A 222970-nucleotide genomic window follows, 5' to 3' on the forward strand; every position below is an offset into this window, starting at 1 on the left:
CCATCGAGCACTATGTGCGCCAAGTCGACGCCGACCTCCTGGTGATGGGGGCCTATGGCCACGCGCGCCTACGCGACTTCGTGCTCGGCGGCGCCACCGAATACCTCCTGCACGCGCCGCCGACCGCATTGTGGATGGCGCATGCCTGAGACGCCCCGACCAGCGATCACGCACGTGGGCAGGTCAGTTCCTGGAGAGCCCGATGAAATCCGTCCTGCTGCTCATTCACGCCGACGTCGGCCAGGAAGCCAGGCTGCGCACCGCCTTGGACCTGGTGCGCGCCCTGCAAGGGCACTTGGTGTGCCTGGACGTGGTGGCGTTTCCGACTCTGGCGGGCGACGTCACCGGCATGGCGGCCGGTCTGATCCTGACCCGGGAATGCCACGCCGCCGCCGACAATCGCAGGCGCCTCGAAGACCGGCTGGCGCGGGAGGATATCGCCTGGACCTGGATCGACACCGCTGGGGGCGTCGCCGATTGTCTGCTGCGTGAAGCGGGCCTGGCCGATCTGATCGTCGTCAATTGCAAGCGGGACCATTGGCTATCGACCGATCCTCGGGCCGCGGCGGCGACGCTCGCGCTTAAGGCCCGCTGCCCGGTGGTGGCCACCCCTGATCATGCCCAGGGTTTGGATCCAACTGGTCCGGTGGTGGTGGCCTGGGACGGCTCGGCGCCGGTCATGGCCACTCTGCGCGCCGCCGTCCCGCTCCTGACACTGTCCCGCCAGGTGCGGCTGGTCACGGTGGGGGAAGATCAAGGCGTCGCGCCGGAAGCCGCCGCGCTCTACCTGGAACGTCACGGCGTCACCGCCCAGTTGGACCGTCGCGCGGCTTTGGGAGAGGAGCCTGACGCGGTGCTTCTGCGGATCTGCGCTAAGGACGAGGCCGCCTACTGCCTGATGGGGGCTTTTGGCCACGGGCGCATGTCCGAAGATCTGTTCGGCGGCGTGACGCGGCGGATGCTCGACGCCGCCGCCCTGCCTCTGGTACTCGGCCACTAGCTCAAGATGGGTCCGCGCCTGTGGCGCCTGGCGCCAGCAGGTCCGCGGCTTCCTGGAGGATGGGCGCCTGGGCCGGGAGAATCTTCCGCAGCGCGACGGGCAGGGGGAAATAGGCGGCCTGGTCGACTTCGGGGACATCCCGCAACCGGCCCGATCGTGGCGGCCACTCCAGCCGAAACGTTTGGCTCTTGAACTGGGAAAGGTCCAGATCGGCCCGGACCAGCCAGGGCAGGATAACCTTGCCGCGATAGGCCAACCGCGGCGTCAGGGCGAGCAAAGGACCGTCCAGATCCAGGCCGATCTCCTCGCGAAATTCGCGCCGCGCCGCGACCTGCGGATCTTCCCCCGCCTGCACCAAGCCCTTGGGCAGCGACCAGGCGCCCAGATCGCGCGAGCGCCAGAGAGGTCCGCCCGGATGGACCAGCAGGAACGCTGGCTGATCACCCTCGAGCCGGTAGGCGAGAATGGCGGCGCTTTGTCGAGGCATGGACCTTCCAACGCCATTCGGGGCGGAATGTTCAGGCGCGGCGCCGACCGTGCCGTGGCATCGCCCGCGATCAGCCGGCGACTAGGCGTTCACGGGTTCGAGGCGCCAATCCTGCCGCACGGCGAACTGCTGGATCCGTCCGGGGGGCGATCCATAGTCGATCAACGACACCCATTGCGGCGTGAACCGCAGCAGGGCCACGGCGTGCCCGGAGGGGTGGGGCTCGAAGCGGGCGAACTCGGGCGTTCCCCAGATTCGGCGATTGAGCGCATCGACCCAAAGCGGATCATCGATCAAGGTCGCGCGGCCGGCAAGGGACAGGCCCTGAGGCGGACCGTCGGCGTCGCCGCCGATGGCGATCGAGATCCGAGGGTCGGCGGCGATATTGGCGCGTTTCTGGCTGTCCTGCGCCACCAGGAAATACAGCGTCAACCCGTCGGCGAGGTAGTTCACCAAGGTCGCCTGCGGCCAACCATCGGGGCGCAGCGTCGCCACGCTCATCAGATGATGACGGGCCAGGATCGCGCTGACCTTGGTCTCGGGAGATGGCGGCTCAGGCGGTGGCGCGGGCGATGCGATTGGATCTTGAGCCATGAGGTCCTCCTATGGACTTCGCGCGGCTTGACCTGAGCCGCTCAGGCCGCAGCCAGATCGGCCAGGCGATCGGGCGCGCGGATGCGAAACCGCCGGCAGCCTTCCAAGGCCACCAAGCCATCGGCCTGAAGTTGGGTGATCATTCGCGACACGGTCTCGATCGTCAGGCCCAGATGGTCGGCGATGTCCTGGCGGCTCATCGCCAATTCGTTCCAGGCCGCGTTCTGGCGCTGGGCCACATCCGACAGGAATCCGGCCACTCGTTCGTAGGCGCTCTTGCGCGCCAGCAGCATCATGTGATCTTGAGCGCGGCCCAATTCCTGACCCGTGGCGCGCCAGATCAGACGCTCCAGACGCTCGCCCGCCTCCCCGTAGTGCTTGATAGCCGAGCGTTTGGCCACCAGGATCTTGCTGTCGCACAAGGCTTCGGCCGAGGCGCGGTGGGTGGGGCCCGTCTCCAGGCCAAACAGGTCGCCAGGATAGTAGAAGCCGGCGATCTGCCGGCGCCCGTCAGCGAGCAGGCGGGAGGCGCGGACCGCGCCGCGCTGGACCTGGTAGACCATATCGGTCTCCTCATCCTGGGCGTAGATTTCCTCGCTGGTGGAGAAGTTCATGCCCACGCCGATCGCGCCGAAGACCTCGATGGGCGAAATCATCGGGGCGCGTGGATCAGTAACGTCGGCGCAATCTCGCAGGAAAGCTGGCATGGACATCACGCGTCTCCTTGAGCGGTCGTCCTCAGGGATAGGTGAACGGCGCCTGACCGCCCATTGGGATGTTTACGTAGTCGCGGCTCAAGCCCGGTCATGGACCCGCCGTCCTCCGTATAAACCCGGATACCGGGGCGCGGATCGCGCGCTTAGCGTCTCGGCGTTGGATTCACGGAGGCGACCATGAAAACGGTTCTGTTGCTCGTGCATGACGACGCCGGCCAGGAGGCGCGCCTGCAGGCGGCCCTCGATCTCACCCGCGCTTTGAACGGGCACCTGCGATGCGTGGACGTGACGCCGGTTGCCGACTTCGCCGGCGACGTCGACGGCGCGGCCCAAGCGATGCTCCTTGCCGAGGAGCGCAAGACGGAGGCGGCCAACCGGATCGCCGTGGAAACCCGCTTGGCCCATGAACAGACGCCGTGGGACTGGATCGACGCCACCGGCGACGTGACGCGATGCCTGATGCGCGAGGCCGGCCTGGCGGATTTGATCGTCGTCAACTGCAAGCGTGACCGCCTGCTCCAGGTGGAGCCGCGCGGCGTGGTCAGTAATATCGCCACACAGGCCCGCTGTCCGGTCCTGGCGGTCCCCGACAATCTCCGTGGCGTCGATGTCACCGGCCCCGTGGTGATCGCCTGGGATGGCTCACCGCCCGTGATGGCGACCCTCAGGGCGGGCGTGCCTCTGTTGAAGCTTGCCGCCTCGGTCGAGCTCATCACCGTGGGCGAGCAAGATGGCGCGCCAGCCGAAGCCGCGGCCTCCTACCTGTCGCGCCATGACATTCATGCCACGGTTCGGCGCATCGCGGCTGGCGGCGACAAGCCTGACGCCCAGATCCTCGAGGCCTGCGCCGCCGCCGGGGCCGGCTACTGCCTGATGGGCGCCTATGGCCACGGACGCCTGCGAGAGGAGCTGTTTGGCGGCGTCACCCGACGCCTGTTGGACGCGGCGCAATTGCCTCTGCTCTTGGGGCGCTGATGCCCGGCGCGCTCGCAAGCCGGAGCGACCTGATCGGCCGCCCGGCCGTCGGTCGACCCTGGCCGGCGCGGATGTCCTTGACCCTCGTCTTGGGGAGCGGCCGGTACGATCTGGCGTGTTGTCGCCGTCGCGTCATGGGCGGATGATCGGCGCGAAAGGCGGTCCAGGAGGGAGCTCGATGTCCGAGCTACGCAGGTCGAGCCATGGCGATCACATCCTGGCGGTCGTTTCCGATCGCTCGGCCGCGGCCCGCTCGGCCCTGGCGGCCTCATGGGTGCGGTCGTCGGCCTGGTATGGGCTTGATCCTGAAAACACCGGCGCGCCCCGCACCCTCGGCGCGAATGAACTGGGCCAAGCCCGTGAGCGGATCGAGCCGTTGCTGCACGCCGCCCAGGCCAATCTCGATCGCTTGTTCCTGGCCGTCGGCTCGACCGGCTGTTGCGTGTTGTTCACGGACCATCACGGCGTCCCGGTAGACCGGCGCGGCGTGGCCTCCGACGACGACACCTTCCATCGTTGGGGGCTGTGGACCGGGGCGGTGTGGAGCGAGCAGGCCGAGGGCACCAACGGCATCGGCACCTGCCTAGCCGAGGAACGGCCCTTGACCATCCACCGTGAACAGCATTTTCACGCCCGCAATACCACCCTGAGCTGCACGGTGGCGCCGATCTACGATCATCAGGGCCGCCTGGCCGCTGCGCTCGACGTTTCGTCGTGCAGGGCTGATCTGACCGAGGGCTTTGTCGGTCTGATCGCCACGGCGGTGGCCGACGCCGCCCGGCGGATCGAAGCGGAGAACTTTCGCCGGGTCTTTCCCAAGGCGCGCGTGCTGTTCGCCGGCGACCCGGAGCGGGGCGGCGGGCTTCTGGCCGTGGATCGCGATGACCTAGTGGTCGGCGCCACGCGCGCGGCGCGCCTAGCCTACGGTTTGACCGACGCCCGGCTGGCCCAACCCTTGCCCGCCGACACCTTGCTGTTTCCCGACGAGGATCGTGGCGAGGATCTGAGCGAATTGGAGCGCTCGGGCCTGCAGCGGGCCCTGGCGCGCACCTCGGGCAATGTCTCGGCCGCGGCCAAGGCGCTGGGCATCAGCCGCGCCACGCTGCATCGCAAGCTGGCCGGTCTGGGCCTGCATCGGCGCGCTTGAGAGCGCTTTCTGTCGCAGACTTGCGACAGTCGCGGGCGACCTTCCTTGGCGGGGGGACTGACAATCGGCGGCGACAGGCCAATCCTTCCTCAGCGACGCCGAACACGGCGCGATCCGGAGGAAGTCATGACCAAGCCCCAGTTCACTCGCACCGCCAAACCGCCGTTCAAGACCCGCTACGGCAATTTTATCGGCGGCCAATGGGTGGAGCCCATCGCGGGTCGCTATTTCGAGAACAGCTCGCCGATTAACGGCCGTGTCCTGTGCGAGATCCCCCGGTCCGACGCCGCCGATGTGGAGATGGCCCTGGACGCCGCCCACGCCGCGAAGGCGGCATGGGGCGCGACCAGCGTGACCGAGCGCGCCAATCTGCTGAACCGCATCGCCCAGGTCATGGAAGACAGTCTGCCGCTGTTGGCGGCGGCCGAGACCTGGGACAACGGCAAGCCGATCCGCGAAACGACGGCGGCCGACCTGCCGCTGGCCATCGACCACTTCCGTTATTTCGCCGGCTGTATCCGGGCGCAGGAAGGCGGCGTTTCCGAGATCGACCACGACACCGTCGCCTATCATTTCCACGAGCCGCTGGGCGTGGTCGGCCAGATCATCCCCTGGAACTTTCCGCTGCTGATGGCTTGCTGGAAACTGGCCCCGGCTCTGGCGGCCGGTAACTGCGTGGTGCTCAAGCCCGCTGAGCAGACCCCCGCCTCGATCCTCGTCCTGGCCGAGCTGATCGGCGACATTCTGCCGCCCGGCGTGCTCAACATCGTCAACGGCTTTGGCCTGGAGGCCGGCAAGCCCCTGGCCTCCAGCCCACGCATCGCCAAGATCGCCTTCACCGGCGAGACCTCCACGGGCCGGCTGATCATGCAGTACGCCAGTCAGAACCTGATCCCGGTAACCCTGGAGTTGGGCGGCAAGTCGCCCAACATCTTCTTCAAGGATGTGATGGCGGAAGACGACGACTATCTCGACAAGGCCATCGAGGGCCTGGTGATGTTCGCCCTGAACCAGGGCGAGGTCTGCACCTGCCCCAGTCGGGCCCTGATCCATGAAGACATCTACGAGGCCTTCATGGCGCGGGCCCTCAAGCGCGTCGAGGCCATCGTCCAGGGCGATCCGCTCGACCCGGCCACGATGATCGGCGCCCAGGCGTCCGGCGAACAGCTGGAGAAGATTCTCGGCTACATCGACATCGGTCGCCAGGAGGGCGCCGAGCTTTTGACCGGCGGCGCGCGCGCCGACCTGCCGGGTGACCTGGCCGGCGGCTTCTACGTCCAGCCGACCGTGTTCAAGGGCCACAACAGGATGCGGATCTTCCAGGAGGAAATCTTCGGTCCTGTGCTGTCGGTGACCACCTTCAAGACCGACGAGGAGGCTTTGGCGATCGCCAACGACACCCTTTACGGCCTGGGCGCCGGCGTCTGGAGCCGCGACGCCAATCGCTGCTATCGCTTTGGCCGCGCCATCCAGGCCGGCCGGGTCTGGACCAACTGCTATCACGCCTATCCCGCCCACGCGGCGTTCGGCGGCTACAAGTCGTCGGGCATCGGCCGCGAGAACCACCGGATGATGCTCGACCACTACCAGCAGACCAAGAACCTGCTGGTCAGCTACAGCCCCAAGAAGCTCGGGTTCTTCTAGCCTCGCGCGTCTAAAGGCGGCGTCGGTCACGCCGACGCCGCGGCTCATTTCGCTGCTCAGTCAGGGCGTCTCGCTGGCCAGCTTGAGGAGAGCCGATCTCCCACGCGGCTTTGGCGAGTCGCCGGGCGGGGGCCCGGGTCGGTCCTAGGCCTCGATGCTGGCGTCGATCCGACGTTCGACGATCCGCAGGCTGGTGTCGTCCGGGCAGATCCGGGCGGTAAAGCCCATGTCGCGCTCGAGCTGAAGGGCGGCGACATGGTCGGCGCTTTCCAGCGAATGGACGACCTTGATGCCCCGGGCGCGCGCATAGGCCAGGACGTGGTCGAGCAGGGTCCAGCCCAGGCCGTGGCCCTTCAGGTCGCTGCGCACCGTGACGGCCACCTCGGCGCGCTCGGGATCGGCGCCGGAGGCCAGCATGGCGGTGGCGATGACCGTCCGGCCGTCGGCGTCGAAGGCCAAGAAGGTCATGGTGCGGCGGTAGTCGACCTGGGTCATCAACGCCAGCCGGTCGGCGTCCACGGTGCGCAGGGGCGATAGAAACCGCAGTCGCAGGTCTTCAGCGTCGAGCTGCGCGAAGAAGGCCGCCACGGCCGGGGTGTCGTCGGGCCGCACCGGCCGGACATGGAAAGCCAGGCCGCTTCGGGTCCGCAGATCGGCGGCCCATTCCATGGGCACGGGCTGGATGATCAGCCGGGAGGTGGGGCTGGCGTCCTGGGTGATGACGATGCGGGCGTCGAGCGCCAGGACGCCGTAGGCGTCGACGCGCAAGGGGTTGATGTCCAACTCCACGATATCGGGCAGGTCGACGGCGATCGCCGAGAGCGCCTCCAGGGCGGCGGCCACCCCGCCGATGTCGGCCTGGGGTTCGTCGCGATAGCCGGTCAACAGGCGCGATACCCGGGTCTTGGCGATCATCGCCTGCGCCAGCTCGCCGTCGAGCGGCGGCAGGCCCAGGGCGCGATCCTTGAGCACCTCGACCGCCTTGCCGCCGGCCCCGACCATCAGCACCGGACCGAAGGTGGCGTCTTGCGCCAGGCCGACGATGAGTTCGTGGGCGCGCCGCAGCGGGATCATGGTCTCCACCGCGAACCCGGTGATCACGGCGTCAGGGCAGGTTCTCGCGATGCGCGCGACCATGGCCGCGGCGGCCGCGCTGGCGGCCTCGGCGTTCGGGAGATCGAGGGCGACGCCGCCGACGTCGGACTTATGGCTGATCTGCGGCGAGACGATCTTGACGGCGTAGGGCGGGGCGAGTTCGGCGCAGATCCCGGCGACGTCCTGGGCGGTGGCGGCCAGGCGGGTCGGGACGGTGGCGACGCCATAGGCGTTCAGCAGCGCCTTGGCCTCGACCTCGTTGAGCAGGGTGCGGCCCTGCGACCTTGCGGTTTGGATCAAGTCCAAGGCCGCGCTGCGGTTACCGACGCGCGCGTCGTGGCGAGCTGGCGCGGCCATCAGGCTGGCCTTGGCGTGCCGGGCGGCCAGCAAGTGGCCGAAGGCTCGTGCCGCGGCGTCCGGGGCGCCGAACATCGGAACGCCGGCCGCGCTGAGGATCGGCCCGGCGGCGTCCTGGTTGGCGTCGCCCAGCCAGCAGGCGATCACCGGCTTGCTCAGACCCCATCCGCGAGCGGTCACGACGCTGGCGGCGACGCCCCGGGCGATGTCGCCCGGGTTGGATAAGGCGGTGGGACAGTTCATGACCAGAACCGCGTCGACTCCGGCGTCCGCCAGCACCGCGTCGAGCGCTAGGCGATAGCGCTCGTCCGACGCGTCGCCCATCAAGTCCACCGGATCGCCATGTGACCAGTCGGCGGGGAGGACGGCGTTCAGGCGGTCCAGGGTCTCCGGCCCGAGTTCGGCCAGGACGCCGCCGCTCGACGCCATGGCGTCCAGGGCCAGGATGCCGGCCCCGCCGCCATTGGTGACGATGGCCAGACGCTCGCCGGCCAGGCCCCGCCCGGCGCGCAGCACCGCGGCGGCGTCGAAGAGGTCGGTCAGGGTTTCGACCTGGACAATGCCTGCCCGCTCGAAAGCGCAGGCGTGGACGTCATAGGCGCCGGCCAAGGCGCCGGTGTGGGAGCGAACGGCCTTGCCGCTGGCGGCGTTGCGCCCGGCCTTCAAGGCGATCACCGGCTTGATGCGCGCCGCGGCGCGGGCCGCCGACATGAACTTGGCCGCGTTGGTGACGCCCTCGACATAGAGCAGGATGGCGTCGGTATGAGCATCGGCGGCGAAAAGGTCGATCAGGTCCCCCAGGTCGACCTCGGCCATGTCGCCCACCGAGACGATGCCGGAAAAGCCAAGCTGGCGAGTATTGGCCCAATCGATCACGCCGCTCACCAGGGCGCCGCTCTGCGAGATCAGGGCCAGGCCCCCAGGTTGGGGCGCGCCGCGGGCAAAGGAGGCGTTGAGGCGCGCATGGGGAGCCAGCAGGCCCAGACCATTGGGGCCGATGATCCGCAAGCCGAAGGGCCTGGCGGCCTCCAGCATGGCTTGGCGCAAGCCGTTGGCTTGGGTCAAACCCGCCGAGAGGATCGCGGCGATCTTAACCCCGGCCGCCCCAAGTTCGGCGACGACCTGAGGGACGGCGGCGGCCGGGACCGCCACCACGGCCAGGTCAGGGGGCTCGGGCAGGTCGGTGATGGTCGCCGACCAGATTGTTCCCACCACCGACTGCGGGCGCGGATTGACCAGGTGGACCGGACCGGCGAAGCCTCCGGACAGCAGGTTCTCGACGATTACCTGGCCCACGGAGCCTGGGCGATCCGAGCCGCCGATCACCGCCACCGAGGCCGGAGAGAGCAGGGGGGAGAGGTTTTGCAGGGACATGGCGGCCTCAAGCGTCAGGGCCCGTCGGGGGCCGTCAACAAGCAAGGGATACGCCGCGGCGATTGCGCGCCATCCGTAGACTCCCGCATGTGGCTTGGCGCGAGCCTCGCCGAACCGGTTTGTAAGCCGCGATGCGAGGGGGCATGCTTGGGCTAGGATTCCGCCCTGGGGCGAACCGGTTCGAGCACGGGGAAGGTGAAGATAACATGGCGTCCGGCTCGGGCCTCCCGCAGGACCAGATGAAGGGCTACGGCGTCGCTCTGGCGGCCTTCGCGCTCGCCACCGGGATACGTTGGCTATTGGCCCCTTGGCTGGGAGATCATGGCGCCTATCTGCTCTTCACCGCGCCCATTGTCGTCGCCGCGATGTTCGGCGGCGTCGGCGCCAGCCTCGGCTTTACGCTGCTAGGTCTGATCGCCGGACTGATTTTCAGTGGTCGCGACCGACTGGACGCCTTGGCGCTGGCGGAGGCTCTGACCTTCTTGCTGGCGGCGACGGGCATAGTTCTGGCGGGCGCGAAAATCGGACGACTGCGGCCGACGGGCGGCCAGCAGGGCGCTGCGGTCAGGGCTCGGCAAGCCGAAGACCTCGCCAGCGAACTCAACCTGCTGATCGACGGCGCGACCGAGTACGCCATCTCCATGCTCGATCCGCAGGGGCGGGTGCTGATCTGGAACGCCGGCGGGCAGAGACTGATGGGTTGGAGCGAGGCCGAGGTCGTCGGCCAGGACGTCGCGGCGTTCTATCCGCAGGACGCCCGGCAAGCCGGCAAGCCGCGGGCCGACCTCGCCAGGGCCCAGGCCGAAGGCAAGATCGAGGAGGAAGCCTGGCTTCTGCGCAAGGACGGTTCGGAGTTCCTGGCCCACGTCTCGATCACCGCGCTCCATGATCAAGCCGGCGCCCTGCGGGGTTTTGGCAAGGTCCTGCGCGACGTCACCGACCAGCGCGCCAGCGAACGGGCCCTGGACGCCGGCGCCGAACATCTGCGGTCGATCCTGTCCACCGTGCCCGACGCCATGGTGGTCATCGACGAGCGGGGCAAGATCCTGTCGTTCAGCGCCGCCGCCGAGCGCCTGTTCGGCTTTCAAGAGGCCGAGGTGCTGGGCGAGAACGTTCGCCGCCTGATGCCCTCGCCCGACCGCGAGCGCCACGACGCCTATATCGAGCGTTACCTGACCACGGGCGAGCGCAAGGTCATCGGCATGGGGCGCGTCGTCGTCGGCATGCGCAAGGACGGCACGACCTTTCCGATGGAGCTGTCGGTCGGCGAAGCCATTGGCCATGGCCCCCGGGTGTTCACCGGTTTTGTCCGCGACCTGACCGACCGCCAGCGCACCCAGGCCCGCCTTGAAGAACTCCAGGCCGAGCTGATCCACATCGCCCGGGTCAGCGGCATGGGGACCATGGCCTCGACCCTGGCCCATGAGCTCAACCAACCGATCACCGCCGTCGCCAACTATGTCGAGGCGGTGCGCGATCTCCTGGTCAAGCCGGACCCCGACGACTTGCCGATAATCCGCGAGGCTCTCGGCGACGCGGCCGGCGAGGCTATGCGCGCGGGCCATATCGTTCGGCGATTGCGCGATTTTGTCGCCCGCGGCGAGGTGGAGAAGAGCGTCGAGGACCTGCCGTCGGTCATTCAGGAAGCCGCCGCCCTGGGCTTGATGGGGCCCCGCGATCAGGGGCTCGATCCGATTTTCGAACTGGACGCGAACGCCACGCCCGTGCTGATCGATCGCGTGCAGATTCAGCAGGTGGTGATCAACCTGGCGCGCAACGCGGTCGAGGCCATGAGCGGCGCCGAGCAGCCCAAGCTCTGGCTTTCCACGCGTGACCAAGGCGACGGCCTAGTGCGAGTGACGATCGCCGACAACGGCCCTGGTGTCGCCGAAAGCATTGCCGGCCAATTGTTCACCGCCTTCGTCAGCACCAAGACCGAGGGCATGGGGCTGGGGCTGTCGATCTGTCGCACGATCGTCGAGGCCAATGGCGGCCGCATCTGGCATGAGCCGCGCCCTGGCGGCGGCTCACAGTTTCATTTTACCCTGGTCAAGGTCGAGAAGGAGGCGACGCCATGAACGAAAGACGGATGATCCACATCGTCGACGACGAGGAGGCGATCCGTCGCTCGGCCGGCTTCATGCTCAAGACCTCGGGCTATGCGGTGTCGACCTACGCCTCGGGGGACGCCTTCCTGCAGGCGGCCAAGGACGCCGAGCCGGGCTGCGTGCTGCTGGACGTGCGGATGCCGGGCATGGACGGTCTGGAGGTTCAGAAGGTCATGGCCGAACGCGGCATCGCCATGCCGGTCGTGGTCCTGACCGGCCATGGCGACATTACCGTGGCGGTCCGCGCCATGAAGGGCGGGGCGGTCGATTTCATCGAAAAGCCGTTCGAGAAGGCCGTGCTGCTGACCGCTATCACCGCGGCCTTCGAGCGACTGGACGACGTCGAGGCGAGGGCGGCGCGGGCGAGCGACGCGGCCATCGCCATCGCGGCCTTGACCAGCCGCGAACAGGACGTGCTCAGGGGCATGGCCCAAGGTCTACCCAACAAGACCATCGCCTTCGACCTGGGCATCTCGCCGCGCACCGTCGAGGTCCATCGCGCCAACCTGATGGCCAAGCTGCAGGTCAAGAGCCTCTCCGAGGCGCTGCGGATCGCCTTCGCCGCCGGTTTGCAGGACGAGGTCTAAGGGGCTCTACGTAACGACCGCGTCCGAGCCCTATGGCATGCCCAGGCCGTGACCCCTTCTGGTCGCGGCAAGTTGGCCGACATGACGCAAGCGCTTCCCATCAAGCATGAAGGCCGCGCGCGGCTGCTGCTGGTCGAAGACGATCCTGGCGTGCGCCGCTCGCTGCAGTTGCTCCTGCACGGGCGAGGCTTCGAGGTGCGCGCCTACGCTTCGGGCCTGGCCCTGCTGGCCGATCCCACGGCGCTTGGCGCGGTGTGCCTGGTCGCCGACTATCGCATGCCCGAGATCGACGGCCTTCTGATCCTGGGACGGTTGCGTGATCTGGGATGGCGAGGCCAGGCGTTGCTGATTACCGCCTTTCCTTCGGCCCGCTTGGTCGATCAGGCCCTGGCGGCGGGCTATAGCCGCGTGATTGAGAAGCCTCTGGTCGACGCCGCCCTTGTCGAGGCCGTCGAACGCGCCGTGGGCGCGCGCTGACGCCACTACGTATTACTCCCAACTGCGAGGGGTCTCTGGCGGCGGTATCAAGCCGTGACGACGAGGCGGCCATTCCATCCAGGCCGCGTCTCGACATCACCTGGAGGGACACCATGGACAAGACCATGAAAGCCGCCGTCGTTCGGGCCTTTGGCCAGGCGCTGGTCGTGGAGGACGTCGCGCGGCCCAAGCCCGGTCGCGGTCAGGTGCTGGTCAAGATCGCCGCCTGCGGGGTCTGCCACACCGACCTGCACGCCGCCCACGGGGACTGGCCCATCAAGCCCAGCCTTCCGCTCATTCCGGGTCACGAGGGCGTCGGCACTGTGGTCCAGGTCGGCAAGGGCGTGGAGCACGTCAAGGAAGGCGACCGGGTCGGCGTGCCGTGGCTGCACACGGCCTGTGGCCATTGTGTCCACTGCCTGGGCGGTTGGGAGACGCTCTGCGAGGCGCAGCAGAACACCGGCTACTCCGTCAACGGCGGCTTCGCCGAATATGTGCTGGCCTACGCCGACTATGTCGGCCATCTGCCCGCCAATCTGAGCTTCCTGGAGATGGCGCCGATCCTCTGCGCCGGCGTCACCGTCTATAAGGGCCTGAAGGTTACCGACGCCAAGCCCGGTGACTGGGTGGCGATTTCCGGTATTGGCGGGCTGGGCCACATGGCCGTGCAATACGCCAAGGCCATGGGCTTCAAGGTCGCCGCCATCGATATCGACGAGGACAAGCTTCGTCTCGCGCGGAGCCTGGGCGCCGACATTACGGTCAACGCCAAGCAAGCCGATCCCGGCCCCCATCTGCAGACGGAAATCGGCGGCGCCCAAGGCGTCCTGGTCACCGCCGTATCGCCGATCGCCTTCTCCCAGGCCCTGGGCATGGTGCGGCGAGGCGGCACGGTGTCGCTCAACGGCCTGCCGCCCGGCGATTTCCCGCTGTCGATCTTCGACACGGTGCTGCGCGGGATCACCGTGCGCGGCTCCATCGTTGGCACGCGGCTGGATTTGCAGGAGGCCCTGGCCTTCGCCGCCGACGGCCGGGTGCGGGCCACGGTCCACGCCGAGGGGCTGGACAACATCAACAGCGTCTTCGAGCGCATGGCGCGCGGCGAGATCGAAGGCCGGGTGGTGCTCGATTTCGAGGATCGGCTGTGAAGGGCGACAGGGCGATCGGTGCAGGGCTTCTCGCCATCCTGGCCGTGGGTTTGGCGGCGGCGGTTCAAGCCTCCCCCGAACCAGCACGGCGATCGCTGTCCCCGCAGGCGCTTGGCGGCCAACGGATCGCCCAGCGCAATTGCGGAATCTGCCATGCCGTGGACGCCAGGCCCAGTCCGCTGGCCGACGCGCCGCCCTTCGCGACCCTGTATCGGCGCTACCCGCCAGGCGGCCTCGACCAGATCCTGACCGAGGGTATGCTGGCGCCAAGCCGACCACCCGAGGAGGGCTCGCCGGACCATCATCCGCGCATGCCGATGGTCGAGCTGGATGACGACGAGGTCGCCCAGTTGAAGGCCTATCTCCGAAGCCTCGATCCTCGGCCTCGGGCCGAGCCGAGAGAGGGCGCGTTTTAAGAAGCCCGCCCGGGGGCGCCGATCGCCCTCGCGGCGGCGAAGTTTTCCCGCTGTTGAGCAAGATCAAGATCGCGGGCGCCGTGTCGAGAGATCATCAGTTCCGAACAGGAGGTTCGCGTCATGACCGTTCTCCAACTAACCTTCGTCATCCTGAACGTCGTCGCTTTCGCGACCTTCGTCCTGACCTTGAGCGCGGTGTCGGTGCAAGCCGCCACTGGCGAAGGGCCGGCCATGCGCAAGTCGCCAAGGTCCTGGGACCGGAGGACCGCGCGATGACCCGCCCGTCTTCCTTCAAGCTTCGAGCCGCTTTGGTCGCCGGCCTCGTCGTTCTGGCCGTGGCGTCGGTGGCCGGCTGCCAACTGCGGCAGTTTCGTCAGCCCTATCACGAGCCGGCCGTGCGGCCGCTGATCCTTCGCTAAAGCGGGACAGCCAAGGAGATCTTTCCGATGACCTATCCCCGCGGACATGCCTGTCAACGCCCCTTGGACTCCGTGGCGCGACGCGCGAAGAGACGAACCGCACGGCGATCGCGCCTTGATCCGCGCTGGATCTTTCCGAGCTTGGCGCTGGCCGCCCCGCTGGCGGGCGGGGCCTCGGCGTCGCTGTTGCAGGTTTGCTTGATGCTGGGGGCCGTCGCCGGCCTCATGGCGGTCAGATCGACCGGCGCCTTCTGGTCTCTGATAGCCTGGGGCGCCGTGACCGGCGGCTTTGGAGCCGTGCTGGCCTTCCTCGATGCTCCCAATGGTCAGAGCCTCACGCTGGTGGTTCTGCCGGTGGCCGCCGTGCAGGCGCTGGCGCTGCTGGGCGTTGGACGTCCCGCGACGAGCGCGGGGTGGCGGGCGCGAGGACGGGTGCTGTTGTCGCTCAGCGGTCCGCTGGCCTTGGCGGTTCTGGCTGTCAACGCCACACCTGACTGGCGCAGCCTTGGAGCGGCCCTGGCGGTGGCGCTCAATCTGGCGGCCTTGCCGCTGGTCCTGGAGGCGCGTCGGCGCGCCAAGTCATGAGCGAGGTTTGCGCCGACCTGCCGCTTCCTGCGCGCCGGGATGGACGATCGACCGGCTGGCCACGCGCACGACGTCACCTCTGGGTCGCCGCCGTCCTGCTCGGCGTCGCGGGCGCGCTCGTCTGGCCTGCTCAGAAGGTACTTCGTCTGGCGTCGTCGGTTCCCTTCGATACCGTACCGCCGGTCTCTCCCGCACAGCCCGCGCCCAGTGCGATCCTGATCGACCAGACGCTCATGGCGTGGAAGACGCTCGAGGCGACCCTGGAGCCCTGCGATCTAGCGGTGGCCCAGGTCGATTCCACGCCGCCCGCTCCGGAACAAGCGCCCGCAGCGGCGCGACGCGCGTCGACCGCCCGCGACGCTTGCCGCGGCGCTGGCCTGAACCTGCTGGCGATGCGACCGCCGCAAGCCGCTGCGGACACCGAACGCGCCGCCTTCAACGAGGCCCTGATGCGTTGCCAGTACGTCTATCTGGTGGAGGGCAACAGCCATGGGCGACTGGCCGAGGTCTTGAAGACCAGCGCGGTGGGCGCGGCGATGTTCGAAGCCTGGGCCGATGTCCAGGAAGCCAATATCGACGCCCTGGGTTGCCGAGTCGGTTTTGTCATGGCCGCCCGCCGGTCAGGCTTGCCCTCGTCTCTGTTCGAGCCGGCCGCGCCGATCAGGCCTGTCGCGGCGACCCGGTCAACGCGGCGCCTGCACGCGTGATCGATTAAGATCCGCGCACGTGGTTCCTGGCCGCCGGGCTCTCGGCGCTGACGGGTTTCGTCGACGCCCTGGGGTTTATGAGCGGCGACTCGACGCGTCTTTTGGGGGGCGGTTTGGCCCTAGCGGGTCGACGGTGTCGCCGCCTCGGAGGGTTTGGCGCTGTCGAGCGTACGAATATAGGCCGTCAGGGCGGCGATTTCGGGGGAGGTCAGCATCTTGGCCGGCATGCGGTAGTGACCGACCTGCGAAATGGTCTCCAATTCCCAGTCCAGCCGATAGTTACGGTAACGCTCGGCGACGCTCGAAAAGGATGGAGCTCCGGTGGCCGGAGCCCCGCCGCCTGGGCCCACCGCGTGGCAGGCCGAGCATTCGCCGAGGGCGAGGGCCCGTCCGGATTCGACCAGGGGCAGGTCGGGGCCGGGATACAGGGGCTCCAGAACGGCGCAGCCGGCCACGAGGCCGGAGGCCAATACTACTAGGCTCCAAAAGATTCGCCTGGAGCGGGGGGATGGCGGATCGTCGGCGCGCGGGCTCATAGCGTCGCCAAGGCTTGGGGCCAGAGCGAGCGCAAGGGCAGGGGGAGTTGCCGCAGCACCTTGACCAGCAGGTCATGGTCCATAAGGTCCGTGAGGCCCCGCAGGACGCCGCGCGCCAAATTCTCGGTCTCGATCGGGAAATCCGGCGGCAGGGCCGCCTCGATCCGCGCGAGGAACGCATCGACGTCCCGCTCCAGGGTCGGGGTCTGGCTGAGGCGCCATCCCTCTGTGAAGACGCCCCGCATCAGCATCGGCAACTGAGCGGCGAAGTTCATCGCGGGGTCGGGCGCGAGGCGGTCACGCAGGGCGTGCAGCGTTGCGCGCGCGCCCAGATAGGCCTGGTGGCGATCGCAGGGCTCAAGCTCATGGGCGATCACTTTCAGCCAGGCGTTGGTTTCTTGAACCGTGGTGTCGAAAACCGGAAGACTGCTGCTCATGGGACCCTCCAGGATCATGGCCGACAGTCTTGGCGCGGCGCATCACGACCGTGTTGACAGGGATCAAATCAGAGCCGGTCGTTCGCACTACCAAGGTGGCTGCGACACACTGGAGAGACCGCGATGAGCGCCAGAGCATGGGGCCTGACTTTGATCATCGCCCTGGCCGTGGCGGCGACCGGCGCTGATCGGCCACCGACCAGGATCGTCGATCCCTTGCCGCGCGAGCCCCTCGCCCTGGGGGAGGCCATCGCCAAGCGCGACTGCGGCGGATGCCACGCCATTGGGCGCTCGGACGAAAGCCCCTTGGCCCAGGCGCCTCGACTGCGTGACCTTCACCGTCGCTACCCCGTCGAGCAACTTGGCGAGGCCTTCGCCGAAGGCATCGTCGTAGGGCATGGACCCATGCCGCAATGGGTCTTTCAGCCTCACGAGATCGAGGCGCTTACCGCCTATCTGAAGAGCTTGGAGCCAGACGCTCCGGCGCGAACTCCCCGGCCATGAGACGCGCCGCGGGGTTTCCGTAAAGTCACGGGTTTGCCCGGATAGACCGGAACACCGGCCGCTCATGGTGATGATCCTGACTCCGATATCGCGGTCGGCGTGGCGGTCTAGCGAGACGTTCCCGCGCCTGGAGGAAGTTCTATGAGCGACGAAGGTCACGCCCCCGGCCGCCACCGCCACGATTATCCTGGCCACGACACATCGTCGAACGGCATGGCGGTCGATCCGGTTTGCGGCATGACGGTCGACGCCGAAGCAGCGCGGTACCGCGCCCAATGGAGCGGCCACAGATTCGTCTTTTGTTCGACTGGGTGCAAGACCAGGTTCGAAGCCGAGCCGGAGCGTTATGTCGGCCCCAAGAGCGCAGCGGCGGCGGGCACGGTCTTCACCTGTCCCATGCACCCGGAAATCCGCCAGGTTGGCCCGGGCGTCTGCCCGATCTGCGGCATGGACGCATTCGGTATCCTCGGGCCGATGATCGCGCTTCTCAGTGGGCGGGACGTTTCGCGCGCGGAAGCGGCGCCGCGTATTTGGGATCTTGGATCAGAAACTTTTGAGGCGCTTTGAAAGGCATGGCGTCGTTGGGCCATGCGCATCGGGTTCCTCTTCAACCACGACCAAGTCCATCAGGTGGCCCACAGCCTGCCGATCGCGCTGGCCCTAGCCCGAGGCGGGAGCGATTTCGAGGTCATGGTCGCCACCACCAACCGGCGGCTGACCGCCGAGGTGATCCGTCTGGGCGGGGGCATGGTTGGCCATGGCGTGCGCCTGGTCGAGTTGGTCTTGACCAAAAGCACGTCAAGGCTTCTGGCGGCCACGACCGAGGCCATACTTCCGACGACCAAGCTCCTGGTGTACGGCGACAATCTCGACTTCTTCCGATCGCTCGACATACTGGTGGTCGCCGAGAAGACCTCGCTGATCCTGAAGACCCGCTACGGGCTAAGCAACCTCAAGATTGTACACACCCGCCATGGGGCCGGGGATCGCGCCATCGGCTTCGACAAGGCCAGCGCCGGCTTCGACCACGTTCTGGTCTCGGGTCGCAAGGTTCGCGACCGGCTGGTTCACGAAACCGGTGTCGACCCAAGCAGGATCTCGATCGTCGGCTATCCCAAGTTCGATCTGCTGCCGGCGCGGGGGGCGACCCACCCGCTGCTCGACGACGGCCGGCCGGTGGCGCTGTACAACCCGCACGTCTCGCCGCACCTGTCGTCCTGGTACGAGGTCGGCCGTCAGGTGCTGGACTGGTTCGTCGCGCATGACGATCACCACCTGATCTTCGCGCCGCATGTGATGCTGTTCGAGCGGCCTTTCGTGGCGACGATCGACAAGCTGCGGCTCGACCGCGCCGGGCGGATCGAGGAACGCTATCTGCGCGCGCCCAACATCCACATCGACCTGGGCAGCCGGGCCTCGACGACCATGGCCTACACTCAGCGCGCCGATCTCTATCTTGGCGACGTCAGTAGCCAGGTTTACGAGTTCATGCTCAAGCCCCGGCCGTGTGTCTTCCTCAACAGTCACCGCTTCGCCTGGGCCGGCGATCCCAACTTCCGCCATTGGCGCGCAGGCCCGGTGATCGAGGACGTCGCCAATCTTGGCGCGGCCATGGAGCGGTCCCGCGAGCAGCACGAAACGGTGTGGCGCCCGGTGCAGGAGACCCTGTTCAGCCAGAGCTTCGACCTGACCGAAGAACCCTCGGCCGAGCGCGCGGCCCGCGCCGTGGCGCGGTTCGCCGGACAGGCCTGGCCCGATCCGCTGGCGGTCGATCTTGATGACGCGGCCCAAGGCCGAACGGGGACGTTCTGATGCGGATCTTCTATGTGATCAATTCCCTAGAGGGCGGCGGGGCGGCTTTGCCGGTCCCGGCCGTGGCCAAGGTGCTCGCGGCCCAGGGCGCGAAGGTCGAGATCCTGGCCCTGACCCGCCGTGACGGCCGGGCGTTGCCGCCGATGATCAGGGAAGGGTTGAACGTTCGTGTCCGACCCGGCGGCGAGAAGGATCATCTCGACGCCCTGGCCTGGCTGGACAGGATCGTCGCCGAGGAGCAGCCGGACCTGCTGTGGACCTCTCTGACCCGCGCGACGCTGCTAGGCCAGATCGTCGGCTCGCGCCGGGGGGTGCCGGTGGTCAGCTGGCAGCACAACGCCTTTTTGAAGCCGGCCAACCGCCTGCTGCTGCGCGCGACGCGGCGGTTGTCGAGCCTGTGGATCGGCGACTCCCACAGCGTCACGGCCCTGACGGCCTCGCGCCTGAAGGTGAAGGCCGACCGTCTGGCCACCTGGCCGCTGTTCGCCGCCGATCCGGCCGCGCCCCAGGCCAGGCCCTGGCGGCCCGGCGAGACGCTTCAACTGGGCGCGCTGGGGCGCTTGCATCCCGCCAAGGGCTATGACGTTCTGATCAAGGCCCTGGCGCATTTGCGCGCCACCGGCTTCAAGTCCCCCACGCCGTTCGAAGTCCGGATCGCTGGGGAGGGCGCGCAACGAGAACGGCTGCAGGCCATGATCGACCAGGCTGGTCTGGACAACGTCTTCCTCACCGGATTCTGCGACACGCCGCGCGAGTTCCTGGCCGGACTGCACCTTTATCTCCAGCCGTCGCGGCGCGAAGGCCTGTGTATCGCGGTGCACGAGGCGATGCAGGCCGGCTTGCCGACCCTGGTGACCGCCGTGGGCGAGATGCCCTACAGCGTGGTGGACGGCCTAATGGGGCGGGTCGTGCCGCCCTGCGACTCCGAAGAGCTGGCCAAGGCCTTGAAGTGGTTTCTGCGCGCCCCCTACAAGCTGGCGAGAATGGGCGAGGTCGCCCGATCGCGGGTGCTGGACAGGTTCGGCCAGGCGCACTTCGCCGCCACGGGCGCCGAGATCTTCGCCCAGCTTCCGGTGAGGCACGACGTTACGCTTGCGGCCGTCGGGAGCCCGGCGGCGTGAAGCGTCCCGTGACCTCGTCGTGGAGCCCTGTGGGTCCGATGGCCATATCGCCCGTTCACCGGCGCAGGCTCCTGCAGGGGCTGGCCGCCAGCGCCGCTTGGCCCGTGGGGGCCGTAGCGGCGACCGGCGACGAAAAAGTCAATTTTGTCGCCGTTGGCGATTGGGGGCGAGAGGGCCAACGGTCACAAGGCGTCGTCGCCGAGGCGATGGGCGCTGCTGCGGCGGAGATCGCCAGCCGTTTCGTCATCTCGGCCGGCGACAACTTCTATCCGGCGGGCGTCCGGTCAGTGACCGATCCTCATTGGCGGCGCTCGTTCGAGGACGTCTATACGGCGGCGGCCCTGCAAACGCCTTGGTACGCCGCGCTCGGAAATCACGACTACCGGGGCGTCGCCCAGGCTCAGGTCGATTATACGCGCCTTAGTCCCCGTTGGCGGATGCCGAGTCGTTACTACAAGGTCGCGGGCGAGGTTCTGGGAGCCAACTTCCTGGATCTCTTCGTGATCGACACCTCGCCCCTCGTCGATCGCGGCAACTATGACGAAATGCTGCAGCAGTTGGCGCATGGCCATCTGGAGGCCTACGACGGCGCCCGCCAGATCGCCTGGCTGCGGGACGAACTCCGCAGATCGACCGCGCTATGGAAGGTCGTGGTGGGTCACCATCCGATCTATTCGGGGGACCACGGCGATTCCGCCGAACTCGTCGCCCAGGTCGCCCCCTTGCTCGAGGCCCATGGGGTCCAGGTCTATATCAACGGCCACGACCACAACTTGCAGCACATCCGACGTGGCCGGGTCGACTACGTCTGCACCGGCGCGGGCGCGGACGCCGTCGGGAGCGTGGCGCCGGTGGAGGGCACCCGCTACTGCCTGTCGCGACCGGGCTTTGCGATGTTCGGACTCGATCGTGAGATGCTGCGATTGGAGTTCCGCGATCTCGCGGGACAAACGCTCTATCAAGTGCGGCGCCGACGCGCCGATTGATCCTGGAGCGGGGACGTCGGCGAGGTTCTTCACCTAAGGCGGAATTGTTTTACTGGCTGACCTTCACCCTCTCTCAGACGCTCGGCGCGGCTTTAGGGGGCTGGACCGACAACACCGCGTCGCTGGGTTACCTTGGCGCCGCGCTGATCTTCGCCGGCCTGCTCAGGGCGGTCAGGCCTCTCTATTTCTGGACCTCTTTCAACCGCGTCGCCCTGTTCCGGAGCGCCTTCACCTGACGCGCGCCCCGGGACGTCGGTTGGCGACTTTCTCGACAGATCGCTCGACCACGGCGGACCGGCGCTGGGCCGTCCGATCGCGACGACCGTCCTGACCGCGGGAATAGTTCGTCCGATCGCCCTGCCGCCGCTCCGTCGCCATTCAGTCAGCGCGCGGGGCTAGCGTGCCCCGATCCAGCAAATGGTGGTTTCCGCCTGAACCGTTGAGGTGGTCGCTTCAGCCCGTCGTCGTTGGAACAGGAGGACGTCACCATGACCCAAGTTCGCGACCCTGTCTCTGAAAAGGCCCTGCTCGACCTTGCGGCCCGATCCATCGGTCTGGAGGTGGATGGCCTGGGCCGGACGGATCTGCTCGACGACCTTGAGATTTCGACGAGCGACCTCCTGGCCTTGGTCGCCGCCTTGGAGGACCAATGCGACGCGATACTGCCTGACTGCGACCTTGCCCGTTGTGAGACGCTGGGCGACCTGATCGATCATCTGCGAGCACACACGGTTCTGGACGCCGTGTGGACGCTAGATCGCCGTGCCGACCAGACGGCCGATGCCGGCCGTCACGATCATGGCCAGCGCCCCCCAGAAGGTGACCCTCGCCGCCGCGCGCCAAGGCGGCGCTCCACCGGCTTTCGCCCCGGCCACGCCGAGCAGCGCCAGGCAAGCTAGCGCCACCAGCACGACGCTGGGCACGATCGCCGGGGTAGGCGCAACGGCGGCGACAATCAAGGGGGCGGCCGCCCCGGCCGTAAAGCTGGCCGCCGAGGCTAGGGCGGCCTGCACTGGCCGCGCCGTCGTGGCCAGAGAGACGCTCAACTCGTCGCGGGCGTGGGCGTCCAACGCGTCCTTGGCCATCAGCTGCTGGGCCACGATCTTGGCGGTCTCCGGCTCGAGGCCTCGCTGGACATAGATCTGAGCCAGTTCGGCGTGCTCGGCCTCGCCGTCGCTTTTGAGTTCCGCGGTTTCGCGCGCGATATCGGCCTTTTCGGTGTCGGACTGCGAGCTGACCGAGACATACTCGCCGGCCGCCATCGACATGGCGCCGGCCACCAGCGCGGCCACGCCCGCGACCAATATTTCGCTCGACTTCGCGGAGGCGGCGGCGACCCCCACGATCAGGCTGGCCGTGGAGACCAATCCGTCGTTGGCGCCCAGGACGGCGGCGCGCAGCCAGCCGATCCGTGAGACCAGGTGGGCTTCGGCGTGGCGGTAGGACCTGGGCATGGCTTTTGTCCTGGAAGGGCGACCTTGCCGCCTAGTAGGTGACGCGGATGCTGAGGGAGAGGGTGCGAGGGCGAAGCGGGGTGACCTGGTCGGTCGAACGGAGTGAAAACGGGTTGCCGTAGGCGAAGGTGTCGCCGCGCGCGTTGGTCGGATTATCCAGGGCCAAGGTCGTGCGCCAGCGCGGGGTGGCCAGACCGAGGGCTAGGCGGCCGGTCGCGTAGCCGCCCATCAACGGCGAGGTCGTGGCGTCGAAGGTGAGGCGGGAATGGCCGACATAGGCGTAGCGGCCGTCGAGCTCCAAGGTCATGTCCGAGCCTAGCGGCCAGTCGTAGTGGGCCGTCACGCCGCCGGCGCGATGGGGCACGCCAGCCAGGCTCACGTCCTTTCGGACAGGGAAGGCGGGATTGGCTTTTTCCAGTTCGGGCGCGTTGACCAACAGGTTGGCCCCCAGCTGCAGGCGTCCCAGGCGATAGCCGCCCTCGAACTCCAGACCCAGGTTGCGCCCGTCGCCGATGTTGGCGGTGAAGGGCAGGCCCGAAGGCAACAACTGGTCGCTCTGGATATCCTTCCAGCTGGCCTGGAAGGCCGCGGCCCGCAGACGTAGACGGCCGTCGAGCAGGGAGACCTTGCCGCCGGCCTCCAGGCTCCAGAGTTCGTCGCCATCATAGCGGCGACGCGGCTCGGCCTGACCGCGGGCCGAGAACATTTGACCGGACGGTCCCGTGGTGTTGAAGCCGCCAGCCCTATAGCCTTCGGTCGCCTGGATATAGATCAGCGCGCTGGGTGACAGGGCGTAGGACACGACTATCTTGGGCGCGAAACCGGACTGGTCCAGGCTGCCTGAAAACGATGCGATCGGTCCAGCCTGGTCGGAGGTCTGACTGTTCACGCGTGTCTTGGAGGTGAACAGCCGACCGCCGAGCGTGACGCTTAGGGATCGCCCGATCGGCAAGGTCGCCTCGCCATAGAGCGCCGCCTCGTCCAGCGTGTCGCGCCGCGTCTCCGCCAAGGCTTGAACCGGGGCGTCGGCCAACCGCGTCAAGGCCAGGTCGATGTCCTGATGGGTACGCGCCAGAAACGCGCCGACCAGCCATTGCACCCGGGCTTCTTCTGGCGAGGCGAGGGAGCCCTCGGTCACCAGGCTATGGGTGCGGTCGTCGTCGTCATAGGCCGCTGGGCCCGGCGCCAGCGCGATTGGCGGCGCGGCAGTGGCGTCGTAGCGGCTGGTGATGTCGTGATTGACCGCCGAAATCGTCCACCGCGCCTGGATCCCGCCGATCTCGCCTTTCAGGTTGAGGTGCGCCTCGGCGAAGTCGTTGTCGTGCGGTTCGCGCACCTGGTTGCGGCGGGTATAGGGCGCTTGCGTCGCCAGGGCGTATTGGGTGTCGTCGGAATTGATGAACTGGGCGGCGCCGCCACCCGTAAGGGTCCAGCCGCCGCCCAGATCGACTTTCACGTTCAGGCGGCCGCCCGAGCGAAGCGCGCGATTGACGTTCTTGAGGTCGAGGTTGGCGTCATCGATATAGCCGCCTTGCTGGTCGCGATAGAGCACGGCGCGGACCGCGCCGCGGCCGTCGAGGATCGGCAGGTTGACCATGCCGGACAGGCCGTTCGAGCCGTCACCGCCTTGCGTCGCGCCGACATTGCCCGCGATCCAGGCCTCGAAGCGATCCGGGGCCGGCGGTTCGGTGACCAGGTGCAAAACCCCGCCCAGCGAACCGGACCCGTAAAGCGCGCCCTGCGGTCCGCGCAGGACCTCGACCTGGGTCATGTCGATCAAGAGCAGGTCGGGGTCGGGGGCGTTGTAGGTCAGCCGGGTATCGTCGAGATAGAGGCCGACCATCGACTGGGTGCGCCCGGTCAGGGGACCGTCGGACAAGCCGCGCAGCATGATCTTGTCGCGGCCGGGACCCAGATTGGTCACGGTCATCGCGGGCACGGCGAGCGCCAGATCGTTGGCGTCGCGCAAGCTCTGTCCCGCGATCGCCGAGCCCTCGACCGCGCTGACGGCGTAGGCCAACCGATCGGCCGGGGTCGGGCGGCGCGTGGCGACCACGACGAGTTCGTCGAGCGCGGCGGAAGGGGTGGGCTCTGGTCGAGCCCCCCTTACGGCGGCAGGCTTGGCGGGCGGAAGCCTGACGATCTCGATGGCGCCGGCGTCGATCATTCGAAAGCCGCAGCCGGTGCCCGCGAGCAGTTTGGTCAGGCCGTCCTGGAGGGTGAAGCGTCCTCGCAAGGGCCGGCTGGTCGTGGCGCAGCCGGCGGCGGCCTGCGTGCTGATCGAGGCGCCGGCCTGGACGGCCAGATCGACCAGCGCCGACTTCAGGGGCTTGCTTGGAATGTCAAAGCTCAGGCGGGGCTGCGCCGCCGAGGCGGGATCGTTCCATCCGGCCACGCACGCGAAGCTGGAAGCCAGCGCCCAGCGCCGCCATGCGTCAGCTCGCGACAAAACGCCCTCCGACTTCCAGGACGGCGCTACCGTAGTTCGATTTGTCGGTCGGTGCGATGCACGGACAGCGAGAAATAGGTGGCCAGCCGTTTGACCACCAGATTCTGATCGCCCAGCTCCAGAACGCCCGAGAAGCGCTTGCCGGCCATGGCGGGCGAAACTTTGATCGGGATGGGATAGCGGCGGTTCAGATCGGCGACCATATCGCCCAAGGTCTCGTCGTCACAGACCATCCGACCTTGGGTCCAGGCGAAGGCGGGGTTGGGGTCGGTCGTGGTTTGGACAGATCTTGGCGCGCCCTCGACATGGCTCAGGCTCTGACCGGCGACGAGGCGGGCGACGGGTGTCGGTCCTTGGGCGGGCTGGCGCACTTCGACGATCCCGCGACGGACAGTCACGCGCACGGTCTTGTCGTAATGCCGGATATTGAACTCGGTGCCGACGACCCGCACCTGCTGGTCGCCCACAGAGATCAGGAAGGGTCGGCCGGGATCCTTGGCGACATCGAAGGCGGCCTGGGCGTCGGCCATCTCGACGCGCCGCGCGCGCCAACCCAGCCGGACGGTCAGGGTGGAGGCCGAATCCATGCGAATGTGGGTGCCGTCGGCCAGGGTCACCTGCCGCGTCTCGCCAGGTTCGGTCTGATAGACCGTCGGCGTCCCCTGATAGCCGCGCCAGGCCATCGGACCGACAACGATCGCCAACACGGCTGCGGCAGCCACGGCGGCCGCGGCGGACCAGACGGGCAGGGCGGCGCGACGTCGCAATGGCACGACCCGCGACGACGCGGGCCTCAGGGCCGGGGCGATCTCGACGGCGCGCTCGGTCAGTTCGGCCGCGACGCGCTCGACCTCTTCGAAGGCGGCGAGATGATCATCGGACACTTCAAGCCAGGCGGTCAGCGCCGCCCAGTCGTCGGCCGTGACCTGATCCGACTGGACGCGGACCAGCCACGCGACGGCCTCGTCGCGCAGGGCGTTGTTCGCCGTCTTGCCGTCCGCGCCGTTCATCGGTGCTCACCGTTCCTCAAGGCCCTGGCCTCGTTGCTCGCCCCAATGACGCCACAAACGCTCAGGCGCCTCCAAACTTTCTTGAGACTGTTTCGAAACCTCATCGGCCCACCTTGGCGAGGATGCGTTTGAGGCTGGTCATGATGTACTTCTCGACGCTGGACCGCGACACGCCCATGGCCGCTGCCGTCTCGGCGTGATTGAGGCCTTCCAGCTTATGCAGGCGGAACGCCTCCTGCACGGCGGGCGGCAGGTCGTTCACGACCGCCACGATCTGGGCCAGGCGCTGGCGGGCCGCCAGGGCGTCGTCGGCGCGGGGCTCGTCGGCCGTCTCCCAGTCCGTGGCGCTGGAACCGCCCGCGCCGCGCCATTGGGCGTCGCGCTGGCCGGCGCGACGCTGAGTCTTGATCCGGTCCAGCATCAGGTTCGTGCCAAGCCGGTAGAGATAGGCGGCGGGATTGTCGATTGGCGCGACGGGCGGCGGGGTGATCTTCAGATAGATGTCCTGCACCAGATCCTGCGCGGCTTCCTCGGATCGCAGCCGTACGCGGAAATAGCGCACCAACTCCTCCCGTCGTTCGAGATAGCAGGCGAGCAGGGAATGGACGGCGCTGTCGTCCAAGGACTCGATCCACGCTCTGGGCCCATGGCCGTTTGGACGCCGGGAATCCGGCGACCCGGGCAGTCTTTCCGATGTCGCCTCCGGCCGCAATCGCAATCCCTTTGAGGAGGTTTCGAGCTCACGTCGTCATGGCTCATCGAAGGGCGTCCAACGCCCGCCAGGACGTGGAGACTGGTCTTGCTGGAAGTGATGATGCTGGACGACGGCGCCCCCCGCGGCAGCCTGAAGTTCGACGAGGCGCGCATGCGGCGGTTCACCGGCCTGGCGCCCAAGGTGATCTCGATCCATCATCTGATGCGCCCCGAGCGCCTGAGGGTGGAGGCCTATCTCGAGGCCGCCTACGCCTCGGCCTTCAACGGCATGATCCGTCGGCACTATCCGACCTTGATGAGCGTGCAGGACGGCCAGGGCCGCATCCACGCTGCCGTCGGCTTCAGGTTCGCGGCGCAAGACCCTCTCTTCCTTGAGCAATATCTCGACGAGCCGGTCGAGGCCGCGATCGCCCGCAAGCTGGGCGCGCCGGTGGAGCGCGGCGGCGTGGCGGAGATCGGCAATCTGGGCTCCGGCAGCGCCGGGGCTTCCATGTTCCTGTTCCTGGCCCTGGCCCGTCATCTCGACCAGAACGGCTGCACCCACGCGGTGGCCACGGCCACGCGCCAACTGCGCCGGAGCTTCGGCCGGGTCGGCTTCGAGACCCAGGTTCTAACCCGCGCCGAACCCTCCCGCCTGGGCGAGGCGGCCGCCGAGTGGGGCGCCTATTACGAGCGCGATCCCGAAGTGCTGGCCGGCGCGATCGGCCCGGCCTTGCAGCCCCTGAGCCAGATCCTGGTGGCCGAGCCCGTCCCGGTCCAGACCATCCGCCCCCGTCTTCATCCAGCTTGCCCGGAGGTCAGCCAATGAGCCTGGTCCTGGCGGCGATCGACACCTACGCGGCCGCGACGCCCGAGGCGATCGCGCTGAGCACCCCATCGGCGACCTGGACCTACGCTCAGCTGCGCGAGGTGGTGAACCGGACGGCGTCGGCGCTGTTCGCCTTCGCGCCCTTGGTCCGTCCCGGCGCGCCGGTAGCCGTGCGCCTGCCCAATGGGCTCGCCTGGGTGATTCTGGACCTGGCCCTGATCCGTCTGGGCTGGCCAAGCTTGCCGCTGCCCGGCTTCTTCACTCCGGCTCAGCGTGACCACGCCCTGGCTGACGCGGGCGCGACCCTGTTGATTGAGGCGGCCGACGGCCAGGGCGAGGGGCGGATCGTGGTGGCGGACACGCCGCTCGTCGTGACGCCCTGCCTGACCGCTCCTGTGCCGCTGCCCGAGGGCACGGCCAAGATCACCTACACGTCGGGCTCGACGGGCCAACCCAAGGGCGTCTGCCTGTCCCAGGCCCAGATGGAGGCAGTGGCGGCCTCCCTGGTCGAGGCGATCGGCGCCGACTATGCCGGCCGGCATCTGCCGCTGCTGCCTCTGTCGATCCTGCTGGAGAATGTGGCCGGCCTCTACACCACCTTGATCTCCGGCGGGCGCTATCATGTGCTGCCGGCGGCGGCGCTGGGGTTGGACAATCCGTTCCGCCCGGATCTGGCGGCCCTGGCCGGGGCCATCGCGGCCGAGGAAGCGACCAGCCTGATCGTCGTGCCCGAGCTGCTGCGGGCCCTGCTGATGGTCATGACCTTCACCGGCGCGCGCTTTCCCAAGTTGAACCTGGTGGCGATCGGCGGGGCCAAGGTGTCGTCGCAACTGCTGAGCCAGGCCGACGCCCTGGGCCTGCCGGTCTATGAAGGCTACGGCCTGAGCGAATGCGCCTCGGTGGTGGCGCTGAACACACCCGCCGCTCGCAAGGTCGGCGCCGTGGGCCGGCCCCTGTCGCACCTGACCGTCGAGATCGCCGCGGACGGTGAGATCGTCGTCGGCCCCCATCCGTTTCTCGGCTACGCCGGCGGCGAGCTGAACGCTGGCGCGGTCCGCACTGGCGACCTGGGCGGGCTCGACCCCGACGGCTTCCTGCGCATCGAAGGCCGGCGCGGCAACACCATCATCACCGCCTTCGGCCGCAACGTCGCGCCCGAATGGGTCGAGAGCGAGCTGCTGGCCCAGCCCGAGATCCGCCAGGTGGTCGTGTTCGGCGAGGCGCAGGCCACGCTCGGCGCGCTGATCGTGCCGCTGCTGCCCGACATGGACGAGGCCGCCATCGCCCAGGCCGTGGCCCGCGCCAACCAGGCCTTGCCCGACTACGCCCAGGTCAAGCGCTGGCAGGTCCGCGCGCCGTTCGACCCGGCCGCCGGCGAACTCACCAACAACGGCCGCCCCCGTCGGGCGGTCCTGCTGTCGCGCCACAACGACTTCATCCAAGCCTCGCAACAGGAGCCGACTTGATGTTCTTCCAGAGACTGGTCGCCGAAACGGCCGAGGGTCAGCAGGCCCTGGCCGGCGTGCCGCAGATCCAGGATGGTCTGACTGGCGCGATTTCGCGCGACACCTACATCGCCTACCTCACCGAGGCCTACCATCACGTCAAGCACACCGTGCCCCTGATGCAGGCCGCGCGCGCGCGCCTCGACGACGGCCACGATCGCTTCCGCCATGCGCTCGACGAGTACATCGCCGAAGAGACGGGCCACGAGCACTGGATCCTTAGCGACATCGAGAACTGTGGCGCCGACGCCGAGGCCGTGCGCCTGGGGCAGCCGCGCGAGGCCACCAGCCGAATGGTCGCCTTCGCCTACGACTACATCGCCAAGGTCAATCCGATGGGGTTCTTCGGCATGGTCTTCGTGCTGGAGGGAACCAGCGTGCGCCTGGCCACCCAGGGCGCGGAGGCCGTCGCCAAGAACCTGGGCCTCGGCCCCGAGTGCTTCAGCTATCTGACCTCGCACGGCGCGCTGGACATGGAGCACCTGGTCTTCTTCCAGAAACTGATGGACGAAGTGACCGACCCCGACGACGAGGCCGCGATCATCGCGGTCGCCAAGGCGATCTTCGAGCGCTTTGCCGACGTCTTCCGTTCGATCCCGCACGATCGGGTGGCCTATGTTTAGGGACAAGACCATCCTGCTGACCGGCGGCGCCGGCGGCCTGGGCTCGCTGATCTCCTCGCAGTTGATGGAGGAGGGCGCCAAGGTCGTGGTGCTGGATCGCGCCGAACCCGCCAATGGCGCCGCCTTTCTCAAGCACGACATCTCAAGCCCCGACGGGATCGAGGCCGCCGCCGCGGCCGTGGCGCGCCGCGATTGGGACATCGTCATCAACCTGGCGGGCATCCAGCATTTTGGGCCGTTCGAGCGCCAGACGCCCGAACATCTGATGGCCAGCTATCTGGTCAACCTGGTCGCGCCGGTGCGGCTGGCCCAGGCCGCGCTGCCGCGCATGAAGGCGGCGGGCGGTGGGCAAATCGTCAACGTCGGCTCGATCTTCGGCTCGATCAACTTCGCCCACTTCGTCACCTATTCCAGCGCCAAGGCGGGCCTGCGCGGTTTCAGCCAGGCGCTGAGGCGCGAGCTGTCGGGCACGGGGGTCGACGTCACCTATGTGGCGCCGCGCGCCGTGAAGACGGCCTTGAACTCGCCGGCGGTGATGGAGTTCGCCAAGCTCACCCAGATGAACATGGATCCGCCCGAATTGATCGCCGCGCGGATCGTCGAGGCTGTCCGAGGTCGCAAGCGCGACGTCTATTTCGGCTTTCCCGAAAGCCTGTTCGTCCGGATCAACGCCATCTTCCCGCGCCTCGTCGACGGCGCCCTGTCAGCCAACGACCGCAAGGCCGCGCGGCTGTTCTCTCACTGACATTCTGGAGTCTTCCATCATGAAACTTTCCATGCTGGCCGTGGTGGCGGCCGTCGCTCTGGCCGCCACGCCCGCCCTGGCCGCCGATCCGGTTTTCGACGCTCGCATCGACGGCCTGGCCCGAACCTGGGCCCACGTGAACTACGAGGTTCGCGACAAGTCGGCCCAGGCGGCGGAAGCCGCCAAGCTGGCGGCCGAAGCTGACACTCTGGCCAAGCAGTATCCCAACCACGCCGAGCCGCTGGTCTGGGAGGCGATCTCCACGGCCACCGAGGCCGGCGCCAAGGGCGGCATCGGCGGTCTGGCCCTGGCCAAGAGCGCGCGCGGCATGCTGGAGCGGGCCGAGAAGATCAATCCCGCGGCTCTGGGCGACGGCTCGGTCTATACCAGCCTGGGCTCGCTCTACGCCCAGGTGCCGGGCTTCCCGATCGGGTTCGGCGATGCGGGCAAGGCGCGGGCCTATCTGACCAAGGCCCTGGCCGCCAATCCCACCGGCGTGGATTCCAACTTCTTCTACGGCGACTTCCTGATGCGCCAGAGCGACTACGCCGGGGCCGAGGTCGCCCTGCAACGGGCGATCAACGCGCCGGCGCGTCCGGGCCGCGAGGTGGCCGATCTCGGGCGCAAGGCGCAGGCCGCCGCGCTTCTAGCGACCGCCCGTCAAAAGGCGCATGGCTAGGGCATGGCTACGGCAAGCGCTTTCGACGCGACCCAGCGACGCGTGTCCCTCAAGCGTAGCGGGACGCTCGCCGCCGCGCTGCTGCTGATCGCCGCGCTGCTCGGTGTCGCGGTTCGGGCGTCGGGCGGGGTGACGCGGTTTGACGACGCCTTCGCCACGGCCGCCTGGCGCCTTCGTCAGCCCTGGCTGGACGAGGCGATGATGGCGCTCTCCGGGTTTGGCGATGGCTTGCCGCGCTGGTGTGTCACCGCTCTGGTTTCGGCCTATCTGGTGATGGCGCGACGTTGCCGCTGGGCCTTGGCGCTCGCGGGGGCGATGGGCGCATGCGCATTGCTTGCCCCTGCCTTCAAGCTGGCCTTCCATACCCCACGACCTTCGCCGCTCTACGCCGGGGTCGATGCGTTCAGCTTTCCCAGCGGCCATGCGGCCTCCGCGGCTGTGCTCTATGTCATCCTGGGCGCGCTGGCCGCGGAGGGGGTGACGAAATCTTGGAGGCTTTCGGCCTTGGGAATGGCGGCGGCGATGGTCACCTCGATCAGCGTGTCGAGGGTCTATCTCGGCGCCCACTGGTTGTCAGATGTCCTGGCGGGCGTCGCGCTGGGGTCCGCCATCGCCATCGCCGCCATCGCCCTGGCGCGACGCGCGGAGGCAGGACAGCCCATCGCCGATGGTCGCAACAGCATCGCGATCGCCGTCTGTCTTGTCGTTGTGGCGGCGGGGACGGGGCCGATCGTCGTCGCCAAGGCGCATCGGCTCTATGCGCCCTTCCTGAGCCGAAACGTGACTCGGCCTCTGCCGCCTTGGCGTTCATCGCCTTGACGACATCGCACGCGCCTCGGCCACACAATGGGCCTTGGACGGAGGACCGAGCCTAGCGCATGGACGAAAATAGGGTCGCGTGGCGCTTTGCGTTTCAACGCCACCCAAAGCTGGCCGCCATCGTCGCGGCGTCTGGCTGCCCTTCGGCGCCGAAATCGGTTGGTGGTTGCCGGAAGGTGAAATGGCCTACTGGAAGGCCCGCATCGATTTCTGGGAGAAAGACTAGGGTGAATTCGCCGATGGCGACCCATGACGCGTCACTCAACTACCGGACCGCCAGCGTCCGCCAGGCGACATAGGCCGCTGTGACGACGATCATGGCGGCAAACAGGCGTCGCGCCAGCAGCGCCTTGACGACGAGGACAGGCGCCAGGCGCGCGCCGATCGCCACGCCGGCCGCGCCGCCGGCGACCATGGCCAGGAGGATGGGGACATCCATCAGGCCAGAGGCCGCGTAGCTGGCGCTGGTCGCCGCGCCGAACAGGGTCACCGAGACCAGGGACGAGGCGGCCGCGTTGGCCAGGGTCATGCCCGTCGCGGCCATCAGGCCCGGGGCGATCAGGAAGCCGCCGCCGATGCCGAAGAAGCCCGCGGCCAAGCCCGTCAGCGCGCCGACCGGCGCCAACCGCATCGCCTTGCCGCTGTCGATCTGGACGTCAGGATCGCCGGGCGAGCCTGGCTTGCGGAACATGGCCAAGCCCACCGCCGCCATGGCCACCGCGAACCAGATCAGCAGGGTGTCGCCCGGCAGCGCCTTGGCGACATGGGCGCCGACCAGCGACCCGGCGAGGCCCGGTGCGCCGAAGGCCAGGGCGCAAGGCCATTTGACGCGACCAGCCTTGGCCTGGGCGGCAAGGCCCACAGCGGCGTTGACCGCGACGGCGGCGGCCGAGACGCCGATCGCGACATGGGCGTCCTTCATGCCCACCGCGTAGAGCAGCAGGGGCGTGGCGAGCACCGAACCGCCGCCGCCAAAGAGGGTCAGCAGCAGAGCGACCAGCCCTCCGCTCAGGGCCGCGACGCCATAGGTCCAGGCTTGGTCCATGACCTTACGCCGTCCTTGGCCGGTTCCACGGCGCCAGAACCAGCAGCCGGGCCATGCCGCAAAAGCCAGTGGTTCCAGCCAAGGTCAGACCCCCGCCGACGAAGGCCGAAATCCCGAAGAACCAGGGCGAGACGACAAGGCCCAGGACCACCCCGGCCAGCACCAACAGGCCGGCGACGATCTGCACCTGGCGCATCATTTCGAGCGGCGCCTTGGTGTCGACATCGACGGGAAGGCCGGCCGCGTCCCAGGCGTCCAGGCCGCCTTCCAGAACATAGGCGCGCGCGCCGCAGGCCGCGGCCAGGCGCGCGCCATTGGCGCCGGTGCGCTGGCCTGAGCGACAGCTGAAGATCACTTCCCGCGCGTCCGGCAGGCCCAGGCCCTTGGCCGCCAGGTCCGAGAGCGGCCGCGACAGCGCACCCCGCGCCCGTCGCCGGGCGAATTCGTCCGGCTCGCGAATATCGACCAGGACCGCGCGGCGGTCGGCCAGGCGCTGGGCGGCGTCATCAGGTTTGAGGGAGATCAGGGGAGAGGTCATCGGGGGCGCTCCTGCCAGGGGGACAGAAGATCTCCGCGAGCGTGCCGACCACCTTGAGGGCGGCGGGATCGGCGATCCGGTACCAGACGCTGGTGGCCTCACGGCGCGTGGCCACGACACCTTCGTCGCGCAGCACCGCAAGGTGTTGCGACAGCGCCGACTGCGACAGGCCGACGAGGGGCAGCAGTTGCCCCACCGACCGTTCGCCATCGGCGAGCTGGCACAGGATCATCAGCCGCCGCTCGTTGGCCAGGGCGCGCAGGAGCTTGGCGGCTTCCGCGGCGCTGGCCTCGAACTGGCGGACATCGAAACGCGAGAGATCGAACATGAACGCCATATATTCACTTGTGCTAAATTAGCAAGTGCTCATATTAAAGGCTGTGCCGACTGGAGACTCCGACCATGCGACCTGACGTTCAGGCTTTTTTCGATTCGGCCACCTTCACCGCCAGCTATCTCGTCGTCGATCCGGCGACGCGAACGGCGGCGATCGTCGATCCCGTGCTCGACTTCGAGCCCAAGGCCGGGCGCCTCTCGACCGCCTCTGCCGACGCCATTCTGGCCGCCGTGAAGGAGCAGCGCCTGACTTTGGCCTATGTGCTGGAGACCCACGCTCACGCCGACCACTTGTCAGCGGCCGACTACATTCGGGGCAAGACCGGCGCCAAGATCGTCATCGGCGCCCGCATCGTCGAGGTGCAGAAGGTCTTCATCCCGGTATTCGAGGCCGATGAAACGGCCGACGGCGCCGCCTTCGACGTCTTGATGGAGGAGGGCGAGACCCTTGCGCTGGGCGACCTTGCGATCGGGGTCCTGCACACGCCCGGCCACACCCCCGCCTGCCTGACCTATCTGATCGGCGACGCGGCCTTTGTCGGAGACACCCTGTTCATGCCCGACTACGGCACGGCGCGCGCCGATTTTCCGGGCGGCGACGCGCGTACGCTCTACCGGTCGATCCGAAAGGTGCTGGCCCTGCCGCCGTCGACGCGGATCTTCGTCGGCCACGACTACCTGCCGGCTGGTCGCTCGGATTATCGCTGGGAGACCACGGTCGCCGAGGAGCGCACTCATAACGTCCATGCCCATGACGGCGTCGGCGAGGAGGCGTTCGTGGTCCTGCGCCAGGCCCGGGACGCCACCCTGGCGGCGCCGACGCTCATCCTGCCGGCGTTGCAGGTGAATATCCGCGCGGGCGCCTTGCCTGAGCCTACTGCCGCTGGCAACGTGTTCCTCAAGCTGCCCGTGACGGGGCTGGCGGCGATGGGCAGCTGAGGGCCCCATGGGTGTTGCGGCGCTCTGGGCCTGCTGGCCAGAAACCTCGCCGATCGCTCGGTCCAACGCACGGGCGCCTTAGTCGAGTTCACTTGCTCAACCACCTGGCTTACGAATTGCTGAGCCTCGTGGCCGCCTTGGAGGATCAATGCGGCGTCGTCCTACCAGCGGGACCTAACCATCCGGTGGCGATCGTCCACCGCGGCCGCGTGCCAGGTGAGCTTGAAGACGCCGGCCATCAGCTTGCCACGGGGAGCGCCCGTGATCGTCCTATGGTCCTTGGAGGCGCGGGTCTTGATCGGGGCCTTCATGCCGTCGGTCATCGCTAGCTCGAACGTAGAGAAAGCGGGAGTGGTCAGGCCGATGGCCTTGGGCGCGGCGACCGTCGCGTTGGCGGCCTAGTCGGAAGAGACGAGCTTGGCGTGAGCATTGGCCTGGCCCGCGATCAACAGAGTCGCGGCGACGGTCGTGGCGAGAAGGGCGGCGTGGGGCGCATGGGCTTGTCCTTCGGCGGGTTCTTACTCCCCACACGCGTCGGCCGCACACCTCCCTCACTTTTTAGGCGTCTTGTCCGCGTCCGGCTTGCGCATCTGGTCCATCATTTCCACGCAGTGCTTTTGGCGCTCCTCGCTCGTCATTCCAGCGTGGCTGGTCATGGGCGCAGCGCCGGGAGCAGGTTTGCCCTCCGTTCCCGACATCTTGTCCATCATCGTCTTGCACTGCATGGCGTCGGGCATCGTGGGGGGAGCCGGGGGAGTTACCGGCGTCGTGACGGACGGCCTTTCGACTTCGGGGTGATGAGCTGAATGATCAGTCTCCTGGGCGATCGACGCGCTGGCGAGGCCAAAGCCGACGAGGCCAGCGGTGAGGAAGAAGGCGAGGCGCATGATGGTGTTCCTTGTGCCAGCACAATCCCTCACGGTCAGGAGGCCTCGGTGTTGCGGTGGATCAAATCCATCGCGCCTATTTCGTGAATGATGCGGTCCTTGGGCTTGCGGCCAAATCTAGTTGGTGGCGCGCTCCAGGAGTTGAACCAGTTCCGCCACCTTGGCGCGGCGCTCTTCCTCGCCGCCGCTGATCATCGCCGTGGTGACGCAGTGATCGATGTGCTCCTTGAGCATCTCGGTCTCGACCACCCGGATCGCGGCGCGGGCGGCCTGCAGCTGGGTCAGCACGTCGATACAGTAGCGATCGTTCTCGATCATACGCGCGATGCCACGGACCTGGCCTTCGAGGCGGTTCAATCGGTTCAGCAGGCGCGGCTTGTTTTCGCGGATCATTCGAAGCTCCTGGACGTTGGTTAAAGATATACCCCTAGGGGGTAATTGCAATTCACCGATTCTGAGCATATCTCTCGCTCGATATAATGCCCCCAGGGGGTATGGAGGATGCGTCCATGCGACATGATCCGCACGACCATGCACTTCACCACCACGCCGAGCCCTCGGCCGGCGCGAGCGAGACCGACGGGAGGGTCAAGGATCCTGTCTGTGGGATGACCGTCGATCCGAAGGTCACGGTCCATCACGCGGCGCATGACGGTCAGCCCGTCCGTTTCTGTTCGGCGGGATGTCGCACGAAGTTCGTGGGCGATCCGGACAAATACCTGAACGCCAGTTCCCACTCCGCCGCGCCGCCGACATCGCCTGACGCCCTCTACACATGCCCCATGCACCCGGAAATTCGCCATGTCGGGCCCGGCTCCTGCCCGATCTGCGGCATGGCGCTGGAACCGATCACCATCACGGCCGAACACGGACCCAATCCCGAATTGGCGGACATGACCCGGCGATTCTGGTTCGGACTGGCCTTGGCCGCGCCGGTGTTCGCGCTGGAGATGGGCGGCCATTTGACCGGCCTGATGATGCTGATGGATCGTCAGGTCTCGAACTGGATTCAGCTCGCCTTGGCGACACCCGTTGTCTTGTGGGCGGGCTGGCCATTCTTCGTTCGAGGCTGGACCTCCTTGGTCACCCGGCGCCTCAACATGTTCACCCTCATTGCGATCGGCGTTGGGGTGGCCTGGACCTACAGCATCGTCGCGGTCCTGCGGCCGAGCTTGTTTCCGCCGACCTTCCAAGATGTGACAGGCGCCGTACCGGTCTATTTCGAGGCTGCCGCCGTCATCACCGTGCTCGTTCTGCTGGGACAGGTTCTCGAACTGCGCGCCCGCGAACAGACCAGCGGCGCCATCAAGGCCCTCCTCAATCTCGCGCCCAAGACGGCGCGGCGCGTTCGTGGCGACGGCGTCGATGAGGAGGTCACGCTCGACCTGATCCATGTCGGCGACCGGCTTCGGGTGCGTCCCGGCGAGAAGGTGCCGGTCGATGGCGAGATTCTGGAAGGGCGCGTCTCGATCGACGAGTCCCTGGTGACGGGCGAGTCGATGCCGGTCACCAAGGAACCGGGCGCCAAGGTCATCGCCGGCGCCATCAACAAGACCGGCTCTTTCGTGATGCGCGCCGAGAAGGTCGGGGCCGACACCCTGCTGTCGCGCATTGTTCAGATGGTCGCCGAAGCCCAGCGTAGCCGCGCGCCGATCCAGCGGATGGCCGACCAGGTCTCGGCCTGGTTCGTACCCGCCGTGCTGGCGGTCGCCGCGCTTGCCTTCGCCGCCTGGGCCATCATGGGTCCTGATCCGCGCCTGTCCTACGCTCTGGTGGCGGCTGTTTCGGTCTTGATCATCGCCTGTCCGTGCGCCCTGGGCCTGGCGACACCCATGTCGATCATGGTCGGCGTCGGCAGGGGCGCTCAGGCCGGCGTTCTGATCAAGAACGCCGAGGCGCTGGAGCGCTTCGAGAAGATCGACACGCTCGTCGTCGACAAGACCGGCACCCTGACGGAGGGCCGTCCGGCCTTGATCGCGATCACTCCGGCCGCCGGGATCGAGGAATCCGAGCTGCTGCGTCTCGCCGCGAGCCTTGAGCGCGCCAGTGAGCACCCGTTGGCGGACGCCATTTTGCGCGCGGCCAAGGACCGAAATCTGACGCTGTCGGAGACCAGCGACTTTGACTCGCCGGTCGGCAAGGGCGTGCTTGGCGTCGTCGATGGCAAGCGCATCGTGCTCGGCGGGCCGCGTTTGATGACGGAGCTTGGCTTGAACATGTCGCCGCTCGAGGCCGAGGCCGAACGTCTTCGTCGTGATGGCGCGACGGCGATCTTCGCGTCGATCGACGGGCGTCTGGCCGGGGTCTTGGGAATTGCCGATCCAATCAAGCCGACCACCCTGGAGGCCGCGCAGGCGCTGAAGGCGGTTGGCGTCCGTCTGGTCATGATGACGGGGGACAACCGCACGACGGCGCTCGCCATCGCCAAGCGCCTGGGCATCGACGAGGTCGAGGCCGAGGTCTTGCCCGAGGACAAGGCCAAGGTCGTGCAGAGGTTTCGGAGCGAGGGGCGATCAGTGGCCATGGCCGGAGACGGCGTCAATGACGCACCGGCGCTCGCGGCGGCGGAGGTCGGCATTGCGATGGGCGCGGGCGCGGATGTCGCCATTGAAAGCGCGGGCGTCACCCTGCTCAAAGGGGACCTGCTCGGCTTGGTCCGTGCGCGCCGGCTGTCCAAGGCTGTGATGAGCAATATCCGGCAGAACCTGGTGCTCGCCTTCATCTACAACGTCGCTGGCGTGCCGATCGCCGCCGGGGTCCTGTACCCTTCGATGAAGCTCCTGCTGTCGCCTCAACTCGCGGCGGCGGCGATGGCCCTGTCCTCGTTCAGCGTCATCCTCAATGCCTTGCGGCTTCGAGGGGTGAAGCTATGACGCGGCTGTTTGGCTTGCGGCAGCGCTGACGCGAGCAGGACGGGGCTTGGCGCCGGTGAACGCCTTCGCCACGACGGCGGAGGACGGAATACCCTCCAGCTCCTCGGGGACCGGAAACAGGTTCATCGCGTCGACGACGGTCTTGCCCTTCCAACTAGAGCGGGTTGAGGTTTAGCTGAATCGCGGGATTCCCAAATCAGCTAGGGTCTGATTCAAGATGCTGGCTGGGAAGGAGGCCAGCATGGATGGGCAAGCCCTGTTCGTTGGATCTTCGTGAGCGCGTGGTGGCGGCGGTTGAGAGCGGCGGCCTGTCGCGCCAACAGGCCGCGGCGCGGTTTGGCGTGGCGCCCAGTTCGGCGATCAAGTGGGTGGCGCGGTTCCGGGCGACCGGGAGCGTCGCGCCGGCCAAGATGGGCGGCTACAAGCCAAGGACGCTGCGTGGCGAGCATGCCGACTGGCTGGTCGCCCGCTGCCGGGAGAAGGACTTCACCATCAGCCAGTTGGTGGAGGAGCTGCAGCGGGTGCGGGGCCTGAAGGTGGACCGGCGTTCGGTCTGGGAGTTCCTGCACGCCCAAGGCCTCAGCTTCAAAAAAAAGCCTGTTGGCCAAGGAGCAGGATCGGCCTGACGTGGCTCGCCGACGTGAGCAATGGCGCAAGTATCAGGGGCGCATCGACGCTGATCGCCTGGTGTTTATCGACGAGACCTGGGCCAAGACCAACATGGCGCCCCTGCGCGGTTGGAGCCCTCGTGGCGCCCGACTCAAGGCCAAGGCCCCGTTCGGCCGATGGAAGACCCTGACCTTCATCGCCGCCCTCAGGCGCGACCGGATCGATGCGCCCTGCCTGCTCGATGGCCCGATCAACGGCCAGATCTTCCTGGCCTGGGTGCGGACCTTCCTGGTCCCCACCCTTCAAGCCGGCGACGTCGTGGTTATGGACAATCTGGGCAGCCATCGCGGCAAGATGGTCCGCCAGGCCATCCGCCAAGCCGGGGCCAGGCTCCTCTTCCTGCCCAAATACTCCCCCGACCTGAACCCCATCGAGCAGGTCTTCTCCAAGCTCAAGCACCTCCTGCGAAAGGCTCAGGCCCGCTCACACAATGGCCTGCTCAAGGCCACCGGCATGCTCCTCAACGCCTTCCCTCCAGAAGAATGCGCCAACTATCTCAGAAACTCAGGCTATGCCGCCTAATCTCAACACGCTCTAGGCAGCGCCTTGGCGACGTCCGGATGCGACTCGAAGCGGACCGCCAAGAAGACGATGTCCGCCTTGATCGCTTCCGCCAGTGTCTTGGGGAGGATCGTGGGGCCGATCGCGGCCGTATCGGCGGCGAAGCTTTCCGGGTCGCGCGTGGTTGCGACGGAGACTTCGAGGCCGTTGCGGGCGGACGCCTTGGCCAGGGCCTGGCCGATCCTGCCGAAGCCGATAATTGCGTAACTCATAATACTTCTCCGATCCGTGTTGATCTTGATTTCCTGGCTTTCAGCGGCGCTGGGCTATCGCGCTGGGCTATCCGTTTTCGGTGCGTGGCGATTTTCGCGCAGGCGTCGCGCCGCCACGGAAGTTCCCGCCGATTGGCCGCTTCTCGCGGTCCGGCGCGAATTCAGATGGCCGAGAAGCCGCCGTCGACGGACAACTCCAGCCCGTTCACGAAGCTCGAATCGTCTGAAGCGAGAAACAGCGCGACCGCCGCGATTTCCTCGGGACGACCCATCTTTCCCCGCGGGATCAGGGATTCGAACATCTGCTTGGCTTCCTCGGTGAGAACCTGGTCCTGCATCGGCGTGGCGATCGGCCCCGGGTGCAGCACGTTCACGCGGATATTCCTGCCCTTCAGTTCGTTGAGCCACCCGCGTGCGAAGGCGTGCAGCGTCGCCTTGCTCGCCGCATAGACGCTGTAGCCAGGAAAGCCTTTGATCGAAGCCACCGACCCGGTCATGAAGATCGAGCCGCCATCGTTGAACAGCGGCAGCGCCTTCTGGACCGTGAACAGCGTGCCGCGCGCATTCAGGTTGAAGGTCGCATCGAAGTGTTGCTCGGTAATCTCGCCCAGCAGGGCGGCTTCGCCCGTGCCGGCGCTGGCGTACAGGACGTCGATCTTGCCCTTTTCCCGCTTGACCGTGTCGAACAGGCGGTCGAGGTCGTCGAGATTGGACACGTCGCCGCGCACGCCGGTCACGTTCCGGCCGATCAGTTTGACGGCCTCGTCCAGCGCCTCCTGTCTCCGCCCCGTGATGAAGACGTAAGCGCCTTCTTCAACGAACCGTTTGGCGCTCGCCAGCGCCATGCCGCTCGAGCCGCCCGTGACGACGGCAACCTTACCTTCAAGCTTTCCCATGACTTCCTTCAAACTCCGTCTTTGGTCGTTCGGGGAGATCCCCGAGGACCTGGAAGTAAGTCTGTCGGGTCAGGCTTTGAGTGCGGAAGCGCGCACATCGGTGGTGCGAAATCGAACCGGCTGGACGGGCGACGCCGGCCGCGACGATCGGTGTCCGCCGTTCAGAAACTGGGCCACGTTGTTCGGTATGGGCTATGATGGCGGCCCATACTGGTGTTCGATGCGTTCGCTGCGGGCCTTGGAAGCTGCACCACGCGGTGCCGGAATGCACCATGATCGACTGGGATGACGTTCGCTATTTTCTGGCCGTCGCGCGCGGAGGCTCGCTGCGAGCCGCCGCCGAGCGCCTCGGGGTGAACCACTCGACGGTGCTGCGACGCATCGCTCAGCTTGAGGAACACCTCGGGGCGCAGATGTTCGAAAAGCTGCCTTCGGGCTACCGTCTGACGGCCGCGGGCGAGGAGGTGCTCGAACTCGCCAACCAGATGGAGGCCTCGTCGCACCAACTGGAGACCCGTGTCTTCGGTCGCGACCAGAGCGTGCGCGGGCTTCTGCGGGTGACGCTGCCGCCGCCCCTGGCGACACACCTGCTCATGCCAGACTTCGCCGATTTCGTGCGCCTGCATCCGGGCATCGAGTTGGAAATCTTGTCGTCTGGCGAGTTGGCGAATCTGACCAATCGAGAGGCCGACGTGGCGATCCGCGTCGTCTACAACCGCGAAGCCTTGCCGCTCAATCTTCACGGCCTGAAGGGGCCGGAGGTGTTCGGCGGCTTCTACATCTCCGGCGACCGCCTCGCTGCGTGGCGCGCGGGCCCGCCGGATCCCAGATGGATCGCCGTAAGTGGTCATGGCGTCCCGGACTGGGCCCGCGAGAGTGAGGTTCGCACCACGGGGGTCCCATTCAGGACCACGGACGGCGAGGCCCAGATCGTCGCCGTGCGGCAAGGTATCGGCATCACGACGCTGCCGTGCTTCGTCGGCGATGCCGATCCCCTGTTAGAGAGAGTGCCGGGCAGCGACCTACACTTGTATGGACCGGTTTGGCTTCTCACGCAGGGGGAGACCCGCAAGACCAAGCGCGTGCGGCTTTTCACGGAGTTCATGTCTCGCAGGCTTGCCGCCTACGCTCTACTTCTAGCGGGGCTTTCCGTCGTGCGAGACTGACGCCCGGCAAAGCCCGGCGACGACCGGCGACGACCGGCTTGCGCAGGACTGCGTTCGGCGAAGCGTCCCGCCCAGCCGTTCAGGGAGCAATATGCGCCGCGTTTGTTTCCTCAGGCCGCGCGGCGGGCGTAGAGGAACTCGATCACCGCGGCCCGGGCGTGGACGTAGGTCGGGTTCTCGGCGACGGCCAGGCGGTCGCGCGGGCGGTCCAGGGCGACGTCGAGCACCTGGCCGATTGAGGCGCGCGGGCCGTTGGTCATCATCACGATGCGGTCCGACAGCAGGGCGGCCTCGTCGACGTCGTGGGTGATCATCAGCACCGTGTTCTTCAGGGCCGCATGGATCTCCATGACGCTGTCCTGCAGGTGGGCGCGGGTCAGGGCGTCCAGGGCTCCGAACGGCTCGTCGAGCAGCAGGACCTTGGGCTCCATGGCCAGGGCCCGGGCGATGCCGACCCGCTGCTTCATGCCGCCGGAGATCTCCGAGGGCCGCTTGTCCATGGCGTGGGTCATCTTGACCAGGTCGAGGTTGTGCAGCGTCCATTCGCGGCGCTCGGCGGCGGACTTGGTCTTGCCGAACACCTTGTCGACCGCCAGGCTGACGTTCTCGCGCACCGACAGCCACGGCAGCAGCGAGTGGTTCTGGAACACCACCGCCCGGTCCGGGCCGGGGGCGTTGACCTCCTGCTTGTCGAGGATCACCGCCCCGGTGGTCACCGGCACCAGGCCGGCGACGACGTTGAGCAGGGTCGACTTGCCGCAGCCGGAATGGCCGATGATCGAGACGAACTCGCCCTTGTCGACCCGCAGGTCGACGCCGGTCAGCACCTCGGAGCGGGCCGAGCCCTTGGCGAAGGTGACGCCGACGGCTTCGATGGAGAGATAGGCTTTTGCCATGGTGGAGTGTCCTAGCTCGCCGCGCTGCCGCGCGAGATGATGCGGCCCAGCAGGGCCACCAGACGGTCGAGGAAGAAGCCGGTCAGGCCGACCCAGGCCAGGGCCACGACGATGTCGGAGATCCGCCCGGAATTGTACTGGTCCCAGATGAAGAACCCGACCCCGACGCCGCCCAGCAGCATCTCGGAGGCGACGATGGCCAGCCAGCTCATGCCGATGCCGATGCGCAGGCCGGTGAAGATGTAGGGCGTGGTGGCCGGCAGCAGGATCTTGAAGAAATACTCGGCCGGCGACAGCCGCAGCACCTTGGCGACATTGACATAGTCGGCCGGGATGTTGCGCACCCCGACGGCGGTGTTGATGATGATCGGCCAGATCGAGGTGATAAAGATCACGAACAGGGCCGAGGGCTGGGCCTGCTGGAAGGCGGCCAGCGAGATCGGCAGCCAGGCCAGGGGCGGCACGGTGCGCAGCACCTGGAAGATCGGGTCGAGGCCGCGATGGGCCCAGCGGTTGGCGCCGATCAGCACGCCCAGCATCACGCCGCAGACCGCCGACAGCGAGAAGCCGACGCCGACCCGGCTGAGGCTGGTCAGTACGTGCCAGAACAGGCCCTTGTCGACCCCGCCCCGGTCGAAGAACGGGTCGGTGATCAGGTCCTTGGACTCGGCCCAGATGTGCAGCGGCGAGGGCACGCCGGTATAGGAGTCACCGGCCATGCCCTGCCAGATGCCCAGCAGGACCAGCAGGGTCACGGCCGGCGGGATCACCGCCGCCGCCGTGGCCCCGGCCCGGCGGCGCAGTTCCGACAGCCGCGAAGCCCGGGGCTCGGGGGCCGGGGCCGGCGGCGGGGCCGCCGCCTTGACCTCTCCCATGGCCCCCGCCACGGGTTCGGCCGGTGAGAACGAGGGCTTGGGAAAGGTCATCACCGCGCTCCTAGACCAGTTTCTTGATCGGCTGGCTGGCCAGGTAGGCGCCCGGATTGGCCGGGTCGAACACCTTGCCGTCGAAAAACCGCTCGACGCCGCGGCTGTCGCCGGCCGGGCCGGACTGCCCGATGGTCTTGGCGGCCGCGCGCCAGATGTCCGAGCGGTTGACCTTGTTGACCAGGGCCTGGGTGTTGGTCTTCTGCGGCAGCACGCCCCAGCGGATGTCCTCGGTCAGGAACCACAGGTCGTGGGACTTGAAGGGGAAGCTGGCGCTGTCGGCCCAGAACTTCATGTGGTGCGGCGAGTTCTTCAGGGTGCGGCCGTCGCCATAGTCCACCGTGCCCTGCAGGCGGGGCAGGATGTCGCCCATCGGCACGTTGACGTACTGGCGTCCCGAGACGATCGAGCACATGGCCGGCAGGTTCGCGGCCTTGTCGCACCACAGCTGCGCCTCCTGCACGGCGGCGGTGATCGCCTGGGCCGCGCGGGGATATTTGTCGACCCAGGCGGCGCGCATGCCCAGCGCCTTTTCCGGGTGGTTCATCCACAGTTCCGAGGTCAGGCAGGCGGTGTAGCCGACATGCTGGTTGACCAGCTGGCCGTTCCACGGTTCGCCGACGCAGAAGGCGTCCTGGGTGCCGGCCTTCATGTTGGCGACCATCTGCGGCGGCGGGATGACGATGGTCGAGACGTCGGTCTCGGGGTTGATGCCGCCGGCCGCCAGCCAGTAGCGGACCCACAGGTCGTGGGTGCCGCCGCGGAAGGTCATGGCCACCTTGGCGATGTTGCCGGCCGCCTTCAGCTGCTGGAACTTGGCCTTGGCGCCGGCGCTGTTGAGGCCGACCTTGACCGCCTTGAGGTCGTTGCCGACCGAGATGCCCTGGCCGTTGGTGTTGAGCCGGGCCAGGATGTACATCGGCGTCGGCGCGCCGCCGGTGATCGCCCCGGTGGTCATCAGATAGGGCATGGGCGAGAGAATGTGCGCCCCGTCGATGCCGCCGCGTTCCGAACCCAGCACCAGGTTGTCGCGGGTGGCGCCCCACGAGGCCTGCTTGAGGACCTCGACATCGGGCATGCCGTGCTTGGCGAACAGGCCGCGCTCCTTGGCGATGATCACCGGCGCGGAGTCGGTCAGGGCGATGAAGCCCAGCTTGGCCTTGGCCACTTCCGGACCCGAGCCGGCGGCGTGGGCCCCGGCCGGGAAGGCGGCCCGGGCCGCCGCCACCGTGGCGGCGGCGGCGATCAGGGCGTGGCGCCGGGTCAGGCCCGTTTCGGGGCTGGCGGCGGCGGCGACGGTCTTGTCGGTCTTGGTCATGATCTTCAATCCCGCTCGGGTCAGAGTTTGTATTCGAGGGTGAACCAGGCCTTGGTCCGCGAGGCCGGCGGCGTCGCCGTGCCCAGCGGCACGGTCTTTTCGCGCTGGAAGTCGGCGTACTTCAGCTGGATCGAGAGCTTGGGGGTGATGGCGGCCGTGAACTGCAGGTCCCATTCGCGGCCGAGGTCAGCGCCGGTCCGCTGGTCGTCGAAGTCGTGGTAGCGGACCAGGAAGTCGGTGTTGAAGAAATAGGTCCGCTTGAAGCGCGGCTTGACGTTGAACGTCAGGTTGGCGTCCTCGATGCCGTCGACGAAGCTCTTGTTGCCGCCCGGCGAGACGAAGGCGTCGGACCAGCCCTGGAAGGCGTGGACGGTGGCCAGCGGCGTGGTGAAGCCGCGGGTCCCGTCGCCTTCCAGCGACTCGTAGCTGGCCTTGACGGTGTAGATGTCGAAGGTGCCGGCGATGTCGCCGCCGAAATAGGCCAGGTCGAAATTGGGCGTGTTGCCGTGATAGTCCGACTGCTTGGCGTAGGTGGCGTTGTAGGCCAGCTGATAGAGGCCGACCCAAGTCTTGCCCGAGGCCTTGACGCCCTTGGTCAGCGACGAGTTGACCGCCGAATTGCCGAAGTCGAGGGCGTAGACGAAGCCCTGCAGGCGCAGCATCTCGGCCGGCGACCAGGTGACGTTGAGCAGGTGGCTGTCGCTGTCCCAATCCTTCAGCTCGCCGAGGATGCGGTTGACGTGGGTGACATAGGCGTAGGTGCCCTTGATCCGACCGAGGGCGAAGTCGGTGCGGATGGCGTCGAAGGTCTGCTCGTCCTGGCGCCAGCCGACATTGCCGACGAAGCGCTGGTCGTCGAGCAGGATGCGCTGGCGGCCGGCCGTGACCTGCAGGGCGGCGCTGGGCGTCCAGGTCAGCTGGGCGCGGTTCAGCTCGGTGACGTCGGGGTCGTTGACCACCGGATAGCGGGCCTTGTCGGCGCCGTTCAGCGGGGCGGTGGCCACGCCGGGAACGTTGACGGCGTAGTGCTCGGGGCCCGCCTGGCGGACGTCCTCGAACTCGATCAGGCCCTTGACGCCCTTGAACTCGCCGGTCTCCCAACCGAGGCGGGTGCGGATGGTGAAGGCCGAGGCGTCGTCCTTCAGGGTGGCGGTCTTGGTCTGGTCGACGTTCTCGTAGCGGGCCCGGACCTCGAGGATCAGCTTGCCGGCCATGATCTGGTCGCTGATGGTCGGCGGCGGAGCGGGGGGCGGGGGCGGCTCGACGACGTCCGCGACGGGTTCGGTGGTGGCCGGAACGGGCTCCGGCGCCGATTGCGCATAGGCCGTTCCGCCCAACATCAGGGCGCAGAAAGCCGTGCTGCAACGCAGCATTCCTCGCAGTCTTGTCATGCTTTAGTCCCCCAATAGACCAAAAAAAACGCCCGGCGGGATCGCTAGGAGCGATCTCTCCGGACGTCGTTGTCCAAACGGTACCGCACGGCTGCATCGCCCTACGGCGGCCCTCTCGGGCCATCGCGGAACGTCGTTGTCCCGCGTGTCGGGATCAGGAAGGGGCCGGTCGGGCGGCGCGGCAATCCGAAAACTCCACCATGTCGCATCGCAGCATGAAAACGCGGCGATTTGCATAGCAGCGGTGCACGGACGATGGGGACGTTGCCCGGATTTCGCGCGTTTGACCCGCGTCGCGGCCGGGCCGGCGGGCGGTCCGGGCGCTAGCTTTTCGGCAGGAAGGGCGCCCAGGCTTCGACCAGCACGCCGGGAAAGGCGCTGGTCAGCGAGATGTGGCCGCTGACGAACTCCAGGCGTAGGCGCATGCCCGCCAGCCCGACGCCGGTCGTCGCCGAGGCGCTTTCCGCCAAGCCCACGCCGTAGTCCCGGATCGACAGCAGGACCATCTCGCCGGCCTGGCGCAGGCCGATCGTGGCGCGAGGGCTGCCGGAGTGCCGGTGCACATTCGCCAGGGCCTCCTGGGCGACGCGATACAGCGCCACCTCGGTCGGCCGGGCCATCTTGGGAAAGTCGTCGGCGATGTCGATCTGCAGCGACAGCCCCGTGCGCCGCGCGAAGCCTTCGGCCATCTGCCGGATAGCAGGGCCGAGGCCCATCTCCTCCAGGGCCGGGGGATGCAGCACGTAGGACAGGCTACGGATCTCCTCCAGGGCGTTGACCAGCAGAGCCTCGATCTCGCCCCGGATCTTTTCGGCGCGGCCCTCCACCTTCATCGCGCCCAGCATCAGCTTGGCGCCGGTTAGATACTGGGCGGTGCCGTCGTGAAGCTCGCGGGCGATGCGCCGGCGCTCGTCATCCTCGGCGTGCAGCAGCGCGGCGGTGGCGCGTCCCAGGGCCGCCTGGGCGTGCCGTTGAACGGTGATGTCCTCCTGCGCCACGATCACCAGCGTGCGCCCGTCGCTGGAGACGCGGGTGGCGGTCATCCGGGCCCACAACGGTCCGTTGGCCAGGTCCATCTGGTATTCGTGGCGGAAGGGGCCCGGCTCGCCCGCCAGCAGTCCTCGCAGGCCCACGGCTGCTTCGCCGGCGCCCAAGCCGTCGCAGAACCCAACATAATTCAGGCCCAGTCCATGGTTTTCCACCGGTAGCGCGTTGAATTCGGCAAAGCGCGCCCAGGCGTCATTCACAGCGATGATCTCGCCCTCGGCGTTCAGGATCGCCACGTTCGCCGTGACGGTGTCGAGGACGGATTCGGGCAAACCAGACGCGGACCATGCGCTCATCTCGTGAGCCGTGTGCATTCAGTGTCGAGCCTTATGTTTGATCGTTCGTGGCGCCCCAGCGGTTATGCGAGATTCGCGGGATGAGGACGCGACAACATCGCGCATATTTTTCAGCGCCCGCTGCTTCGGGGGAAAACTACATTTTTCGAGATGCAGTGGTTGGAATAGATCCTGACGTCGGTCACGAACGACAGGGAAGATCTCCTTCCGGAACATTTCGAGCGACGCTTCGGGCGACGGGAAATCGCACCCGCTTGTCGCCCAAGGCTAGACCTTTGCGGCCATTCGCCAAGCGGGAATAAGATCCAGCGCTGTGCTCGCAGGATGTGCTCGTGGCGCCATTTTCGGAATCTCGGCAAGATGCCCTGGTGTCCGACCAGTTTTCCCTCTTCGACGCGCCGGCGATCACGGACCGGCTGTTCTTCGCGATCTTTCCCGATCCGGCGACGGCGGCGACCATCGCCCAGCGCGCTGACGCCTTGCGGGGCGCGCACCAACTGACCGGCCGACCGCTGGCGCCCGAGCGGTTTCACATCACCTTGCATCACCTGGGCGACCATGCCGGCGTGCGGCGCGACATCGTGGCGATGGCCAGCCAAGCGGCCGAAGCGATGACGACTCCGTCCTTCGAGGTCGCGTTCGATCGCGCCGCCAGCTTCCACAACGGCGGCAACAACCCGTTCGTCTTGCAAGGCGGCGACGGTCTCGAGGCGCTGAAGGCTTTCCAGCGCGATCTCGGCCTGGCGATGGCGCGGGCCGGCCTGGGCAAGCTGGTGGACAGGAGCTTCACGCCGCACGTGACCATGCTCTACGATCGCCGGCTGGTCGCCGAGCAAGCCCTTTCGCCCATTCGCTGGACCGTTGGCGGCTTCACCCTGGTCCACAGCCTGTTGGGGCGAACCGAGCACATCCCGCTGGCGCGATGGGCGTTACGCTGAAAATGGCGAGCGATCCGCGATCGGACCGAACCAAACGCCGCCTGGCGCATTGTCCAGCGGTATCCCCTTGATTTGAATTCGCCCCGGGGCCTCCAAGCTCCGGGGCGCTTGTCGCTCAGACGACCGTCGGCGGCTTCAGCAGGGCCGCGACATTGCCGAGCGCTTCGCGCAGCAGCGACGCCTTGGCCGGGCCGCCCAGCGAGATGCGCAGGCCGGCGGGGGCGTCGGGCGTGACGGCGAAGGCGTTCGCCCCGACCAGCGCCAGGCCGCGCGCCGCCGCCAAGGCGCGAAGACCGCCCGCGTCGAGGCCGGCCGGCAGGTCCAGCCAGACATGAAGCCCTTCGGCGTCGCCACGGGCTGCGGGCAGGAGCTCGGCGGCGATGGCCCGGCGCGCCCGGGCTTCCAGCCGCACGCCGGCCAGAATCCGCTCGGCGGCGCCGTCGCGGATCCAGCGCACGGCCACCGCCGTGGTCAGCGGCGATCCCATCAGGGCCGTGGCGTGCAGGGCGTCGGCGATCTGCTGTGCCATCGCGTCGGTGGGAGCCGCCAGAAAAGCGATGCGCAGGCCCGGCGACAGCGTCTTGGACAGGGTGGCGATGTGGAAGGTCCGCGCCGACGCCAGGGTGGCGAGGGCGGGCAGTGGGGTGTCGAACAGGCGACTGTAAGGGTCGTCCTCGATCAGCCAGACCGCGCTGGCGGCCACGACGGTCGCGACCTCGCGGCGGCGCGCCAGGCCCATGGTGGTGGCGACAGGGTTGCGGGTGGTCGGAACCAGATAGACGGCCGCCGGCCGGTGCTCGGCGCAAAGCCCGGCCAAGGCTTCAGGCAGGAAGCCTTCGTCGTCGACCGGGCAGGCGACCAGCCGCAGGCCCAGCCGGGCGGCCAGGGCGATGATCCCGGGATAGGTCAGGGGCTCTACCACCAGGGCCCCGCCCGGCTTGGCGACCGTGGTCAGAACCGCCGTCAGGGCCGACTGGGCGCCGGGGCAGACCACGATCCGTTCGGGCCCGACGTCGCCCAGCGTCGCCGCCAGCCAGGCCGCACCGGCCGCGCGCTGTCCCGGTGTCCCGGGACCGGCGTGATAGGCCATCAAGGTGGCGACGTCGGTGCGGTCGAGGATCGCGGCGGTCGTCTCCTTCAGCAGCGCCGCCAGCGACACGCCCTGGGGCGGCGGCGGCAGGTTCATGCTGAGATCGACCAGGCCGGTCTCGTCGTCGGCGGCGCGGCGGCGCACGAAGGTGCCGCGGCCCACCGCGCCCTCGACCAAGCCGCGGGCTCGGGCGGCGCCATAGGCTCGGGTGACCGTTGTGAAGTCGATGCCCAGCTGATCGGCCACGGCGCGCTGGGGCGGCAATTGATCGCCCGGCTGCAACTCGCCCTCGCGGACGGCCGTTTCAAGAGCCTCGACCAGCGCCAGATAGATCGGCCGGCCTTGGCCGGGCCGGATGCGCCGCAGCCAGCCAGCCGTGGGGCGATCCCGCGTCATGGTTGCTTTTCCATGATGCGATACATACATTCGATGATTAATGTATGCAACAAGGCGCTCATTGTATGGAACGGCCGCTCACCACACCCTTCGACAGCCCGACGAGCCTGCGGGCGGGCTTGCTCTGCCGCTGTCCGCGCTGCGGCGAGGGCAGGCTGTTCGGCGGCTTCCTGCGCCTGGCCAAGCAGTGCGACCGTTGCGGGCTGGACTACGGCTTCGCCGACCCAGCGGACGGCCCGGCCTTCTTTGTCATGACCGGCATGGGCATCCTGGTCATCGCGGTCTGGGCGTGGGCGGTGATCGCCTGGAGCCCGCCGCTGTGGGTGCAGTTCGCGACGGTCTTTCCGGCCCTGCTGGTCGGATGCTTGGGCACGTTGCGGCCGGTCAAGGCCTGGTTGGTCGCCGAGCAGTACATCCACAACGCCAGCGAAGGCGGGGCCTCCAGCGTCCAGGAGCGGTAGGCGAGGGTGCCCGGGCGGGCGTTCTTCACGGTCGCGATTCTGTAAACTGGCCTGACCTGTCCTCTGATTTCCCCCTCTGCGCTCAGAGCGATCTGCACCGGCATCGGTGCCAGGGCCGGGGTCATCGACGAGACCCCTGCCGTCAGCCTCGTGTTCGCCGATCCGCCGGAGATCCAGGAAGCGCGGTTCGTGCACGCCCATCCGGCCGAGATGTGGACCGAGGAATACCAGGCCGACATGGTCGACTGGCCGGCGCGGCTGTGTCTGCCGGTGTACTTCAGCCGGGCGCTGAAAGAGCCTCGCGTCGAATCCGCCTAGGACGGCCGGCCCGAGCACAGCGGCGCGGCGACGATCTCGGCCATCACGGTCCGATCGTGGGCCTGGGCGCGCTGGCGATAGTGCTCCAGGTGGTGCGGAACCAGAACCGCCAGGGCCGTGGCCGCGCCGCCGGCGAGGATCGCCACCGGCCACGCGCCCAGCAGAGCCCGCAGGCCGCGCGCCGAGGCGCCGGTCAGCAGGGCCAGCAGTCCCAGCGCGCAGCACAGCATGGCGGACGCCTAGGCCGGAACCGCTTCGCCGTGACAGGCCTTGGCCGGCGCGGCGTCCTCGTATTCGTCGTGGCGGCGCATCCAGTCCATGGAGCCTTCCTCGTTGCGGCCCAGGGGCGCGCGGTCGAGGATCATGTAGGTCCCGATCAGTTCCTCGCCGCCGCGGCCGTAGCTGGAATAGGTGTGGAACACCTGGCCGGTGTCGTCCTTGTAGAACGAACTCATGCCGGGCAGTTCGTTGGCGTCCTCGCCGGCGGGCTCGAAATTGTAGGTGGCGCCGGCCGCGATCGTCTGGGGCGTGAACGACACGCCGAAATCGTAGTTGAAGTCGCTCTCGAACGATGAGGCCCACGGGAAGGTCCAGCCCATCCGGGCCTTGTAGGCGGCGATCTTGTCCAGCGGCGCGCGCGACACGGCGATCAGGGTGACGTCGTGATGGTTCAGGTGGGGCAGGGTCCCGTCCAGGTGATCGGCCAGGAACGAGCAGCCGGGGCAGCCGGCGTCCCATTCGGGCGGCAGCATGAAATGGTAGACCACCAGCTGGCTTCGGCCGTCGAACAGCTCGGCCAGGGTCTTTTTGCCGCTCGGCGTATCGAAGGCGTAGACCTTGTCGACCTTGACCCAAGGCAGGGCCAGCCGCTCAGCGGCGTTGCGGTCGCGCAACTGGGTCTCTTCCTTCTCGTGGGCCAGCAGCGCCTTGCGCGCCTCCAGCCATTCCTCGCGCGATGCGACCTTGTGGTTGGGCATGGTTGTTCTCCCTGGTGCGTGAGCCCGCCAGCCGTTCGGCCTTGACAGAAAGAGTTGATATCAACATAAGTGCGAGGTGTCAAAGCCGCTGGAAGTGCCGTTCGCCGCCACCCTTCACGTGAGGGACACCTGCCTGTGCCTCCACGCCCAGCGCGCGGCGCGAGCCCTGGCGCGGCGGTTCGACCAGGCCCTGGCGCCGTTCGCGATCACCAACGGCCAGTTCTCGCTGCTGATGTCGCTGAACCGGCCCGAGCCGCCGACCATCGGCTCGGTGGCCGGCCTGCTGGCCATGGATCGCACCACCCTGACCGCCAACCTCAAGCCCCTGGAGCGGCGCGGCCTGTTGAGGGTCGACGTCGATCCGCTGGACCGGCGCAGCCGTCGCCTGTCCCTGACGCCGGCCGGCATGGCTCTGCTGGCCCAGGCCCTGCCGGCCTGGACGCACACCCATGCCGAGGTCGAGGCGGGCCTGCCAGATGGCGACGGCGACGCCCTGCGCGCGGGCCTGCTGGCCCTGGCCTGACCGTTCGCGGACGGACCGCGCGTTCGCCGCCGCCTTTTTCCGTTTTGCCCGGCGGCGCGCGAACTCTAGGCTGGTCGGACTCGAGAATCTGACGCGCACGGAGCAATCAGAGGTGACCACCACGATCTACGGCATCAAGGCCTGCGACACGATGAAGAAGGCGCGGGACTGGCTGGACGGTCACGGGGTCGCCTACGGCTTCCACGACTACAAGACGACGGGAATCGATCGTCCGCGCCTGGAGGCCTGGAGCCGGGTCGTGGGCTGGGAGGCCTTGCTGAACAAGGCCGGGACGACCTTCCGCAAGCTGCCGGACGCCGACAAGCAGGGGATCGACGAGGCCAAGGCCATCGCGCTGATGCTGACCAATCCGTCGATGATCAAGCGGCCGGTCGTTGAGGCGGGCGATCAACTGCTGGTCGGATTCAAGCCTGACGTGTATGGTCGCGCCTTGGGTTCAGGGGGCTGAATGGACGCCCAGATCGATCTGGTCATCTTCGACTTCGACGGGACTCTGGCCGACAGCACGGCCTGGGCCATCCGCGCCGTCAGGCCGCTGGCCGAACGCTTCAAGTTCAAGGCGGTCACCGAGGACGAGATCGCCATGCTGCGCGGCCGCACCAGCCGCGAGATCATCGACTATCTGGGCCTGCCGCTGTGGAAGGTCCCGCTGGTCGCCGCCCACGGCAAGAAGATGATGGCCGCCGAGGCCCACGCCATCCCGCTGTTCTCGGGCACCGGCGACCTGCTGCGCGGCCTGTCGGCGGCGGGCCTGCGCCTGGCGATCGTCAGCTCCAATTCCGAAGCCACCATCCGCTCGATCCTGGGGCCTGACCTGGCCGCCCTGGTCGACCACTACGGCTGCGGCGCGGCGATCTTCGGCAAGGCCGCCAAGTTCAGGGCCGTGGTCAAGGCCGCGCGCATCGCCAAGAACCGGGTGCTGTGCATCGGCGACGAGACCCGCGACATCGAGGCGGCGCGCGAGGCGGGCCTGGCCTGCGGCGCGGTCGATTGGGGCTACGCCACGCGGCGCGCCCTGGCCGACCACGGCCCGACCATGATGTTCTCGGCCATGGACGAAATTATTTCCCGGGTCGCCGCATCCAATCAACGGGTCGGCGCCGACTAGTCTTCAGAAAACGGCGCGAAGGGTCGCGTCGATCTGGAGATTGAGACCGATGGACGAGCTGTTCCGCTCCTATTGGTGGCTGGTGTTTCCCCTGAGCTGGGGCGTCTTCGGCGTGTTTCAAAGCTGGCTGGCCTATCGCGCCCGCCGCGACGCCCTGGACGTGCTGCGCTCTTACGCGGCGGCCGGCCACGAGCCGCCGCCGGCGCTGGTGGCGCGGCTCAACGCCCGCTGATCCCTCAAGGTTTCAAGCCGACATTTCGAGGCGCGCGACGCGCCCCTGGAGACCAAGACCATGGAAGATATGTTTCGACAGTTCTGGTGGCTGATCTTTCCGCTGAGCTGGTTCGTGTTCGGCGCCTATCAAAGCTGGCTGTCCTACAGGGCCAACCGCGACACCCTGGACCTGATCAAGACCTATGCCCAATCGGGACGCGAGCCGCCGCCGGAGCTGATGGCCAAGCTTAGCAAGCGCTGGAACGATGGCGACGATCTGGGCGAGGTGGACGACGACGACCGCTTCCGCCGTCGCCATCGCCGCCGCCACTGGCGCCAGCACACCTGGTCGCGGGTCGCGCTGTTCGGCTGTCTCTGCGCCGGCTTCACCTTTGCGGCGGTCACCAACCTCTATGACGCCGGGCCGGCGTTCGTGATCGTGTCCTTCGTCATGGCCGCCCTGGCCGTGGCGGCGGCGGTGTCGATCCTGGTGGATCGAGGACCGCGGGTCTGATGGACGCACCGCTCGTCCGGGCCGCGCGGGACGGGTCGCAGTCCGCTTTCGCCCGGCTGGTGGCCGCCCACGAGCGGAGCCTGCGCGGGTTCCTGCGCAAGAGCGGTTTCGGCGACGCCGACGACATCGCCCAGGAAGCCTTCCTGGCGGCCTGGTCCAGTCTTGACCGGTTGCGAGACGACGAGGGCTTTCGCGCCTGGCTGTTCGGGATCGCCTGGCGCAAGGCGCTGGACCACGGCCGGTCCGCTCGCCGCGCCGCCCGTCGCGACGAGGCCTGGCGCGAGGACCAGGCGGCCGAGGCGCCGCGCGCGGCCGATCCGGCCGACCGCCTGGCGCTGGAGACGGCTCTGGCCGGCCTGCCGCCCGACCAGCGGGCCTGCGTCACCCTCTGCCTGGGCCAGGGCTGGTCGCACGGCGAGGCGGTCGAAACCCTGAACCTGCCGCTGGGCACGGTGAAGTCGCATGTGAACCGAGGACGTGAGAGACTGTTGGCCGTATTGGGAGACGCGTCATGACCCCCGAAGATCGCCTGGCCGCCTTCCTGTCCGCGGACGCCGCTCCCGCGCGGCCGACGGTGGACGCGGCGTTCGTCGCTGAGGTGATGCAGCGGGTGGCCCGGCGGGAGTTGCAGCTGAAGCTGGCCTCGGCCGCCGTGACCGCCGCCGCCGCGGGCGCGGTGCTGTGGGCCTGCGCCCCGGTGCTGGACCTGGCTGTCCACGCCCTGGCCCCCGTCCTGCTGCCGGCCGCCGGGATCCTGACCCTGGCGGCCGCCGCCGGCCTGCTGGGCGCGCAGGTCCTGGCCCGTCGCTAGCCTTACGAAAGTTTCATCCGGCCCGGCGCCTCCAATCGCCATGGCCCAGGTCTCTTACCTACAGAAGGCGAGGGCGAAGCGCTCCCGCCAAGCATTCGAGGGGATTTAGGTCATGGGCCCTGACGTTCTGGTTCCATTCGGCTTCTTTTTTGCGCCGGTCATTCTGGTTTTGGCGCTGGTCTTGGTTCCGAAGTGGTTGCGGAGCCGCGAACGGCTTCAAGCGCAACAACTTATCCGTATGGCCATCGAGCGCGGTCAGGAGCCGTCGCCACAACTTTTTGAGGCTTTGACCAAGGATGTCGCGCCGGTGAAAGTGCCGTCTGCGCATCGCGATATGCGGATCGGCGTCATTCTCCTAGCCGTGGCGGCGGGCATTGCACTCACAGGCGTCGCGCTGGGCAGCATTGACGACCATGCCATGTTCGGCACCGTCAGCGGGGCGGCCATCCCGGGCATGATCGGCCTGGCCTTCGTGATCCTCAGCTTCTTCAACCCCAACAAGCGCCCGCCCGAAGTTTGAGCGCGGACAAGGGGGAGAGGGGACCAAGCTCATGGGCACTGAACGCCCACCCACCGGCCACGACGTCGAGCTGGCCGCCCTGGCGGCGGCCGGCGACCGGCGGGCCTTCGGCGAGTTGGTGCGCCGCCACGGCTCGGCCGTGCGGGGTCTGCTGCGCCGGCTGGGGGCCGATCCGGCCACCGCCGACGACATCGCCCAGGACGCCTTCCTGGTCGGCTACGAGCAGATCGTCGACTATCGCGGGGAAGGGGCCTTCGCGGGGTGGATCAAGAAGATCGCCGCGCGGCTCTATCTGCGCAAGGTCAAGCGGGAGGCGCGGTTCGTGCTGACTGAGGCGCCCGAGGAAACCGCGCCGGTCGGATCGGACGGACCCGGCGCGACCGCCGACCGCCTGGACCTGGACGAGGCGCTCAAGCATCTGTCCAAGGCCGAGCGCCTGTGCGTTTCGTTGTGCTATGGGGCCGACTGGTCGCACGCCGAGGCGGCCGAGACCTTGAACATCCCCCTTGGGACGGTCAAATCCCATGTCAAACGTGGTCTGGATAAACTCAGAATCCGGATGGCCCCGCCGTCCGACAGCGTACCGATCGACTCCGCGAGGAGGGAAAACCGTGGCTGACCTGGATTTCGAAACCCAACTGACGCGCCTCTACGGCCAGGCTCCGGCGTTCCGCGACGCGGAGCTGTTCGCCGAGCGGGTGACCCGGAAACTGGATCGCGGCTGGGCGCTGCGCCGGGTGCTGATCGGCGCGACCGGCGTCGTGGCCGGCGTGGCCGCCGCCGTCCAGCTGGTCGGCGCACGGTTCGCCAACGAGTTCTCCGAAATGTCGAAGGAGGGCGCCGACCAGCTGACCCTGGGCGTGGACAAGCTGACCCATCGCTACGATCAGCTGTTCCCCCTGGGCGGCTCGGAGACCCTCTGGGTGGGCGTGGCCCTGGCGGTGCTGGCCCTCGCCTTCGCCGTGACCCGGCTGGTGGACGAGGTCTAGGCCCGTTTCGGCGAAGTTTTCACCGATAATGTTGCGACGCCGAACGATCTGGCGGAAAACCGCGTGCGTCTTTCGCCGGAGTGCCGATCCTGTCCGCCCATCGTGAAGAGAAGGTCCGCCGCCTGGCGGCCCCCGACATCGCCGCCCGCAAGGGCGGCGAGCCCATCGTCTGCCTGACCGCCTACACCGCGCCGATCGCCGCGGCCCTGGACGAGTCGTGCGACGTGCTGCTGGTCGGCGACTCGCTGGGCATGGTCGTCCACGGGCTGCCCAACACCGTGGGTGTGACCCTGGACATGATGATCCTGCACGGCCAGGCGGTGATGCGCGGCTCGCGCAAGGCCATGGTGGTGGTCGACATGCCGTTCGGCTCGTACGAGGGCGCGCCGGAGGAAGCCTACGCCAACGCCGTGCGGATCATGAAGGAGACGGGGTGCCAGGCGGTCAAGGTCGAGAGCGGCCCCACCGTGCCGGCCACCATCGCTTATCTCGTGCAGCGCGGCATTCCGGTCATGGGCCATGTCGGCCTGCGGCCCCAGGCGGTGCTGGTCGACGGCGGCTTCAAAGCCAAGGGCAAGGACGAGGCCGGCCGGCTGAAGGTGCTGGAGGAAGCGCGCGCCACCGCGCAGGCCGGGGCCTTCGCCGTCGTGGTCGAGGGCGTGGCCGAGAGCCTGGCGCGCGACGTGACGGCCGCCATCTCGGTCCCGACCATCGGCATCGGCGCCTCGGCCGGCTGCGACGGCCAGATCCTGGTGGTCGACGACATGCTGGGCCTGTTCGACTGGGCGCCGAAGTTCGTGCGCCGCTACGCGGACCTGAAAGGCGAGATCGAACGCGCGGCCGCCGACTATGCGCGCGACGTCAAGGCGCGCACCTTCCCGGGCGAGGCCGAGACCTACTACGCCAGGAAGAGCTAGGCCCCGACGGGTCGGGAGCGGAAAGACCGGCGACTGTACCGGTTCCGCCCCGTTGCGGCTGGCTCGGACACGCTATAGGTTCGCCGCCTCGGTGGGTCCGCTCACCATGGTTTTCATTTCGCGTGTCGATTCCGGAGCAATTCGGGCTCGACGCCTCAGGGCGCAGTTTTCGCCCTCTATCGGAGCCTCGTTCGTGGTCGATGTGTTTGACGAGGTCGAAGAGCAGCTGCGCTCCGACCGCTACAAGTCCCTCGCGCTGAAGTCGCTGCCCTGGGTGGGCGCGCTGGCCGCGGTGGCGATTCTGGGCGCGGGCGGCTGGATGGGCTGGACCAGCCACCAGCAAAGCCAGACCAACAAGGCCACCGAAGCCTACCAGGCGGCTCTGACCACGGGCCAGAAGTCGGGCCTCGCCACGGCCTTTCCGGCGTTCGAGGCGATCTCCAAGACCGGCACGCCCGTCTACAAGGCCCTGGCCCTGCTGCAGATGGGCGGTGTCCGCCTGGAGCAGAACAAGACCGCCGAGGCGGTGGCCTATTTCGACCAAGCGGCCAAGCTTTCGCCCAATCCGGTGCTGGCCGACCTCGCCGGCCTCAATTCCGCCTTGGCGCTCATCGACACGGCTCCTTACAAGGACGTCGAGGCGAGGCTGACCCCGTTGATGGGCGAGAAGAGTCCCTATCGCGTACAGGCCAAGGAAGCCCTGGCCTTCGCCAAGCTGCGAGCCGGCGACCTGGCCGGCGCGCGCGGCGACTTCCTGGTGCTGTCCAGTTCGCTCGACAACTCCTCGGATGAGATCCGCGAGCGCGCCCGGGGCGCGATGGCCATGATCGATTCCGGCTCCGCCAAGGACCTGCCGGCCGTGGTCAAGACCGCCATGGCCCTGCCGCCGTCCGCCGCGCTCTCGCTTCCGACCGGCCCGCAGGCCGACGTCGCCCCCAATACCGCCCAATGAGCCGACGCCCCATGACGACCAAGCGCTATCTGCTTCTCACCGCGATGATGACCGCCGCGGTGTCGGTGGCGGGCTGTTCGACGATCTCCAAGCTCAATCCCTTCGACAAGAAGGAAGCCAACAAGACCTTGGCCACCCAGGGCCAGCGGATCTCGGTCATCGCCTTCGACCAGAAGGTCGAGCCGGCCGAGGCGCTGAAGGGGGCCGACTTCTTCCTGCCCGAGCCGGCCGTCCAGGCCGACTGGCCGCTGCCGGGCGGCAACGCCGAGCAGTCGGTCGAGCACGTGGCGGCCGCCGCCAATTTCGACATCGCCTGGCGCAAGGGCTTCGGCCAGAAGGCCAACCGCAAATATCACGTAACCGCGCCGCCGGTGGCCGCCGATGGCAAGATCTTCGTGATGGACGGCGAGGCCACCGTCAGCGCCCTCGACGCCAAGAGCGGGGCGACGATCTGGCGCAAGGACCTGCGTCCCGCCAAGGCGCCCGGCAAGAAGCGCGGATTCTTCGGCATCGGCGGCAGCAAGGCCGACCGCACGGGCTTCGGTGGCGGCGTCGCCTACGCCAACGGCAAGCTGTACGTCGCTTCGGGCTTTCGCTTCGTGGCCCAGCTGGACGCCGCCACCGGCGCGGAAGCCTGGCGCCAGCAGACCAGCACGCCGGTCCACGCCGCGCCCACCGTCGCCGACGGCCGGGTGTTCGTGATCTCGACCGACAACGAACTGCTGAGCTTCAACACCGCCGACGGCGCGCCGGGCTGGACCTACCAGGCCTTGATCGAGCCCGCCCGGATCCTGGCGGCCACCAGTCCCGCGGTCAGCGGCGACACGGTCGTGGCCGGATTCGCCTCGGGCGAACTGGTCGCCCTGCGCGCCAGCAACGGCAACGACCTGTGGAGCGAAGCCCTCAGCCGCGCCAGCCGCACCAACGCCCTGTCCGAGATCCGCGACATCGCCGGTCGCCCGGTGATCTTCAAGGGCGACGTCTTCGCCGTCAGCCACTCGGGCGTCTTCTCGGCCACCGACCTGCGCACGGGCCAGGCCCGCTGGAGCCTGCCGGTCACCGCCATCACCAGCCCCTGGGCGGCCGGCGACGTGGTCTTCGTCGTCGACAAGGCCGGCCAGGTGATCTGCGTCTCGCGCGAGGCCGGTCAGGTCTATTGGATCCGCGACCTCAACAACACCGACAAGCTGAGCAAGAAGCAGAAGAAGAAGCGGGCCAAGCACCCGGTGGTCTGGTCGACGCCGATCCTGGCTTCCAACCGTCTGATCACCGTGTCGAGCGAGGGCCAGGCCGTGGCGCTGAACCCCAAGACCGGCGAGACGCTGAAGACCTTGAAGGTCGGCCAGTCGGTGCTGCTGGGCCCGATTGCCATGGGCGACACGGTCTATTTGGCCACCGACGAGGCGGATCTGATCGCCATTCGCTAGCGTCATTCCGGGCCCGCCCGGACCCACAATCCAAGCAACGCGAACCCGGGCTGGTCCTCACCAGTCCGGGTTTGTCGCTTTTGTCCTCGAAATCGACTAATCACAGCCCATGCCTTTGAAACTCGCGATCGTCGGCCGCCCCAATGTGGGCAAGTCGACCCTGTTCAACCGTCTGGCCGGCCGCAAGCTGGCCCTGGTCGACGACCAGCCCGGCGTCACGCGCGACCGCCGGTTCGCGCACGGCCGCCTGGGCGACCTGGACCTGGAGCTGATCGACACCGCCGGCTTCGAGGATGTCACCGACGAGAGCCTGGAGGCGCGGATGCGCGCCCAGACCGAGCTGGCGATCGACGAGGCCGACGTCAGCCTGCTGGTGTTCGACGCCCGCGAGGGCCTGACGCCGCTGGACCGGATCTTCGCCGAGATCCTGCGCAAGCGGAACAAGCCGGTGCTGGTCGCCGCCAACAAGTCCGAGGGCAAGGCTGGCGACCACGGCGCGGCCGAGGCCAACGTCCTGGGCCTGGGCGAGCCGATCCAAATCTCCGGCGAACACGGCGAGGGCATGGCTGAGCTCTATGCGGCCCTGCTGTCCGTCGCGCCCGAAGAGCTGCAGACTGACCACGACGAGCTGGACGACGACAAGCCGATCAAGATCGCCATCGTCGGCCGCCCCAACGCCGGCAAGTCGACCCTGATCAACCGGCTGATCGGCGAGCAGCGGCTGCTGACCGGTCCCGAGGCCGGCATCACCCGCGATTCCATCTCGGTCGACTGGGACTGGGGCGGCCGCAAGGTGCGGCTGGTCGACACCGCTGGCCTGCGCAAGAAGGCCAAGGTCAACGAGAAGCTGGAAAAGCTCTCGACCGGCGACACGATCCGCTCGATCACCTTCGCCGAGGTCGTCCTGCTGGTCATGGACGCCACCCATCCGTTCGAGACCCAGGACCTGCAGATCGCCGACCTGGCCGAGCGCGAAGGCCGCTGCGTCGTCTTCGTGCTGGCCAAGTGGGACCTGGTCGAGGATCCGGGCGCGACCCTCAAGGGCTTCATCGAGCACGCCGAGCGCATGCTGCCCCAGCTGCGGGGCACGCCCGTGATCGCGCTGTCGGGAGAGACCGGCAAGGGCGTCGAACGGCTGATGCCCGCTGTGCTCAAGAGCCACAAGGACTGGTCGACCAAGGTCAAGACCCGCGACCTGAACGACTGGCTGCAGATGGCCATGCAGCGCCACCCGCCGCCCAGCGTCGGCGGCAAGCGCATCAAGCCCAAGTACATGGCCCAGACCAAGGCCCGTCCGCCGACCTTCGTGCTGTTCTCCAGCCGCGCCGACCAGATGCCCGAGCAGTATCGGCGCTACCTGATCAACAGCCTGCGCGAGAGCTTCGACCTGCCGGGCGTGCCGCTGCGCATCACCCTGAAGTCGGGCGCCAACCCCTATGCCGAGGGCGAGGCCAAGGGCCACTCTGGCAAGGGCAAGCGGGAGTTCGAGCGCAAGGAGCGCGAGAAGGAGCGGATCCGCGCCTCGCGCAACACCGTCAAGAAGTCGGTGCGCGTGGCCGAAGCCGCGGCGGCCACCGCCGCCCAGGCCGCGGGCCTGCCCGTCCCAGCCCCCAGCGCCGGCAAGCCGGCCTCGAAAGCTTCCAAGGCGCCCAAGCCGAACGAGATCGCCGCGGCGCCCGCCGCCGAGCCCGGCAAGGCGGCGGTCAAGTCGGTCAAGAAGCAGGGTCCCCGCGCCCAGAAGAAGCCCACCACGCCCAGCTACAAGGTCGGCTTCAAGGCGGCGGGCGGCAAGGCGGCGGGCTCCAAGACCGCGCCGCGTCGTCCCGTGGCCGGCGCCCGCACCGTCCGCGGCAACAAGGCGCCGCCCAAGGGGCGCTGACCCGCCCTGGAACGGCGGCGTGGGCGGGGCCATTTGCGATGGCATGGACCCGCGACAAGCCAGCCTGTTCGACGACCCGGCGCCGGGACCGCCGGGCTTCGTCTATCGGTCGGAGATGATCGATCCGGACGAGGAGGCCGCGCTGGCCGAATCCCTGGCGGGGCTCGACCTGCGGCCCTTCGAGATGCGGGGCTATGCCGCGCGCCGGCGGGTGGCGTATTTCGGCCGGCGCTATGAGGAATCCACGAAGGGACTGGAGGACGGTCCGCCGATCCCGGACTTCCTGCAGCCCTTGCGTCAGCGGGCTGCAGCGCTTGCTGGCCTGAGGCCGCAGGCCCTGGTCCACGCCCTGGTCAACGAATATCAGACCGGCGCGCCGATCGGCTGGCATCGCGACCGGCCGGCGTTCGGCCAGGTGATAGGCTTCTCGCTGTTGTCGCCATGCCTCATGCGCTTTCGGCGGCGACGCGAGGCCGGCTGGGAGCGACGATCCCTGACCCTGGAGCCCCGCTCGGCCTATTGGCTGGCGGGCGACGCCCGCTCCGTCTGGGAACACAGCATCCCGCCGGTCGACGCCCTGCGCTATTCGATCACCTTTCGCACCCTGGCATAGGGGCTGCCGAGGTCAGCCGATGCTGGCGGCCTCCTGGCCGCGTTCCTTGAACCGCACGACGCCCTTGGGCGGCACGCGGTCGGGGCGGGCCAGGTCGACGATCAGCGGAACGAGGGTGTCGGGCGCGGGGACGGTCTGGGGATCCTCGCCCGGGAAGGCCCCGGCCCGCATCCGTGTGCGCATGGCGCCGGGGTCGACGCAGACGGCGCGCACCGTGGTGTTCTCCATCTCGTCGTCATAGCAGCCGACGACGGCCTCGAGCCCGGCCTTGGAGGCCGCGTAGCCGCCCCAGAAGGCCCGGTGAGTCTTGGCCAGGCTGCTGGTCAGGAAGATGGCCCGGCCGGCCTCGGCGCGACGCAGCAGCGGGTCCATGGACCGGATCAGACGCCAGTTGGCCGTCAGGTTGGTGGCCATGATCATGTCCCAGCCCTTAGGGTCCAGGTGGCCGACCGGGGTCAGCGCGCCCAGCACGCCCGCGGCGCCCACCAGCACGTCCAGCTTGCCATAGCGCTCGTAGAGGGCCGCGCCCAGCTGGTCCAGGCCGTCGGGTTCGCGCAGGTCCAGTGGGACCAGGGTGGCGTGCTCGCCCGTCGCGGTCAGGATCGCGTCGTCCAGGGCCTCCAGGGCCCCTTGGGTGCGGCCCACGGCCACGACATGGGCGCCCGCCTGGGCCAGGCCGAGAGCAATAGCCTCGCCGATGCCACGGGTGGCGCCGGTGACGAGGGCGATGCGGCCGGCCAGGGGCTTTTCGGAGTCGGAAGTCATGGGCGGGTTCTAAACAGAACCGTTTCGTGATGAAACGAAATCGTTGGTAACACCAACAAAACGCGTGGTGGCGCCAACGGATTCCCTTGGTGTCAGACCTCGTCCGCCGGCCGCGCGCCGTAGCGCTGGGCGATCACCGAACAGGCCATCAGCTGGATCTGGTGGAACAGCATCAGCGGCAGGACCAGAATGCCCGCCGTCGGGCCGGGGAACAGGATGCCGGCCATCGGTACGCCGCTGGCCAGGCTCTTCTTCGAGCCGCAGAATACGATGGCCACCTCGTCGGACTTGGAGAAACCCAGCGCCCGCGAGCCGAACATGGTCGCGGCCATGATGACCGCCAGCAGCGCCATGCAGACGACGAGCAGCAACAGCAGCTCGGGAATCGACACCTTGTTCCAGATGCCGTCGATCACCGCGGCGCTGAAGGCCGCATAGACCACCAGCAGGATCGAGCCGCGATCGACCCGGCCGACCAGGGCCTTGTGCCGGTTTATCCACGGTCCGACCCAGGGGCGGACAAGCTGGCCGACCACGAACGGCAACAACAGCTGGATGATGATCGGCCTGATCGACGCCCAGGCTCCGCCGGTCTCGCCGTGAGCGTGCATCAGCAACCCCACCAGCACCGGCGTCAGGAAGATGCCCAGCAGGTTCGAGGCCGAGGCGGCGCAGACGGCGGCGGCCACGTTGCCTCGGCCGATCGAGGTGAAGGCGATCGACGACTGCACGGTCGAGGGCAGACAGCACAGGAACAGCATGCCGGCCGACAGGGTGGGCGACAGCAGGCCGGACCGGCTGATCAGCAGGCCCAGGGCCGGGAACAGCACGAAAGTGAAGGCCAGGATCGTCAGGTGCAGGCGCCAATGGGTCAGGCCCGCGACCACGGCCTCGCGCGACAACTTGGCGCCGTGCAGGAAAAACAGCAGGGCGATGGCGATCTTGACCACCCAGCCGACGATCGTCGCGGCCTCGCCGCGCACCGGCAGCACCGAGGCCAGCACCACCATGCCGAACAGGGCCAGGATGTAGCCGTCGATCTTCAGCTTGGCGAGGAGGTCTTTGAGCAAGCGCGGCATCCTGTTGGGGGCTGCCCTGCGTCCCTTGAGGCCGCTTCGCGGCGCCTCGGGATGAGGAACAGTAGATCTGGCTCAGCGCTCCTCATCCCGAGGAGCGAGCCATCGGCGAGCCTCGAAGGACGCGGGAACTAGGCGCTGACCAGCAGCGACAGCTGCTTCTCGGCCTGGTCGTTGCGGCCCTCGGCGATCTCGCGGTCCGTCAGCCGAGTGGGGTAGTCGCCGGTGAAGTAGTGGTCGGTGAACTGCGGGTGGGCCGGATCGCGGGGGCCCGCTTCCAGGGCCTGATACAAGCCGTCGACCGACAGAAATCCCAGGCTGTCGACTTCCAGGAACCGCGCCATCTCTTCCAGCGACTTGGTGGCGGCCAGCAGCTGTTCGCGCTCGGGCATGTCGATGCCGTAGAAGTCGGGCCACTTGATCGGCGGGCTGGCCGAGCGGAGGTGGACCTCCTTGGCGCCGGCCTCGCGGACCATGCGGACGATCTTCAGCGAGGTGGTGCCGCGCACGATCGAATCGTCGATCAGGATGACGCGCTTGCCCTCGAGCACGGCGCGGTTGGGGCTATGCTTCATGCGCACGCCCAGTTCGCGCACGCCCTGGGTCGGCTGGATGAAGGTACGGCCCACATAGTGGTTGCGGATGATGCCGAGATCGAAGGGCAAGCCGCTTTGCCGGGCGAAGCCGATGGCGGCGGGCACGCCGCTGTCGGGAACCGGCACCACGACATCGGCCTCGACGCCGGTCTCGATGGCCAGGCGCTGGCCCATGCGCTTGCGCACGTCATAGACCGAGCGGCCGTTCACGACGCTGTCGGGGCGGGCGAAATAGACATATTCGAACACGCAGGGCCGGGCGGCGACGGTCTGGAACGGGCGCAGCGACTTCACGCCGGTCTCGGAGATCACCACCATCTCGCCGTGCTCGACGTCGCGCACGAAGCGGGCGCCGATCATGTCCAGAGCGCAGGTCTCGGACGCCAGGATCGGCTGACCGTCCAAGTCGCCCAGCACAAGCGGGCGGATGCCCAGCGGATCGCGCAGGCCGATCATCTTCTTGTTGGTGATGGCCACGATCGCGTAGCCGCCTTCGATCTGGCCGACGGCGTCGATGAAGCGGTCGACGATCCGAGCCTTCCGCGAGCGGGCGATCAGGTGGAGGATCACCTCGCTGTCGCTGGTCGACTGGAAGATCGCGCCTTCCTGAACCAGCCGCTCGCGCAGGGTCAGGAAGTTGGTCAGGTTGCCGTTGTGGGCGATGGCCACGCCGCCGGTCTCGAGATCGGCGAACATCGGCTGGACGTTGCGGATGCCGCTTCCGCCGGCCGTGGAATAGCGGGTATGGCCGATGGCCATGCCGCCGGGCAGGCGCTCGACCAGGTCGTTGCCGGTGAAGGCGTCGCCGACATGGCCCATGTGGCGTTCGGTGTGGAAGCGCTGACCGTCGAAGGCGGCGATGCCGCAGGCTTCCTGGCCGCGATGCTGCAGGGCGTGCAGACCCAGGGCGGTGACCGCGGCGGCGTCACGCACGCCATAGACGCCGAAGACCCCGCACTCGAGGCGTAGGGTGTCGTCTTCCGGATCCCGCCAGGGCCTGGACGAGAAGCGGTCGGTCGACTGGCCGAAAGACGTCATCGAGATTTCTCCACCAGATCGTCGACGGAACGACGCTGGTCCTTATCATAACCTGCTTCGCCCGGCTTGCGGTCGGACGGTTTGTCGCTGGCGCCGTCATGCACGGCGTCCTCGATGGCGGGAGCCAGCTTGCCGGCCAAGCCCGCGCCCTTCGGGGCGAACACCTTCAGCACGCGGCCGGCGGCGTTGGACAGCGGATACAGCGCCGACTTCGACATCCAGCTGGGCACGCGGTCGGGCGGGGTGGCCATGTGGAACACCAGGCTGAACACCCCCAGCACCACCAGGCCGCGCAGCAGGCCGAACGCCAGGCCCATTAGGCGATCCAGCGTGCCCAAGGCGCCGTCGGCGTGCAGGGTCTTGGTGATCTGGGCGCCGATCAGGCGCAGTAGGACGAAGGTGATCACGAAGGTGACCAGGATGGCGGCCGCCGTGGCCGCCCAGTCAGGGTCCATCAGGCCGCGAAACAGCGGTCCGGTGACCCGCAGGGCCAGCAGGGAGAGCAGGGCGGCGACGATGAACGACAGGGCCGAGGTCAGTTCCCGCGACGCGCCGCGCGCGAAGCCGACCAGGGCCGAGACCAGCAGGATCAGGCCGAAGATGATGTCGAACGGCGTCACGTCAGCTGGCCCCAGATTTCGTCGCCGATGCGGCGCACCGCGTCGGCCAGGCGCGCAACGCCCGCCACGGGCAAGGCTCCGCCGCCCTCGGGCAGCCCCGACAGCGGTCCAAGGGCCCGGCCAAAGCCGAGTTTCGCGGCCTCTTTCAAACGTGTCTCCATACGGCTCACGGGCCGCACTTCACCGGAAAGGCTGACTTCGCCGAAGACGACGCAGTCCTGCGGCAGGGCGATGTCGAGGGCCGAGGAGGCCAAGGCCGCCGCCGCCGCCAAGTCCGCCGCCGGCTCGGTGATCCGCAGGCCGCCAGCGACGTTCAGATAGACGTCCTTGTTGCCAAAACCAAGGCCGCAACGCGATTCAAGCACAGCCAAGACCATGGCCAGGCGCCCGGAATCCCATCCGACCACGGCGCGCCGGGGTGTTCCGTACGCGGATGGCGCGACCAGGGCCTGAAATTCGACCAGGACGGGTCGAGAACCCTCTATGCCGGCGAACACCGCCGCGCCGGCCGCCCGCTCGCCGCCCTCGTTGAGGAACAGGGCCGAGGGGTTCTTCACCTCGCGCAGCCCCGAGTCGCCCATCTCGAACACGCCGATCTCGTCGGTGGCCCCGAACCGGTTCTTGGCGCCGCGCAGCACCCGGAACGGATAGCCGCGTTCGCCCTCGAAGCTGAGCACCGCGTCGACCAGGTGCTCGACTACCCTGGGACCGGCGATCTGGCCGTCCTTGGTGACGTGGCCGACCATCAGGATGGCCACGCCCTGCTTTTTGGCCAGGCGCACCAGTTCGCCGGCGCACGCCCGGACCTGGGTGACCGTTCCGGGCCCGGCCTCGTGGGCGTCGCTCCACAGGGTCTGGATCGAGTCGATGACCACCAGGTCGAACTTCTCGCGCTTCAGGCCGTCGAGGATGTCGCGCAGGCTGCTCTCGGCGGCCAGCTTCACGGGAGCCTGGGCGAAGCCCATGCGGTCGGCGCGGCCGCGGATCTGGGCCACGGCCTCCTCGCCAGAGATATAGGCGCAGTGGGCGCCGCTCAGCGAGGCCTTGGCCATCACCTCCAGCAGCAGGGTGGACTTGCCTACGCCCGGGTCGCCGCCGATCAGGATGGCCGAGCCGGGCACTACGCCGCCGCCGCAGACCCGGTCGAACTCGTCGACGCCGGTGATGATCCGGGGCGGGGCGGGGGTGTCGCTCTCCAGGCCGGTGAACTGCAGGCCCCGTGTACGGCTGGCCTTGGTGACCGACAGAGCGCCGGGCGCGCGAACGCCGGTTTCTTCGACCAGACTGTTCCAGCTCTGGCAGGCCGAGCACTGTCCCGACCACTTGGTTGAGACCGCGCCGCAGGACTGGCAGGCGTAGACGGCGCCGTCGCGGGCCATGGATGCTCCTGATTCGAAGGATGACGGGAGACTACAGCCTGGTGGTCCCCTGCGCCAAAGACGGACGCATCCCGCCGGCCCTAAACCACCTTTCCACAGAACGATGTTCTCAACCTCCCATGGTGATGGTTATACAGGGACCGCGTCGGGGGACGTTCAGGATTCGCGGAGGAGCGATCGTATGACTGTCATCGAACCCGGGGCTTCGTCGTCCGACCTCGTCGGCCGCGTCAAGCGCCTGCTGCTGTCGCCTTCGGCCGAGTGGGAGCGCATCGACGCCGAACCGGCGACGATCAAGGGCCTGTATGTCGGCTATGTCTGCATCCTGGCGGCCATCCCGCCGGTCGCCGGCCTGATCGGCGGACAGGTGTTCGGCATCGGCGGCTTCGGCTTTCACATGAAGCCGGCGCTGGTGTCGTCGATCATCAGCGCCGTGATCGCCTATGGTCTGAGCCTGCTGTCGGTGTTCCTGGTGGCCCTGATCATCGACGCCCTGGCTCCTAGCTTCGACGGCCAGAAGGACCGGATCCAGGCCTTCAAGGTCGCGGCCTACAGCTATACCGCCGCCTGGGTGTTCGGAATTCTGGGGATCTTCCCGCCGCTCGTCATGATCGGCGCCCTGGCCAGTCTCTATGGCTTCTACCTGCTGTATCTGGGCCTGCCCAGGCTGATGAAGGCGCCGAAGGAGAAGGCGCTGGGCTACACGGCCGTCACCATCCTCTGCGCGATCGTGCTGTCGATCGTCATCGGCGCGATCACCGGGGCCGTGGCGGGCGCGGCGATGTTCGGCTCCGGCCTGGCCAGCCACGCCGCCAATACCGGGACCATGTCCGGCACGATGGAGGTCAACGGCGCCAAGGTCGACCTGGGCAAGCTGGACGCGGCCAGCAAGAAGATGGAAGCCGCCGCCGCCCGGATGGAAGCTGGCAAGGACGCTCCGTCTATCCCGGCCGAGACCCTGAAGGGCCTGCTCCCCGGCGCCGTCGCCGGGTTCCAGCGCACGGGCCTGGAGACCAATTCGGGCGGGGCTGGCGGCATGTCGATGGCCGTCGCCACCGGCGACTACCAGAAGGACGGCGCCAGCTTCCGCCTGGCGGTCACAGACCTGGGCGCGATGGCGGGCATGGCCGCCTTGGCCAGCGCGGTCAACGCCCAGTCCACCAAGGAAACCCAGACCGGCTACGAGAAGTCGGGCACGGTCGACGGCCGGCTGACCACCGAGGAGTGGGACCGCGAGGCCAAGTCCGGGCGCTACAGCATCCTGGTCGGCGAGCGCTTCTCGATCGAGGCCAACGGCAACGCCGACAGCGTCGACGTGCTGAAGCAGGCCGTGGCGTCCGTTGATGCGGGGCGGCTGGAAGGGCTGGCGCGCTAGGTCAGCCGCCCTTGACCACGCGTCGCGCCCGGGGCGCGATGCGGGTCAGCAGTTCGTAGGCGGTCGTCCCGGCGGCGGCGGCGGCGTCATCCACCGGCAGGTCAGGGCCGATGATCTGCATCATCGCGCCCGGGCGTGCGGCGTCGCAGTCGGTGATGTCGACGGCGATCAGGTCCATCGACACCCGGCCCAGCATCGGCCGTCGGGCGCCGTCGAACCAAACCGATCCGCGCGGATGGGCGGCGCGCGGCACGCCGTCGGCGTAGCCGGCAGCCAGGATGGCGACGCGGGTAGTGTCCTGGGCGGTGAAGGCCGCGCCGTAGCCGATGCTCTCGCCGCGCGGCACGACCCGGGCCTGGAGGATCGGCGCCTCCAGCGTCGTCACCGCCTTGATGCGCGTGTCGGGTACGTCGCGCGGGCCGCCGCCATAGAGGCTGATCCCCGGGCGGCACTGGTCGAAGCGAAAGGCCTCGCCCAGGAAGATGCCGCCTGAATTGGCCAGGCTGCGACGGGCGTTCGGGAACAGGGCCGCGGCCTCGACGAAGCGAGCCAGCTGGCGGGCGTTCAGCGGATGGTCGGGCTCGCCGGCGCAGGCCAGGTGGCTGATCACCAGGGTGATGTTCAGGAACTTCAGCCGGTCCGTGGCCCCGGTCAGGACCGCGGCCTCCTCGGGGCGCAGGCCCAGGCGGTTCATGCCGGTGTCGATGTGCAGGGCGGCGTCCAGCACGTGGCCGCGGGCATGGCTGTTCCAGGCCTCGATCTGCGGCAGGCTGTTGAGCACCGGCGTCAGGCCGGCCGCTTCGATGGCCGGGGCCGCGCCGGGCGTGACGCCGTCCAGCAGGTAGATCGTCGCCGCGCGATCGCCCAGCGACCGGCGCAGGGCCAGGCCCTCCGACAGGCGGGCGACATAGAAGCTCCGCGCGCCCTCGTCCCACAGCCGCCCGGCCACCAGGGCCGCGCCCAGGCCGTAGCCGTCGGCCTTGACGGCCGGCGCGATCTCGGCCCCGCCGGCGGCGGCCTTGAGCACGGCGTGGTTGGACGCCAGGGCGTCCAGATCGAGGGTGAGGCGGCTGGCTTCGGTCACGGGGCAGGGCGTAGCCGAGCGCGCCGCCCAAGGCCAGTCCAGATCCTGAGGATCTTCAGTGGCGGGCCGGGAAGTCGGTCGCCAGGCTCTCGACGCCGCTGGCCAGGATCTGGACGCCGATACACAGCAGCAGGAAGGCGACCAGCCGCGACATGACGCGGGCGCCGGAGACGCCGAGCAGGGCCATGACCCGGTCCGAAGCCCGGTAGAGGCCCCAGATCGACAGGGCCACCGCCAGCGCCGCCAGGCTGGCGCCGAGGAAGAACGGGATCACCGTGTGCCCGCCCGCCGGCCGCTGGGACGACAGGGCGATGGCCACCGCGATCGAGCCCGGCCCGGTGGTGAACGGCATGGTCAGCGGGAAGAAGGCGATGTCGTCGGTCTTGCGCTCGGCGGGCGAGGCCGCGTCGCTCTTGCGGTCCTCGTGCGCCTCGGGCTCCATCAGCAGGCCCCAGGCGCGGATCGCCACCACCAGTCCGCCGGCCACGCGCAGCGCGCCCAGGCTGACGCCGAAGAAGTTGAGGATGTAGCCGCCCAGCAGCAGCGACCCCAGCAGGATCAGCAGGGCGTTGACCGCGATCCGCAGGGCCAACCGCCGCCGCTCGTGTGGCGTGCGGTCGGCCAGCACCTGGTGGAAGATCAGCGAGGCGCCGACCGGGTTGACGATCGAGAACAGGGCCGGGAAGGCCAGCAGGAACGCGCCGACGACCGTGGAGGTCGGCAGGGGATTGAAGTCCATTGGCGGCCTCGTTCAACGGCACCCGCCAACGTGGCCGAGTCCCGCCGCCCACGTCAAACCCACTGTCGCTATTCGTCCGAGCCGCTGCGCATCTGGTGGAAGTAGTGGTCGCGGGCCAGGTTGCCGAAGCGGGTGGTGTCGCTGTTGAACGACAGGCGCACGGTGCCGATGGGACCGTGACGCTGCTTGGCGATGATCACCTCGGCCAGGCCCTGCAGGCGGTCCATGTCCTCCTGCCACTGCAGGTGCTCGGGCGTGCCTTCGCGCGGCTCGGAGCGGCCGACATAGTAGCTCTCGCGATAGACGAACCAGACCATGTCGGCGTCCTGCTCGATCGAGCCGGATTCGCGAAGGTCGGACAGCTGCGGACGCTTGTCCTCGCGCTGCTCGACCTGACGCGACAGCTGCGACAGGGCAATGACCGGGCAGGCCAGCTCCTTGGCCAGGGCCTTCAGGCCCATGGTGATCTGCGAGACTTCCTGCACGCGGTTGGCGTTCGAACCGAGGTCCGAACCGGTGACCAGCTGCAGATAGTCGACGACGACTAGGTCCAGGCCGACCTGGCGCTTCAGGCGACGGGCCCGGGCGGTCAGCTTGGCGATCGAGATGCCGCCGGTGGCGTCGATATAGAGCGGCGCTTCCTGCAGCTCGATGGCCGCGTCGCGCACCCGGCCGAACTCCGACGCGTCGATCTCGCCCTTGCGGAGCTTGTCGCCCGATACGCCCGAGGCGTCGGCCAGCATACGCAGGGCCAGCTGCTCGGCGCTCATTTCCAGCGAGTAGAAGGCCACGACGCCGCCGCTGACGGTCTTCTTGGTGCCGTCCGGCTGGGGCTCCCAGGCGTATTTCTTGGCGACGTTGAAGGCGATGTTGGTGGCCAGGGCGGTATTGTGCGTCACCACATAGTCGTCGGTAATGTAAAGGCGACTTGGATGAGAAACCGTGATGCACTGGGCCTCCGCCGTCCTGCTCGGCGATACGGACCTGATCACCGGCATCCTGCGGCGACGGGGCGATGCGGAAAGGCGGGCGACCTTCTCGGGAACCGTGAACAAGGTTTCAGGTGAAGGGTGATAGATGTTGACTGTCCAGGCTGAAAGCCCGGCCTTTAGCTCGCCATTTTGCCGATAAGACGTCGAGCGGCTGCGAATTGTCGCCCAACCGCCAAGCGAACGGGCCAGTTCGACGACGCCGCGAGCGAGGAGTTCGCTTGTGCTCGCAAAGCGGATCGAACCCCATGTCTCCACCCAACCATCAGTGTCCAAAAGGCCGCGCAGAAGGTCCAGACGCGCCTGTCGATGAGCGGTCAGATACAGGTCCGGAATGAACTTGTCGGGGCTCCCGACCTCCCATAGCCCCAAGCCGGCGAGTGCTTGCTTCAGGGGATTTGGGTTGACGCCTTGGACGCCGGTGCGATGTGCGCCGCCGACTTGCACCACACGCCAATCATAACCGCCGGCCGCGCGCAGCTCGAACGTCTCGCCGAGTCGATCTGAGAGTTCCTCCAACATCGTCTCGCTTGCCGTCGAGAAGCGTGGCGACCCGCCCTTCAGATTGCCGTCGCCCAGGAGAGCGCCAAGCACCCATGGATCGACCGGCAAGGTTTGGCTGTGGCCGAAATGACCGGAACAGGGATCGACCCACAGCCGGCCCTGATAGCGCTTCCGTTCCAGCATGACCATAATGGCGGCTGTTGTCAGGACGCGCGGCCGCTCCCAGCCGCGATAGTGAACTTGCCAGAGATGTTCGGCGCACGCTTCGGCCGAGCGGCCGTCTGAAAACGTGAGACGGTAGATCTCCTTCTCGCCCTGGGGATAGAGTCCGGTGACTCGCGACGGCTGACCGTCGATCGACGCCAAATCATCGCCCAGCCGAAGATCGCCCATACGGGTCCAGCCGGTCGTTGTCTTGATGCGCGCCTCAAGAGGTTGGGCTTTCCCCATCGACGGGCGGCCGGCCAGGACGATCAGGTCGGAGGGGTGCAGGCCGCCGATCTTGGTGTCCAGGTCGATCAGGTCGGTGGCCAGGCCCGACATGCCGCCGTCGCGGCTGTAGGCCTCGGCGGTCATCTCGACCGCGCCGCGCAGGGCGTCGCCGAAGCTGACGAAGCCGGAGCTGGCCGCGCCGCTTTCGGCCAGGGTGTAGAGCTGCTGTTCGGCCGCCTCGATCTGGTCGCGGGCCGGCAGCTTGACGTCGTCCTTGCCGACCCCGCCATGGGCGGTGGAGGCGATCTCGCCGCCGATGCGGATCAGGTCGCGGCGCAGGGCCAGGTCAAACACCGCGCGGGCGTAGTCGCCGACATTGGCGGCGGGCGGGGCCCGGTCCACCAGGTCGGCCAGGTAGCGAAGGCCGCCCAGCTCCTCGAACGCCGGGTCGTGCTTGAACTCGTCGGCCAGCAGGATCGGCTCGGCCAGCTGGCCCTTGCGGATGTGGGTTTCGATCGAGCCGAACAGCCGGGCGTGGAAGGGCTCGTAGAAATGGCGGCCCTGCAGGCTGTCGGTCAGGCGCTCATAGGCGGCGTTGTCGTACAGCAGCACGCCCAGCAGCGCCTGCTCGGCTTCCAGGTTGTGCGGTGCGACGGCGACGACGATGTCGCCCATCGGCGAGGGTGGGCGGAGGTCTAGAGCGGGGACGAGAGACATTGGCGCAAGTTAACGCGGAGCCCTCCCGCGCGCTTGGCTCGCGTCGTTGGGCGCCTCAGATGAATGGGGATGTTCTGTGTATATCCCGGTGACGCCAGAAACGGACGCACGAAGACGGCGCGGGGATCGCTACCCGCGCCGTCTCGATCTCGCCTCGGGTTCTACCAGTTGTAGCTGACCCGGGCGTACAGGAACCGGCCGTTGAAACCGAACGGCGAGTAGCTGGGGAAGCCGATCGAACCGCTGGGGCTGTTGATCAGGGCCGGGGTTTCGCGCGGATACTGGTCGAACAGGTTGTTGACGCCCAGGGCCAGGCCCGCCGGGCCGAGCTTGTAACGGCCCTCCAGGTCGACGATCGTGCGATGGCCGGTCTCGTAGTCCAGGGTCGGGTTGTTGTTGGGAACCAGGACGCTGTCGTAATAGGTCGCCTTGGCCGTGACGCCGAAGTCGCCCAGGCTCCAGTCGGTGTTGAACACGAACTTCTGGTTCGGGGTGCCTTCCTCATAGGTCAGGACGTTGCCGCGATCGAACAGGAACGGCGGCTGGCTGACATTGGTGATGGTCGGCAGGCTCGGAGTCTTTTGCACGTCGGTGCCGTTGAAGTTGGCGGCGACCGTGAAGTCGTAGCGACCGGCCGTCTCGGTCTCCAGCTTGTAGCGCCCGACGATGTCGACGCCCCGGGTCCGGGTCTCTACCCCGTTGAGGAAGAACCGCGCGGCGCTGACGCCGTAGTTCTGCAGCAAGCCGGTGATCACCGCCGCCGTCGCCGCCGGGGTCGACGGATTGGGCAGGTTCTCCGACAGCACGATGCGATCGTCGATGTCGATCTGGTAGGCGTCGATGGTCAGCTCGAATGGACCGGTATGGAAGACGATGCCGGCCGAATAGTTCATCGACTCCTCGGCCTTCAGCGGCTTGGCGCCCAGCGCCACCGCGATCGGGCTGTCGACCGTGAAGGTGCCCGACTCGACCAGGATCGAGCCCGTCGGGGTCGCGACGTTGTTGGTCGCGGTGTAGCTGAAGTACTGCTGCTGCAGGGCGGGGGCCTTGACGCCGCTGGAGATCGCCGCTCGGAGGGCCAGGGCGTCGTCGACGTCGAAGCGGGCCGCCAGCTTGCCGGTGACCTTCGAGCCGAAGTCCGAATAGTCCTCGTAGCGCGCGGCGGCGTCGAACGAGAGGCGCTGCGTCAGCTTGCCTTCCAGATCGACATAGGCGCTGACGTTGTGCCGGGTCTTGTCGACCACGTTGGAGGGGCGGAAGCCGCCGAAGCCCTGGGACACGGGTGCGCCGGCCAGCGGTCCCTTGGTGTAGGAGGCCGGCTCGCCCTGGTGGACCGAGAAGCCTTCCTCTCGATATTCCAGGCCGAAACCCAGGTTGGTCGGCTCGATCAGGCCCAGGTCGAAACCCTTGCTCATATTCAGGTTGACCAGGAACTGGTCGTAGTCGAGCCCGCCGGCCTTGAAGGTGCGAGGCGAGGCCGCGCCGTAGGTCGAGTTGATGGTGTTCTTGATCGTGTATTCGAGCTTGTTCTTGCCGTAGCTGACGCCGAGGTCGGTGGCGAAGCCGCCCAGCTCGCCCTTGATTCCGCCGGCGATGTTGTAGTCGTCGATCTCAGTGGCGATGATCGGTAGAAAACCGCCCGGATAGACCGCCGGAACGTTGTTGGAGTTGTTGTAGGTTCGTGCGGTGGCGGCGGACTCACTATCGCGATGCTGGTAGCCGCCATAGCCGTACAGCGACCAGGTCTCGCTTACCGGCAGCCCGGCGTTCAGATAGATGGCGCTGCTCTCCAGCTTGGGATCGCCGTAGCGGCCCAGCACGACCGGGTGGCCGTAATCCGGAGCCGAGGCCAGGTTGACATAGTCCGACCGGTTGGTCGGGTGGCGGTTCACATACTCGCCCATCACGGTCAGGAAACCGTCCTTGCCCAGGGGCAGGCCCTGCCAGGCCGAGACCGACTGGGTTAGGCCGTCGTGGGCCTTTCGATCGCCGCGGGCGGTGTCGACGTCAGTGTTGTAGATGCCGTAGTTGTACGTCGCGCCGCCGCCGCCGCGGGCCTCGCGCAGGCGCAGGTTGATGACGCCGGCGATGGCGTCCGCGCCGTACTGGGCCGAGGCGCCGTCGCGCAGCACTTCCACCCGTTCGACGGCGACCGTCGGGATCGAGTTGAGGTCGAAGGCGGTCGAGCCGCGGCCGATCGAGCCGTTGATGTTGACCAGGGCGCCGATGTGGCCGCGCATGCCGTTGATCAGCACCAGGGTCTGATCCGGGGCCAGGCCCCGCAGCGTGGCCGGACGCACGTGGTCGGTGCCGTCGGTGATGGCCGGGCGCGGGAAGTCGATGGCCGGGGTCAGGTTCGACAGCGCCTGGGCCAGTTCGGCGCCGCTGCCCTGGCGAGCCAGGGCCTGGCCGCCGATCACGTCGACCGGCGCGATGGTGTCCAGGCGCGTGCGCCCCGGCGTGCGGGTGCCGGTGACGACCAGTTCCTCGACCTCGTTGGCGCCGGCGCCGGGGTCCTGGGCCTGGGCGGCCGCGAAGGCTGGAAATTGCAGGAGCGCGCCGGTCGAGACGGCGGCCAGCAGAAGGTGACGACTGCGCATGTGGTCCATTCCCCTACGTTTTGCATGCTGCGTTTTCGCTTTGCACGCGAGTGACTCGTGCAGGAAAGCGCCCATTCGCACCTGTCGTAAACGAGTAAATTTCTGGGAACGGCCAAAGAAAAACGGCGCGGATCGCTCCGCGCCGTTTCCGATAGTTCAAGCTACTGAAGCGTTTAGGCTTCGTAGTGGTCGCCTTCGAACGAACCAGCGCCGCCTTCGGCCATGTCTTGGGCGGCTTCGGCGTCAGCGGCGCGGTCTTCCTCGAACTGAGCGGCGATGACGTTTTCGCCGCGCGCTTGGCGATCGGCTTCGTCCTGGCTGCGCGCGATGTTGAGGGTGACCGTGACGGTCACCTCGGCATGCAGTCGCACCTTCACTTCGTGGACGCCCAGCGTCTTGATCGGCTTGTCGAGGACGATCATCGAGCGATCGACCTTGCCGCCTTCGGCCTTGATGGCGTCGGCGACGTCGCGGCCCGCGACCGAACCGTACAGCTGGCCGCTTTCGCCGGCTTGACGGATCATCACGTACTGCTTGCCGTCGAGTCCTTCACCGGCCTTGCCGGCGTTCTCGCGGTTCTTGACGTTGCGAGCTTCGATCTCAGCGCGCTGAGCTTCGAAGGTCTTCAGGTTGGCCGAGTTGGCGCGCAGGGCCTTGGAGCGCGGCAGCAGGAAGTTACGGGCGAAGCCGTCCTTCACCGTGACCACGTCGCCGAGGACGCCGGTGCCTTCGACGCGTTCGAGCAGAATGACTTTCATCGTGGTGTCTCCCTTACTTCACGACGTAGGGGAGCAGAGCCAGGAAGCGGGCGCGCTTGATGGCCTTGGCCAGTTCGCGTTGCTTCTTGGCCGACACCGCGGTGATGCGCGACGGCACGATCTTGCCGCGTTCGGAAACGTAACGCTGCAGCAGCTTCACGTCCTTGTAGTCGATCTTCGGGGCGTTGGCGCCCGAGAACGGGCAAACCTTGCGGCGACGGAAGAACGGGCGGCGAGCGCCGCCACCGGCGGCGGGAGCGCCGGCTTCGGGAGCAGTGGTATCGGTCATGATCTCTCTTCTCCCTTACGCGGCCGGCGCGAAGTCGTCGCGCGGGCGCTCGGTGCGCTCGCCACGTTCGCGGTCGCGACGGGCCAGAACCGGCGACAGCTCCAGGTCCAGCTCTTCGACGCGGATGGTCATGAAGCGCAACACGTCTTCATTGATCAGCAGCTGACGTTCCATCTCCTTCACGGCCGCGGCCGGAGCGTCGATGGCGAGCAGGGAATAGTGGCCCTTGCGGTTCTTCTTGATGCGATAGGTGAGGTTACGCAGGCCCCAGTATTCGATCTTGGCGATGTGACCGCCATTTTCTTCCAGGAGAGCCTTGAGTTGCTCGTTCAGAGCTTCGGCCTGTTGCGGCGAGATGTCCTGCCGCGCGATGACCACGTGTTCGTAGAACGCCATGTTTTCCTTCTTCCGGCTTGGAAGGCGGCGCGGGCGACGGCGGAAGTCCGTCGACCACGATGGATCCTGCATGCCGAGCGGGAAATCCCGACCCATAGGGCTGCGTGCAAGACCGCCATCCGTGAGAGGGCGCGCTAATACAGGAAAGGGCGCGCCGGCACAAGCCGCTGAGCGGACTTGCATCCTCAGGTGGCTATGAGACAAGGAGAATGACGTCACCGTTGGGGGATCATCATGAAGCGTCTCGCCATTCTTGTCGCCGCCGCGGCTCTGTGCCTGGGCGGCGGCGCGGCCCAGGCGCGGCAGGCGCCGCCGCCGGCCGCCGCCACCGCTTCCAAGGCCACGCCCGAGACCCGCGCCCTGGCGGCGCGCTATTTCGAGGCGATCCACTACGATAAGATGCTGGGCCAGATGATGGAGCAGATGGTCCCCGTCATGGTCCAGACCCTGCGCAAGCAGACGCCGTCACTGACCGACGAGCAGAGCCAGCTGGTCAGCGAGACCGTGGTCGAATCCACGCGCGAGATGACCGAAAAGATGAAGGCGCCGATGATCGACGCGGTGGCCGAGGTCTTCACCGAACAGGAGCTGCGCGACCTAGTGGCCTTCTATGAGGCGCCGTCCGGCCAAGCCCTGATCGCCAAGACGCCTGAGCTCACCCAGAGGATGATGGCGCAGATGCCGGCGATCATGGCCGAGACGCAGGGCAAGATGCTGCAGAAGCTCTGCGCCAAGCTGAACTGCACCGGTTCCGCGCCTGCCCCGAAGGCGTCGAAGTCCTGATCCCGCCCGAAAAGGGGGCTGTCGAACAACTGTCATATAAATTAGGCGGCGCAAGGCTTCAGCCTCTCGCCGCCTTGTGCTATCGGGCGTTCATGGGGTTCAGGTCGACTTCCCTGATGGTGGTCTTGTTGTCCGTCGCCGCCGCACCGGCGATGGCGGGCGATATCGTGCGCAAGCCAGACCTGGCGGTCTGGGGCGCCGACGGCCACTTCCAGGGCTATTCCGCCGCCCAGACGCTGGACCTGTCGACCGACGCCGAGAAGGCGACCCTCACGGCCAAGGTGGCCGGCGCCCTCGACAACCCGACCTACAACTTCGACCTCAACCTGAACCAGAAGCCCGACGAGCACGCCGCGGCGAATCGGGCGGTCGGGGTGGGCGCGTCCTGGAACGCCCGCGAGGCGGCGATCCGCTCGTCCCTGGCCCGCTCGTTCGGCTTCGGCCTGCTGCCCAAGGCCAACTATGTGCGGCTGTCGATGGACATGAACGCCTCCCAGCCGATCTATCTGCGCGGCCGGGCCCCGGTGACCCGGGCCAATGTGCGGTCCGAGCTGACCCTGGACGGCCGTCCCGTGGCTTCGATCGCCGTCGGCGGCGGGACGATGGGCGACGAGGGCGTCGACTTCAGCCTGACCCGGCCGTTCGACATCCCCGCCGAGTTCACCGTCAGCCTGCGGGCCGCCGACGAGCGGGTCCAGGACGGTCGGCTGATGGTCAAGCTGGTCCGCACCACCTGGTAGGCCTCTAGGCGGTCTCGGCCGCCTTCACGGGCGCTGCGCGACTCGAATGTCGGACCGCCTGGGCGAACCGCTCCAGATAGAGCGGGTTCTCGGTGCCCATCAGCTTGTCCCACCAGGTGAAATACAGCCCGTAGTTCCAGCCGGCCTGGGCGTGGTGCAGGTCGTGGTGGGTCACTGTGGTCAACCAGGGCAGCAGCGGTCGACCGTCGCGCGTGGCCGGAAACAGCTCGTAGCCGCTGTGGCCCACGGTGTTGCGGACGATCTGGTGCAGCATGAACAGGCCCGCGACCGGCCACTGGGTGGGTACCACCAGCATCCACAGCGGCACGAACAGCGCGTTGATCGCCGCCTCGCCCAGGTCGAAGCTGTAGGCGGTGAACGGCGAGGGGCTGTTGGACCGGTGATGGCGGCGGTGGAAGGTCCGAAACAGCCGCCGGTCGTGGATCAGCCGGTGGGTCCAATAGAACCAGGCGTCGTGGGCGACCACCATCAGGAGCAGGCTGGCCCAGAACCACACCGGCCCCAGCTCGCGGGCGATGTAGGGGCCCGGCATCAGGCCGGCGTGGAACAGGCCGAAGCTGAGCAGGCCGACCGTCGAGAACACCAGGATCGAGCGGATCGAGCAGACGAACTCGACCAGTAGCTGGCGCGCGGGCGGGCGACCCTCGCGGATCTTGCGGCCGGCCAGCGGAACCGCCAGCACGACCCACAGCGTCAGCCAGACGCCGACCGCGAAGATCACGTAGCGGCTGACGTCGGTGAACGTGGCGTGCAGCCAGTTTTCGGCGAGGGGTAGAAGGAACGACATCGGGATTCCTCGGATGAGCGATGTCCCGAGGAGGATCCAGGCGGGCGCCGTCTGTCGCGCCGATGATGAAATCAGGCGGTCTTGTCGGCTTTCGGCGACGGATCGCCGGTTTCGACCAGCCTCAGCCGGGTGGGAGCAGGAGTGTTGGCGATCCGCCACTCGGTCGGGGTGACGCCGGTGGCGGCGCGGAAGGCCCGATTGAAAGGACCCAGCGAGGCGAAGCCCAGGTCGTAGGCGATGGTCGAGATCGACTTCAGGGCCAGGTCCGGGGCCGCCAGGGCGAGCTTGGCCGCCTCAATGCGGCGGCCGTTGACGTAGTCGGCGAAGTTGCGGTGGCCCAGCACGCCGTTGATCAGCCGGCGCAGCCGGTGCTCGGGTGCGCCGACCAGGGCCGCCAGGGCGCTGATCGACAGGTCCTCGCCGCGCCACACCTCGTCGTCGTCCATGGCGCTGGCAAGGCGGGCCAGCACCAGGCGGTCGGCGGGGGTAAGATCGAGGGCGGCGACGGGCGGCGACGGAGCCGCTTCGTCCGTCTGGGGGATCACCACCAGCAGCGGTTCGGCGCGCAGCAGGGCGATCGAGGCGGCGGCCGCCAGGGCGGCCAAGGCCAGGGCCTGCAGCAGGCTGGCGGCGGGCAGCCCCGGCAGTCCGCCGATCCAGGCCATGTCGCGGACGCTGAGCAGCAGGATGTAGCCGGCGGCGGCGATCATCACCGGTCCGCGAAGCTGGCGGCGCTGGTCCACCAGATCGCCGCGCCAGCCGCGCCAGATCACCAGCAGGGCGTGCGTCACCAGGCCGACCGAGGCCAGGTTGAAGGCCAGCCAGAACGGCCTGCAGATCGTCAGGGGCATGGAACGGGCCAGGAGCCACAGCGCCACCAGCCCGAGGGCCGGCCACAGCCGATGGAGCGAGAAGCGCCGCTCGTCGGTGAACAACGCATAGGCCAGGGCCCAGAACAGGCCGGTAGTGGCCACCGACAGGGCGCAGACGATCGGGAAGGCGGCCGCCGCGCCGCCCGGCCTATAGCCCTCGACCACATGGGCGATGGCGCAGGCGAAGAACAGGCCGCCCACCCAGCGGGCCGGCGTCACGCGGCGGTCCAGGACCAGGGCCAGCCCCGTGACCGCGAAGCCGCCGATGGCGGCGCCGCGCGCCAGGGTCTCCAGAAGGATCATATCGACCATGGCCATGAACCTAGACGTCGCGCGCGCGGGCCGCTGCGGTCCGCGCGCGCCGATTTCGCAGGAGACTGGCCGAAACCGGAATTATTTCTTCTTTCCGGCCTTGTAGGCCTTCACCGCGTCCATCGTCTGGGTGACGTGGCCCTGGAAGTTCAGGTCGCTGTAGGCCAGCAGGATCTTGCCGCCCGGCGCGATCACATAGGAGGTGCGGTTGGACAGGTTGTCCTTCATCGGCAGCACCACGTCGTACGTCTTGATCAGGTCGGCGTTCGCCGCGGCCACGGCGAACTTGTCGCGGCAGTGTTCCTTGGAGAAGTCCTTGATGCGGTCGACATTGCCGCCGGTGACGCCGATCACGGTCGCGCCCAGCTTCTCGAACTCGGGCGTGGCCTCGGCGAACTCGTGGGCCTCGGCCGTGCAGCCCGAGGTGTAGGCGGCCGGGAAGAAGTACAGCACCACGGGACCCTTCTTCAGCGCCTTGGACAGGGTGAAGGAAAAGTCGTTGCCGGCCAGGGCGGCGGGGGCGGTGAAGTCGGGGGCCTTCTCGCCGACCTTCAGGGCGGCCAGGGCGGGGGAGGCGGCCATCAGGACGGCGCAGAGCGCCAGGGGACGAGCGAGACCGGTGAGCAGGCGTTGCATGCATAGGCTCCAGGGGAAGGCGAGGGCGCAGCCAGCTGCGTCACGATTTCAATAACGCCATTCTTCCGGCTTCCAAACGGCAACCTGCGCCCTTAAGTCCGAAGGCTGGAACGGGGAGGCGACCATGGCGCTCGGCGAGACGGACATCCCAACCCTGGCGGCCTGGGCGGGCGGGCCCGACGCCTTCCGGACGCTGTTCGAGGCCTTCTACGCCGCCGTGCCCAACGACCCGGTGCTGGCGCCGGTGTTCGCCGGCATGAACCCGCGCCACGCCGAGCACGTGGCCGCCTTCGTCACCGAGGTGTTCGGCGGTCCCAAGGCCTATAGCGAAGCCGGCGGCGGCCACGCCGCGATGATCGGCCATCACCTGGGGCGTCACCTGACCGAAGAGCAGCGCCGCGCCTGGGTGTCGCTGATGCTGGACACCGCCGACGCGGTCGGCCTGCCGGCGGATCCTGAGTTCCGCGCCGCCTTCGTCGGCTATCTGGAGTGGGGCACGCGGCTGGCGGTGATCAATTCCGCGCCGGGCGTAGCGGCCCCGACCGACGACCCGCCGATGCCGGTCTGGGGTTGGGGGCCGCCCGGCGGGCCCTGGCTGGCCTGAAGGGCGGTCGACCATCGCGCGCGGCCTCCCGTCATGGTAGAACGTGGGGGCAGGCGGAGGCGGCTCGAATGTACGGCGCGATCCTTTCCAAGACGGTCCTGGCCAAGACGGTCCTGGCCATGGCGCTGCTGACGGCGACCATGGCGCATGCGGAGACGCCGACGGCCCGCAGCTTTCGGCCGCCGCCCTCACGGGTCGCGGTCCCGTTCACGCCGCGTCCGGCGCCGCCGCGGCCGATCTTCGTCGCTACCCGGACGCCACACTGTCCGAAACCGCCGCCCAAGCCTCCGGTTTCCGCCAGCCTTCCCAAGCCGGACTACAACAGGCGGACCATGAGGCTGGTCCAGCAGAACATCGCCATTATGGCCGCCATGCGCGCCGCCGAGACGCTGCGTCGCTGCGATCCGTCGTGGAGCGCCAGGAAGCTGGCGCGCAAGGGCTGTTCGCCGGCCGCGCGCCCGTCCGAACCCGTGCTGGACATGGCGCCGCCGCCGCCGCTCGCCTCGGGAACGGTCGTGGCGACAGCTTCGGAGGCCGCCGCCGGCCAAAACTGATCCTTGCCCGTGGCGCGGCGATCCCATAACCCTCCCGCCCTTGGATTTGTAACGAAGGAGCGGGCCCATGAGCATCGCCTTCATCTTCCCGGGTCAGGGCAGCCAGACGGTCGGCATGGGCGCCGACCTGGCCCAGGCCTTCGCCGCCGCCCGCGAAGTCTTCCAGGAGGTCGACGACGCCCTGGGCCAGAAGCTGTTCAAGCTGATGAGCGAGGGGCCGGAAGGCGACCTGACCCTGACCGAGAACGCCCAGCCAGCCTTGATGGCCGTCAGCCTGGCCGTGACCCGCGTGCTGGAGCGCGAGTTCGGCGTCGGCGTCGACCGGGCCGCGTTCGTGGCCGGCCACAGCCTGGGCGAATACAGCGCGCTAGCCGCCGCCGGTTCGATCACCCTGGCCGACACCGCTCGCCTGCTGAAGCTGCGCGGCCAGGCCATGCAGCGCGCCGTGCCGGTAGGCGAGGGGGCCATGGCTTCGCTGATCGGCCCCAAGACCGACCTGGCCCTGGCCGAAGCCGCCGCCGCCACCGGCTCGGAAGTCGGCGTCTGCGTCGTGGCCAACGACAACAACAACGGCAACGTGGTGATCTCGGGCGCCAAGGCCGCCGTCGACAAGGCCATCGAGAAGGCCAAGGAACTGGGCGCGCGGGCCATTCCGCTGAACGTCTCCGCGCCCTTCCACTGCCCGCTGATGCAGCCGGCCGCCGACGAGATGGAAGAGGCCCTGGCCCGCACGACCATCATCGCCCCGCGCGCGCCGTTGGTGGCCAATGTCACCGCCTCGCCGGTGCATGATCCCGACGTCATCCGTCGGCTGCTGGTCGAGCAGGTCACCGGCCGTGTGCGCTGGCGCGAGAGCATGACCTGGCTGGTCGGCGAGGGCGGCGTCACCCGCTTCGCCGAGGCCGGCGCGGGCAAGGTGCTGTCGGGCATGGCCAAGCGGATCGCTCCGGACGCCGAAGCCGTTCCCCTGAACAGCCCGGCCGACCTCGAAGCCTTCGCCAAGTCGCTTTAAACGCCAACGTCGTGGTGGCGTCCTCGTCCGAAGTTTATCCTTAGGCCAGCCAGAGGCTGGACCCGAGGGACAAGCTCAGGATGAGGACGACTGACGCGGCGGTTCATTTGAAACCCTCATCCTGAGCCAATCGAAGGACGAGGGTTTCACCCACTATCCTCCGGACGGAGAAACCAAATGTTCGATCTCACCGGCAAGACCGCCCTCGTCACCGGCGCCACGGGCGGCATCGGCGGGGCCATCGCCAAGGCTCTGCATCAGCAGGGCGCCCATGTCGTGCTGTCGGGCACTCGCGAACCGGCCCTGGCCGACCTAGCCGCCCAGTTCGGCGAGCGCGTGTCGTTTGTCGCGGCCAACCTCTCTGACGCCGCGGCCGTCGACGGCCTAGTCGCCAAGGCCGAGGAAGCCGCCGGCGCGCCGCTGGACATCGTGATCGCCAACGCCGGCGTCACCCGCGACGGCCTGATCGTCCGAATGAAGGACGAGGACTGGGACACCGTGATCAAGGTGAACCTGGAAGGCTATTTCCGCCTGTCGCGCGCCGCCGCCAAGGGGATGATGAAGCGCCGGGCGGGCCGGATCATCGGCATCACCTCGATCGTCGGCGTCACCGGCAATCCGGGCCAGACCAACTATGCCGCCTCCAAAGCCGGCATGATCGGCTTCTCCAAGGCCCTGGCCCAGGAGCTGGCCAGCCGCAACGTCACCGTCAACTGCGTGGCCCCAGGCTTCATCGCCAGCCCAATGACCGACGCCCTCAACGACCAGCAGAAGGCCGCCATCCTGTCGACCATTCCGGCCGGTCGGCTGGGCGAGGGGAGCGATATCGCCGCGGCGTGCGTTTACCTGGCGAGCGACCAGGGCGGTTACGTCACGGGTCAGACCTTGCACGTCAACGGCGGGATGGCCATGATCTGAGGCGTCGGCTTTTCCTGGGCTGGACGCCTTTCTGCTTGGAAAGACGAAAGCCCACATTTCTAACCGGACGTGCCGCTAGTCACTCGAAAAAGAACGTGATAGGCGGTGGCCCGACAATTCCCGTGGGTGGTGAAGGTTCGCCCCCGCCGCCCGCGGAACTGCAAGATTCAAAACGAGGGACTAAAAGAATGTCCGACATTCTCGAGCGCGTGCGTAAGATCGTCATCGAGCACCTGGACGCCGATCCGGAAAAGGTCACCGAAAAGGCCAGCTTCATCGACGACCTGGGCGCCGACAGCCTCGACAACGTCGAGCTGGTCATGGCGTTCGAAGAAGAATTCGACATCGAAATTCCGGATGACGCCGCCGAGCACATCCAGACCGTCGGTGACGCCGTGAAGTTCATCACGGAAAAGACCGGCGCCTAAGGCGTCGGGTTCGCGCAAATTCCGCGGACAGCACTATCAACCGCCGCGTCGCACGGGCTCTTGCCATCGTGCGCGCGGCGGTTTTCGTATGTGGCCGAGATTCGCGGCCTTCGGGGGAATGCCGGATTCGTCCAGAACCCCCATATGTCCGCGATACGAAGGTTGGGAGTGATCCATGCGTAGAGTCGTCGTCACCGGTATCGGCCTGCTGACCCCCCTGGGGCACGGCGTCGACGTGACCTGGAAGAACATCCTGGCCGGCAAGTCCGGCGCCAACCGGATCTCGGCCTTCGATCCGACCGAATACGCCTGCCAGGTGGCCTGCGAAGTGCCGCGCGTCGACGGACGCGGCGGTGGCGGTCCGGACGTCAAGGGCGCCTTCAATCCCGACCTGACCATGAGCCCGCGCGACCAGAAGCGGGTCGACGACTTCATCCTCTACGGCATCGCCGCCGCGGACGAAGCGGTGAAGGATTCCGGCTGGGTGCCGGAAACCGAGGAAGACAAGTATCGGACCGGGGTGATTCTCGGCTCGGGCATCGGCGGCCTCTCCACGATCGCCGATACGGCGCTTGAGCTGGAAGCCAAGGGCCCGCGCCGCATCAGCCCGTTCTTCATCTCCTCGGCCCTGATCAACCTGATCTCGGGCCAGGTCTCGATCCGCTACGGCTTCAAGGGGCCCAACCACGCCGTGGTCACCGCCTGCGCCACTGGGGCCCACGCCATTGGCGACGCCACCCGGCTGATCAAGTACGGCGACGCCGACGTGATGGTCGCCGGCGGCGCGGAAGCCGCCGTCTGCAAGGTCGGCATGGCCGGCTTCATCGCCTGCCGCGCCGTCTCGACCGACTTCAACGACACCCCGGAAAAGGCCTCGCGCCCCTACGACAAGGATCGCGACGGCTTCGTGATGGGCGAGGGCGCTGGCGCCCTGGTGCTGGAAGAGTACGAGCACGCCAAGGCGCGCGGCGCCAAGATCTATGCCGAGGTCATCGGTTACGGCCTGTCGGGCGACGCCTACCACATCACCGCCCCGTCGGAAGACGGCGACGGCGGCTTCCGGGCCCTGTCGGCGGCGGTCAAGGACGCGGGTCTCCAGCCCTCGGACATCGACTATGTCAACGCCCACGGCACCTCGACCATGGCCGACGGCATCGAGGCCAGGGCCGTCGAGCGCTTCCTGGGCGACCACGCCAAGAACGTGGTGATGTCGTCGACCAAGTCGATGACCGGCCACCTGCTGGGCGCGGCCGGCGCGATCGAGGGCATCTTCTCGATCCTGGCCATCCGTGACCAGGTCGCCCCGCCGACCATCAACCTGGACAATCCGGACGTGCACGTCGCCATGAACCTGGCGCCGAACAAGGCCGTGCCGCACAAGATCGACGTGGCGGTGTCCAACAGCTTCGGCTTCGGCGGCACCAACGCGGCCGTCGTGTTCCGCAAAGTCTCGTGAGCCGCAAGCCCTCGCCAACACGCCGCTCTCCACGGCCGGCGCCGAAGAAGACGGGGGCTCCCCGCAAGGCCAACCCACGCCGGCGCGAGACCGCGCCGGTCGGACGTCGCATCGCCGCCATGGGCGCGGGCCTGCTGACCATGCTGGGTCTGGCCGCCGTTCTGGTCGTTCTGGGCGCGGTGTGGATCTACCAGGGGCCCGGCCCGGCCGCGCGGTCGGGGGACGTCACCACCGTCGTCCTGCGGCGCGGCGCCAGCCTGCCCGAGATCGCCTCCAGCCTGGAGCAGGCGGGGGTGATCCGCTCGTCCTCGCTGTTCCTGACCGCCGCCCAGACCACCGGCGCGGCGCGCAGGCTGAAGGCCGGCGAATACGAGTTCGCCTCGCGCGCCTCCCTGCGCCAGGTGTTGGCCAAGATCCGCGACGGCAAGATCGTCCGCCACCAGGTGACCATCGCCGAGGGCCTGACCTCGGACATGGTCGTCGACATCCTGATGCGCGCGCCCGAGCTGACCGGCACCGTGCCCACCCCGCCGGAGGGCTCGATCCTGCCGGAGACCTACCAGGTCCAGCGCGGCGAGGACCGGGCGGCGGTGCTGCAACGGATGATGGACGCCCGCGACGAGGCGCTCGACCGCCTGTGGGCCGCCCGCCAGCCGGGCCTGCCATACGAGACCAAGGACCAGGCCGTGACCATGGCCTCGATCGTCGAGAAGGAAACGGGCCTGGCCCGCGAGCGCCCGCACGTGGCGGCGGTGTTCATCAACCGCCTGCGCCAGGGCGTCCGCCTGGGCAGCGACCCGACCATCATCTACGGCCTGACCCGCGGGCGGCCGCTGGGCCGGGGTATCCTGCAGTCGGAACTGCAGCGCCAGACGCCCTACAACACCTACCTGATCGAGGGCCTGCCGCCGACGCCGATCGCCAATCCGGGCAAGGCCGCCCTGGCGGCGGTGCTCAATCCGATGAAAAGCGACGACCTCTATTTCGTTGCCGACGGCACCGGCGGCCATGTCTTCGCCTCGACCTACGAGGAGCACGAGCGCAATGTCGCCAAGTGGCGGCAGGTCGAGCGGTCGAAGGCGGCGGCCCAGGCCGGCGTTGCAGGGGCCGCGAAAGGCCCGCCGCAAGCGCGATCGGGCGCCGGAGGCTAGGATGGCGCTGTCAGGCATGACCGGCTTCGCCCGCGTCGAGGGCTCGCACGGGGCCTGGTCGTGGGCGGTGGAGGCGCGCAGCGTCAACGGCCGCAACCTCGAGACCCGCTTTCGCGGCCCGCCGGGCTTCGAGAGCCTGGACCGGGCCGCCCGCGACGGCGCCCAGGCCCGCTTCCAGCGCGGTCAGCTGACCGTCAACCTGCAGGCCAAGCGCGTCGAGGCGCAAGGCGCCGTGCAGATCAACGTCGAGTTGCTGGAACGCTACCTGAAGGCCGGCGCGCCCTATGTGGCCACCGGCATGGTCGCCAAGCCCACGCTCGACGGCCTGCTGGCCCTGCGCGGCGTAGTCGACGCTCGCGACGAAGAGGACGCCGCCGAGGATCGCGCCGCGGTCGAGGCCGCCATGGCCGCCACGATCGGCCAGGCCCTGGACGGCCTGAAGGCCGCGCGACTGGAGGAAGGGGCGGCTCTGGGCCCGATCCTGACCGGCGCCGTCGACCGCATCGAGGCCCTGACCCAACTGGCCTCGCGGGAAGCCGCCGGCCAGCCGGCCGTGCTCAAGGACCGCTATGCCCGCAAGCTGACCGAGCTGATCGGCGAGGCGGCTTCGGAAGAGCGCATCATCCAGGAGGCCGCCGCCATGGCCGTCAAGGCCGACGTCCGCGAGGAACTGGACCGGCTGACCAGCCACGTGGCCGCCGCCCGCGCCCTGCTGGCCGTCGACGCCGCCGCCGGCCGACGCCTGGACTTCCTGTCCCAGGAGTTCATGCGCGAGGCCAACACCCTTTGCAGCAAGTCGGCGCTGACCGCCTTGACCACGCACGGCCTGGATCTGAAGGCCACGATCGAGCAATTCCGGGAACAGGTTCAGAATGTCGAATAATCCGCATGGACGCACGCGCGGCCTGCTGCTGATGGTCGTGGCCCCGTCGGGCGTGGGCAAGACCTCGCTGACCCGCCGTCTGGTGGCCGACCACAACGACCTGCACCTATCGATCAGCGCCACCACCCGCGACCCCCGTCCGGGCGAGCACGACGGCCGCGACTACCACTTCGTCGGCCGCGACACGTTCCAGGCCATGATCCGGGACGACGCCTTCCTGGAATGGGCAGAGGTCTACGGCAACCACTATGGCAGCCCGCGAGCCCCAATCATGGAGGCGCTGGACCGCGGCGAAAGCGTGCTGTTCGACATCGACTTCCAGGGCGCGATGAAGGTCCACGCCCAACTGCCCGAGGACTCGGTGCTGATCTATGTGCTGCCGCCGTCGCTGGCCGAGATGAGCCGCCGGCTGCACGCGCGCAGCCAGGACAGCGAAGAGGTCATCGCCAAGCGTCTCGCCCGCGCCAAGGACGAGGTCGCCGCCTGGGAGCGGTTCGACTACGTCATCCTCAATGACGACTTCGACAAGGCCTATTCGGACCTGGCTCACATCTATCACGCCGAGCGCCAGAAGCGTGTTCGCAACCCGTGGATCGGCAACTTGGTGGGGGATTTGCTGAGGGAAGAGATCTAGATCGTCGTGACGATCTAGGACTCGCCATGGGCGGAGGTTCTGATCCAACGCCGCCTTTTGGAGGCGGCGTTGGTGATATTCATTGAACGCCACGCGGGGATTCAGGATGGTCGATCACCCTCGAAACAAGCTTGGCCAAAATTTCGCCTTGAGAGCGCGATGACTTCTAGGACATCCAGAAGTTTAATGCGGGGCGCGCGATGATCGGATGGTGGCTGGCGACGATGTTGTTGGTTCAGGCCGCGCCGTCGTCGTCGTCTGGCCCTCCGCCGCTGGCGCCGGCGGTCGCCGCTCGGATCGCGCCAGTCGCCCAGGCCATCGAAGCCGAACGCGCCGCCCAGGCCGTCTTGCCGCCTCCCGTCGGTGACGCCGAACGACTGGTGCGCATGGCGCGGCTGGAGCAAGCTGGCCGCAAGGCGCTGATCGCCATCGACCTGCACGACCTGGCGCAACCCGAGCGAGACATGGCCCAGGCCGCCATGTGGGCGCCTATCAACGCGGTGGACCAGGCCAACCGAATCGAATTGTTGCAGATGGCGCCCCCTGAAGGCTGGTTCTACCTCAGCCGCTATGGCGAGCCAGCCGCGAACGCCGCCTTTCTGATCGTGCAGCACGGCGATCTCGATCTGTGGCGACGTTTCGTGCCGGTGCTTGAACCCCTGGTCGCCAAGGGCGAGGTCGATGGCCAGGCCTACGGCCTGATGTATGACCGTCTCGCAATCCACGAGGGACGACCACAGCGCTACGGCAGTCAGATGACCTGCGAGGCCGGCAGGTTCGTCGTCGACACGCTGGAGGATCCCGCTCACGTCGACCAGCGCCGCAAGGCGATGGGATTCGTCCAGACCTTGGCCGAGTACGAACAGAACTTCGCCAACTATCCGCCCTGCTGAGGGCGTCCGCTATCCTCAATGCAGCTTCAGCCGTCCCGCCACCCGCTGCTGCAGCAGCCGCGCCAGGGCCAGGACGATGGTCTTGGGCGTGCCCATGATCGCCCGGTGGTGGTCCAGGTGCAGCGAGATATAGGCCCACTTGGCGATCAGGCCCTCGACGAAGAAGTTCGGCCCGCCCAGGCCGCCCATCAGGGCGCCGACGCCCTTGTTCTCGCCCAGCGACAGCAGCGAGCCGAAGTCGCGATAGACGAACGGCGCCTCCACGCGGCGCTGGCCCATCCGGGCGATCAGGGCCTTGGCCAGGTAGCTGGCCTGCTGGTGGGCGGCCTGGGCGCGGGCGGGGATGATCCGCCCCTCCTTGCCCGCCGTGCCGACCCAGGGCGCGGCGGCGCAGTCGCCCAGGGCCCAGACGTCCGTCGCCGAGGTCTCAAGCCGCTCGTTGACGACGAACTGGTTGGTCCTGTTGATCTCCAGTCCGTAGTCGGCGTTGGTCGGCGCGGCCTTGACCCCGGCGGCCCAGACGATCAGGTCGGCCGGGATGTCGCCCTGGCTGGTCTCCAGGCGGTCGGGGTGGACGGCCACCACCTTGGCCCCGGTGTGGACCCGCACGCCCTTGCGCTCCAGGGCCACGGTGGCCTGGTCGGAGATCTTCTCGGGCAGACCGCCCAGGATGCGCGGGGCGGCCTCGACGATGGCGATGTCCAGGCGAAAGCGCTGCTCCGTGCCCAGGCTGCCCAGCAGTTCGCGATGGGCCTCGATCAGTTCGGCCGATAGCTCCACGCCGGTGGCCCCGCCGCCGACGATGGCCACGCTCATGCTCTTCTCGGCCGCGAACGAGGCCTTCATGAAGGCCGCCAGCAGGCGGGTGTGGAAGGCCTCGGCGTCCTCGGTGCGTTCCAGCAGGTGGGCCTGGTCAGCGCCGGGCGTGCCGAACAGGTTGCTGCCGCTGCCGATCGCCAGCACGCCCCAGCTGAAGGTCACCCCCCGCTCGGGCACCAGCACCTTGCCGCCCTCCGCCAGGATGGGCTTGAGGCTCAGGCGCTTGGCGACGGGATCGAAGCTGTCCAGTTCGCCCAGCAGGAAGCTGAAATGGTTGGCGCGGCCCAGGATCGAATAGGACAGGCCCTCCTGGTGGGTGTCCAGCGTGCCGGCCGCCACCTCGTGCAGGGTGGGCTTCCAGATGTGAAAGCTGGAGCGGTCGATCAGCAGCACGCGTTCCTTGCCGGCCTTGGGGCCCAGCTTGCGCCCCAGCCGCGCCGCCAGCTCCAGGCCGCCGGCTCCGCCGCCGACGATCACGATGTCGTAGTGCATGCCCGCCATCCAGAAATTCCTCAGACGGTGAATATATAGGGGTGAAGACGGGCCGTGTCAGGCCAGGTTGAGCTGCCAGGACACGCCGAACCGGTCGTTGACCCAGGCGAAACGCCGGCTGAAGCCATAGTCGCCCAGCGGCATCAGCTCGGCCCCGCCGTCGGCGAGGGCGGCGGCCAGGCGCGCGATCTCGTCCTCGGACTCGCAATCGACGAACAGGGACGAGGCGGGCGTGAAGTCGAAGGCGTGCCTGACGAAGCTGTCGGAGCAGAAGACCTCCTGGCCGCCGATCCGAAAGCGGGCGCGGATCACCGTGCCTTCGGGGCCGGGGCCGGCGGGGCCGTAGCGCTCGACATCGAGGATTTCGCCGTCGGGGAACAGCGAGACGTAGAAGGTCATCGCCGCTTCGGCGTCCCGCGCCTGAAACATCAGGAACGGCCGTATGGTCTGGCTCACCGTCGCTCTCCCGGAACGCTGTTCCGCGCAGAATGACGGTGAGTTGTCTCGAACCGCAAGCCCAGTGGTACCGGTAACCCGCGGTTCGCGACGGTTAGGGCCTACGGAATGGGGCTCATCTCGAGGCGCTTGTCGAGATAGTCGCCGACGCTGCGTTCGACGCTGGGCAGGTGCTCGACCCAGAAGTGGGTGGCCTTGTCGACCACCTCGTAGTCGATGACGATGCCCTTCTGGGTGCGCAACTTGCTGACCACGCGCTCCACCTCGACTGGCGGGGTGATGGTGTCGGCCGAACCGGCCAGGAACAGGCCCGAGGCCGGGCAGGGGGCCAGGAAGCTGAAATCGTACATGTTGGTCGGCGGCGACACCGAGATGAAGCCGTCGGTCTCGGGCCGGCGCATCAGCAGCTGCATGCCGATATAGGCGCCGAAGTCGAAGCCCGCGACCCAGGTCTGGGCGGCGGCGGGGTTGTTGGACTGCAGCCAGTCCAAGGCCGTGGCCGCGTCGGCCAGCTCGCCGATGCCGGCGTCGAACTCGCCCTGGCTGCGGCCGACGCCGCGGAAGTTGAAGCGCAGGGTCGCGAAGCCGCGCTTCATGAACAGGTGGTACAGCTGCACCGAGACCGGGTGGTTCATGTGCCCGCCCGCCTTGGGGTGCGGATGCAGGATCAGCGCGATCGGCGCATTGTCGGTCTTGCCCGGCGAATAGCGGCCCTCGATGCGGCCCGAAGCTCCGGTCAAAATCACGTCAGGCATTCAAGATCCCTATCCAAAAAGGGGCGACGGGCCCGTTTCCTCGCGCCGGAATAGGCGAAGGAATACTTGACCACTGCGCTTGGTCTTCCTAAATCCACACCGCGCGCCTTGGTCTTTCGCAAGCGCCTCGGCGCGAAGTCGCGGCTTGTAGCACACGCCTAAGCCGATGCGCGGGGAATCCGCAAGGAGATAAGGCGCATGCGCCTGAGCACCAAGGGACGCTACGCGGTGATGGCCATGACCGATCTGGCCCGCCGCCAGGACGAGGCGGAGGGCCGCGCCGTGGCCCTGGCTGAGATCGCCGCCCGCCAGCAGATCTCGCTTTCCTATCTCGAGCAGTTGTTCGCCCGCCTGCGCCGCAAGGGGCTGGTGGTCAGCGCCCGGGGCCCCGGCGGCGGCTATCGCCTGGCCCGCGAGGCCCGCGACACCGCCATCGCCGACATCGTCCTGGCCGTGGACGAGCCCTTGCGGGCGACTCGCTGCGGTCTTTCCAAAGCCGGCGTCGGCAAGGGCGCGCCTAAGGGCTGCATGGCCGGCGGCGCCCAGTGCCTGACCCACGACCTGTGGGAGGAGATGGGCCGCCAGATCCACGGCTACTTGGCCAGCGTGTCGGTGGCCGACGTGCTGGACGGCAAGCTGAAGGACAGGGCTCGGGCGAACAAGGCAGGGGAGATGGCCGCGGCGTGACCAAGCCCTCGATCTATCTCGACTACAACGCCACCGCCCCGATCCGCCCCGAGGCGCGGGACGCGGTGCTGCGCGCCTTCGAGGCCGCCGGCAATCCCTCGTCGGTGCACGCCAGCGGCCGGGCCGCCCGCGACGTGGTCGAGACCGCCCGCGCCCAGGTGGCGGCCCTGGTCGGGGTCGTACCGGGCTCGGCCACCTTCGTCAGCGGCGGCACCGAGGCCAATGCGCTCGCCATCGGCAGCGCCGCCTTCGCCGGCTTCAACCGCATCATCGTCAGCGAGGGCGAGCACGACGCCGTGCTCGAGACCGCCGCCGCCTCGGGCCTGCAGGTCCTGAAGATGCCGCTGGACGCCGAAGGCGTCGCTCGGCTGGACTGGCTGGAAGAAGCGCTCGGCGACGAGGGCCGGGCCCTGGTCTGCCTGATGCTGGCCAACAACGAGACCGGCGTGATCCAGCCCGTCGCCGAAGCCGCCGCCCTGGTCCGCGCCGCCGACGGCTGGCTGCATGTCGACGCCGTCCAGGCGGCCGGCAAGATCGTCATCGACTTTTCTGCGCTTGGCGCCGACACGATGGCGCTGTCGGCCCACAAGCTGGGCGGGCCGCAGGGCGTCGGCGCGCTGGTGGCCGGCACGCGGGCCACGATCGTCCGCCAGCAGCACGGCGGCGGCCAGGAGCGCGGCCGCCGGGCCGGCACCGAGAACGTCGCCGGGATCGCGGGCTTCGGCGCGGCGGCGGAAGCGGCCTCGCACGACTTGCCCTTGATGGCCAATCAAGGCACATGGCGCGACGCCTTGGCCGAACGGGTCAAGGCCGCTGGCGCCGTGGTGCTCGGGGAGGGCGCTCAACGCCTGCCCCAAACCCTTTGTCTGGCGGCCGAGGGCTTCGCCTCGCAGATTCAGGTGATGGGCCTGGACCTGGCCGGGGTGATGGTCAGCGCCGGCAGCGCCTGCTCGTCGGGCAAGGTCAAGGCCAGCCGCGTGGTGGACGCCATGGGCCGGGCCGACCTGGCCCCGTTCGCCCTGCGCGTCAGCGGCGGCTGGGCCTCGACCGAGCAAGACTGGATTTCCTGCGGCGACGCCTGGCTCGCCGCCTATTCGCGTATCGGCGCTCGTCGCCGGGAGGTGGCGTAATGGCCGCGGTCAAACAGACCATTGATACCGTCGCGGCGCTCGAGAAGTACGAGCACGGCTTCACCAGCGACATCGACCAGGAGTTCGCCCCCAAGGGCCTCTCCGAGGACATCGTGCGCTTCATCTCGGCCAAGAAGGACGAGCCCCAGTGGATGCTCGACTGGCGGCTGGAGGCCTATCGCCGTTGGCTGGAGCTGGAAGAACCTGTCTGGGCCAATGTCACCCATCCGCCCATCGACTATCAGGACAGCTACTATTACGCCGCGCCGACCCAGAAGGTCGGGATCGCCAGCCTCGACGAGGTGGATCCCGATATACTGGCCGTCTACGCCAAGCTGGGCATCCCGCTGAAGGAACAGGAAGTGTTGGCCGGCGTGGTTGGCGCGCCGCGCTACGCCGTGGACGCGGTGTTCGACAGCGTCAGCGTGGTCACCACCTTCAAGAAGGAGTTGGCTGCGGTCGGGGTGATCTTCTGCTCGATGAGCGAGGCGATCCGCGAGCACCCGGAGCTGGTCAAGCAGTACCTCGGCTCGGTCGTGCCGACCTCGGACAACTATTTCGCCTGCCTCAACAGCGCGGTCTTCAGCGACGGTTCGTTCGTCTACATCCCGCCGGGCGTGCGCTGCCCGATGGAGCTGTCGACCTATTTCCGGATCAACGCCAAGGATTCCGGCCAGTTCGAGCGCACCCTGATCATCGCCGACAAGGGCGCCTATTGCTCGTACCTGGAGGGCTGCACGGCCCCGATGCGCGACGAGAACCAGCTGCACGCCGCCGTGGTCGAGCTGGTGCTGCTGGACGACGCCGAGATCAAGTATTCCACCGTCCAGAACTGGTATCCGGGCGATCCGGAAACCGGCAAGGGCGGCATCTACAACTTCGTCACCAAGCGCGCCGACTGCCGCGGCGACCGCTCCAAGGTGTCGTGGACCCAGGTCGAGACGGGCTCGGCCATCACCTGGAAATATCCGTCGTGCGTGCTGCGCGGCGAGGGCAGCTCGGGCGAGTTCTACTCGATCGCCGTGACTAACGGCCACCAGCAGGCCGACACCGGCACTAAGATGATCCACCTGGGGGCCAACACCCGCTCGCGGATCGTCGCCAAGGGCATCAGCGCCGGCAAGTCGACCAGCACCTATCGCGGCCTCGTCTCGGCCCACCCGAAAGCCAAGGGCGCGCGCAACTTCACCCAGTGCGACAGCCTGCTGATCGGCAAGACCTGCGCGGCCCATACCGTGCCCTATATCGAGGCCCGCAACGGCCACTCGGTGTTCGAGCACGAAGCCACGACGACCCGCCTGTCGGACGACCAGCTGTTCTACTGCCAGCAGCGCGGCCTTTCCCAGGAAGAGGCCGTGGCCCTGCTGGTCAACGGCTTCGTCAAGGACGTGCTGCAGCAACTGCCCATGGAATTCGCCGTCGAGGCCCAGAAGCTGGTGGCGATCTCGCTGGAAGGCTCGGTGGGATGACGAGCGTTAAGCCGATATCGCCTGTCTTCGGACTGCTTGGAGCTTTGTTTTGTAGCTTGGCGATCGCCGTCGAGTTCGCGTTGGGCTTCCATGTTCGCGGCCTGTCCCTGAACCTGATCCTTGCCCTGAGTTGGCTGCTTGTCGTCGGGTTCGCGGTGTTCAGCTATAGAGCGCGGGGGCTCTTGGTCCTGCTGAGCCTCCCTTTGGCCGCCTACATCCTCACGAGCTCATCGGTGCAAATCGCCGTGGCTTGCTCCCTAAATTCTCAGAACTGTCCATAGATGCCTTCCGCCCAGAACCTCCTTGTCACGATAGGCCTGGAAAGGAGCGCCGGATGACGCCCGTCCGCTTCGGCCTGAACGACAAGGAATACAAATACGCCCGTCAGTTGGCCTTCCAGGCGGCGCACGGGACTTGGATCAATCCCTATGGCGACGAGGCACCGCTGATCGACCGCAGCGCCAAGCTGCTGTCGGGCGGCAATGCCGACGCCGCCGCCGAGCGTGAGTTGCTGACGACGCTGCTCAAGCTCGCCTGCTACAGCCCCGAACACGAATGGGAAGCGCCGACCCTGACCGGCAAGCCAACCACGTTCGCTATCCAGACGCTCGAAAAGATCACGGCTTTCAATGCTTAAGCTGCTGAAACCGTTGGACAGTAGGGAGGGCAAGGAATGATCGGGCTATTGCTGTCCCTGTTGGCGATGACAGTGATTGCCGTCTCCGACGGCGACGAAGCTGCGCCCGAGCGGTGGGCCTTGCGCGAAAAGGGCGCGAAGTCGGGCAAGATGGTCGTCGCCTGCCTAACGAAAAATGACACCCGTCTCGGCTGGATCAGCGAAATGCACGGCTATGCGGCGGACTACCGGGTCGAAGGCGAGCACCTTAGGGTGACGATCGTCGAGGATGACTACGACGGGCGATGGGAACCGGCGCTCTGGCCCTTCGAGGCCGACAGACGTGCCGCCCAGAACCGTCTCGATGACGTGTTGCGTAGCGATCCCCGCATCTCCGCGACAAGTAAAACGATGGTGCTCCAATCCGACGACGGGTTGGTGCTCAAACTGAAGAAGGGGAGTTGCGATTGATCGATCGTACCAGCCTCCATTTCGCATCCTTCCGTGTCACCGACCGGAAGATCAAAAGCCGCTACCGAGTTTGATGACCATGCTCTCCATCCAGAACCTCCACGCCAATGTCGGCGACAAACCCATCCTCAAGGGCGTCACGCTCGACGTGCCGGCGGGCGAGGTCCATGCCATCATGGGGCCGAACGGGGCGGGCAAGTCGACGCTGTCCTACGTGCTGACCGGCCGCGGCGGCTATGAGGTCACCGAAGGCTCGGCCAGCCTGAACGGCGAGGACCTGCTGGCCCTGGAGCCCAACGAACGGGCCGCCAAGGGGGTGTTCCTGTCGTTCCAGTATCCGCTGGAGATCCCCGGTGTGCCGGCCCTGACCTTCATCCGCACCGCGCTCAACGCCCAGCGCCGGGCCCGCGGCGAGGACGAGATCGCCGCCCCGGCCTTCCTGAAGCTGGCCAAGGAGAAGGCCGCGGCGCTGAAGATCGACTTCGACATGCTCAAGCGCGGCCTGAACGTCGGCTTCTCGGGCGGCGAGAAGAAGCGGATGGAAATCTTTCAAATGGCGATGCTTTCGCCTCGCTTCCTGATCCTCGACGAGACGGATTCGGGCCTGGATATCGACGCCCTGAAGATCGTCTCCGAGGGCGTCAACGCCCTGCGCGCGCCTGATCGCGGCATGTTGGTCATCACCCACTACCAGCGCCTGCTCGACTACATCAAACCCGACCGCGTCCACGTGCTGGCCGCCGGCCGCATCGTCGCCTCGGGCGGCCCGGAACTGGCCCACCAGCTCGAGGCCGAGGGCTACGACAAGTACACGGTGGCGGCGTGATGCGTCGGTTCGCGATCGATAAATCCTCCCCCTCTGGGGGAGGTGGCCCGGAGGGCCGGAGGGGGACCGCCGCGCCGACCCCCTCAGTCGCTCCGCGACAGCTCCCCCAGAGGGGGAGCATCTGCTCATGACCCCCGCAACCGCCCTGAAAACCGGCGACCTGACCCAGCTGCCGTCGCGGCGCGACGAGGACTGGCGCTGGACCGACCTGCGCGGCCTGATGCGCACTGTACCGCCGGTCTCGCCGGTATTCTTCGACACGATCCAGACTGGCGGCCCGTTCAAGGGCCAGACCGAAGTGGAACTGGTGATCGCCAACGGTCGCGCCAACTGGTGGCCGAGCGAAGACACCGAGACTGTCGAATTCACCGAGCATGATACGCCCGACAATCCCTACGATCCTGCCGATCTGCCCATGGCGGCGCTAGCGGCCGACAAAGCAATCGAACCGCGTGCCTCGATCATCACGTTTACCGGCAATGACATCGCCAGTGTCCGCTTCGTATCGGCCACGGACGCCACGTCCCACCATGCGCGCTTCGGCGTCGTGGTCGAGGCCGGCGTCTCGGCGGTCCTGCTCGAGAGCCACGAGGGCAGGGGCGATCGCTACCTCGCCAACACCCTGATCGAGATCTTCCTCGAAGACGGCGCCAAGCTCGAACGCATCGTGGTGGCCGACGACGCGGCCGAGGCCTTTGCGGTAACGACGGCGATTGTGAATCTCGCCCCCGGCGCGACCTTCAACCAGACCGTCCTGACCGCCGGCGCCCGCCGCCAGCGGATCGAGACCCGCGTCAACCACCCCGGCGCCCATGCCGGCGTGCGGCTGGATGGCGTCTATGTCCTCGACCATCAGCGCCACGCCGACCAGACCACGGTCGTCACCCACGGCGGCGTCGACGGGATCACCAGCCAGCTGACCAAGGGCGTCGTCGACGACCAGGCGCGCGGCGTGTTCCAGGGGCGGATCGTGGTCCAGCCCGGCGCCGACCAGACCGACGCCCGCATGGGCCACCACGCCCTGATCCTGTCGGACAAGGCCGAGGTCGACGCCAAGCCCGAGCTGCTGATCTTCGCCGACGACGTCGCCTGCGCCCACGGCAACACCATTGGGGCCCTGGACGAGGAGGCGATCTTCTACGCCCGCCAGCGCGGCATCCCCGAGGCCGAGGCCCGCGCCATGCTGACCCAGGCCTTCCTGGGCGAGGTGGTGGAGCGCATCGAGCACGACGGCGCCCGCGCCGTGGCCGCCGCCTGGGTGGCCCAGCGGCTGGGGAGGGTGGAATAGTGGCGTTCGACGTCGAACTGATCCGCGCCCAGTTCCCGATCCTGGCCCGCCAGGTGAACGGCAAGCCGCTGGTCTATCTGGACAGCGCCGCCAGCGCCCAGAAGCCGGACGCGGTGCTGGACGCCATGACCAGCTTGGCGCGCACCAGCTACGCCAACGTCCATCGCGGCCTGCACACGCTGGCCAACGAAACGACGCAGGCCTATGAAAACGCACGGGAAACCGTGGCGCGCTTCATCAACGCCGAGCCGTCGGAAATCATCTGGACCAAGAGCGCCACCGAGGGCGTCAACCTGGTCGCCGACACCTTCGGGCGGAGCCTGAAGGCCGGCGACGAGATCGTGCTGTCGGTGATGGAGCATCACGCCAACATCGTGCCCTGGCACTTCCTGCGCGAACGCTACGGCGTGGTGCTGAAGTTCGTCCCGGTCACCGACGACGGCCGGCTGGACATGGAGGCCTACGAAGGCCTGCTCAGCGAACGCACCAGGATGGTGGCCATCAGCCACATGTCCAACGTGCTGGGCACCATCAATGACGCCGCCGAGATCGTCCGCCTGGCCCATGCGGCCGGGGCCCCGGTGCTGCTCGACGGCTGCCAGGCCATCGTCCACAGCAAGGTCGACGTGAAGGCTCTGGACGTCGATTTCTACGTGTTCTCCGGCCACAAGCTCTACGGCCCCACCGGCATCGGCGTGCTCTATGGCAAGGCCGAGCGCCTGGCCGCCCTGCCGCCTTACCAGGGCGGCGGCGAGATGATCGGCCATGTCACCCTGGAAGGGATCACCTACGCCGACCCGCCGCACCGGTTCGAGGCCGGCACCCCGGCGATCCTCGAGGCCGTCGGCCTGGGCGCGGCCATCGAATGGCTGAACGGCATCGACCGCGACGCCGCCCTGGCCCACGAGCACGCCCTCTACCAGCGGGTGGTCGACCAGCTGGCCGGCGTCAACGGCGTGCGGATCCTCGGCACGGCCCCCGGCAAGGGCGCGGTGCTGACCTTCGTGGTCGAGGGCGCCCACCCGCACGACGTGGCTCAGTTGCTCGACCGCTATGGCGTGGCCGTGCGGGCCGGCACCCACTGCGCCGAGCCGCTGATGGCCCGTTTCGGCCTGACCGCGAGCGCTCGCGCTTCTTTCGCCCTATATAACACCCTGGACGAGGCCGACGCGTTCGTGAACGCGCTGGCCAAGGCCCGCAGTTTCTTCAGTTGAGCCTCATGACCGACGACACCGCCGCCTCCACCGAACTGCAAGCCGCCTCGGCCCTGCCGCAGGCCGAGCTCGACCGCCTGACCGACCAGCTGATCGAGAAGCTGAAGACGGTGTTCGATCCCGAAATCCCGGTCGACATCTACGAGCTGGGCCTGATCTACAAGGTCGACGTCTCCGACGACAAGGACGTGGCCATCGACATGACCCTGACCGCGCCGGGCTGCCCGGTGGCCGGCGAGATGCCCGGCTGGGTGCGCGACGCGGTCATGGAGATCAAGGACATCAAGTCCTGCCACGTCGACCTGGTGTTCGAGCCGCCGTGGGACCCCTCGCGGATGAGCGACGAGGCCAAGCTGCAACTGAACATGTTCTAGGATTATATATTCCGCTCATCCCGGCGAATGCCGGGACCCAGGTCAAGCCCGCCGAGACTCCGGATGAATCTGGGTCCCGGCATTCGCCGGGATGAGCGGATTTAGAGTAGGATCACGATATGGAAGCCGCGATCTCACAGCGCCCGCGTCGCCCCCGTCCCAAGGTCGTCACCCTGACCCCGGCCGCCGCCGCGCGGGTCAAGGAGATCATGGACCGGGCCGACAAACCCTATGCCGGGTTGCGGGTGGGCGTGAAGAACGGCGGCTGCGCGGGCTCGGAATACATCTTCGAATACGCCGCCGAGAAGGGGCCGATCGACGAGGTGGTCGAGGACCAGGGCGTGACCATCCTGATCGACCCCAAGGCGGTGCTGTTCCTGATCGGCACCACCATCGACTACGAGACCACCAAGCTGTCGTCGAAGTTCGTGTTCAACAACCCGAACGAAACCGACGCCTGCGGCTGCGGCGAGAGCGTGACGATCCAGCCGGCGCCGGAAGTTGCTGACTGAGGACCGCTCAGCGACGCAGGTCTGAGACGCCCAACTGCTCCCACATCCAGCCGAAGTCGTAGAGACCGGCGGGGCCAGATTCGACGTTTTCCAATAGCATTAGCCAGGTCGCCACCTTGCGCCGACCGGCTTTCGTCTTGGCTGTCTCGACCGGCGTCTTGCCTCCCAGGACCGGGATCGGCTGGGTCAGCAAGCTGCGATAAAGTTCGTCGTTCTCCGCCTGGACCATCGCATTCCGCGCTTCGGAAGACGGCGCGGCCTCCCAATCCAGTTCACCGGCGTCCAGGAGGTCCAACACGCTCTCGGTGAGGATTTCCGGCTCGCCGACCAGGCCTTGCAACAGCTGACCGATCATCGCCTGCAAGCTCTCGTCGAGGGTCACCGAGTCGGGGTCGAACACCACGGCGCGGCCGTCGATCGCCACGGTTCCCAAAAGCTCGAAATCTTCAGCGTCATCCGAGTCGATCCAGCTCCACACGTCGGTGCTGTCGCGCAGAAGGTCGGGACAGGCGTCCAGGGCCGCGCGGACGGCCTTGACCGTGACGCGGGGAAGAAACGGGTAGCGGGCACTGACGAACGGAAGGTCGTCGTCGGTTTCGGACAGCCTTTCGATGCTCGGCCCGAGGATGGCGTCCAGCCGGTGGTCCAGCCAAGCGCCGGTGAACATCGGAGCCAGCAGGGCCAGCATGGCGGTGTCGTCCTGGGTCGCGGCGTCGATCGTCTTGACCAGGTCGGCATCGCCGTCCGCGACCGACTTGATCATCTCGGACCGCAGGGTCTCGCGCATCCGACCGAAGGTCTGCAGCACCTCTTCGCTGGTCTGAAGATCGAAGGGGAGCACGCCGCCCCCGATCACCGTTCGGGTCGGCAGGGGCACGACCCGGACGGCGAGTCGGGTTCCGGCCCCGATCTGCTGAGAGGCCGAGCGCTCGCTGACCCGCACCGACTCGCCGCCTCGAATCAGGTCGCTCAACAGGAACGATTCGCCAGGCTGTACGTCGCTGACCTCGTACAGGCTCATCACGGACTGGCGGAGACCGTTCATATAGGCCCGGGTGGAGGCCGTTTCACGAAGCCCTCGGCGTTTCAGGTAGTCGGCGACGATGTTGCGACCGTCGTCCATGTCATGAGTCAGCAGGTCCTCGAAGATGCAACCCCAGAGCGTGTTGTACGGCTCGACGCCGATCAGAGTCGCCAGTTCGTCCTCGTCCATGTCCAGGGAATCCAAATACGGACCCAGGTGAGCGTCGAGCATCGCCTCATATAGCCCGACCCATTCGTCACGGCTGACCCATTTCATCAGACCCTCGATGGGATGCTTGCTCATCGCGCTGTCCAGGATATTGAGGATCGGATCATTGCATCGCGATTTGTCTCGGCCATCAAGCCGCGACACTCACGCGAGGGTGATAGAGTGTGATCAGGCCATCGTCACCGGCCGCGTCGCGCGCATCAATGGAGTTCGAAGACTGATGCTGGCCAAGACCCCTGTCTGCCTGGAATGCGGCCTGGCCTGGGGCGCGCCGGCCTTCCGCCACGAGGACCAGGCTCCGCTGTACTGGTCGGACGCCGGGATCCTGTGCTCGACAGGCTGCGCGACGAAGCATTTCGACCAGCGTCGTGAGGACGGGACGTTCGTGCCCGTGCCGGCGGAGTGTCCGGTAGAGCTTTGAACCGCCGCCGGCCGCGTCAGTCGCGGAAGGCGGGCAGGGCCCGACGCACGTAGATCGCCACGCTGGCCGTCGACAGCGCGGCGCTGGCCGCGATCGCCCACAGGCCGGCGTTGGTGGCGCCGATCGGGGCCAGAAGCAGCGCCACTCCCAGGAAGTTCAGGGCGATCTTCGGATATTCGACCGCGGCCAAGTCGAAGTCGCCGTCCGGAAGCGCCTGCTGCAGGCCCGCGACCGCGAAGTTGCGGGCGATCAGGACCAGGGGCGCGACGACCCAGGCCCCGGCGAACGCGCCGGTGGCGATCAGAGCTCCCAGGCTGGTCAAGGTCAGCAGCCGGTCGGCCAGCAGGTCCAGCATGGCGCCGAGGGTTGAGGTCTGGCCGAGCCGGCGCGCGAGCTGACCATCGAGGATATCGGTGGCCCCCGCCGCGAGAAACAGCGCCAGGGCCGTCCAGCCGTGCCCCGCCAGGATCGCCGCCGCCAGCACCGGCAGCAGCAGGATACGCACGAGGGTGACGAGGTTGGCGACCATGCCCCGGCGAGTTCAGGCGGTTTGCGGCGCGCCGGCCGCCACGTTCTTGCGCCCGTTCCACTCCACCAGCACCGACGGTTTGACCGGCTCGCCGCGCGCCTGGGCGATCAACTGGTTGGTGCGGGTCTCGATGACCTCTTCGATCCGGGCCATGAACTGCGCCTTCGACAGGCCCTGGGGCAGGGGCGGCAGGAACTCGACCGTGGCCGTGCCGGCCGTCTTCTTCTTGTCGGTCTGCCGCCAGAAGCAGCCCAGGTTCGTCGCCACCGGCACGACCGGCAGGTTGAAGTCCTGGCTCATGTGATAGACGCCGGTGCGGTAGCGAAACCGCTCGCCCGGCGCGGCCAGGTGACCCTCGGGGTAGATCAGGATGCGGCGGCCCTCGGCGGCGACCTGGGCGGCGCTGGTGGACAGGGCCTTACGGGCTTCGGGCCCACCGCAGCTGTCGACGACGATCGCCCCGAACTTCTTGAGGATCGCCCCGACTAGCGGGAAGCGCTCCAGGTGGTCGCCGGTCACGAACGACAGGTTGTTGACATTGGCGAACATCACGAAGCCGTCGCCCCAGCTGTGGTGCTTGGCGGCGATGATGAAGGCGCCCTGCGGCAGGTTCTCCTGGCCCTTCAGCTCGATCCTTACGCCGGCGAAGACGCGCAGCGCCCAGATCATCCGCTGGCTGTAGAGTCGCAGGGCGAAGGCGATCGGCTGGCGGCCCGGAAGCAGGGCCGAGAGGGCGGCCGACAGGCCGTAGAAGATCGACAGAACCCAGTAATAGGCGTTGAACAGCGCGCTGCGCATGTCGGTCTGGTCCTTGTTAGCGGGCGGAAAGCACGGCCTGGACGGCCGCGGTCATCAGGGGAGCGTGGGCCGAGAGGGCGTCGTCCCCCAGCCGGCCATAGGCCTTGTTCTGGGCGGTCTGGGTGATCACGCCGATGGCCATGGCGGCGATGACGCGCGGATCGCCGGGCGGCAGCTGCGCCTCCATCATCGCCCGCTTGACCAGCCCCTCGACCATGGTCACCGGATCGCGGCCGTCCTCCTGGTAGTAGGGCAGGAAGTGGTGCAGCTGCAGCAGGTGGAACGAGAACAGCAGCCAGTCCTCGTCGGCCACGGTGCAATAGGCGCGGACCACGGCGGCGGCCTTGGCCTGGACGCCCTTGGCCATGTCGGCGTTGACCGTGATCAGGTCCGACAGCCGGCGGTGGGTGGCCATGAACAGGCCCAGGGCCAGCTCGTCCTTGCTCTTCCAGTGGCGATAGATCGCGCCCTCCGACACCCCGGCCTTGGCGGCGATCAGCTTGGTGGTGGCCGCGTCGACGCCGCGGTCGACGAAGACCTGCAGGGCGGCGCGCTCGATCCGGGGCTTGGCGTTCATGGTGGAACTCTAGCATTGGTTTCGTTGGATGCAAGTGATTACTCACATCGACCACTCCACCGTTGACCCTTGCGCGGACCGCGGCCTAAGCCGGGCCATGGTCCAGTCGATCCTGATCTATTCCATGGGCGAGGTGATCGGCGACGGCCTGATCAAGCTGCCCTTCATCGCGGGCCTGCGCGCCGCCTTTCCGAAGGCGCGGATCACCTGGTGCGCCGCCAAGGGCCAGACGGTCTACGCCGGGCCGCTGAAGGCCGTGGTGGCCGGCTATATCGACGAGATCCTGACCGACGGCCCGACGGGCGACGCAGCCCTGGACGTCCTGCCGTGGGTCAAGCCGTTCGGCGGGCGGACCTTCGACCTGGTGATCGACACCCAGGAGAACCTGCGCCGCAGCCTGGTGGCCCGCCGGGCCGCCAAGGGCGCCTTCGTCTCGGCCGCGGCCCAGGCCCGCAAGCCCGACTGGCCCGTCGCCGTGGCCGAGCGCCTGGCTCGGCTGCTGGCCCTGGCCACGGACGGCGCCGGCGCGCCGCGTCCGCTGGCCCTGACCGACCCCGACGCCGCCAACGCCGCCCGCGCCCTGCTGCCGACCGCCCACTATGGCGGTCCGGTCTATGTCGGCCTGGCGCCCGGGGCCGGCGGCCAGGACAAGCGTTGGCCACTGGAGCGCTACCTGGACCTGGCCCGCCGCATCGAGGCCTCCGGCCGCAAGGCGGTGTTCTTCTTCGGTCCCGACGAGGCGGCCGACGCCCAGGCGGCGCGCGAGGCCGTCCCCGAGGCTCTGTTCCCGGAGGCGGACCGCACCGACGGCTTTCCCGGCGTGAAGGGACCGCTGCTGGCCATCGCCCTGGCCGGCCGCCTGACCGCCGCGGTCGCCAACGACGCCGGCCCCGGCCACATGCTGGCGGCCGGTGGCGCGCCCCTGCTGTCATTGCAGAAGGACCGTCGCAAGGCCGTCAAGTTCCGCCCGGCCGCGCGACGTCTTGAGCTGCTGGTCGCGGAAGACTACGGACAGGACATGGCCGCCCTGCCGCTGGATGTGGTGGACGCCGCCCTGCAGCGCCTGATCGCCGGAGTTTCCTAGATGCCCATCCTCGCGCCCATCTCGGCCGGCGAACTGATCGACAAGATCACCATCCTGCGGGTCAAGGCCCTGCGGATCGCCGACCCGGCCAAGGAGGTCAACGTCAAGGCCGAGCTGGCCCTGCTGGAGGAGACGGCCGCCCGCGAACTGCAGCATTCGCCCGAGCTGGAGGCCCTGATCAGCGAACTGACCGAAATCAACGCCGCCCTCTGGGACATCGAGGACGGCAAGCGCGATTGCGAGCGCCGCCAGGATTTCGGGCAGAAGTTCGTGGAGCTGGCCCGCCGCGTCTACATCGACAACGACCGCCGCGCCGCCGTGAAGCGCCAGATCAACCTGCTGGCGGGCTCGGACATCGTCGAGGAAAAGAGCTACAAGCCCTACCTGGCGGGGTAGGCTGAGCTTCCTTGCGTCCTTCGAGGCCCGCTGCGCGGGCGCCTCAGGATGAGGAGCGTTTTGGCTGTGAATTCCTCATCCTGAGGTGCGAGCCGCAGGCGAGCCTCGAAGGACGCACGGCGCACTCGCCGCTCATCCCCGCTTGCCGACCGTCTCCTCGACCCGTTCCTCGAAGTCGCCGAGGTTGCCGAACAGGTTCTCGATCGCGAACACCAGGCCGAACACCCGGGCCGCGTCATCAAAGGCCAGGGCCCGCGTGCCGCCCCCGGCCCGCAGGGTCTCCACCGCCGCCTGGAAGGCTTGGTGCGCCTCGGCGAAGGCCAGGCGATCAGGACGCGGACCGCCCGACAGCAGGGCCGCGCAGGCCCGCAGGAACGCGGCGCTGGCGTTCAGCATCGCCGCCGAGGGCAGGGCCAGGCCGGGCGAGGGGAAGGCCTCGCGCAGCGCCCGGCCGATCATCACGCTGTCGTTGCGCAGCCGCCACAGGGTGCGGGGCAGGGCGTCGGTGACCGAATGGTCGCTCAGCCGGCTCGCGCTCTCGCGCTCGGCCTCGGTCATGGCGGTCTGCAGCTTGGACAGGGCCTTCAGGGTCTCGTCATAGTGGCCGCGGGCCTCCAGGTCGGTCGCGCCGCCCTTCAGCTTCAGGGCGTAGTGCTCCAGGAGGTCGGCCAGCAGGCCCGCCACGGTGTCGGTGCTGTCGACCACCGAGGCGTGGGCCCGGGCCGGGAAGATCAACAGGGTGGCGGCGATGCCGACCACGCTGCCGACGGTGATCTCGGCCACCCGCAGGAAGGCGGCGACCAGCGGGTCCATGTGCGTGGTTGTGCCGATCAGCATGATCACGGCGGTGACCGGGGCGACCTTGAACGCCGGGCGTACAGCGGCCAGGAAGGCCAGCAAGGCGGCGGTCAGCGCCAGGATCGGGCCGCCGGCCTCGGGCCAGCGGGCGTGCAGCATGGCCGCCCCGGCTCCGACGACGGCGCCGACGGCCGTGCCCATCAGCCGCTCGATCGAGGCGGTGATGGTCGCGCCCAGGCTGGACTGGACGATGATCACGGCGGTGAACACCGCCCAGTAGCCCTGGGGCAGGCGCAGCAGGGTGGCCAGGGCGTAGGCCGCCACGACGGCCGCCGACACCCGGACCGCGTGACGCAGCTCGGTCTGGCGCGCCGCCGCCTTGGCCAGGGCGGCGCGGGAAAGCTCCAGCCCGACGAAGCGTCGCCAATCGCCGGGCGCGGCCTCCGGCATCTAGGCCACCGCCTCGCGCAGCATCTCCAGCGCGGTGCGCACCGCGGCCAGTTGCACCCCCTCGCGCGTCTCGCCGTTGAACAGTTCGTGGCGATGGACGACCGAGCGGTTGGCGCGGGCGACGGCGAAATGCACCGTGCCGACCGGCTTCAGCGGCGAGCCGCCGCCGGGTCCCGCGACGCCGGTGATCGCCACGGCGACGTGGGCGTTGCTGGCCTCCAGCGCGCCCTCGGCCATCCAGCGCGCCACCACTTCGGAGACCGCCCCGTGGTCGGCGATCAGGTCGCCCGGCACGCCCAGCATCTCGGACTTGGCGCGGTTGGTGTAGGTGACGAAGCCGCGCTCGAAAACGTCGGAAGCGCCGGAGATGTTGCAGATCGCCCCCGCCACTAGGCCGCCGGTGCAGCTTTCGGCCGTGACCAGCCGCAGGGACCGCTCCCGCGCCTCGTCGATCAGCAGGCGGGCCAGGGTCTGGATTTCGAGCGGGAACATGGAAGCCTCCTGCGTCGGTCTATCTTGGCGGAAACCTAGGCCGGCGTCTCGACCACGGCGATGGCCTGGGCGGCCAGGCCTTCGCCGCGGCCGGTGAAGCCCATGCCCTCGGTGGTGGTGGCCTTGACGCTGACCCGGTCCAGCGGCAGGTTCAGGATCTGGGCCAGGCGCTCGCGCATGGCCGTGCGGTGCGGCTTGATCTTCGGCCGCTCGCAGATCAGCGTCACGTCGACATTGACCAGGGTCCCGCCGCGCTGGCGCACCAGATCGACCGCGTGGGCCAGGAACCGATCGGAGGACGCGCCCTTCCACTGTGGGTCGGTGGGCGGGAAGTGGTCGCCGATGTCGCCCTCGCCGATCGCGCCGAGGATTGCGTCGGTCAGGGCGTGCAGGCCGGCGTCGGCGTCGGAATGGCCGATCAGGGTCTCGGTGTGAGCGATCTCGACGCCGCACAGCCAGACCGATTCGCCCCTACCTTCAGGATGGGGCCCCCAGCGGTGAGCGTCGAAGCCCTGGCCCATGCGGGTGACCCGTGCGCGGCCGGCTAAGGTTTCAGCCATGGCGAAGTCCTCCGGATAGGTCAGTTTCATCAGCATCGGATCGCCTGGAACCACCACCACGCGGCCGCCGTCCTGTTCGACCACCTGGCCGTCGTCGGTCGGCTCGCCCGGTCCGGTCCAGGCGGCGTAGGCGGCCAGCAGGCGGTCGCGGCGGAAACCCTGGGGGGTCTGGGCGCGCCAGAGATTGTCGCGCGGGGTGGTGACGACCGCCCCGTCGGCCGCTCCGCTTTTCAGCGTATCGGCCACCGGCAGGGCCGGAATCGCGCCGTCGGCCTTCTCCAGACCCTTCAGCACCGCTTGGATTGTTGCGGCGCCGAGAAAGGGGCGGGCCGCGTCGTGGACCAGCACGGGTTCATCGGCCGGGCGAGCGGCTAGGGCGGCCAGGCCGGCCCGCACCGAGAGCGCGCGAGTCGCGCCGCCGGCCACGGTGGTCCAGCCCTTCAAACCCGCCAGCGCGACATCCAACGTTGTACGCGCGCCCAGATCCGCCACGATCACAACATCTTGCGCGCCTAGGTTAATGAAGGTCTCGACCGACCAGCGCAGCACTGGCTTGCCCGCCAACATGCGCCACTGCTTGGCCTGGCCGGGCCCGGCGCGGGTCCCGGAACCGGCGGCGACGATGACGGCGGAGAAGCTCATCGTGGCTGTTTAGCCGCTAGGCGACGGTTGTCCAATAATGAAGGGTTTACGGCGCTGCACAAATTGCCTAAAAACAGTGCGATGGGGATGCATAGAAAATGAGCAACGGCCTCACAGTCGGCAAGGTCGAAGTGCCTGGGCGTGTATGGATCGCGCCGATGACGGGCGTTTCGGACCTGCCCTTCAGGGAAACCGCCGCCCGCCTGGGCGCGGCCTATGTGGCGACCGAGATGGTGGCGTGCGCCGAGTTCGCGCGCGGTCGTCCCGACGTGGTGCGCCGCGCCGCGGTGGGCGAGGGCCTGCCGCTGATGGTCGTCCAGCTGGTCGGCCGCGATCCGACCTTCATGGGGCAGGGCGCGCGAATGGCCGCCGACGCCGGCGCTCAGATCATCGACCTGAACTTCGGTTGCCCTTCCAAGATGGTCACCGGCGGCGTCGCCTCGGGCTCGGCCCTGATGCGCGAACCGGACCTGGCCGAGGCCCTGGTCGCCGCCGCCGTCAGGGCGGTCGACGTGCCGGTCACCGTCAAGATGCGCCTGGGCTGGGACGACGACAGCCGCAACGCCGCCGACATCGCCCGCCGGGCCGTCGACGCCGGGGCCCAGGCCATCACCGTCCACGGCCGCACCCGTTGCCAGTTCTACAAGGGCGTGGCCGACTGGAGCGCCGTGGCGGCCGTCAAGGCGGCGGTGTCGGTCCCGGTGCTGGTCAATGGCGACATCGTCGACGGCGACACCGCCCGGACGGCCCTGAACCAGTCCGGCGCCGACGGGGTGATGATCGGGCGCGGCGTCTATGGCCGCCCCTGGATCGCCCAGGCCATCGAGGCGGCGCTGAACGGCGAGGGCTTCCGCGAGCCGGACGCCGAGGAACGCCTGGCCATCGCCATCACCCATTTCCGCCGCAGCCTGAACTTCTACGGCCAGAACCTGGGCCTGAAGATGTTCCGCAAGCACTTGGCCTCCTACATCGAAGCCGCGCCTTGGCCGGACGGCGAGGAGGCCCGCCGCGCCGCCCGCGCCGCCCTGTGCCGGCTGGAGGATCCCTCCGCCATCGAGGACGGTCTGGCCGCCCTGTGGCTGGACAACCGGAGGCTGGCCGCATGAGCGATCACGCCCGCGCCGTTTCCGCCAAGGTCGCCGACGGCCTGAAGGTCGCCGCCTTCGACCTCAGCCCCGAACCCGCCCTGGTCGTCGACCACGAGGGCGCGCTGGTCGCCGTCAACGAGGCGGCCGAGGCGCTATTCGGCCAAGGCCTGGCCCTGTTGGCGAAAGGCCGGTTCCGCGCCGCCCTGCCGCCGGGCTCGGTGCTGGTGTCGATGATGGACCGCGCCCTGTTCGAAGGGGCCCTGGTCCGCGAGCACGGGGTCGAGGTCAATCTGTTCGGCCAGCCGCCGTTCGAGGCCGACGGCGCCGCCGCGCCCTTGGGCGACGGCTCGGTGCTGATGACCCTGCACGTCAAGGGCGTGCTGGGCGTCGAGCGGGCTTCGGACGCCGCAGGCCTGCGTTCGGTGGTGGGCCTGGGCCGCATGCTGGCCCACGAGATCAAGAACCCGCTGGCCGGCATCCGCGGCGCGGCCCAGTTGCTGAAGACCGGGGCCAGCGCCGCCGACCAGCCCCTGGCCCAGCTGATCGTCGACGAGACCGACCGCATCCGCCGCCTGGTCGACCGCATGGAGGCGTTCTCCGACGAGGTCCCGGGCCCGCGCGAGGCGGTCAACATCCACCAGGTTCTGGATCGCGTCCGGGCCCTGGTGGTCAACGGCGTCGCCGACGGCCTGGCGCTGCAGGAGCACTACGACCCGTCGCTGCCGGACGTCTGGGGCGACGAGGACCACCTGATCCAGGTGTTCCTGAACCTGGTCAAGAACGCCGCCGAGGCCGCTCACATGCGGGGCGACGGCCAGGGCATCCTGTCGATCCACACCGCCTGGCGGCCCGGCGTGCGGGTGCGCGGGGCCGACGGCAAGGCCACCGCCGGCGCGCCGATCGAGATCCGCGTGCAGGACAACGGCCCGGGCGTGCCCGCCAGCCTGCGCGACCACCTGTTCCAGCCGTTCGTCACCACCAAGGCCAACGGCACGGGCCTGGGCCTGGCCCTGGTCACCAAGCTGGTGACCAGCCACGGCGGCCTGATCGACTTCGAATCCGAGCCCGGCCGCACGGTGTTCCGCGTGCTGCTGCCCATGGCCACCGGAAAGCTTGCCCCCTCCACTGGAGACGCCCACGCATGAACGCCGCCAGCAAGAAGATCCTGATCGCCGACGACGACAGTTCGGTGCGGCTGGTGCTCAGCCAGGCCTTCACCCGACTGGGCTATCAGGTGCGCGCGACCGGCAACGCCACCACCCTGCTGAAATGGGTGACGGACGGCGAGGGCGACCTGATCGTCACCGACGTGATGATGCCCGACGAGAATGTCTTCGACGTGCTGCCGCGCATCCGCAAGGAACGGCCCAAGCTGCCGATCATCGTGATGAGCGCCCAGAACACGCTGCTGACCGCGGTCAACGCCGCCGACGCGGGCGCCTTCGAATACATCTCCAAGCCCTTCGACCTCGACGACGTCACCGCCGCCGCTCGGCGGGCCCTGTCGCGGCCGGCCGACGCCGAGGCATCCAAGGCCCAGGCCCGGGCGATGCGCGACGAGCGCCTGCCGCTGATCGGCCGCTCAGCCCCGATGCAGGAGGTCTATCGCACGATCGCCCGCCTGGTCGGCGCCGACCTGACTGTGCTGATCCTCGGCGAAAGCGGCACCGGCAAGGAGCTGGTGGCCCGCGCCCTGCACGAGCTGGGCCGTCGCCGCGACGGCAAGTTCGTGGTCATCAACCTGGCGGCCGTGCCGCGCGAGCGGGTCGAGACCGAGCTGTTCGGACGCGGGGAGGGCGACCAGGGCCGGCTGATCGAGGCCGACGGCGGCACCCTGTTCCTCGACGAGATCGGCGACATGCCGCTGGACGCCCAGACGCGCCTGCTGCGAGTGATCGACGGCACCGAGCCGGTGCTCAACCCCAAGACCGGCCGCCGCCCCAACGTGCGGATCATCGCCGCAACCAACCGCGATCTGCGCGGGCTGATCCAGCAGGGCCTGTTCCGCGAAGACCTGTTCTTCCGCCTCAACGTCGCGCCCGTGCGCCTGCCGCCGCTGCGCGACCGCACCGAGGACATCCCGGACCTGGCCCGCACCTTCCTGCTGCGCGCCAACCGCGAGGGCCTGCCGGCCAAGACCATCGACCAGAGCGCCCTGGACCGCATGAAGAGCCACGCCTGGCCCGGCAATGTGCGCGAGCTGGAGAACCTGGTCCGGCGGATGTGCGCCCTCTACGCCGAGGAGCTGATCACCGCCCGGATCGTCGACCGCGAACTGCAGGACCATACCCCGGCGGCCCACGCCGACGAAGGGCCGGTCACCCTGGCCAGCCTGGTCGAGCGCCACCTGTCGTCGCACTTCGCCGACCAGCCCGACGGCGTGCCGGCCGCCGGCCTCTATGACCGGGTGCTGCAGGAAGTCGAGCGTCCGCTGATCCAGCTGACCCTTTCGGCCACCCGCGGCAACCAGGTGCGCGCCGCCGAGATCCTGGGCCTCAACCGCAACACCCTGCGCAAGAAGATCCAGGACCTGGGCGTTGAGATGACGCGCGGCCGGCGCTGATCGTTCTTCCGAACCCAAACGGGTTGTCATCCCGAGCCCTCGGGTCGCGCGAAGCGCGCGCGTCCGGCGGTCCCGGATCGGCGCGCTGCGCGCTTGTCCGGGATGACACCCGCTGCTGGCGTCATCGGCGGCCGTTGGCCACCGCTGACGCTTAATTGGCACATGCCTGTTGAGTTTGGGGCACAGTCCCCCTTAAACTTGGTCAATGGCGTCCGTTCCATCCGTGCTGGAGCTTGAAGGACCGCCGACCCGCTTCAGCCGGGCCTGGTGGCGCGAACTGCTGCGGTCGCGCTTCACGCTCGGCGGCGCCTACGGCCTGGCCATCGCCCTGACGGCCACGGCGGTGTTCCTGGCCTCGTCGCCGCCCGCCACCGGACCGATCGGTCCGGCCACCACGGTCATTCTCGTGGTTCTCGGCTTCAACCTGGCCCTGATTCTCTGCATCGCCGGCATCGTCGGCTGGCGGCTGCTGGATCTGGTGGACGCCCGGGCCAGCGACGCCGGCGCGCGCCTGCACCTGCGGTTCGTCGGCCTGTTCTCGGTGGCCGCCGTGGCCCCCGCCGTGATCGTGGCCCTGTTCTTTGGCGTGCTGGTCAACCGCGGCGTCGACGCCTGGTTCAGCGAGCGCGTGCGCACCGTGGTCGAGAACTCGGCGACCGTGGCCCGCTCCTATGTCAGCGAGCAGACGGATTACATCAGCCAGCACGTCGGGCCGATGGCCGGCGTGCTGAACCTGGCCGCCCCGACCCTCGCCGATTCCCCCGTCGCTTTCGGGCACTACATGAAGGAGCACATGGAGGAGAACGGCTTCTCGGCCGCCTATGTGCTGGACCGCGACGGCCGCATTCTGGCCCGCGCTGAGTCCGACAGGGCTCCGCCGTTCCTGGCTCCGCCGCCATCCAGCTTTAAATGGACCGACACCGGCGAGATCCCTACCCAGCGCTTCGTCGAGGAAGACCTGTTCCGGGCGCTCTACCGCCTCAAGGCCTTCCCCGACGCCTATCTCTATGTCGCTCGGCCGATCGACAAGGGCATCCTGGCCCACCTGATCGAGTCCGAGGAATCGCTGATCTCTTACCGCGAGGCGGCCAAGAACCAGGATCGAATCCAGGTGATCTTCGGCCTCAGCTACATCGAGACCGCGTTGCTGGTGCTGGTCGCGGCCGTCTGGGTGGGCATCGCCGCCGCCAACTCGATCGCCGCCCCCGTCTCCGGCCTGGTGCAGGCGGCGGGTCGGGTGTCGGCCGGCGACCTGAACGCCCGGGTCGATGTCGAGGCCGGCCCCGAGGAGATCCGCGCCCTGTCGGTGGCGTTCAACATGATGACCACCGATCTGCAGGCCCAGCAGGCGGCGCTGCGCGTGGCCAGCCTCGACGCCGAGTCGCGCCGCCAGTTCATCGAGACCGTGCTGTCGGGCGTCAGCGCCGGCGTGGTGGGCCTGGACGCCGGGGGGCGGATCACCGCCCTCAACCGCCGGGCCGGCGACCTGCTGGCCCTGGACGAGAGCGCCGTGGGCCAGCCCCTGGTCGAGGTCGCGCCGGAACTGGAGACCGTGATCCAGGAGATCAGCGGCGGCCGCCCCAACGCCGAGGTCGAGATCGACGTGATGCGCGGCGGCGAGACGCGGCGGCTGCGCTTCCGCGGCGCGGGCCAGGCGGCCGAGACCCTGGTGCTGACCTTCGACGACATCACCCGCCTGATGGCCGCCCAACGCAACGCCGCCTGGAAGGACGTCGCCCGGCGCATCGCCCACGAGATCAAGAACCCGCTGACCCCCATCCAGCTGTCGGCCGAACGGATCCGCCGCAAGTACCGCAAGGACATCACCAGCGACCTGGACACCTTCGACCGCTGCACCGAGACCATCATCCGCCAGGTCGGCGACATCGGTCGGATGGTCGACGAGTTCTCGGCCTTCGCCCGGATGCCCGCCCCGCGCTTCGCCCCGGCCGACCTGACCGAGATGCTGCGCCAGGCGGTGTTCGCCCAGCGCTTCGTCGACGCCGAGACCGAGGTGGCGCTGGAGGAGCCCGGCGACGAGGTGTGGATCAGCTGCGACGCGCGAATGGTCGGCCAGGCCCTGACCAACATCCTCAAGAACGCCGGCGAGGCGGTCGGCGCCCGTCGCCAGACCTCGCCGGAACCGCCGGGCCGCATCGTCGCCAGCCTGGTGTCGGACGACGAGCACCTGTGCATCGTCATCGAGGACAACGGCGTGGGCCTGCCGACCCGCGACCGCGACCGGCTGACCGAACCCTATGTCACGACCCGCGAGAAGGGCACCGGCCTCGGGCTGGCGATCGTCAAGCGGATCATGGAGGACCACGAAGGCGAACTGGTCCTGACCGACGCGCTGAACGGAACCGGCGCCCGGGTCATCCTGAAGTTCCCCACGACCGCGCGGCTCGCCGCCGCCAACGCCCAGAACGGCGTAGAGGAGATGATATGAGCGCTGACGTGCTTGTGGTCGACGACGAGGTCGACATCCGCGAACTGGTGGCCGGCATCCTGGAGGATGAGGGCTACGCGGTGCGGGTGGCGGCCGACTCCGACCAGGCCCTGGCCGCCTTGCGGGCCCGCAAGCCCGCCTTGCTGGTGCTGGACATCTGGATGCAGGGCGGCGGCATGGACGGGCTGGAGCTGCTCGACATGGTCAAGGCCCTGGACCCCGACCTGCCGGTGATCATGATCTCGGGCCACGGCAACATCGAAACCGCCGTCAGCGCCATCAAGCGAGGGGCCTACGAGTTCCTGGAAAAGCCGTTCAAGTCCGATCGCCTGCTGTTGGTGGTCGAGCGGGCCCTGGAAGCGGCCAACCTCAAGCGCGAGAACCGCCGCCTGCGGGTGCAGAGCTTCAGCTCCGACGGCCTGATGGGCAAGTCGGCGGCGGCCCAGGCCCTGCGCCAGCTGATCGCCAAGGTCGCCCCGGCCAACAGCCGGGTGCTGGTCTCGGGCCCGCCCGGCTCGGGCAAGGAACTGGTGGCCCGCTTGATCCATGGCTCAAGCGCCCGGGCCCGGGCCGAGTTCGTCGCGGTCAGCGCCGCCGGCATGGCCCCCGAACGCCTGGACGTCGAGCTGTTCGGCGAGGAGGGCGAGAACGGCCGGACGCGCAAGATCGGGGTGTTCGAACGCGCCCACGGCGGCACGCTCTATCTCGACGAAGTGGCCGACATGCCGCGCGAGACCCAGAGCCGCATCCTGCGGGTGCTGGTCGAACAGCGCTTCCGCCGGGTGGGCGGCGACAGTGACGTCCAGGTCGACGTGCGGGTGATCTCCTCGACCTCGCGCGAACTGCGCGACGAGATCGCGGCCGGGCGGTTCCGTGAGGACCTGTTCCATCGTCTCAACGTGGTGCCGGTGCGGGTGCCGGGGCTTTCCGAGCGCCGCGAGGACATCCCCGAGCTGATCAGCTATTTCGTCGACCGCATCGCCGAGGCCACGGGCATGCAGCGGCGGCGGTTGGGCGAAGACGCCCTGGCCACGCTGCAGGTGCAAGCCTGGCCGGGCAATGTTCGCCAGTTGCGCAACAACGTCGAGCGGATGCTGATCCTGGCCTCGGGCGAACCGGGCGACCTGATCACCGCCGAGATGCTGAACGCCAACGAACAGCCGACCGGCGGCAACGCCGGGGCGATCGGGGCCGAGCGGATCATCGCCCTGCCGCTGCGCGAGGCCCGCGAGCTGTTCGAGCGGGAATATCTCAACGCCCAGATCCTGCGGTTCGGCGGCAACATCTCGCGCACCGCCAACTTCATCGGCATGGAGCGCTCGGCCCTGCACCGAAAATTGAAATCCCTCGGCGTCGCCGGCGCCCGGGTGGAAGAGGAAGAGTAGCAAAACTCCGCTCATCCCGGCGAACGCCGGAACGAGCGGTTTGAGTGTGTTGGCGCTTGGATGGGCGTCCGGAAGGGAATTCAAGCCATGTCGCGTTTCGCCTACGTCAACGGCCGCTTTGTCCGCCACGGCGAGGCCGCCGTGCATATCGAGGACCGCGGCTACCAGCTGGCCGACGGCGTCTATGAGGTGTGGGCGGTGTTCGGGGGCAAGCTGGCCGACGCGGCCGGGCACTTCACGCGGCTGTGGCGCAGCCTGGACGAACTGCGCATCGTCCATCCGATGAGCGAGAAAGCCCTGACCGTGGTGCTGCGCGAGGCCATCCGCCGCAACAAGGTGCGCGAGGGCCTGGTCTATCTGCAGGTCACCCGCGGAGTCGCCCCGCGCGACCACGCCTTCCCCAATCCCGCCGTGCCGCCGGCCGTGGTGATCACCGCCAAGAGCGTCGACCGCGCCGCCGCCGAGGCCAAGGCCGCCAAGGGCCAGTCGGTCGTCACCGTGCCGGAGACCCGCTGGGGCCGCTGCGACATCAAGTCGATCGGCCTGCTGCCCAACGCCCTGGCCAAGCAGGTCGCTCGCGAGCACGGGGCGGTCGAGGCCTGGTTCGTCGACGAGTTGGGCCTGGTCACCGAAGGCGCCTCGTCCAACGCCTGGATCGTCGACGCCGAAGGCCGCCTGCGCACCCGCGACACCCAGGCCAACATCCTGCGCGGCATCACCCGCTCCAGCCTGCTGGAAGTGATCGCCGAGGCCGGCCTGCCGGTGGCCGAGCAGCCGTTCACGGTGGAGGAGGCCAAGGCCGCGCGCGAGGCCTTCATCACGGGCGCCGGCACGCTGGTGCTGCCGATCGTCAGCGTCGACGGGGCGCAAATCGGCGACGGAAAGCCCGGGCCGGTGGCGACGCGGCTTCGACGTCTCTATATCGAGCGCGCCAAGGCCGCCGCGATCTAGGCCGCAAGAACCAGGTTTCGAACCTTGGCGCGGTTTCTTTGCTGATTGGTCATACCAACCGGCGAAAAATGCTTTAGTCTGACCTTGTTTGTGTGGGGGGCGTGTGGCCCTCCGAAACAATAAGAGGGGAATCCCCATGTCGACCGAGAAAAAACAAAACCTTCAGGACACCTTCCTGAACAGCGTGCGCAAGTCGAAGACGCCGCTGACCATCTTCCTGGTGAACGGCGTGAAGCTGCAGGGCGTTGTCAGCTGGTTCGACAATTTCTGCGTCCTGCTCCGCCGCGACGGCCAGTCCCAGCTGGTCTACAAGCACGCCATTTCGACGATCATGCCGGCCCAGCCCGTGCAGCTGTACGAGCCAAGCGCTGATCAAGACGACTGATTCCTAACGTTTGACCAAATCCACTTCCAAATCCATCGACCACGCGGCGCCGATCTTCCGGGCGTTCGTGATCCATCCCGTGCGCCCGACGCGCGGCCAGTCGGCCCTCGAGGCGCGTGATCCCAAGGCGCGCCTCGAGGAGGCCGTCGGCCTGGCCGTCGCCCTCGACCTCGACGTCGTCGAGACCACGATCGCGCCCCTGCGCCTCGTCACGCCCGCCACCCTGTTCGGCAAGGGCAAGATCGAGGAGTTCGCCGCCCTCTGCGAGGTCGAGAAGATCGACGTCGCGGTGTTCGACGACCAGCTGACCCCGGTCCAGCAGCGCAACCTGGAACGGGCCCTGAACGTCAAGGTCATCGACCGCACCGGCCTGATCCTCGAGATCTTCGCCCGCCGGGCCCGCACCCGCGAGGGCAAGCTGCAGGTCGAGCTGGCGCGGCTGGACTACGAGCGCTCACGCCTGGTCCGCACCTGGACCCACCTGGAGCGCCAGCGCGGCGGCACCGGCAATACCGGCGGCCCCGGCGAGACCCAGATCGAGCTCGATCGTCGCTTGATCGCCGGCACGATCGGCAAGCTCAAGCGCGAGCTGGAGGAGGTGCGGCGCACCCGCACCCTGCACCGCAGCGCCCGCAAGAAGGTCCCGTACCCGACCGTGGCCCTGGTGGGCTACACCAACGCCGGCAAGTCGACCCTGTTCAACCGCCTGACCAACGCCACGGTCGTGGCCCAGGACATGCTGTTCGCCACGCTGGATCCCACCCTGCGCACCGTGAAACTGCCCGACGGGCGGCCGGCGATCCTGTCCGACACCGTCGGCTTCATCTCCGACCTGCCGCACGAGCTGGTCGAAGCCTTCCGCGCCACCCTGGAGGAGGTGCAGGAGGCCGACGTGGTGCTGCACGTGCGCGACGTGGCCAATCCCGACACGGATTCCCAGGCCCGCGACGTCCAGAAGGTGCTGGCCGAGCTGAAGGTGCTGGGCGACGACGGCCAGGCCGAGGGCGGCAAGACCCTGATCGAGGTCTGGAACAAGATCGACCTGGTCGATGGCGAGGCCCGCGAGATCCTCGAGGGCCAAGCGCGCCGCCTGGGCGCCTCGGCCGTCTCGGCGGTCACCGGCGAGGGCTGCCCCGAGTTGCTCAAGCGGGTCGGCGGCCTGATCGACGACACCCCGCCGGTCGCCGTGCGGCTGGCGGCCAAGGACGGCGAGGCCCTGGCCTGGATCTATCGCAACGGCCGGGTCGAGAGCCGCGAGGACGAGACCGAAGGCGGCGTGCGCCTGATCGCCCGCCTCGACGCCCAGGCCCTGGGCCGGTTCGAGCGGCAGTTTCCCGACGTCTGGGTGATGGCGACGGGGGATTAGGCTTCCCGGACGGGCCGTGTCTGTCGCTGCCCGGCTCGCCTCAAGCCGCCACGCTGGCCGGTTTGAGCGCGCCGAGCACCTTGTTGGCTTCCGCCTCGCCCTCCTGGGCCCGTCGCGCGATGGTCTCGGGGGAGAAGTCGCTGCCGCCGAAGTCCTCGACCTGATCGGCGCGGGTGATGCTGACGATGTGCGGTACACGGACATAACCGCGGGCCTTGACCGCCGCATAGGCTGTCTTGAAGTGCGCGTCCTGGCGCACGGGATGGTCGGCCGCCAGGGCCTCCAGGGCCTCCATCAGATCGGCGACCTCGTCGAAGCGCCGGAGCAGTTTCAGATCCTGGGCGGTCTTGTTGCAGAACTGCAGATTCTGGGTCCGCTCGGCGACCTGGGCGAAGCTGGTCGGGACGGGCGCCTTGTTGGGGAACAGATTGATCACGTAGACCGTGCGCTGGTCGGCCCCGTCCAGGCGGTCGAGGATCGCGCCCAGGGGCGTGTTGTCGAACAGCCCGCCATCCCAGTACGACTTGCCCCCGATGACCGTCATGGGGAACGATGGCGGCAGGCTGCCGCTGGCCAGGATGTGATCGAGGGTCAGGGGCGTTTCGCCGCTGTAGAACTCCTCGATCTCGCCGGCCTCGATGTCGGTGGCCGTGACCAGCAGGCCAGGCTTGGCCGAGGTGTCGGCCAAGGCGTCGAGATCAAGCAATTGCGCCAGGGTCGTGCGCAGCGGGGCGGTGTCGTAGAGGTTGGTCCAGCGCGCCAGGTCGTAGAAATCGTAGCGCGGCAGGTAAAAGGCGGGATTGCCGAGCAGCGAGGCGTAGGAACGCAGGGGTGGCGGCAGGAACCAGCCCGAGACCGCCACCGCCCGCCAGAACCGCTCAAGGGCCTGCAACGGCGTCAGGCCCTTGGCCGGACGCGCCAGAAGGGCGGCGGTGATAGCGCCGATCGACACACCGGCGATCAGGTCCGGCGCGAAATCAGGGTCACCGTAGAGCCGGCGGGCCACCCCCAACTCAAAGGCGCCGAGCGCGCCACCACCTTGCAGGACAAGGGCCGAACGCGCCTTCACCATCGTCGCCTCCAAGGCCGGGTCTAAGGTAGGGGCAATGTTGCACCGCATATGTTGCGGTGCAACCTGGTCTCTTGTGGAGGCGAAATCACGACTTAGTGTTGAGCGCCTTCTCCGCCGCCTTCGCCGCATCCCACAACCCGTCCATCTCCGCCAAGTCCGACTGGTCCGGGGTCCGCCCGTCCTTGGCCAGTTCGGCCTCGATGAAGGCGAACCGCCGCGCGAACTTGGCGTTGGTGGCCCGCAGGGCGTCCTCGGGCTCGATGTCCAGCTTGCGGGCCAGGTTGGCGACCACGAACAATAGGTCGCCCAGTTCCTCGCGGGCCTTGGCCTTGTCGCCGGCCGCGATCTCGACCTTCAGCTCGGCGACCTCCTCGGCCAGCTTGTCCAGCACCTCATCGGTCGAGGGCCAGTCGAAGCCGACCCGGGCGGCGCGCTTGGTCAGCTTGACGGCGCGGGTCATGGCCGGAAGGCCGGCGGGCACGTCGTCGAGGACGCCGCCCTTCTTCTTGGCCTGGCGCTCCTGGGCCTTCAGCGCCTCCCAGCCGGCGGTCTGGGCGTCCTGGTTCTCATAGGCGTGGTCGCCGAACACGTGCGGATGGCGGCGGACCATCTTGTCGTTGATCGCCGAGGCCACGCCCGCCAGATCGAAGGCGCCTTGCTCCTCGGCCATGCGCGCGTGGAACACCACCTGCAGCAGCAGGTCGCCCAGCTCTTCCTTCAGGTCCGAAAGGTCGCCGCGCTCGATGGCGTCGGCGACCTCGTAGGCCTCCTCGACCGTGTAGGGCGCGACCGTGGCGAAGGTCTGCTCCAGGTCCCACGGGCAGCCGCCGTCGGGATCGCGCAGCCTGGCCATGATGTCAATCAGGGTGAAGAGGGGGTGCTGATCCTTCTCTCGAGGATCATTCAACGGCGGGTTTGGGAGCGGCGAGGGGGGCGACATGCGGTTCCGGGGTCGGGCTGGGGAGGGGCTCGGCCGCGTCCCGTTCGTCGAGGCGACGGCGGATCTCGGCATGGGCAGTCGCGTCCAGCGGATAGCGCAGGATGACCGCGCACACCAGCAGGCCCAGCACCGCCGGGGCCACCGCGTACATGGCGATCAGGGCGGTGTCGCCCTGGACGCTGGGGACCTTGGGGTCGAATCCCAGCCAGGACAGCAGCAGGAACACGCCGATAGCCAGGGCGTAGCCCAGCTTCACCGTGCCGTTGACGATGGCGTACAGCAGGCCGGTGCGGTCGACGCCGCTGGCCAGCCGCTCTTCGTCGCCGATGTCGGCCATCATCGAGCGCACCAGCAGCGGCGCGGCCGAATAGGGCAGGCCGGCCAGCACCAGCACGGCCATGCCGATCACGGTCGGGGCGTTGAAGCCGAAGCCGCCCTGGTTGCCGGGGGTGAAGACCGAGGCGATCTGCACGAGCGCATAGATGACCGAGGCGATGGCCAGGGCCCGGTGCTTGCCGACCTTCCGGGCCAAGGCCGGCCAGACCGGCGAGCCCAGCAGGGCGGCGACGAAATAGACCAGCAGCAGGACGCCCGCCCCGGTCTTGTCGAACCCCTTGATGCGCTCGAAGAAGAAGAAGAACAGCGCCCCGGCGATGCCCGGCGCCAGGCCCATCAGCAGGTCGGCGATCAGCAGCTTCCGGACCGACGGCCGCTTGATCAGGCCCAGGTACTGCCGCAGGCCCGCCTGATGCTTGATCGGCGGCACGTTGGTCTCGCCCACCACGCCGATGGCCAGCAGGAAGGTCAGGGGCAGCAGGACGATGATGAACCAGCCCATGGCCTGGATGCCGGCGGCATGGTCGCCCTTGAAGACGATCGACAGGACCGGCGGCAACAGCAGCACCAGGATCATGCCGACGACGTTGCCGGCCTGCCACCAGCCATAGATCCGCGAGCGCTGCTGATAGTCCGGCGACAGCACCGAGCCCCAGGCGGTGTGCGACAGCACCGCCATTGAATAGCCGGCGTAGCAGACCACCAGCGCCGCCCACAGATAGACCGGGCCAACCCCGGGCTTGGCCATGAACAGGGCGTAGGCGGCGATCATCAGGATCGGGGCGGCGGCCGCCAGCCAGGGCCTGAACCGGCCGAGCCGGGTGCGGGTGCGGTCCATGACCCCGCCCAGGATCGGGTCCAGGACGATGTCGGCCAGCCGCACCAGCAGGAAGGCCGCACCCACCACCGACAGGGAAAGGCCCAGGTCGCTGACATAGTATTCCGGCAGATAGACCACCAGCGGCAGGCCCAGCGCCGCCAGGGGCAGGCAGGGCGCGGCGAAGGCCGCCAGGGTCCAGGATGAGCGCCGTCCGGTCATGCGTTCCTCGCCGAGAGCGGGTAGGCCCCGCCTTCATGAACGGTGATCAGACGCCGTGTCGGGGCGGCTGGCAAGAACTCTCCGAAACGCTGGTTTCAGCGGCGCGGCTTGGAGCCGTCGTCGAACTGATCCTTGGCCAGACGGTCAGCCAGACGGTCGAAGGCGTTCTCGGCGTCGTGCCAGGTCGAGCCGTACCGGGCCCAGCGGATGTCGGTTTCCCACCAGCTGTAGGCGATCGGCGTGCTCTTTCCGGCCGGATCGACATAGCGGCCGCTGACCCGCGCCCCGCCAACCCCGAAGCTTTGGTAGGATAGGCCCGGCGTGTTGCCCATCTGCTGCGGCGTCGGGTGGTTGGGCTTGGCGTCCTCGATCACCAGCTCGAGCGTGCCGCCGCCCGGCCGCGGCGGCAGCCGGCGCTCGACCGCGCGCTGCAGCTGGCTGGCCAGGATGTCGAAGTCCCGCTGGCCGATGTCCTTGACCTTCTCGGCCAGTTTCGGACCGATCGAGACCTGGACCTCGGAAACCGCGGGGGCGGCGAGGGCGGGCTGGGCCGCGCCCAGCAGGAGGAGGGCGGAGACGAGGGCGACGCGCATGATGGACTCTCCCGGATCAAACTTGGCCTGGAATGTGGGGATCGCGCGGCCGCGGCGCCAGGCTGAAAGCCAGCCAGCCCAGCAGGGCCGACAGCAGCGAGCCGGCCAGCACGCCGATCTTGGTCTCGTCCTGCAGGATGGGGGCGGAGAAGGCCAGGTTGTTGATGAACAGGCTCATGGTGAAGCCGATGCCGCACAGCGCCGAAACCGCGAACAGCTGGGTCCACGAGGCCCCGCTGGGGCGCTGGGCCCAGCCCAGCTTGATCGCCGCCAAGCAGAACAGCCCCACCCCGATCGGCTTGCCCAGGAACAGGCCCAGGGACGCGCCCAGGGTGGCGGGCGCGGTCAGCTCGGCCAGGCCGACCTGGCCCAGGGCGACGCCGGCGTTGGCGAAGCCGAACACCGGCACGACCAGATAGGCCACCCACGGATTGAGCCCGTGCTCCAGGCGGTGCAGCGGCGAATGGGCGTCGTCCAGATGGGAGGGCGACTTGGTGATCGGGATGGTCATGGCCAGGATCACCCCCGCCAGGGTGGCGTGCACGCCGGACTTGAGGAAGAAGAACCAAAGTCCAGCCCCGACAAGCAGATAGGGCCACAGCTTCATCACCTTGAGCCGGTTCATGGCCACCAGGACGGCCAGGGTCGCGGCCGCGCCGCCCAGCGCCCAGAGGGTCAGGTGGTCGGTGTAGAAGATCGCGATGATCAGGATGGCGCCCAGGTCGTCGATGATCGCCAGGGCCGCCAGGAAGATCTTCAGCGAGCCCGGCACCCGCGACCCCAGCAGCGACAGCACCCCCAGGGCGAAGGCGATGTCGGTGGCGGCCGGGATCGCCCAGCCGCGCAGGTTGGCGGGCGTGTGAAGATTGACCGCCACATAGATCAGGGCCGGCGCGATCATGCCGCCCAGGGCCGCCACGCCCGGCAGCACGCGCCGCGACCAGCTGGACAGCTCGCCGTCGACCGTCTCGCGCTTGATCTCCAGCCCGACCAGCAGGAAGAACACCGCCATCAGCCCGTCATTGACCCAGTGGGCCACGCTGAGGCCGCCGACATAAACGTGCAGGGCGTGGAAATAACCGTCGGCCAGCGGCGAGTTGGCGACCACCAGCGCCAAGGCGGCCGAGCCCATCAGCAGCAGCCCGCCGGCGGATTCGCTGCGCAGGAAGGCGCGTAGGGCGGAGAGCGGGCGGGGGCGGGCGGTCGTCATGCGGCGGTCCTCGCGGATTCGTAGGCGCCACCCTAACTTGTCATGACGGGCGAAGCGACGACTTGGGACCGACCTCGACGGATGCAGGAGCGCCTACAGCCCCGCGATCCGCGCGATCGCCTCAATGTCCAGCGTCTGCTCCAGCATCGCGGCGATCTCGTCCAGCGCCGCGTCGACCGTGGCGGCGTGATCACGCGGCGTGGTCGCCAAGCCCAGCGGGGCCAGCAGGGCCGCCCGCGCCTCGCCGCGCTCGAACAGGCCGTGGACATAGGCCCCGGCCACCCGGCCACTAGCCGAGACCGCGCCATCGGCGGCGCCGCCGTCGAAGACCAGCATCGGTCTCGCCGCGCCGGGGCCGGTCGTGCGGCCGACATGCATCTCGTAGCCCGAGAAGACCGCGTCGCCGGCTAGCAGACGGCCTGAGGCCGCGCGCAACACCTTGTCGCCCCGCAGCACGGTCTCGACATCCAACAGGCCCAGGCCCGCCGCCGACCCCGGCGCGCCCTCGATCCCGTCGGGATCGCTCACCGTGCGCCCCAGCATCTGGTAGCCGCCGCAGACGCCCAGCACCCGACCGCCGCGCCGCGCGTGGGCCAGGATGTCGATGTCCCAGCCCTGGGCGCGCAGGAAGGCCAGGTCCGCGAGGGTGGCCTTGGTCCCCGGCAGGATCACCAGGTCGGCGTCGCCGGGCACGGGGGTCCCGGGCGGCAGGAAGGCGAAGTCGATGCCGGGATCGGCCCGCAGCGGGTCGAACTCGTCGAAATTGGCGATCCGCGACAGCATAGGAACCACGATCCGCACGCGCCGATCGCCGTCGGTCCGGACCGGACGCTCCAGCACCACGGCGTCCTCGGCGGGCAGGGCGCGGGCCGGGGCCAGCCAGGGCGCCATGCCCAGGTCGGGCCAGCCGGTCCGGGCGACGATCTCGCGACGGCCGTCGTCGAACAGCGAAGGATCGCCGCGGAACTTGTTGATGATGAAGCCCTTGATGCGGTCGCGGTCGGCGACGTCCAGCACCAGGTGCGCCCCGGCCAGGGCGGCGATCACGTGGCCCCGGTCGATGTCGCCGACCAGGGCGACCGGCACGTCGGCGGCGTGGGCGAAGCCCATGTTGGCGATGTCGCCCTTGCGCAGGTTGGTCTCGGCGGGGCTGCCAGCGCCCTCGACCAGCACCAGGTCGGCCTCGGCGGCCAGCCGGCGATAGCTGTCGACCGTGGTGGCCAGCAGGTCGGGCTTGAGCCCCTGGAACGCCCGGGCCTTGTAGGCGCCGACCACCTTGCCCCGCACCACCACCTGGGCCCCGACGTCGCTCTGCGGCTTCAGCAGCACCGGGTTCATGTGGACGGTCGGCGGCGTGCGGCAGGCGATGGCCTGCAGGGCCTGGGCCCGGCCGATCTCGCCGCCGTCTTCGGTGACGGCGGCGTTGTTGGACATGTTCTGCGGCTTGAACGGCCGCACGACCAGGCCGCGATTGGCGAACAGCCGGCACAGGCCGGCCACCAGGGTCGACTTGCCCACGTCCGAACCGCAGCCCTGGATCATCAGCGAGGCCATGGCCCGCGCCTACAGGCGGCGCGGATCGCGGTCAATGCGCGGCTGGCGTCGGGACGTGGAGCGCTCTATATCCCCGGTCACATGAGCATCGATCACGACTCCCGCCTCCGGCGGCTGAAGTTCCGGGCCTGGCATCGCGGATTTCGGGAAGCGGACCTCATTCTGGGGCCGTTCGCGGACACCCATGGCCCCAACCTGACCCCCGAGCAGCTGGATGCCTTCGAAACGCTGATGGAGGAGTCGGACCGTGAGATCTACGCCTGGATCGTCGGCCAGGAGCCGACACCGGCCAGGTTCGACACCGACGTCCTGACCCTGATCAAGACCTTCCGCTACGAAGCTCATGCTTCGCGGCCGATCGGCGACGGGATGTAGCGGTCCGGTTCCGGACCGTTTCCAGGCAACAGCATCAGTACCGGCGGCGTTGTCGCTGGCTCAACCTTCGAAGAGCAGCATGGCCTACGACGCCAAACAGATCGCCAAGGCCTCGGGAGGCCTAACCCTGGCCGGCGCGCCGGAAGGCTTCGACGCCCTGGTCATGGCCGACATCGCCCGGGCGCGCGGCGGCCTCACAGCCTTCGTCGCCCGCGACACCGCCCGGGCCAGCGCCTTCATCGACGCCCTGAAGTTCTTCGCGCCCGAGATCGAGGCGGTGCTGTTCCCGTCCTGGGACTGCCTGCCCTATGACCGCATCGGTCCATCGGCTGGCGTGGCGGCCGTGCGCATGGCCACCCTGCACCGCCTGGCCGAGGGGCTGGGCAAGGACAAGCCGGCCATGCTGGTCACCGCCGCGCCGGCCCTGCTACAGCGCGTGCCGGAGAAGTCCGTCCTGCTGCGCGCCAGCTATTCGGCCAGGGTCGGCAACAGCGTCGACGTGGCTGACCTGGAACGCTATTTCGCGATCAACGGCTACAGCCGGGCCTCGACTGTGTCGGAACGCGGCGAGTTCGCGATCCGCGGCGGGGTCATCGACGTCTATCCGCCGGCCGCCGAGGAGCCCGTGCGGCTGGACCTGTTCGGCGACACGCTGGAGAGCATCCGCGCCTTTGACCCGGAAACCCAGCGCTCGACCAAGCAGCTTCGCGAGATCCAGCTGCTGCCGGTCAGCGAGGCCCTGCTCGACAAGGACGGCGTCTCGCGCTTCCGGGCCGGCTATGTCCGCCTGTTCGGCGCGCCGGGCGACGATCCGCTGTACGCCACGGTCAGCGAGGGCGGCCGTCGCGCCGGTCTGGAGCACTGGCTGCCGCTGTTCTACGAGCGGATGGCCACCCTGTTCGACTACCTGCCGGCCGGGGCCCTGGTCGGCGTCGATCACCAGGTCACCGAAAGCCGCGATGAGCGCCTGGCGATGATCGCCGACGCCTACGACGCCCGCGCCTCGGCCGACCGCAAGTCGGCCTACCGGCCGCTGGCGCCCGACGCCCTGTACCTGACCGCCAATGAATGGGACCAGGCCGTCGAGGACCGTCCCAACCGCAAGTTCACCCCGTTCCAGCCGCAGGGCCTGGACGTCGTCGACATGGGCGCCAAGCTTGGCCGCACCTTCGCCGCCGAGCGGGCCCAGGACAGCGTCAACCTGTTCCAGGCGACCGCCGATCACGCCACCACGCTGGCGGGCCAGGGGAAACGCGTGCTGTTCGCCTCGTGGTCCGAGGGCTCGTCCGAGCGCCTGGGCATGATGCTGGCCGACCACGGCCTGAAGAAGATCCCCTACGCCGCCTACTGGCAGGCGGCCAAGGCCAATGACCCCAAGACCCCGCAGCGCGTGGTCCTGCCGTTGGACAACGGTTTCGAGACCGAAAACCTGGCGGTGATCTCCGAGACCGACATCCTCGGCGACCGCCTGGCCCGGCCGCGCAAGAAGCGCCGCGCCGCCAACTTCCTGGCCGAGGCCAGCGCCCTGACCCCCGGCGACCTCGTCGTCCACATCGACCACGGCATCGGCCGCTACGAGGGCCTCAAGACCCTGGACGTCCAAGGCGCGCCGCACGACTGCCTGGACCTGCTGTATGGCGGCGAGGCCAAGCTCTACCTGCCGGTCGAGAACATCGACCTTCTGACCCGCTACGGGACCGACGCCGAGAACGTCCAGCTCGACAAGCTGGGCGGCGCGGCCTGGCAGGGGCGCAAGGCCAAGGCCAAGGAGCGGCTGCGGGTGATGGCCGAGGGCCTGATCCAGATCGCCGCCGCCCGCCAGCTGAAATCGGTAGAGGAGACCGACCCGCCGCACGGCGTGTTCGACGAGTTCTGCGCCCGCTTCCCCTATGAGGAAACCGACGACCAGCTGTCGGCCATCGCCGACGTGCTGGAGGACCTGTCGTCGGGCAAGCCGATGGACCGGCTGATCTGCGGCGACGTCGGCTTCGGCAAGACCGAGGTCGCCTTGCGCGCCGCCTTCGTGGTGGCGATGAGCGGCAAGCAGGTGGCCATCGTCTGCCCGACCACCCTGCTGGCCCGCCAGCACTACAAGACCTTCAAGGACCGCTTCCAGGGCTGGCCGGTCAAGGTCACCCGCCTGTCGCGTCTGGTCACCGGCAAGGAGGCCGCCGAGACGCGCGAGGGCCTGGCCAACGGCCAGTTCGAGATCGTGGTCGGCACCCACGCCATCCTGTCCAAGCAGGTGTCGTTCAAGGACCTGGGCCTGGTCATCGTCGACGAGGAGCAGCACTTCGGGGTCAAGCACAAGGAGAAGCTCAAGGAGCTTCGCGCCGACGTGCACATGCTGACCCTGACCGCCACGCCGATCCCGCGCACCCTGCAGATGGCGCTCAGCGGCATCCGGGAAATGTCGATCATCGCCACCCCGCCGGTCGACCGCCTGGCGGTGCGCACCTACATCAGCCCGTTCGACCCGGTCACCCTGCGCGAGGCCCTGCTGCGCGAGAAGTACCGAGGCGGCCAGGCCTATTACGTGGTGCCGCGCATCAAGGATCTGGAGGACATCGAGAAGTTCCTCCGCACCCAGGTTCCGGAGATCAAGTACGTGGTCGGGCATGGGCAAATGGCCCCGACTCAGCTGGAAGACGTGATGACCGCCTTCTACGAGGGCCAGTACGACGTGCTCCTTGCGACCACCATCGTGGAAAGCGGGCTGGACATCCCCAGCGCCAACACCCTGATCGTCCATCGCGCCGACATGTTCGGCCTGGCCCAGCTCTATCAGATCCGCGGCCGGGTCGGCCGCTCCAAGGCCCGGGCCTACGCCTATCTGACCACGCCCAACGAAAAGACCATCACCCTGTCGGCCGAGAAGCGCCTGAAGGTGCTGCAGTCGCTGGATAGTCTTGGAGCGGGTTTCCAGCTTGCAAGCCACGACTTGGATCAGCGCGGCGGCGGCAACCTGCTGGGCGACGAGCAGAGCGGCCACATCAAGGAGATCGGCGTCGAACTCTACCAGCAGATGCTGGAGGACGCCGTCGCCGAGCTGCGCGAGCGCCAGGGGGCCGAGGCCCTGATCGAGGACCGCGGCTGGTCGCCGCAGATCAACACCGGCGCGGCGGTGATGATCCCCGACGACTACGTGCCCGACCTCAATGTCCGCCTGTCGCTGTATCGCCGCCTGTCGGAAGCCGAGAAGGCCGCCGACCGCGAGGCCCTGGCCGCCGAACTGATCGACCGCTTCGGCCCGCTGCCGCCCGAGACCGACAGTCTGCTCAAGGTGGTGGCCATCAAGGGCCTGTGCCGCGAGGCCAATGTCGCCAAGATCGACGTCGGCCCCAAGGGCGCGGTGGCCAGCTTCCGGGGCGACACCTTCGCCAACCCGCTGGCCCTGGTGCAGTTCGTGGCCAAGAACAACATCGTCTGGAAGGTTCGCCCCGACCAGAAGGTGGTGATCAAGGGCGAGTGGGACACGCCGGCCCAGCGGCTGGACGCGGCCGAGAAGATCCTGTCGCAGCTGGTCAGGCTGGCCAAGGCGGCCTGATCCTGGCGTTGGCGGGGCGGTAGCTGACAGCGGATGTCAGTAGGCTGGCCTTAGATCCCGCTCGCCCCAGCCAGGAGGATTCCCATGACCGCCCAGACCGTGATCGAACTGCGCCAGTACCGGATGAAGCCGGGCCGCCGCGACGACCTGATCGCCCTGTTCGAACGCGAGTTCGTCGAGAGCCAGGAAGCCTGCGGCATGAGTCTGCTGGGCCAGTTCCGCGACCTCGACGCGCCCGGCCACTTCGTCTGGATGCGCGGCTTCGAGAGCATGGCGGCCCGCAAGGCGGCGCTGGAGGGCTTCTACGGCGGTCCGGTCTGGCAGGCTCATCGCGAGGCGGCCAACGCCACGTTGGACGACAATGACGACGTCCTGCTGCTCAAGCCGCCGGTCGCCGCCGCCCGCCTCGACCTGCCGCCGCGCCAGCCCGACGGCGCGGACCTGGGCCCGGCCTCCCTGATCGGTATTACGATCCAGGCCCTGGACGGCCCGCCGCCCGCCGACTTCGCCGCCCGGTTCGAAGACGAGGTCCGGCCGGCCCTGGAGGCGGCCGGCGCCGAGGTGCTGGGCTGGATGGTCACCGAAGCCGCCGAGAACAGCTTTCCCCGCCTGCCGGTGCGCGAGGGCGAGCAGGTTCTGGCCTGGATCGGCCGCTTCGCCGACGCGTCGGCCCAGGCCGAGCACCTGGTCCGCGCCGAGCGGGCGGGCCTGGGCGACGGCTTTGGCCTCACATCGAAACGCGGGGTGATCCAGCGCCTGCGCCTGGAGCCCACGGTCCGTTCGCGGCTGAGATGACCGGGTCCGGATCCCGCCAGCCAGCGTGGCGCGGGTCTGCGAAGATCAGCCAAAGCCCGAGAGGAGATTTGCCATGGCCACGATCACCCGGTCCGTCGATGTCGCGCCGAGCCCCGACCAGGTCTGGGACGCCGTGCGCGACTGGGGCCATGTCCACCAGCGCCTGTGCCCCGGCGCCCTGACCGACTGCCAGGTGGAGGAAGGGGCGCGGATCGTCACCTTCGCCAACGGCCTGGTGGCCCGCGAGCTGATCGTCGCGGTCGACGACGAGGCCCGCCGCCTGGTGTGGTCGGTGGTCGGCAGCGCGCTGCTGACCCACCACAATGGCGCGATGCAGGTGCTGCCTGAAGGACAGGGCAGCCGCATCGTCTGGATCGCCGACATCCTGCCGCACGACGCCGCCGAGCGGGTGGCCGGCTTCATGGACCTGGGCTGCGCGGCGATGAAGACGACCTTGGAAGGGTGAAACGCCGGGGACGCGCTCTCACGGCAAGGCGCCAGCCGGTTTGCAGGGCGCTGGTCGTGAGTGCGTGTCCCCGGCGAGTTATGCTCGGCGCATAGCAAACAAAGTCCCGCGATTTCAACGCCCTAAACTTTCTCGACCCGATTTGATCCTCACCCTTCAGACCGCCCGTATCCTGACCTCACCTGAAGGCACGGGGAGGGCGCACGTACGGCGACCGATGCGGCTTTCGGGGGTGGTCGAGCGGGAAGCGTTTGTCGGTGGTCTTCGGTGACAACCTTTCGCGACGGTCCTGGGCAGGTTCCCCTTAGTCGGGACGAAACCCAGGCGGCGGAGGATCGGCAAGCGCAACAGGCACGGGCTGAAATCGCCCATGCGGTCCAGGATGCGCCAACGTCCTGCCCGTCGGGGGCCTCCATCGGAGCGGGTTAAAAATCCGCGACCCGAAGGCTTCCGGATAACGGCCGCGCGAAGCGCCTGCACTTCGTCGAAACGGTATTCAAAACTGCAAATCATCCGGGCGAGGCCCGGGCGCTTCGCACCCTTCCCATCAAGCTCAGCGGGTTTCCGCGTGAGGCCGCGAAGCCGCGCCAAGCAGATCCTCCCCCTGTGGGGGAGGTGTCGGCGAAGCCGACGGAGGGGGGAGTGATCGGCCAATGGCCAGATCCCGGTTCGACGATCCCAAACCTCCCCCCACCGATCGCTGCGCGATCGCCTCCCCCACGGGGGGAGGTTCTTGGTCTCAGGCCGCCGCTTGCGCCCTGGCCGCGCGGGCGTCGCGCAGCAGGATCCAGGCGCGCAGGGCCATCTCCAGGCGCGACACGGCCAGCAGGCCCACACCCAGCACGAGGAAGCCGTCGGTGACCAGGGCGGCGTTGATATGCCAGGCCGAGGCCTCGCTCTCGACCAGGGCGCGCAGGGCGAAGCGGACGACGAACAGGCCCAGCAGGAACAGGATCGCGGCCGGCGACGGCTTGGTGTTCAGCAGGTGGGTCTGCGGGTCGATGGCGATCGGGATCAGCTTGCCGCGCCACCAGCCGATGGTGGCGCCGACCGCGAAGATCGCCGCCAGCCAGGCCCAGTCCACCCCATGCGGCGGGAACTGCACGAGGACGGCGACCATGGCGGCCACCAGCAGGGCCGGCATGATCCACATCAGCTCCAGCCTGAGCCGCCGCTCCCGCGTCATGCCCCGGAACCGCAGGGCGAACACCACGGCGACGATGGCGACCGCGACCGCCATCTGGATGCTGGAGTGAGGCATGGAAGAGGTCCCGACAACGCACCGCCGGACTGGCGGCTTCCCCGACCGGAGAATTGGCCTCGTCAGGCCGCCTGTTCAAGCGCCTTGTCGATGGCCTGGGCGATGTTTTCCGGGCTTTCGGCGCCAACGACCGCCAGCTTGCCGCCGAAGATCGCGAACGGCACGCCGGTGACGCCGGCCTGGACGGCCATGGCGTGCTCGCGGGCGACAGTGTCCTTGTCCGCGCCTTCGGACAGCAGGCGCAGGATCACGACGGGGTCCATGCCCGCCGCCTCGCCGATCTGCGCCAGCACCACCGGATCGCCGATGTCGCGAGCGTGGGTGAAATAGGCGGCGAACAGGGCCTCGACCACGGCGTCCTGCTTGCCCGCGCCGTGCGCCCAGCGGATCAGCCGGTGGGCGGCGCTGGTGTTGGGCGAGCGTTCGATGGCCTCGAAATCGAAGACGACGCCTTCCTCCGCGCCGGCCTCGACCAGGGCGGTGTGCACCGCCTTCAGCTTCAGCGGATCCTTGAACTTGCCGGCCATATAGGCTTTGCGGTCAACGCCTTGCTCGGGAAGGGTCGGGTCCAGCTGGTAGGGCCGCCAGACGATCAGCGGCTCGACGTCCGGCCGCAGGGCCACGGCCGACTTCACCCGCCGCCAGCCCAGATAACACCAGGGACAGACGACGTCGGCGACGAGGTCGATAAGCAGCGGCTGGCCCATGGCGCGGTCCTTCGATGGCGAACGCTGCAGCACCTAGGGGCGTCCTCGTCCTTCGACAAGCTCAGGATGAGGACGATTGCTGGCGCGGCGCTTCAAAAATCCTCATCCTGAGCTTGTCGAAGGACGAGGATTTCATCCACCTGCATTTAAGCCGAATGCCGCTGCAGGGCCTGGGCGGCCGCCCGCTCCAGGGCGTGGACGGCGCTTTCGCCGGCCTCGATCTGGGCCACCCCGATGTCGAACTCGCAGACGAACGGCGGGCGGTCGTCGCCGGCGTCGAAGGCCGTGCAGCCGATCACCGCGGCGATCCGCTCGGCGGCGGCGCGGCCGGCCGCCTGGTTGGTGGCGGGCAAGGCCAGGGCGAAGACCTCGGGCGCCAGCCGGGCGGCGGTGTCCTCGACCCGCACCAGTCGGCCGACCATCGAGCCGATTTGCGGGATGGCGCGGTCCAGCCAGCCGTTCTTGCGCGCCCAGACGGTGTCGGGCTTGTCGGCGACCCGCAGCACGCAGATCGACAGCGGCCGAGCCCGCTCGCGGGCGGCTCCGGCCAGGCGGACCAGGTGGGCGGCGAACAGGTCGCGGGTGAACAGGCCGGTGGCGGCGTCCATCAGGCCCGAGCTGCGGGCCTTTTCCAGGGCCCCGCGAATGGACTCGCCGCGACGGTAGTTGCGGGCCAGCTCGATGACCCGCTTGGCGGTCTCGATCTCGGCCGTCTCGGGCGAGGCGACGTCGGACACCCCGCGATGGAAGGCCTCCGACATGGTCACATAGCTCTCGGCCTTCAGGTACAGCAGGGCCGGGATGTGGAAGAGCCGAGTGTTGCGGCGCATGCCCGCCGCGATCGACAGGGCTTCCTGCTGGTTGTCGCCGGCCCACAGCACCACGGCGTCGAACGCCCGCTCGTGCAGGTAATCGAAAGCCGTATAGGCGGTGAAGGCGCCGACCACGTCGGCCCCGCTGCGGGTCAGGGCGTTGGACAGGGCCAGGAACTGCGGGGCCGGCTCGCCGATCGCCAGGACGCGGAACGGCTCGACCTGCGGCTCGGGCAGGTCCAGCCGCCGGCCGCGGTCGCCGAAGGTGGCCAGCCGAAGCTCGAACTCCTCCTCGGCGATGGCGGTGCGGACCAGGGATTCCAGGCGCAGCACGGCCTGGCTGGGATGCAGGGGCGGCGACAGGGTCAGGTCGAAGGCCTGGGTGTTGGCCTCCGCGCCCGGCTCGCCGATGGCGATGACCGGCAGGCGGCGCGGCGCCACGGCCGCTTTCAGGCGGCGCGACAGGGAGTGGGCGTCGGGGCCGGCGCTCTCCAGGTCGACGATCACCGCCTCGATGTTCAGGTCGCCCAGGGCGGCCAGGGCGGCGTAGGGACCGCGCGCGGTGATGGTCCGCCAGCCGAGCTTGTCGAGCCCTTCGGACAGCGGCCCGGCGCGAGCATCGTCGCGCGCCACGATCAGGATTCGGGCGTTCACCGCCAACTCAAGCCTCCGCCCCGGATACCGGCCTCGCCCGACGGCGCGGCGCCGTCGAGATTCGACGTCGCAACATAGCAGAGGCGGACGGCCCTCATAGGTACGCATCGCCGCAGGCCCGAGAACGGACAAACGCCCTTGCCTGACCGAAGGGCAGGGACCCTTTAGTGGCCGGGAAACGAGCGCCGCGAGAGTCGGCCGGGAGGAACATATGGCCCAGGGACCGCAAGGACCTTTGTCTGGCCTGAAGGTGCTGGAATTCGCCGGGCTCGGTCCCGGACCGTTCTGCGGCATGCTGCTGTCGGACCTGGGAGCCGACGTCGTCCGCATCGACCGCAAGGGCGCGGGGCGCGGTTCGCCCGCCGACGTCACCGCCCGGGGCCGCCGCTCGGTGGCGCTGGACCTGAAGTCGCCCGCCGCGGTCGAGACCTGCCTGACGCTGATGGAGCGCGCCGACGGCCTGATCGAGGGGTTCCGCCCGGGGGTCATGGAGCGGCTGGGCCTGGGCCCCGACGCCGCCCTGGCCCGCAATCCCAGGCTGGTCTACGGCCGCATGACCGGCTGGGGCCAGACCGGTCCGTACGCCAAGGCCGCTGGCCACGACATCAACTACATCGCCATCACCGGCGCCCTGGCGGCGATCGGGACACAGGACCGGCCGACGCCGCCGCTGAACCTGGTCGGCGATTTCGGGGGCGGGGCGCTGTATCTGGCCTTCGGCCTGCTGGCCGGGGTGATCCACGCCCGGGCGACGGGGCAGGGCCAGGTGATCGACTGCGCCATGAGCGACGGCGCGGCCTCGCTGATGGCGATGTTCTACGGCTTCAAGGCCGGCGGCGTGTGGGGCGAGGGGCGGCGGTCCAACCTGCTGGACGGCGGGGCCCACTTCTACGACACCTACCGGTGCAGCGACGGCAAATGGATCTCGATCGGCTCGATCGAGCCGCAGTTCTACCTGCTTCTGCTGGAAAAGACCGGGATCACCGACCCGCAGTTCCAGCATCAGATGAGCCGCGAAGAGTGGCCGCAGCTGCGGGAGAAGCTGGCGGCGGTGATCGCGACCAGGACCCGCGACGCGTGGTGCGCCCTGATGGACGGGACCGACGTCTGCTTCGCCCCGGTCCTGACGATGGACGAGGCTCCCGCCCACGCCCACAACGCCGCCCGCCAGACCTTCGTCGAGGTGGCCGGCGTGACCCAGCCGGCCCCAGCGCCGCGCTTCTCGGCCACGCCCGGCGCGATCCAGGGCCCGCCGCCGAAGATCGGAGCCGACAACGACATGGCGCTGGCGGACTGGGGTTTCTCGACCGAGGCGATCGCGGCGCTGAAGGCGCAGGGCGCGCTTTAACGTCCGTCTCCTGACGAGATCATTCAGGTCCGGTTCAGCCGCCAGGGTCTAAACCTGATCCTGCAACCGGCCGTCGCGCCACCCGTCCCTCGATGCGGCGATCGGTTCAGGTTCGTCCTGCGGAGACCCGCCGCTTTCCCTGAAGCGGCGGGTCTTTGTGCTCGAAACCGATGTTTTTTTGGCGGCGCGCTTGCGTCGAAGCGGCGCCGAGGCCAGTTTCCGCCGCATGAATTCCCCCCAGGACCGTATTCGCTTTCGAGATCTCGATCTCGATCCGATCCATTGGGCGCGAGAGATCCTGCGGGTCCTGGGCCTGGCCCTGCAGCGCCTGTGGGGCCGCGACGTGATGCTGTACGTTGGCGGCGTCTCGTTCTTCATCCTGCTGGCGGTGTTTCCCGGCCTGGCGATCCTGATCGGCCTGTTCAGCATGCTGCTGACTCCCGAACAGGCCGCCTCCCAGGCCGACAAGCTGTCGTTCCTGATGCCCTCGGGCGCCCGGCCGATCTTCCAGAGCGAGCTGGCCCGGCTGGCCCACGCCCCGGAGAGGGCCATCTCCGCCCAGAGCGCCGTGGTGCTGGTCATCGGTCTCTACGCCGCCCATCGCGGCTTCAAGGCCTTGCTGGCCGGCCTGTCCTTCATCCATGACGAGGAGGACCAGCGCGGCTTCTTCGGCTTCAACTTCATGGCCCTGGTGGTGCTGGTCGCCGCCTTCGCCCTGCTGTTCGTGATGTCGGGCGTGTTCCTGACCTTCCGCCTGCTGGCCAGCACCCTGAACCTTCGCCCCCTGGCCGGCGCGTCGTGGATCCAGAGCGAATGGACCTGGGCCAGCCTGGGCCTGCTGGTCGGCATGACCCTGATCTATCGCTACGCCATGTCTCGCGCCCCGGTCGGCTGGCGCGCCTCGATCGCCGGCGGCTTCGCCGCGGCGGTGATGTGCGTGTTCATGTCGTGGGCCAGCGCCTTCTATGTCGAGCAGGTGGCCCATCTGGGCGCGACCTACGGCTCGATCTCGGCGGTGATCATCTTCCTGATCTGGCTGTCCTGGAGCGTCAACGCCGTGTTCTACGGCGGGGCCCTGGCCACCGAGATGGAGATCGCGCTGGACGAGCGACCCCGGGCCCTGCTCGAAGGCCCCAAGGCCATTCCGCTCAAGGCGCCTTCGCCACCAGAAAGCTGATCGCGCCGTTCGGAGCGTCGACGATCTCCAGCACGGTCGCGCCGGCGCTGGCGGCGAAATGCGGCACGTCGATGCGGGCCAGCGGGTCGTCGGCCAGCAGGCGGACCAGGCCGCCGGCTGGTGCCTCTTCCAGGGCCCGGCGCAGGCGCAAGGTCGGCACGGGGCAGCGATGACCGCGCGCGTCCATCAGGCGTTCTTCGGGCTTGGCGTCAGACATCGAACACCGTCTCCGCCTGGGCGGCCGTCAGGATCCGGTGCTGGCCGGGCTCAAGGTCGTCAGGGAGGGTTATGCCGCCGATGCGCTCGCGGTGCAGCCCGACCACATGGTTGCCCACGGCGGCGAACATCCGGCGCACCTGGTGGTAGCGGCCTTCGGTGATGGTCAGCCGCGCCTCGCGTTCGCCCAGCACCTCCAGGGCCGCCGGCAGCAGCGGCTTTTCCTCGCCCTCCAGCAGCAGGGTCCCGCTGGCGAAGGCCGCGCCTTCGGTCCCGGCCAGCGGCCGGTCAAGCGTCGCGCGATAGACCTTGGGCACGTGGCGCTTGGGCGAGATCACCCGGTGCAGGAAGTCGCCGTCGTCGGTGATCAGGATCAGGCCCGAGGTGTCCTTGTCCAGCCGCCCGACGCTCGAAAGGGCCGGGTCGCGGATCTGCCAGCGCTTGGGCAGAAGGTCGTAGATCCGCTCGCCGTCCTCGCGGTGCGAACAGACCACGCCCAGCGGCTTGTGCATGATCAGCACCAGGGGCGCTGGCGGATCGACCGGGACGCCGCGGATCTTCAGGCGCAGCGGCAGGTCGGCGGCCACGGCGACCTTCAGCCCGGCGTCCTTGATGGCCACGCCATCCAGCGTGACCTTGCCGGCCGAGACCAGGGCCTGGACGTCGCGCCGGCTGCCGTAGCCCAGATTGGCCAACAGCCGGTCCAGCCGCGCCATCAGCGCCTTGGTCATTTCCGGGCCTCGTAGACCTTGAAGCCGCCAGTGTCCGCGACCGGCCGCACGGTCTTGAAGTGCTCGTTCAGCACCGCCTCATAAGGCAGGTGGCGGTTGGCGACGATCCACAGCACGCCGCCCTTGCGCAGCATGCCCGCCGCCGAGGTGATGAACGCCTGGCCCAGCCCCTTGTCCTCGGCGCCGGCGTCGTGGAACGGCGGGTTGGTGACCACAAAGTCCAGGCCGCTGGCCAGGTCGGCGCCGCGCCGGGCGTCGGCCTGGACGACCTCGACGCGGGGATCGTCGACATTGCGCCTGGCCGCCTCGACCGCCCGGCGGTCCAGGTCGACCAGGGTCAGCTTGGTCACCTTGGGCGAGGTCAGCACCGCGTGCGCCAGCACGCCGATGCCGCAGCCCAGGTCGACGCCGGCCCCGCCCAGCGGCGGCAGCGACTTCAGCAGCAGGGCCGAACCGGGGTCCAGACGGTCCCAGCTGAACACGCCCGGCTGGGTCCACAGGCCGTCGCCGTCCAGCCGGCGCGGCGCGCCCTCGGCGATGGCGGCGTCCAGGCCGACAGGATTGGCCGGCTTGAGGGCCACGCAGATCCGATGGTGGCGCTTGGCGCTCTCGCCGATCGTGCAGCCGAACGCCGTCAGCTCCTTGTTCATCCGCAGGCCGCCGCGGTCCTTGGGGGCCAGGGCGGTCAGCCGTCCCTCGACCTTCAGGGCCTTAAGGGCCTGGGCCAGGACGTAGCGCCGTTCGGCGACGCCAGGCGGGGCCAGGACCACGATCTCGTCCAGCGAGCCCTCGGCGATGTCCGTCCAGTCGGTGGAGCCCACCACCAGCGGCGAGACCTGCACGGCGTCCCCGGGAACGTCGACCACGTCGAAGGGCGGAAAGCCGTAGACGGCGGCGCGGGGAGCATCGGGCATCGGGTTGAATCTCGGCGGCAAGGAACAGGCGGCTTCAGTAGACCTTCGCGCGGTCTTATCAAGTTTCACGACGCGCGGGCGACAGGTGGATCGAGCCTCTCCGTGGAGGCGGGCAAGGATTGATCTGGCTATCCCGCTGGGCGAAGCTGCTAGTCATGGCTCGGAACCGTCCCGACATCCATGCGCCGCGGCCCAGCGTCGCCGATCCTCGCCCAGTGCTACTGGCGGCCGCGCTGGATTTCGTTCGCGAAGCACGATCCTGCCCCGAGGTGCTGCGCATCGCGCTCGTCGGCTCGCTTTCGACCGGCAAGCCGATCCCGAAGGACGTCGACGTCCTCGTCACCCTGGCCCACCACAGCGACCTGACGTCGCTCGCCCAGGCCGCGCGGCGGCTGAAGGGCCGCGCCGGCGCGATCAATCTCGGCGCCGACATCTTCCTGTGCAACGGCGACGGCCGCTATCTCGGTCGCGTCTGCGGCTTTCGAGAATGCCACCCCCGCGCGGCGTGCGAGGGTCTGCAATGCGGATCCGGGCGCCGGCTCAAGGACGATCTCCACGCGGTCACCCTGGACCTGTCCTTGACCCTCGCGCCGCCGATCGAGCTCTGGCCCGTCGTCAAGCGCCGGGTGGTCGCTCCCGACGACGTCGAACGACTGCTGCTGGCGGCGCTCGAACGCGAGGCGACGCGGGGCAGCGGAGCGCGTCCAGGCGCTGGATGAAGGTGCGCTTGGCCTTGTGGCGCAGGGCCAGGTCGGCGACGTAGGCGGCCTGGGACGCGGGATCGTCGCACAGCTGTCCTCGAAGGCGAATGAATTTGATCGCCGTATCGTAGGCGCCGGCGTTGCCGACCCGCACGCTGGATTCCGCCAGGCGCTCGTAGGCGGCCCGGGCCTGCGAGCGATGGGTCTGGTGGCTGGCGTCGGCCAGCGCCTTCAGTCGCCAATCGCCGAGCGTCCGCCGATTGGCGATCTCCCAGGCGGCGTCCAGCCGCCCCTCCGCCAACTGCAGTTCGAACAGCATCGCCCAGAGACCCTTGGCGGTCAGGATCTCGGCGCTGCGATCGACGACGTCGATCGGCGACAAGCGTTTCAGGTCGTTCACCAGGGCTAGATCGGGCGCCCGCTCGAAGGCGCGCCAGAGAAGCGACAGGGCCTCGTCGCTTCGGCCCGCCTGGGCTTCGAGTTGGGCCGCCAGGCCGACCAAATTCACATTGGGCGCGTCCTCGAAGATCCAGACGGCGTCCCGCGCCCATTTCAGCGCCAGGTCCTGGCGCTCGGCCTCCATGCAGATCTTGATGATCTCCAGATAGGCGTATTGGCCGGTAAGATCCGCGCTGCGCAGCGCGATCCGTGCGTCGAGATCGCCGTCGTCACGCGCGAACTGGTCGAGAATCTCGCGCAGGGCGTAGCGTCCGACGCGGTCCTTGGCCGCGGTCGCCGCCCAGGCCTCTTCCGCCAACCGCCGGTACTCGGCCATTCCGGTCTTGCCGAGCACTTCGGCATAGTCGATGCGCAGGTCCTCGAACGCCGGCCATTCGCCGCCCACCTCATGCTGGAACAGCCATTGGGCCAGATCCACCGGATCGGGCCCGGTCTTCTCGCAGGCGGCCAGATGAATCTCCAGGGCCCGCTGGACGGCGGAGCTCACCTCGCCCTCGGAGTCGTCGATGGCCTCGAAGACGTCCTGCATGGCCTCGAGGAAGTGCGCCATCAGCGCCACAACGGCGGTCGCCCGGCCGTTGGCGTTCAACCGCTCCACCCGATCGAGCAGGGCGGACAGGCCGTCGGCGTAGGTTCCGACCGCGTAGTAGCCGACGTCTCCAGCGACGTGACAGGCCGCGTCGATCTCGGCCCGGTATCGGCGAACAAGCGCCTGGTCGTTTTCGAGGGCGTCCTGGGCGTCCGCCTCGATCTCGGCCCACAGGTTCGCGTCGCGCTCGGCCAGGGACAGGAGGCGAGCGACCGCCGCGTCCAGGCCCTGTCGGCGCAGATGCTCGGCCAGCCGCGCGCGCCGGTCGACCGTCGCTCCCTCGTCGGCCCGCTCGCGAGCGGTCATGGCCACGGCGACCATGTGCTTGCAGAAATCGGTGGAGTCGAACGCCGGGCAATCGCAGGTTCCCGCCGCGACGTCGCCGCGCCAGCGCAGCTTCACCCGATAGATCTCGGTTCCCCGGGCTCGCGCGACCGCCTGGTCGCCGTCCAGCGACAGCAGGTCCACGCGGCCCTGCGCGTGATAGGCCGCGCCCCGCGCGAAGGCGCCGGAACCCGCGGCCCGCTCCAGCCGCTTGTCCGAAAGAATCTCGTGGATCGGTCTCATCGCGCCCCATCAAAGCGCGATCGGCACGATAACGGCAAGACGCTCGAAAACGTCGAGGCGGATCGTTGCGGGCATGCCCGATAAGGACGAGCCGTTATAGCGACTTTGGCTGCGAAACGATGGGAAGCGGCAGATGCTGATTGCGTCGCCCATCTCGCATCCGGTTGCCGAACGCGACGTGATTCACCGGCTGCGTCGGCTTGACGAGAACAGTAAACTAGGAAGAGTTCTTCAGCCGTGAAGAAGCCGCCACGCTCCTAGGTCATGTTGCAAACAAAGACGATCATCATCGCTGTCATCACTTTGGTCATCGGCTTCGCGGGCGGTTTCGCCTTGCGCCCGGTCATCGCACCGACGCAGCAATTAGCTGCCGTTGTCCGTCCATCGCCTATCGCTCCGGCGGCAAGCGAGGCGCGGGGCACGCAGTATTTCGTGGCCCATATCGACGAGGCCCGGCGGGTCGTGGACGGATGCCGCGACGGCTCCGTGCGCGGAGGCGAATGCGCTACGGCCGAGGAAGCGATCATCAAGGTCGATGCCGCTGAACGCACCAAGCGCTTCCTCGGCAACTGACTCCAGCGGAGCGCTCGGTCTATCGCGCTACGCCAGTCGCGACCGGCATCGCCCGCGTGCCGTATAGGACCGCTGGCGGGCGGCGCGCCCACTGTTGTCCTGATCTGGCGGGCAGGGTGGGATTCGAACCCACGGTGGACTTTCACCCACGGCGGTTTTCAAGACCGCTGCCTTAAACCACTCGGCCACCTGCCCGGAGCAGGGGCCTATATCAGCGGTCGGGCGGCCGCTCCAGTCGATTCCGGCGCGTTTGGCCGCACCTTTGGTTAACCAGACGTCAAGCCTCCTGAACGACCCTGACCGGCGAGATGCAGTGTTCGGGAGCCGGCGTGGTCATGGAAAGCGAGACGCAAGGCGCGTTCCGTCTGCTGCGCGGCGTCGCCGTCGCGGCCCTGGGCTGCGCGGGCCTGGCCGCCTGCGCCACGCCGTTGCCGACTCGGCAATCCCCGACGGCCTCCACCGCCAGGCCCTATTCGGGACCGCCGGCTCAGGGCTCGACCTCCGGCCTGCGGGGGACCGAAAAGCCCTATCAGATCAGAGGCGTCTGGTACTATCCCAAGGCTGATCCGGACTATGACGAGCGCGGCGTCGGCTCGTGGTATGGCGAGCAGTTCCACAATCGCCGCACGGCCAATGGCGAGATCTTCGACATGGACGTGCCGTCGGCGGCCCACAAGACCTTGCCGCTGCCCAGCATCGTCGAGGTCACCAACCTGGACAACGGCCGCAAGCTGCAGGTTCGGGTCAACGACCGGGGACCGTTCGTCGACGGCCGCATCATCGACCTGTCCAAGGCCGCCGCCGAGCAGCTGGGCTATGGCCGGGCCGGCGTGGCCCGGGTCCGGGTCCGCTATGTCGGTCCCGCCGGCAAGACGCCTTTCGACCAGCCGCGGATGATCGCCTCGGCCCCGCCGCCCGCCGAGCCGCGCGCAGCGCCGCCGCCCAAGGGCCGCGTCTACGCGACCGGCCTGCCGCCGGCCCAACCGGCCTACGCCGCCCCGCCGCCGCCCAAGGCCGCCGACCCGGACTATGCGCCGTACGTGTCGCCGTCGCCCGCGCCCCTGGTCCCGGCCGAGCCCGCGCCGATCCTCGCCAGCGCCAGCACGAGCGCCTACCGCGTCCAGGCCGGGTCGTTCGCCAACCGCGACAACGCCGAGCGGGCCGTGGCCCAGCTGGGCGAGGCCGGAGAGACTTCGATCGAGTCGATCCAGCGCGCCCAGGGCGTGCTCTACCGCGTGGTGGTCCAGGCCGGGCCCGACGAGGCCGAGGCCTTCGGCGTGCGCGACCGCGTCGCCGCCCTGGGCTTTTCCGACGCCACGGTGCTGCGCCCCTAGAGGCATCCGCTCGAAAAGTGGGACCCGGTTTTCGGAAAAAGCCGGCGCCCTGCATTGAGCGGCGATCGCCTCTGGACAAGACGGGCGTTACGGCCGATTTGAAGCCCGTGACGCGTGGAACCTTCATCAGTTTCGAGGGCGGCGAGGGGGCTGGAAAGTCCACCCAGATCCGCCGCCTGGCCGAACGCCTGAAGGCGGACGGCGCCGACGTGGTGCTGACCCGCGAGCCGGGCGGCAGCCCGGGCGCCGAGCAGATCCGCGACCTGATCCTCAACGGCGACGTCGACCGCTGGTCGCCGGTCACCGAGACCCTGCTGATGTACGCCGCGCGGCGCGACCATATCGAGCGGGTGATCCGCCCGGCCCTGGACCGCGGGGCCATCGTGCTGTGCGACCGCTTCGCCGACAGCACCCGGGCCTATCAGGGCGCCGGCGGCGAAGCGCCGATCGGCCTGATCAAGGCGCTGGAGGAGCACGTCCTGGGCGGCACGACGCCGGACCTGACGCTGATCTTCGACATCCCGGCCGAGGTGGGTCTCAAGCGCGCTCTGGCCCGGGGCGGCGAGGCGCGCTTCGAGTCCAAGGGGCTGGCCTTCCACCAGCGCCTGGGCGAGGCCTTCCTCGAGATCGCGCGCCGCGAGCCCCAACGCTGCGTGGTGATCGAAGCCGACGACGCGATCGACGCGGTCTGGGCCGACGTCTGGGACGCGGTGTCCACCCGCCTGGGCCTCTAGAGCGTGGACGCGCCGCCCCATCCCCGCGACGTGTTCGCCATCGACGGCGTCGAGGCCGCCGAGTTGGCCTTCCTGGACGCCCTGGACCGCGGCCGGCTGCACCACGCCTGGCTACTGACCGGCCCCGAGGGCGTGGGCAAGGCGACTCTGGCCTATCGCATGGCCCGCCGCCTGCTGGGGGCGCGACCCGACCCGGCGTTCGGCGCCCTAGGCTCGGCGCCGACCGATTTCGTCAGCCGCCAGGTCGCCGCGCGGTCGCACCCCGACCTGATGGTGCTGGAGCGGGCAACCGACGACGGCAAGGCCCGCAAGTCGATCCCGGTCGACGAGGCCCGCCTGCTGCCGGCCTTCTTCGCCAATTCTCCGGCCGTCTCGCCCTACCGGGTGGCGATCATCGACGCCGCCGACGACCTGAACGTCAACGCCGCCAACGCCGTGCTGAAGACCCTGGAGGAACCGCCGCCGCGCGGGGTGATCCTGCTGGTCAGCCATTCGCCGGGCCGCCTGCTGCCGACCATCCGCTCGCGCTGCCGCCGGCTGGTGGTGCCCGCGCCGGAGCTGTCCAAGGCCGCGGCCATGGTCGAGCAGCGAGCCGGGGTCTCGGCCCACGAGGCCGACCGTCTGGCGCGGATGGCCAAGGGCGCGCCGGGCCGAGCCCTGCAGCTTGCCGCCGCCAGGGCCCTGGAGGCCGACGACGCGGCCGGCGAGATCCTGCGCAAGCTGCCCGACCTGGACGAAGGCGCACTGCTGGCCATGGCCGACACCTTCAAGGGGGCCGAGGGCGCCGCGCGGTTCGAATTGCTGTTCGATCGCCTGGGCGACCAGATCCACGCCATGGCCACCGGCATGGCCGGCGAACGCACGCCAGCCGGTCTGGACCGCTGGGTGGCGGCCTGGGAGAAGATCATGCGCGCGCCCGGCGAAGCCGAGGCGGTGAACCTGGACCGGGCCGATGTGTTCTGGACCGCGATCATGGACTTGCGCGCCGCCGCCCGAGCGGCGATGTGACCGCATGCTCATCGACAGCCACGTAAACCTGCACGCCCATCAGTACGACGAGGATCGCCAGGCGGTGATCGACCGCGCCCGCCAGGCCGGGATCGCGCTGATGGTCACCATCTGCGACAAGATCCCGTCATTCGACGCCGTCCACGCCATCGCCATGGCCCATGACGACATCTGGTGCACGGTCGGGGCCCATCCGCACGAGGCCAAGGACCATGTTGAGCTGACGACCGAGCGGCTGGTCGAGCTGGCCGGCCGGCCCAAGGTGATTGGCATCGGCGAGACGGGCCTGGACTTCCACTACGACCTCAGCCCGCGCGACCTGCAGGCCGACGTGTTCCGCGCCCATGCGGCCGCGGCGCGGCAGACCGGTCTGCCGCTGGTGGTTCACACCCGCGAGGCCGACGCGGCGATGGGCGACATCCTGGAAGAAGAGCACGCCCGGGGCCCGTTCAAGATCCTGATGCACTGCTACACCAGCGGTCCTGAACTGGCCAAGCGCATGGCGGCGCTGGGGGCGTGGTTCTCGGTTTCGGGGATCGCCACCTTCAAGCAGGCCCAGGCGGTGCGCGACATCATCGCCGACATGCCGGCCGACAAGATCATCCTGGAGACCGACTGCCCGTACCTGGCGCCCGTGCCGATGCGCGGCCGCCGCAACGAGCCGGCCTACCTGCCGCATGTGCTGGACAAGCTGGCCGAGATCCGCGGCTGGACCCGGGCTGACGCCGAGGCGCGCACCGAGAACGCCTTCTTCACCCTGTTCGACCGGATCCCGCGGAAATGACCGCCAAGCTGGAGTTCACGATCCTGGGCTCCGGCTCGTCGGGCGGCGTGCCGCGCGCCGACGGCGCCTGGGGCGATTGCGACCCGGCCGAACCGAAGAACTTGCGCACCCGCTGCTCGATGCTGGTGCGGCGGCCGAGCGGCGATCCCGCGACCGACACGACGGTCGTGGTCGATACCGCCCCGGACTTCCGGCTGCAGGCGGTGAGGGCGGGGGTCAAGCGGGTCGACGCCTGCCTGTTCACCCACGACCACGCCGACCAGGCGCACGGGATCGACGACCTGCGCGCGTTCTTCCTGAACCATCGCCGGCGCGTGCCGACCTATATGGACGCCTATACGACGGAGAGCCTGGGGCGGCGGTTCGGCTATATCTTCGAGAGCCACGGCGGCTATCCGGCCATCTGCGACGCCCATCCCATTCCGCCGCACGGCCAGCCCTGGACCGTGGACGGGCCCAGCGGCGCGATCCCGGTGACCACCTTCGACGTCGACCATGGCGAGATCCGCGCCGTCGGCTACCGGTTCGGCAAGGTCGCCTATACGCCCGACGCCATCGGCTTTCCCGAGGCGAGCTGGGCGGCCCTGAGCGACCTGGACGTCTGGGTGGTGGACGCCCTGCGCTGGACACCTCATCCGACCCACGCCCATGTCGGCCTGGCCCTGGACTGGATCGCCCGCGCCAAGCCGCGCCGCGCCATCCTGACCAACCTGCATATCGACCTGGATTTCAACGCCTTGGCGGCGAAACTTCCGCCGGGGGTCGAGCCGGCCTATGATGGGATGACCTTCGAGGTTTGAGGCCCGGCGCGGTGCGTCCCCGCCTTTACGCTCCCCTTACGCCGATCCGCGCCATGGCGAATGGAGCCCTTACGCGCCCCCGTGGTCCTCTCCAGCCAAGTTAGCTGGAGGCCAAGGATGGCTGATCTGATCTTCCTGGCGGCTGGCGGCGGGCTGTTCCTGGCCTTCGCCGCCTTCGCCGCCGCCCTGAGGCGCGTGTGACCATGCTGGTGAACGTGCTGTGGGCCGCCGGGGCGCTCGTCGTCGCGGCGTACATGGTCGTGGCCCTGCTCCGACCCGACAAGTTCTGACGGAACTCATCTCATGAATTGGCAAGGCTGGGCGGAAATCGCCCTGACGCTGGGCCTGGCGGTCGCCATCGGCTGGCCGCTGGGCGTTTACATGTCGCGGGTCTGGAACGGCGAGCGCACCTGGCTGGACCCGGTGTTGCGTCCGGTCGAGGCCGTCTTCTACAAGGCCTGCGGCGTCGATCCGGCCAAGAGCCAGAGCTGGTACGGCTATGCCGGCGCGCTGTTGGCCTTCAACCTGGTCGGCTTCCTGCTGGTCTATGCGGTGCTGCGCCTGCAGGGCGTGCTGCCGCTGAATCCGCAAGGCTTCCCAGGTCTCTCCGGGCACCTGTCGTTCAACACCGCGATCAGCTTCGTCACCAACACCAACTGGCAGAGCTATGCTGGCGAGTCGACGATGTCGACGTTGAGCCAGATGCTGGTGCTGACCACCCAGAACTTCGTCTCGGCCGCCACCGGCGCGACCATCGCCGCGGCCCTGGCCCGGGCGTTCGTCGCCAATCGCGGCGAGGGGGTCGGCAACTTCTGGGCCGACCTGGTGCGCACCACGCTCTATGTGCTGCTGCCGCTGTCGTTCCTGCTGGCCGTGGTCCTGGTCGCCCTGGGCCTGCCCCAGACCCTGGCCGCCAGCGTCACCGCCCACACCCTGGAAGGCGCCGACCAGAAGATCTCGCTCTACGCCGTGGCCTCGCAGGAGGCCATCAAGATGCTGGGCATCAACGGCGGCGGGATCTTCAACGCCAACTCCGCACACCCGTTCGAGAACCCCACGCCGCTGACCAACCTGATCACGGCGGTCTCGATCAACACGCTGGGCTGGGCCGCCTTCTTCGCTTTCGGCCGTAGCGTCTTGGCCAAGAAGGACATTCGGGCCCTAGTGGTAGCGGGCATGGTCCTGCTGTCGGCAGGCGCGGCGACGATCTACGTCACCGAGACGCAGAGCCCGCCGGCCCTGGTCGCCGCCCATGTCGACGCCTCGGTCAACATGGAGGGCAAGGAGACCCGCTTCGGCGCCCCGGCCACCGCCGCCTGGGTCGCCATGACCACGGGAGCCTCGAACGGCTCGGTCAACGGCATGCACTCCAGCCTGATGCCGCTGGGCGGCGGCATGGCGATGTTCCTGATGCACCTGGGCGAGATCCTGCCCGGCGGCATCGGCTCGGGCATCGCCATCATGGTGGTCATGGCCGTGCTGTCGGTGTTCGTGGCCGGCCTGATGGTGGGCCGAACCCCCGAATATCTCGGCAAGAAGATCGAGGCCCGCGAGGTGCAGCTGTCGATCCTGGCCGTGGTGGCCATCCCGGTCTCGACCCTGGGCTTCTCGGCCATCGCCGCGATCCTGCCCGAGGCGCTGAAGGGCCTGATGCACTCCGGTCCGCACGGCCTGTCGGAGATCCTCTACGCCTACACCTCGGCCACGGCCAACAACGGCTCGGCCTTCGCCGGCCTGACCGCCAACGCCCCCTGGTGGGACGCGACCCTGGGCGTGGCCATGGCCATGGGCCGGTTCATGCCGATCATCGCCGTCCTGGCCATGGCCGGCTCGCTGGCCGCCAAGCCCAAGCTGGCCCCGTCCGCCGGGACCCTGCCCACCGACGGCGGCCTGTTCATCGGCCTGCTTGTAGGGGTGATCCTGATCCTGGGCGGCCTGCAGTTCTTCCCCGCATTGGCGCTGGGTCCGATCGTCGAGCACTTCCAGGTGCTCGCCGCGGTCGCCCGCGCGTCCTGATCGCAAAGGCGATTGAAGATGACGACCCTTCAAGCTCCCTTGGACGAGCCCCAGACCGGGGAGGGCCGGCGCAAGGCCAGCGCCCTGACCGGCGGCCTGTCCGCGGCCATCCTGACCCGCGCGGCCAAGGACGCCTTCGTCAAGCTGGACCCGCGCGAGCTGACCGGCAATCCGGTGATCTTCGCCACCTGGATCGTGGCCCTGCTGTCGACGGTCTCGGCCGTCGCGGCGGTGGCGGGCGGTCAGCCGGCCGGCTTCGCGATCCAGATCGCCGGCTGGCTATGGGCCACGGTGCTGTTCGCCAACCTGGCCGAAAGCGTCGCCGAAGGGCGGGGCAAGGCCGCCGCCGACAGCCTGCGCGCCACCCGCGTGACCACCAACGCCAAGCTGATCATCGACGACAAGACCGGCACGATCATCCCGACCGCCGCCCACAAGCTGGTCCCCGGCGAGGTGATCCTGGTCGAGGCCGGCGACGTGGTCCCGACCGACGGCGAGATCATCGAGGGCATGGCCAGCGTCAACGAGGCGGCCATCACCGGCGAGAGCGCCCCGGTCATCCGCGAGAGCGGCGGCGACCGCTCGGCCGTCACTGGCGGCACCACCGTGGTGTCGGACTGGATCAAGGTGCGGGTCACTGCCTCGCCAGGCGGCACGTTCCTGGACCGCATGATCGCCATGGTCGAGGGCGCGGACCGTCGCAAGACGCCCAACGAGATCGCCCTGGCCGTGCTGCTGGCCGGCCTGACCCTGATCTTCCTGATCGCCGTGGTCACCCTGCTGGGCCTGGGCCAGTTCTCGGGCGTGGCCCTGGACCCGCTGGTGCTGGGGGCGCTGTTCATCACGCTCATTCCGACGACGATCGGCGGGCTGCTGTCGGCGGTCGGCATCGCCGGCATGGACCGGCTGATTAAGCACAACGTCCTGGCCACCTCGGGCCGGGCCGTGGAGGCGGCGGGCGACGTCGACACCCTGCTGCTGGACAAGACCGGCACCATCACCTTCGGCAACCGCATGGCCACCGAGGTGATCGCCGCGCCCGGCGTGCGTCCGGACGCCGCCCTGCGAGCCGCCGTCAGCGCCTCCCTGGCCGACGAGACGCCGGAAGGCCGCTCGATCGTCGAACTGGGCCGCAACCAGGGGATCGTCATCGAAGCGCCGGCCGGCGCGACCTCGATCGCCTTCAGCGCCACGACCCGCCAGTCGGGCCTCGACGCGGACGGGATGTCCTGGCGCAAGGGGGCGGTGGACGCCGTCTACCGGTCGCTGGCCCTGGATCCCAGGCAGGTCCCCGGCGAGGTGACGGCCGCCGTCGACCGCATCGCCCGCTCGGGCGGCACGCCGCTGGCGGTCAGCGAGAACGGGGTTCTGGTCGGGGTCATTCACCTGAAGGACGTGGTCAAGCCCAACGTCAAGGAACGCTTCGCTGACCTGCGCCGCATGGGCCTGCGTACGGTGATGATCACCGGCGACAACCCGGTGACCGCCGCCGCCATCGCCTCGGAGGCCGGAGTCGACGACTTCCTGGCCGAGGCCACGCCAGAGGACAAGCTGCGGCTGATCCGCGAGGAGCAGGGCAAGGGCCGGCTGGTGGCCATGTGCGGCGACGGGGCCAACGACGCGCCCGCCCTGGCCCAGGCCGACGTCGGCGTGGCGATGCAGACCGGCGCCCAGGCCGCCCGCGAGGCCGGCAACATGGTCGACCTCGACAGCGACCCAACCAAGGTCATCGAGATCGTCGAGGTGGGCAAGCAGATGCTGATCACCCGCGGCGCGCTGACGACCTTCTCGATCGCCAACGACGTGGCCAAGTACTTCGCCATCATCCCGGCGATGTTCGTGGTCGCCCTGCCGGCGCTCGGCGCGCTGAACGTCATGCATCTGCACAGCCCGCAGAGCGCCATTCTGTCGGCGGTGATCTTCAACGCCCTGGTCATCGTCGCCCTGATCCCCCTGGCCCTGAAAGGCGTGAAATATCGGGCGGTTGGGGCGGGAAAGCTCTTGTCGCGCAACCTGCTGGTCTACGGCCTGGGCGGCCTGGTCGCCCCGTTCGTCGGCATCAAGCTGATCGACCTGATCGTATCTGGCCTCGGCTTGGCCTAAGCTGCAATTCTCGGAGACTCAAAAGTCATGCTCTCCCAACTTCGACCCGCCATCGTCTCCATGGGCCTGTTCACGGTCCTGCTGGGCCTGGCCTATCCGCTGGCCGTCACCGGGGTGGCCCAAGCCGCGTTCCCAGCCCAGGCCAATGGCGGCCTGGTGCGCGACGCCCGTGGCGCGGTCGTCGGCTCGGCCCTGATCGGCCAGGCCTTCGCCAAGCCCGGCTACCTGCACCCGCGCCCGTCGGCGGCCGGCGCTGACGGCTATGACGCCTCGGCCTCCAGCGGCTCGAACATGGGTCCGCTGAACGAAGCCCTGGCCAAGCGGATCAAGGCCGACGCCGACGCCCTGCGCGCCGAGAACCCCGGCGCGGCCATCCCCGCCGACGCCGTGACCACCTCCGGCTCGGGCCTGGATCCGGACATCTCGCCCGAGTACGCCCGCTTCCAGGCCCCACGCGTCGCCAGGGCGCGGGGGGTATCGGTCGCCGCCGTCCGGGCGGTGGTCGACGGCCAGGTCCAAGGCCGGCTGTTCGGCTTCGTCGGCCAGCCGCGGGTCAATGTGCTGGCGGTCAACCGGGCGCTGGACGCCCGCTTCGCGGCCCAGCGCAAGAAGGACGGCTAGTGCCGGCTGACGATCCGAAAAGACCTGATCCCGAGGCGCTCCTGGCCGCCGCCGTCAAGGCGGGCCGGGGGCGCCTGAAGGTGTTCCTGGGCATGGCCCCGGGCGTGGGCAAGACCTACGAGATGCTGCGCGCCGCCCGCCGCCGCAAGGCCGACGGCCAGGACGTGCTGATCGGCCTGGTCGAAACCCACGGCCGGCGCGAAACCGAAAGCCTGCTGCGCGGCATGGACGTGCTGCCACGCAAGCCGATCGACCATCGCGGCCACGTGATGATGGAATTCGACCTCGACACGGCCCTGGCCCGCCGGCCGGCCCTGCTGCTGGTCGACGAATACGCCCATTCCAACGCCCCCGGCTCGCGCCATCCTAAGCGCTGGCAGGACGTTGAGGAACTGCTGGCGGCCGGCATCGACGTCTGGACCACCCTGAACGTCCAGCACCTGGAGAGCCTGGTCGACGTCGTCCAGCGCATCACCGGCGTGCGCCAGCGCGAGACCGTGCCCGACAGCGCCTTGTCGCGGGCCGACGCCATCGAACTGATCGACATCACCCCCGAGGAACTGCGCGACCGCCTGGGCGAGGGCAAGGTCTATGTGCCCGAGACCGCGCGCCTGGCTTCCGAGAACTTCTTCAAGGTCGAGAACCTGACGGCCCTGCGCGAACTGGCCCTGCGCCGCGCGGCCCAGACCGTCGACGACCAGCTGGTCGCCGCCATGCGAGAGAAGGGGGTCGAGGGCCCCTGGGCGGCCGGCGAGCGGATCCTGGTGCTGGTCGGCGGCGACGCCATGGCCTCGGGCCTGGTGCGGGCCGGCCGGCGGCTGTCGGACATGATGATGGACGCGCCCTGGACGGTGACCCACGTCGACCGCCTGGACCAGCCGGCCGGGGGGCCGGCGGCGGCGGCCCGGCTGCGGGACGCCCTGAAGCTGGCCGAGCAACTGGGCGGCTCGACCGTGGTGCTCAGCGGGGCCGACATCGTCGCCACGGTGATGGCCTATGCCCGCCGCAACAACGTCACCCAGATCGTCATCGGCAAGTCGGCCGACAGCCGCTGGCGCGAGCTGCTGGGGCGGTCGCTGGCGGCGGCCCTGCTGCGCGAGGCGCGCGGGGCGGCGATCCACGTGGTCACCGAGGCCACCCACGAGGCGGTCGTCGAGGTTCCGCCCCGCCGGCCGAAGGTGGACTGGACGGCCTACCTGCTCGCCGCCGGCTGCGTCGCCGCCGCGACGGTCGTGGCCTGGGGCCTGGACGTGGCCTTCGACCGCGTGGACCTGGGGATGATCTTCCTGGCCGCGGTGCTGGCGGCCGGCGTGCTGCGCGGGCTGCGGCCGGCCCTGGCGGCGGCGACCGTGGCGTTCCTGGTCTACAACTACATGTTCCTGGAGCCGCGCCATTCGTTCGCGATCGGCACGCCGACCGACTTTTTGACCCTGGTGGTCTTCTGGGCCGTGGCCCTGGCGGCCGGCGGGCTGGCGGGCCGGGTGCGCGATCAGGGCCGCGACGCCCAGCGGCGAGCCTCGGCGGTCTCGGCCCTGCTGGCCGCCAGCCGCACCTTCTCGGCGGCCGCCGGGCGCGAGGCGGCGGCCAAGGCGCTAGCCGAACAGACGGCGGCGGCGGTCGGGGCCAAGGCCGTGGTGCTGCTGCCGGCCAATGGCGAACTCCAGCCGGCCGCCGGCGCGCCGACCCTGGAGGAATTGGACGCCGCGCCGATGGCCGCCGCGCGCTGGGCCTGGGAGAAGGGCGAGGCGGCGGGGTTCGGCACCGGCACCCTGCCGCAGACCCGTTGGACCTTCTGGCCGTTGGAGGGCGTGCGCTCACGGGCCGGGGTGGCCGGCGTCGAGGCCGGGGCCATGGTCGCCGGGTCCGAGGACGAACGGCTGCTGCTGGCCTTGCTGGAGCAGGGGGCCGTGGCCCTGGAGCGCGCAGAATTGGCGACCGAAGCCGTCGAGACCGAGACCCTGCGCCGCGCCGACCGCTTCCGCTCGGCCCTGCTGAACTCGATCAGCCACGACCTGCGCACGCCGCTGTCCACGGTCCTGGGGGCTTCCAGCACCCTGATCGACTACGGCAAGGGCATGACGGCGGCGGTGCGCGACGACCTGCTGCTCAGCATCCGCGAGGAGGCCGAGCGGCTGAACCGCTATGTCGGCAACCTGCTGGACATGACCCGGCTGGAGGGCGGGGCGCTGCGGCTGCGCACCGACTGGACCGACGTGCGCGACGTGCTGGGCGCGGCGGCCGAGCGGGTCTCGCGCCGGCTGGAGACCCGGGTCCTGGCCCGCGACTTTCCCGTCGAGCTCAGCCTAGTGCGCGCCGATCCCAGCCTGCTGGAACAGGCCGTGGTCAACATCCTGGAGAACGCCATCGCCTACAGCCAGGACGGCGCCCGGATCGAGATGGCCGCCTACGAGGACCGCTCCAACGTGGTGATCAGCATCGAGGACGAGGGCAGGGGCATTCCGACCGCCGAGCTGGAGCAGGTGTTCGAGAAGTTCCGCCGCATGGAGGAGCCCACCGACCGCCACCAGGGGGCGGGCCTTGGCCTGTCGATCTCCAAGGGCTTCGTCGACGCCATGGGCGGGCGGATCGCCGCCGCCAGCCCGATCCACGACGGCAAGGGGACGCGGATCCTGATCAGCCTGCCCAAGGCCATCGCAACTCCGCATCATCTGCTATGACCAAGCCATGAGCGCTGTCCGCCAACGCATCCTGATCATCGACGACGAGCCGCAGATCCATCGGTTCCTCGGCCCGGCCCTGGACGCCGCCGGCTATGAGCCGCTGCGGGCCGACAGCGGCCAGGAGGGGCTGCGCGGCATCGCCCTGTGGTCGCCGGACGCCGTGGTGCTGGACCTGGGCCTGCCCGACATGGACGGCAAGGCGGTGCTGGAGAAGGCTCGCGCCTTCTACGAGGGCCCGATCGTCATCCTGTCGGCGCGCGATCGCGAGGCCGAGAAGATCCAGGCCCTGGACCTGGGCGCCAACGACTATGTGGAAAAACCGTTCGGAGTCGGGGAGTTGCTGGCGCGTCTTCGCGTGGCGCTCCGTCAGCGCGGCCAGGCTCAAGGTCCTCTGGCGCCGATCCGGGCGGGAGCGGTCGAGATCGATCTCGAAAAGCACCTGGTGACCCGCGACGGGGTCGTGGTGAAGGTCTCGCCGCGTGAATACGAAGTCCTGGCCCGCCTGGCCCAGGCCCGAGGCAAGGTGCTGACCCACAAGGACCTGCTCACCGCCGTCTGGGGTCCGGCCCACGCCCAGGACACCCAGTACCTGCGGGTGTTCGTCGGACAGCTGCGCCAGAAGCTGGAGGCCGACCCATCGACCCCGACGATGATCCTGACGGAACCGGGGATCGGCTACCGCTTCATCGGTGACTGAATATCGCACGAAATCTGGCGGCGATAGTCGCATGACTTCGAGTGGTTATGACGTTATTCGGAAGCGTTCTGGTTCGCCAGGGCGGCGAGGCCGTCCGTCGTGATCACCCAGCCGCCGCCGTTGCGCTCGGCCAGGCCCAGATCGGTCAACCCACGCGCATCGGCGATGTTGATCCAGTCGACGGCCTCCCCGGCCTTTTTGCGGGCGAGGTTCTTCAGGGCCACGAGCTGTCCCGGGGAAAGCGTCATTCTATTGGCCGCCCGACAGGGGATCGGGCGAGGCTGCGGCGCGGCGACCGCTCATCCGCTCCAGCTCCTGCTGCAGGCGCAGGAGCTGGCCGCTCAGGCTGGTGACGTCGTCCTGCAGCTGGGCGTTGCGGCGCTTGAGGTAATCGTTTTCGCGCCGCAGGACCTGGGCTTCCTCGTCGGTCATCGGTCGGTCTCCACGGCGGCGGTCGGCGGCGCCGCGCGGATCACGGCCCGCAGCAGGGCGCCGCGATGGGCGGAGAGTTCGGGCGCCTTCAGTTCCAGCTGGGCTCCCTCGACGATCCGTCCCTGGTGGCGGCTCCCCAGGAACAGCGTCTCGGCGCGGATTTCCTGCGCCGTGATCTGGTGGATGCCGATCAGGTCGAGCAGGGCGGTCCAGCGCGGGGCCTGGCGCGCGTCCGGTCGGTCGGACATGAGGTCCTTTCAGGCCGGCGATCCCGCATGGCGCGGGGCGATCACAGGCGTGGTCCACCATAACGCGCCCGCGCCCCAATAGCTTCGATGCTTTTCTATCGTCCGGAAAAAGGCCTCGACCTCGGGCGTGCTCACCAGGCATCGACGCTGGCCGGCTAACGGGCCGCCAGAGCCTTGTCACCATATCTGGGCTCACCTCAAGGTTTGTGCGCTGAAAGGCGCTTAGAGGTGCAAACTAAGAACATCGACCATTCTAGAGAGGTGGGGCTCATCTCAAGGCTTGTGGGCTCACCTCAAGGTTTGTACGCGTAATATACGCTAATATACGCTAAGCATAACGGTTGGCGTCCTGCCGGGCGATCGTAGAGCGTCGATCGCGCGACGCCCAATGTATTCGCGACCTCCGCTCCTGTCGTTTCAGGAGCCGCCAGCAGCCGCTTCCGGGCGACCACCCAACCGCCCCCGCGCCTTGGCAGCGGCCAGGCCTGAGACGGTCCTCTCATGAACCAGGTCCTTCGGGTCCACCAGCGGTTGTGCCGATTGGGTATGGCCGCACACACGCTATGCGCCCAATGCCGGTCGTTCAGCGCAACAGGAATACTGCCCGAAAGTGGACTTCCAATCCCAGATTCAAATCATCTGCTGCTATTATTCGCCTAAGGGCGCCTATGCGGGTGTACTTGGATAGAACTCCAGCACTGATCCCAAGGCATCCTTCAAAGGAGTGAGCCACGGTTCGTAGTTGCGCCAAAATTCAAGCCCCTCGCCGTTGACTGGCCTGCGGACCTGCTGAGCGCTCGGCGTGTAGACGGCTCGCGCATTCTCATGGAAGCGCAGGCATGCCGGGTCGAATGGCAGGCCGAGATAGTCGAGCAGACGGCGCAGTTCTCTTTCAAGGTCAGTCACCAGGCGCTCGTATCCAACCTGATGGATTCTCCCAGGCAGCACCGAATCCAGGTGCGCGATCATGCGGACATAGTCCCGATAATATCGGCCGAGATCCTCCAGGCTGGTCGGGAAACTCGTCTCGCGATTGAAGTAGGTGGTGAAGGCCGAAAAGCAGCACGCGAGCGGATGCCGCCGGACATCGATGATCTTCGCGCCCGGCAGAATGAGGTGGATCAACCCGACATATCGCCAATTGGCGGGCATCTTGTCGGTGAAGAACGGGCGATCCGTCTTCCTGTATCGCCGCGCCGAAGCGAGATAGCGCTGCCCGAGCACCTGCAACTCGCCAGCGTCCATCTCGGCGACGGCCTGGAGCCAGCCGGTTTGCGAGACGCCGCCTTCTCCGAGCTGTGCGGCCAGGTTTTGCAGCTCGAACAGCTCGCCGCAGCCTTCGATCATCGGATGGCTTGCGAGGATTTGCTCGACCAGCGTGGAGCCAGAACGTGGCATCCCGACGATGAAGATCGGGTCGGGCGCGTCGCACCCGCGTCCCGCCCGCTCGCCGAAAAATTCGGTGCTGAATCTCGCCTCGACCCGGCCGGCCAGATCGCCTGTCGCACCAGGATCATAAGGGACCAGCCTTTGTCGAATCTGGTTGCCCTTTTCATAGTGCCGGAACGACCGCGCGAAATCGCCCTGGGGCCCCAGCGCCCTCCCCAAGGCAAAATGAAGCTGCGCGAGCTGCAGCCCATCGCCGGCTTGGGGGAGGGCGCGTTCCATCAGTTCGATGTCGCCCGGTGCGAGCCCGACCGTCCGAAGATCGGTCAGCGCACGCCAGGCAAAACCATTCCCGGGATCGATCCGCAGCGAGGTCCGGTAGGCGGTAACCGCCTCGGCGACCCGCCCGACCGCCTGGAGTGCATGGCCGTAGTTCAGCCAGGGAATCGCCGCGTGCGGCGCGCGACCGACCAGTGCTTCGTGAAGCGCCAATGCTTCCTCCGTCCGGCGCTCGGCGTCGAGGACGGCTGCTTTCAGCGAGAGCGGCCAGATGGCGCCGGGCTGCTTTGTCATGGCAAGATCGAGCAGCGCGACGGCCTCCGCGGGGCGCTCGAGACGACAGAGAAGCGACGCGAGATCGGCGTGGGCCTCGACGAACGCGGGCGCAATGGCGATCGCCTTGCGCAGGAGTTGCTCCGCATCCGCGACGAAGCCGGTCGAGGCGGCGATATGGGCGAGCAACCTCAGGGCCTCGGCATTCTCTGGCTGCCTCGCCAAGCGGGCCTGCACCAGCGTTTCGGCCTTAGCCAGGTCGTTGACCTTCAAGGCTTGCATCGCTGCCGCCAGATCCGGGTGCATTCTATCCTTTCAGGCTTGTTCGTCGCCGAACATCCGGCGGATCGGCGCCGGCTCTCTCTGGGTTCGGTCAGTCCGTGAGTGACCGGAGTCGCTGCAGCGTCTGTGAAGGCAGTTCGCCGAAATAGCTTCGATAATGCTGGGAAAACCGTCCGAGATGTCCGAAATCCTGCATCATGGCGGCCCGTGTAATACTCGCCTCGGACCGGCGCATATCCCAAAATTCTTTGCGCACGTGATTGAGCCGGAAAGCGAGGATCAGATCGAGCGGACTCAGGCCGAGCGTCGAACGCGCGGCATAATGCAGCGCGCGCGGCGTGACGTTTAGTTCAGAGGCCACCTCGCTCACGGTCATGCGTCGCCCGAACCGGCTTTCGACATACCGGATCATTCTCAGCGTCAGCTCGTAGCCATCGACCATGCGGAAGGGATGAGGGGGGCCTCGTCCGCGCGCGCCGATCCTGAGCGCCTTGTCGAGCGCCCGCAACAGCGCGCCACGTAGCCAAGCGTCATCGCCAGGTCTGCTCGGATTTCCATCGAACGCCACCTCGGCCAGGCGACGAAAGATGCCGGTAAGTTCCACCGGCAAGGGGATTGAAGCGTCTTCCGGACCCATAAGAAGCTTAGGGTCCGGCCAAATACCTTCTTCAGATAGAGCGGTCTCCTCGATCAGGATTCCGATCGCATGCCAGTTGCTAGAAATAACGTTTCTATATTCTCGACCAGAATTAAGGACAGTCATGTGACCGCCCGTCACCTCTAGTCCGCAGAATATAGCTGGCGCAAGATTTACTATGAAATATATCCATCCTCGCTCTATGCGAGAATGATCGATCAATCTCCGGTTCACGCGATTATCGCTGAAGATCATGCCGTCGAGATTTATGCGCCGGAATCGGATGCTTATCAGTCCGGGTTCGATTTGTATGCCTGGTGCGTCTCGGCCGCGCAATTGCTCGCGAAAGTGATCAATATCGAGAAATTCACGCGAAATCACAGCTCCCAACAGCCTGCCGCTCCCATGGTTATCGCTGCAACTTCCGATAGCGGATAGCGCCGCCCCAGCACGTGTCTAGGATGGGCTGTGACATTGTTTGCTTACAAAATTCTTGAGGGGCGTCAGGTGGATTTGGTGATCGCGCGCGACGCTCGCGCAGAGGGTTTCAGCTTAGCCCGGTCAACAGGCCGGTGCCGTTCCCGTGTCGGGCTCGCCCCTGGTCGCCTGCTTTGCGGCGTTTCACTTTCGGCGCTCGTGCTTTGCGGGCTTCCGTTTGTCGCGCACTCGCAGAGTCTGGATCGCTATTGGGACGCCAACGGCACGGTGACCGGCAGCGGCGGAAACGGCAACTGGAACACGACCGACCAGGTCTGGAGCGAATCCAACAGCGACGTGCTGGGTCCCTACCGGATCTGGAACAATGCCGCGCTCGACAATGCCATCTTCGGCATCCCCTCGGGCACCGTGGTCGGCACGGTTACGTTGGCTGAACCGATCACCGTCCACAACATGATCTTCCAGTCGGTCAATAACTGGGTGCTCAGCGGCAATACGCTCACGCTCGCCGGCGCCACCCCGACCGTTAACACGATCGGCCATACCACGATCAATTCGATCGTCGCGGGCACGGCGGGCCTGAACAAGATCGGCGGCGCCCAGCTTTACCTGACCGGCACGAACACGTTCAGCGGCGGAATCACGTTGGGCGGCGGGACTTTGCGCGTCGATGACAACGCCGCGCTCGGGGATGCAGGCAACGTCGTCACGGTCGCGGTCGGCTCCAACCTCATCATCGAAACCGGCAACGCCAGCAGCCGCACCGTCAGCATCAACAGCGGCGTGACCCTGAACGTGTACAACAGCACCGGAACCGCGCTCCTGACCGGCGCGGGCAACGTCAATGTCGCGGCCGGCTCCAACCTGACGAACGACACCAACAGCTATACCGGAACGACCCGGTTCAACGGCTGCAACGGCGTATGCGTCAGCAGGTTCAGTTCGATCGCGGATCTAGGCGTGGCGAGCGCGCTCGGCGCGCCGACGACGGTCGCCAATGGCACGATTGTCTGGGGGCAATCGAGTCAATACGAAGACTACCTCCTCTACACGGGCGACGGCGACAGCTCCAATCGCAACTGGAATCTGGTTGCCGGCAGCGGCGGGTTCATCAGGAACGACGGTACCGGCACGTTGACGCTGACGGGCGACGTCACTGCCAGCGGCACTGTCTTCTACCAGGCCAATACGGCCGACTTCGATGTGCTGGGCGTGCTGAGTGGCAGCGCCGGTTATGTATTCTCGGGCGGCGCGACGGCCGATGTCACCGTCGGCAGCGCCAACACCTATACCGGCGCGACGGCGATTTCGGGCGGCCTGGTCAACGTTCCGGTGCTCGCCGATAGGGGCGTTGTCAGCTCGTTCGGAACGGCATCCGGCGTGTCCGGAACGTCGGCGGCTATTGGGCTTTTGAACGGCGGCATCTTGTCCTACACCGGCGTCGGCGCGTTGAGCGATCGCAACTGGTCGAGCGATGGCATCACCCAGCTGCGTAACGACGGCAGCGGCGGTCTTGGCCTCAGCGGCAACCTGGCCTTCACCGCCGGCGGCGTCGATCTGCTGACATTCGGCGGCAACTACGCGGGGACCAATACTTTCGCCGGTGTGATCTCCGGCGCCGGCAACCTGGGCATGAACGGCGCCGGTACCTGGGTGCTGAGTGGCGCCAACACGCGTAGTGGCACGCTGACGGTCACCGCCGGCGCCTTGCAGGCCGGAAGCGCATCGGCGTTCGGGACCGTCACGGGTACGACCGTCAACGGCGGCACGCTCAACCTCGACGGTTTCGACCTGACCACGCCGACGCTGAACGGCTCCGGCGGCACGGTCGCGCTCGGTACGGCGGACCTGACCGTCAGCAGCACCGCCAACAGCAGCTATGCCGGCGGCATCAGCGGCGCCGGCGGTCTCAACAAGGCCGGCGCCGGAATCCTGACGCTGACCGGGGCCAGCACCTATAGCGGCGCCACCAACGTTGGCGGCGGTACGCTGCGGCTCGATTTCTCGGGCGCCGGCGGACCGACCGACAACATCCTTTCCGGCGCCTCGACGCTCAACATGGCGGGCGGCATCGTCAACGTGGTCGGGGCGGCGGGCGAAACCAACACGCAGACCTTCAGCGGCCTGAACATCGCCGCGGGCGCCAATACGATCGACGCCGATGCTGGGACCGGCGGCTCGATCACCGTCAATCTGGGCGCGATCAACCGCACCGGCGGCCTCGTTAACTTCAACCTGCCGACCAGCGGCAACATCACGACCACCAATCTCGCGCTCGGCGGCTGGGCGACCGTGAATGCGACCGATTACGCCAAGGTGGTCGGCGGCAATATCCTGGCCTTCACCGACGCCGACTATACCGATCAGGACGACGCATCGCTGTGGGCCAGCGGCCAGTATATCTCCGACAGCGACGGCGACGCCGACAGCTATTTCGGGACGGTCGGCAGCAGCGTCCAGCTCGCCGGCCTGCAGTTCACCACTCCCGACGCCACCACCACGGTGACGGTCGCGTCGGGTCAGACCCTCGGCGTCGATGGAACCATCATCGTCGCGCCGTCGGTGCTGAACAACAACCAGGCGATCACCGGCGGTAACCTGACCGGCGCATCCGGCGGCGGCGGCCTGGTGGGCATTCAGCAGAATGGCGGCGGCGCCCTCACCATCAATTCGACCATTGTCGACAATGCCGGGGCCGTAGGCTTCACCAAGGGCGGCGCCGGCGCCGTCAGCCTGACCGGCGCCAACAGCTATACCGGCGCGACCACGCTCAGCGCGGGTAGGCTCACCATCAACAGCGTCGCAAACGGCGGCGGCGCCAGCGCCATCGGCGCCGCGACGGCGGCATCGTCCAATCTCGTGCTGGAAGGCGGCACGCTCTCCTATACCGGCGGCACGTCGACGACTGACCGCGGCTTCACGCTCGTCAACGGCGGCGCCGGCGCCCCGGTGATCGAGGTGACCAACGCGGCCGCCAACCTCACCTTTGGCGGACAGGTCGTCAGCTCGGACGATGCCGGCCTGATCAAGACCGGCGCGGGCACCCTGACCTTGGCCGACGGAAGCAACAATTATGTCGGCGTGACGACCATCTCGGGCGGTACGCTGGCGGTCGACGATCTCGCCAACGGCGGCGTCGCCAGCGGCATCGGCGCGGCCACCGCCGCCTCGTCCAACCTCGTGCTACAGACTAATGGCGAGCTCGAATATACCGGCGGCACGACCAGCACCAATCGCGGCTTCACCCTGGCCAGCGGGCAGGGGCGGATCGATGTCGCGCAGGCCGCGACGACCTTGACGATGAGCGGCGTCGCGACCGGCGCCGGAACGCTCGTCAAGAACGGCGCCGGAACGCTGATCCTGTCCGGCAGCAGCAACTATACCGGCGGCACGGTCGTCAACGCCGGCACGCTCAGGGCCGGATCGCTCAACGCCTTCGGCGCCAATACCAACCTGCTCACCGTCAACGCCGGCGGCGCCGCCGATCTGACCGCGCTCAACATGACGGTCGGCGCGATCGCCGGCGCCGGCGCCGTCGACCTCGGCACGCGAACCCTGACCCTGAACGGAAACAACGGTACCTTTACCGGAACCATCACCGGCGCCGGAGGCCTCATCAAAGGCGCGTCGGGCCAGCAGACCATCAACGGCTGCACTAACAGCTACACCGGCGTCACCGATATTCGGGGCGCGCTTTTTGTCGATTGTCTGGCTAATGGCGGGCTCGCCAGCGGCATCGGCGCGTCGAGCGCCGCGTCGTCCAATCTCGTCATCCGCGACAGCGGCACCCTGGTCTATACCGGCGGCACGATCGCCACGGATCGTGGATTCAGCCTTCTGTCCGGCGCCGGCTATGTCCAGGTCAACAATGCCGCCACCGAGCTGACGTTCAGCGGAGTCGTGACCGGTCCGGGGACACTGGTCAAACGCGGGGCGGGCATCCTGACGCTGACCGGAGCCAACAATTATACCGGCCCCACCCAGGTCGAGGGCGGCATCCTGCGCGCCGGTTCGGCTACCGCGTTTGGCACGGGCGCCAACAGGGCGCTGAGCATGTTCAATGTCGCCGGCGCGGCGGCGGACTTCAACAACTTCAATATGTCCATGGGCTACCTGACGGGCGGCGGTCCCGCCGGCGGCAATATCCTGCTGGGCAGCGGCACCCTGACGCTGACCAATCCGGGAGGATCCGCCACTTTTCGCGGCGCGATCAGCGGTACCGGCAGCATCGTGCTGAACAGCACGCTCACCCAGCAGCTCGACACTTGCAACAACAGCTATAGCGGCAGCACGACGATCACCGGAGGCGGCGTGCTCGTCGTGAGCTGCCTGGTCAACGGCGGCGTCAACAGCGCGATCGGTTCGTCCAGCGCGGCCGCGAGCAATCTGACGCTCAACAACGGCACGCTGGCCTACGTCGGCAGCGGCGGGAGCACCAACCGCGAATTCACCATGGGCGGCAACGCCCAACTGGATTCGTCCGGCACGGGCACGATCGCCTTCACCAGCACGGCCGCAATCACCCAGGCGGGCACCGGTAACCGCACCTTCACGTTGGGCGGCGCCAACACCGGCGACAATCTCTTTTCCGGCCAGATCGACAATCCGGCCGGGGGCGGCGCAACCTCGCTCGCCAAGGTCGACGGTGGCGCCTGGCGGCTATCGAACCCGAACAGCACCTATACCGGCGCCACGACCATCAGCGGCGGCGTGCTCAGCGTCGATCATTTGAACAACGGCGGTCTCGCCAGCAGCATCGGCGCTTCGGGGGCGGGCGCCGCCAACCTCATTATCGGGACGGGCGGTACCCTTCGTTATACCGGCGTCGGCGACACAACCGATCGCCAGTTCCAGCTCGGCGCCAGCACGACCTTCATCGAATCCTCGGGCACGGGCGCGGTCAATTTCACCAACAACGCGGCGATCACCTACACCGGGAGCGGCGTCCGCGTGTTCGCGCTCGGCGGCACCAACACTGGCGACAACGTCATGGGCGCCAGCATCGGCAACCAGAGCGCGGTCAACATCACGTCGCTGGCCAAGAACGATGCCGGCAAATGGATCCTGACCGGAACCAACACCTATACCGGCGTCACCAACGTCAACGCCGGCACGCTGATCGTCGGCAATGGCGGAGCCGTCGGCTCGATCGCCAGCGGCACCGTGAACAACGCGGGCGTGTTCGGTTTCAACCGTTCCAACAGCTATACCTACGCCGGGGTGATCCAGGGCATCGGCTCGCTGCGGCAGTTGGGCGCCGGCGCCACGGTGCTGACCGGCGCCAGCACCTATACCGGGGGGACGACGATCAGCGCCGGCACGCTGCAACTGGGCAATGGCGGCTCGGACGGCTCGATCGTCGGCAATGTCGTCAACAACGGAACCTTGGCCTTCAATCGGAGCGACGCCTACATCTTCGGCGGCACGATCTCCGGCGCTGGCCGGGTGACGCAAATCGGCGCCGGCACGACGGTCCTGACCGGCACGAACAGCTTTACCGGCGGAGCCAGCATCACCGCGGGCACGCTCCAGGTGTCGAGCGACGCCAATCTCGGTGCGGCGAGCGGCGGCCTTACTTTCAACGGCGGGACGCTCAACACCACGGCGAGCTTCACCTCCGGCCGCGCGACCAATCTGACGGGCGCGGGCATCTTCTCAACCGATCCTGGCACGACCCTGACCCTGACCGGCGCCGTATCGGGCGCGGGCGCACTGACTAAGAACGGCGCCGGCACGCTCACGCTGGCCGCCAACAACAGCTACACCGGCCTGACGAGGATCAACGCCGGAACGCTACAGATCGGTAATGGCGGCGCGACCGGCAGCATCGTCGGGAACGTCCTCAATAACGGCGCCCTGGTGTTCGACCGCGCCGGTACCCTCACCATGGGCGGAACGATCATCGGCGGGGGATCGGTCACCCAGGCGGGGCCCGGCACCACTATCCTCACCGGTGCGAATACCTATGCGGGCCCGACGAATGTCGATGCGGGCACGCTGCTCGTCAACGGCGACCAGTCGGGCGCGGTGAATCTCACCGCCGTGGCTTCCGGCGCTACTCTGGGCGGTACGGGCACGATCGGCGGCGACGTGACCGTGACGGACGGCGGCACGCTGGCGGCCGGCTCGGGCGGCGTCGGCGTGCTCACGATCAACGGCAATCTCGCGCTCGGCAGCACGTCGCAGCTCGCTTTCGAGCTGGGCCAGGCCAACGTGGCCGGAGGTCCTTTGAATGACCTGGTGAACGTGGGCGGCAACCTGACGCTCGACGGGACGATCAATGTGACGGTGCCCGCCGGCGGCAGCTTCGGACCGGGGATCTACCGGGTCGCCAGCTATAGCGGCACGCTTGCCGACAACGGCCTAGCCATCGGGACGATGCCGCCGGGCAGCGATGTGTTCGTCCAGACCTCGGTCGCCAATCAGGTCAATCTCGCGAACACCGCCGGCCTGACGCTCAATTTCTGGGACGGCACGGGCCAGCCGAAGAATGACGGCACGATCCAGGGCGGCGACGGCGTGTGGCGCATTGGGGGCGGGACCAACGACTGGACTGACGTCGGCGCCATCGTGAACGCCGATTACGCACAGGACAGTTTCGCGATCTTCCAGGGCACGGGCGGAACCGTCACCGTCGACAATGGCGCCGGCAACGTGCTGGCCGCAGGCATGCAATTCGCGGCCGACGGCTACACGATCGCGGGCGGACCGCTGACGCTGACCGGCGCACAGGCGCTGGTGCGCGTCGGTGATGGTACGCCGGGCGATGCCGGCTTGACGACCACGATCGACGCCGTGCTCACCGGCTCGGCCCAGATCGTCAAGGACCTGGGCGGCACGCTCGTGCTGACCGGCGCCAACAGCTATACCGGCGGCACCTCGATCAACGGCGGGACGCTGCGCATTTCGAGCGACGCCAATCTGGGCGATGCGGCCGGGGCACTCAGCCTCAATAGCGGCACGCTCAATACGACCGCGAGCATCACCTCGGCCCGGGCCATCGACCTTGCCGGCGCGGGCGCCTTTCTCACCGATACCGGCACGGCGCTGACACTGAGCGGCGTCGTGTCGGGCGCGGGCGCGCTGACCAAGGATGGCGCGGGCTCGCTCCTTCTCACCAACGCCAACACCTATGCTGGTGGCGCCACGATCAGCGCCGGCACGCTGGCGATCGGCGATGGCGGCACGAGTGGCAGCATCACCGGCGATGTCGCCAACAACGGCACGCTGGCGTTCAACCGCTCGGACAACAGCACCTTCGCCGGCATCGTTTCCGGAACGGGTGCGCTCAACCAAGCGGGCACGGGCACGACGATCCTGACTGCCGAAAACAGCTACACGGGCGGCACGACGGTCAGCGCGGGCGTGCTCCAGCTCGGCGCCGGCGGCACGACCGGCGGCATCACCGGCAATGTGGTCAACAACGCGGCGCTGGTCTTCAACCGGTCTGACGCGGTTACCTTCGCCGATCTCATCTCGAGCAGCGGCCGCGTCGAACAGGCGGGCAGCGGCACAACGATCCTGACCGGCAGCAACAGCTATGCGGGCGCCACGACCGTGACTAGCGGCACGCTGCTGGTCAACGGCGACCAGAGCGCCGCGACCGGCGCGACCAACGTCGCTTCGGGCGCGACATTGGGCGGCATCGGCATCATCGGCGGCGGTGTCACGCTGGCCGGCGGCGCGACACTCGCGCCCAGCGACGCGGCTGGTCCAGGAACGCTCACCATCAACGGCAATCTCGCACTGGCCGGCGGCGCGACCCTCAATTACGACTTCGGCCAGGCCAATGTCGCCGGCGGCGCGTTCAACGACCTCGTCAATGTCGGCGGCGATCTCGTCCTTGCCGGCACGCTCAACGTGGCCACGAGCGCCGGCGGCAGCTTCGATCCGGGCATCTACCGGGTGATCAACTATGCGGGCGCCCTGACCGACAACGGTCTCACGATCGGGTCCATCCCCACAGGCACCGACTTCTTCGTGCAGACTTCGGTCGCTAGCCAGGTCAACCTCATCAACACCAACGGCCTAGCCCTGCGCTTCTGGGACGGCGCGGCCGGCGGCCGCAACGACGGCATCATCACCGGCGGCGACGGTGTCTGGCAGAACACCTCCGGCAACGACAACTGGACGCTGGACGACGCGTCGATCAACGCCCCGTTCCTCGACAGCGCCTTTGCGATCTTCGGCGGCACGGCCGGAACCATCACGGTCGATCGCGGCCTGGGCGCGATCAACGTCGCGGGCATACAGTTCGCGACCGACGGCTATGCGATCGAGGGTGACGCGCTCGACCTCGTCGGCCCGCAGGCGGTCATTCGGGTCGGCGACGGCTCAGCCGACGGCCTTGGCTATACGACGACCATCGATTCGGTGCTCGCCGGCACGGCCCAATTGGTCAAGACCGACCTCGGCACGCTCGTGCTCACGGGCGCCAACAGCTACACTGGCGGCACCGCGATCAACGGCGGCGCGCTGCGCATCTCGAGCGACGCCAATCTCGGCGATGCGGTTGGCGCGTTGAGCCTGAACGGCGGCACGCTCAACACTACCGCCGATATCGGCTCGAACCGGGCGGTCAGCCTGCTTGGTACAGGAACTCTGCTGACCGATGCGAGCACGACGCTGACGCTGAACGGCACGGTCGCGGGCGCCGGCGGGTTCACCAAAACCGGCGCCGGCAGTCTCATCCTGACCGGTGCCAACAGCTTCGCCGGCAACGTCGACGTGACCGCGGGCAGCCTGTTCGTCAATGGCGACCAGTCGGCGGCGACCGGCGCAATGAGCATCGCCTCGGGCGCGACGTTCGGCGGCTCGGGCACGATCGGCGGCAATGTAACGCTTGCCGACGGCGCGACGCTGGCGGCCGGCAATAACAATGTCGGCACGCTTACGGTGGGTGGGAACCTCGCGCTCGGCGCGGGCACGGTGCTTGCCTATGAGTTTGGTCAGGCGAACTTCGCCGGCGGTGCGCTCAACGATCTCGTCAATGTCGGCGGCGATCTCACCCTCGACGGCACGATCAACGTCACGGCGTCTGCGGGCGGCAGCTTCGGCCCCGGCATCTACCGCGTGTTCAACTATGGCGGCGCGCTCAGCGACAACGGTCTGGCGCTCGGCACACTGCCGGGCGGCAGCGCTGTCTCGGTGCAGACGGCGATCGCGGGGCAGGTGAACCTCGTCAACACCGCCGGCCTGACCTTGAGCTTCTGGGACGGCAATGCCGGCCCCAAGAATGACGGCGCGGTCAATGGCGGCGACGGCGTGTGGCGCGCGGGCGGTGGTTCCAACAACTGGACCGAGCTCACTGGCGCGGTGAACGCCGATTATGCCCAGGACAGTTTCGCGATCTTCTCAGGGGCTCCGGGGACGGTGAGCGTCGACAATGTCGGCGGCAACGTCCTGGCCTCGGGCATGCAGTTCGCCAGCGACGGCTATCGGATCACCGGCGGTCCGCTGACGCTGACCGGCGCTCAGGCGATCGTGCAGGTCGGCGACGGCAGCGTGGCCGGCGCGGGCTACACCGCGACGATCGACGCCGAACTCACCGGCGCCGCGGGCCTGGTCAAGACCGACGCGGGCACGCTCGTCCTCGCCGGCGTCAACAGCTATGCCGGCGGCACGGCGATCAACGGCGGCACGCTGCGCATCTCCGCCGACGCCAATCTCGGCGAGACAGCGGGCGGGCTCAGCCTCGACGGCGGAACGCTCAACACGACCGCCGACATCAACTCGACCCGGGCCGTCAACCTGACCGGCGCGGGCAGGTTCCTCACCGACGCGGGCGCCACGCTCACGCTCGGCGGCACGATCTCCGGCCCCGGCGCGCTCACCAAGGACGGCGTCGGCTCGCTCGTCCTAACCGCGGCGAACAGCTATGGCGGCGGCGCCACGATCTCCGCCGGCACGCTGCAACTGGGCAGCGGCGGCGTCACCGGTTCGATCCTGGGCGATGTCGCCAACAACGGGACGCTGGCGTTCAACCGATCCGACAGCCTGACCTTCGCCGGAGCCATCACCGGCGCCGGCGCGGTCAACCAGATCGGCGTCGGCGCCACGATCCTCACCGCCGACAACAGTTATACCGGCGGCACCACGATCAGCGCGGGCGTCCTCCAGCTTGGCGCGGGTGGAGCGACCGGCGGCATTGCGGGTGACGTCGTCAACAATGCGGCGTTGCTCTTCAACCGTTCCGGTACGGTCACGTTCGCCGGCCTCATCTCGGGCGCCGGCCGTATCGAGCAGGCTAGCGGCGGTGTCACCATTCTCACCGCCGCCAACAGCTATGCGGGCGCCACCACCGTGGGCGGCGGCACGCTGCTGGTCAACGGCGACCAGAGCGCCGCAACCGGCCTTACCAGCGTCGCCTCGGGCGCGACATTGGGCGGCATCGGTACGATCGGCGGCGACGTGACCGTATCGAACGGCGCCACCCTAACACCGGGCTTCGGCGGCCCGGGCACGCTGACGATCAACGGCAATCTCGCGCTGTCCAGCGGTTCGTCGCTCGCCGTCGACTTCGGCGCGGCCAATGCGGTCGGCAGTCCGCTCAACGATTTCGTCAATGTCGGCGGTGACCTGACCCTCGACGGCACGATCAACGTCACGGTCACGCCTGGCGGGGCGTTCGATATCGGCCTCTACAGGATCGCCAACTATGCCGGCGCGCTGACCGACAACGGCCTGGCGATCGGGACGATGCCCGCGGGCGGCGAGGTTTTCGTCCAGACCTCGGTCGCCAACCAGATCAACCTGATCAATACCGGATCGGCGAGCCTGAACTTCTGGGACGGCTTCGCCGGGCCCAAGTTCAACGGTGCGGTCGATGGCGGTGACGGCGTCTGGCAGAACGGTGTCGGCAACGACAATTGGGCTGATGTCACCGGCGCCGTCAACGCGCCGTTCGACAACGGCGCTTTCGCGATCTTCACCGGCGCGGCTGGGACGGTCACGATAGACGACGGCCTGGGCGCGGTCACGGCGTCCGGGCTCCAGTTCGCGACCAACGGCTACACGATCGCCGGCCAGCCCTTGACGCTTACCGGCTCGCAATCGGTGATCCGGGTCGGCGACGGCACGGTGGGAGGACTGGACTACACCGCCGTGATCAGCGCCGAACTCACCGGCGCCACCCAGCTCGTCAAGACCGACCTTGGGACGCTCGTGCTTGGCGGCAGCAACAGCTACACTGGCGGCACGCTGATCAACGGCGGCACGCTGCGCATTTCGAGCGACGCCAATCTCGGCGGCCCGGCCAGTGGCCTGAGCATCAATGGCGGCGCGCTCAACACGACCGCTGACTTGAGCTCGACCCGCGCGGTCGATCTCGCCGGCGCCGGCGCGTTCCTCACCGACGCGGGCACGACGCTGACGCTCAGCGGCGCAATTTCGGGAGCGGGCGTGCTCACCAAGGGCGGCACCGGCACGCTGGCGCTCTCGGGCGTCGGCGGATATCGCGGCGGCACGACGGTCGGCGCGGGCACGCTTCTGGTCAATGGCGATCATAGCGGCGCGACCGGAACGACCTCGGTGGCGTCGGACGCGAGCCTCGGCGGCATCGGTACGATCGGTGGCGATGTCGTCCTTGCCGATGGCGCGGTTCTTACCCCCGGCGCTGGTGGCGCGGGTACGCTCACGGTCAATGGCAATATGAGTTTGTCGTCCGGAGCGCGGCTCAACTATGAGTTCGGAGCAGCGAACGCCGTCGGCGGGGCACTGAACGATCTCGTGACTATAGGCGGCAACCTGACGCTCGACGGTACGATCACCGTGTCGGTTCCGACCGGCGGCGCATTCGATGTCGGCATCTATCGGGTGTTCAACTATGGCGGCGCGCTCACCGACAACGGTCTGACCCTCGGCACATTGCCGGGCGGCAGCGACGTCGCCGTCCAGACCTCGATCGCCGGTCAGGTCAATCTCGTCAACAGCGCCGGGCTGACGCTCAACTTCTGGGACGGCGCGGCGGGTCCCAAGAACAATGGCGTGATCAACGGCGGCAACGGCGTCTGGCAGAATAGTAGCGGCAACGACAACTGGACGAACCTGAACGGCGTCGTGAACGCGGCCTATACCGACGCCGCCCTCGCGGTGTTCGGCGGCTCGGCTGGCGCCGTCACGGTCGATGGCGGCCTTGGCGAGGTCACCGCCGCGGGTATGCAATTCGCCACGAGCGGCTACACGATCGTGGGCGACGGCGTCACGCTCGTCGGGCCGCAATCGACCATCCGCGTCGGCGACGGCAGCGCCGCGGGAGCGGGGTTCACCGCGACGATCAGTACGGTGCTCTCGGGCGACACCCAGTTGGTCAAGACCGATACCGGCACGCTCGTCCTGACCGGCGTCAACCGCTACACCGGCGGTACGCGGATCGGCGGCGGTACGGTGCAGATCGGGGCTGACGCCAATCTCGGCGCGGCCGCTGGGGGTGTGACGTTCGACGGCGGCACGCTGCGCACGACAGCCGACGTCACAAGCCATCGGGCCGTCGCGCTCACGGGCCAAGGGACGCTGCTCGCGGATGCGGGCGCCACCCTGACCTTGGGCGGCATTGTCTCGGGCGCGGGCGCTCTGAACAAGGCGGGGGAGGGCACGGTCGTGCTGACGGCGGACAGCGGCGGTTACACCGGCGCCGCCGATATCAAGGCCGGCACGATGGCCGTGAACGGGGTGTTGGGCGGCACGCTGTCGATCGGGCAAGCCGGGCGTCTTGAGGGCACAGGCCGGGTCGGCGCCACGGCCAACGGCGGCACGATCGCGCCCGGCTTTGCCGGCAATATCGGCGTCCTCACCATCCAGGGCGACTATGCTGGCAACAATGGTCGTCTCGAGATCGCCGCCGCGCTGGGGGGCGACAGCTCCATCGCCAGTCGACTGGTCGTCAACGGCGCGACATCGGGCACGACGCAGGTCAATGTTACCAACCGTGGCGGCCTGGGCGGCCAGACGGTGGAGGGCATCAAGATCGTCGACGTGACGGGGGCGTCCGAAGGTCGCTTCGTGCTCGACGGCGACTATGTCTTCAATGGGGATCAGGCCGTGATCGCCGGCGCCTATGGCTACCGCCTGCAACAGGGCGGCGCCAGCAGTCCCGCGGACGGCGACTGGTACCTGCGCTCGGCGCTGCTCAATCCGACCGCGCCCAACGAGCCACCCCTGCCGCTCTATCAGCCCGGCGTGCCGATCTACGAAGCCTATGGCGCCAATCTGCAGGCGCTCAACGGCCTGCCGACGCTCCAGCAACGTGTCGGCAACCGGAGTTGGGCGGTCGGCGCCAGTCCGGAAGGCGGCGGCGCCTGGGGGCGTCTGGAGGCGACGCGCAATCGCGCCAACGCCGCGATCTCCACCAGCTTGGCGGATCAGGACATCGACAGCTGGAAAATACAGTTCGGCGCGGATCAGACGCTGGCCGAGACCGACAAGGGCGAGCGGCTGGTGGGCGGCCTCACCGCCTATTACGGCCAGGCCGACAGCGATGTTCGTTCGACCTTCGGCAATGGATCGATCAAGACCAACGGCTACGGCGTGGGCGCGACGCTGATCTGGTACGGCCTGAAGGGGTTCTATGTCGACGGCCAGGTACAGTTCAGCTGGCACGACAGCGACCTCAACTCCGCCGTTCTCGGCGAGCTTGCGCGAAACAACGAAGGCCGCGGCGAGGCGCTAAGCCTCGAGGTTGGCAAGCGGATACCGCTCGGCGCCAAGCTCAGCGTCACGCCCCAGATCCAGACGGCCTATTCCGACGTTCGATTCGATCCCTTCATCGATCCAGCGGGAGCCACCGTTACGCCCGACAGGGGCGACAGCCTCAAAACACGCTGGGGCGTCTCGCTCGATCGTCAGAACGCGTGGGGCGGCGGTCGCAGCCATGTCTATGGCCTGATCAACCTGAACTATGAGTGGTTGGACGGCACGCGCGTCCGAGTTTCCGGTACGCCGCTTGACTATGCGACCGAGCGGCTTTCGGGAGAGCTTGGCGTGGGCGGCAGCGTCGGCTGGCGAAACGGCGTGGCGCTCTACGGCGAAGTTTCGGGCAATAGCCCACTCAAGAATCTCGGCGACGGCTATATGCTGAAGGCCAGCGTCGGGGTTCGGGTCGCGTTTTGATCCCGAGCGCGGTGCTCGAATGCGACATCGCCGCTGCTGGGTCTGCATGTGGAGCTTCGAAGTAAAGCCAAGCTTTCCTGGTAGCTTCCTTTTCGCCGCGAGGCAGAATTAGAGCATTAAGATGGATGCGGTTGACATCGCAAAGGTCCTGTTTCTGGATAAATCCAAGAATCTGCAATAGACAGTTGAAGAGGGCGAAATGTCGGTAACGGGCATTGGAGGCGTTTTCTTTCGGGCCGACCAGCCTGATATGTTGACTGAATGGTATCGCACGCACCTCGGCGTCGCGCCGGACGGCTTCAGGCCATGGCGGCAGGCAACGGGACCAACGATGGTCATGCCCTTCGCCCGTGACACCGACTATTGGCCCGCTCGCATAGGCCTCACCTCAAGGTTTGTGCGCTAAAAGGGCTCACCTCAAGGTTTGTTCGCTAAACCTCGGTTAAAAGTACGGACGACGAACATCCGATAGATCGGCGCAATCGAGGCGTCTAACCACAGCAACCCTTGCCGACCTCCTGGACCGGCGGACAGGCGACATCGCCATAGGAGCAAAACACACAGCAGTCCCCGGCTTTGGGCTTAAGGACCGCGCCACAACCACGGCAATCGTAGAAATACTAGCAAGCGTCAGTCGGCATGGTTTCGGTGGCCTGATCTCCGCAATGCGGACAGGTCAGCGTCGAAATGAGCGAGATCGTCACAGCGTTCATCCTCTTAACACCCGCAACAGAGACAGCAGCCAAGGCTCGATCAGCGGCTGCCAGATGCGCGCGGCCAGGGTGAGCACCGAGGCTCCGGCAAGCCCACCCACCGTGAGCCGCGAGGGCGGCGGACAGGTCCCATCGACGCGGCATGTACGCGCCCGTCGCCAGGTCAGCCCCCAGCCGACGCCAACGGCGGCCAGCGCGGCCAGGGTCAGTCCGTTTCGCTGCCCGACGATCCAGCCGGTCATCCCAAAACCGAGGCCGCCCAGGGAAAGCACCAGCGGCAAGACGCAGCAGGCCGCCCAGGCGAGAACCGCCGATGCGGCCGCGGCGATGGCGGCCCAGCCGACCAAGCGCTCGGCCGGCCCGCGATCGATGACGTGTCGTCCAGATTGAAGCTTGCCGTTTGGCGCCATCGTCTCGTCTCCGGTCATGATCGCCACCATGCTGCAACCCGTAGGAACTACGGGATCAAGAGGCTAAATCATGGTCGTTGCGCGCGGACTGACGATCGGACGGCTGGCGCGGGACGCCGGCGTCAATCTCGAAACCGTGCGCTACTACGAACGCATCGGCTTGATGCCCAAGCCTGACCGAACCTTGGGCGGACATCGCAGCTACAACGCCGAACAGGGCCGGCGCCTGGCTTTCATCCGCAGGGCCCGCGACCTGGGATTCGGCCTCGATGATATTCGGGCGCTGATCGCGCTCGCCCAACCTGCCCGAGCCTCCTGCGCCGAGGTGCTAGTGATCGCGACCGCCCACCTGGAGACCGTGCGCGCCAAGATGGCCGATCTGGCCCGACTGGAAGCCGCGCTGGCCGACACCGTCGACCGCTGCCAGGGCGACACCTCGCCGTCCTGTCCGGTCATCGAGGTGCTGTGCGGCTGATCCAGGCCAGTTCGCGGCCGCAGCCGGCCGAACGCACAGGGGAATCAACGTGACAGGACAGCCTGGCGGGCGGACAATCACGCCATGGCGCGGTTCATATTCGCCCTTTTTGCGATCTCGGCCCTCACGGTCAGCCCCTTGACTGCCTCCGCGAGGATAGCGCCCTGCGGCATGGACACCGTCCAGGTGATGGCCGCCAGCGCTCCGACGAACGGCGCATCGGTCGCTCACCATCAAGGCGGTGGACCCAAGGCGGCTCCCTGCTGCGACAAAGCGCGGCTGGGCTGCTCAAAGGCCTGTCCGACCGCTTGTTTTACCAGCATCGCCGGCCTGGCCGCCCTATCGAGCGTCGTGATCCGCGAGGGCCGCTCGACGTTTGACCAACCGGCCTTCAAAACCCTGGGGTCTCGCGAACCGGCCGGACCCGATCATCCTCCAAAATCCACGACCTGAGGCCATCGGCCGCGCTCTGAGCGGCATGACGCCTGAGCCATCGGGCGTCGCCGAAGCGCGGCTGCGCCAGGACGGATCGGTCGCCTGGCGACACCAAGGATTTTGGAGAGACCCCAATGACCACTCGCACAATCATCGCCGCCCTGGCGCTCAGCCTGCCGCTGGCGACCGGAGCCTGCGCTGTCTCGGGCAAGGACGGAGCCTATGCCTATCGCACTGCGCCGCCTCCCTCGAACCCGAAGGACGTCTTCCGCACAGCGACCCGAACGCCGACGGCGGATGAAGGTCACGCGATTGACGCCGCCGCCCACGAGCCTCCTCGCTGACTGGGATCGGCCTGCGTGGCATCGCCCGCTTCCGCCTAGAGGGAGCGGGCGATGGCCTGATCGGCGCCGATGGGAAGGCTCTCTTAACCTGCCGCGCGCCACCTTAAGGAAACGAAACTTGCTGAAGCTTGGCGCCTGACCTAAGTTTACCCACCATGTGGAACCTGATCCGCTGTCTTGTCGTGATGCTCGCCCTGGCTGGCTTTGTCGGCCAGACGACGGCGCGCGCCACGCCGATGATGATGGACCAGGTCGCCTCGACTTCGACGCAGGCGGCTCCGGCCATGATGAACTGCGCCGACATGCCCGGCATGTCGGACATGGCCAAGGCCGCGACCCCGGCCTCGCCGATCAAGGCCCCCTGCAAGGGCATGACCCATGACTGCGTCGGCAAGATGGGCTGCTCGACCTTCGCTTCGCCCCTTCCCGCGTCGATCTACGTCGCGGGATCGGTGATCTACGGGGCCGTGACCTTCGCCAACGCCGATCAGACGCGCGAAGGCCTCGCCTCGCCGCTTCTCTACCATCCTCCGAAACAGCTGGCCTGACCGCAGGCGTCAGCGCCCGTCGACCGCTCGCATCGAGCATGCGCCGGACGCGGCAGACGCCGTCAGCCCAAGCAAGGCCCACCGGGACTTCCCGCGGTGGGCGTTCAAATCGGAATGGAGGATGGTCTGATGACCTCCCGTAGTCTCATCGCGATCGGCGCGTCCGCGCTGGCGCTCAGCCTGTCCGTCGCCACCCTGGCCACGGCGGCTCAAACTGAACCCCAAGGCGGCTATACCCTTCGCACCGCCCCGTCGCCTTCGAACCCGCACGACGTGTTCCGCACCAACATCAAGGTCCCGCGCTCACCCCAGGTCGCCCAGCAGGCCAAGGCGGATGACTGCGACTGCCCGATGATGAAGGCCGAAGCGGCCATGCGCGCCATGTGCATGGACATGGGCGCTCGCGCTACGCCGCCGAAGGGCTAGCCGCTTCCAAAGCCCGCGCCTGACCTATCCCCGGCGCGGGGGCGGAAGGGACGCCGGCGGCGGCCTTGGCCGTCCGCCGGTGTTTCCGGCTCGAATCCCAGCAGGCCCCTATTCGACGGGACCCCACGATGCGTTTTCTACTGATCCTAACCTCGGCGACACTGCTGGCCGGCGCCGCCCAGAGCGCGCCGCTGACCTTCGATGCGGCCCTCAAGCTCGCCCAGTCCGCGCCCAGCCTGCAGGCCAAGGGCGCAGAGGTCACGGCGGCCCGGTCCTCGGCGATCGCCGCCGGCCGCCTGCCTGACCCCAGGCTCGCCGTGGGCCTTGGCAACTTCCCGATCTCTGGCCCGCCGGTCGGGACGTTCGGCGGCGACAGCATGACCATGGCGACGATCGGCGTGACCCAGGATGTGCCCAGCGGCGCCAAGCGGTCAGCGGCGCGGTCACGCGCGGCGGCCGATATCGAAGCTGCGCAGACCGGCCAAGAGGCCGAAGTGCGCAACGTGCGCCTGAGCACCGCCCTGGCCTGGATCGATCTCTACTACGCCAAGCGGCGCCTGGCCGCGCTCGACGACATCGACAAGGCGATCGCGCCGTTGCGGGCCAGCGCCCCGTCGCAACTGGCGGCCGGCGCTGCCCGGCCGAGCCAAACCCTGGAACCAGAACAACTGGCTGCGGCACTCGGCGACCGGCGCGCCGATCTGGTCGCCGCGGTCGGCAAGGCCAGGGCCGAGCTGGTCCGCTGGACAGGCGAAGTCGATGCCGATGTCGATGGTAGTCCGCCGGACTACGCCATCGAGGTGAGCGCCCTGCGCGCCGGTCTCGACGACCTGCCCGCCATCCGCGCCTACGAGGCCATGGGCCGCCAGGCCGACGCCGATGTGGCGCTGGCCAAGTCCGACAAACGTCCCGACTGGAGCTGGGACCTGACCTATCAGCGCCGTGACCCGATGTACGGCGACATGGTCTCGATCGGCGCGACCGTCGGCCTACCGCTGTTTGGCCGCACCCGGCAGGATCCGGTGATCGCCGCGCGCGCCTCGACCGCCGCCCGCGTGGGCTACGAACGTCAAGCGGCCCGCCGCGCGCTGGCGGCCTCCCTGGACGCTGACCTGGCTGACCACGTCATGCACCACAACCGGCTGACGCGGGCCCAGACCACGCTCGAACCGCTCGCCGCGCGGCGCGCCAAGCTGGAGACGGCGAGCTACGGGGCCGGAACCGCCAGCCTGTCCGACGTACTGGGGGCCTTGCTGGCCCTGGCCGAAGCCAGAATCGACATCCTCGACCGCGAGGCCGACGTCCAGCGCGACGGCGTCCGCATCGTCCTGACCTATGGAAGCGACGCCCGATGACCCGTCCCTTGTCTCGCGGCCAGCTGGGCCTATCGGCCGTCGCCATCGCTGTCGTGGCCGCCCTCGGCGGCTACGGCCTGGCCCAGCTCCAGAGACCGCATGCCGACACCAGCGCCATGTCGGCCGCGCCCGCGCCGGACCGTAAGGTGCTCTACTGGTACGATCCGATGGTTCCGGCCCAGCACTTCGACAAGCCGGGCAAGTCGCCGTTCATGGACATGCAGATGGTCCCTCGCTACGCCGACGAAGGCGGCGGCGAGGCCGGTGTGCGGATCGACCCGGGGGCGGTTCAGAACCTGGGCGTGCGGCTGGCCACGGTCGAGCGCGGCGAGTTCGCCCAGGGCGTGGACGCCACGGGCGTCCTCGACTTCAACCAGCGTGACGTCGCCATCGTCCAGGCGCGCGCGGCCGGCTTCGTGCAGCGGGTCTACGGCCGCGCGCCCGGCGACGTGGTCGCCGCTGGCGCGCCGATCGCCGACCTGCTGGTTCCGTCCTGGGCTGGGGCCCAGGGCGAGTATCTGGCGGTGCGCGGGAACGGCGATCCGGCGCTGGAGGCAGCGGCCCGGCAGCGGCTGCGGTTGCTGGGCATGTCCGATGGCCTGATCGACCAGGTCGCCAGAACCGGACGGACCAGCAATCTCGTCACGGTCACCACGCCCGTGGCGGGCGCGATCCAGACCCTGGACGTGCGCCAGGGCATGACGGTCGGCATGGGCCAGACCTTGGCTCAGGTCTCCGGCCTGTCGACGGTCTGGCTCAACGCCGCCGTGCCCGAGGCGCTAGCCGGCCAGGTCCGCGCCGGCCAATCGGCGCGCGCCGAGTTTGCCGCCTTCACCGGCCAGACCTTCACCGGCCGGGTGACGGCGATCTTGCCCACGGCCCAGGCCGACAGCCGCACCCTGACCGTGCGCGTCGAACTGGCTAATCCGGGCGGCCGGCTCAAGCCCGGGATGTTCGCCACCGTCCATCTTGGCGGCGAAGTTCGACCCGCGCTGTTCGTCCCTTCCGAGGCGGTGATCCGCACTGGCAAGCGCGCCGTGGTGATGGTGGCCGGCGACAGCGGCCGCTTCCAGCCGGTCGAGGTCCAGATCGGCCGCGAAGACGGCGATCGCACGGAGATCCTGGCTGGCCTCGCCGAAGGCCAGAAGGTCGTCGCCTCCGGCCAGTTCCTGATCGACTCCGAAGCCAGCCTGGCCGGGCTTCGGGCCAAGCCGCTCGCGGCGAGCGCGCCCGCCGCGCCAGCCAAGGCAGGCCCGGCTCTCAACCAGACGCGCGGCCGGGTCGAGGCCCTGGCGGCCGGATCGATCACCCTCAGCCACGAGCCGGTTGCGGCGATCGGCTGGCCGGCCATGACCATGACCTTCAAGCTCGATCCGCCAAGCCTAGCCCAGGGGCTGAAAGTCGGCGACCAGGTGGCGTTCGCCTTCGAGCAGCGCCCCGACGGCCCCGTGGTCCGCCGCCTGGCCAAGGAGACGGCGCGATGATCGCCGCCCTGATCCGCTGGTCGGTCAAGAACCGTTTCTTCGTGCTGATCGGCGCCCTGGCCTTGCTGGCCGCCGGCGGCTGGGCGCTGCGCTCGACGCCGGTCGACGCCCTGCCGGACCTATCCGACGTGCAGGTGATCATCCGCACGCCCTATCCGGGCCAGGCGCCGCAGATCGTCGAGAACCAGGTCACCTATCCCTTGGCCACCACCATGCTGTCGGTGCCCGGCGCCAAGACGGTGCGCGGCTATTCGTTCTTCGGCGACAGCTTCGTCTATGTCTTGTTCGAGGACGGGACCGACCTCTATTGGGCCCGATCCCGGGTCCTGGAATATCTCAATCAGGTCCAGAGCCGGCTGCCCGACACCGCCAAACCGGCGCTCGGGCCCGACGCCACCGGCGTCGGCTGGGTCTACGAATACGCCCTGGTCGACAAGACCGACGGCCACGACCTGGCCCAGCTGCGATCGCTGCAGGACTGGTTCCTGCGCTATGAGCTCAAGACCCTGCCGGGGGTGGCCGAGGTCGCCAGCGTCGGCGGCATGGTCAAGCAGTACCAGGTGGTGCTCGACCCTATGAAGCTCGCCGCCTATGGCGTCACCCACCAACAGGTCGTCGAGGCGATCCGGCGCGCCAATAGCGAGACCGGCGGCTCGGTGCTGGAACTGGCTGAGGCCGAGTACATGGTTCGGGCCTCGGGCTATCTGAAGACGCTCGACGACTTCCGCGCCATCCCACTGAAGACCGGCGTCGGCGGAGTTCCGGTGCGGCTGGGCGATGTGGCGACCCTCCAGCTTGGTCCGGAAATGCGCCGCGGCGTTGCCGAACTGGATGGCCAGGGCGAGGTCGCTGGCGGGGTGGTGATCCTGCGTTCGGGCAAGAACGCCCGCGAGACCATCGCGGCGGTGAAGGACAAGCTCGCCGAGCTGAAGAACAGCCTGCCGCCCGGCGTCGAGGTGGTGACGACCTATGACCGCTCGCAGCTCATCGACCGGGCGATCGGCAACCTGCGCGAAAAGCTCCTCGAGGAGTTCATCGTCGTCGCCCTGGTCTGCGCGCTGTTCCTCTGGCACGTGCGCTCGGCCTTTGTCGCCATCCTAACCCTGCCCCTGGGCGTGCTCTTCGCCCTGCTGGTCATGCGCGCCCAGGGGGTCAACGCCAACATCATGTCGCTGGGGGGCATCGCCATCGCCATCGGGGCCATGGTCGACGCGGCCGTGGTGATGATCGAGAACGCCCATAAGAAGATCGAGCGCTGGGAGCACGAACATCCCGGCCAGCGGTTGGAAGGCGAGCGGCGCTGGACGGTGATCACTGACGCCGCCGCCGAGGTCGGCCCAGCGCTGTTCTTCAGCCTGATCATCATCACCCTCAGCTTCGTGCCGGTCTTCACCCTGCAGGGTCAGGAAGGACGACTGTTCTCGCCGCTGGCCTTCACCAAGACCTACGCCATGGCCGGGGCGGCGATCCTGTCGGTGACCCTGGTGCCGGTGCTGATGGGCTGGCTGATCCGCGGGCGCATCCCGGCCGAGAGCAGCAACATCCTCAACCGCTGGCTGACGGCGGCCTATAGGCCCGCCCTTGACTGGGTGATGCGCCGCCCGCGAGCCACGCTGCTGATCGCCGCCCTGGCCTTCGCCACCACGGCCTGGCCGCTCAGCCAGCTCGGCGGCGAGTTCATGCCGCAGATCGACGAGGGCGACCTGCTCTACATGCCCTCGGCCTTGCCTGGCCTCTCCGCCGCCAAGGCCTCGGAGCTGCTTCAGCAGACCGATCGGATGATCAAGACCGTGCCGGAGGTCAAAAGCGTGTTCGGCAAGGCCGGCCGCGCCGAGACCGCCACCGATCCGGCGCCGCTGGAGATGTTCGAGACCACCATCCAGTTCAAGCCGCGCGACCAGTGGCGGCCGGGCATGACCCCCGAGAAGCTGGTCGAGGAGTTGGACCGCACGGTCAAGGTCCCGGGCCTGGCCAATGTCTGGGTGCCGCCGATCCGCAACCGCATCGACATGCTGGCCACCGGCATCAAGAGCCCGATCGGGGTCAAGGTCTCGGGCGCCGACCTCGCCCAGCTCGACCGCATCGCCCACGACGTCGAAACCGTGGCCAAGCGAGTCCCGGGCGTCAGTTCGGCCCTGGCCGAGCGCCTGACCGGCGGGCGTTATGTCGATGTCGACGTAGATCGCGCCGCCGCCGCCCGGTTCGGACTCAACATCGCCGACGTGCAGGAGATTGTCGCCGGCGCCATCGGCGGCGAAACCATCGGCCAGACCGTCGAGGGCCTGGCGCGCTACCCGATCAATGTCCGCTATCCCCGTGAGCTGCGCGATAGCCTGGAGGGGTTGCGGAACCTGCCGGTGCTCACCCCGGCCGGTCAGCAGATCACGCTGGGCACGATCGCCAAGGTCGAGATCGCCGAGGGTCCGCCGATGCTGAAGACCGAGAACGGCCGGCTCTCGACCTGGGTCTATGTCGATGTCCGCGACCGCGACCTGGCTTCGGTCGTTGGCGACCTTCAGAAGGCCGTCGCCAAGGACGTCAAGTTCGCGCCCGGCGTCTCCGTTGCCTATTCGGGGCAGTTCGAATACCTGCAACGCGCCGTCGAGCGCCTGAAGCTGGTCGTGCCGGCGACGCTCTTGATCATCTTCGTCATGCTCTACGTGATCTTCCGCCGCTTCGACGAGGCGGCGCTGATCATGGCCACTCTGCCGTTCGCCCTGACCGGCGCGATCTGGGCGCTCTACCTCCTGGGCTACCACCAATCGGTCGCCACCGGCGTCGGGCTGATCGCCCTGGCCGGTGTCTCGGCCGAGTTCGGCGTGGTGATGCTGATCTATCTGAGGGACGCCCTGAAGGATCGCGGCGACAATCCCTCCGCCGCCGAGGTCGATGAAGCGGTACGCGAAGGCGCTCTGCTGCGGGTGCGGCCCAAGGCCATGACCGTGGCGGTGATCCTGGCCGGCCTGGCTCCGATCCTATTTGGCCACGGCGCGGGCTCCGAGGTGATGAGCCGCATCGCCGCGCCGATGATCGGCGGCATGCTGACCGCGCCGCTGCTGTCGATGCTGGTCGTTCCCGCCGCCTTCTTCCTCATCCGCCGCCCAAGGCGGCAGGGCGGTCCCGACTTCACCCCAACCTCTCAGACCCAAAGGAGATCATCATGAGAGCACTTCCCTACGCCACGGCCGGCGCACTCGCCCTGACCCTGGTTCTCGCCGCCTGCGGGCCGAAGAAGGAGGCCAGCGCCCCCGCCGAACCCATGCCGCCACCCGCCGCCGCCCCGGCGGCCTCCGCTCCGGCTGCGAGTGGCGACATGGCCGGCATGGACATGGCGCCCTCCGACAAGATGGCCAAGGGCGTCGGCGTCGTCACCGCGATCGACAAGACCGCGGGCGTCATCACCCTCGACCACGAAGCCATCCCCGAAGCTGGCTGGCCGTCGATGGTCATGGGTTTCAAGGCCGCCTCGGCCCTGCTCGACGGCGTCGCGGTCGGCGACAAGGTCGCTTTTGACCTGAAAGTTCATGATGGATCAGGCGAGGTGACGGCGATCAAGAAGCGGTAGGAAACGCATGGAACGGGCGTCGGTCAGGTTGGCCGACGCCTGGTCATGCCTCGGCTGGTGGGATGCGCCCGATCGTCGCCTTGCTGACCCCCAAGACCCGCGCCAAGTGGCGGGCACTTTCACCGCTGGCCCGTTGCTGGGCCACGAACGACCTTTGAGCGACGGTCAGAATTGGACGGCGGCCGAGCTTCACGCCGCGGGCTTTGGCCCGAGTGCGGCCGTCGCTGGTGCGGGACCGGATGAGTTCGCGTTCGAACTCGGCCAGGCCGCCTAGCACCGTCAGCATCAACCTGCCATGCAGCGCGCCGTCGAGCATCTGCGGGAGAGGGGAGCGGCCGCGCCGGACGAGCTTCTGACACACCTATCGCCGATGAGCTGGGCCCACGTCGGCCTGACGGGCGACTATCTCTGGGCCGACGCCGCGAGCGGCAGTGGATTTAGACCTCTCAACGATCAGACCGACAGGCTTTACCGCGCCGCTGGCCGATGTTCCTGGTTTGTACTTTTAGGCGCCTTTTAGCGCACAAACCTTGAGGTGAGCCCTATCTGGGCTAGGCGGCGATCATGGCGCGCAGATCGACCCCGCGTCCAGAAGAGCGCTTGCGGATCATGGCCGCCCCGCGGTTCCCTCAAAGCCGAACCACGCCTGGCCGCGTGGGTCTCTTTCCCAGGCCAGAGAAGGGATTTGCCGGATTTCCGAAGGGACCACACGCTCGGATAAGAATGGACGGCCTTGAACCCGATGGTATCGTGCCGGCTGCGCGTCCCACGCGTAGCGGGATAATTTTTGAGTACACGAACGCTTTTTGGTCGAGGTCCGGCAAAATTTCGCGAATGGTCGGCTGGTCCTTATCTTTCCAGCCGCTGATTTGCATTAGTTAACAATTGACGCGAGCCAAACAGCGTTTCGTCCGTTCTAGTCTCGTGTCGCCGTGGGATTCGCCTGCGGGGAGTCCGTCATGGCGACGCTTGCACTCGATGGCTATGGTTGGCCTGTCGCCGATATTCGACACCCCTTACCGTTCCTATCCGCTCGCGCCTTGTTTTCGTAGCGACATGCCGATGACAAATCTTGAGATCCGAGTAGCCGCCCTTCAGTTCCTCAGCCTCCGCCTCTGCGCGGCGCTGTCGCTCGAACAACTCGAGGAAATCCGGCAATCGACCTTGGATGGGGTCAGGGCGACGGACGTCGAGTCGATACAGATGCAGACAGAGTTCCTGAAATTGTTGGACGACGCCATCGAGCGCGCTCGTCAAAAGCAGGCCGCCTCCGACCTCGTCAAGAGTTCGGTCCACCTGGCCTAAGGGGGCGGTCGTAAGGGTTTTCTCGCGCCGACCTAGGGTTTGACCTGATAGCGCTCGGGTCACCGCGGCCTCAGTCTGGCCCAGCTCGCTCGTCAAGGCGTCACCCCCGATTTCCCTTGGCAAGCCGCGGTTCGCTCAACCCCCAAGAGCGCGCCCGTGGTCGCGGGCCGAGAGCCGGCCCTCATGTCCCGACGCATGTGTCGGGTCGGCTCTCCCTGCCGCCTTCAGCGGGCCCTAGGCTTCGATCAGCTTGTTGCGGATGGCGTACCGCACGATGTCGGCCAGTGAATGGGCGCCGAGCTTTCGCATGATGTTGCCGCGATGGCTCTCGACGGTCTTGACGCTGATGTCGAGCATCGAGGCGATGACCTTGTTGCTGCGGGATTCGGCCAGAAGTTGGACGATCAGAAGCTCGCGCGTGGTCAGGGTCTCGGCCCCTTCGATCATCTCGCCCAGCCCGTGAGGGCCCGGCGAAAGATAGCCGCGCAGCACCGCGTCGGTGATGCCCGGGCAGAAATAGGGCTTGTGGTTCAATAGCGAGGCGACGGCGGCGATGATGTGATCGGTCGAGGCCGATTTCAAAACGAAGCCCCTGGCTCCGGCGCTGAACACTTCTCGTACCAGCTGCTCGCTGTCGTGCATCGTGAAGATCAACAGTTCGGTATGAGTCTTCAGTTTGCGGACGTCGCGGGCGACGATGACGCCACTGACGTCGGGCATGCTGATGTCCAGGATCATCACGTCCGGAACCAGCTCTTTGGCCAGACGGATCGCGTCCCGGCCGTTGGAGGCTTCGCCGCAAATGGTCCAGCCCGGCTGTGATTCAAGCGCCTCGCGAAGTCCTGCGCGTACGATCGAATGATCGTCGGCGAGCAGAATGGTCGGGGCGCTAGGCAAGGGCATCTTCGATTCTCGCTCCGAGGATGGTGTGCGCCATGATTGTCCGTTTTTGAACGGAACGCTTGCTGAATTTTCCGCGCGGAGCTGAGAGATACCTCATGTTCGAACTTCCAGTTGTCCGGCTCAACACCTGCGCGCGATGAGGCGAAATCACGACGCGGCGGCCGACGGCGGCCCCCCGACGCCCCCGAACTTCCCCGGAGCCGACGCTTAGGTGACGCTAAACTGAACCACTATCCGTACGGCGAGGGTTTCACCCGATTGAGGCGGCCGCGTGCCGAGCGGAAGGTCCGGACGGCGCCTTACGCCTGACTTTCGGAGTTCCCATGAACATCGGCCCGAACGAGCAACTTCTCGAGACTTCCGCTCGGTGGGACGGCGCGGGCGTCCTGCTGGCGGACGAGGCGCGCAGCTTCGCGGCCTCGTCGGCCCCTTCGGCGATGCACGACGAGGACGAGTTCAGGCGGCAGGTCGTGGCCAGCATCCCGGTGCTTCGGTCCTTCGCGCGCGGCCTGTGCGGAGACGCGACGATGGGCGACGACCTGGCGCAGGACACCTTGCTCAAGGCCTGGCGCTATCGGGCGCAGTTCGCGCTGGGCACCAACCTCAAGGGCTGGTTGCTGAAAATCGCGCGCAACCACTTCTATTCGCAGCGCCGCCGCCTGTGGCGGGAGGCGCCGCTGGATCTCGCCAACGAGGCCCAGACCCCCACCGTCGGCGGCGGCCAGGTCCAGTCTCTACTCCTCAACGACCTGCGCAACGCGCTCAACACCCTGAGCGACGAGCAACGCGAGGCGATGATCCTGATCGGGGCGGGCGGCTTCTCCCATCGGGAGGCGGCCAGGATGTGCGACGTGCCCGAAGGCACGATGAAGAGCCGCGTCTGTCGCGCGCGGGCCAAGCTGGCGTCGCTGCTGGAGCATGGCGAGGTGGACAGCGACGCCGAACCCGCCTCGCTGGCGGCCCATCTGATCATGACCGAGCTGTCGACCCTGGCCGAGGCGCGAGCCGGCTAGCGCCCGAAACCGCTCGCGCGCTCGTTGCGGCCCACGGCTGTGAACATCAGGCCGCTGGCGGAGGGCGCCGCGTCGCCCTAAGACGGGGCCGACTAGGCGAGGGCCCGATGAACGCGATCCATTCCTACGAGCCCAGGGCCGGCCATGGGCTGAGGCACGATCCGCTGAACGCCATCGTCGCGCCCCGGCCGATCGGCTGGATCTCGACGATAAGCGCGGCCGGCGTGCCCAATCTCGCACCCTACAGCTTCTTCAACGCCTTCAACTACAAGCCGCCGATCATCGGCTTTTCCAGCACGGGCTGGAAGGATTCGGTGCGCAACATCCAGGAGACCGGGCAGTTCGTCTGGAACCTGGCGACGCGGCCCCTGGCCCAGGCGGTGAACGCCACCTCGGCGATGGTTCCCGACCATGTCGACGAGTTCGCCCTGGCCGGCCTCACGGCGGCGCCCTCGCAGCGGGTCGCCGCGCCGCGTGTCGCCGAAAGTCCCGTGGCCTTCGAATGCCGCCTGACCCAGATCGTGCGGCTCAGCGACGCCGAGGGCGCGCCGGTGGACGCCTGGCTGACCCTGGGCGAGGTGGTGATGGTCCATATCGATCGAGCGCTGCTGGTCGACGGGGTCTACGACACCGTGGCCGCCGAACCCATCCTGCGGGGCGGCGGGGCGGGCGACTATTTCGGGATCGACGAGGCGGGGAAGTTCCAGATGTTCCGGCCCGAGATCGCCTAGCGCGAGCGCCCCCGCGCCGACACCGGCCACAGCGCCACCAGGGTGTCGCCGTCCACCACGTGGTAAGTGTCGTAGAGGTTCACCGTAGGGTCGCAGTGCGGCGCGCCCAGGATCACCCGCTCGCCGAGGCCCGGCGGCGTGGTTCCGGGCGGCGGCAGGATCGCGCCGTGCTCGTCGCCCATGAAGAAGTAGCGCGACCCGTCCGGCGCCCCGCCCAGCACCGTGGGCGGATCGGCGTCGGTTGACAGCGCCTTGAAGCCGGCGTCGACCGTGACCATGCCCGGCGTGTTGGCGCTGACCACCCGGGCGTCGATCAGCAGGGCGGCCTCGTAGGGGCTGTGTTCCGCCCCGTCGCCGGCGATGTCGCAGACCAGGTACTGGCCATCCATGAACACGTAGGAGCCGACCTGGAACTCGGTGAAGATCCCCAGCTCGGCGTCGATCCGGTGCGAGCCGGTGCCCGAGCCCGAGACGATCGGCGGCGGGCCGCCGGCCGCGGTCAGGGCGTCGATCACCGAGCGGATATAGGCGCCGCGGTCCTCCAGGTTGGCCTTGCGGTCGGCGAAGCCCTCGATGTGTTGCTGCATGCCGCAGTAGCACTGCAGGCCGGCATAGATCAGCCCCGGCTGAGCCTTTATCGCCTGCATCAGGGCGACCGCCGCCTCGGGCGAGGCGACGCCGGTGCGGTGGATGCCCGGATCCAGGTCGATGACCACCTGCAGCGCCTTGCCCGCCGCGTCGGCGGCGGCGCTCAGGGCGACGACATTGGCCGGATGGTCGACGACGGCCATCAGGTCGGTGGTCCTGCCGTTCAGGGCGACCAGTCGGGCGACGGCCGGGGCCGAGACGACCGGCGAGGTGATCAGCAGGCCCATCGTCACCCCGCCGTCGGCCAGGACCTCGGCCTCGCCGATCTTGGCGCAGCACAGGCCCACGGCCCCGGCGGCGATCTGCAGCTTGGCGATGTCGACGCTCTTGTGGGTCTTGGCGTGGGGCCGCAACTTGACGCCCTTGCTGGTTGCGAACGCCGCCATCCGGGCGATGTTGCGCTCCAGGGCCGGGCGGTCGATCACCAGCACCGGCGTGTTGAGGTCGCGGCGCGAGCCTTGGGCGCCGATCAGGCCGGCATGCAGGTCTTGGTCGGTCATGGCGGTTCCCGTCAGAGGCCGAAGAGCTGGGTCAGGTGGGTGTTGGCGAACTTGCCGGCCGAATCCCAGGTCTTGCAGGCGGCGACGAAATCGCCGGCGCGCGGATAGAGCCGGTGGACGTCGGCCGTGGTCAGGGTGTGGCGCTTGGCCCAGTGCGGACGGCCCGCGCCGTCGCGCAACACCGCCTCCATCTCGGCGAAGGCCGGTCGCCAGGGCATCCTGGCGTACTGGTGGAACGAGATCGAGGTGCCGGGACCGGCGTTGAACGGGCTCATCCAGATGTCGTCGCCGGCCGCCAGCCGGAACTCGAACGGAAAGGTGATCGGTAGGCGACGCTTGCGGATATGGGCCATGGCCGCCTTCAGGGTGGGCAGGCCGGCGGCTCGCGGCAGCTCGTATTCCATCTCCTCGAAGCGGATATTCCGCTCCGACGGGAAGATCGCGTAGGCCGGGCCGGCGCGACGGCTGGCCTTGCCCATCATCCGCATCATCAGGCGCTGCAGCGACGGGGTCAGTATCGGAACGGCGGCGCAGATGTCGCAGATGGTCTTGAAGGTCGCCTCGCTGTCCTCGCCGATCTCCCGGGCCGGCGGGGCGGTCGCCTCGACCTCGACGGGATGCAGGGTCTTGAAGATCACCTCGTCCGAATAGGGAAAGACGAAGAACTCCATATGGCGGGTGGCGGCGGCCAGCTCGTCCAGCCGTTCGGCGACCTCGGCCAGGGGGCGGCGCTCGACCCGTTCCTCCAGGTGATAGGCGGGAACGACGCGGATCCGGATCTCGACGGCGACGCCCAGCAGGCCCAGGGACAGGCGCTGGGCCTGGTAGAGTTCGGGGTTCTGGTCGGGACCGCATTCGACGATCGCGCCGTCGGCGGTCATCAGTCGAAAGCCGCAGGCTTGCGTCGACAGGCTGCCCAGCTCCGCGCCCGTTCCGTGGGTGCCGGTCGAGATGGCCCCCGCCAGGGACTGCGGGTTGATGTCACCCTGATTGATCAGCGACAGGCCCTGGTCCCACAGGGCCGCCGTCAGCGCCTTGAGGCTCCAGCCGGCCGGAGCCCAGACGGTCTTGCGGTCGGGCGCGACCTCGATCCCGCCTTCGTAGTCGGACAGGCTCAGCAGCAGGTCGTCGGTCTGGCACAGCGGCATGAACGAGTGGCCGGCCCCGACCACGCGGACCTTGCCGGCCTGGCCGATCAGCGACGTCAGCTCGCCGGCGTCGCGCGGCCGGGCGACCAGGCGAGGGGAGGCCGCGACGCTGCCCGACCAGTTGCTCCACCCCGTCATCCGCATCTCTCCGTCTGCGATGCAGGTATGATAGTAAAAACTACTGTTCTTGCAAGGCGTCGTTCCACGGAACCAGCGACGGATCGCCGAAGGTGTCGAAATAGCGCTCGAACAGCAGGCAAACCTCGCGACTGAGGGCCAGGGCGTCCTGGTCTGGCTCCTCGACGGCCATCTCGGTCGCCGAATAGGTCAGCTCGACCATCATCCGCATGGCCAGACGGACCCGGCCGTCGGGCGCGGCCGGGTAACGCGTCTTGAGGATCTCGGCGAACTGGCCGGCCACCATGTCGCGCGAGGCGAAGCGCAGCTGCTGCAGCATGGGCACCGCGCGCAAGGCTCGGCCGATCGCCGCCCCGCCCGGGAAGCGCCGGGTCATCTCGATCATCTCGGTCAGCATGGCGACGTTCTTGTCGATGCGCTGGGCGGCGGTGTCACCTTCCAGCCCGCCACTCTCGATCCAGGCGAAGACCATGTCGTCCTGGGCCTTCATCAGCCGGTCGCCCAGTTCCTTGAGGATCGCGTACTTGTTGGGAAAGTAGCGGTAGAGGGCCGGCGGGGTCAGGCCGGCGCGCTTGCAGATGGCGTTGGTGGTCAGCTGTTCGAAGCCGATCTCGCCCAGCATCTCGCCAGCCGTGGCCAGCACGATCTCGTAGGTATCCTGTCCGCGGGCCTGGGTCGGCTGCAGCTTGGCGTCCAGCGCGATGTCGGGGCTGGCGGTCTTCCGGGCCGTCGCCTTCGGCATGCGGTCTCTCCTTCAAGTCCGTTCCGAACTAGAGCGTTTTGAGGAAAAAACCAATCGCTTCGCTGCCTTAGCGCGACCTTGTCAGGTGCAGGAAGGCGATGATCACCAGGGTGACCAGGGCCAGGCCGACGGCCAGCCACGCCGCCGGCCGCACATCGGCGCCGGTGACCACGAAAGAGGCCAGCAGCGGTCCCGCGCCGCAGCCCAGCAGGCTGGCGCCCGGCCCCAGCAGGGCAGCCCGACGGCTGGGATCGGCCTCGATGGCCAGCGGCGTCAGATAGGGCGACGCGAACAGCCAGACGAAGCCGAACACCCCGGCGGCGACCAGGAACACCGGGGCCGCGGGCAGGGCGGCCATCACGAACAGGGCGCCGATGGCCAAGGCCACGGCGACCGCCAGCGACCAGAACCACGACAGCCGCCCGGCCAGGGCCGTGGCCGCCGCGCCGCCGGCCACCTGGGCGGCCAGCGATACCGCGAAGGCGGCGCTGGCCACGCTGGCCGGATGTCCCGCCTGGCGCGACAGGGGCTCGGCATAGATCCACAACGCCAGGATGAAGGCCTGGAAACAGAAGACGGCGGCCAGGGCGATCCAGCCCCGCGCGCTCGGCAGGCCCTTGGGGTTGTCCTCGGTCTCGACCAGGGGCGCGTAGGCGGCGGGTATGGCCAGGCTGGCGACGACGGCGGAGACCGTCAGGGCGGCCAGCACCACGAAACCCCCGTCCGGCCCGAACGATCCGACGACGAAGGCGCCGATGGCGCTGACCACGCCCAGCTGCAGCAGGGTCTGGATGGTCAGGTAGAGGCCCGCCCAGCGTTCGGGACGCGGCGCGCGGACGATCATGCCGGTGATCAGCCAGATCATCACGCCGGCCGGAAGACCCGCCAGGGCGCGGACCCCGATCAGGAGGTCGCCCGAGGCGCGGGTGGTGGCCAGGTCCAGCGCCGCCAGGGCCAGGCCGCAGCTGACGGCCGCCAGCCGCAGCCGGCGATCGCCGAACAGCGGACCGAGGACCGCCGCTCCGACGCCCATGGCCACCAGCTCTCCCATTCCGGCCAGGCCCAGCTGGTTGGCGGTCAGGCGGCCGGCGCCCTCCAGCCCGCCCAGCAGCAGCGGCCCAACCCCGGGAAACAGCACCCCGACCAGGCCGATCCAGAACACCGCCAGGCGCTGGACCTGGCTGGGCGGCGCGCCGATCCAGACGCCCGCGACGGGCGGCGGCGCGACGGCCGGGCTCTCGGCCGCGCTCAATACTTGGCCCGGAAATAGAGTCCGTAGGTCCGCGGCGGCCCCATGCTGAATACGTCGAAGCCGAAGGCGGCGATCGGGGTGATGTCGGAGATGTTGGTGGTGTCGGCCAGGTTCTTGCCCCACACGCCCAGTTCGTAGCGCCCGTCGGCGAAGGCCCAGCCGACCTGGCCGTTGACATAGGCCCGGGCCTTGTCGCTGAGCCGCTCGGTATTGGCCGTGTCGTAATAGACCTTGCCGCGATAGGTGAAGTCCAACTGGCTGATCAGCTTGCCAGCGCCCACCGGGTGCTCGTAACGCGCCGCGCCGTTCAGGCTGGTCTTCGGCGCCGAGGGCAGGGTGTTGCCCGAATAGTCCTCGCCCAGCGACTGGAAGTCCTTGTACTCGGCGCTGAGCAGCGAGGCGCCCAGGGTCAGGGACAGGCCGGTCATCGGCCGCGCCTCGATCTCGGCCTCGCCGCCATAGACCCGAGCCTTGGAGGCGTTGGTGAACAGCTGCACCGGCAGGCCGTTGCGCTGGATCACCGTATAGACCTGCAGGTCCTTGTAATCATAGTAGAAGGCCGAGACGTTGACCCGCAGGCGGCGGTCCAGGAACTCGCTCTTGGCGCCCACCTCGTAGGCGTTGACGGTCTCGTCCCGGTAAGGGCCCAGGTCGTCCGGATCGGTCGTCTGGCCGCTGAAGAATCCGCCGCTCTTGGTGCCGCGATTGTAGGTGGCGTAGACGTTGGCGTCGTCGCTGACCGCATAGCGCAGGCCGACGCGGCCCGAGATCGAGCTGAAGGTCTTCTGGTTGTCGTAGTCGAACAGGGTCAGCAGGCCGTAATCGACGTCGCTGACGTAATGGAAGGTCTTCTTGTCCTGCGACCAGCGCAGGCCGCCCGTCAGGGTCAGCTTCGGGGTCAGGTCATAGTCCACCTGGCCGAAGGCGGCGTAGCTGGTGGTTTTCTGGTGCAGGGGCCAGCCGAACACGCCGACGCTGTTGGCCGGATCCATGCCCGTGGGGTTGTTGACCGGATCGGGGACGCGCAGCGCCTCCAGCACGTTGTAATGGCTGTCGTTGTCCAGGTTGTCGCGGGCGGCGTAGAGGCCGGCGACCCAGCGCAGGGCCGTGGCGCCGTTCGACTGCAGGCGGAACTCCTGGCTGGTGGTGTCCTGCTGGGCGATGTAGCGGGCGTCGAAGATCGAGATCGGGTTGGCGTCGGTCTCTTCGTAGTCGTCGCGTTTGGCCCGCTGGTAGCCGGTGATCGAGTACAGCGTCACCCTGCCGAAGTCGTAGCTGATGGCGCTGGTCGCCCCGAACAGCTTGACGATGTCCTTGCCCTCGAAGCGGTAGTCGCCCTGGTACTTGTTGGTGCTGGTGTTGGCGTAGCCGAGGATGTTCGTGCACTGGCCGGAGGTGTAGTAGGCCGGCTTGCAGAAGACGTACTTGTAGGTGGGATCGGGATCGGCCGTGCTGGCCGCCTCGGCCGTCTGGGCCACCAGCGAGCGGTTGTAGGTCAGGATCGAGCCGCCGCTGGACTTGCTGTAGCTGGCCGAGACGTCGACGGTCAGCTTGTTGTCGGGTGTCCAGCGCAGGGCCCCGCGCACGGCCTTGCGGTTGGCGTCGTTGCCCTTGTTCCCGGTCAGGCGGTTGAGTGTATAGCCGTCGCTCTTGTCGTAGAGGCCGGCGATGCGGAAGGCCAGGGTGTCGGCGATCGGGCCGCCGAAGCCGCCCTGGACGTTGAGCGAATTGAACCGGCCGTAGTCGACAGCTAGGTCGCCTTCGGGCGTGGCGCTGGGCTTTTTGGTGGTGACGTTGATCGCCCCGCCGGTGGTGTTGCGGCCATAGAGCGTGCCCTGCGGCCCGCGCAGCACCTCGACCTGCTGCAGGTCGTAGAAGCCGGACATCTGGGCCAGGGGGGACGCGACATAGACCCCGTCGACATAGACTCCGACCGCGCTGGCCGTGCTGGGGTTGAAGTCGTTGACCCCGATGCCCCGGATGAAGATGCGCGGGTTGGCGGCGTTGTCGTCGGTCTTGATCTGCAGGCCCGGCGACAGGCCCGACAAGGCCAGCACGTCGCCCACCCGCTGGTCCTTGAGCTGGTCGGCGGTCAGGGCTGTGACCGAGACCGGCACGTCCTGGAGGTTTTCCGCGCGCTTCTGGGCTGTGACGACGATCTCGTCGAGCGCGGTGGCCTCCTGCGCGGCGGCCTGTCCCGCCGCCGCCATCATCGCCGCGCCGGCGACGCCCGCGAGCACCTGGAGCTTTCGCATTCCATACCCCCGTTCCTGTTTATGGGGATATAGTAGTTGGAACTACCGTTATGGCAAGCAGCGTTCATGGAGCGCCGTTCGGTCGTGAAGCCGGGGCGGAGCGGGCGCCGCGACGGTTCGAACTCGACCCGCGGCCACCTCGAGCGGGCGTCCCGGCTACCGCCGAGGAATCTGATCTCGCGGCGTCAGCGAAACCTCCGCCGCCGCACCGTCCCGGCGATAGCCGATGCGGATCGGGTGGTCCGTCGGCGCGATGCGCATGGCCGCACGGGCGTCGGTGAGCCGCATGCCGCTGGCCGGCGCGCCGTCGATCGCCGTCACCACGTCACCGACCTTCAGGCCTGCCGCCTCGGCCGGGCCGCCAGGGGCAATGTCCTTGATCTCGAAGCCGTCGTCGCCAAGGTTCAACCAGCATCCGCAGCGATCGAAGCTTCCCGCATCGGCCGGCGGCGTCGCGATGCGGCGCAGGTACATGACCTGATGATCGTAGTCGAAGGTGACCACGAAGCGCTTCAGAAGGCCGCTGCCGATGTTGCCGTCGAAGTTCTCGTCGCTGAACACGCCCTTGCCCTGGGTCGCCAGACCGGCCACCGGCGCATCGATCGTGACCGCGCCCAGGCTCAGCGACTTGGCGCGGATCACATAGGATCGCGCGGGCCCGCCCACGCCCCAGCCGTCCACGGCCGTCACGCCTTCGGGATGGGCCTGGCGCAGCTTCGTGCGCTCGACGAACGGCCGGGCCAGGGTCACCTCGCTGCGTGAGCCGGTGTCGATGTTGTGGCGCGCGGCCAGGCCGTCCAGCCGCCCGGTCACCTGCGGCATGTGGTCGTAGAACACGAACGGCACGGCCACGCCGGCCTTGGCGCGGTCGGCCGCGGTGAACCGCGCCGGGTCGATCAGGGTCAGTTCATTGCGCTCGTAATCGACGACGGTGACGAAGCGGCGGAACATTTCGAAACCGAGCATGCCGCCGACCTGGAAACCCTCGACGGGCTTGGGGCTGAAGTCGAGCTTCAGCATGGTCTGGTCACGCATGGTCATGCCGGCGAGATCCAGGCGGCTCACCTGCACATAACCGCTGGTCGCCCGCGTCTCGCCCGCTCCGCCGGAGGTCATGGCCCCCTGCGACTCCAGATCGAGGGCGGCCACGGTCGGCGAGGTGAGGATGCCATGCCCCCCGGTGTCCACCAGGAAAGGGAAGGGACCTTTGCCGTCCACCGTGACGTCGACGAAGATGTGGTTGTTGGCCAGCCGGAACGGCGCGGTGATCCTGCCCGCGGCCGGCAGGGTCCAGTCCCGTGGCGCCCCCTTGGGCAGGGTATAGGCGCTTGCCGGGCGGGCGGGCGCTCGCACCGCCGAGATCAGGGCCAGGGTCTGGAGGCTGGCCTCGCCGCCGCCGTCGTCTATCGTGACGATCTTCGGCAGGGCGCGGCCGGCCTGCGGGACATAGTCGGCGTAGCGGAAGTCGAAGGTCATGAAGCCCTGGGTCTCGCGCACGCGGGTGAGATGGGCGGTGGCGCAGTCGAACCAGGCCTCGAAGGGCTTGCCCCCGCGCGGCGTCACCTTCAGCCGTCGGCCATCCGGGTCGACGCCCAGGGCGTCGATGCGGGCCCCGCCGGCGTCGGCGCGCCACCACAGGTCGGCGTTGCGAAAGGCCTGGTTCACGGCCACGGCGGGGCGGTCGCCGCCGGCCTGGGGGGTGACCGCGCCGGACGGGTCCTGCATCCAGGCCGTCTTGCCGTCGAAAGCGTTGGCGTCGCCGGTCGGGCTCAGTTGATGGCGCTCCAGGAACAGGCCCTTGGCCAAATCGCTCGTCGTCTCGAACTCACCGGTCAGGCCCTGTCCCGCATAGGCGCGTCGCACCACCAGGGTCCCGGCGGTCTCGCCCGTCGCGCTGTCCAGCACGGCGCGCCGGTTGGCGGCGAATACGGCGGCCGGGGGCGTCTCGGCGGCGCAGATCGCCGGAATCGCGGTGGAGGATAGGAGCAGGGGCAGGAACATGGACGGCCTTTGCGCGATGAAGGTCCTCCGCCTATCATCGCGGTCGAAAGCCGGTCTTGAACCGAATTCACATACTGTTCCGAGTTCTCCCGCTGCCCGTCCCATCTTCTTCCATCCGCGCCGTAGGGCCTGGGCGACTGGTGCATTCGCCCGGCGAGCGGCTTGCCCGCCATCGCCACGACAACGGCTTCGCGGCCGTTGTGCTGTCGGGCGGCTATGTCGAGGCTGGCGACACCGGCCGGCATCGGGTGGCGGCTGGCGACGTCATTCTCCACCAGGCTTTCGAAAGCCACCTGGACGAGATCGGCCGACGCGGCGCCCAGGTTCTGGTGTTGCCCCTACCGTCCGGCCTAGGCGCGACGGCGCGGGGACGGGTCGCCGATCCTGACTTGGTGGCGCGACTGACGGCGGTCGACGCCTTTGCGGCAGCGCAGGCCCTGGCCGAAGGGTTCGAGCCGACCATGGCGGCGTCTGGCTCCGAAGATTGGCCGGAGGTCCTGGCGCGGCGGCTGCTGGCCGATCCGGACCTGTCGATCAGCCTGTGGGCCGAGGCGAAGGGGCTCCACCCCGGCAGCGTCTCGCGCGGCTTCCAGCAGCAGTTCGGCGTGACGGCCGCCGCCTTTCGCGCCACGGCCCGGACGCATCGGGCCTTGGCCGGGCTGGACGATCTGACGCTCAGCCTGGCCCAGGTCGCCGACGATTGCGGCTTCGCCGACCAAGCCCACATGACGCGCGCGATCCTGCGGATGACCGGATCGACTCCCCGCCAACTGCGGCGGATGGCGATGGACCCTTGTCCTCGTGGAGTGATGGACCCTTGTCCTCGTGGAGTAAGGTCGGTCGGCGGCCACGGCGAGCAGGTGACCGTCTGAAACTCCCCAAGCGCCGGAGCTCAGCTCGCCCCTGCCGGCCGCCCATGTCCCCTGATGCGGAGCCCTCCACGATGGCGCGCCGGAGGCGCCGGACCGAGGTTCTGCTCCATGCGACGGCGCCGAGCCCGACGCCGAGGCGAAGGCCTCGATGACCTATTGCCGCGCTCGCCAGGTGGTCCGACCTTGAGTTCAATCTGGATCGTCATCGTCGAGGGGGCCGTTGAAACAGAGTCGCGCCGAGATCGTCGCCTTCGTCGGCGGCCGGATCCTTCCGCACGAGGCCGACGTCAGGGCTTGGCTGCGCCGTTCGGGGAGCGCGCCCGCCGACATCGACGATGTGGTCCAGGAGACCTATTGCCGCCTGGCCGCCCTGGACAGCGTCGCCCACATCGCCAGCGGCCGCGCCTACTTCTTCCGGACCGCGCGCAACATCGCCATCGAGAAAATTCGCCGCGCCCGCATCATTCGCATCGACTGCGTCACGGAAATCGACGCCCTGAACGTCGTAGATGATGAGCCTTCTCCGGAACGCGTGGTCGCGAGCCGTCGCGAACTGGGGCGGGTGCGGACGTTGATCGAAGGATTGCCTGAGCGGTGTCGACACATCTTCACCCTTCGCCGGATCCACGGCCTGTCGCAGAGGGAAACCGCCGCGCGCCTGGGCGTGACCGAAAACGTCGTGGAGATGCAGTCGGCGCGGGGCTTGCGTTTAATCCTGCGCGCCTTATCCGAAGCGGAAGCACGAGATCATCCGGCAGTCGGCGAGGCTCATGAGCTCCATCCGGTCCGCAAGCGAGATTGACGACGAGGCGGCCGACTGGGCGGCTCGCGTCGACGCGCGCGGCCTGGATGTGGAGCGCGACCCCGACCTGCGGGCCTGGCTGGACGGCGACACGCGCCGGGCCGGGGCGCTGCTGCGCGCCCAGGCGGCGATCAGCTTCCTGGACCGCGGCCGGGCCCTGGCCGGGGCCCCGCCGCCGGTCGAGGTCACGGTCGCCCAACGACCCAGCCGTCGCGCCCTGATCGCCGGAACGGGCGGGGCGGTGGCCGCCGCGCTGGTCGGCGGACTGGGCCTGTGGGCCGCGCGGCCCCAGCGACTGGACACCCGCCTGGGCGAGATCCGCCGGGTGCCGCTCGCCGACGGCTCGCTGGTGGCGATCAACACCAAGACCGCGCTGGACGTGGCGATGAAGCCCAGGTCGCGCCGGATCGTCCTGCAGGAAGGTGAAGCCTGGTTCCAGGTCGCTAAGGATCCCGACCGCCCGTTCGTCGTGGCGGCCGGGCCCGTCCGGGTTCGCGCCGTAGGCACGGCCTTTTCGGTGCGCCGCGCCGACCAAGGCGGCGCCGGCGTCGACGTGATGGTCACCGAAGGCGTGGTCGAGACCTGGGTCGAGGGCGATCCGGGGTCTCGGCGGCGGCTGACGGCAGGCAGCCGCATCCTCCTGGCCAGCGCCGCCTCGCCTCGAGTGGCGGAGTCGCCTTCCGAGATCGAGCGCAGCCTGGCCTGGCGCAACGGCGAGATCGCGTTGGACGGCGAAAACCTCGAACAAGCCGCGCGGCTGTTCAACCGCTACAATAGCCGCCAGATCGTCATCGAGGATCCTGTCCTGGCGCGCGAGCGCTTCGTCGGCCTTTTCCAGACCAACGAACCCGAAAGCTTCGCGGCCGCGGTCGCCGCGACGCTGGGAGCGGCCGTTAGCGATGACGAACGCACGATCAGAATTGGTCGCGCTCACGTTTCCTGAGGTTTTTCTTCAAAGCGCTCATGAAATTCATAAATAGTTCTCATTCGTTTTTACGATATGAGTAAATCTGACTTCCAGATCACGCATACTGACTCAGTATAGCTTGCTCTGATCGCTCTATTACTCTCCGTGTTTAAGCGGAGATGTTGATGATCGTTCCAGGGAAACAGGTGTCGAAGGGGAGGGATTCGTTTGCTCCAAATGGGCCCGCCGATCCGCATGAGAAACGGGCGCCCGACGTCGAAGCTGGCGCGAAAGCGGGCGTGTTGGGCCGTGATCGGACCAATCGCGCAAGCGCCCACCGGAAATCGGCGCTCCGTCCCTCGTCCTGTCAGGAGGCCGCGTGTGGCGCGCCTCGGGACGATGGGGGATTGTCGATGCGTGACTGGACGAACCGTTCCGCCCGGCGGCGGCTGCTGTGCGCGGCCTCAGCCGTATGGGCGCTGAGCGCGGGCTCCGCCCTGGCCCAGGCGGCTCCGTTCAAGATCGACGCCCAGCCGGCGGCGGCGGGCATTCGGCAGTTCGCGCGCCAGGCTGGCGTGCAGATCCTGGTCCAGTCCGACGCCGCCGACGGCAAGCGCACGGCGCCGGTGAAAGGCGCCTTGCCCGTCGATCGCGCCCTCGAGCAGTTGCTGTCGGGCACGGGACTGGTGGTGATCTCCAACGACGGGAAGACGATCATCCTGGCCTCGCCGCGCGCGGGCCTGATCCGGACCGGATGGTCGAACCCCGGCGCCGCCGCAACGGCCGCCCCGCCCGAGCCGGTCGCTCCGCCCGAACCCGAGGCGCCCAGCACCATCGACGAACTGATCGTCACCGGCACGCGCTCGACCTCGCGCACGGTCACCGAGAGCATGGCGCCGATCGACGTCATTTCCGCCGCCGAGTTGACCAAAAGCGGCAAGCAATCGACGCGCGACCTGATCTCCAGCTTGGTGCCGTCGGCCAACACCTCCAACAGCGGCGCCGGCGCCAGCTTCGCCGTCAAGACCGTGTCGCTGCGCGGCCTCGGCGCCGACCAGACCCTGGTCCTGGTCAACGGCAAGCGCCGGCACAACACCGCCATCCTGTTCGTCAACGGCACGACCCAGAACGGCCAGTCGCCGCCGGACCTGGACTTGATCCCCTCGGCCTCGATCGAGCGCATCGAGGTGCTGCGCGACGGCGCCTCGGCGCAGTACGGTTCCGACGCCCTGGCCGGGGTGATCAACATCCTGCTCAAGAAAAGCCCGCAGGGCGGTTCGTTGTCGACGCTCTACGGCAAGACCGCCGAGGGCGACGGCGAGACGGGGCAGGTCGCCGGCAACATCGGCTTTTGGCTGGGCGAAGCGGGCTATCTGAACCTGACCGGCGACGTGCGGATCAACGACCTGACCGACCGCGGCGACAAGACCATCAACACCACCCAGCTGTACTTCCCGCTCAATGCGTCGGGTCAGCCGGTCAAGGTGGCGACGCCCGGCGCGACGCCCGATCCGCGCGAGGCGACGGCCAACCGCCACACTAGCCACCCCGGCTCGCCGGCCGTGCAGCTGTTCTCGCTGGGCTACAGCGCCGGGACGCCGATCGGCGACGACATCGACCTCTATTCGTTCGGCACCTTCGCCAGCCGCAACAGCGCCGCCTGGCTGACCTTCCGCAACCCGAACTCGGTCAACAACATCGTCGCCATCAACCCTGACGGCTACACCCCGCGCCTGTTCCTCAAGGACCGCGACTTCCAGGTGGTGGCCGGCGCCGAGGGCAAGGACCTGTTCGGCTTCGCCTGGGACCTGAGTTCGAGCTTCAGCCGCGACGATGTCGGCTATTACGAGAACTCCCTCAACGCCTCGCTGGGCCCGGCCAGCCCGACCCACTTCTACATCGGGAGCCTGAAGTTCCAGGAGTGGACCACCAACCTCGACGTCACCCGCGAGGTCCCCACCGCGTGGTTCGCCAAGCCGTTGTTCCTCGCCGGCGGCCTGGAATATCGCGCTGACCAGTTCCAGATCGAGGCGGGCGAGCCGACCTCCTACGCCGTCGGCAACTATGTCGCTCCGGCAGGAAGTCCGCAGACCGGGGTATTGTTCGCCGGTGGTTCACAGGGGGTGACGGGCTTCCCGCTGTCCGCGGCCGGGACCTTCAAGCGCAACAACACCAGCGCCTATCTCAACATCGAGCAGAGCCTGACCCAGAAGTGGGAAGTGGCCCTAGCGGGGCGCTTCGAGCACTATTCGGACTTCGGCAACGCCAAGACCTTCAAGCTCTCCAGCCGCTATGCGATCGCGCCGTGGCTGGCGGTGCGCGGCACGGCCAGCACCGGCTTCCGGGCGCCGTCGCTGCAACAGCAGCACTACGCCTCGTCCAGCACCATCGGCGCGATCCCACCGGGAAAAACCGTCGCCGAGCTCTATCCGGTGCAACTGCTGCCGCCGGATAACCCCGCCGCCGTCGCCCTGGGCGCCAAGCCGCTGAAGGCCGAAAAATCGACCAACTACTCGGTCGGTCTGGTCGCCCGGCCCCTGCCGCGCCTGAACGTCACCCTCGACCTCTACCAGATCAAGATCGACAATCGCATCCTGCAGAGCGCCACGCTCGGACCGAACCCCGCCGTCAGCGCCGCCCTGGCCAGCCAAGGGCTCGCCGCCCAGCAAGCGGCCTTCTACTACGGCAACTTCGCCGACACCTCGACGCGCGGGATCGACCTGGTCGCCGACTACCGGACCGATTTCGGCGATTTCGGCTCGGTTCGTTGGACGTTCTCGGCCAATCACAACAAGAGCAAGTTCGATCGCATCGTCTCGCCGTCCGCTACCCTGGCGGCGGCCGGGATCGTCTATATCGACCGCGTCAAGATCGGCGACCTGACGGTCGGCACGCCCAAGGACAAGTACATCCTCGGCGCCGACTGGACCCTGGGCAAGTTCGACACCAACTTGCGCTTGACCCGCTATGGCGAGGTCATCCAGCGCGTCACCCAGCCGGCCAACCCCGCCTTGGCGCCGGCGGACGAGACCGTCAGTCCCAAGCTGATCGTCGACCTCGACCTCAGCTACGCGGCCACCGACAAGATCACGGTCAGCGTCGGCGCCAACAACCTGCTGGACGCGTATCCGGACAGCGTTCGGGCCGCCAACCGGGGCACGCCCGCCTTCGCCTACTACAACCAGTACTCTCCGTACGGGATCAGCGGCGGCTTCTACTACGCCCGCGTCGCCGCCCGGTTCTAGGCCTGCCGTCGGTCCGGGCGCGAGTCCGGACCGGTCCTCTCGGAGTTCACGATGACCAAGAGTTCCAAGCGCGGCGTCAGCCGTCGCCGGCTTTTCTCGATCGGCGGCGGGGCGATCGCCGCCTCGGGCGTGGCCGCCCTGACGCCGCCCGGTGCGAAGGCGGCCGACCAGCCCCTGGCCGCCGACACGCGGATGGTGACGGCGACCGAAGGGACCAATATCTGCGCGGTGGTCTCGCCGGACGGCAAGACCGTGGCCTTTGACGTCTACGCCATGCTGTGGCTGGTCCCGATCGAGGGCGGCCCGGCCAGGCGGCTGACCGACGAAATCTACGAGATCGCCCAGCCGGACTGGTCGCCCGACGGCAAGACGCTGGCCTTCCAGTCCTACCGCGACGGCAATTTCCACGTCTGGACGATCGGCGCCGACGGGACGGAACTGAGACAGTTGACCGAGGGCGTGTTCGACTGTCGCGAGCCGCGCTGGTCGCCCGACGGACGCCATATCGCCTTTTCGTCCGATCGGGGCGGGCGCTACGGCGTCCACCTGCTGGACGTCGCCAGCGGCGCGATCACCGCCTTCAGTTCCGGCCCCGGCGACGAGTTCGAGCCCTCCTGGGCGCCGGACGGCAAGAGCCTCGCCTTCACGGTCGACAAGGTTCGCATCGACGTCCAGGGCCTGGACGGGACGCGGCGGACGGTGGCCAAGGTCAAGGCGTCGGCTGACCGCTTCAACGCCGCTTCGCTCGCCAGTCCAGCCTTCACGCCCGATGGCCAGGATGTGGTCTTCACCGCCATCGAGAACGGCAAGGCCGAGCTGCGCAACGCCGCCGGTGTCGTGGTCCAGGGCGAGGACGTTTTTCCGTTCCGCGCCTCGTGGCTGCCCTCCCGCGAGTTCCTCTACACGGCCGACGGCCAGATCAAGCGTCGCGCGGCCGGCGGCGCGGTTAAGGCCATCGCGTTCACGGCTACGGTTCCTGTCCTGACCCCACGCTACATCAAGAAGAGCCGCGACTTCCTGTCGGCCAAGACCCGGCCGGTGGTCGGCATCGGCAGCCCGGCCCTGTCGCCGGACGGCCGTCAGGTGGCGTTCCGAGCGCTTAACGACCTCTACCTGCTCAAGATCGGCGGCGGGCCCGCCAAGGCCCTGACCAGGGACGGCTTCAGCAAGGTCGACCCGGCCTGGTCGCCGGACGGCAAGACCCTGGCCTATTCGACCGACAAGGGTGGCTCGTTGGATATCTGGCTGCGCGACATGGCCACCGGCGCGAGCAAGCAGCTGACCCATTTCGACGGGGCGGCGGTATCCAGCGCCTGGTCGCGCGACGGCAAGTCGATCGCCTTCCTCAGCCAGAACGGCGGTCTGTTCGCCGCCGATGTCGCGACCGGCGAGACCCGCCGCGTCTATGGCGACCTCTGGGAGCCGGGGAAGCCGACCTGGGGACCGGGCGACAGGACCATCGCCTACGCCGCGTTCAAGCCGTACTCGGCCCGCTTCCGCGAAGGCCTCAGCGAAATCCTCACGGTGGACGTTGCGAGCGGGAAGGGGACCTACGCCCCGATCCTGCCGGACCGCTCGCTAGGTACGCGCGGCGACGACGGCCCGGCTTGGTCCCCCGACGGCAAGTCCCTGGCCTACGTGTTCGCCAGCCGCCTGCACCTTTCACCAGTGGACGAGACCGGCAAGCTGCTGGGTCCGCCCAAGGCGCTCAACAACGAGGTCACGGACGCGGTCAGCTGGAGCGGCGACGGCAAGTGCCTGGTCTATCTCTCGGCCGGCCAGCTGAAGCTGATTTCGGCGGCCGGCGGCGCCCCCAAGCTCGTGCCGCACGGCCTGACCTGGGCCAATGTCCGGCCCAAGGCGCGGATGGTGCTTCGCGCCGCCCGCCTATGGGACGGCAAGTCGCCGACCTTGCGCGAGAACGTCGACGTCCTGATCTCCGACGGCCGCATCGCCGGCGTCGCCCCGCGCGGCGAGGTAGCGGCCGACGTGACGGTGATCGACGCGCCGACGGGAACGGTGATGCCGGGCCTGATCGACATGCACACCCATCGCCAGATGCAGGGCTACGGCTATGGCGATCGGGAAGGGCGGCTGTGGCTGTCGCTGGGGGTGACCACGACCCGCTCGCCCGGCGGCCCGGCCTATCACACGGTCGAGGACCAGGAGGCGATCGAGTCCGGCAGGCGGGTCGGTCCCCGCTACTACGCCACCGGCGAGGCGATCGACGGCTCGCGGATCTTCTACAATTTCATGCGGCCGGTCACCGAACCCGGCCAGATGGCGCTGGAGCTGAAGCGGGCCGAAGCGCTGTCCTACGACCTGATCAAGACCTATGTCCGCCTGTCGGGCGAGCGCCAGAAGGAGGTCATCGCCTGGGCCCACGCCAAGGGCCTGCCGCTGACCTCGCACTACCACTATCCGGCCCTGGGCCTGGGCATGGACGGCATGGAGCACCTGGGCGCGACCAGCCGCACCGGCTATTCGCGCACGGTCAGCGCGCTGGGCAACATCTACCAAGACGTCAACACGGCCTTCGTGGCCAGCAAGGCCGCCCGCACGCCGACCCTGTTCACCTCGACGGCCCTGCTGGCCGACGACCGCTCGCTGGTCGACGATCCGCGCATCAAGGCGCTGTATCCGCCGTGGGAATACGCCCGCCTGCTGGAGCGGGCCAAGCAGATGGCGGCCATGGACCGTACGCCGATCCTGGCCTCGCTGGAGCGCAACGTCGCCGAGGTGGCGCGGACCGTTCGCGCCGGCGGGCGGATCACCACCGGCACGGACTCGCCGATCGACTTCAACGCCGTCAGCCTGCACATGAACCTGCGGGCCATGGTCCGCTACGGCATGACGCCGTTCGAGGCCCTGGTCACCGCGACCAGCGCCTCGGGCGAGTATCTGGACGAGCCGCTGGGTTCGATCGCCACCGGGAATTACGCCGACCTCGTCCTCGTCGAGGGCGACCCGCTGGCCCGGATCGAGGACGCGGCCAAGGTCATCAAGGTGATCAAGCACGGCGAAGTCCACACGGTCGCCGACCTGATCGGCCCGTTCGCCAATCCTGCGCAGCACGCCGCGCTCGATCGCGGCCGGCGCTTCGTCTGCGAGGCCTCCGCCGAATACTGGTGGCATGAGCCCGAGTTTCTGGCCCAAGCTCGCGCCTCGTGTTGCGACGGGGCCTGCGGCTTCACGCCGATCTTCAGCCTTCAAGTCTAGTATCGGGGACAGACGATGGGAATTTCGCGACGCAGCTTTCTGACGTCGGTGGGCAGGGCCGGCGGCTACGGAGCGCTCTACACCACGATGGTGGGCATGGGCCTGCTGGCCGCGCCGCGAGCCTATGCCGGCGCGCCCAAGCTGGACCTGGCGGGCGGCAAGGGCGCGTCGGTGGCGATCCTGGGGGCGGGCGTCGCCGGGCTGGTCGCGGCCTACGAGCTGCGCAAGGCGGGCTACGCCGTCACCGTGCTGGAAGCGCGCGACCGTCCAGGCGGCAGGGCCTGGTCGGTGCGGTCGGGCACGAAGATCGTCCAGACGGGTCGCCCGGACCAAGTGGTCGACTGGGCCGGGGGCAGGAACGATTACTTCAACGCCGGTCCGGCCCGCATCCCGCAATGGCACCACGCCATCCTTGGCTATTGCCAGGAACTGGGCGTGCCGCTGGAGGTGATGGTCAACGCCAACCGCTCGGCAAAGCTGGACTTCGCCGGTCAGGTGGTGACCGAGCGCCAAGCGGTCAACGACACGCGCGGCGCCTTCACCGAACTGCTGGCCAAGGCCGTCGACAGGGGCGCGCTGGACCAGGAATTGACCGGGATCGATAAACAGAAGCTGCTCGGCTACCTGTCGGCCTACGGTGACCTGTCGAAGAACAGCTATGAGGGCTCGACCCGCGCCGGTTTCCTGGCCTCGCCCGGCGGCTACGATCACCCGCCCAGGGGCGGACCGCCGCTGCGCATGGCCGACATGATGAAGTCGCGGTTCTGGGGCGCCAGCCTGATCTTCGAGGAGATCATCGACATGCAGGCCACCATGCTGCAGCCGGTGGGCGGCATGGACCGGATCTCCTACGCCCTCTACGAGCAGGTGAAGTCGGCCGTGAGGTTCGAGGCCGTGGTCAAGCAACTGCGCAAGACACCGAAGGGCGTGAAGATCGTCTATGCCGACAAGACGGGGGAGCAGGCGCTGGAGGCCGACTACTGCATCTGCACGATCCCGCTGCCGGTGCTGGCCAAGATTCCGTCGGACTTCACGCCGCGCGTGAAGTCGGCGATCGCCGCGGCCGAATACCACCACGGCACCAAGGTGGCGTGGGAGAGTCGGCGGTTCTGGGAACAGGACGACTTCCAGTACGGCGGCCTGGGCTGGACCGACGAGGCCAACGAATTGGTCTGGTATCCCAGCGGCGGCATCGGCGAGAAGACCGGGATCTTGGTCGGCGCCTATTCCATCGGCTTCTCGGGCCCCGACAGCCCGCCGAAATACGCGGCCATGTCGTTCGAGGACCGCTTTGCGCTGTCGCGCAAGGTGATCGAGAAGTTCCACCCCGGACACGGCCAGGAACTGACCAAGCCGTTCACCGTCTCGTGGATGCAGACGCCCTACAACGAAGGCGTGGCGGTAGGTTGGAAGGACGAGCAGCGGGCCACCGACTACGCCGAACTGTGCAAGCCCGACGGCGCTTTCTATTTCGCCGGCGAGCACATGAGCTACATCAACGCCTGGCAGGAGGGCGCGGCGCTATCGGCGCACGAGGCGCTGAAGCTGATCCAGGCGCGCGTGTCGACGACTTAGAGCATCGCGCGGAAAAGTGGATGCCGGTTTTCCGCAAAAGCGATGCGAAAACAAAAATCTAGAGCAGGCCGAGCGATTCTTAGATCGCGCGGCTTGCTCTAGGCCTTCCTGAATGGCGGCTCGGCAGGCTGTTCAGAAATTGCGTAAGCGTTGCCGATTTCAACATCTGTGATCGTGTGTGGGAATATATTCCTACCTCATGGCGATCGGCCCGCCGAGCGATCTCTCGCCCGACCTGCGACCGACTGGTCAAACGAGCAGACGACCCCGTTCGACTTCGCTGAGATCTGCGACCACATACCGCAGGCTGAAAGCGTCACCGCAGAACAACCTATTAGGGACAATCATGGAGGTTTGGCCGATCCGCGCAGGATGAAGGTCGTCCGCCATGAACACCGACAACGTCGTCACGCTGAACAACCAAGAACATCAACGGGTTGAAACCGCACCCGCGACGGCGTTTCCGGTCAGATGGCTGGCCGTCGGATTGGTGCTCACCACCGTCGTATTGCTCACCATGCTTTGGTCGGCGTTCGATTCGTTTCAGAATGTCACCACGGTGCAAGTGCGCAACTTGCGCCTGCAGGAGCTGAGCGGACGCATCGTCCATCTGGACGAGGTGCTGACCATGTCCGCCCGCATGGCGGCGACCACGGGCGACTTGCAGTGGGAGCGGCGCTACCGCCATTTCGAACCCCAACTCGACGCCGTCATCAAGGAAACGCTGCGGCTCACCGTCCTGTCCGAAAGCGCTGAGGCGACCAGACAGACGGACGCCGCCAATCTGAAACTCGTCGATATGGAGAACCAGGCCTTCGCGCTGGTTCGCGCCGGACAGCCCAGCCAGGCCAAGTCGATCTTGTTTGGCCAAGCCTATGAGGCGCAGAAGAAGGTCTATGCCGACGGGATCGTCCGGCTCGTGCGACATATCCAGGAAGACCTCGCCGCGAGCCAGCGCGCCAAGCGCAACCAGGCGCTTTTCTTCGTCACCTCGGCAATATTCTCGATCGTCTCCTTGTGCGTCACATGGCTGCTGGTCTGGAGCAAGCTGCACCGGTGGCGCACGGATCAGGCGACCAACTTCGCCGCGCTGGCAAAGGCGGAAGAAGCGCTCCAGATCGCCAATGACGATCTGGAGAAACGTGTAAAGGAACGCACCGAGCAGCTTGAGCAAGTGCACGTGAAGCTCATCGAGGCTTCGCGCAAGGCAGGCATGGCGGAGGTGGCCACAGGCGTGCTGCATAACGTCGGCAACGTGCTCAACAGCGTCAACGTCTCCGCCACGCTGGTGGCGGACAGCGTCAGCAAGTCCAAACTTTCGGGCTTGAGCAGATCCGCCGCCCTGCTGAAAGAACACGAACTGGATTTGGGAGCTTATCTCAGCAGCGACCCTCGCGGCAAACTTCTGCCGGCCTATCTGCTTCAGCTCTCCGAACATTTGCAGACCGATCAGGAAGCGAGCATCAAGGAATTGAATTTCCTGCGCCAGAATATCGACCACATCAAGGTGATCGTGGCTATGCAGCAATCCTTCGCCACGGCGTCCGGCGTCGAGGAAAACGTCAATGTCAGAGAACTTCTGGAAGACAGCCTGCGCATGGACATGAGTTCTTTGATCCGTCACGGCGTGGAGGTCATTCAAGAGATCGACGACGTGCCCCCGATCATGCTCGACAAGCACAAGGCCCTGCAGATCCTGGTGAACTTGGTAAGCAACGCCAGGCACGCCTGCAACGACTCGGGGCGCGCGGACAAACGCTTGACGTTGCGCCTGACCAGCGGTGATGGCCGGGTCAGGCTTTCGGTCGCCGACAACGGAGCCGGGATTCCAGCGGAGAACCTGACACGGATCTTCAATCACGGTTTCACCACCCGCAAGGATGGACACGGCTTCGGTCTGCACAGCGGCGCGCTGGCGGCCAGGGAACTGGGTGGATCTCTGGTGGCGCAGAGTGACGGCGTCGGTCTTGGCGCGACCTTCACCCTCGAACTCCCGCTTTCCCCTGCGGAGGTTTTCGCATGAGCCGCCTACCCAACACCGGCAACCGACGCATCCTGGTGATCGACGACACCCCATCGATTCACCAGGATTTCCAGAAGATTCTCGGCTCGGGCCTCGACAGCGAAGCCGCGCTGGCCTCATCCGAGGCGGCCCTGTTCGGCGACGCCCCGACCGTGCGCCAAGCCTTCGAGCTCGATTCCGCCTATCAGGGGCAGGAGGCCCTGGCCATGGTCATAGGCGCGCTGGCGGAGAACAGGCCCTACGCCATGGCGTTCATCGACATGCGTATGCCGCCCGGATGGGACGGTGTCGAGACCATCGAGCGCCTCTGGCAGGTCGATCCGCAGCTGCAGATCGCCCTCTGCACCGCCTATTCCGATTACTCCTGGGAGGCGATGTCGGAGCGCCTTGAGCTGGGCGATCGGCTGCTCATTCTGAAGAAGCCGTTCGACAACGTCGAAATCCGCCAAATGGCCAGCGCCCTGACCGCAAAGTGGCAGATGACCCAAGACGCGGCTTCGAAAATGAGCCGCCTGGAGCAGGCGGTCGAGGAAAGAACCAAGGCGCTGGCTGAACAAAACGCCCGGTTCGACGCGGCCTTTAGCAATATGCCGCATGGACTCTGCATGTTCGACGCCGACCGGCGGCTGATCCTTTGCAACGCCGCCTATGCTCGTCTCTACAAGCTCGTCGACTCGCTCAGCCGCCCGGGGACTCCGCTGAGCAGCATTCTCGACTATCGAGCCTCGGTCGGGAACGGTCCCGAGAGTTTCGCGGCCTACTACGCCGCCACGGTGGAAGCGGAGTTGACCGAGGCGGCGGCCAGCAGCGAAGCCAAGCTCGCCGATGGACGGACGATCCGCATCACCCACAACCCGATCCCGACCGGCGGTTACGTGGCCACGCACGAGGATGTGTCGGAAGCCATCCGGGCGACCGCCCGGATCGAATTCCTGGCCTTTCGCGACCCCCTGACCGCGCTGCCCAACCGCGCCGCCTTCCAGCGGGCCTATGACGACGCCGTCGCTGAGGCCGTGGAGACCGGCGAGATGTTTGGCCTGATCATGGTCGACGTCGATCATTTCAAGGAGGTCAATGACACCTTGGGCCACGACGCCGGCGACGCCCTGCTGCAGGCCCTGGCCGTCCAACTCAAGAAGGCCTTTCGACGGGAGGACACCGTCGCGCGGCTCGGCGGCGACGAGTTCGCCGTGCTGCTGCGCGGCCTTTCGAGGCAAGGGGACATGGACCGCCCGATCGCGGTCCTGCAGCGCTTGTTGCGCAAGCCGGTCGAGCATTTCGGCCAAAGCTTCACGATCCGCGCCAGTCTCGGCGCGGCGTTGCACGTTGATTCCGATGCCGATCCGGCCGAGCTGATGAAAAACGCCGACGTGGCGCTCTATCAGGCCAAGTCCGGCGGCCGCAATCGCGCCGTGATCTTCGAGCCCTCAATGCGCGCCGAAGTCGAGAAGCGCGTAGAACTGCTGCGCGAGGTGCGCCAGGCTATCGCCCGGGACGAATTCAAGATGTTCTACCAGCCGGTCATCGACTTGGCCTCCAACAGCGTGGCGGGTTTCGAGGCCCTGATGCGCTGGAACCATCCCGAGCGCGGCATCCTGCCGCCCGCCGCCTTCATGGCCGCATTGGACGACGATGACCTGTCATTGCAGTTGGGCGAGATGGCTTTCGAGCAGTGTTTGGGCCAAATGCGCGCCTGGCTCGACGGCGGCGTGAAATTCGGCCGGGTGGCGATCAACGTCTCGTCGAGCCAGTTCCACACCGGACGGTTGGCGCTCGACATCGAGGCCAAGCTGCGGCGCTGGAATCTATCGCCCGAACACCTGACCATCGAGGTCACCGAGAACGTCTATATGGGCTGGGGAGGCGACGTGGTCAGCCAGGCCGTTCGCCGCTTGCACGACGCCGGCGTGCTGATCGCCCTCGACGACTTCGGCACCGGCTACGCCTCCCTGGCCAATCTGCGCCAGTTCCCGATCGATCGGCTGAAGATCGACAAGTCCTTCGTCCAGAACAGCGAGGACGACGCCATCGTTCGGGCGGTCATCGGCCTGGGCGCCAGCATGGGCATGAAGGTGGTGGCCGAGGGCGTGGAGTGCGCCGATCAATTGGCGACGCTGACCAGCTATGGCTGCGATCAGGTGCAAGGCTACCATTTCGCCAAGCCGATGCCGGCGACTGAGGTGGCGGGGTTCATACGCAACTTCGCGCGGGAGGCTGACGTGCTTGACATGACGGAGCGTCGAGCCGCGTCGGCCATTTGAGGACGGCGCGCTTTCGAGGTTTGTCGTCAGAAACGCGCTTTGAGCGCCCGCCCTATACCTCGGAAGGCGGGATACGGCCGATGGTCGCCTTGCTGACGCCCAGAACCCGGGCCAGATGGCGCACGCTTTCGCCATTCGCGCGTTGCTGCGCGACGAAAGCGCGCTGAGCCAGGGCCAGAATGTGGCGGCGCCCGAGTTTGACGCCGCGAGCCTTGGCGCGCTCGCGTCCTTCACTGGTCCGAGAGCGAATTAGCTCTCGCTCGAATTCGGCAAGCCCGCCCAGGACGGTGAGCATCAGCCGACCGAGAGGCGTGGTCGTATCGGCCCAGGTGTCGCGGATCGATCGGAACTTAGCGTCCTTCTCTGCGAGGGCGGCCAGGACATTCAGCAGATCCCGCGTCGAGCGCGCCAAGCGATCTAGAGCATCGCGCGGAAAAGTGGATGCCGGTTTCCGCAAAAGCGATGCGAAAAACCTAGAGCGTCGCCGTTATCGGGTCCTGGCGATTGTCCTAGGCCGGGCCAAGGCCGCGTAGGGCCATTCGGGTTGCGGCGGCGAGCGTTTCGAAGCTTGCGCCGCCGCGCGCGGCCATCTTCAATCCCCCGCGCACCGTCAACAAGTAGCGGGCGGCCTCGTCCGCATCGATGGCCGCCAGTTCACCGGCCACTACGCCATGGCGTATGCGCGCGGCGAGCGCCTGCAACAGGGTCTCGGAGCCCAGGTCGTCGAGGTCGGCCGGCGCCTCGGGGCCAACGCCCGTTATGGTCGCGATATCGGTGGGAACACCGGCCTTGCCGGCCTCGCTGAGCAGCTTCTGGATCGTCCGCTCGGACTGGTCGTAGTTTCCTTCGCCGATCGCCTGGTGGCGGACGCGGCCCTCGGCGTCGATGAAATAGAAGGCCGGCCAGGCGTTGTTGTCGAAAGCTCGCCAGGTCCGCCAATCGCTGTCGAGGGCCACTGGGAAGTCGACTCCCAGCGCCTTGACCGCCTGGCGGACGTCGGCGGAATCCTTCTCGAAGGCAAACTCGGGCGTATGCACGCCGATCACCACCAGGCCCTGGTCCCTGTACTTGGCGGACCAAGCGCGCAGGTAGGGCAGGGCCCGCAGGCTGTTGATGCAGGAATAGGTCCAGAAGTTCACCACCACGACCTTGCCGCGCAGGTCCTCGGCACGGAGCGGCGGGGTGTTGAGCCAGTCGGGCGAGGCCGACAGGGCGCGCAGGGGCGCGGCCTGGGCCAGCGCGACCGGGAACGCGCCGACCACGGCGGTTCCGCCCAGCGCCAGCGGCCCGGCGACCAACAGCGCCGCCTTCAGCCAGCGCCGCCGCGAGGTGTGCAGACGGGCCATGTTCATCGACCTCGCTTTGGGTTCAGACCAGGTTGATGGCGATGTCGATGTTGCCCGACAGCGCCTTGGAATAGGGGCAAGTGCGGTGGGCGGCCTCTACGATCGCTTGGGCCATGTCCCGGGGAAGGCCGGGCAGGGCGACGTTCAGCCGGGCGGCCAGGCCGAAGCCGTCGTCGTCGAGATTGAGATCGATCTCGGCGTCGATCGCGGGGGCCTCGGGGAGGGCGAGATTCATCTGCTTGGCTGCGATGGCGATCGCCCCTTCGAAACACGCCGACCAACCGGCGGCCAGCAGCTGCTCGGGGTTCGTGCCCGTTCCGGGGCCGCCCGGCGTCGAGAGCTTGAGGTCCAGGCGCCCGTCGGCGCTACGGGCGAAGCCTTCGCGGCCGCCGGCGACATGGACCTTGCCGGTATAGAGGGTGCGGATAGCGGTGCTCATGGTGTGAAATTCCTTCAGGTGGGGAGGGCGGATCAACGCAGCGACCGGAAGGCGGCGCGCACTTCCTCGGCGAACAGCGCGGGTTGTTCCCAGGCGGCGAAATGGCCGCCGTTCGAGGCTTCGTTGAAGTAGATCAGGTCGGTGTAGCAGCGCTGAGCCCAGCTCTTGGGCGCGCGGAAGATCTCGCCGGGAAAGACGCTGACGGCGACCGGCAGGTCGATGACGCCGCGGGCGTTGAAGTTGTTGGTGTGGTCCTCCCAGTAGATCCGGGCGGCCGAGGCGCCGGTCTCGGTCAGCCAGTAAAGCGACAGGTCATCGAGAATCTCGTCGCGGGTCAGGACCTTCAGGGGATCGCCGCCGCTGTAGGTCCATTGGGAAATCTTCTCGTACATCCAGGCCGCCATGCCGACGGGCGAGTCGACCAGCGCATAGCCAATGGTCTGGGGCCGGGTGTTCATCATCGCGGCATAGGCTGAGTTGTCGCGATAGAAGACCTCCAGCTGGTCGAAGGCGCTGCGCTCCTTGGCCGACAGGCTGGCGGGCGCCGGATCGCCGGCGGCAAGGACGTGAGCGATCTCGGCCGGGACCACGGCGGGCATGTTCAGGTGGATGCCCAGCAGCCCGGGCGCCTTCTGTAGCGCCATCCGCTGTGAGATCACCGAGCCGCAGTCGCCGCCCTGCGAGACGTAGCGATCATAGCCCAGGCGCAGCATCAGCGCCGACCAGGCCCGGCCGATATGATCCGAACCCCAGCCCAGGGCCTTGGGCTTGGCCGAAAAGCCAAAGCCGGGGATCGACGGGATGACCAGGTGGAAGGCGTCCTCGGCCTTGCCCCCATGAGCGGTCGGGTTGGTCAAGGGATCGATGGCCTTCAGGAATTCCAGGATCGAGCCTGGCCAGCCATGAGTCATGATCATCGGCAAGGCGCCGCCGTGGCGGGAGCGGACGTGGATGAACTGGATGTCCAGGCCGTCGATCTGCGTCACGAACATCGGCAGGGCGTTCAGCCGCGCCTCGACCTTGCGCCAGTCGTAGCCAGTCGCCCAGTAGCGCATCAGCGGCTCCAGGGTCTGACGGCGCACACCCTGGGTATCGTCGCCGGCCGGTTCGGCGTCGGCCCAGCGGGTGGCGGCGATGCGGCGCTTCATCTCTGTGATGTCGGCCTGCGGGATCGCGACCTTGAAGGGGCGGACGGCGGGGGAGGCGGCCTTGGCCAAGCTCGGGGCGAGGGCGGTCGCGCCCGCCGCGGCGAGGCCGCCAACCACCGTGCGACGGGTGGCCGGAAGGAAGGGGTTGTTCACTGGGAACTCCGTGGAGCTTGGGAGAAAAAGGGGAGGCGTCAGGGCGCGTAGCGGGTGAAGATGTAGTCGCGGTCCGCCACCCGACCGGCGTGGCAGGCGAAGCAGGTCTCGTGCTGGGCCTTATCGACGGGCTTGCCGTCGACGAACCGGCCAAAGCCCCAGCCGCCAGTCGAGGCGTAGCGCCTGGAGTCCTTGACCATGACCTGGACGGTGGTTGCCGCGCCCGGGATCGAGGCGGGCGGGAAGTCGGGCGAGGGCGTGTGCTTCCAGGCCAGCTTCACCAGCACGGTCCCGTCCGGAAAGGGCCGGGTTCCGGCGCGGTAGGCGTCCAGCGCCTTGCGGTTGCCCACGACCGCCCGCAGTTCATCCAGCGGCGGGGCTTCTTGAGCGGGCGCGACCAGGGTCCAGTCGCGATAGCCCTTGGGAAGGGTCACGCCATAGATCGGCGAGGCCGCCGACGGAGCCTGGGGCGGCGCGCAGGCCCAGCACAGGCCGGCGACGATGGCGACGGCGCCGGCGATCGCCAGCATCGAGGAGGGGGACATGGCGACCTCCCGGCTCAGAAGCGGTCGACGTCGATCACCGCCTGAACGAAGGCGGCCGGGGCCTCCTGCGGCAGGTTGTGACCGATCCCGCCGGTGATCAGGCGATGGGCGTACTTGCCGGTGAACTTCTGGGCGTAGGTCGCCGGATCGGGATGCGGCGCGCCGTTGGCGTCGCCTTCCAACGTGATGGTCGGCACACCGATCGTCGGCCCGGTGGCCAGCCGGCGCTCGAGGTCGTCGTACTGGCGCTCGCCATCGGCCAGACCCAGTCGCCAGCGGTAGTTGTGGATGGTGATCGCGACATGGTCGGAATTGTCGAGCGAGGCGGCGCTGCGATCGAACGCCGCATCGTCGAACTTCCATTGGGGCGAGGCCAACTGCCAGATCAGCTTGGCGAAGGCGTGGGTGTTGGCGGCGTAGCCGGCCTGGCCGCGCTCGGTGGCGAAATAGAACTGGTACCACCAGGCCAGCTCGGCCTTGGGCGGCAGCGGCGCCTTGTTGGCCTGCTGGCTGCCGATCAGGTAGCCGCTGACGCTGACCAGGGCCTTGCAGCGCTCAGGCCAGAGGGCGGCCATGATATCGGCGGTCCGCGCGCCCCAGTCGAAGCCGGCGACGATCGCCTGCTTCAGACCCAGGGCGTCCATCAGGGCCAGGCCGTCGGCCGCCAGCGCCATCTGCTGGCCGTTGCGCGGCGTGTCGGCGGACCGGAACCGCGTCGTGCCGTAGCCGCGCAGGTGCGGGATGATCACGCGATAGCCGGCGGCCGCCAGGCGTGGGCCGACCTCGGCGAAGGCGTGGATGTCGTACGGCCAGCCGTGTAGCAGCAGCACCGGGGTTCCGCCGGCCGGCCCCAGCTCGGCGTAGCCGACGCTGAGCACGCCGGCGTCGACCTGCTTGAGCGCGCCGAACGGCAGGGCCTTGGCGGGCGTCGCGGCCTGGGCGCGGCCGGTCCCGGCAAATGCGGCCGTTGCGGCGCTCAGGGTCATCGCGCCGACCAGGCGCCGGCGGCGCGCGTCGACTTTGGGGGCGGGGAGGTTGTCGGTCATGGTGGGTCGCCTTCATGTTGAAGCCGTATGGAGACTAGGCGCGGGGCGGTCCGTCTTGTCGTTAGGCGTTGTGAGAGCGTGTGAGGTCTCGCGCGTCCAAGGGGCGAAGGACCGCCGCCGGCGCCGCTTACGGCTGGGCCGCTGCGGCGGCCTCGATCACCTCGGCGACCGCCTTGGGGTGCGAGACCATGACGACGTGCGAGGCGCCGTCGACCACGACCGTCTTGCGGGAGTCCGCGCGCTTGGCCATGAAGCCGAGCGCGGCGGGCGGGATGTTCTTGTCGCCGGTCCCGTAGACGAACCACGAGGGCAGACGCCGCCAGGCGGGCGGGCCCGAGGCCTCGGTCAGGGCCGCGTCGCGAACGGGACGCTGGGTGGCGGCCATCAGCGCCGATTCCGCCGGCGCGACGTCCGCGGCGAACTGGGCGCCGAACTTGTCCTGGTCGATGTAGAGGTCCTTGCTGCCGTCGGGCAGCATGACCGGCGGGGCCAGGGCCTGGCCAAGCGTGCCGCCCGGGAAGCGGCCGGTCAGTTCCAGGGCGTTCTCGCCGGCGTCGGGGGCGAAGGCGGCCACGAAGACCAGCGCCTTGACGTTCGGCGGGGTCGCGCCGGCGTCGCTGATCACCGCGCCGCCGTAGGAATGGCCGACCAGCACGACCGGACCTTGGACGGAGGCCGCCACCCGGCCAATCGAGGCGGCGTCGTCCTTGACGCCGCGCAACGGGTTGGCGGCGGCGATCACGCGATAGCCGTCGGCCTTGAGCTGGGCGGCGACGCGGTTCCAACTGGCGGATTCGGCGAAAGCGCCGTGGACCAGCACGATCGTGACGGGCTTGCGGAGCGGCGCGGCGAACGCGGTGGACCCGGTGAGCACCAGGACCGCGGCGAACGCGGTGAGCAATTTGGGCATGGATGGCTTCCCGGAACTGAAGAGGAGGACGTGCGCACGAGCGCGCGGCGGCCATCGACCGCGCCCCAATCTTGTCCGAACCGGACGATCTGGCGTGTTAGGTGTCGTGAGACTCTGTGAGTTCTCGTGGAGCCTTGAGCGCTTCGCGACCTGATTGCATCAGGCTGCACCCGAAATCCGGCCCTTCGTCGGCCAGGGAGCGGCCGCGGGTCTCGTGCAGGAGGAGGGCGGCCAGGGCGACAAGGCCGTAGGCTCCCGCCACGAAGGCGGCGAGCGCGGGGACCAGACCCACCTTGTCGACGCCCGCGCCGATGAAGCCAGTCGCCAATCCGGCCACCCCGCGTCCCAGGTTATAGCAGAAGCCCTGGCCCGCCCCCCGCAACGCGGTCGGATAGAGCTCGGTCAGCACCGGTCCGCTGGCGCTGAACATGCCCGTGGCCAGGAAGCCGAGCGGAAAGCCCAGGATGGTGGCCAGACCCGTCGAGTGAGGCAGGACGAAATAGATCGGGACGAACAGCGCGGCGGTCACCGCGAAAGCCAGCAGCGCCAAGCGCCGACCCAGGTTGTCGCTGAGCCACGAGCCGCCGAAGTAGCCGAAGAACGACCCGCCGATCAGCACGGCGAGCCGTCGACCCGCCTCGCCGGGATCGGCTTCCGTGCCGAAGCGCAGCAGCGTGGGCAGCCAGATGGCCAGGGCCCAGTAGCCGCTGTGCAGCCCAATGGCCAGAAGCGTCCCGCGAAACGTGGCGTAGGCATGCCGACGGGAAAAGAGGTCGCGCCACTTCGCCGCCTTGGCTCGCCCCGCGGCGGGCGGCGCCGGGAAGCGACGGCGAAGGAACAGAACGCCCAGGGCGAAAAGGGCGGCGAGGCCGAACGCCGCGCGCCATCCCAGGACCGGGTCGCGAAACGAGACCGCCGCGAAGGCGCCGCCCGCCGCCAAGGCCCAGCCGACAGCCCAGGCGCTTTGCGCGGCTCCGACCATGCGGCCACGCGTCGCCGGGGCGGCGGCCTCGGCGACGAGCACGATGCCGACGGCCCATTCTCCGCCAAACGCCGCGCCCTGAAGCGCCCGGGCGATCGTCAGTTGGACGGCGTCGCGCGAGACCGCGCACAGCAGCGTCGCTGCCGCGAAGAGGACGATTGTCGCTTGCAGGATCCGAACACGTCCCCAGCGGTCCGACAGCGCGCCGGCGATCCAGCCCCCCACCGTGGAGGCGACCAGGGTGACGCTGGCGATCGAACCGGCCTGGAAAGCGTTGAGTCCCCAAGCCGCGGCGATGGTCGGTTGCAGGAGCGGGTAGAGCTGGATCGCCAGGGCGTTCAGCACGAAACCGGCGAACGCCGTCCAGAACGTCCGGCGGCCTTGGATATCGAGCATCCGATACCAGTGCGGAATCATCGGTCCCCAACCCCACCGCGACCAAGATTCGCGAAATCTGCGCGCTTGGTAGCCGAGCTCGGGTGGGCGGGATAGGCGCCCGCACATGCCGGATTGATCGGTCCGGACGAATTCCCCTAGTTTAAGGGCGAACGCGGATTGATGGGCGGACATGGCCCGAACGCGACGAAAGGGTCGGCTCTTGGAGCGCGTATTTTCCGACATGGAGGTCGGTTGGCTCGCGTTCGGCCCGTTCGAGCTGGCGCCCAGGAAGCGGCTGCTGGTCCGCAACGGAGCGCCGGTCGAGATCGGCGGACGGGCGCTGGACCTGCTGGTCGCCTTGGTCGAACAGCCCGGATGCGTGGTGTCCAAGCGAGAACTCTTTGACCGCGTCTGGCCGGGGCGGACGGTCGAGGACGCAAGCCTGCGCTTCCACATGACCAGCCTGCGCAAGCTGTTGGGCGACGGCAAGGGCGACGAGCGCTACATCGCCACCCAGGTCGGCGTGGGCTACGCGTTCGTCGAGACGGTTCGGGCCACGGCGCCGGCCGATTCGATGCCGCCAGCCAGGACCGGTGTCGCGGAGCTGTCGTTGAGCGCGGCTGGCGTATTGCCGACCCGGACGCGCTTGATCGGCCGGGAGACGGATGTCCAGCGCGTACTGGAGGGTTTTGCTCAGCCCCGCCTGTTCACCGTGGTGAGCCCAGGCGGCATGGGCAAGACCACCCTGGCGGTCGAGGTGGGTTACAGGTTGGCCGGCGAACATGGCCGCCACGTGCGGTTCGTCGATCTGGCGACCCTGGCCGATGGCGCGCTGATCCCGTCGGCCCTCGCCAGCGCGCTGGGCATACCCGTGCAAACCGAGGACCCCATGACCGTCCTGCTGGGCCATATCCGGGCCCAGGACATCGTACTGATACTCGACAATTGCGAGCACCTGGTCGACGCCGTCTGCGCCATCGTCGAGCGCATACGGGAGGCAGCGCCGAAGGTCAGCGTGCTGGCCACCAGCCGCGAGCCGTTGCGCGCGCGCGACGAGCACGTGCATTGGCTGAGCGCCTTGCCGTTTCCGAGCGACACGGTGGAGCTGTCATTGCAGGAAATGCTGGCCTTTCCGGCGGTCGAGCTCTTCGTTGAGCGTGCGTCGGCGGCCAATAGCGCCCTGGTGGTGGGCGTCGAGGACGCGCGAGCGATCGCCCAGATGTGCCAGCGGCTCGACGGCATGGCCCTGGCCATCGAACTGACCGCCGTGCGGGTGGCGGCCCATGGGATCGAGACGACCATGGCCATGCTCGGCAAGCGGTTCGCCCTTGGGTGGACTGGCAGGCGCACCGTCCAGCCTCGGCAGCAAACCTTGCAGGCCACGCTGGATTGGAGCTACGAGCTCCTGAGCCAGGCTGAACAGCGCACCCTGGAACGGCTGTCGGTGTTTCGCGGGCCGTTCTCGCTGCAAGCGGCCTTGCCAGTCGTTTCCGACGACGAACTGAACGAGGCGCGGGTCGCGGCTGCGTTCGAAGAGCTTACGGCCAAGTGCCTGGTCACGCCGGACCGGACCCATTGCCCCGAGGCCTATCGGCTGCTCGAAACAACGCGGGCCTATGGCAAGGTCAAGCTGGACGAACGCGGGGAGGCCGAACTGGACGCCGTTCGCCGACGTCATGCGGGCTTCTTTCGCGACACGCTCGCCGGATTGGGCGAGACGCCCGAGGAGGTCTTCGCCGGCGCGGCCATGATGTCCGGACAGATGGGCAATATCCGCGACGCCCTGGAATGGAGCTTCGGCCCGAAAGGCGATCTGACGGTGGCCACGTCCCTTGTGGCGGTCAGCGTTCCACTGTTCGCCTACCTCTCGCTGTTCGTGGAGTGCCGCACCTGGTGCGAGCGAGCGGTCGAGCGACTGGATGGCCAATTTCGCGACACGGCCGAGGAAATGGAACTGCAGGCCGCGCTCGGCCTGACCATCATGTTTACGCGCGGCAACGCCCCGGAGGCCGGCCTCGCCTTGCGTAGGGCGTTCGACATCGCGACCGCCCTGGGGGATCGCTGGAACCAACTGCGCCTAATGGGCCGATTGCACATCTTTCATGAGCGAATAGGCGAGTTCGAGCAGGCCCTGGCCTGGGCCGGGCAGGCCGTCGAAATCGCCGAGGGCGTCGGCCATCCGGAGGCGATCGGCTTGGCCGCCTCGCTGGCCGGGGTGTCGCATCACCTGTTCGGAGACCAGGGCAGGGCGGGGCGGGAACTGGAGATCTCGCTCCAGAAAAGCGCGCCATCCGAACGGAGCCGCACGCTCTATTACGGCTTTGATCATCGCAACCGATCCGGCATTGCCCTCGCGCGCGTTCTGTGGCTGCAGGGCCTGCCCGACCAGGCGCGGCGGCTGGCGGTGCGGACCGAGGTCGAGGCCATCGCCCTGGACCACCCGGTGACGCGCTGCATCGCCCTGATCTGGAGCCATTCGATCTATGTGTGGACGGGCGACGAGGCCCAGGCGAAGTCCAGCCTGGACGCCTTCGCCGAGATCGCCGAGATCAACGGGTTCGTTCCCTATATCGCCGCCGCCTTGGGCCAAAGAGGCGCGCGGGCGATCGAAACGGGGCGGGCCGGCGAAGGGGTGGCCTGGATCGAGGAAAGCCTGGCGCGGCTGCACGCCGCCCGCTACGAGCTGCTGACCACGACCTTTGAACTCTCCCTGGCGCAAGGCCTTTTGCTCAGCGGCCGGCCCGACGCCGCCCTTCGCACGGTGGACGCCACGCTGGCGCGGTGTCGCGCGAACGGCGAGGCCTTCGCCCTGCCGGAACTGCTCCGTCTTCGCGCCCGCATCGTCGAGTCATACGGCGTCGACCAACTGGGCGAAGCCGAACGGCTGCTGGCCGAGGCGGTGAACATCAGCCAGAAGCAGGGCGCACGCGCCTGGGAACTGCGGGCCACGCACGACCTAGCGCGGCTCTGGCTGGCGCGGGGAAGGACGGCTGAAGCGCTGGCTCTGTTGGAGCCGTTCCGGGACGCCTTCGTCGAGGGGCTGGATACGGCGGATCTTCGAGGGCTCGAAATTCTTTGGAGCTCGATCCAGAAGACCGAGATTTCATCCCAGGGACTGTGAGCGGACCAATGTCCGCTCCTGGCGCACAACCGCCGGCGCGCACGCGAGTTTGGCGATGTCAGGCCGAGAGCTGCCGAAGCGAAACGACGTCAAAGCGCTCGGCGACACCTAGCCATCCGCATTCGCCGCGTCAGTTACAGTTATTCGGAGACTACGCACGGTACCGCGGCAGACCACGGCATCGACGACCACCGGTCCCGTCAGGATCACCGGCAGCTGTTGCGCAACCGCGCGTGAATTTGAAACCAAGTGCAATAGATTGAATCTCGCTGTCAGTCGCGAGATCGGCTAATTCGAGCTTTGCGGTCAACGCCATCCGGCGCCTCCGTCCAATTCGCCTGCCGGCAATTCAATTTCCGGCTCACCTTAGGACGTTTGAAGATCTGGTGCTGGGGTTGCGAGCTGGCGAGGCGGTGGATCGTTCGATTTGGTCACTGGCCGACGACTGGGGCAGGGGGCGCCAAGTCCTACTCGATCTCTCGGACTTCCTGCTTCACGGCGCCCCTGCTGGGGCCGGAGGCACTCTTGCCTCGTGGTTCGACCATCCCGACGATCAACCGTTGCCAGGTTTTCAGGGAGCTAGGCCAGGAAGGGGCGTGCTTGGCCGATTGACCGCCCCGTGGCGGATCCGGGTGCTGTCGGCAGTGGCTCAGATCGTTATTCGGCCGGATAAATATAAGAGCCTGGCGCTTCATGGATTTGGCAAAGGTCACTTCCTTGGTCTTGCAGATCTGAAAGCTCAATCGACCAAGAGGCTGAATTACCTCGCTTTATGCGCGTCAGATGATCCGCTCATGATGTTGATGTGTGTCACGAGCGCCCACGAAGGAAACATGCTCGCGAAAGACTCGCATCTGTGGCCGAGGGCTATGCGCGAGCGAATGGCGGCAGCGGCCTGGGCCGCGCTGGCTAAGCAGGCCTAACAGCCGATCCTGGACGCGGCCTCGATCTGTGGCATGGTTTGTCGATAAACAGCGCCACGGTCGCCAATGTCGTCCAAAAAACATTCGGCATATATCACGCGGATGCGCTTTCGATTGGTCGCGGCCGCGCTGCGCAACGTCGGTGCCGTCACGGTCGGCTTGGCTGGTGGTTGGATGATCCTGACGCTTTCTTTTCGCTGGGATCTCGCGCTCGCAACGATGGCGGGCCTCGGGCTGGTAATGTTGAGCTTCTTGCTCGTGCCATACTACGCCGAGCCGCCGGAATAACGGCGCCGAGTGGTCCGCTTTGCCCGCCGGCCTGTGCAAACATCTTCGCCCGTTGCAACGATCTCAGACAGCGGCCGTGGCGCGGCCGGCGGTTTGCAAGGATCTCGGAAACCTCAGACATGCAACAGTGTCCAACATGCTCGCGCTTCTGATAATATTACTTAGACGATAACGCGATGGTTCCGGAATCCTAAGTGTCACTGTCACTGACTCCAAACTCTGCGACTCGCACGCCGCACGTCACCTGTTGCCTCAACGTTCCGCGTTTTCGCGATTTCTGACTCCAAACCGTGCGACCCGCTGACTCTATAATTTGCGACCATGACCTGGCGTGCGTACAGCAGGTGATAGATCATCTGCACGAGCCAGGAATAGAGTCCGTGATAATGCTGGGCCAGCGCGCGCTGACGGTGCCATTGCGCCTCCAGATAGGATCGCTGCGCAACGCAAAGTCCAGCTTTTCTGGCGTCGAGACGATGATGTCTCGCTCACGCAGCAGATTGTCGTCCGATCCACCGCCGCCGATCGCGCCATAGAGGCTCGATACGCTCTTACCCAAGGGCTGGAAGGTCTTTTGCAGGCTGATCTCGGTTTGGGCCGACAGCGCCCGCAGCGGCGTGACAAAGACCACCCGCTTGCCGGCCGCCAGGCAGGCCAGGATGCAAAGCTCGGCGATACGGGTCTTGCCCGCGCTGGTCGGCAGCGACACCACCAGATTGTCTTTGACCTCCAGGGCCCGCTTAGCCGCCTCAATCTGAGAGGGCCAAAGGTCGATCTCGGCGCGGGCCCGGCGAAATAGCGAGGCGATGAACAGCTCACGCATCTGAGGCCAGTCGCGCGCCTGCGGATCGGGCGACTTGGGCG

Annotated in this window: 214 protein-coding genes, 1 tRNA gene and 4 pseudogenes (2 of these 219 only partly in view); 127 read left to right on the forward strand and 92 right to left on the reverse strand. The window is 68.2% G+C overall.

All coding sequences use genetic code 11. The features are described 5' to 3' along the window. Nucleotides 1–149, forward strand: the 3' portion of a protein-coding gene (locus tag ACSQ2G_RS12505; RefSeq protein WP_436031264.1) for a universal stress protein. Its footprint begins 703 nt before the window's first position; 149 of the gene's 852 nt are visible here — the last part of the coding sequence; its start codon lies beyond the left edge, outside the window; it ends in the stop codon at nucleotides 147–149. Nucleotides 150–202: 53 nt separating this feature from the next. Next, on the forward strand, nucleotides 203–1000 hold the full coding sequence (locus tag ACSQ2G_RS12510) for a universal stress protein (RefSeq protein WP_436031266.1): 798 nt from the start codon (nucleotides 203–205) through the stop codon (nucleotides 998–1000). A 1-nt stretch (nucleotide 1001) separates the two neighbouring features. Here the strand turns inward: ACSQ2G_RS12510 and ACSQ2G_RS12515 are convergent, their stop codons facing one another. The 3 genes from ACSQ2G_RS12515 to ACSQ2G_RS12525 all read right to left on the reverse strand — a co-directional run bounded on the left by ACSQ2G_RS12515 (nucleotide 1002) and on the right by ACSQ2G_RS12525 (nucleotide 2737). Further along, nucleotides 1002–1487 carry an NUDIX domain-containing protein gene (locus ACSQ2G_RS12515; RefSeq protein ID WP_436031268.1) on the reverse strand — a complete coding sequence of 162 codons (486 nt, stop codon included), beginning with the start codon at nucleotides 1485–1487 and terminating at the stop codon, nucleotides 1002–1004. Between the two features lie 81 nt (nucleotides 1488–1568). Next, nucleotides 1569–2081: a pyridoxamine 5'-phosphate oxidase family protein gene (locus ACSQ2G_RS12520; protein ID WP_436031270.1), complete on the reverse strand. Its 513-nt coding sequence runs from the start codon at nucleotides 2079–2081 to the stop codon at nucleotides 1569–1571. Between the two features lie 41 nt (nucleotides 2082–2122). Continuing rightward, a complete protein-coding gene (locus ACSQ2G_RS12525) occupies nucleotides 2123–2737 on the reverse strand; it encodes a helix-turn-helix domain-containing protein (RefSeq protein ID WP_436031272.1) in 615 nt (204 codons plus the stop codon). 237 nt (nucleotides 2738–2974) lie between these two features. On the opposite strand from ACSQ2G_RS12525, the gene ACSQ2G_RS12530 reads away from it, so the two are divergent. The 3 genes from ACSQ2G_RS12530 (at nucleotide 2975) to adh (ending at nucleotide 6563) form a co-directional block, all read left to right on the forward strand. Beyond that, complete coding sequence (locus tag ACSQ2G_RS12530) at nucleotides 2975–3772, forward strand: universal stress protein (RefSeq protein WP_436031274.1); 798 nt, start codon at nucleotides 2975–2977, stop codon at nucleotides 3770–3772. A gap of 178 nt (nucleotides 3773–3950) precedes the next feature. Then, nucleotides 3951–4919 (forward strand): GAF domain-containing protein, encoded by a 969-nt coding sequence (locus ACSQ2G_RS12535; RefSeq protein WP_436031276.1) that lies wholly within the window; start codon nucleotides 3951–3953, stop codon nucleotides 4917–4919. A gap of 126 nt (nucleotides 4920–5045) precedes the next feature. Then, complete coding sequence (gene adh, locus ACSQ2G_RS12540; protein WP_436031278.1) at nucleotides 5046–6563, forward strand: aldehyde dehydrogenase; 1518 nt, start codon at nucleotides 5046–5048, stop codon at nucleotides 6561–6563. A 144-nt stretch (nucleotides 6564–6707) separates the two neighbouring features. Here adh and ACSQ2G_RS12545 read toward each other — a convergent pair whose 3' ends face one another. Next, the gene (locus tag ACSQ2G_RS12545; protein WP_436031280.1) at nucleotides 6708–9389 is read right to left on the reverse strand and encodes a bifunctional acetate--CoA ligase family protein/GNAT family N-acetyltransferase; all 2682 of its coding nucleotides are present in this window, start codon (nucleotides 9387–9389) and stop codon (nucleotides 6708–6710) included. Nucleotides 9390–9595: 206 nt separating this feature from the next. Here ACSQ2G_RS12545 and ACSQ2G_RS12550 point away from each other — a divergent pair, with 206 nt between their 5' ends. The 8 genes from ACSQ2G_RS12550 to ACSQ2G_RS12585 all read left to right on the forward strand — a co-directional run bounded on the left by ACSQ2G_RS12550 (nucleotide 9596) and on the right by ACSQ2G_RS12585 (nucleotide 15836). Further along, entirely contained in the window at nucleotides 9596–11467 is a 1872-nt protein-coding gene (locus ACSQ2G_RS12550; RefSeq protein ID WP_436031282.1) for a PAS domain S-box protein, read from the forward strand. Beyond that, nucleotides 11464–12084 carry a response regulator transcription factor gene (locus ACSQ2G_RS12555; protein ID WP_436031283.1) on the forward strand — a complete coding sequence of 207 codons (621 nt, stop codon included), beginning with the start codon at nucleotides 11464–11466 and terminating at the stop codon, nucleotides 12082–12084. Before ACSQ2G_RS12550 ends, ACSQ2G_RS12555 begins: the two co-directional genes overlap by 4 nt. Nucleotides 12085–12165: 81 nt before the next feature. Further along, on the forward strand, nucleotides 12166–12561 hold the full coding sequence (locus tag ACSQ2G_RS12560) for a response regulator transcription factor (protein ID WP_436031284.1): 396 nt from the start codon (nucleotides 12166–12168) through the stop codon (nucleotides 12559–12561). A 113-nt stretch (nucleotides 12562–12674) separates the two neighbouring features. Next, nucleotides 12675–13709, forward strand: a complete 1035-nt coding sequence (gene adhP / locus ACSQ2G_RS12565; RefSeq protein WP_436031286.1) for an alcohol dehydrogenase AdhP — start codon at nucleotides 12675–12677, stop codon at nucleotides 13707–13709. Next, the gene (locus ACSQ2G_RS12570) at nucleotides 13706–14125 is read left to right on the forward strand and encodes a c-type cytochrome (RefSeq protein ID WP_436031288.1); all 420 of its coding nucleotides are present in this window, start codon (nucleotides 13706–13708) and stop codon (nucleotides 14123–14125) included. The genes adhP and ACSQ2G_RS12570 overlap by 4 nt, the downstream gene beginning before the upstream one ends. A 53-nt stretch (nucleotides 14126–14178) precedes the next feature. Then, nucleotides 14179–14544 (forward strand): hypothetical protein, encoded by a 366-nt coding sequence (locus ACSQ2G_RS12575; protein WP_436031290.1) that lies wholly within the window; start codon nucleotides 14179–14181, stop codon nucleotides 14542–14544. Nucleotides 14545–14685: 141 nt separating this feature from the next. Beyond that, the gene (locus ACSQ2G_RS12580; RefSeq protein WP_436031292.1) at nucleotides 14686–15129 is read left to right on the forward strand and encodes a hypothetical protein; all 444 of its coding nucleotides are present in this window, start codon (nucleotides 14686–14688) and stop codon (nucleotides 15127–15129) included. Then, nucleotides 15126–15836 carry a hypothetical protein gene (locus ACSQ2G_RS12585; protein ID WP_436031293.1) on the forward strand — a complete coding sequence of 237 codons (711 nt, stop codon included), beginning with the start codon at nucleotides 15126–15128 and terminating at the stop codon, nucleotides 15834–15836. The genes ACSQ2G_RS12580 and ACSQ2G_RS12585 overlap by 4 nt, the downstream gene beginning before the upstream one ends. 119 nt (nucleotides 15837–15955) lie before the next feature. Here ACSQ2G_RS12585 and ACSQ2G_RS12590 read toward each other — a convergent pair whose 3' ends face one another. Next, the gene (locus ACSQ2G_RS12590) at nucleotides 15956–16306 is read right to left on the reverse strand and encodes a c-type cytochrome (protein ID WP_436031295.1); all 351 of its coding nucleotides are present in this window, start codon (nucleotides 16304–16306) and stop codon (nucleotides 15956–15958) included. Nucleotides 16307–16368: 62 nt separating this feature from the next. Further along, the gene (locus tag ACSQ2G_RS12595) at nucleotides 16369–16827 is read right to left on the reverse strand and encodes a DUF2267 domain-containing protein (RefSeq protein WP_436031297.1); all 459 of its coding nucleotides are present in this window, start codon (nucleotides 16825–16827) and stop codon (nucleotides 16369–16371) included. Between the two features lie 105 nt (nucleotides 16828–16932). On the opposite strand from ACSQ2G_RS12595, the gene ACSQ2G_RS12600 reads away from it, so the two are divergent. From ACSQ2G_RS12600 to ACSQ2G_RS12630, 7 genes and pseudogenes are all read left to right on the forward strand, one after another. Then, nucleotides 16933–17313: a c-type cytochrome gene (locus ACSQ2G_RS12600; RefSeq protein ID WP_436031299.1), complete on the forward strand. Its 381-nt coding sequence runs from the start codon at nucleotides 16933–16935 to the stop codon at nucleotides 17311–17313. 141 nt (nucleotides 17314–17454) lie between these two features. Further along, complete coding sequence (locus tag ACSQ2G_RS12605) at nucleotides 17455–17880, forward strand: YHS domain-containing protein (RefSeq protein ID WP_436031301.1); 426 nt, start codon at nucleotides 17455–17457, stop codon at nucleotides 17878–17880. A 21-nt stretch (nucleotides 17881–17901) separates the two neighbouring features. Then, nucleotides 17902–19125, forward strand: a complete 1224-nt coding sequence (locus ACSQ2G_RS12610) for a hypothetical protein (RefSeq protein ID WP_436031303.1) — start codon at nucleotides 17902–17904, stop codon at nucleotides 19123–19125. Further along, the gene (locus tag ACSQ2G_RS12615; protein ID WP_436031305.1) at nucleotides 19125–20246 is read left to right on the forward strand and encodes a glycosyltransferase family 4 protein; all 1122 of its coding nucleotides are present in this window, start codon (nucleotides 19125–19127) and stop codon (nucleotides 20244–20246) included. Before ACSQ2G_RS12610 ends, ACSQ2G_RS12615 begins: the two co-directional genes overlap by 1 nt. Before the next feature lie 38 nt (nucleotides 20247–20284). Further along, nucleotides 20285–21232 (forward strand): metallophosphoesterase, encoded by a 948-nt coding sequence (locus ACSQ2G_RS12620; protein ID WP_436031307.1) that lies wholly within the window; start codon nucleotides 20285–20287, stop codon nucleotides 21230–21232. Then, nucleotides 21229–21468 carry a hypothetical protein gene (locus ACSQ2G_RS12625; protein WP_436031309.1) on the forward strand — a complete coding sequence of 80 codons (240 nt, stop codon included), beginning with the start codon at nucleotides 21229–21231 and terminating at the stop codon, nucleotides 21466–21468. The genes ACSQ2G_RS12620 and ACSQ2G_RS12625 overlap by 4 nt, the downstream gene beginning before the upstream one ends. A 252-nt stretch (nucleotides 21469–21720) precedes the next feature. Further along, nucleotides 21721–21891: pseudogene (locus ACSQ2G_RS12630) on the forward strand (hypothetical protein); the annotation flags it as partial. Nucleotides 21892–21984: 93 nt separating this feature from the next. Here the strand turns inward: ACSQ2G_RS12630 and ACSQ2G_RS12635 are convergent. From ACSQ2G_RS12635 to ACSQ2G_RS12650, 4 genes are all read right to left on the reverse strand, one after another. Further along, nucleotides 21985–22686 (reverse strand): VIT1/CCC1 transporter family protein, encoded by a 702-nt coding sequence (locus ACSQ2G_RS12635; protein ID WP_436031311.1) that lies wholly within the window; start codon nucleotides 22684–22686, stop codon nucleotides 21985–21987. A 31-nt stretch (nucleotides 22687–22717) separates the two neighbouring features. Next, nucleotides 22718–25135, reverse strand: a complete 2418-nt coding sequence (locus ACSQ2G_RS12640; protein ID WP_436031313.1) for a TonB-dependent receptor — start codon at nucleotides 25133–25135, stop codon at nucleotides 22718–22720. 26 nt (nucleotides 25136–25161) lie between these two features. After that, nucleotides 25162–26145 carry a FecR family protein gene (locus tag ACSQ2G_RS12645; RefSeq protein WP_436031315.1) on the reverse strand — a complete coding sequence of 328 codons (984 nt, stop codon included), beginning with the start codon at nucleotides 26143–26145 and terminating at the stop codon, nucleotides 25162–25164. A gap of 100 nt (nucleotides 26146–26245) precedes the next feature. Next, the gene (locus ACSQ2G_RS12650; protein WP_436031317.1) at nucleotides 26246–26767 is read right to left on the reverse strand and encodes an RNA polymerase sigma factor; all 522 of its coding nucleotides are present in this window, start codon (nucleotides 26765–26767) and stop codon (nucleotides 26246–26248) included. 186 nt (nucleotides 26768–26953) lie between these two features. Here ACSQ2G_RS12650 and ACSQ2G_RS12655 point away from each other — a divergent pair, with 186 nt between their 5' ends. From ACSQ2G_RS12655 to ACSQ2G_RS12680, 6 genes are read left to right on the forward strand one after another with little or no spacing between them, the layout of a single operon-like run. Continuing rightward, the gene (locus tag ACSQ2G_RS12655; RefSeq protein ID WP_436031964.1) at nucleotides 26954–27667 is read left to right on the forward strand and encodes a thermostable hemolysin; all 714 of its coding nucleotides are present in this window, start codon (nucleotides 26954–26956) and stop codon (nucleotides 27665–27667) included. Continuing rightward, nucleotides 27664–29133, forward strand: a complete 1470-nt coding sequence (locus tag ACSQ2G_RS12660) for an AMP-binding protein (protein WP_436031319.1) — start codon at nucleotides 27664–27666, stop codon at nucleotides 29131–29133. Before ACSQ2G_RS12655 ends, ACSQ2G_RS12660 begins: the two co-directional genes overlap by 4 nt. Next, complete coding sequence (locus tag ACSQ2G_RS12665) at nucleotides 29133–29795, forward strand: TenA family transcriptional regulator (protein WP_436031321.1); 663 nt, start codon at nucleotides 29133–29135, stop codon at nucleotides 29793–29795. Before ACSQ2G_RS12660 ends, ACSQ2G_RS12665 begins: the two co-directional genes overlap by 1 nt. Further along, nucleotides 29788–30540, forward strand: a complete 753-nt coding sequence (locus tag ACSQ2G_RS12670; protein ID WP_436031323.1) for an SDR family NAD(P)-dependent oxidoreductase — start codon at nucleotides 29788–29790, stop codon at nucleotides 30538–30540. The genes ACSQ2G_RS12665 and ACSQ2G_RS12670 overlap by 8 nt, the downstream gene beginning before the upstream one ends. 19 nt (nucleotides 30541–30559) lie before the next feature. Then, nucleotides 30560–31219, forward strand: a complete 660-nt coding sequence (locus tag ACSQ2G_RS12675; RefSeq protein WP_436031325.1) for a tetratricopeptide repeat protein — start codon at nucleotides 30560–30562, stop codon at nucleotides 31217–31219. 3 nt (nucleotides 31220–31222) lie between these two features. Beyond that, nucleotides 31223–32038 (forward strand): phosphatase PAP2 family protein, encoded by an 816-nt coding sequence (locus ACSQ2G_RS12680; RefSeq protein ID WP_436031326.1) that lies wholly within the window; start codon nucleotides 31223–31225, stop codon nucleotides 32036–32038. Nucleotides 32039–32303: 265 nt separating this feature from the next. On the opposite strand, the gene ACSQ2G_RS12685 is transcribed toward ACSQ2G_RS12680, so the two are convergent. From ACSQ2G_RS12685 to ACSQ2G_RS12695, 3 genes are read right to left on the reverse strand one after another with little or no spacing between them, the layout of a single operon-like run. Continuing rightward, on the reverse strand, nucleotides 32304–33083 hold the full coding sequence (locus ACSQ2G_RS12685) for a sulfite exporter TauE/SafE family protein (protein WP_436031328.1): 780 nt from the start codon (nucleotides 33081–33083) through the stop codon (nucleotides 32304–32306). A gap of 4 nt (nucleotides 33084–33087) precedes the next feature. Then, nucleotides 33088–33621, reverse strand: coding sequence for a rhodanese family protein (locus tag ACSQ2G_RS12690; protein ID WP_436031330.1), 534 nt, complete (start codon nucleotides 33619–33621; stop codon nucleotides 33088–33090). Next, complete coding sequence (locus ACSQ2G_RS12695) at nucleotides 33590–33949, reverse strand: ArsR/SmtB family transcription factor (RefSeq protein ID WP_436031966.1); 360 nt, start codon at nucleotides 33947–33949, stop codon at nucleotides 33590–33592. The genes ACSQ2G_RS12690 and ACSQ2G_RS12695 overlap by 32 nt, the downstream gene beginning before the upstream one ends. 74 nt (nucleotides 33950–34023) lie before the next feature. On the opposite strand from ACSQ2G_RS12695, the gene ACSQ2G_RS12700 reads away from it, so the two are divergent. After that, a complete protein-coding gene (locus tag ACSQ2G_RS12700; RefSeq protein WP_436031332.1) occupies nucleotides 34024–34896 on the forward strand; it encodes an MBL fold metallo-hydrolase in 873 nt (290 codons plus the stop codon). 161 nt (nucleotides 34897–35057) lie between these two features. Here the strand turns inward: ACSQ2G_RS12700 and ACSQ2G_RS12705 are convergent, their stop codons facing one another. The 3 genes from ACSQ2G_RS12705 to ACSQ2G_RS12715 form a co-directional block, all read right to left on the reverse strand. Next, nucleotides 35058–35219: a hypothetical protein gene (locus ACSQ2G_RS12705; protein ID WP_436031334.1), complete on the reverse strand. Its 162-nt coding sequence runs from the start codon at nucleotides 35217–35219 to the stop codon at nucleotides 35058–35060. A 228-nt stretch (nucleotides 35220–35447) separates the two neighbouring features. Beyond that, complete coding sequence (locus ACSQ2G_RS12710) at nucleotides 35448–35783, reverse strand: hypothetical protein (protein WP_436031335.1); 336 nt, start codon at nucleotides 35781–35783, stop codon at nucleotides 35448–35450. Nucleotides 35784–35900: 117 nt separating this feature from the next. After that, on the reverse strand, nucleotides 35901–36176 hold the full coding sequence (locus ACSQ2G_RS12715; protein ID WP_436031337.1) for a metal-sensitive transcriptional regulator: 276 nt from the start codon (nucleotides 36174–36176) through the stop codon (nucleotides 35901–35903). 86 nt (nucleotides 36177–36262) lie between these two features. Here ACSQ2G_RS12715 and ACSQ2G_RS12720 point away from each other — a divergent pair, with 86 nt between their 5' ends. Together ACSQ2G_RS12720 and ACSQ2G_RS12725 are read left to right on the forward strand one after the other, a co-directional pair. Further along, nucleotides 36263–38656, forward strand: a complete 2394-nt coding sequence (locus tag ACSQ2G_RS12720; protein WP_436031339.1) for a heavy metal translocating P-type ATPase — start codon at nucleotides 36263–36265, stop codon at nucleotides 38654–38656. Nucleotides 38657–38901: 245 nt separating this feature from the next. Next, nucleotides 38902–39847 (forward strand): IS630 family transposase gene (locus tag ACSQ2G_RS12725; RefSeq protein WP_436027530.1). Its coding sequence is split into 2 segments (ribosomal slippage): nucleotides 38902–39243 and nucleotides 39245–39847, totalling 945 coding nucleotides; the frame shifts between segments, so codons are not numbered across the junction. Nucleotides 39848–39849: 2 nt separating this feature from the next. On the opposite strand, the gene ACSQ2G_RS12730 is transcribed toward ACSQ2G_RS12725, so the two are convergent. Both ACSQ2G_RS12730 and ACSQ2G_RS12735 read right to left on the reverse strand, forming a co-directional pair. After that, nucleotides 39850–40098 (reverse strand): NAD(P)-binding domain-containing protein, encoded by a 249-nt coding sequence (locus tag ACSQ2G_RS12730; RefSeq protein ID WP_436031341.1) that lies wholly within the window; start codon nucleotides 40096–40098, stop codon nucleotides 39850–39852. Nucleotides 40099–40259: 161 nt separating this feature from the next. Next, on the reverse strand, nucleotides 40260–40994 hold the full coding sequence (locus ACSQ2G_RS12735; protein WP_436031343.1) for an SDR family NAD(P)-dependent oxidoreductase: 735 nt from the start codon (nucleotides 40992–40994) through the stop codon (nucleotides 40260–40262). A 272-nt stretch (nucleotides 40995–41266) separates the two neighbouring features. Between ACSQ2G_RS12735 and ACSQ2G_RS12740 the strand changes: the two genes are divergently transcribed. Then, complete coding sequence (locus tag ACSQ2G_RS12740) at nucleotides 41267–42160, forward strand: LysR family transcriptional regulator (RefSeq protein WP_436031345.1); 894 nt, start codon at nucleotides 41267–41269, stop codon at nucleotides 42158–42160. A gap of 110 nt (nucleotides 42161–42270) precedes the next feature. Here ACSQ2G_RS12740 and ACSQ2G_RS12745 read toward each other — a convergent pair whose 3' ends face one another. From ACSQ2G_RS12745 to ACSQ2G_RS12765, 5 genes are all read right to left on the reverse strand, one after another. Then, nucleotides 42271–43056, reverse strand: a complete 786-nt coding sequence (locus ACSQ2G_RS12745; protein WP_436031347.1) for an ABC transporter ATP-binding protein — start codon at nucleotides 43054–43056, stop codon at nucleotides 42271–42273. An 11-nt stretch (nucleotides 43057–43067) separates the two neighbouring features. Beyond that, nucleotides 43068–43982, reverse strand: coding sequence for a nitrate ABC transporter permease (gene ntrB / locus ACSQ2G_RS12750; RefSeq protein WP_436031349.1), 915 nt, complete (start codon nucleotides 43980–43982; stop codon nucleotides 43068–43070). Nucleotides 43983–43992: 10 nt separating this feature from the next. Next, entirely contained in the window at nucleotides 43993–45300 is a 1308-nt protein-coding gene (locus tag ACSQ2G_RS12755) for a CmpA/NrtA family ABC transporter substrate-binding protein (RefSeq protein ID WP_436031351.1), read from the reverse strand. Between the two features lie 20 nt (nucleotides 45301–45320). After that, a complete protein-coding gene (locus ACSQ2G_RS12760; RefSeq protein WP_436031353.1) occupies nucleotides 45321–46691 on the reverse strand; it encodes an alginate export family protein in 1371 nt (456 codons plus the stop codon). Between the two features lie 323 nt (nucleotides 46692–47014). After that, on the reverse strand, nucleotides 47015–48010 hold the full coding sequence (locus ACSQ2G_RS12765; protein WP_310078937.1) for a PAS domain-containing sensor histidine kinase: 996 nt from the start codon (nucleotides 48008–48010) through the stop codon (nucleotides 47015–47017). 392 nt (nucleotides 48011–48402) lie between these two features. Between ACSQ2G_RS12765 and ACSQ2G_RS12770 the strand changes: the two genes are divergently transcribed. Beyond that, nucleotides 48403–48972, forward strand: coding sequence for a 2'-5' RNA ligase family protein (locus tag ACSQ2G_RS12770; protein ID WP_436031355.1), 570 nt, complete (start codon nucleotides 48403–48405; stop codon nucleotides 48970–48972). A 115-nt stretch (nucleotides 48973–49087) separates the two neighbouring features. Here ACSQ2G_RS12770 and ACSQ2G_RS12775 read toward each other — a convergent pair whose 3' ends face one another. Continuing rightward, nucleotides 49088–50458: a PLP-dependent aminotransferase family protein gene (locus ACSQ2G_RS12775; RefSeq protein ID WP_436031357.1), complete on the reverse strand. Its 1371-nt coding sequence runs from the start codon at nucleotides 50456–50458 to the stop codon at nucleotides 49088–49090. A gap of 65 nt (nucleotides 50459–50523) precedes the next feature. On the opposite strand from ACSQ2G_RS12775, the gene ACSQ2G_RS12780 reads away from it, so the two are divergent. Further along, entirely contained in the window at nucleotides 50524–50919 is a 396-nt protein-coding gene (locus tag ACSQ2G_RS12780) for a DUF983 domain-containing protein (protein WP_436031359.1), read from the forward strand. Nucleotides 50920–51069: 150 nt separating this feature from the next. Beyond that, nucleotides 51070–51237: a hypothetical protein gene (locus tag ACSQ2G_RS12785; protein WP_436031361.1), complete on the forward strand. Its 168-nt coding sequence runs from the start codon at nucleotides 51070–51072 to the stop codon at nucleotides 51235–51237. Here ACSQ2G_RS12785 and ACSQ2G_RS12790 read toward each other — a convergent pair. Next, nucleotides 51234–51467, reverse strand: coding sequence for a hypothetical protein (locus ACSQ2G_RS12790; protein WP_436031363.1), 234 nt, complete (start codon nucleotides 51465–51467; stop codon nucleotides 51234–51236). The genes ACSQ2G_RS12785 and ACSQ2G_RS12790 overlap by 4 nt on opposite strands. 9 nt (nucleotides 51468–51476) lie before the next feature. Then, nucleotides 51477–52214, reverse strand: a complete 738-nt coding sequence (locus ACSQ2G_RS12795) for a DUF899 domain-containing protein (protein ID WP_436031365.1) — start codon at nucleotides 52212–52214, stop codon at nucleotides 51477–51479. A gap of 76 nt (nucleotides 52215–52290) precedes the next feature. Between ACSQ2G_RS12795 and ACSQ2G_RS12800 the strand changes: the two genes are divergently transcribed. The 15 genes from ACSQ2G_RS12800 (at nucleotide 52291) to ACSQ2G_RS12870 (ending at nucleotide 62701) form a co-directional block, all read left to right on the forward strand. Next, complete coding sequence (locus tag ACSQ2G_RS12800; RefSeq protein ID WP_436031367.1) at nucleotides 52291–52737, forward strand: MarR family winged helix-turn-helix transcriptional regulator; 447 nt, start codon at nucleotides 52291–52293, stop codon at nucleotides 52735–52737. A 112-nt stretch (nucleotides 52738–52849) separates the two neighbouring features. Beyond that, nucleotides 52850–53206: an ArsC family reductase gene (locus tag ACSQ2G_RS12805; RefSeq protein WP_436031369.1), complete on the forward strand. Its 357-nt coding sequence runs from the start codon at nucleotides 52850–52852 to the stop codon at nucleotides 53204–53206. Then, the gene (locus tag ACSQ2G_RS12810) at nucleotides 53207–53866 is read left to right on the forward strand and encodes an HAD hydrolase-like protein (RefSeq protein ID WP_436031371.1); all 660 of its coding nucleotides are present in this window, start codon (nucleotides 53207–53209) and stop codon (nucleotides 53864–53866) included. 49 nt (nucleotides 53867–53915) lie between these two features. Continuing rightward, nucleotides 53916–54098: a hypothetical protein gene (locus tag ACSQ2G_RS12815; RefSeq protein ID WP_310078921.1), complete on the forward strand. Its 183-nt coding sequence runs from the start codon at nucleotides 53916–53918 to the stop codon at nucleotides 54096–54098. Nucleotides 54099–54158: 60 nt separating this feature from the next. Continuing rightward, nucleotides 54159–54593 (forward strand): hypothetical protein, encoded by a 435-nt coding sequence (locus ACSQ2G_RS12820; RefSeq protein ID WP_436031373.1) that lies wholly within the window; start codon nucleotides 54159–54161, stop codon nucleotides 54591–54593. Continuing rightward, on the forward strand, nucleotides 54593–55108 hold the full coding sequence (locus ACSQ2G_RS12825) for an RNA polymerase sigma factor (RefSeq protein ID WP_436031375.1): 516 nt from the start codon (nucleotides 54593–54595) through the stop codon (nucleotides 55106–55108). The genes ACSQ2G_RS12820 and ACSQ2G_RS12825 overlap by 1 nt, the downstream gene beginning before the upstream one ends. Then, the gene (locus ACSQ2G_RS12830; protein ID WP_436031377.1) at nucleotides 55105–55404 is read left to right on the forward strand and encodes a hypothetical protein; all 300 of its coding nucleotides are present in this window, start codon (nucleotides 55105–55107) and stop codon (nucleotides 55402–55404) included. Before ACSQ2G_RS12825 ends, ACSQ2G_RS12830 begins: the two co-directional genes overlap by 4 nt. A 112-nt stretch (nucleotides 55405–55516) precedes the next feature. Beyond that, complete coding sequence (locus tag ACSQ2G_RS12835) at nucleotides 55517–55924, forward strand: DUF6249 domain-containing protein (protein WP_436031379.1); 408 nt, start codon at nucleotides 55517–55519, stop codon at nucleotides 55922–55924. A gap of 31 nt (nucleotides 55925–55955) precedes the next feature. Beyond that, nucleotides 55956–56543: an RNA polymerase sigma factor gene (locus ACSQ2G_RS12840; protein ID WP_436031381.1), complete on the forward strand. Its 588-nt coding sequence runs from the start codon at nucleotides 55956–55958 to the stop codon at nucleotides 56541–56543. Beyond that, complete coding sequence (locus ACSQ2G_RS12845; protein WP_436031383.1) at nucleotides 56536–56913, forward strand: hypothetical protein; 378 nt, start codon at nucleotides 56536–56538, stop codon at nucleotides 56911–56913. The genes ACSQ2G_RS12840 and ACSQ2G_RS12845 overlap by 8 nt, the downstream gene beginning before the upstream one ends. 89 nt (nucleotides 56914–57002) lie before the next feature. Further along, on the forward strand, nucleotides 57003–57830 hold the full coding sequence (gene panB, locus ACSQ2G_RS12850) for a 3-methyl-2-oxobutanoate hydroxymethyltransferase (protein WP_436031968.1): 828 nt from the start codon (nucleotides 57003–57005) through the stop codon (nucleotides 57828–57830). 193 nt (nucleotides 57831–58023) lie between these two features. Continuing rightward, nucleotides 58024–58782 (forward strand): tetratricopeptide repeat protein, encoded by a 759-nt coding sequence (locus tag ACSQ2G_RS12855; protein WP_436031385.1) that lies wholly within the window; start codon nucleotides 58024–58026, stop codon nucleotides 58780–58782. Between the two features lie 11 nt (nucleotides 58783–58793). Further along, the gene (locus ACSQ2G_RS12860; protein WP_436031387.1) at nucleotides 58794–60209 is read left to right on the forward strand and encodes an outer membrane protein assembly factor BamB family protein; all 1416 of its coding nucleotides are present in this window, start codon (nucleotides 58794–58796) and stop codon (nucleotides 60207–60209) included. Nucleotides 60210–60318: 109 nt separating this feature from the next. Further along, complete coding sequence (gene der, locus ACSQ2G_RS12865) at nucleotides 60319–62088, forward strand: ribosome biogenesis GTPase Der (RefSeq protein WP_436031389.1); 1770 nt, start codon at nucleotides 60319–60321, stop codon at nucleotides 62086–62088. Nucleotides 62089–62131: 43 nt separating this feature from the next. Further along, a complete protein-coding gene (locus tag ACSQ2G_RS12870; RefSeq protein WP_436031391.1) occupies nucleotides 62132–62701 on the forward strand; it encodes an alpha-ketoglutarate-dependent dioxygenase AlkB in 570 nt (189 codons plus the stop codon). Between the two features lie 12 nt (nucleotides 62702–62713). Here the strand turns inward: ACSQ2G_RS12870 and ACSQ2G_RS12875 are convergent, their stop codons facing one another. From ACSQ2G_RS12875 to radA, 5 genes are all read right to left on the reverse strand, one after another. Then, nucleotides 62714–63466, reverse strand: a complete 753-nt coding sequence (locus tag ACSQ2G_RS12875; RefSeq protein WP_436031393.1) for an SDR family NAD(P)-dependent oxidoreductase — start codon at nucleotides 63464–63466, stop codon at nucleotides 62714–62716. A 92-nt stretch (nucleotides 63467–63558) separates the two neighbouring features. Next, complete coding sequence (locus tag ACSQ2G_RS12880; protein ID WP_436031395.1) at nucleotides 63559–64545, reverse strand: bile acid:sodium symporter family protein; 987 nt, start codon at nucleotides 64543–64545, stop codon at nucleotides 63559–63561. 128 nt (nucleotides 64546–64673) lie between these two features. After that, nucleotides 64674–66176, reverse strand: coding sequence for an amidophosphoribosyltransferase (gene purF, locus ACSQ2G_RS12885; RefSeq protein ID WP_436031397.1), 1503 nt, complete (start codon nucleotides 66174–66176; stop codon nucleotides 64674–64676). Beyond that, the gene (locus tag ACSQ2G_RS12890) at nucleotides 66173–66796 is read right to left on the reverse strand and encodes a CvpA family protein (RefSeq protein WP_436031399.1); all 624 of its coding nucleotides are present in this window, start codon (nucleotides 66794–66796) and stop codon (nucleotides 66173–66175) included. The genes purF and ACSQ2G_RS12890 overlap by 4 nt, the downstream gene beginning before the upstream one ends. Continuing rightward, on the reverse strand, nucleotides 66793–68175 hold the full coding sequence (gene radA / locus ACSQ2G_RS12895; protein WP_436031401.1) for a DNA repair protein RadA: 1383 nt from the start codon (nucleotides 68173–68175) through the stop codon (nucleotides 66793–66795). Before radA ends, ACSQ2G_RS12890 begins: the two co-directional genes overlap by 4 nt. Before the next feature lie 181 nt (nucleotides 68176–68356). Between radA and ACSQ2G_RS12900 the strand changes: the two genes are divergently transcribed. Further along, nucleotides 68357–69550 (forward strand): Yip1 family protein, encoded by a 1194-nt coding sequence (locus ACSQ2G_RS12900; protein WP_436031403.1) that lies wholly within the window; start codon nucleotides 68357–68359, stop codon nucleotides 69548–69550. A gap of 1 nt (nucleotide 69551) precedes the next feature. Here ACSQ2G_RS12900 and alr read toward each other — a convergent pair whose 3' ends face one another. From alr to rpsF, 7 genes are all read right to left on the reverse strand, one after another. Beyond that, complete coding sequence (alr, locus tag ACSQ2G_RS12905; protein WP_436031405.1) at nucleotides 69552–70634, reverse strand: alanine racemase; 1083 nt, start codon at nucleotides 70632–70634, stop codon at nucleotides 69552–69554. A 55-nt stretch (nucleotides 70635–70689) separates the two neighbouring features. Further along, a complete protein-coding gene (locus tag ACSQ2G_RS12910) occupies nucleotides 70690–71373 on the reverse strand; it encodes a MarC family protein (protein WP_436031407.1) in 684 nt (227 codons plus the stop codon). Nucleotides 71374–71441: 68 nt separating this feature from the next. Then, nucleotides 71442–73973: a replicative DNA helicase gene (gene dnaB, locus ACSQ2G_RS12915; protein ID WP_436031409.1), complete on the reverse strand. Its 2532-nt coding sequence runs from the start codon at nucleotides 73971–73973 to the stop codon at nucleotides 71442–71444. Nucleotides 73974–74176: 203 nt separating this feature from the next. Further along, complete coding sequence (locus tag ACSQ2G_RS12920) at nucleotides 74177–76615, reverse strand: TonB-dependent receptor plug domain-containing protein (protein ID WP_436031411.1); 2439 nt, start codon at nucleotides 76613–76615, stop codon at nucleotides 74177–74179. Nucleotides 76616–76788: 173 nt separating this feature from the next. Then, nucleotides 76789–77373: a 50S ribosomal protein L9 gene (gene rplI / locus ACSQ2G_RS12925; RefSeq protein ID WP_310078885.1), complete on the reverse strand. Its 585-nt coding sequence runs from the start codon at nucleotides 77371–77373 to the stop codon at nucleotides 76789–76791. A gap of 13 nt (nucleotides 77374–77386) precedes the next feature. Then, entirely contained in the window at nucleotides 77387–77662 is a 276-nt protein-coding gene (gene rpsR, locus ACSQ2G_RS12930) for a 30S ribosomal protein S18 (protein ID WP_029914647.1), read from the reverse strand. Between the two features lie 15 nt (nucleotides 77663–77677). Next, on the reverse strand, nucleotides 77678–78058 hold the full coding sequence (gene rpsF, locus ACSQ2G_RS12935; RefSeq protein WP_028038546.1) for a 30S ribosomal protein S6: 381 nt from the start codon (nucleotides 78056–78058) through the stop codon (nucleotides 77678–77680). Between the two features lie 234 nt (nucleotides 78059–78292). On the opposite strand from rpsF, the gene ACSQ2G_RS12940 reads away from it, so the two are divergent. Together ACSQ2G_RS12940 and ACSQ2G_RS12945 are read left to right on the forward strand one after the other, a co-directional pair. Next, entirely contained in the window at nucleotides 78293–78841 is a 549-nt protein-coding gene (locus tag ACSQ2G_RS12940) for a DUF2059 domain-containing protein (RefSeq protein WP_436031414.1), read from the forward strand. A 92-nt stretch (nucleotides 78842–78933) separates the two neighbouring features. Then, a complete protein-coding gene (locus ACSQ2G_RS12945) occupies nucleotides 78934–79581 on the forward strand; it encodes a hypothetical protein (protein ID WP_310078881.1) in 648 nt (215 codons plus the stop codon). Between the two features lie 4 nt (nucleotides 79582–79585). Here ACSQ2G_RS12945 and ACSQ2G_RS12950 read toward each other — a convergent pair whose 3' ends face one another. From ACSQ2G_RS12950 to ACSQ2G_RS12960, 3 genes are all read right to left on the reverse strand, one after another. Further along, nucleotides 79586–80389, reverse strand: a complete 804-nt coding sequence (locus ACSQ2G_RS12950; RefSeq protein WP_436031417.1) for a sterol desaturase family protein — start codon at nucleotides 80387–80389, stop codon at nucleotides 79586–79588. 71 nt (nucleotides 80390–80460) lie between these two features. Then, the gene (locus tag ACSQ2G_RS12955) at nucleotides 80461–81573 is read right to left on the reverse strand and encodes a helix-turn-helix domain-containing protein (RefSeq protein ID WP_436031419.1); all 1113 of its coding nucleotides are present in this window, start codon (nucleotides 81571–81573) and stop codon (nucleotides 80461–80463) included. Nucleotides 81574–81654: 81 nt separating this feature from the next. Then, entirely contained in the window at nucleotides 81655–82209 is a 555-nt protein-coding gene (locus ACSQ2G_RS12960) for a peroxiredoxin (RefSeq protein ID WP_436031421.1), read from the reverse strand. Between the two features lie 124 nt (nucleotides 82210–82333). Between ACSQ2G_RS12960 and ACSQ2G_RS12965 the strand changes: the two genes are divergently transcribed. The 10 genes from ACSQ2G_RS12965 (at nucleotide 82334) to ACSQ2G_RS13010 (ending at nucleotide 90742) form a co-directional block, all read left to right on the forward strand. After that, nucleotides 82334–82813, forward strand: coding sequence for a group II truncated hemoglobin (locus tag ACSQ2G_RS12965; protein WP_436031422.1), 480 nt, complete (start codon nucleotides 82334–82336; stop codon nucleotides 82811–82813). 68 nt (nucleotides 82814–82881) lie between these two features. Then, nucleotides 82882–83367, forward strand: a complete 486-nt coding sequence (locus ACSQ2G_RS12970) for a hypothetical protein (RefSeq protein WP_436031424.1) — start codon at nucleotides 82882–82884, stop codon at nucleotides 83365–83367. 67 nt (nucleotides 83368–83434) lie between these two features. Then, nucleotides 83435–84379: an ACP S-malonyltransferase gene (gene fabD / locus ACSQ2G_RS12975; protein WP_436031425.1), complete on the forward strand. Its 945-nt coding sequence runs from the start codon at nucleotides 83435–83437 to the stop codon at nucleotides 84377–84379. A 177-nt stretch (nucleotides 84380–84556) separates the two neighbouring features. Beyond that, entirely contained in the window at nucleotides 84557–85297 is a 741-nt protein-coding gene (fabG, locus tag ACSQ2G_RS12980) for a 3-oxoacyl-[acyl-carrier-protein] reductase (protein ID WP_436031427.1), read from the forward strand. 188 nt (nucleotides 85298–85485) lie between these two features. Beyond that, nucleotides 85486–85725, forward strand: a complete 240-nt coding sequence (locus ACSQ2G_RS12985; protein ID WP_007672577.1) for an acyl carrier protein — start codon at nucleotides 85486–85488, stop codon at nucleotides 85723–85725. A 175-nt stretch (nucleotides 85726–85900) separates the two neighbouring features. Then, nucleotides 85901–87181, forward strand: coding sequence for a beta-ketoacyl-ACP synthase II (gene fabF, locus ACSQ2G_RS12990; protein ID WP_436031430.1), 1281 nt, complete (start codon nucleotides 85901–85903; stop codon nucleotides 87179–87181). Continuing rightward, complete coding sequence (gene mltG / locus ACSQ2G_RS12995; protein WP_436031432.1) at nucleotides 87178–88332, forward strand: endolytic transglycosylase MltG; 1155 nt, start codon at nucleotides 87178–87180, stop codon at nucleotides 88330–88332. Before fabF ends, mltG begins: the two co-directional genes overlap by 4 nt. A 1-nt stretch (nucleotide 88333) precedes the next feature. Beyond that, entirely contained in the window at nucleotides 88334–89215 is an 882-nt protein-coding gene (locus ACSQ2G_RS13000; RefSeq protein WP_436031434.1) for a YicC/YloC family endoribonuclease, read from the forward strand. Then, nucleotides 89205–89849, forward strand: coding sequence for a guanylate kinase (gene gmk, locus ACSQ2G_RS13005; RefSeq protein WP_436031436.1), 645 nt, complete (start codon nucleotides 89205–89207; stop codon nucleotides 89847–89849). The genes ACSQ2G_RS13000 and gmk overlap by 11 nt, the downstream gene beginning before the upstream one ends. Nucleotides 89850–90049: 200 nt before the next feature. Next, nucleotides 90050–90742 carry a DUF6624 domain-containing protein gene (locus tag ACSQ2G_RS13010; RefSeq protein WP_436031438.1) on the forward strand — a complete coding sequence of 231 codons (693 nt, stop codon included), beginning with the start codon at nucleotides 90050–90052 and terminating at the stop codon, nucleotides 90740–90742. Nucleotides 90743–90757: 15 nt separating this feature from the next. Here ACSQ2G_RS13010 and ACSQ2G_RS13015 read toward each other — a convergent pair whose 3' ends face one another. From ACSQ2G_RS13015 to ACSQ2G_RS13025, 3 genes are all read right to left on the reverse strand, one after another. Further along, nucleotides 90758–92053, reverse strand: coding sequence for an NAD(P)/FAD-dependent oxidoreductase (locus ACSQ2G_RS13015; protein ID WP_436031440.1), 1296 nt, complete (start codon nucleotides 92051–92053; stop codon nucleotides 90758–90760). 57 nt (nucleotides 92054–92110) lie between these two features. Further along, nucleotides 92111–92509: a VOC family protein gene (locus tag ACSQ2G_RS13020; protein ID WP_436031442.1), complete on the reverse strand. Its 399-nt coding sequence runs from the start codon at nucleotides 92507–92509 to the stop codon at nucleotides 92111–92113. Nucleotides 92510–92610: 101 nt separating this feature from the next. Next, complete coding sequence (locus ACSQ2G_RS13025) at nucleotides 92611–93264, reverse strand: alpha/beta hydrolase (RefSeq protein WP_436031444.1); 654 nt, start codon at nucleotides 93262–93264, stop codon at nucleotides 92611–92613. Nucleotides 93265–93462: 198 nt separating this feature from the next. Between ACSQ2G_RS13025 and ACSQ2G_RS13030 the strand changes: the two genes are divergently transcribed. The 10 genes from ACSQ2G_RS13030 (at nucleotide 93463) to ACSQ2G_RS13075 (ending at nucleotide 101851) form a co-directional block, all read left to right on the forward strand. After that, a complete protein-coding gene (locus ACSQ2G_RS13030; RefSeq protein ID WP_436031446.1) occupies nucleotides 93463–93951 on the forward strand; it encodes an Rrf2 family transcriptional regulator in 489 nt (162 codons plus the stop codon). Then, nucleotides 93948–95081, forward strand: a complete 1134-nt coding sequence (locus ACSQ2G_RS13035) for a cysteine desulfurase family protein (protein ID WP_436031448.1) — start codon at nucleotides 93948–93950, stop codon at nucleotides 95079–95081. Before ACSQ2G_RS13030 ends, ACSQ2G_RS13035 begins: the two co-directional genes overlap by 4 nt. Then, on the forward strand, nucleotides 95081–96550 hold the full coding sequence (gene sufB, locus ACSQ2G_RS13040) for a Fe-S cluster assembly protein SufB (protein ID WP_436031450.1): 1470 nt from the start codon (nucleotides 95081–95083) through the stop codon (nucleotides 96548–96550). Before ACSQ2G_RS13035 ends, sufB begins: the two co-directional genes overlap by 1 nt. Before the next feature lie 334 nt (nucleotides 96551–96884). Next, on the forward strand, nucleotides 96885–97187 hold the full coding sequence (locus ACSQ2G_RS13045; RefSeq protein ID WP_436031452.1) for a hypothetical protein: 303 nt from the start codon (nucleotides 96885–96887) through the stop codon (nucleotides 97185–97187). A 36-nt stretch (nucleotides 97188–97223) separates the two neighbouring features. Further along, nucleotides 97224–97637, forward strand: coding sequence for a hypothetical protein (locus ACSQ2G_RS13050; protein WP_436031454.1), 414 nt, complete (start codon nucleotides 97224–97226; stop codon nucleotides 97635–97637). 79 nt (nucleotides 97638–97716) lie between these two features. Further along, complete coding sequence (gene sufC / locus ACSQ2G_RS13055) at nucleotides 97717–98463, forward strand: Fe-S cluster assembly ATPase SufC (protein WP_436031970.1); 747 nt, start codon at nucleotides 97717–97719, stop codon at nucleotides 98461–98463. A gap of 127 nt (nucleotides 98464–98590) precedes the next feature. Continuing rightward, on the forward strand, nucleotides 98591–99751 hold the full coding sequence (sufD, locus tag ACSQ2G_RS13060) for a Fe-S cluster assembly protein SufD (RefSeq protein WP_436031456.1): 1161 nt from the start codon (nucleotides 98591–98593) through the stop codon (nucleotides 99749–99751). Continuing rightward, nucleotides 99748–100965, forward strand: coding sequence for an aminotransferase class V-fold PLP-dependent enzyme (locus ACSQ2G_RS13065; RefSeq protein WP_436031972.1), 1218 nt, complete (start codon nucleotides 99748–99750; stop codon nucleotides 100963–100965). Before sufD ends, ACSQ2G_RS13065 begins: the two co-directional genes overlap by 4 nt. 5 nt (nucleotides 100966–100970) lie before the next feature. Further along, a complete protein-coding gene (locus ACSQ2G_RS13070; RefSeq protein ID WP_436031457.1) occupies nucleotides 100971–101339 on the forward strand; it encodes an SUF system Fe-S cluster assembly protein in 369 nt (122 codons plus the stop codon). A 119-nt stretch (nucleotides 101340–101458) separates the two neighbouring features. Then, nucleotides 101459–101851: a HesB/IscA family protein gene (locus tag ACSQ2G_RS13075; RefSeq protein WP_436031459.1), complete on the forward strand. Its 393-nt coding sequence runs from the start codon at nucleotides 101459–101461 to the stop codon at nucleotides 101849–101851. Nucleotides 101852–101858: 7 nt separating this feature from the next. On the opposite strand, the gene ACSQ2G_RS13080 is transcribed toward ACSQ2G_RS13075, so the two are convergent. After that, nucleotides 101859–103178, reverse strand: coding sequence for a hypothetical protein (locus ACSQ2G_RS13080; protein WP_436031461.1), 1320 nt, complete (start codon nucleotides 103176–103178; stop codon nucleotides 101859–101861). A gap of 145 nt (nucleotides 103179–103323) precedes the next feature. Between ACSQ2G_RS13080 and ACSQ2G_RS13085 the strand changes: the two genes are divergently transcribed. Further along, nucleotides 103324–103524 (forward strand): hypothetical protein, encoded by a 201-nt coding sequence (locus ACSQ2G_RS13085; RefSeq protein WP_436031463.1) that lies wholly within the window; start codon nucleotides 103324–103326, stop codon nucleotides 103522–103524. A 16-nt stretch (nucleotides 103525–103540) separates the two neighbouring features. Here ACSQ2G_RS13085 and ACSQ2G_RS13090 read toward each other — a convergent pair whose 3' ends face one another. From ACSQ2G_RS13090 to ACSQ2G_RS13100, 3 genes are read right to left on the reverse strand one after another with little or no spacing between them, the layout of a single operon-like run. Beyond that, nucleotides 103541–104053 carry a CDP-alcohol phosphatidyltransferase family protein gene (locus ACSQ2G_RS13090; protein ID WP_436031464.1) on the reverse strand — a complete coding sequence of 171 codons (513 nt, stop codon included), beginning with the start codon at nucleotides 104051–104053 and terminating at the stop codon, nucleotides 103541–103543. Nucleotides 104054–104065: 12 nt separating this feature from the next. Further along, on the reverse strand, nucleotides 104066–104851 hold the full coding sequence (locus ACSQ2G_RS13095; protein ID WP_436031466.1) for a lysophospholipid acyltransferase family protein: 786 nt from the start codon (nucleotides 104849–104851) through the stop codon (nucleotides 104066–104068). A 16-nt stretch (nucleotides 104852–104867) separates the two neighbouring features. Further along, nucleotides 104868–105428: a TetR/AcrR family transcriptional regulator gene (locus tag ACSQ2G_RS13100; RefSeq protein WP_310078780.1), complete on the reverse strand. Its 561-nt coding sequence runs from the start codon at nucleotides 105426–105428 to the stop codon at nucleotides 104868–104870. A 97-nt stretch (nucleotides 105429–105525) separates the two neighbouring features. Between ACSQ2G_RS13100 and ACSQ2G_RS13105 the strand changes: the two genes are divergently transcribed. After that, nucleotides 105526–106512 carry a glycosyltransferase family 9 protein gene (locus ACSQ2G_RS13105; protein WP_436031468.1) on the forward strand — a complete coding sequence of 329 codons (987 nt, stop codon included), beginning with the start codon at nucleotides 105526–105528 and terminating at the stop codon, nucleotides 106510–106512. Then, nucleotides 106513–106908, forward strand: a complete 396-nt coding sequence (locus tag ACSQ2G_RS13110; RefSeq protein WP_436031470.1) for a DUF6165 family protein — start codon at nucleotides 106513–106515, stop codon at nucleotides 106906–106908. It abuts the gene before it with no gap. A 3-nt stretch (nucleotides 106909–106911) separates the two neighbouring features. Here the strand turns inward: ACSQ2G_RS13110 and ACSQ2G_RS13115 are convergent. From ACSQ2G_RS13115 to ACSQ2G_RS13130, 4 genes and pseudogenes are all read right to left on the reverse strand, one after another. Further along, nucleotides 106912–107033: pseudogene (locus ACSQ2G_RS13115) on the reverse strand (hypothetical protein); the annotation flags it as partial. A 7-nt stretch (nucleotides 107034–107040) separates the two neighbouring features. After that, a complete protein-coding gene (locus ACSQ2G_RS13120; protein ID WP_436031472.1) occupies nucleotides 107041–108156 on the reverse strand; it encodes an FUSC family protein in 1116 nt (371 codons plus the stop codon). Beyond that, nucleotides 108157–108648 (reverse strand): CinA family protein, encoded by a 492-nt coding sequence (locus ACSQ2G_RS13125; protein ID WP_436031474.1) that lies wholly within the window; start codon nucleotides 108646–108648, stop codon nucleotides 108157–108159. A 35-nt stretch (nucleotides 108649–108683) separates the two neighbouring features. Beyond that, nucleotides 108684–109850 carry a bifunctional 2-C-methyl-D-erythritol 4-phosphate cytidylyltransferase/2-C-methyl-D-erythritol 2,4-cyclodiphosphate synthase gene (locus tag ACSQ2G_RS13130; protein WP_436031476.1) on the reverse strand — a complete coding sequence of 389 codons (1167 nt, stop codon included), beginning with the start codon at nucleotides 109848–109850 and terminating at the stop codon, nucleotides 108684–108686. Nucleotides 109851–109948: 98 nt separating this feature from the next. On the opposite strand from ACSQ2G_RS13130, the gene dusB reads away from it, so the two are divergent. From dusB to hflX, 8 genes are all read left to right on the forward strand, one after another. Next, nucleotides 109949–110956, forward strand: coding sequence for a tRNA dihydrouridine synthase DusB (dusB, locus tag ACSQ2G_RS13135; protein ID WP_436031478.1), 1008 nt, complete (start codon nucleotides 109949–109951; stop codon nucleotides 110954–110956). Further along, complete coding sequence (locus ACSQ2G_RS13140; RefSeq protein ID WP_310078771.1) at nucleotides 110953–112083, forward strand: two-component system sensor histidine kinase NtrB; 1131 nt, start codon at nucleotides 110953–110955, stop codon at nucleotides 112081–112083. Before dusB ends, ACSQ2G_RS13140 begins: the two co-directional genes overlap by 4 nt. Continuing rightward, entirely contained in the window at nucleotides 112080–113501 is a 1422-nt protein-coding gene (ntrC, locus tag ACSQ2G_RS13145; RefSeq protein WP_436031481.1) for a nitrogen regulation protein NR(I), read from the forward strand. Before ACSQ2G_RS13140 ends, ntrC begins: the two co-directional genes overlap by 4 nt. A 205-nt stretch (nucleotides 113502–113706) precedes the next feature. After that, entirely contained in the window at nucleotides 113707–115950 is a 2244-nt protein-coding gene (locus ACSQ2G_RS13150; protein WP_436031483.1) for an ATP-binding protein, read from the forward strand. Continuing rightward, the gene (gene ntrX / locus ACSQ2G_RS13155; protein ID WP_436031485.1) at nucleotides 115947–117335 is read left to right on the forward strand and encodes a nitrogen assimilation response regulator NtrX; all 1389 of its coding nucleotides are present in this window, start codon (nucleotides 115947–115949) and stop codon (nucleotides 117333–117335) included. The genes ACSQ2G_RS13150 and ntrX overlap by 4 nt, the downstream gene beginning before the upstream one ends. 87 nt (nucleotides 117336–117422) lie before the next feature. Further along, the gene (locus ACSQ2G_RS13160) at nucleotides 117423–118286 is read left to right on the forward strand and encodes a D-amino-acid transaminase (protein ID WP_436031487.1); all 864 of its coding nucleotides are present in this window, start codon (nucleotides 117423–117425) and stop codon (nucleotides 118284–118286) included. A 136-nt stretch (nucleotides 118287–118422) separates the two neighbouring features. After that, nucleotides 118423–118671: an RNA chaperone Hfq gene (hfq, locus tag ACSQ2G_RS13165; protein ID WP_012286640.1), complete on the forward strand. Its 249-nt coding sequence runs from the start codon at nucleotides 118423–118425 to the stop codon at nucleotides 118669–118671. A 10-nt stretch (nucleotides 118672–118681) separates the two neighbouring features. After that, entirely contained in the window at nucleotides 118682–120037 is a 1356-nt protein-coding gene (gene hflX / locus ACSQ2G_RS13170) for a GTPase HflX (protein WP_436031488.1), read from the forward strand. Nucleotides 120038–120077: 40 nt separating this feature from the next. Here hflX and ACSQ2G_RS13175 read toward each other — a convergent pair whose 3' ends face one another. The 6 genes from ACSQ2G_RS13175 to ACSQ2G_RS13200 all read right to left on the reverse strand — a co-directional run bounded on the left by ACSQ2G_RS13175 (nucleotide 120078) and on the right by ACSQ2G_RS13200 (nucleotide 126781). After that, nucleotides 120078–121109, reverse strand: a complete 1032-nt coding sequence (locus tag ACSQ2G_RS13175; protein ID WP_436031489.1) for a patatin-like phospholipase family protein — start codon at nucleotides 121107–121109, stop codon at nucleotides 120078–120080. Nucleotides 121110–121194: 85 nt separating this feature from the next. Then, nucleotides 121195–122049 carry a nucleoside triphosphate pyrophosphohydrolase gene (mazG, locus tag ACSQ2G_RS13180; protein ID WP_436031491.1) on the reverse strand — a complete coding sequence of 285 codons (855 nt, stop codon included), beginning with the start codon at nucleotides 122047–122049 and terminating at the stop codon, nucleotides 121195–121197. Continuing rightward, the gene (locus tag ACSQ2G_RS13185) at nucleotides 122009–123424 is read right to left on the reverse strand and encodes an MFS transporter (protein WP_436031493.1); all 1416 of its coding nucleotides are present in this window, start codon (nucleotides 123422–123424) and stop codon (nucleotides 122009–122011) included. The genes mazG and ACSQ2G_RS13185 overlap by 41 nt, the downstream gene beginning before the upstream one ends. A gap of 95 nt (nucleotides 123425–123519) precedes the next feature. Next, a complete protein-coding gene (locus ACSQ2G_RS13190; RefSeq protein WP_436031495.1) occupies nucleotides 123520–124017 on the reverse strand; it encodes a hypothetical protein in 498 nt (165 codons plus the stop codon). A 16-nt stretch (nucleotides 124018–124033) separates the two neighbouring features. After that, entirely contained in the window at nucleotides 124034–125227 is a 1194-nt protein-coding gene (nhaA, locus tag ACSQ2G_RS13195; RefSeq protein ID WP_436031497.1) for a Na+/H+ antiporter NhaA, read from the reverse strand. A gap of 93 nt (nucleotides 125228–125320) precedes the next feature. After that, the gene (locus ACSQ2G_RS13200) at nucleotides 125321–126781 is read right to left on the reverse strand and encodes a cobyric acid synthase (protein ID WP_436031499.1); all 1461 of its coding nucleotides are present in this window, start codon (nucleotides 126779–126781) and stop codon (nucleotides 125321–125323) included. A gap of 81 nt (nucleotides 126782–126862) precedes the next feature. Here ACSQ2G_RS13200 and ACSQ2G_RS13205 point away from each other — a divergent pair, with 81 nt between their 5' ends. The 4 genes from ACSQ2G_RS13205 to ACSQ2G_RS13220 all read left to right on the forward strand — a co-directional run bounded on the left by ACSQ2G_RS13205 (nucleotide 126863) and on the right by ACSQ2G_RS13220 (nucleotide 131964). Then, on the forward strand, nucleotides 126863–127156 hold the full coding sequence (locus ACSQ2G_RS13205) for a succinate dehydrogenase assembly factor 2 (RefSeq protein ID WP_436031501.1): 294 nt from the start codon (nucleotides 126863–126865) through the stop codon (nucleotides 127154–127156). Between the two features lie 79 nt (nucleotides 127157–127235). Further along, nucleotides 127236–130703, forward strand: coding sequence for a transcription-repair coupling factor (gene mfd, locus ACSQ2G_RS13210; RefSeq protein ID WP_436031503.1), 3468 nt, complete (start codon nucleotides 127236–127238; stop codon nucleotides 130701–130703). 84 nt (nucleotides 130704–130787) lie between these two features. Then, nucleotides 130788–131498 carry an NIPSNAP family protein gene (locus ACSQ2G_RS13215; protein ID WP_436031505.1) on the forward strand — a complete coding sequence of 237 codons (711 nt, stop codon included), beginning with the start codon at nucleotides 130788–130790 and terminating at the stop codon, nucleotides 131496–131498. Nucleotides 131499–131571: 73 nt separating this feature from the next. After that, nucleotides 131572–131964 (forward strand): SRPBCC family protein, encoded by a 393-nt coding sequence (locus tag ACSQ2G_RS13220; protein ID WP_436031507.1) that lies wholly within the window; start codon nucleotides 131572–131574, stop codon nucleotides 131962–131964. A gap of 739 nt (nucleotides 131965–132703) precedes the next feature. Here ACSQ2G_RS13220 and ACSQ2G_RS13225 read toward each other — a convergent pair. From ACSQ2G_RS13225 to ACSQ2G_RS13240, 4 genes and pseudogenes are all read right to left on the reverse strand, one after another. Next, nucleotides 132704–133225 (reverse strand): hypothetical protein, encoded by a 522-nt coding sequence (locus ACSQ2G_RS13225; RefSeq protein ID WP_436031509.1) that lies wholly within the window; start codon nucleotides 133223–133225, stop codon nucleotides 132704–132706. Nucleotides 133226–133287: 62 nt separating this feature from the next. Beyond that, nucleotides 133288–133932 (reverse strand): DsbA family oxidoreductase, encoded by a 645-nt coding sequence (locus ACSQ2G_RS13230; RefSeq protein WP_436031511.1) that lies wholly within the window; start codon nucleotides 133930–133932, stop codon nucleotides 133288–133290. 39 nt (nucleotides 133933–133971) lie between these two features. After that, nucleotides 133972–134078 (reverse strand): annotated as a pseudogene (locus ACSQ2G_RS13235) (hypothetical protein); the annotation flags it as partial. After that, entirely contained in the window at nucleotides 134079–135404 is a 1326-nt protein-coding gene (locus tag ACSQ2G_RS13240; RefSeq protein ID WP_436031512.1) for a diguanylate cyclase domain-containing protein, read from the reverse strand. Between the two features lie 205 nt (nucleotides 135405–135609). Here ACSQ2G_RS13240 and ACSQ2G_RS13245 point away from each other — a divergent pair, with 205 nt between their 5' ends. Together ACSQ2G_RS13245 and ACSQ2G_RS13250 are read left to right on the forward strand one after the other, a co-directional pair. Continuing rightward, nucleotides 135610–136746 (forward strand): CaiB/BaiF CoA transferase family protein, encoded by a 1137-nt coding sequence (locus ACSQ2G_RS13245; RefSeq protein ID WP_436031513.1) that lies wholly within the window; start codon nucleotides 135610–135612, stop codon nucleotides 136744–136746. A 226-nt stretch (nucleotides 136747–136972) separates the two neighbouring features. Next, nucleotides 136973–137923, forward strand: coding sequence for a YihY/virulence factor BrkB family protein (locus tag ACSQ2G_RS13250; protein ID WP_436031514.1), 951 nt, complete (start codon nucleotides 136973–136975; stop codon nucleotides 137921–137923). Here ACSQ2G_RS13250 and ACSQ2G_RS13255 read toward each other — a convergent pair. Genes ACSQ2G_RS13255 through ACSQ2G_RS13265 form a run of 3 tightly spaced genes read right to left on the reverse strand, consistent with a single transcriptional unit; the run spans nucleotide 137895 to nucleotide 139784 of the window. Then, nucleotides 137895–138140, reverse strand: a complete 246-nt coding sequence (locus ACSQ2G_RS13255) for a sulfurtransferase TusA family protein (protein ID WP_436031516.1) — start codon at nucleotides 138138–138140, stop codon at nucleotides 137895–137897. The two genes, ACSQ2G_RS13250 and ACSQ2G_RS13255, sit on opposite strands and share 29 nt — an antisense overlap. Then, nucleotides 138133–138870, reverse strand: coding sequence for a pseudouridine synthase (locus ACSQ2G_RS13260; RefSeq protein ID WP_436031518.1), 738 nt, complete (start codon nucleotides 138868–138870; stop codon nucleotides 138133–138135). Before ACSQ2G_RS13260 ends, ACSQ2G_RS13255 begins: the two co-directional genes overlap by 8 nt. After that, complete coding sequence (locus ACSQ2G_RS13265; RefSeq protein WP_436031520.1) at nucleotides 138867–139784, reverse strand: class I SAM-dependent methyltransferase; 918 nt, start codon at nucleotides 139782–139784, stop codon at nucleotides 138867–138869. Before ACSQ2G_RS13265 ends, ACSQ2G_RS13260 begins: the two co-directional genes overlap by 4 nt. Nucleotides 139785–139999: 215 nt before the next feature. On the opposite strand from ACSQ2G_RS13265, the gene ACSQ2G_RS13270 reads away from it, so the two are divergent. Beyond that, a complete protein-coding gene (locus tag ACSQ2G_RS13270; RefSeq protein ID WP_436031521.1) occupies nucleotides 140000–140503 on the forward strand; it encodes a hypothetical protein in 504 nt (167 codons plus the stop codon). Here ACSQ2G_RS13270 and ACSQ2G_RS13275 read toward each other — a convergent pair. After that, the gene (locus ACSQ2G_RS13275; RefSeq protein WP_436031523.1) at nucleotides 140400–142100 is read right to left on the reverse strand and encodes an SWIM zinc finger family protein; all 1701 of its coding nucleotides are present in this window, start codon (nucleotides 142098–142100) and stop codon (nucleotides 140400–140402) included. The genes ACSQ2G_RS13270 and ACSQ2G_RS13275 overlap by 104 nt on opposite strands. 9 nt (nucleotides 142101–142109) lie before the next feature. Next, complete coding sequence (locus ACSQ2G_RS13280; RefSeq protein ID WP_436031525.1) at nucleotides 142110–142253, reverse strand: hypothetical protein; 144 nt, start codon at nucleotides 142251–142253, stop codon at nucleotides 142110–142112. A 111-nt stretch (nucleotides 142254–142364) separates the two neighbouring features. Between ACSQ2G_RS13280 and ACSQ2G_RS13285 the strand changes: the two genes are divergently transcribed. After that, nucleotides 142365–142673, forward strand: coding sequence for a hypothetical protein (locus ACSQ2G_RS13285; RefSeq protein ID WP_436031527.1), 309 nt, complete (start codon nucleotides 142365–142367; stop codon nucleotides 142671–142673). A gap of 105 nt (nucleotides 142674–142778) precedes the next feature. Here the strand turns inward: ACSQ2G_RS13285 and ACSQ2G_RS13290 are convergent. Further along, nucleotides 142779–142868 (reverse strand) — tRNA-Ser (locus ACSQ2G_RS13290). A 140-nt stretch (nucleotides 142869–143008) separates the two neighbouring features. Between ACSQ2G_RS13290 and ACSQ2G_RS13295 the strand changes: the two genes are divergently transcribed. The 11 genes from ACSQ2G_RS13295 to ACSQ2G_RS13345 all read left to right on the forward strand — a co-directional run bounded on the left by ACSQ2G_RS13295 (nucleotide 143009) and on the right by ACSQ2G_RS13345 (nucleotide 155451). Then, nucleotides 143009–144007: a septal ring lytic transglycosylase RlpA family protein gene (locus ACSQ2G_RS13295; RefSeq protein WP_436031974.1), complete on the forward strand. Its 999-nt coding sequence runs from the start codon at nucleotides 143009–143011 to the stop codon at nucleotides 144005–144007. A 107-nt stretch (nucleotides 144008–144114) separates the two neighbouring features. After that, entirely contained in the window at nucleotides 144115–144741 is a 627-nt protein-coding gene (tmk, locus tag ACSQ2G_RS13300) for a dTMP kinase (protein WP_436031529.1), read from the forward strand. 3 nt (nucleotides 144742–144744) lie between these two features. Then, entirely contained in the window at nucleotides 144745–145749 is a 1005-nt protein-coding gene (locus tag ACSQ2G_RS13305) for a DNA polymerase III subunit delta' (protein ID WP_436031531.1), read from the forward strand. Nucleotides 145750–145753: 4 nt separating this feature from the next. Continuing rightward, nucleotides 145754–146533: a TatD family hydrolase gene (locus ACSQ2G_RS13310; RefSeq protein ID WP_436031533.1), complete on the forward strand. Its 780-nt coding sequence runs from the start codon at nucleotides 145754–145756 to the stop codon at nucleotides 146531–146533. Further along, nucleotides 146530–147333: an MBL fold metallo-hydrolase gene (locus ACSQ2G_RS13315; RefSeq protein ID WP_436031535.1), complete on the forward strand. Its 804-nt coding sequence runs from the start codon at nucleotides 146530–146532 to the stop codon at nucleotides 147331–147333. Before ACSQ2G_RS13310 ends, ACSQ2G_RS13315 begins: the two co-directional genes overlap by 4 nt. Nucleotides 147334–147530: 197 nt before the next feature. Further along, nucleotides 147531–147623, forward strand: coding sequence for a potassium-transporting ATPase subunit F (locus tag ACSQ2G_RS13320; protein ID WP_132095333.1), 93 nt, complete (start codon nucleotides 147531–147533; stop codon nucleotides 147621–147623). A 13-nt stretch (nucleotides 147624–147636) separates the two neighbouring features. Then, nucleotides 147637–149349 (forward strand): potassium-transporting ATPase subunit KdpA, encoded by a 1713-nt coding sequence (kdpA, locus tag ACSQ2G_RS13325; RefSeq protein WP_436031537.1) that lies wholly within the window; start codon nucleotides 147637–147639, stop codon nucleotides 149347–149349. 18 nt (nucleotides 149350–149367) lie between these two features. Continuing rightward, nucleotides 149368–151452: a potassium-transporting ATPase subunit KdpB gene (gene kdpB, locus ACSQ2G_RS13330; protein ID WP_436031539.1), complete on the forward strand. Its 2085-nt coding sequence runs from the start codon at nucleotides 149368–149370 to the stop codon at nucleotides 151450–151452. Between the two features lie 27 nt (nucleotides 151453–151479). After that, on the forward strand, nucleotides 151480–152073 hold the full coding sequence (gene kdpC / locus ACSQ2G_RS13335; protein WP_436031541.1) for a potassium-transporting ATPase subunit KdpC: 594 nt from the start codon (nucleotides 151480–151482) through the stop codon (nucleotides 152071–152073). Then, nucleotides 152073–154751 (forward strand): DUF4118 domain-containing protein, encoded by a 2679-nt coding sequence (locus ACSQ2G_RS13340; protein WP_436031543.1) that lies wholly within the window; start codon nucleotides 152073–152075, stop codon nucleotides 154749–154751. The genes kdpC and ACSQ2G_RS13340 overlap by 1 nt, the downstream gene beginning before the upstream one ends. Before the next feature lie 7 nt (nucleotides 154752–154758). Then, nucleotides 154759–155451 carry a response regulator gene (locus tag ACSQ2G_RS13345; RefSeq protein WP_436031545.1) on the forward strand — a complete coding sequence of 231 codons (693 nt, stop codon included), beginning with the start codon at nucleotides 154759–154761 and terminating at the stop codon, nucleotides 155449–155451. A gap of 53 nt (nucleotides 155452–155504) precedes the next feature. On the opposite strand, the gene ACSQ2G_RS13350 is transcribed toward ACSQ2G_RS13345, so the two are convergent. From ACSQ2G_RS13350 to ACSQ2G_RS13370, 5 genes are all read right to left on the reverse strand, one after another. Beyond that, nucleotides 155505–155675 carry a hypothetical protein gene (locus tag ACSQ2G_RS13350; protein ID WP_436031547.1) on the reverse strand — a complete coding sequence of 57 codons (171 nt, stop codon included), beginning with the start codon at nucleotides 155673–155675 and terminating at the stop codon, nucleotides 155505–155507. Nucleotides 155676–155700: 25 nt separating this feature from the next. After that, nucleotides 155701–155883, reverse strand: a complete 183-nt coding sequence (locus tag ACSQ2G_RS13355) for a hypothetical protein (RefSeq protein ID WP_436031549.1) — start codon at nucleotides 155881–155883, stop codon at nucleotides 155701–155703. Continuing rightward, a complete protein-coding gene (locus tag ACSQ2G_RS13360; RefSeq protein ID WP_436031551.1) occupies nucleotides 155880–156131 on the reverse strand; it encodes a hypothetical protein in 252 nt (83 codons plus the stop codon). Before ACSQ2G_RS13360 ends, ACSQ2G_RS13355 begins: the two co-directional genes overlap by 4 nt. Before the next feature lie 666 nt (nucleotides 156132–156797). Then, nucleotides 156798–158375, reverse strand: a complete 1578-nt coding sequence (locus ACSQ2G_RS13365) for a sulfotransferase (RefSeq protein ID WP_436031553.1) — start codon at nucleotides 158373–158375, stop codon at nucleotides 156798–156800. A 67-nt stretch (nucleotides 158376–158442) separates the two neighbouring features. After that, the gene (locus ACSQ2G_RS13370; RefSeq protein ID WP_436031555.1) at nucleotides 158443–159114 is read right to left on the reverse strand and encodes a helix-turn-helix domain-containing protein; all 672 of its coding nucleotides are present in this window, start codon (nucleotides 159112–159114) and stop codon (nucleotides 158443–158445) included. A gap of 84 nt (nucleotides 159115–159198) precedes the next feature. Between ACSQ2G_RS13370 and ACSQ2G_RS13375 the strand changes: the two genes are divergently transcribed. Together ACSQ2G_RS13375 and ACSQ2G_RS13380 are read left to right on the forward strand one after the other, a co-directional pair. Further along, nucleotides 159199–159426: a hypothetical protein gene (locus tag ACSQ2G_RS13375; RefSeq protein ID WP_436031557.1), complete on the forward strand. Its 228-nt coding sequence runs from the start codon at nucleotides 159199–159201 to the stop codon at nucleotides 159424–159426. Between the two features lie 30 nt (nucleotides 159427–159456). Next, on the forward strand, nucleotides 159457–173532 hold the full coding sequence (locus ACSQ2G_RS13380; protein ID WP_436031559.1) for an autotransporter-associated beta strand repeat-containing protein: 14076 nt from the start codon (nucleotides 159457–159459) through the stop codon (nucleotides 173530–173532). 491 nt (nucleotides 173533–174023) lie between these two features. Here the strand turns inward: ACSQ2G_RS13380 and ACSQ2G_RS13385 are convergent. After that, nucleotides 174024–174245 (reverse strand): annotated as a pseudogene (locus ACSQ2G_RS13385) (GDCCVxC domain-containing (seleno)protein). After that, nucleotides 174242–174685, reverse strand: a complete 444-nt coding sequence (locus tag ACSQ2G_RS13390) for an MFS transporter permease (protein WP_436031561.1) — start codon at nucleotides 174683–174685, stop codon at nucleotides 174242–174244. Before ACSQ2G_RS13390 ends, ACSQ2G_RS13385 begins: the two are co-directional and overlap by 4 nt. 40 nt (nucleotides 174686–174725) lie before the next feature. On the opposite strand from ACSQ2G_RS13390, the gene ACSQ2G_RS13395 reads away from it, so the two are divergent. The 9 genes from ACSQ2G_RS13395 to ACSQ2G_RS13435 all read left to right on the forward strand — a co-directional run bounded on the left by ACSQ2G_RS13395 (nucleotide 174726) and on the right by ACSQ2G_RS13435 (nucleotide 183287). Continuing rightward, nucleotides 174726–175130, forward strand: coding sequence for a MerR family transcriptional regulator (locus tag ACSQ2G_RS13395; RefSeq protein WP_436031563.1), 405 nt, complete (start codon nucleotides 174726–174728; stop codon nucleotides 175128–175130). Nucleotides 175131–175301: 171 nt separating this feature from the next. Continuing rightward, nucleotides 175302–175583 (forward strand): hypothetical protein, encoded by a 282-nt coding sequence (locus ACSQ2G_RS13400; protein ID WP_436031565.1) that lies wholly within the window; start codon nucleotides 175302–175304, stop codon nucleotides 175581–175583. Nucleotides 175584–175699: 116 nt separating this feature from the next. Next, the gene (locus ACSQ2G_RS13405) at nucleotides 175700–175909 is read left to right on the forward strand and encodes a hypothetical protein (RefSeq protein ID WP_436031567.1); all 210 of its coding nucleotides are present in this window, start codon (nucleotides 175700–175702) and stop codon (nucleotides 175907–175909) included. 155 nt (nucleotides 175910–176064) lie between these two features. Continuing rightward, the gene (locus ACSQ2G_RS13410; protein ID WP_436031569.1) at nucleotides 176065–176457 is read left to right on the forward strand and encodes a hypothetical protein; all 393 of its coding nucleotides are present in this window, start codon (nucleotides 176065–176067) and stop codon (nucleotides 176455–176457) included. A gap of 129 nt (nucleotides 176458–176586) precedes the next feature. After that, nucleotides 176587–176883, forward strand: a complete 297-nt coding sequence (locus ACSQ2G_RS13415; protein WP_436031573.1) for a hypothetical protein — start codon at nucleotides 176587–176589, stop codon at nucleotides 176881–176883. A gap of 128 nt (nucleotides 176884–177011) precedes the next feature. Continuing rightward, on the forward strand, nucleotides 177012–178238 hold the full coding sequence (locus tag ACSQ2G_RS13420) for a TolC family protein (protein ID WP_436031575.1): 1227 nt from the start codon (nucleotides 177012–177014) through the stop codon (nucleotides 178236–178238). Beyond that, entirely contained in the window at nucleotides 178235–179722 is a 1488-nt protein-coding gene (locus ACSQ2G_RS13425; protein ID WP_436031577.1) for an efflux RND transporter periplasmic adaptor subunit, read from the forward strand. The genes ACSQ2G_RS13420 and ACSQ2G_RS13425 overlap by 4 nt, the downstream gene beginning before the upstream one ends. Next, on the forward strand, nucleotides 179719–182886 hold the full coding sequence (locus ACSQ2G_RS13430) for an efflux RND transporter permease subunit (protein ID WP_436031579.1): 3168 nt from the start codon (nucleotides 179719–179721) through the stop codon (nucleotides 182884–182886). The genes ACSQ2G_RS13425 and ACSQ2G_RS13430 overlap by 4 nt, the downstream gene beginning before the upstream one ends. Continuing rightward, nucleotides 182883–183287, forward strand: a complete 405-nt coding sequence (locus ACSQ2G_RS13435) for a copper-binding protein (RefSeq protein WP_436031581.1) — start codon at nucleotides 182883–182885, stop codon at nucleotides 183285–183287. The genes ACSQ2G_RS13430 and ACSQ2G_RS13435 overlap by 4 nt, the downstream gene beginning before the upstream one ends. Nucleotides 183288–183330: 43 nt before the next feature. Here the strand turns inward: ACSQ2G_RS13435 and ACSQ2G_RS13440 are convergent, their stop codons facing one another. After that, nucleotides 183331–183603: a recombinase family protein gene (locus ACSQ2G_RS13440; RefSeq protein WP_436031583.1), complete on the reverse strand. Its 273-nt coding sequence runs from the start codon at nucleotides 183601–183603 to the stop codon at nucleotides 183331–183333. On the opposite strand from ACSQ2G_RS13440, the gene ACSQ2G_RS13445 reads away from it, so the two are divergent. Both ACSQ2G_RS13445 and ACSQ2G_RS13450 read left to right on the forward strand, forming a co-directional pair. Then, entirely contained in the window at nucleotides 183583–183807 is a 225-nt protein-coding gene (locus ACSQ2G_RS13445; RefSeq protein ID WP_436031585.1) for a Tn3 family transposase, read from the forward strand. The genes ACSQ2G_RS13440 and ACSQ2G_RS13445 overlap by 21 nt on opposite strands. Nucleotides 183808–184265: 458 nt before the next feature. Continuing rightward, nucleotides 184266–184592, forward strand: a complete 327-nt coding sequence (locus tag ACSQ2G_RS13450; protein ID WP_436031587.1) for a hypothetical protein — start codon at nucleotides 184266–184268, stop codon at nucleotides 184590–184592. A gap of 234 nt (nucleotides 184593–184826) precedes the next feature. Here ACSQ2G_RS13450 and ACSQ2G_RS13455 read toward each other — a convergent pair whose 3' ends face one another. Beyond that, nucleotides 184827–185495, reverse strand: coding sequence for a response regulator (locus ACSQ2G_RS13455; RefSeq protein WP_436031588.1), 669 nt, complete (start codon nucleotides 185493–185495; stop codon nucleotides 184827–184829). 323 nt (nucleotides 185496–185818) lie between these two features. On the opposite strand from ACSQ2G_RS13455, the gene ACSQ2G_RS13460 reads away from it, so the two are divergent. Both ACSQ2G_RS13460 and ACSQ2G_RS13465 read left to right on the forward strand, forming a co-directional pair. Continuing rightward, entirely contained in the window at nucleotides 185819–186508 is a 690-nt protein-coding gene (locus ACSQ2G_RS13460; RefSeq protein ID WP_436031590.1) for a sigma-70 family RNA polymerase sigma factor, read from the forward strand. A gap of 107 nt (nucleotides 186509–186615) precedes the next feature. After that, nucleotides 186616–187239, forward strand: a complete 624-nt coding sequence (locus ACSQ2G_RS13465) for a flavin reductase family protein (RefSeq protein ID WP_436031591.1) — start codon at nucleotides 186616–186618, stop codon at nucleotides 187237–187239. Here the strand turns inward: ACSQ2G_RS13465 and ACSQ2G_RS13470 are convergent. From ACSQ2G_RS13470 to ACSQ2G_RS13495, 6 genes are all read right to left on the reverse strand, one after another. After that, nucleotides 187236–188387: a DSD1 family PLP-dependent enzyme gene (locus ACSQ2G_RS13470; protein ID WP_436031592.1), complete on the reverse strand. Its 1152-nt coding sequence runs from the start codon at nucleotides 188385–188387 to the stop codon at nucleotides 187236–187238. The two genes, ACSQ2G_RS13465 and ACSQ2G_RS13470, sit on opposite strands and share 4 nt — an antisense overlap. An 11-nt stretch (nucleotides 188388–188398) precedes the next feature. Beyond that, on the reverse strand, nucleotides 188399–189673 hold the full coding sequence (locus ACSQ2G_RS13475) for a D-arabinono-1,4-lactone oxidase (protein WP_436031594.1): 1275 nt from the start codon (nucleotides 189671–189673) through the stop codon (nucleotides 188399–188401). 40 nt (nucleotides 189674–189713) lie between these two features. Continuing rightward, nucleotides 189714–190415, reverse strand: a complete 702-nt coding sequence (locus ACSQ2G_RS13480) for a TetR/AcrR family transcriptional regulator (protein WP_436031596.1) — start codon at nucleotides 190413–190415, stop codon at nucleotides 189714–189716. A 67-nt stretch (nucleotides 190416–190482) separates the two neighbouring features. Further along, complete coding sequence (locus ACSQ2G_RS13485; protein WP_436031597.1) at nucleotides 190483–191667, reverse strand: MFS transporter; 1185 nt, start codon at nucleotides 191665–191667, stop codon at nucleotides 190483–190485. After that, nucleotides 191664–193922, reverse strand: coding sequence for a TonB-dependent receptor (locus ACSQ2G_RS13490; protein WP_436031599.1), 2259 nt, complete (start codon nucleotides 193920–193922; stop codon nucleotides 191664–191666). Before ACSQ2G_RS13490 ends, ACSQ2G_RS13485 begins: the two co-directional genes overlap by 4 nt. A gap of 156 nt (nucleotides 193923–194078) precedes the next feature. After that, nucleotides 194079–195923 (reverse strand): aspartyl protease family protein, encoded by a 1845-nt coding sequence (locus tag ACSQ2G_RS13495; protein WP_436031601.1) that lies wholly within the window; start codon nucleotides 195921–195923, stop codon nucleotides 194079–194081. Between the two features lie 140 nt (nucleotides 195924–196063). On the opposite strand from ACSQ2G_RS13495, the gene ACSQ2G_RS13500 reads away from it, so the two are divergent. From ACSQ2G_RS13500 to ACSQ2G_RS13535, 8 genes are all read left to right on the forward strand, one after another. Further along, nucleotides 196064–196795, forward strand: a complete 732-nt coding sequence (locus ACSQ2G_RS13500; RefSeq protein ID WP_436031602.1) for an AraC family transcriptional regulator — start codon at nucleotides 196064–196066, stop codon at nucleotides 196793–196795. Between the two features lie 220 nt (nucleotides 196796–197015). Continuing rightward, a complete protein-coding gene (locus ACSQ2G_RS13505; RefSeq protein ID WP_436031603.1) occupies nucleotides 197016–197597 on the forward strand; it encodes an RNA polymerase sigma factor in 582 nt (193 codons plus the stop codon). After that, a complete protein-coding gene (locus ACSQ2G_RS13510) occupies nucleotides 197566–198540 on the forward strand; it encodes a FecR family protein (protein ID WP_436031605.1) in 975 nt (324 codons plus the stop codon). The genes ACSQ2G_RS13505 and ACSQ2G_RS13510 overlap by 32 nt, the downstream gene beginning before the upstream one ends. 377 nt (nucleotides 198541–198917) lie before the next feature. Further along, nucleotides 198918–201749, forward strand: coding sequence for a TonB-dependent receptor domain-containing protein (locus tag ACSQ2G_RS13515; protein WP_436031607.1), 2832 nt, complete (start codon nucleotides 198918–198920; stop codon nucleotides 201747–201749). A gap of 51 nt (nucleotides 201750–201800) precedes the next feature. Next, entirely contained in the window at nucleotides 201801–204968 is a 3168-nt protein-coding gene (locus ACSQ2G_RS13520) for an amidohydrolase family protein (protein ID WP_436031609.1), read from the forward strand. A gap of 15 nt (nucleotides 204969–204983) precedes the next feature. Beyond that, nucleotides 204984–206543: a flavin monoamine oxidase family protein gene (locus ACSQ2G_RS13525; protein ID WP_436031611.1), complete on the forward strand. Its 1560-nt coding sequence runs from the start codon at nucleotides 204984–204986 to the stop codon at nucleotides 206541–206543. 388 nt (nucleotides 206544–206931) lie between these two features. Then, a complete protein-coding gene (locus tag ACSQ2G_RS13530) occupies nucleotides 206932–208566 on the forward strand; it encodes a sensor histidine kinase (RefSeq protein WP_436031614.1) in 1635 nt (544 codons plus the stop codon). Beyond that, nucleotides 208563–210827, forward strand: a complete 2265-nt coding sequence (locus tag ACSQ2G_RS13535) for an EAL domain-containing protein (RefSeq protein ID WP_436031616.1) — start codon at nucleotides 208563–208565, stop codon at nucleotides 210825–210827. The genes ACSQ2G_RS13530 and ACSQ2G_RS13535 overlap by 4 nt, the downstream gene beginning before the upstream one ends. Before the next feature lie 52 nt (nucleotides 210828–210879). Here the strand turns inward: ACSQ2G_RS13535 and ACSQ2G_RS13540 are convergent, their stop codons facing one another. The 8 genes from ACSQ2G_RS13540 to ACSQ2G_RS13575 all read right to left on the reverse strand — a co-directional run bounded on the left by ACSQ2G_RS13540 (nucleotide 210880) and on the right by ACSQ2G_RS13575 (nucleotide 217966). Next, nucleotides 210880–211284, reverse strand: coding sequence for a recombinase family protein (locus tag ACSQ2G_RS13540; RefSeq protein ID WP_436031618.1), 405 nt, complete (start codon nucleotides 211282–211284; stop codon nucleotides 210880–210882). A 52-nt stretch (nucleotides 211285–211336) separates the two neighbouring features. Next, a complete protein-coding gene (locus ACSQ2G_RS13545) occupies nucleotides 211337–212179 on the reverse strand; it encodes a thioredoxin family protein (protein WP_436031620.1) in 843 nt (280 codons plus the stop codon). A 16-nt stretch (nucleotides 212180–212195) separates the two neighbouring features. Then, nucleotides 212196–212612, reverse strand: a complete 417-nt coding sequence (locus ACSQ2G_RS13550) for an organic hydroperoxide resistance protein (protein WP_436031622.1) — start codon at nucleotides 212610–212612, stop codon at nucleotides 212196–212198. Between the two features lie 32 nt (nucleotides 212613–212644). Beyond that, nucleotides 212645–213913, reverse strand: coding sequence for an epoxide hydrolase family protein (locus tag ACSQ2G_RS13555; protein ID WP_436031624.1), 1269 nt, complete (start codon nucleotides 213911–213913; stop codon nucleotides 212645–212647). A 38-nt stretch (nucleotides 213914–213951) separates the two neighbouring features. Beyond that, nucleotides 213952–214458, reverse strand: a complete 507-nt coding sequence (locus ACSQ2G_RS13560) for a cytochrome P460 family protein (RefSeq protein ID WP_436031626.1) — start codon at nucleotides 214456–214458, stop codon at nucleotides 213952–213954. A gap of 14 nt (nucleotides 214459–214472) precedes the next feature. Then, nucleotides 214473–215504, reverse strand: a complete 1032-nt coding sequence (locus ACSQ2G_RS13565) for an alpha/beta fold hydrolase (RefSeq protein WP_436031628.1) — start codon at nucleotides 215502–215504, stop codon at nucleotides 214473–214475. Between the two features lie 127 nt (nucleotides 215505–215631). Continuing rightward, complete coding sequence (locus tag ACSQ2G_RS13570; RefSeq protein ID WP_436031629.1) at nucleotides 215632–216414, reverse strand: alpha/beta fold hydrolase; 783 nt, start codon at nucleotides 216412–216414, stop codon at nucleotides 215632–215634. A gap of 97 nt (nucleotides 216415–216511) precedes the next feature. After that, complete coding sequence (locus ACSQ2G_RS13575) at nucleotides 216512–217966, reverse strand: MFS transporter (protein ID WP_436031631.1); 1455 nt, start codon at nucleotides 217964–217966, stop codon at nucleotides 216512–216514. A 49-nt stretch (nucleotides 217967–218015) separates the two neighbouring features. On the opposite strand from ACSQ2G_RS13575, the gene ACSQ2G_RS13580 reads away from it, so the two are divergent. The 3 genes from ACSQ2G_RS13580 to ACSQ2G_RS13590 all read left to right on the forward strand — a co-directional run bounded on the left by ACSQ2G_RS13580 (nucleotide 218016) and on the right by ACSQ2G_RS13590 (nucleotide 222106). Further along, nucleotides 218016–220895: an ATP-binding protein gene (locus tag ACSQ2G_RS13580; protein ID WP_436031633.1), complete on the forward strand. Its 2880-nt coding sequence runs from the start codon at nucleotides 218016–218018 to the stop codon at nucleotides 220893–220895. Nucleotides 220896–221491: 596 nt separating this feature from the next. Then, nucleotides 221492–221818, forward strand: a complete 327-nt coding sequence (locus ACSQ2G_RS13585) for a hypothetical protein (RefSeq protein ID WP_436031635.1) — start codon at nucleotides 221492–221494, stop codon at nucleotides 221816–221818. A gap of 66 nt (nucleotides 221819–221884) precedes the next feature. Beyond that, the gene (locus ACSQ2G_RS13590) at nucleotides 221885–222106 is read left to right on the forward strand and encodes a hypothetical protein (RefSeq protein WP_436031637.1); all 222 of its coding nucleotides are present in this window, start codon (nucleotides 221885–221887) and stop codon (nucleotides 222104–222106) included. A 352-nt stretch (nucleotides 222107–222458) separates the two neighbouring features. Here the strand turns inward: ACSQ2G_RS13590 and ACSQ2G_RS13595 are convergent, their stop codons facing one another. Further along, a protein-coding gene (locus ACSQ2G_RS13595) for a DEAD/DEAH box helicase (RefSeq protein WP_436031639.1) crosses the window boundary here: on the reverse strand, nucleotides 222459–222970 show its final stretch. 826 nt of this gene lie beyond the right edge of the window; only the last 512 of its 1338 coding nucleotides appear in the window; the start codon falls outside the window, past its right edge; the stop codon is at nucleotides 222459–222461.

The sequence above is a fragment of the Caulobacter sp. LjRoot300 genome (assembly GCF_964253875.1).
Classification (GTDB): Bacteria; Pseudomonadota; Alphaproteobacteria; order Caulobacterales; family Caulobacteraceae; genus Caulobacter.

Bases quoted from the DNA above. Each gene is read 5' to 3' on its own strand.
- ACSQ2G_RS13425 (WP_436031577.1), top strand. From the start codon at position 178,235: ATGACCCGTCCCTTGTCTCGCGGCCAGCTGGGCCTATCGGCCGTCGCC.
- ACSQ2G_RS12940 (WP_436031414.1), top strand. From the start codon at position 78,293: ATGAAGCGTCTCGCCATTCTTGTCGCCGCCGCGGCTCTGTGCCTGGGC.
- dnaB (WP_436031409.1), bottom strand. From the start codon at position 73,973: ATGGGCGACATCGTCGTCGCCGTCGCACCGCACAACCTGGAAGCCGAG.
- ACSQ2G_RS12605 (WP_436031301.1), top strand. From the start codon at position 17,455: ATGAGCGACGAAGGTCACGCCCCCGGCCGCCACCGCCACGATTATCCT.
- ACSQ2G_RS12945 (WP_310078881.1), top strand. From the start codon at position 78,934: ATGGGGTTCAGGTCGACTTCCCTGATGGTGGTCTTGTTGTCCGTCGCC.
- ACSQ2G_RS13085 (WP_436031463.1), top strand. From the start codon at position 103,324: ATGCTGGCCAAGACCCCTGTCTGCCTGGAATGCGGCCTGGCCTGGGGC.
- fabF (WP_436031430.1), top strand. From the start codon at position 85,901: ATGCGTAGAGTCGTCGTCACCGGTATCGGCCTGCTGACCCCCCTGGGG.
- ACSQ2G_RS13590 (WP_436031637.1), top strand. From the start codon at position 221,885: ATGTCGTCCAAAAAACATTCGGCATATATCACGCGGATGCGCTTTCGA.
- ACSQ2G_RS12920 (WP_436031411.1), bottom strand. From the start codon at position 76,615: ATGCGCAGTCGTCACCTTCTGCTGGCCGCCGTCTCGACCGGCGCGCTC.
- ACSQ2G_RS12685 (WP_436031328.1), bottom strand. From the start codon at position 33,083: ATGGACCAAGCCTGGACCTATGGCGTCGCGGCCCTGAGCGGAGGGCTG.
- hfq (WP_012286640.1), top strand. From the start codon at position 118,423: ATGTCGACCGAGAAAAAACAAAACCTTCAGGACACCTTCCTGAACAGC.
- ACSQ2G_RS12520 (WP_436031270.1), bottom strand. From the start codon at position 2,081: ATGGCTCAAGATCCAATCGCATCGCCCGCGCCACCGCCTGAGCCGCCA.
- dusB (WP_436031478.1), top strand. From the start codon at position 109,949: ATGAGCAACGGCCTCACAGTCGGCAAGGTCGAAGTGCCTGGGCGTGTA.
- ACSQ2G_RS13125 (WP_436031474.1), bottom strand. From the start codon at position 108,648: ATGTTCCCGCTCGAAATCCAGACCCTGGCCCGCCTGCTGATCGACGAG.
- ACSQ2G_RS12775 (WP_436031357.1), bottom strand. From the start codon at position 50,458: ATGACGCGGGATCGCCCCACGGCTGGCTGGCTGCGGCGCATCCGGCCC.
- ACSQ2G_RS12730 (WP_436031341.1), bottom strand. From the start codon at position 40,098: ATGAGTTACGCAATTATCGGCTTCGGCAGGATCGGCCAGGCCCTGGCC.
- ACSQ2G_RS12695 (WP_436031966.1), bottom strand. From the start codon at position 33,949: ATGTTCGATCTCTCGCGTTTCGATGTCCGCCAGTTCGAGGCCAGCGCC.
- kdpA (WP_436031537.1), top strand. From the start codon at position 147,637: ATGAATTGGCAAGGCTGGGCGGAAATCGCCCTGACGCTGGGCCTGGCG.
- ACSQ2G_RS13405 (WP_436031567.1), top strand. From the start codon at position 175,700: ATGACCACTCGCACAATCATCGCCGCCCTGGCGCTCAGCCTGCCGCTG.
- ACSQ2G_RS13265 (WP_436031520.1), bottom strand. From the start codon at position 139,784: ATGCCCGATGCTCCCCGCGCCGCCGTCTACGGCTTTCCGCCCTTCGAC.
- ACSQ2G_RS12545 (WP_436031280.1), bottom strand. From the start codon at position 9,389: ATGTCCCTGCAAAACCTCTCCCCCCTGCTCTCTCCGGCCTCGGTGGCG.
- ACSQ2G_RS12525 (WP_436031272.1), bottom strand. From the start codon at position 2,737: ATGATTTCGCCCATCGAGGTCTTCGGCGCGATCGGCGTGGGCATGAAC.
- ACSQ2G_RS13130 (WP_436031476.1), bottom strand. From the start codon at position 109,850: ATGAGCTTCTCCGCCGTCATCGTCGCCGCCGGTTCCGGGACCCGCGCC.
- ACSQ2G_RS12705 (WP_436031334.1), bottom strand. From the start codon at position 35,219: ATGACCGACGGCATGAAGGCCCCGATCAAGACCCGCGCCTCCAAGGAC.
- ACSQ2G_RS12860 (WP_436031387.1), top strand. From the start codon at position 58,794: ATGACGACCAAGCGCTATCTGCTTCTCACCGCGATGATGACCGCCGCG.
- ACSQ2G_RS12635 (WP_436031311.1), bottom strand. From the start codon at position 22,686: ATGCCCAGGTCCTACCGCCACGCCGAAGCCCACCTGGTCTCACGGATC.
- ACSQ2G_RS13530 (WP_436031614.1), top strand. From the start codon at position 206,932: ATGAACACCGACAACGTCGTCACGCTGAACAACCAAGAACATCAACGG.
- ACSQ2G_RS12515 (WP_436031268.1), bottom strand. From the start codon at position 1,487: ATGCCTCGACAAAGCGCCGCCATTCTCGCCTACCGGCTCGAGGGTGAT.
- ACSQ2G_RS12715 (WP_436031337.1), bottom strand. From the start codon at position 36,176: ATGATCCGCGAAAACAAGCCGCGCCTGCTGAACCGATTGAACCGCCTC.
- ACSQ2G_RS13250 (WP_436031514.1), top strand. From the start codon at position 136,973: ATGAATTCCCCCCAGGACCGTATTCGCTTTCGAGATCTCGATCTCGAT.
- ACSQ2G_RS13100 (WP_310078780.1), bottom strand. From the start codon at position 105,428: ATGAACGCCAAGCCCCGGATCGAGCGCGCCGCCCTGCAGGTCTTCGTC.
- ACSQ2G_RS13465 (WP_436031591.1), top strand. From the start codon at position 186,616: ATGAACGCGATCCATTCCTACGAGCCCAGGGCCGGCCATGGGCTGAGG.
- ACSQ2G_RS13520 (WP_436031609.1), top strand. From the start codon at position 201,801: ATGACCAAGAGTTCCAAGCGCGGCGTCAGCCGTCGCCGGCTTTTCTCG.
- ACSQ2G_RS13030 (WP_436031446.1), top strand. From the start codon at position 93,463: ATGCGCCTGAGCACCAAGGGACGCTACGCGGTGATGGCCATGACCGAT.
- ACSQ2G_RS13045 (WP_436031452.1), top strand. From the start codon at position 96,885: ATGACGCCCGTCCGCTTCGGCCTGAACGACAAGGAATACAAATACGCC.
- ACSQ2G_RS12825 (WP_436031375.1), top strand. From the start codon at position 54,593: ATGGACGCACCGCTCGTCCGGGCCGCGCGGGACGGGTCGCAGTCCGCT.
- ACSQ2G_RS13580 (WP_436031633.1), top strand. From the start codon at position 218,016: ATGGAGGTCGGTTGGCTCGCGTTCGGCCCGTTCGAGCTGGCGCCCAGG.
- ACSQ2G_RS13010 (WP_436031438.1), top strand. From the start codon at position 90,050: ATGATCGGATGGTGGCTGGCGACGATGTTGTTGGTTCAGGCCGCGCCG.
- ACSQ2G_RS12620 (WP_436031307.1), top strand. From the start codon at position 20,285: ATGGCCATATCGCCCGTTCACCGGCGCAGGCTCCTGCAGGGGCTGGCC.
- ACSQ2G_RS13255 (WP_436031516.1), bottom strand. From the start codon at position 138,140: ATGTCTGACGCCAAGCCCGAAGAACGCCTGATGGACGCGCGCGGTCAT.
- ACSQ2G_RS13355 (WP_436031549.1), bottom strand. From the start codon at position 155,883: ATGACCGACGAGGAAGCCCAGGTCCTGCGGCGCGAAAACGATTACCTC.
- ACSQ2G_RS13395 (WP_436031563.1), top strand. From the start codon at position 174,726: ATGGTCGTTGCGCGCGGACTGACGATCGGACGGCTGGCGCGGGACGCC.
- ACSQ2G_RS12880 (WP_436031395.1), bottom strand. From the start codon at position 64,545: ATGCCGCGCTTGCTCAAAGACCTCCTCGCCAAGCTGAAGATCGACGGC.
- ACSQ2G_RS12795 (WP_436031365.1), bottom strand. From the start codon at position 52,214: ATGCCCAACCACAAGGTCGCATCGCGCGAGGAATGGCTGGAGGCGCGC.
- ACSQ2G_RS13075 (WP_436031459.1), top strand. From the start codon at position 101,459: ATGGAAGCCGCGATCTCACAGCGCCCGCGTCGCCCCCGTCCCAAGGTC.
- ACSQ2G_RS13420 (WP_436031575.1), top strand. From the start codon at position 177,012: ATGCGTTTTCTACTGATCCTAACCTCGGCGACACTGCTGGCCGGCGCC.
- rpsR (WP_029914647.1), bottom strand. From the start codon at position 77,662: ATGACCGATACCACTGCTCCCGAAGCCGGCGCTCCCGCCGCCGGTGGC.
- ACSQ2G_RS13435 (WP_436031581.1), top strand. From the start codon at position 182,883: ATGAGAGCACTTCCCTACGCCACGGCCGGCGCACTCGCCCTGACCCTG.
- ACSQ2G_RS13345 (WP_436031545.1), top strand. From the start codon at position 154,759: ATGAGCGCTGTCCGCCAACGCATCCTGATCATCGACGACGAGCCGCAG.
- ACSQ2G_RS12760 (WP_436031353.1), bottom strand. From the start codon at position 46,691: ATGACAAGACTGCGAGGAATGCTGCGTTGCAGCACGGCTTTCTGCGCC.
- ACSQ2G_RS13160 (WP_436031487.1), top strand. From the start codon at position 117,423: ATGTCGCGTTTCGCCTACGTCAACGGCCGCTTTGTCCGCCACGGCGAG.
- ACSQ2G_RS13000 (WP_436031434.1), top strand. From the start codon at position 88,334: ATGGCGCTGTCAGGCATGACCGGCTTCGCCCGCGTCGAGGGCTCGCAC.
- ACSQ2G_RS12660 (WP_436031319.1), top strand. From the start codon at position 27,664: ATGAGCCTGGTCCTGGCGGCGATCGACACCTACGCGGCCGCGACGCCC.
- ACSQ2G_RS12810 (WP_436031371.1), top strand. From the start codon at position 53,207: ATGGACGCCCAGATCGATCTGGTCATCTTCGACTTCGACGGGACTCTG.
- ACSQ2G_RS12690 (WP_436031330.1), bottom strand. From the start codon at position 33,621: ATGACCTCTCCCCTGATCTCCCTCAAACCTGATGACGCCGCCCAGCGC.
- ACSQ2G_RS13015 (WP_436031440.1), bottom strand. From the start codon at position 92,053: ATGCACTACGACATCGTGATCGTCGGCGGCGGAGCCGGCGGCCTGGAG.
- ACSQ2G_RS13510 (WP_436031605.1), top strand. From the start codon at position 197,566: ATGAGCTCCATCCGGTCCGCAAGCGAGATTGACGACGAGGCGGCCGAC.
- ACSQ2G_RS12645 (WP_436031315.1), bottom strand. From the start codon at position 26,145: ATGAACGGCGCGGACGGCAAGACGGCGAACAACGCCCTGCGCGACGAG.
- ACSQ2G_RS13295 (WP_436031974.1), top strand. From the start codon at position 143,009: ATGGAAAGCGAGACGCAAGGCGCGTTCCGTCTGCTGCGCGGCGTCGCC.
- ACSQ2G_RS13175 (WP_436031489.1), bottom strand. From the start codon at position 121,109: ATGGTGAAGGCGCGTTCGGCCCTTGTCCTGCAAGGTGGTGGCGCGCTC.
- ACSQ2G_RS13480 (WP_436031596.1), bottom strand. From the start codon at position 190,415: ATGCCGAAGGCGACGGCCCGGAAGACCGCCAGCCCCGACATCGCGCTG.
- ACSQ2G_RS13120 (WP_436031472.1), bottom strand. From the start codon at position 108,156: ATGCCGGAGGCCGCGCCCGGCGATTGGCGACGCTTCGTCGGGCTGGAG.
- ACSQ2G_RS13110 (WP_436031470.1), top strand. From the start codon at position 106,513: ATGCCCATCCTCGCGCCCATCTCGGCCGGCGAACTGATCGACAAGATC.
- der (WP_436031389.1), top strand. From the start codon at position 60,319: ATGCCTTTGAAACTCGCGATCGTCGGCCGCCCCAATGTGGGCAAGTCG.
- ACSQ2G_RS12835 (WP_436031379.1), top strand. From the start codon at position 55,517: ATGGGCCCTGACGTTCTGGTTCCATTCGGCTTCTTTTTTGCGCCGGTC.
- ACSQ2G_RS13220 (WP_436031507.1), top strand. From the start codon at position 131,572: ATGGCCACGATCACCCGGTCCGTCGATGTCGCGCCGAGCCCCGACCAG.
- ACSQ2G_RS13400 (WP_436031565.1), top strand. From the start codon at position 175,302: ATGGACACCGTCCAGGTGATGGCCGCCAGCGCTCCGACGAACGGCGCA.
- ACSQ2G_RS12875 (WP_436031393.1), bottom strand. From the start codon at position 63,466: ATGACTTCCGACTCCGAAAAGCCCCTGGCCGGCCGCATCGCCCTCGTC.
- ACSQ2G_RS13315 (WP_436031535.1), top strand. From the start codon at position 146,530: ATGACCGCCAAGCTGGAGTTCACGATCCTGGGCTCCGGCTCGTCGGGC.
- ACSQ2G_RS13525 (WP_436031611.1), top strand. From the start codon at position 204,984: ATGGGAATTTCGCGACGCAGCTTTCTGACGTCGGTGGGCAGGGCCGGC.
- ACSQ2G_RS13410 (WP_436031569.1), top strand. From the start codon at position 176,065: ATGTGGAACCTGATCCGCTGTCTTGTCGTGATGCTCGCCCTGGCTGGC.
- ACSQ2G_RS13415 (WP_436031573.1), top strand. From the start codon at position 176,587: ATGACCTCCCGTAGTCTCATCGCGATCGGCGCGTCCGCGCTGGCGCTC.
- ntrB (WP_436031349.1), bottom strand. From the start codon at position 43,982: ATGACCTTTCCCAAGCCCTCGTTCTCACCGGCCGAACCCGTGGCGGGG.
- ACSQ2G_RS12555 (WP_436031283.1), top strand. From the start codon at position 11,464: ATGAACGAAAGACGGATGATCCACATCGTCGACGACGAGGAGGCGATC.
- ACSQ2G_RS12840 (WP_436031381.1), top strand. From the start codon at position 55,956: ATGGGCACTGAACGCCCACCCACCGGCCACGACGTCGAGCTGGCCGCC.
- ACSQ2G_RS13550 (WP_436031622.1), bottom strand. From the start codon at position 212,612: ATGAGCACCGCTATCCGCACCCTCTATACCGGCAAGGTCCATGTCGCC.
- ACSQ2G_RS13515 (WP_436031607.1), top strand. From the start codon at position 198,918: ATGCGTGACTGGACGAACCGTTCCGCCCGGCGGCGGCTGCTGTGCGCG.
- ACSQ2G_RS12595 (WP_436031297.1), bottom strand. From the start codon at position 16,827: ATGATCCTGGAGGGTCCCATGAGCAGCAGTCTTCCGGTTTTCGACACC.
- ACSQ2G_RS13390 (WP_436031561.1), bottom strand. From the start codon at position 174,685: ATGGTGGCGATCATGACCGGAGACGAGACGATGGCGCCAAACGGCAAG.
- ACSQ2G_RS13225 (WP_436031509.1), bottom strand. From the start codon at position 133,225: ATGCCTCACTCCAGCATCCAGATGGCGGTCGCGGTCGCCATCGTCGCC.
- ACSQ2G_RS13245 (WP_436031513.1), top strand. From the start codon at position 135,610: ATGGCCCAGGGACCGCAAGGACCTTTGTCTGGCCTGAAGGTGCTGGAA.
- ACSQ2G_RS13050 (WP_436031454.1), top strand. From the start codon at position 97,224: ATGATCGGGCTATTGCTGTCCCTGTTGGCGATGACAGTGATTGCCGTC.
- ACSQ2G_RS13570 (WP_436031629.1), bottom strand. From the start codon at position 216,414: ATGCCCAAATTGCTCACCGCGTTCGCCGCGGTCCTGGTGCTCACCGGG.
- ACSQ2G_RS13105 (WP_436031468.1), top strand. From the start codon at position 105,526: ATGGTCCAGTCGATCCTGATCTATTCCATGGGCGAGGTGATCGGCGAC.
- ACSQ2G_RS12820 (WP_436031373.1), top strand. From the start codon at position 54,159: ATGGAAGATATGTTTCGACAGTTCTGGTGGCTGATCTTTCCGCTGAGC.
- ntrX (WP_436031485.1), top strand. From the start codon at position 115,947: ATGAGCGCTGACGTGCTTGTGGTCGACGACGAGGTCGACATCCGCGAA.
- ACSQ2G_RS13280 (WP_436031525.1), bottom strand. From the start codon at position 142,253: ATGGGCGACGCAATCAGCATCTGCCGCTTCCCATCGTTTCGCAGCCAA.
- ACSQ2G_RS13200 (WP_436031499.1), bottom strand. From the start codon at position 126,781: ATGGCCTCGCTGATGATCCAGGGCTGCGGTTCGGACGTGGGCAAGTCG.
- ACSQ2G_RS12560 (WP_436031284.1), top strand. From the start codon at position 12,166: ATGACGCAAGCGCTTCCCATCAAGCATGAAGGCCGCGCGCGGCTGCTG.
- gmk (WP_436031436.1), top strand. From the start codon at position 89,205: ATGTCGAATAATCCGCATGGACGCACGCGCGGCCTGCTGCTGATGGTC.
- ACSQ2G_RS12985 (WP_007672577.1), top strand. From the start codon at position 85,486: ATGTCCGACATTCTCGAGCGCGTGCGTAAGATCGTCATCGAGCACCTG.
- adh (WP_436031278.1), top strand. From the start codon at position 5,046: ATGACCAAGCCCCAGTTCACTCGCACCGCCAAACCGCCGTTCAAGACC.
- ACSQ2G_RS13490 (WP_436031599.1), bottom strand. From the start codon at position 193,922: ATGCGAAAGCTCCAGGTGCTCGCGGGCGTCGCCGGCGCGGCGATGATG.
- ACSQ2G_RS13275 (WP_436031523.1), bottom strand. From the start codon at position 142,100: ATGAGACCGATCCACGAGATTCTTTCGGACAAGCGGCTGGAGCGGGCC.
- ACSQ2G_RS12510 (WP_436031266.1), top strand. From the start codon at position 203: ATGAAATCCGTCCTGCTGCTCATTCACGCCGACGTCGGCCAGGAAGCC.
- ACSQ2G_RS13545 (WP_436031620.1), bottom strand. From the start codon at position 212,179: ATGAACATGGCCCGTCTGCACACCTCGCGGCGGCGCTGGCTGAAGGCG.
- ACSQ2G_RS13575 (WP_436031631.1), bottom strand. From the start codon at position 217,966: ATGTCCGCCCATCAATCCGCGTTCGCCCTTAAACTAGGGGAATTCGTC.
- ACSQ2G_RS12950 (WP_436031417.1), bottom strand. From the start codon at position 80,389: ATGTCGTTCCTTCTACCCCTCGCCGAAAACTGGCTGCACGCCACGTTC.
- ACSQ2G_RS13205 (WP_436031501.1), top strand. From the start codon at position 126,863: ATGAGCATCGATCACGACTCCCGCCTCCGGCGGCTGAAGTTCCGGGCC.
- ACSQ2G_RS12900 (WP_436031403.1), top strand. From the start codon at position 68,357: ATGACTGTCATCGAACCCGGGGCTTCGTCGTCCGACCTCGTCGGCCGC.
- ACSQ2G_RS13070 (WP_436031457.1), top strand. From the start codon at position 100,971: ATGACCGACGACACCGCCGCCTCCACCGAACTGCAAGCCGCCTCGGCC.
- ACSQ2G_RS12740 (WP_436031345.1), top strand. From the start codon at position 41,267: ATGATCGACTGGGATGACGTTCGCTATTTTCTGGCCGTCGCGCGCGGA.
- ACSQ2G_RS13080 (WP_436031461.1), bottom strand. From the start codon at position 103,178: ATGAGCAAGCATCCCATCGAGGGTCTGATGAAATGGGTCAGCCGTGAC.
- ACSQ2G_RS13455 (WP_436031588.1), bottom strand. From the start codon at position 185,495: ATGCCCTTGCCTAGCGCCCCGACCATTCTGCTCGCCGACGATCATTCG.
- ACSQ2G_RS13140 (WP_310078771.1), top strand. From the start codon at position 110,953: ATGAGCGATCACGCCCGCGCCGTTTCCGCCAAGGTCGCCGACGGCCTG.
- ACSQ2G_RS13535 (WP_436031616.1), top strand. From the start codon at position 208,563: ATGAGCCGCCTACCCAACACCGGCAACCGACGCATCCTGGTGATCGAC.
- sufC (WP_436031970.1), top strand. From the start codon at position 97,717: ATGCTCTCCATCCAGAACCTCCACGCCAATGTCGGCGACAAACCCATC.
- ACSQ2G_RS12680 (WP_436031326.1), top strand. From the start codon at position 31,223: ATGGCTACGGCAAGCGCTTTCGACGCGACCCAGCGACGCGTGTCCCTC.
- ACSQ2G_RS13230 (WP_436031511.1), bottom strand. From the start codon at position 133,932: ATGGGCCAGCCGCTGCTTATCGACCTCGTCGCCGACGTCGTCTGTCCC.
- ACSQ2G_RS13025 (WP_436031444.1), bottom strand. From the start codon at position 93,264: ATGCCTGACGTGATTTTGACCGGAGCTTCGGGCCGCATCGAGGGCCGC.
- ACSQ2G_RS13285 (WP_436031527.1), top strand. From the start codon at position 142,365: ATGTTGCAAACAAAGACGATCATCATCGCTGTCATCACTTTGGTCATC.
- ACSQ2G_RS12665 (WP_436031321.1), top strand. From the start codon at position 29,133: ATGTTCTTCCAGAGACTGGTCGCCGAAACGGCCGAGGGTCAGCAGGCC.
- rplI (WP_310078885.1), bottom strand. From the start codon at position 77,373: ATGAAAGTCATTCTGCTCGAACGCGTCGAAGGCACCGGCGTCCTCGGC.
- ACSQ2G_RS12615 (WP_436031305.1), top strand. From the start codon at position 19,125: ATGCGGATCTTCTATGTGATCAATTCCCTAGAGGGCGGCGGGGCGGCT.
- ACSQ2G_RS12600 (WP_436031299.1), top strand. From the start codon at position 16,933: ATGAGCGCCAGAGCATGGGGCCTGACTTTGATCATCGCCCTGGCCGTG.
- ACSQ2G_RS13185 (WP_436031493.1), bottom strand. From the start codon at position 123,424: ATGACCGGACGGCGCTCATCCTGGACCCTGGCGGCCTTCGCCGCGCCC.
- ACSQ2G_RS13560 (WP_436031626.1), bottom strand. From the start codon at position 214,458: ATGTCCCCCTCCTCGATGCTGGCGATCGCCGGCGCCGTCGCCATCGTC.
- ACSQ2G_RS13365 (WP_436031553.1), bottom strand. From the start codon at position 158,375: ATGCACCCGGATCTGGCGGCAGCGATGCAAGCCTTGAAGGTCAACGAC.
- ACSQ2G_RS13360 (WP_436031551.1), bottom strand. From the start codon at position 156,131: ATGTCCGACCGACCGGACGCGCGCCAGGCCCCGCGCTGGACCGCCCTG.
- ACSQ2G_RS13190 (WP_436031495.1), bottom strand. From the start codon at position 124,017: ATGCGCGTCGCCCTCGTCTCCGCCCTCCTCCTGCTGGGCGCGGCCCAG.
- fabD (WP_436031425.1), top strand. From the start codon at position 83,435: ATGAGCATCGCCTTCATCTTCCCGGGTCAGGGCAGCCAGACGGTCGGC.
- ACSQ2G_RS13445 (WP_436031585.1), top strand. From the start codon at position 183,583: ATGCAGCGCGCCGTCGAGCATCTGCGGGAGAGGGGAGCGGCCGCGCCG.
- fabG (WP_436031427.1), top strand. From the start codon at position 84,557: ATGTTCGATCTCACCGGCAAGACCGCCCTCGTCACCGGCGCCACGGGC.
- ACSQ2G_RS13460 (WP_436031590.1), top strand. From the start codon at position 185,819: ATGAACATCGGCCCGAACGAGCAACTTCTCGAGACTTCCGCTCGGTGG.
- ACSQ2G_RS12670 (WP_436031323.1), top strand. From the start codon at position 29,788: ATGTTTAGGGACAAGACCATCCTGCTGACCGGCGGCGCCGGCGGCCTG.
- purF (WP_436031397.1), bottom strand. From the start codon at position 66,176: ATGACGTCTTTCGGCCAGTCGACCGACCGCTTCTCGTCCAGGCCCTGG.
- ACSQ2G_RS12710 (WP_436031335.1), bottom strand. From the start codon at position 35,783: ATGCGCCTCGCCTTCTTCCTCACCGCTGGCCTCGTCGGCTTTGGCCTC.
- ACSQ2G_RS12960 (WP_436031421.1), bottom strand. From the start codon at position 82,209: ATGCAACGCCTGCTCACCGGTCTCGCTCGTCCCCTGGCGCTCTGCGCC.
- ACSQ2G_RS13565 (WP_436031628.1), bottom strand. From the start codon at position 215,504: ATGACCGACAACCTCCCCGCCCCCAAAGTCGACGCGCGCCGCCGGCGC.
- ACSQ2G_RS13150 (WP_436031483.1), top strand. From the start codon at position 113,707: ATGGCGTCCGTTCCATCCGTGCTGGAGCTTGAAGGACCGCCGACCCGC.
- ACSQ2G_RS13475 (WP_436031594.1), bottom strand. From the start codon at position 189,673: ATGACGGGGTGGAGCAACTGGTCGGGCAGCGTCGCGGCCTCCCCTCGC.
- nhaA (WP_436031497.1), bottom strand. From the start codon at position 125,227: ATGACGACCGCCCGCCCCCGCCCGCTCTCCGCCCTACGCGCCTTCCTG.
- ACSQ2G_RS12815 (WP_310078921.1), top strand. From the start codon at position 53,916: ATGGACGAGCTGTTCCGCTCCTATTGGTGGCTGGTGTTTCCCCTGAGC.
- rpsF (WP_028038546.1), bottom strand. From the start codon at position 78,058: ATGGCGTTCTACGAACACGTGGTCATCGCGCGGCAGGACATCTCGCCG.
- ACSQ2G_RS13440 (WP_436031583.1), bottom strand. From the start codon at position 183,603: ATGCTCGACGGCGCGCTGCATGGCAGGTTGATGCTGACGGTGCTAGGC.
- ACSQ2G_RS12675 (WP_436031325.1), top strand. From the start codon at position 30,560: ATGAAACTTTCCATGCTGGCCGTGGTGGCGGCCGTCGCTCTGGCCGCC.
- ACSQ2G_RS13470 (WP_436031592.1), bottom strand. From the start codon at position 188,387: ATGACCGACCAAGACCTGCATGCCGGCCTGATCGGCGCCCAAGGCTCG.
- ntrC (WP_436031481.1), top strand. From the start codon at position 112,080: ATGAACGCCGCCAGCAAGAAGATCCTGATCGCCGACGACGACAGTTCG.
- ACSQ2G_RS13495 (WP_436031601.1), bottom strand. From the start codon at position 195,923: ATGTTCCTGCCCCTGCTCCTATCCTCCACCGCGATTCCGGCGATCTGC.
- ACSQ2G_RS13370 (WP_436031555.1), bottom strand. From the start codon at position 159,114: ATGACTGTCCTTAATTCTGGTCGAGAATATAGAAACGTTATTTCTAGC.
- ACSQ2G_RS12830 (WP_436031377.1), top strand. From the start codon at position 55,105: ATGACCCCCGAAGATCGCCTGGCCGCCTTCCTGTCCGCGGACGCCGCT.
- ACSQ2G_RS12585 (WP_436031293.1), top strand. From the start codon at position 15,126: ATGAGCGAGGTTTGCGCCGACCTGCCGCTTCCTGCGCGCCGGGATGGA.
- mfd (WP_436031503.1), top strand. From the start codon at position 127,236: ATGGCCTACGACGCCAAACAGATCGCCAAGGCCTCGGGAGGCCTAACC.
- ACSQ2G_RS13450 (WP_436031587.1), top strand. From the start codon at position 184,266: ATGGCTATGGTTGGCCTGTCGCCGATATTCGACACCCCTTACCGTTCC.
- kdpC (WP_436031541.1), top strand. From the start codon at position 151,480: ATGCTCTCCCAACTTCGACCCGCCATCGTCTCCATGGGCCTGTTCACG.
- ACSQ2G_RS12965 (WP_436031422.1), top strand. From the start codon at position 82,334: ATGGCGCTCGGCGAGACGGACATCCCAACCCTGGCGGCCTGGGCGGGC.
- radA (WP_436031401.1), bottom strand. From the start codon at position 68,175: ATGGCCCGCGACGGCGCCGTCTACGCCTGCCAGTCCTGCGGCGCGGTC.
- ACSQ2G_RS13310 (WP_436031533.1), top strand. From the start codon at position 145,754: ATGCTCATCGACAGCCACGTAAACCTGCACGCCCATCAGTACGACGAG.
- ACSQ2G_RS12745 (WP_436031347.1), bottom strand. From the start codon at position 43,056: ATGGCAAAAGCCTATCTCTCCATCGAAGCCGTCGGCGTCACCTTCGCC.
- ACSQ2G_RS13095 (WP_436031466.1), bottom strand. From the start codon at position 104,851: ATGCGCAGCGCGCTGTTCAACGCCTATTACTGGGTTCTGTCGATCTTC.
- ACSQ2G_RS12735 (WP_436031343.1), bottom strand. From the start codon at position 40,994: ATGGGAAAGCTTGAAGGTAAGGTTGCCGTCGTCACGGGCGGCTCGAGC.
- ACSQ2G_RS13260 (WP_436031518.1), bottom strand. From the start codon at position 138,870: ATGACCAAGGCGCTGATGGCGCGGCTGGACCGGCTGTTGGCCAATCTG.
- ACSQ2G_RS12700 (WP_436031332.1), top strand. From the start codon at position 34,024: ATGCGACCTGACGTTCAGGCTTTTTTCGATTCGGCCACCTTCACCGCC.
- ACSQ2G_RS12780 (WP_436031359.1), top strand. From the start codon at position 50,524: ATGGAACGGCCGCTCACCACACCCTTCGACAGCCCGACGAGCCTGCGG.
- sufD (WP_436031456.1), top strand. From the start codon at position 98,591: ATGACCCCCGCAACCGCCCTGAAAACCGGCGACCTGACCCAGCTGCCG.
- ACSQ2G_RS13430 (WP_436031579.1), top strand. From the start codon at position 179,719: ATGATCGCCGCCCTGATCCGCTGGTCGGTCAAGAACCGTTTCTTCGTG.
- adhP (WP_436031286.1), top strand. From the start codon at position 12,675: ATGGACAAGACCATGAAAGCCGCCGTCGTTCGGGCCTTTGGCCAGGCG.
- ACSQ2G_RS12910 (WP_436031407.1), bottom strand. From the start codon at position 71,373: ATGGACTTCAATCCCCTGCCGACCTCCACGGTCGTCGGCGCGTTCCTG.
- kdpB (WP_436031539.1), top strand. From the start codon at position 149,368: ATGACGACCCTTCAAGCTCCCTTGGACGAGCCCCAGACCGGGGAGGGC.
- ACSQ2G_RS13215 (WP_436031505.1), top strand. From the start codon at position 130,788: ATGACCGCCCAGACCGTGATCGAACTGCGCCAGTACCGGATGAAGCCG.
- sufB (WP_436031450.1), top strand. From the start codon at position 95,081: ATGGCCGCGGTCAAACAGACCATTGATACCGTCGCGGCGCTCGAGAAG.
- ACSQ2G_RS13090 (WP_436031464.1), bottom strand. From the start codon at position 104,053: ATGGTCGCCAACCTCGTCACCCTCGTGCGTATCCTGCTGCTGCCGGTG.
- ACSQ2G_RS12970 (WP_436031424.1), top strand. From the start codon at position 82,882: ATGTACGGCGCGATCCTTTCCAAGACGGTCCTGGCCAAGACGGTCCTG.
- ACSQ2G_RS12535 (WP_436031276.1), top strand. From the start codon at position 3,951: ATGTCCGAGCTACGCAGGTCGAGCCATGGCGATCACATCCTGGCGGTC.
- ACSQ2G_RS12955 (WP_436031419.1), bottom strand. From the start codon at position 81,573: ATGGTCGATATGATCCTTCTGGAGACCCTGGCGCGCGGCGCCGCCATC.
- ACSQ2G_RS12755 (WP_436031351.1), bottom strand. From the start codon at position 45,300: ATGACCAAGACCGACAAGACCGTCGCCGCCGCCGCCAGCCCCGAAACG.
- mazG (WP_436031491.1), bottom strand. From the start codon at position 122,049: ATGTCGCCCCCCTCGCCGCTCCCAAACCCGCCGTTGAATGATCCTCGA.
- ACSQ2G_RS12610 (WP_436031303.1), top strand. From the start codon at position 17,902: ATGCGCATCGGGTTCCTCTTCAACCACGACCAAGTCCATCAGGTGGCC.
- ACSQ2G_RS12720 (WP_436031339.1), top strand. From the start codon at position 36,263: ATGCCCCCAGGGGGTATGGAGGATGCGTCCATGCGACATGATCCGCAC.
- ACSQ2G_RS12530 (WP_436031274.1), top strand. From the start codon at position 2,975: ATGAAAACGGTTCTGTTGCTCGTGCATGACGACGCCGGCCAGGAGGCG.
- ACSQ2G_RS12790 (WP_436031363.1), bottom strand. From the start codon at position 51,467: ATGCTGTGCTGCGCGCTGGGACTGCTGGCCCTGCTGACCGGCGCCTCG.
- ACSQ2G_RS13375 (WP_436031557.1), top strand. From the start codon at position 159,199: ATGATCGATCAATCTCCGGTTCACGCGATTATCGCTGAAGATCATGCC.
- ACSQ2G_RS12870 (WP_436031391.1), top strand. From the start codon at position 62,132: ATGGACCCGCGACAAGCCAGCCTGTTCGACGACCCGGCGCCGGGACCG.
- ACSQ2G_RS12550 (WP_436031282.1), top strand. From the start codon at position 9,596: ATGGCGTCCGGCTCGGGCCTCCCGCAGGACCAGATGAAGGGCTACGGC.